Raw genomic sequence first — 226,422 nt, 5'->3', positions numbered from 1 at the left:
GATCGCCGAGGGCCAGGCGCTGGCCAGCGCCTTGCGGGCGCGCCTGTCGGGCATCTGCAATCCCGTCTACGTGCTGGACCTGCCGGACGGCGGAGGGAAAGTGCCGCTCGGCCCGTCCCATCTTGAGGCGCGGGAAGGGGAGACGTGGCGAATACGTGGGCTTGATGGGGCGGTGAGGGAGTATGGAGAGCTGGTTGGGGAGGAGGGGACGCGCAGCCGCCGTCCAAGCCAGCCCACCTTGATGACGTGACATGCGGCCCTTAATCACGGAAGCATGCGTTAACTGCTGCTCTATTTGGTGCTTGCGCAATTGCTAAAATGGTGAAAACGTTGGTTCGGGGTAATGGGTTAGGGGAGTTCGTCCCGGCTGTTGCGAGTTCCGGGGCGGCGCAGAAAAGTCATGAACTTTCCACAGTTCCTGGTGGGGCTGACCACCACATCGTCCATCGTTGCGATCTCGGCTTACTTTGCGACGGGTTCAATCTGGAAGACGCTGGCCTGGACGATCTTGACCTTGATCGTCATGCAAGTTGGATATTTCCTATTCGTCGTCCGGTTGATCTACGGATCCGGGGCGAAAAACGCGGCGGCAAAGCCGCGGCGTCTGAGGGCTGTGCCGCCGAACCGTCGAGGTCGCGTTCAGCTTAGGCAGTAATGTCCCATATAGATATCATGGTCTAGACAGGACATGTTCGGTTCTGGGAATGTGCATTGGACGTTCCGCTAGTTTAGTCAACTAATATATATCGCCCAACTCATATCGTCGGTTTTGGGCTAGCGGGAAAACCTGGCTGCCGCTTGTACGATTGTGCCTGAGGCGACAGTTTACAATCGGCGGGCAACGGTCCTTTGCTGGTCGGCCTGTGAATCCGGCTGGTGTTTTCGATGGGGCGTTGAGGGCTATAAAGCTGTTCAACCGTGCGGCATCGAGGTGCGCGTCGGCCGGTCGAAGAGGGGATGATGGCCACCGACGGAACGCCAAACATGATTTTGCTGATCGGCAGCGCGCCCGATGTGGTGCGCTGCGCGGCCTGGCCCAAGCAGGCCTTCGGCAAGATTGTCGCCATCAACAATGCCTGGCGCGTGCGCCCCGACTGGGATTTCCTCGTCCATGCCGGCGATTTCCCGGCGGAGCGGATGCCGCAAGGCGATCCCCTGCAGCAGGCGCAGATATTCAGCGCCTCGCATTACGTGCCGGCGCAAAACAGCTTTGGCGGCTTCGTCTATGCCGGCGGCACCATGTCGATGACGGCGGCCTACTGGACGATCCACAGCCAGAAGCCGGACGTGCTGGCATTCCTTGGCTGCGACATGATCTACGATCAGCCCGGCAACACGCATTTTTACGGCGTCGGCCGGGCCGACCCTTTGCGCAACGACGTGACGCTGCGCAACCTCGAGGCGAAGTCGGCCCGCCTGCTCATCCATGCGCTCCGGCGCGGCTGCCCGTGCGTCAATCTATCCGATCTGCCGAGCAGCCGGCTGATCTTCCCGCGGCTGACGCTCGACGAACTCGGCGCGCTTTCTTCCTCGCAACTTTCGGAAATGAAGGCGGAGATGCTTGCCCGGCTGCGGCTCGATCGGGCGGAGGAGGCCGACAGGATGGAGAAGGAACTCGGCTATTTCTTCGAGGACGGCATGTACTGGAAGCACCTCGACAAGCTCGACGAGAAATTCCTGGCCAATATCGACCGGCTGCGGATGGCGGCGGTGGAGGCGAGCCTGAGCAGTCGGCCGAAGCTGCCGATCTCCCCTACAAGGCGGGAGATCGGCGCGTCGTCGGCTTAGCTTTTGGCCGCCTCGAGCTTGTCCTGCGTCTTCGTCTCGAAATCGCTGGCGTCATGGCGCTCGTGCAGCTGCATCGAAGGCTCGCCGAAGGTGCGGTTGACCATGCGGCCGCGCTTGACCGCCGGGCGCGCGTCGATGGCGTCGGCCCAGCGCTGCACGTTCTTGTACTGCTCAACCTGCAGGAACTCGCCGGAATCTTCGTACATGCGGCCCTTGGCCAGCCCGCCATACCAGGGCCACACCGCAATGTCGGCAATCGTGTAGTCGCTGCCGCCGAGATACTCGCTTTCGGCCAAGCGCCGGTCGAGCACGTCCATCTGCCGCTTGGTCTCCATGGCGAAGCGGTCGATGGCATATTCGATCTTCGTTGGCGCATAGACGTAGAAATGGCCGAAGCCGCCGCCGAGATAGGGCGCCGAGCCCATCTGCCAGAACAGCCATGACAGGGTCTCGGCGCGAGCCGGCTGCTCTGTCGGCAGGAATTCGCTGAATTTTTCGGCGAGATAGAGCAGGATCGAACCGGATTCGAAGATGCGGACAGGCTTTTTCCCGCTGCGGTCCATCATGGCCGGGATCTTGGAGTTGGGGTTGACCTCGACGAAGCCGCTGCCGAACTGGTCGCCGTCGTTGATCCTGATAAGCCAGGCGTCGTATTCGGCGCCGCTGTGGCCGAGCGCCAGAAGCTCCTCCAGCATGATCGTCACCTTGACGCCGTTCGGTGTCGCCAGCGAATAAAGCTGCAGCGGATGCTTGCCGACCGGCAGCTCCTTGTCATGCGTCGGGCCGGCGATCGGCCGGTTGATGCTGGCGAAAGCGCCGCCGTTTGCCTTGTTCCAGGTCCAGACTTTTGGCGGCGTGTATTGGTCCGTTGTGTAGTCGTTCATTTGGGAGGCCTTTGGAAAGATTGGGTTGGGAGGATTGGGGAGGATATCAGGTATCAACTTGGGTAATGGCGGAGGAACTTTGCATAGGGCAGCTTCGGATAGCCGTAGGTACAGATAGGGCTGCCGGCGCAGTTGCAAAACCCCGGCGCGAACGGCGCGGCGCCGGTCCACGCTAAAGCCGGCGCCGCCTCTTGCGCCTGATCACCTGCGCCATACCTATAGCCCATATCAGCCTGCGAACATCGCCAGGAACCAAAGCATGAATATCGAACCCCTTTTGCGATCCATCGTGGCCGTCCGAGCCACCGTGCCGGAGGACGCCTTCACGGCAGACGCGCTGGGCACCCGCCGCGAAGGCAGCGGCGTGGTCATCCGCGGCGACGGGCTGGTGCTCACCATCGGCTATCTCATCACCGAGGCCGAGGAGGTCTGGCTGGCCGACCAGGACGGGCGCGTGGTTCCCGCCCATGCGCTCGCCTACGACCAGGAATCGGGCTTCGGCCTGGTGCAGGCGCTGGCGCCGCTCGGGCTTCCCGCCATTGCGCTCGGCGATGCGTCCAGGGCGAAGATCGGTGATCCCGTCGTGCTCGCCGACGGCGTCGGCCGCTCCGTGCGGGCGCGGATCGTCACCAAGCAGGAATTCGCCGGCTATTGGGAATATCTGCTCGACGAGGCGATCTTCACGGCGCCGGCTCACCCCTCATGGGGCGGCGCCGGCCTGATCGGCGCGGATGGCAGGCTGCTGGGCATCGGTTCGCTGCGCCTGCAGATGAGCCGCAACGGCGAGGTCGCCGACATCAACATGGTGGTGCCGATCGATCTTCTGCCGCCCATCCTCGACGATCTGCTGACCCGCGGGCAGGTCGCCGGGCCGCCGCGGCCCTGGCTCGGCGCCTTCTCGGCCGAGAGCGACGGCAAGGTCGTGGTGATGAGCGTTGCCGAGGGCGGTCCGGCCGCCCAGGCGGGCCTTCGCCAAGGCGACGTCATCTCGGATGTCCGCGACACGGCGGTCGACGGGCTTGCCGATTTTTATCGCAAGCTTTGGAAGAGCGGCCCGGCGGGTGCCGAGATCCCGCTCCGGGTGCTGCGCGATGGCCGCGAAACCTGGCTGCGCGTCAAGTCCGCCGATCGCAACAGCCTGCTGTGGAAGCCGCCGCTGCAGTGAGGCAACCGAAACCCCTCACTCTCCGCAAGCGCTGAAGCCAGTGCCTGGGGTCCATTCCGCGAATGGGATGACCTTACCTTCGACCGATACGGTCGCTTGCCTGGTGGTGCCGTCTGCCAGCTTCTTGCTGCTTTTGCCCTTGCCGGTCAGCACATTGTAGTCGCAGTCGCCGGCAACATTGTCGTCCATGTAATCCCAATACTCGTAGGCGAAACCGGCGACGACGAACGTGCCGTTGCGCCAGGCGAGCGTCAGCGTCTTGTTGGTCCGCTCGCTGCCGATCTCCATCGCCGGAATATAGAGCTTGATCGAGCCGTTGGGGAGCGCGGTGAGTTCGGGCTCGGTGTCGGATGTGGCGGGGCCCGGCCGGTCGTAATCCTTCCATTCGCCGTAGATCTGTTCATGCACGACCCCGGCAGGTCTGAGAAAATTGCCGTCGCGATCCCTGAGGAACAAATGCAGGTCCATGGGATGGCCGGGCTCGGTCTGGACGATCATCGCCAGATCGGCGGCGCCATCGCCGTTCCAGTCGCCGGTCGCCGCCGTGATGATCTTCTGGGTCTCGATCGGCTCCGCCAGGGCGGCGGCCGGCAGCAACAGGATCAGACCGAATATTGTCGATCGCATGTAAAAATCCCCTGAGCCTGGGCAGGCCTGAGACGCACGCGCTTCTCAGGAGGCCCGGCTCTGCCGCGTCTCGGAACGGCTCGTCTCGTTGAGCAGCCGGCAGAGCGAAACCGCTTCACGACGGCTCAGGCCGATCAGCGCGATTTCCGAAAATTGCGCCGGCAGATCGTGAACGATGTCCCACACCATCCATCGGCCGTTCGGCTCCATGACACATTCGTAGCGCAATAATTGTTCCTGCATCCGACCCCCGGCTTTGCTCACCGGACTGGTACAGCGTCGAGGTAAATGAGTTGTTGCGCCGCGAGAGTATTCCGCGGCTGTCAAAACCAGGCGTTGAATCCTGCAGGGCGAACCCGACAGGGCACGACCGACGGTGCAGATACTCTCGACAAGGCGGCAGGGCAGGGACGCTTCTGAACGGCGGCGGCCGCCAAACGTGGATCAGGCGTTGCGGCTCGCCATATGCGCGTCGAGCTTCCTCCTCGAGGGGCCGTACCGCTTGATGATGGTTGCGGCCTCGCTTTGCGGTATGCCGTATTTGCGGGCAAAGGCAGCGACCTCGTAAGGCTCTTCGCCGGAGACCAGTTTGCGATCCTGCTTGGTCTTGGATTTGTCGTCGGCCATGGCGTCCTCCATCACATCTGGTCGTTATAGGGCTCCTTGGTCCGGCCGACCATCCTGGCCAGTTCGCCAAAGGATGGCACGCCGGTTTCACCCCGGGCATTGTTGGCCGCCTGCAGCAGCCTGAGCGGAAAGCAGACGGCGTCGCGGTTGGACGGCGACATGTCTTCATAGAGACGCTCGTCGCTGGTCATCGCCGCCTCGGCCCGGCGCAACGCCATGTCGACCTCGTCGACCGATAACAGGCCCTTGTGGACCAGCGCGTTGTTGACTGCCGCGATCGCCATCATCAGTCCTTCGACTGGAGATTGGCGACGTTCATCGTCTTGCGTCCTTGCCGGGCTTCTTGACCGTAGCTTTGTCGTCTGGCCGGATCGCTGCGCGCGGCGGGTTCTGGCCCTCCGAATGCCGGGTCTTGTCGTCGAAATCGTCAGCCGGCCTAGTCAATCCCATGCCGCCGGGAGGTGGCTTGTTGCCGGCCGCATCCTGCGAGAATTCGTCGGCCGCGTCGGGGCTCGTCTTTGCCGGATATTTCCTCGCTCCGGTCTCGTAGCGGTTCGGGTCGTCGGCCATGTCCTGTGCTCCGGTTGCAATGAGCAGATAACTTTCATGCGGCGGCAGCGGTTCCGTGGCGAAAAACGACGTTGCCGGTGCGCAAGCCTTCGCAATCTGTCGGGTTTCGTGCATGCTTGTGCATGCCAACGATGCTTCGCTCCGACGCGCCGGCAAAATGCTGCTCCTACTGCGGCAGGCGCGACCACGACTACGAGGATTGCCCGAAGCGCAAAAGCGATGCCGAACGGCAGAAGCAGACGCCAGGCAACGCCTACCAACCCGGCGCTGCGGCTGCAGGGGAAATCCGCTAGCCAGCCTGAACCACCCCGCCGGTCCGACAGGCCGGCGCGAAGGTCCTTCCATGTCCAGAGGATTGCAATGCCGCCACTATTGTGGGCAAAAGCAGCACGGGCAATCAGGTTGGGGTGGGGCAATGACCGAAACGCAAGGCAGTTCAGGCCGTCCGCAGGGCAAGCCGGGGACGGCATCGGGGTCGATCGGTTCCGGCCTGATCGCACTCCTCATCGTGGCGCTCGGCGTCTTTGCGCTGTTTGGATCCTGGTACACGATCGACCAGGGCGACCGCGGCGTGCTCTTGACCAACGGAGCGCTGAGTTCGGTCGTCGATCCCGGACTGCATTTCAAGCTGCCGTGGTTGCAGCGCGTCGAGAAGATCAGCCTGCGCCAGCAGGTGCTCAAATGGGGCTGCGAGAACCAGAACGATTGCAGCGGCCTGCCGGCCATGCAGGCCTATTCGCGCGACCAGCAGCCGGCCGACATGCGCGTCACCGTCAACTTCCACGTGCCGGCAGCCGAGGTCAGCAACGTCTACACCAATTATGGATCGATCGAGGCACTGGCCGACCGTGTCATCGCCAGGAAAGCACCGCAGGAGATCAAGACGGTGTTCGGCCAGTACGACGCGGTGTCGGTGATCCAGAACCGGGCGAAGTTCAACAAGGACGTCGCCGACGCCATTGCGGCGGTAACCGACGGCCCGGTGATGATCGACAGCGTGCAGGTCGAGAACATCGACTTCTCCGACGCCTACGAGCAGGCGGTCGAAGCCAGGATGACGGCGCAGGTCGAGGTGCAGAAGCAGGAACAGAACCTGCAGCAGAAAAAGATCAAGGCCGACATCGCCGTCACCCAGGCCAAGGGCCGCGCCGACAGCGTCAAGGCCGAAGCCGAGGCCAGCGCCTACAAGACCAGGGTCGAAGGCGATGCGACCGCGGGCGCCATCAAGGCTCGCGCCGCCGCAATCGCCAACAATCCGCTGCTGGTCGAACTGACCAAGGCGGAGAGATGGAACGGCGAATTGCCGAAGTCGATGATCCCGGGTTCGACAGTGCCGTTCCTCGAACTCAGCACGCCTGCCACAGCATCGAACTGAGGCGCGGCGCCGCGGCGCAAACCAGATCAGGGCGGCGGCGCGGTAGCCGTTCCAGTGCTGTCACGGCTGAAGCACAGCGCCTCGGGCGATTGCCTGCGTTTGCCCGAGAAAAGCCGTCAGCAGCTCCATTCCCGCCGGCCAGTCGCCGAGCCCGCTGTCGCCATTGATGTGGCCAAGCGGCCCGGCGATATGGAGATCGCTGCCCCAGCGCTCGGATTTCGCCCTGACATAGTCCAGCGAGCCATAGGGATCGTTGGTGCTGGCGACAATCAGCGATGGAAAGCGAAGCCGTTGTTGCGGTGCGTCGGCGAAGGCCCGGGCGGAGGACGGGAAAGCCGGCGACGCAGGGTCCGGAACCGCGACCAGCAACGCGCCGCTGATCTCGCGGGGGGAGATCCGCTGCCAGTGTACGACCAGCAGACAGCCGAGGCTATGGGCGACGAGCACCGGTGGTATCTTTGCCAGGCATACAGCGGTGTCCAGCGCAGCCACCCAGTCGTCGAAGTCCGGCGCGTCCCAACTCGCCGGGTTGAACCGCCGCATCGCGGGCCTTGCCTGCTGCCAATGCGTCTGCCAGTGGGCTTTGCCGGATCCGCCGATGCCCGGCACAATGATGAGGTCAGTCATGCGAAGCCCTTCTCTCCTGATGCAACGCGCGCAATTCTAGGTCTTCTCCCGGGCGGCGGAATGAGAGATCATCGGAAAGCGGCGAAGAAATCCGATGGATTAAAGGCGATCATGCGGAACGGCGATTATCGGCCAAGGCTCGACCCCACCGATCTGGCGATCATCGAGATCATGCAGGAGGATGGCCGTATTGGCATCTCCGAGCTTGGCCGCCGCGTCGGCCTGTCCCAGCCCGCCACCTCGGAACGGGTGACGCGGCTGGAGGAGCGCGGCGTCATCACCGGCTACAAGGCGGTGATCGATTCGGCAGCGCTCGGGCTCGGCACCATGGCGGTCATCCGCCTGCGCACCACGCATGAGCATATCCAGGCCTGCCTGAAGAAGTTCGCCCAGTTGCCGGAGGTGGTCGAGGTGCTGCGGGTGACCGGCGAGGACTGTTTTCTGGTCAAGGTCGTGGTCCCGTCACCGCCCGATCTTGAAAGCATCGTCGACAGCATCGGCCATTACGGCACGGTGACGACAAATGTGGTTCTGCGCGCCGAGCAACCGAAGCGGCTGGGACGCGAATTGATGACCAGGGCCTGACCGGTCTATCGCTTGGTCTGCGTATGCCCGACGGCATTGGCGAACGAGATGCCGCCCTTGATCTCGCGCATCGCCATCGAGGTGATGGTGCGCCGCACGCCGGGCAGCCGGCTGAGCTCCTCGCGCAGCATCCTGTCGAGCGCCATCATGTCGACGGTGACGATCTGCAGCAGATAGTCGGCCTCGCCTGTCGTGGCGTGGCAGCGGCGGATCAGCGGATGCTTTTTGACCGCCGCCTCGAAGGCGTCCGACAGCTCGAAATCGATCGACACCTGGATGAAGGCCTCGATGCCGAAGCCGAGCTTTGCCGGGTCAATGCGGGTCGAGTAGCCGCGGATGACGCCGGCGTCCTCAAGCGCCTTGACCCGCTTCCAGCACGGCGTCTTGCTCAAGCCGACCTCATCGGCGAGCGCGGCAAAGGAGATGCGGGCCTCGCGTTCGAGCGCCGCGACGATCTTCCGATCGACCGCATCCAGCATCATTCGTTCTTCCAATCTGCTTAAGAGACAATTTTCGTCCTTCGTTTACCGCTAATCGAATAACAGAAAGGGACAATGTTCGGCAAGAAAGCGATTAGACTCAGGGGATCGGGACCCAACAGCGCCCGCGCCCGGACGGGCCGCGGCAAGGAGCATGGCCATGGACAAGCAGGACTACTATGCCCGCATCGAAACGCCTGAGATGCGCGACTATGGCGTCTACCTCAAATGCGACAGGCTGCTCGCCTGCCAGAAGCCGCTGGCCGAGATGGTCAATGCCGACGAGCTGCAGTTCCAGATCGTGCACCAGGTCGAGGAGCTGTGGATGAAGCTCATCGCCTACACGCTGGTCGATGTCGTCGATTTCCTGGAAAGGCAGGACACGTATCGCATCGTCACGCTGATGGGGCGCGTGCACCGGCTGATGCGGCTGATGACGGCGCAGCTCGACCTGCTCGAAACCATGTCGCCCAAGGAGTACCAGCAGATCCGGCTGCAGCTCGGCAATGGCAGCGGCCAGGAATCACCGGGCTTCAAGCAGCTGTTGCGGCTGCCGCCCGATCTGTGGCGGGCCTTCAAGGCGTCATACCTCGACGGCCGCGGTCTCTCGGTCGAGGACGTCTACGATACCGGCTACGATCACGGCGACAGCTATGTCGTTGCCGAAGCGCTGGTCGAGTTCGACGAGCTGTTCCAGAAATTCCGCGCCAACCACCTCTACCTCATTCACCGCACGATCGGCCTCGGCGCGAAATCGCTGAAGGGCCGGCCGGTCGAATTGCTGGAGGCCGGCGCCCGCCACCGCTTCTTCCCGGAACTCTGGGACATACGCTGGGCGATGACCGACCGCTGGGGCAGCCAGTATGGAACGGTACGGGAGCCGATCAGCCAGCCGGGGGCCAAGGTGGGGTAGTCCTGAACCTGGTTCCTCGCCCCGCGCGCAGCGGGGGGAGAGGTGGCCGCGAAGCGGCCGGAGAGGGGCTTTTCCTCCTTGCAGGCGAAGGCCCCCTCTCCGTCGCGGCTTCGCCGCGCCACCTCTCCCCCACTTCGTGAGGGCGAGGAACCCTGGTCCTGTAAGGCCTTCTCGCCCCGCGCTTGTATCTCGCAGGCTTTTTGGCGGATGATGTCGGGCTTGCGGCTGGTGGTGCGTCCTTGGGGCACAAACATCGCAACTCTTGGGAGGACATCATGACCTTGGAAACCGCTCAATCAACCGTTCAGTCGCCGTGGCAGACCGCGGCAATCCTTATCGCCCGCCTGATCTTTGCCGCCGTCTTCCTGATGGCCGTGATCTTCAAATTTATCGATATCGGCGCCACCGCCGGCTATATCGCGGCGGCCGGCTTTCCATTCCCGCTGTTCTTGGCCTGGTGTGCAGCCCTGCTCGAGGGCGTCCTCGTTCTATGCTTCCTGACTGGCGCCTTCTTCTCATGGGCAGCACTCGTCGCCGGCGCCTATGTGCTGTTCCTGGGCTTCGCCTTCCACGGGCCGTCGAACTGGGCCGGCAACCAGGCGGAGTTCGGCTTCTTCGTCGATCACTTCACCTTCCTGGCCGGGCTGCTGTTTGCCGCCGTGCACGGGCCGGGCAGCGTCCTGGCGCTGAAGCTTGGCAGGGGGTGATCCCCAATCTCGGATCCGGCGTTCTCGTAAAGGCGCTCAGAAGGGTGGCTGCGACAATGGCGGTCGGGTCTATGACCGCGACCAGGGCCAGATCGGCAGCACAATCCGTACCAGCATCGTCGTGACGATCGAGAACGGCCGGATACCGTCATTCAAGGCATCGCAGGTCGAGTGAAATAAAAGCGAGAGCTAAAGTACGAGCGTTCGAGGTTTATGCTTTTTGTAGATGCGCCTGCATTCCCTCTGTACTTCCAACTTTCGGCGGGCTAAGCAAGACACGGGTCTTGAGGGGGAATTCATGAACATCGCCACGCGTTTTGCTGCCGCCATGATCGGCGCGTCACTGCTTGCCGGCTGCACCACGTTGACCGAAGGCGAATTCAACACAATGCATGCCACGCTTGAAGGCAGCCCTGTCACCAAGCGCGTGGCGATCAACGAATGCATTGCACGCGAGAGGTCCACGCCGCTCAACGAAAGAAAGACTTACGCAGCAATCATGAATGTCAGTGTCGCAAAATACGACAGCGCTTTTTGTAACCGGCTCTTTAATGCCGTTGCAAATGGCAGGCTGACTTACGCGGACTACCGCAGGCTTTCCTCGCCGGGGGCCGACAGCAGCAAGTTGATCAAGATCCTGCAGGGCCGCTAGCAGTCGCCGCCAGCCCGGCACGGCAGCCGTTATCGCTGTGTCAACTCCGATCGCTGCGTCAGTTATGATCGCCGCGTCACATCTGGTCGTTGTAAGGTTCCTTGATCTGACCGACCATGCGCGCCAGTTTCGAGAAAGACGGCATGTCCGTCTCCGGCTGACATTGATTGGCCAACTCCAGCAGTCGGATCGGGAAGTTGACGGCGTCGCGGCTTGACGCCGACATGCCTTCGGACCTTTCCTCGTTGGTCTCGCTGGCTTCGGCCTTGCGCAATGCGATGTCTATCTCCTCGACGGAGAGCACGCCCTTGCGGACCAGGACCTGATTGATCGATGCGATGGCCATCAGCAGGCCTTCGAGTTGCAGATTGGCGACGTTCATGGCTTTTGCTCCCATTGGCTAGGGTTCAAACGCGTCAGCGCGCGTTGCGATCCAGTGTGGGGCGGCAGGCAGGTCTAGGACCGGTCGGGCGGCGGTGGCTTAGGCGAGGGTATTCTCACATTTTTTCGCGTCTCAGGTGAATTTTGTTCTTGCTTTGTGCCGGCAGCTATGCTACTAATTTGGGTATGGTGCTAATTGGCTCCAACGACCCGCCCGCCGAGGCGGGGTTTTTGTTTCAGGCCGGTTTGGAGACGATCACGGCGAGCGAGGCGAGCTTTCCGTCACTCAGGCTTCGGATGTAGTTACGGCGGCGCTGCAGGAATTCCGTGCCCATGACGACTTCATTTGCCTGCTGCTGGGCCGGCGAGGGCACGATGCCGGAATTGGCTCTCTTCAGCGCCAGCTCAACATGTTCGCCGGTTTCGTCGACGATCTCGTCGATGCGGAATCCGGCATCGACAAACAGGGCTTTCAATTTTTCCCGATCGGCGAGGTGACTGGTCGCCGGCGAAACCGCCCAGGGCATGGGATAGTATGGCTCGCCACCCGCGAGCACGGCTTCGGTCCAGATCAGCCTGCCTCGCGGTTTCAGCACACGCCGGGCCTCGTCGATGACCGCGGCCTTGTTCTCGATGTTCATGCCGACATAGAAGCAGATCGCCGCATCGAAGGTGCTGTCGCCAAAAGGCAGTTTCGTCGCGTCGGCTTGATGGAAGCTAACCTTGTCAGACAATCCGCTGAGTGCGGTCAGTCGGCTCGATGCGGCGACAAAGGCCGGTGTCAGGTCGATGCCGTCGACCTGGCAGCCATAGGTCGAGGCCAGAAACCTTGCCGGCCCGCCAATGCCACTGCCGATATCCAGGATCCGATCTGTCGGCGAAGGAGCAAGACGGGCCGCATGCTCCCGCGTGGCGATCAGTTCGCGGCCATGGAGCTGATCGAATGGATAGAGTTGCGCGGCCGCGAGTTTTTCGGCCGGGTCGGCGTCCGGGATCGCGGCCAATATGCGATCGACGATGCCGTCGCTGCCGTAGTGACTGGTGACATTGCCCATGACGCGTTCCCCTCAAGCGCAACCACCATCCCATCAACGCAAGTCTCACGCAATGCCCCGCCTTTTCGCGCCGTTCACCGACGAGGTGCGAGGTCGTCAGTGCATTCTTTTCCGCCGATGCCACATTTTGTTCTTGCTTTGTGCCGGCAGCTATGGTACTAATCTGGGTATGGTGCTAATTGGCTCCAACGACCCGCCCGCCAAGGCGGGTTTTTTGTTTCAGGCTCCCTTTCGACCCAAACGTTACGTGAGCTGCCTTCTGTGAAGTCGGCAGGACAGAGAGGGGCGCGAAGGAACGCGACCTGACGATCGTCGGAACCGCGAAATCACCAACCATGAATCCCGCAACGCGCTCGCCCATCCCAGAGAAGCCCCCATGCCCAACCGTTACGCCACCATCATCACCGACGATGACGGCCGAGAGGTCGTCAGCGCCATTGGCGAGTTCGCCGGCGCCGCACCCTATGCACGCCATGGCCGCTTCGAGCAGGTTGCCGCCGGCGTGCGGATCGGCATGGTGCGTGGCGGTACCGTCGATGCGGTCGGCGGCTTCGGCTTCCCGTTGGGAGCACTCGACGGCAAGGCGGCGGCAATTCTCAGGGCAAGGCTGAGTGCCTTGCCTGACGCCGGTGCGATGAGGCCTGGCACGGCGACTGATGCGAAACCGGCAAGCCAGCTGCGGAAGCCGAAGTCGGCACGCGCCGGCAAGAAGGCGAAGCCGCGCAGGCGCATCGTGCGGCCAGGCAACAAGAAGCCGGCGATCTCCGCCGGGACGGCGGAGTAGGGCATGGCCAAGGCTCCTTCCGCCGGCGATCCGCTGCCGCACGATCAGGCACCCGGCAAGTCCGGCCGAACCAAGCGGGCGAAGAAGACGCTGGCCGACGGCTTCCTCGAAGCGATCCGCGCCGATTTCCGCGCCCATGGCGCCGGCGTCATCGCCGAGGTGCGCGCCGAAAAGCCCGACCAGTACCTGAAGCTCGTGCTGTCGGTGCTGCCCAAGGATCTTAGTGTCAACATCAACAATCTGGATGCATTGAGCGATGACGAAATCAGGCAGCGCATCCGCGGCCTCGAAGCCGTCCTCCGGCCGTTTCTCGAAAGACCGGGCCCCGCAAAAGGCCTCGCACAGCCGGGCGGCAAGGAAGGAATATCTCAGCCTGCTGGCGGAGTTGGACCGGAGGCGCCGCACTAACCAGCTTGCCGCCTATCGGCCTTATCGGACATCGTCTTCGAAATGATCGTGCGCCGGTTCGGGCCGGTGAAGGAGGAGTAAGCCGCCCAAGCCCGACGAAATAGTGACGTTCAGCTGGAGCCCGCCGCGCCGAAAGGGGCGGCGGGCTTTTTTGCATTTTTCCTCGCATTCTGTACGATCTTTACTTCGCGACAGGGCGGCTCGATCCGGCGCTTGCCAGACCAAGATGCGCGTTAGGCTTCACGGGAGATGGTGGTCATGCTTGCCAGAGTCCTGACACAAGCGGCAGTCCTGACAGCCGGGGCGCTTCTGTTTGCCGCGACGGCCCATGCCCGGCCGGACAGCCGCGCGATGACGTGCGAACAGACACAGCTTCTGATCCAGAGGCATCGCTCGGTGGTGCTGACCACCGGACAGAACACCTACGACCGATACGTCCGCCAATTCGGCAATGAATGCAACTGGCCGCAGGTGCCGGGCGCCGCTTATATCAAGACGCGTGACGGTCAATGTCTGGTCTATCGCTGCCAGGAGCCGGTCTTCGATCTCCCGAATTGAAAGTAGGGGCTTTCATCCGGCCGCCGACGCAGAGTGCGAAAGGCGGTGGCTCACTCCTCGTCGAAAGGACCACCTTCGCGTGCGAGATCGCGCGAAATGACGCGTTCATCGGTATCGTCCGGCAAGGCCTCGTCGCTTTCCTGGTAAGCGTTATCGTCGTCCTCCTCGGGCAGTTCCCCGTCTTTCTCGACGTCGTAACGGATGTCGCCGTTTTGCGGCACGCCGTCTGGGAGAATTCTCCCGCTCCGGATGGCATCCCAGTCCTGTTGCTGGATGGTCGGGCTCTCCGTCTCGTCGTCGGTTCGTTCTTTCCTGCGCGGTTCCATCGCTGGTTCTCCATAATGTCAGCGGCCCTGAATTGGCTCAGTGGTTGAACTCATAAGTCTGGCGGCCGGTTCCCGTTCCCGGGGCCACTGCGGTCCGGGCGCATTGCCGCACGACGGAACCAATCGCGACTGCCTGGCTTCACAAGTCAGCGCGAAAGGAGCTCGACATGAGACCGCTCATTTTCTTGCCGTACATGCTAGGCGCGCTGGTACTGGCGGTGCCGGCGTCCGCGCAGCCGGGCGAACAGTCGCAATTCGACCGCTGCAAGGTCGAGCCGCCGGACAAGAACAGCCAGCAGCAGAAGCCGGCCGGCAACAATTTGTCCGATGTGCTCGAGCCATGCGGTGGGGTGCTGAAGCCGCCGCCAACGGGCGATCAGGGCATGGCGGCGCCACCGCCGAATGACGGCAAGACCCCGGTGATCAAGCCCGGCGAGGTGCCGCCACAGCCGCCCAAGCAGTAGCCGCTTCATTTGCTGCCACAGGGGCTGTCCATGGCGCTGCGACGGGGCGGTAACGCCGCGCCGTTCGAGCCGGCAGGTTTGTTGCAGTGGCCTAGGAACATTAGCTTGTCCTAAATGTTGTTTTAGACGCAGCCGATATCACCCCCTCCGGTATCGCTGCTGATCGGGAGACCGATCGGCCCGCGTCTTGCGACGCGGGCCACCGCAGCTCATCCGCAGTCCATTCGCCGCACCGCACGGCACTTCACCGCCATTCGATTAGCCGCCACTTACGGAACAACAAGGTGGCGTGGGCGTTTGCGTAGAGGGTTCGCCGCTTCGACCGGAATGCCGTGTCGCAACCATAAAGGCGAGGCCCGCAACAACAGGAGTAGACGATGAAAATCCACCTTGTTCCTGCCGCGGCGGGATTGGTGTTGCTCGCCGGCGTCGGCGTGGCCACCGCGGACCAGGTGATTGTCACGCCCGAACAGCAGACGGTCATCCGCGAATACGTCCACAAGCACCCGTTGGCGTCGATCAGTCTTCTGGGGGTGGAGCTCAATATCGGTTCCACGTTGCCCGATACGGTCGAGCTGCAACCGATCGATGTTCCCGACGTGCAGTACAGATACGTCGTCGTCGGCAATCGCACAGTGCTCGTCGACCCAGGCACTCGCAAGATCGTGCAGGTCATCGAGTGATCGGCGTTCCCAAACCGCGAACCGGATTGGGAAAGGTCACGGTCTAATAACCAAATCAGAGCTCCATCCTGAGCGATCGGGATGGAGCTCTGTCGTTTCGAAACAAGGAAAGGAGCCATTCCCATGCTGCCGCATGTCGAGCCGGTCAACGTGGCCGCCGCCGTCGACAAACTGCTTGCTGAACGAGGCGATGGCCTGCTGTCGATGAAGGCGGCGATTGCACTGTTGCGCGAACGCACCGGAACCGAGCGCTCGGACGCCGACCTTGAAGGGCTGATCATCAAGAAGGCGGCGCTTCTCGGCGTCGCCGTCCTGTGTGACAGAGAGGTTCAATGACGCTGTTGCCTAGCGCTCAAGACGCCGGTCGAAATTTCAGCTAGAACAAAGTTGCTTACGCATGAACCGAGCCGACGGAGGCAACAGTGACGGACAGGCAGGAACGGATTCGCCAGCGGGCACACGCGATCTGGGAACAGGCAGGCAGGCCCGACGGGGCGCATCAGCAGCATTGGGATCAGGCTACCGCTGAAATCGACGCAGAAATCGCCACGACAGAGACCGCCAGCCGGCCGAAGCCGAAAGCACGTCAGCCTAAGCCGGCGCCGGCCGCCAAGGACGGAACCAAACCCAAGGCGCGACCACGCAAAGCGTGAACTCGAGCGGATTTGATTCCAACGCTAGATCTCGCGGTTGGTCGGGCCCATCGTCTTGGCGCTCGTGCACGTCGTTCCGTGATCGGCAGCAGAACCAGTCCTGACCGGTCCCGCCGCCGCAAGCCCACGCGCGATGGTAGGCCCGATTGGTGCGGCTAACTACTTACCGCAATTGTTGTCGTTGACAGTCGGTGAAACCGTCCCGGCAGGCTTGTTGGACGCGTCGGGTTGGGCTCCTTGCGGGGTTGCAGGGCAGTTTTCATCCGCATTGGAGTTCATGGCACCCGTCGTACCCATCGTGCTGCTGGTCGTGCCAGGGTCAATACCGTTCGGTTTGGGCTGGACGACGATGCTCTTCTCGCTGCCAGGCGCATTGTTGTCCGACCCGGCGTTCTGGGCCATCGCCGCGGTCGCCAGACCGGCTGCAAGTATTGAGGCTGTCAGGATTTTCGTAAGCATGTTGATCTCCATCATTCGGTTGTCATCGTTTGGCACTACAGAGAAAACAACCCTGGTGATGGAAAGGTTCCGGCAAAAATGACGCAGCACGGTGAAGCAAACCCGCGCAGCGCAGATCTTCTCGGCCCGTTGTTCTATTGCCGTTGGTTGGTTTGATGTTGTTGTTTGCAGATTAAGAATTCGCCTTATTTTGGCTGCCGACCGTTGCGCGACGTTCGTCTGTCCCGGCGCCCATCAGCTCACACTCGCATCGCTTCAACCGGTAGAGGCCATCCCGAAGTAAATCTTTCGGAAAATTTAACTACAAATTTCACGCGGCTGTTCTTTGAACAGTTACCATGAGGCCAGTAAGTTGATCGGCAAAGAAACCGATCTTCTTCCTTGCACTTAGGGCGTAATGCAACCGGCGAGTTCGCGGGCTGCTCAGCGCAACTACAGCAAGGAGAATGTTATGACCATCAAGATCAAAACAATCACCGGTGCGGTGGCTGGCAGCGCAGTGCTTTTCATGCTCTCGATGCCAGTAAATGCCGCGAACGGAATTGCCGTTGGCGTTGGAACGTCCAACGGCGGCATCAACGCCGGTGCCGGCGCAACGATTGGCGGCAGCGGCGGCGTCAAGGCCGGCCTTGGTGGCTCGGTGGGCGGCAGCGGCGGCATCAAGGCAGGCCTCGGTGCAACGATTGGCGGTTCCAGTGGCATCGCCGCGGGCGCCGGCGCGTCGGTCGGAGGTAAAGCCGGTATTAACGCCGGTGCCGGCGCATCGGTTGGGGGCAGAAGCGGCATCAACGCCGGTGCCGGCGCGACGATCGGTGGTCCCAGTGGCATAGCGGCGGGCGCCGGGGTAGGTATCGGCAGCGGCGTTAACGCAGGCGCCGGGGTCAGGGTCGGCAGTGGCATCAATGCCGGCGCCGGTGTCGGGATCGGTGGTGGAAGCAATCCGAGCAATCCGTCCAACCCGGGCAGCCCGTCCAATCCCAGCAATCCCAACAATCCCAGCTTGCCCCAGGTCGTTGCCGACATGTCGGGCGACAAGTTGGCCAGGATGAAGAAGCGCTGCGTTGACGTGCTCAGCAGCGAAGGCACTTACGACAGCGATCTGCGCCAATTGTGCCTGCTGATCGCCCGCCGCTAAGGCGAATACATCGGATGAAATGTCGGACCGGGCCGAGAGGCCTTCGTCCACCAAACCTCCAGCAGTCCAAAGCCCGCCATTGCGGCGGGCTTTTTTGCCGAGCACGTGGCGGCAGCATGGCGGGGGCTCACACCAGCACGCGCCTCAGTGTGTTTGACGGCCAACATCCGGCGAAGCGGACGCTCCGTCTTCCAGGGCGTCCCAGACCACTGCGGGGCTGCTTTGCATCAGCTGAGGGCAGGCAAACTCCGCCAGATCGGTTTCCGCGAAGCCATCGAACTCGATAGCCGCCCCGTAGAGCTGGGCTGCTTGCATGACGAGCCATTCGATGTCTTCGCGCGCAACATTCTCGGCGAGGTTCTGCAGTCGCGCGGCTTCGGCGACAGCAGTCAGATTGATGGCAATCCCGGAGCGCAATGTAGCTCGAACTCGGGAACTGACGTCTTCGTGCAGGCGAACCGAAAATCCGTAGCGCATGGAAAACCTTCCCTTCGGGAGCGGTTTGTCCCTCGTGTTCTACCATGCGCCCAGGGTTCGCGATTGGCAAGCGAAAATTCTCAAAAAATCATTTTGTGTCAAATAGTTAGCGTATTTTGGCGATTGCCCATTTGATGCTTGATCCGCTTCATCGGACTTCTGCATGACTCGCACATCTGAAGGTCTTGACGCATTCTGCTCACGTACCTAATTCTACAGAAAATTAGGAACCTACTAACTCAGCTGCATTTAGGCTGGTATGACCGGAGGCCGAGATGTCCGAACTGGAACGCCCGGAACGATTGCAGATCATGCTGACCGTCGATGAACTGGCGGCGTTGGAGAACTGGCGCTTCGACAAGCACATGCCGAGCCGGTCTGCCGCGGTACGTGAGCTTTTGAGGCGAGGTCTCACAGCCGATGGTTTCCTGACGGCGGCGCATGGGACCAAGTCGCGCGACTTCGGCATTCTGCCGCATTCTGGCGACGGTGACGGGGCAGTCGAGGGGTCTTCCAGCAGCGAACAGTGACATCTCCAGCGACCCCGTTCGCCCGCCGCACCTCGTATGGCCTTCACGGCCACTGGGTATCATCAAGCAGCTTGGTCTATCTGTTTGGCCCCTCCGCCGTCGGTTGACAGAGCTGGCTTTGCAGATACATTGCACAGGACTATACAGGTGCAATGAACAGGTATGCCTATGGTCCGTCGCGTGGTCCCATCGTCTCCCGGTACGGGCAAGCCCGAACAGATCGCCACGGTTCTCGAACATGAAATCCGCTCCGGTGTTCTGGGCTTCGGCGACCGGTTGCAAAGCGAGAACGAGCTCGTCCAGCGTTTCTCCGTCAGCCGCAACACCGTTCGCAAGAGCCTCGAGGAACTGTCCAGCCGCGGGCTGATCACCACCAAGGTCGGCATCGGCTCTTTCGTCACCTTCGATGGCAAGCCCGTTGATGACTCAATCGGTTGGTCGCGGGCGCTCGCCAACGCCGGCGCAAATGCCGAGACGCGGACGCTGCGGCTCGAGGTGATCGAGGACCCTGATCTTGCCGCACTGCTTGGTATAGAAAACCCGTTTTTCATCGCTGTCGATCGGGTGCGCACCAATGCCAGCGACGGCCACGCTATCTCCATTGAGCGCAGCCGCCTGCCATTGTCACCCGAACTGGAGGACGTGCCGTTACGCGGTCTGCGCGAAGGCTCGCTCCACCAGACGCTCCGCGGCGCGGGTCTCATTCCAGACCATGGCGAGGAATGGGTCGGCATCGAAATGCTCAACCCAGAGGACGCCGCAATCCTCGGCTGCCCGCAAGGCACGCCGTTCCTGCGCGGTTGCCGCTTGACCCGCGCCGCCGATGACCGGCCGATCGAATATGTGACCAGCCTGCTCAACCCGGCGCATTTTGCGCTGCATATGAGGTTCTGAGTGATGCCGGACGACACCGGGAACATAACCGATCGGGCCATGGGAGCGCTTGTGGGCGGGGCACTGGGAGATGCGCTGGGCATGCCGACGCAGCTTTTGTCGCCGGCGCGGATTGCCGAACTCTATGGTCATGTCGAGGACTTCATTGCTCCTTTCGCCGACCATCCGGTGTCGAAGGGACTCCCGGCCGGGACGATCACCGACGACACAGAACAGGCGCTTCTGCTTGGCCGTATCCTGGTCGAATCCGGTAACCGGTTCGACCATGCGCGGTGGGTCAACGCCCTGCTCGACTGGGAACGCGATGTCAAGGCGCGCGGCAGCTACGATCTGCTGGGACCATCAACCAAACGCGCCATCGACGCCATCAATAACGGTATGCCAGCCGAGGAAGCGGGACGCAGCGGCGACACAAATGGTGCGGCCATGCGCATCGCGCCAGTCGGCATCATGATGCCGCCGGAGCCGCTGGAAGCGCTGGTCGCCAAAGTTGCCGAGACCTGCCGGGCGACGCACAACACCTCGATCGCGATCGCTTCGGCCGCAGCGGTCGCTGCCGCCATCAGTCGCGGCATCGCTGGCGGTGACTGGCGCGCCGCTTCCGACAGAGCCATCGCCGGGGCGAGGCACGGGGCAACGCTCGGCTATTGGGTGACCGGCGGTGACATCGCCGCGCGCATTGGGTGGGCGCAGAAGCTCGTACGCGGCAAGGAGACGAGCGACGCGATCCGGCTGATCACCGATCTGGTCGGCACCGGCGTCGCCAGTCAGGAGTCCGTTCCGGCTGCATTCGCGGTGCTGGAAGTCGCCGGCGGCGATCCCTGGCAAGCGGCAGTCATCAGCGCCAATCTCGGTGGCGACACCGACACGATCGGCGCCATCGCGGCCGGCATGGCCGGTGCCTGCACCGGCCTTTCCCGATTGCCTCAGAACCGCATTGCAGACCTCAAGGGTATCGACATGACGGAGGTTAGCGCGCTCGCCGCCGACCTTGTTGCGGCGCGGACGTCTAGGGGCCGTGCGGACAAGACCAGCACCGGCAAGGATGCGGCGGCATGAAGGGGCGTCTCGTCCATGTCGGCAGCGCGGTGGTCGACTATGTCTACCATATCGATGCCTTGCCGGCACCGGGCACGGAGAAGACCGCGTCGAGCTATGCACAAGTCGCCGGCGGCGGCTTCAACATGATGGTCGCGGCCAGCCGCACCGGCATGAAGGTGGTGTTCGGCGGCCAGCTCGGCAGCGGACCCAATGGCGACTTCCTGCGCACGGCCTTAGCAACTGAGGGAATCGAGACACTCACGCCGCCATCGTCGGTTATGGACAGTGGCAATTGCGTCGCCATGATCAGCAGCGATGCCGAGCGCACCTTCGTCTCATGGCCTGGTGCGGAGAGTGTGCTGAGCCTTGACATGATGGCGCCCGTCTCGGTCGCACCGGGGGATTGGGTGTTCACCTCCGGCTATACGCTTAGCTACCCGGGAAGCCGAGACGCGATTGTTGACTGGATCGAGGCACTTCCGGCCGACACACCGCTTGTCCTCGACCCAACACCTGTTATCACCGACATTCCTCGCCATATCCTGTCGCGGATACTCGCCCGCACCACCTGGTTGAGCTGCAACACGACGGAAGCGACCGCGATTGCCGGTCCGGGCGGTGTCGAGACACTCGCGTCACGGCTTCTAAGAGACCACTCCCCGAAGGCCGTCGGCGTCGTCATTCGCGCCGGGGCGAAAGGCTGCCACGTGCGGCTGGCCGATGGCTCGGCGAAAACGATTGCCGGCTTCCAGGTCGATGCCATCGACACCAACGGCGCCGGGGATACCCATATCGGCGCCTTCGTCAGCGCGCTGGCGCGCGGCATGCCGCCTTTTGAGGCAGCGCGCTACGCCAATGCGGCGGCGGCCATTTCCGTCACCCGCCACGGTGGTTCATCAGCGCCGACCGACTGCGACATCCGGACATTCCTAAGCCATGCCGGCGGTCCGCCGATCGGCCTCCATGGCCGGAAGCAAGAGGCCAAACGCCCGACAGCCTGACAAAGCCCGGGAAGCGGGCAAACACAGAGAGGAACGAACATGCGCATGCCCCACTTGACTGCCCTGCTGACGGCGGCCGCCGTCTTCACCTCCGCACTCGCATTTGCCGCCAAGGCCGACGAGGTGCACGTACTCAACTGGAAGGGCTACGGCGCCGACGAGCCGTGGGCCATCGAAGCCTTTGAGAAGGCGACCGGAAACAAGGTCGTCAACGACTTTTTCAATTCCGAACAGGAGATGCTGACGAAGCTCAGGACCAATCCCGGCCTTTATGACGTCGTTATGATCAACGCCGCCTTCAACGACCAGGCGATGGCGGAAAAGCTGATCCAGCCGATCGACACATCCAAGCTGCCGAACTACGTCGATATCAGCAAGGACAAGGCCGGGTCGCCAATGCTCGTCCATGACGGGAAGGTTTATGGCGTGCCATGGGTTTGGGGGCTGACGGCGCTCGCCATCAATGAAAAATCCTTCGACAAGCCGCCGACGAGCATCGCCGAAATGTGGGATCCCGCTCACAAGGGCCGCGTCACCATCCGTGATGATGCCGTCGAAGCGGTGCAGTTCGGCGCCATTGCCACCGGCCAGAACATCAACGACATCAAGGATATGGAGGCGGTCAAGGCGAAGCTCACCTCGCTGATGCCGCAGATCAAGACGTTCTGGAGCTCGGAGAACGACTGGAACCAGATGGCTGCCTCTAACCAGATCGACATCGGCACCTATTGGAGCGGCTCGGCCGACCGCGCCAAGACCCATTTCAAGCTGCCGGTCGCGCTCGTGATCCCGCAGGAGGGCGCCGTCGCCTGGCTCGACGCCTTCTCCATTCCGGTCGGATCCAAGAATGTCGCCGGCGCCGAGGCCTTCATCAACTACATGATCGACCCGAAGTTCTATGTCGAATGGGTCACCAAGGTCGGAGCCCCCGTATCCGCCAACACCAAGGCTGTGGAAGCACTTCCCTCGGATGCGTTCAACCGCAAGGTGATGGGTGACCCGGCAGTCGCCAAGCATATCCAGTTCCAGGCGCCGATCACAGACGCCCAGCGCGAAGCCTATCTGTCGCTCTGGCAGCAGCTCAAGGTCGACGTGAAGTAACAGCAAAAGCCGCGATCAGCCGACCATCGTGTCGGCTGATCCTTCCCGTCCTGGGAGGAGATTGTGATGGCAGTACAGGTTGCAGCCGCGTCGCGCAGCGAGCTGAGCTCGGCCCTGCCGCTGCTGGCGCCTGCCTATCTCTGGCTGACGGTTGCAATTTTCCTGCCGCTCTCAGCCATGGTGTTCTTCTCCTTCATGACCGACCTGCCGCTGTCGGGAAAGCCGTGGGCATTCACGCTCGAAAACTATGCCGCCTTCTTTTCACAAAGCCTTTACCTGACATTGCTTGTGGCCTCGCTGCGCCTCGGCCTCGAGGTGACGCTGTGGTGCATCTTCATCGGTTATCCCGCCGCTTATGTGCTGGCCAAGGTGCTGAAAGGGCGAAGCCGCGAGGCGATTTTCCTGCTTGTCATCCTGCCGTTCTGGTCGAACGGGCTGGTGCGCATCTTCTCCTGGGCGATGGTGCTGCGTGAAGGGGGCATTCTCGACACCGCGCTCAACGCCGTGCTGCCGTTCAAGATCAACATTGATCTCATGTATTCCTATCCGGCCGTCATCATCGGGCTGGTGCACTCCTACGTGCCTTACATGGTACTGACCTGCTATCTGACCCTGCAGGCCATCGATGACTCGCTGATCGAGGCCGGGCGCTCGCTCGGCGCCTCGAGGCTGCAGGTGCTGAAGTGGGTCATCATTCCCCTGTCGATGCCGGGCCTAGTGGCGGGCGCAGCACTCATCTTCGTGCCGGTCGTTGGCTCGTTCATGGAACCGCGAATCCTCGGCGGCCGTACCGGCACCTTTTACGGCACTGTCATCGAGGACCAGTTCGTCGCCGTGTTCAACTGGCCGCTGGGTGCTGCGCTCTCCTTCATCCTGTTGGCCGTCGTGCTCGTCATCCTGGCGGTTGCCTCGCCGGTGCTGCGTAGGGCTACGTGATGGCGACAACACGTGTCCTCGAATGGCTCGGCCGCCTGTACGTCTGGCTGTTGCTCGCCTTCCTCTATGTGCCCATCATCATCATGGCGCTGATGTCTTTCAACGTTTCGCCCTTCTACCAGCTGCCGTTCGAATGGACGACGGAATGGTACGCCTCGTTGTGGCAGAACGACCAGCTTATCTCAGCCACCTGGAACAGCGTCGAAATCGCAGTCATCACCACCATCATCTGCGTCTTGCTTGGTTCGGCGGCGTCACTGGCGCTCTACCGCTATGAGTTTCGCGGCAAGAAATTCCTGCAGGTGCTGCTGTTTCCGCCAATCGCCATTCCGTGGCTGATCACCGGCACGGCGATGTTGATCTTCTTCTTCGGCGTCGGCATTGGGCGCGGCCTGTTCGCCATCCTGCTCGGCCATGTCGCGCTTGCGCTGCCCTATGTCATCGTCGTGGTGTCGGCGCGACTGCAGACCTTCGCGCCCGAGTTGGAAGAAGCGGCGCGCTCGCTCGGCGCCAATCAATGGCAGGTGACGAACCGCGTCACGCTGCCCTGGATCATGCCGGGCGTCATTGCCGGCGGGCTGTTCGCCTTCGCCGTGTCCTTCGACCAGTTCGTCGTCTCCTACTTTCTGTCGACGCCTGGCCAAACGACGCTGCCGGTCGAAATCTACGCCGCGATCCGCAAGGGTTTCACGCCCGAGATCAATGCGGTCTCGACGATCATCATTGTCGTGTCGATGGCGCTGATGCTGCTGACGGCGCGCTTCTTCAAATTCGGCGGAGAGAAATAATGGCGGGCGTGCAGGTATCGAATGTGTCGCGCAGTTTTGGCGCGCACAAGGCGCTGGACGATGTCTCGATCGATTTCCCCGACGGCGGCTTCTACGCCCTGCTCGGTCCCTCCGGCAGCGGCAAGACCACGCTGCTGCGCCAGATCGCCGGCTTCGACTTTCCCGACTCTGGTCGCATCTCCATAGGCGGCGAAAGTGTTGAGCGGGTACCGGTGGAGAAGCGGCGCATCGGCATGGTGTTCCAGAACTACGCGCTGTTTCCCAATATGAGCGTCTCCGACAATGTCGCCTTCGGCTTGTCAGTGCGCGGCGAGCCCAAGGCGGTGATTGCCAGCGAGGTGCAGCGCGCACTCGACCTGGTGCAGCTCAGCAGGCTCGGCGGCCGCCGGCCGCACCAGCTGTCCGGCGGCCAGCGCCAACGGGTGGCGCTCGCTCGCGCGATCGTCATCCGGCCGCGCGTGCTGTTGCTCGACGAGCCACTCGGCGCGCTGGATAAGGCGCTGCGCGTCGACATGCAGATCGAGCTCAAGCGCATCCAGCGCGAGATCGGCATCACCACCATCTTCGTCACCCACGACCAGGAAGAAGCGCTGACGATGAGCGACCGTATCGGCATTCTGCGCGACGGCAAGCTGGTGCAGGAAGGCCCGCCCGAGGAGATCTACGATCGGCCGAAGAGTGAGTTTGCCGCCACCTTCCTGGGCGACGCCAACATCCTTCGCGGCAACGCCACTGGTACGGGCATCCGGCTGCCTGACGGAACGGGGATTGCCGCAGGCGCGGGGGCTACGCTTGTCGCCGGCATGAAGGCGAGCTGCGCCGTGCGGCCCGAACGGATCCGCATCGCCACCAATGCCGGCGTTCCGGACCGAGCCCATGCCAACATGCTCACGGGGCGGGTCTCCAAGCGTATCTTCGCCGGCAACAACAGCACGTATTTTGTCGATCGCGATGGCCAGACAATCAAGGTCATCGTGCAGAACACCGGCATCGAAAAGCTGGCGGAAGGACAACAGGTGGTGCTGCGCTGGTCGTCGGAGAGTACGGTGCTGATCGACGCGAGCTAGCAGATCCAATCCTTCAGTCTTGCCAGGCGGTCCGCAATCGGGGAAAGCATGGTCGGGCAAATTGTGAGCGGAATACTCGATGTCGCTTGAATTGAATGCGGGCGACCAGTCGATGCTGCAGGGCGAGCAGGGTCCGGCCGTGGCCGCTGCGATGAAGATCCTGGTTGCCTTTTCGAAAGCGGTCGGCGCGCACAAATTGTTGGATATTGCCGGTGCCCATATCGACGGCTGCCTCTATCACGGCCAGGCCAGCCTCGATTTCGTCGAAAGGCTGATCGAGGGCGGCGGTCGCGTTCGGGTGCCGACGACGCTCAATGTCGGCTCGTTCGATCTGATCCATCCCGGATTGGTGAAGATGCCGGCCGCCGAAGAAGTACCGGCGCGCCGTCTAATGAAGGCGCATCTGGAACTCGGCTGCCAGGCGACCTTCACCTGCGCACCCTATCAGACTCGGTTCCGGCCAGGGTTCGGCGAGCAGATCGCCTGGGGTGAGTCCAACGCCATCGTCTTTGCCAATTCGGTGATCGGAGCGCGGACCAACCGCTATGGCGATTTCATCGATTTGTGCTGCGCCATCACCGGGCGCGCGCCGGCTTGGGGGCTGCACTTGAGCGAAAACCGGCGCGGCCAGGTTCTGTTCGAGCTGGTCGGTTCTGACCCAGAACCGAGCGACAGCCTGTTCGTTGCCGTCGGGCTTATCATCGGGCAAGCAAGCAGCGATCGCATCCCCGTGATCTCGGGCCTGCCAAGACCGCGCGATGAGGATCAGCTGAAAGCGCTAGGCGCCGCCGCCGCGACGACCGGGGCCGTTGCGCTGTTCCATGCGGTTGGTATCACGCCGGAAGCGAACACGCTTGAAGAGGCGTTTCATGGCATGGGGCCAGAGGAAACAATCCGCATCACGCGTGCCGACCTCGACGATGCGCTGGCTAGGTTGTCGAGCGTAGCTGACGGTGCGCCTTTGGCGGCCGTGTCGTTAGGCACGCCGCATTTCTCCTATGACGAGTGGATGCGCCTGTTGCCGCTGCTGCGCGAAGTCGGTCCAGGCAAGGGCGTCCCAATCTATGTCAACACAGGGCGCGCGACGCTGACGCGGCTGCAGGACGAAGGCGCACTGGCCGGCATGGAAGCCTTCGGCCTCGTTCCGGTCACCGACACTTGCACCTATGTCACGTCGATCCTCGAGCGTCTCGACGGCGTGGTGATGACCAATTCGGGCAAATGGGCGCATTACGCACCTGGCATTATCGGTGTGTCGGTGGCCTTCGGTGACATGGAGGACTGCGTCCGCTCGGCTGCGGCCGGCCGCGTCGTGCGAGCCGCGCCATGAAGGCGCCGGCCAGAACCGGTACATTCCACCTTTCCGGCTCGGCACAAGGCCCGGCGCTGGTGCTTTCGCAGGCGCTCAGCTTCTGGGGCGGGATCGACGTCGAAACGGGCGACATCATCGACCATTCGCATCCGGACCTGGGCGGCAATATCGCTGGCAAGATCCTGATAATGCCGAGCGGGCGAGGGTCGTCGTCCTCGTCTTCGGTTCTGGCCGAAGCGATCCGCAGAGGCACGGCGCCGGCCGGCATTATCCTGGCGCGGCCGGACCCGATCCTTGCCGTCGGCGCCATCGTTGCCGAATTCCTCTACGAAATCAGCATGCCGCTGGTCGTCTGCGGCATGTCAGGCATTGTCTCCGGCGACCGGATTGCAATCGGTCTGGGCGAAGATGCGCAAGCGATGGTGAGCAAGCTCTAGCCGGCCATCAGTCCCGCCGCGCCCCGCCGCCAATCGGCTGCCGCCAGTGTCTCGTTGCGGCCGAGCGCCAGTGTACCGCGCCAGTGTTCGCGCACCGTCCTGGCGGCGGCTGCTTCGGCCGCGAACCAGCCGAATGCCGAACCGGTCGGCCATGCGACCGACTGGATGGCGCGCGCCAGCCTGTCGTCGATGCCGGCCTGCATGCCATTTCTCGGCAGCCAGTGCAGCTCAATACCGGTCGCGTTGTCGATGACCTGCCGTTCGCCATCGTCGGCGATCTCGACGAAGGCCACGCCGATTGCCCTTACCCGGCCGGCGCGCTCTTTTCTCAGAGGCGCTTTCCGGCCAAACAAAGTTGCCGGACCGGCACAAACATTGGCACGATATTCTATCCCGCCAGCTTGACCGCGAACGGCGTCTTCAGCCTATAATTCTACTAAATTCATAGACTAACTGCAAACGCGTTGATGTTTGCGGCTGGACTGCGAGAGAACCAAGGCACAAAGGGAGCGCGTCGATGCCGAAAACCGAATCCAACCCGATCGACCTCGGAACCAAGGCCGCCGATTTCCTGTTGCCCGACGCGCAAGGCGTGTTGCACAAGCTTGCCGATCTCGATGCCAAGCCGGCGTTGCTGGTCGCCTTCATCTCCAACCGTTGCCGGTTCGTGGTGCTGATCCGCGGGGCGTTCGCCGACTTCGCCAGGGACTATGCCGACAGGGCCCGCGGGTGGTGGCGATCAACGCCAACAACCATGAAGCACATCCCGAGGAGACGCTGGCCCGCATCGGCGAGCAGGCCGAAGAATTCGGCTATACCTTCCCCTATCTCAAGGACGCTTCGCAGCAGACGGCGAAAGCCTATGGCGCGGCTTGCACGCCCGATTTCTTCCTGTTCGGCGCCGATCGGCGGCTGGCCTATCACGGCCAGTTCGACGATGCCCGGCCGGGCAACGGCAGGCCGGTGACGGGGGTGGATCTGCGCGCCGCGGTCGACACGGTGCTGAAGGGCGAGGCGCCGGCCGCCGAGCAGGTGCCGTCGATCGGCTGCAATATCAAGTGGAGCGCCGGCAATGAGCCGGTGTGGTTCTCCAAGGCGGCCTGACTCGTCGCAGCTGCTAATTCCCCTTTCCGCGAGTGCTCATGCCGAAGATTGTCACAGCCGTCCGCGCCGCGCCCGAAACGCTGCACCTCAATGCCGATGTGCTGGTGCTGGGAGGTGGTCCGTCAGCCGCCTGGGCGGCCGTCGCGGCGGCTGAAAACGGCGCGAGCGTGGTGCTGGCCGACAAGGGTTATCTCGGCACCAGCGGCGCTACCGCACCGTCGAATACCGGCACCTGGTGCGTGCCGCCGGGCGACAACAGGCATGCGGTGGTCGAGCGCCGCTGGCAGCGTACCGGCGAACTCGCCGACCAGCGCTGGATGCTGCGCTGCGTCGACACCGCCTACCGCAACCTGCTGCAACTTTCCGAATGGGGCTATCCGTTTCCGACCGAGGATGACGGACGGCTCTACATCGCCAATCTGCGTGGACCGGACTATATGCGCTTCATGCGCCGCAGGGTGCTGCTGGCCGGCATCACCGTGCTCGACCATCATCCGGCGCTCGAACTTCTGTCGGACGGCGATGCGGTCGTCGGTGCTGCCGGCGTCGGCCGACAGGTCGAGCGCGACTGGCGCGTCGATGCCAAGGCGGTGGTGCTGGCGACCGGCGGCTGCGCTTTCCGCGAACGCATCCTCGGCTCGACCGGGCTGACCGGTGACGGCTATCTGATGGCGGCGGAAGCCGGCGCCAGCCTGTCGGGCATGGAGTTCACCGGCAAGTACACGCTGGCACCGCATGGCTCGTCGCTGAACAAGGGCCTGCCGTTCCGCTGGGCGTCGTTCCACCGCGAGGACGGTTCGCCGATCCTCGGCCCGACCGGCGAGCCGCTGCGCAACGGCATCGGCGACCGCGAGGAGGAAGTGGCGCGTGCTCTGATCGAGGGGCCTGTCTATGCGCGGCTCGACCAGGCCGAGCTCGCGCTGCAAGGCTGGCTGCGCCAAGGCCAGCCGAACTGCTTCATGCCCTATGACCGCGCCGGTATCGACCCCTTCAACGATTTGTTCCGCGTCACACTGCGCGCCGAAGGCACTGTGCGTGGTACTGGCGGCATAGACATCGTGTCCGACGACTGCGCCACCGGCGTGCCTGGTCTTTACGCCGCCGGCGACGCCGCCAGCCGCGAGATCATGACCGGCGCGGTTTCGGGCGGCGGCGCCGTCAATTCGTCCTGGGCTCTGGCCAGCGGCTGGTGGGCCGGCAAAGGCGCTTCGACCCATGCCAGGCGGCGCGCCGGCAAGGCGTTCCGCAGCGAGGTCCAGGCGCTCGGCCACGCCGGCCTGCGCCCGGCGGCTTCGCCGCGTGCCGATATCGACACCAACGAGATCATCGAGACGGTGCGCGCGGAAGTCGTGCCGTTGGACAAGAATTTCTTCCGCAGCAGTGCTGGTCTCGAAAAAAGCGGCGAGCGGCTGCAGAGCGTTTGGCGCGACGTGCGCGACCATCTGCAAGGCGAGGGGTTGGAGCGGATACGCACCCGCGAGGCGGCGTCTATCGCTGCTGCCGGGCGCTGGTCGGTCACTGCCGCGCTTCATCGCAGCGAGAGCCGCGGCATGCATCGCCGCACCGATCTTCCGAGCAAGAACCCGGCCTTTGCGCACCGGCTGGTGATCACCGGCGTCGATGATTTCCGCATCGCCGGAGCACCCGATCGGCTGGCGGAGCTGGCGTCATGATCGAGATCGTCTCGGCCACGCGCTGCGTCGAATGCGACATCTGCGTCAAGGTGTGCCCGGCCAATGTCTTCGACGCGACGGAAGGCGTGCCGGTGATCGCGCGGCAGGAAGACTGCCAGACCTGCTTTCTCTGCGAAATCTACTGCCCGACCGATGCGCTCTATGTGGCCGAGTTCGCCGAAGGGCCGATCGGCATCAGCGAGATGGAGGTCGAAGCGCGCCATCTGTTCGGCAGCTATGCCCGCGCGCTCGGCTGGCAGCGCGGCAAGGCCGGCGGCTCCGAGTTCGACCCGACGCACCGCATCCGCGTGGCGCAGTGACAGAGAGACGACCGGAGTAGAGACATGGACCGCATCGTCGTCAGCGAGATCAAGAAGACTTTTCAGCTCAAGCCGGGACAATTCGTCACCGTCGACGGCGAGGCGACCGACCGCGTTACCGTGCTAGACGGCGTCGATCTCGCCATCCGCACGGGCGAGTTCATCACTCTGGTCGGGCCGAGCGGCTCGGGCAAGTCGGTGCTGCTCGATATTATCGGCGGGCTGACGCAGGCGACCAGCGGCGGCGTCCAGCTCGACGGCAGGCGGATTACCCGACCCGACCCCAAGACCGGCTACGTGTTCCAGCAATATGCGCTGTTTCCCTGGCGCACGGCGCTGGCCAACATCGAATATGCGCTGGAAGTGCGTGGCGTCGCCAAAGCCGAGCGCACCGCCACGGCCCGCCATCTGTTGGCGCTGTTCGGCCTCGCGGGCTTCGAGGATCGGTTTCCCAACCAGCTTTCAGGCGGCATGCAGCAGCGCGTGGCGATCGCCCGGGCGCTGGCCAGCAATCCCGAAGTGCTGCTGATGGACGAGCCGTTCGCCGCCCTCGACCAGCAGACCCGCGAAATCCTGCAAGGCGAACTGCTCAGGATCTGGGGTAAGATCAAGACGACGGTGATCTTCGTCACTCATTCGATAGACGAGGCGATTTTCCTGGCCGACCGGGTAGTGGTGATGACCGCGCGTCCGGGCACGGTGAAGGAGATCATCGACATCGACCTGCCGCGGCCGCGCGACGGCGACATCCGCGCCAGTGCTGCCTTCAACAATCACCGCGCCCGTGTCTGGGACGTGCTGCGCGACGAAGTCAACAAGGCGCAGAAGGATTGGACGCTGTCGCCGGCGTTCAGCCACTGAGGGAGTTTTTGGCATGGCCTATCTGACCGAAAAGTTCGGCCCCGCCGGCGGCTTTCATCCGTTTGCTGGAGCCGGTGAGGCGGTGGCCGCCGCCAGGGTTCCGTCAATCAAGGCCCGCAGCGCTACGCCCGCCGTCAGGCGCAGGCGAGGAGCAAGCTTCGGCACCTCAATCTATGGCCTGCCGCTGCTCGGTCTATTCTTCCTCGCCTGGGAAATCGCGCCGCGGCTCGGCTGGCTGAACCGCATCTTCTTCCCGCCGCTGAGTGAGGTGCTGGTCGCGTGGTGGGATATGCTCGCCTCGGGCGTGCTGGTCGAGCATATCGGCATCAGCCTGCAGCGCGCGGCCATAGGCTTCGCGCTTGGCGTGGTCGTGGCCATCCCGCTCGGCCTGCTGATGGGGCGCTATTCGCTGTTCGAGAAGGTCTCCGACCTTTTGGTGCAGACACTGCGCAACACCTCGCAGTTCGCGCTGCTGCCGGTGTTCATCCTTCTGCTCGGCATCGGCGAGGAATCGAAGGTGGCGATCACCTTCTACTCCTCGGTGTTTTTCCTCCTCGTCAACACGATCAGCGGCGTCAAGTCGGTCGATCCACTGCTGATCAAGGCGGCGCGCTCGATGGGCACGTCCGACTTCGACCTGTTCCGGAAAATCATCCTGCCGGCCAGTATTCCCTCGATCGTCGCCGGCGCGCGGCTCGGCGTGAAATCCTCGTTGTTCGCGGTGATCGGCGCCGAGATGCTGGCCGCCAAATCCGGCCTCGGCTTCCTCATCCAAAACTCGCAACTGATGATGGAAACGGCCGATATGTATGCCGGCATCCTGACCCTCACCGTCATCGGCCTTGCCGTCAACTACCTGCTCGTCTGGTTCGAGCGCTGGGCAACTGCCTGGAAGGGCCAGTCGGAAGCTTCGCCGATCTAAACAGGCAACCAATCCACGCCAATTGGAAAGGAATTCCAGGTGTCCAAGATCTTTTTCAGTGCCTTTCGCCGCTTGCTGCTCAAGAGCGTTCTTGTCGCGGCCGCCGGTCTCGTCACCATTGTCTTCGTCGCCCGTGGCTTCGCGCAAGACAAGCCCGATGTCATCCGCATCGGCAGCACAGCGCCGGGGCACCTCAAATTCATCCTCGCCCAGCAGGACGGCTGGTGGGAGAAGGAATTCGCCAAGGACGGCATCAAGGTCGAATTGGTGACCTTCAATGGCGGTTCCGAGGCGACCACAGCGCTGGCGACCGGGGCGATCGAGGTCACCTATACCGGCAATAATCCAGCCCTGCGCGTCGCGGCCTCTGGGGCCGACGTCAAGCTGATTGGCCTGTCGAGCTATGTAAAGGCTGGCGGCTCCTCCATCATCGTCAAGGCCGACTCGCCACTAAAGACATTGCAGGATCTCAGGGGCAAGAAGGTCGCCTATCTCACCGGCACGGTGCGGCATTCGAATTTCAGCAAGGCGCTGAACAGCGTCGGCCTGACGACGGCCGATGTCGAAGGGCTGAACCTGCCCTTCGAAGCGTCGGGCCCGGCGCTGGCGCGCGGTGACATCGATGCCATCGTCGAGACCGACTCGACGGCGGCCAAGCTGGTCGACACCGGCGAGGCCCGCGTGCTCTATGACACCGGCGCCCATCCGGAATGGAACGTGCCGAATGTCATCTCGGTCAACGGCGCTTTCGCGGCGAAATATCCTGACCTGGTCAGGCGGCTGCTGAAGGTCGATATCGAGATTTCGCGCTGGGCCGACGCCCACCCCGATGAGACGATCAAGACCTTCGTCAAGGCAACCAAGTCGTCGGAGAAATCCGTCCGCAAGACTTACAGCCAGGGCCTGTTCTACCAGGATCCGAAACTCACCGACGACGCGATCGCGGCACTCAAGGGCGAGGAGAAGTTCATGGCCGGCGCCGGGCTTTTGAAGGGCTCAATCGACTATGGCAAATGGGTCGACAAGAGCTTTGTCGATGCCGCCTATACCGAAGTCGCTGCTGTCCAATAGGCACGGCAATATTGAGGGCAGCGCCAGTCCGGCGCGGTCCTCCCGTCCCCCAGGGTCCGTTCAGATCTCCGGGATGCTTTCCCTGAAGATCACCTGCAGCCGCGGCTGGTGCAGTTCGTAGGACAACCCCCTGACCGCATGGGTCAAGGTGTTGAGCGCCTCGCGGGCCTCGACGCGCGGGTTCTGGTCGATGACCGCGTCGAGCGTGCCGTCGAGCAGAAGCTCCTTGGTGCCTTCCGTCACCTCATGGCCGAGAAACACCGTCGACAGTGCGCGCCCGCGCTCCTTGAGTGCGCGGGCGATGCCGGTATTGCCGGCGCCCACATTGTAGATGGCGGCCAGGTCCGGGTGCCGGTCCAGCAGGGCGGAGGCCTCCGAATAGGCCTTCTCCCGGTCGTCGAGCATTTCGCGCATCTCGACGATCTGCAGATTGGTCGATTCTTCCGTCAGTATGTGGCGGAAGCCCATCTCGCGCTCTTCGTGGCCGCGATAGGAGAGCGAACCGGCGAACAGCGCGACCTTGCCTGGACGCCCTGCGCCCATGAAGCGGTTGAGAAGGTAGCCGGCGAGCCGGCCGGCGGCGCGGTTGTCGATGCCGATATAGGCGACCCTCGGCACATGCAGGATGTCGGAAGCGATGGTGACGACCTTGACGCCGCTGGCAGAAAGCGAGCGGATCGCCTCGCGGACCGTCGGATGGTCGAGCGCGATCACACCGACGCCTTGCGTCTGCCCGTGCAGTTCCTGCAGCAGACGGGCGAGCCGATCCGGATTGAAGCCTTCGATGGTGGCGACGCGGACGTCGAGGTCAGGCCGCGATTGCGCCTGCGCCTCGATCTGGCGGTGCAGCATCTTGATAAAGGAATTGGTGCCGGCGGGCAGGGCGAAATCGAGCCGTATGACCTCACCAGATACCGCGTTGCGCTGGTTCGGATTGTTCGAATTTTCAGCGATATAGCCAAGCCGTTGCGCCGTTTCGAGCACGACCTCGCGGGTGCGCGCCCTGACCCCGGCGCGGTTGTTGAGCACACGGTCGACTGTGGCGGCGGAAACGCCGGCTTCCCGGGCTATGTCTGTCAGGGTGGACCGCACTGTCGATCACCTCATTCCAAAATGTGCCAGGGGCGCATCGAGATCACGCATTTCATGGGTCCGTTGTCGAAGCGGCGGCTTCATCGCCAGCCGCGATTCTGATGGGAAATGATGTAACCAGCCTTGGCCGATGCGCAAGCTGCCGCGCTACACCAAAATGCCGAAGCGGACCACGCGGGGAGGTGGGTAGCCGGGCTCCCTCAAATTCAAGCACCGGCTTCAGTGTGAGAGCCTTGATAAACGCCATCCTTCCCCTCCCATGAGATGTTATGAGGTGTCTTGATTATTTATGATGTTGACAGCCTTCGTATAGTGCCGTCAATATCCATCATAAGGGCCATGGAGGAACAAGGCCCTGAGGGAGGAGTTCCAATGTCGAATTTGATCCGCGTGTCGCGGCGCCGTTTGCTGGCATCCGGTGGAAAGGCGGCGGTCCTTGTTGCCGCCGCAGGTATTGCACCGAAATTCATTCGCCCAAGCCGGGCCTATGCGGCCGATGCCCTGGCGCCCGGCATGATCGGTGGCCCGACGGGCTTCGACGGCTCGGAGCGCTATCAATATGGCGCCGACACGCCCGAGGGTCGCGCCATCGAGGCGGCCAAGGCGATGAAGGGCGCCGGCAAGGCGCCGGCCAAGATCGTACTTGGCCTGTCCGACGGCTCGATCGGCCAGCTGACCCAGCCGTTTCCGGCCGGCGCGCCGTCGATCAAAGATCTCTGGGAGAAGGAAACCGGCATTCCGCTTGAGATCGTCGGTGTGCCCAACGGCCAGGAATTCACCAAAACGATGCAGGACATCTCCACCAAGGGTGGGGCGTATGACATCTACGCGGTCGAATGGAACCGTCTTGGCGACCTCGCCGAAACCGGCGGCATCCTCAAGCTCGACGACTTCGTCGCGCAGTACAAGCCGGAATGGGACGATCCCGAGCGTGGTTACGTCAATGGTGCCAAGGGCGTGTCGCTGCTCAACCAGTATCGCGGCTCGACCTATGGCGTGTCGCTGGATGGCGACTTCCAGACATGGGTCTACCGTACCGATCTGTTCGGCGACGCAAACGAGAGGAAGGCCTTCTCCGACAAATACGGGTATGAACTGGCGGCGCCGAAGACCTGGAAGCAGCATGACGAGATCGCGGCCTTCTTCCAGCGCCCGGACAAGGGCCTGTTCGGCTCGACCGATCTGCGCAACCAGGGTTGGGGCTACACCAACTGGTATCAGCGTTATGTCTCAATGGCTTCGCCCAATCAGTTCCTGTTCGACGATACCGGCAAGCCGCTGATCAATTCGGAGCAAGGTATCGCGGCGACCAACGAGTACATTGCTTCGCTTTCGCATCATTCGCCGGATGCGATCTCCTGGGGCTGGCCGGAGCAGTACGGCAATTTCGCAAAGGGCGGTGCGGCCATGACCTGCGCCTTCTCCAATCTGCCGAAATTCCTCGACAATGCCGGCAACAAGGATTCAGCTGTCACCGGCAAGATCGGCTCGATGCTGCCACCGGGCCGCGAGATCGATGGCAAGCTGGTCAGCCGGTCGGTGCTGTGGCTCAATTTGTCGGCGTCGGTTTCCTCGCAAGCCAAGAACCCGGAGGCCTGCTACCTGTTCCTACAGTGGCTGGGTTCAAGCCGCATCTACGCCTGGATGACCGCCAATCCGGGCGGCTACTTCGATCCGTTCCGGCTATCGGATTTCTCGGATCCGCTGGTTCGCCAGACCTATCATGCCTACCACATGGACGTGGTGCGCGAGACGGTCGCCCGCACCGTGCCCACCATCAACTATCCCGGCGCCACCGCCTTCCACAACGCGCTAGACGAGAACCTCGTCGCCGCGCTGACCAAGGCCAAGACGGCCGAGCAGGCGATGGCCGACACCGAGGCCGAGTGGAAGAAGATTGCCCGCCGTACCGGCGAGGAGAAGCTTCTCGAAGCCATCAAGACCAACAAGGAGGCCTGGCCCACCGTCCTCGATCCAATCGCCTGATCCTTCCAGGATCCTACCAAGGAGGGGAGGAGCGGTCGCTCTTCCCCTCGGCAACGAAAGACTCCAGCGAAGCCGCAAGATGAAGCGTTCAGTTCCTTTCGAGATATTCCGCTATGCCGCAATCTTTGCGGCGATGGCGGTCACGCTGGTGCCGATCCTGTGGATGGTGTCTATGGCGTTCAAGCCGATCGCCGAATGGTCGGCGACCGGCGCCGACCTGACTTGGTGGCCGAAGAACCCGACACTCAGCAATTTCCGCTTCGTCTTCGGTGGATCGACCAACAATCTGATCGTCGCGCTCGACCGCACGGCTTTGAAGCCGATCCTGTCGTCGCTGCTGTCGGCCACATTTGGCACGGCAATCGCCATGTCGGCGGGCACCGCGGCGGCCTACGGGCTGTCGCGCTTCGGCTCGGGCCAGAACCTGCCGCTGGCGCTGATCCAGCTTCGCCTGTTTCCGCCGATGGCGGTCATGACCCCGGTGATGATCATGTGGGCCTTTCTCAACTTCACTGACAGCTGGTGGGGGCTGTCGTTGATCTACGGCATCGTCACGCTGCCTTTCGCCTTCTGGCTGATGAAGACCTTCTTCGACGACATGCCGCGCGAGATCGAGGAGGCGGCGCTGGTCGAGGGCTGTTCGCGATGGCGCGTCTTCACCCGCATCACGCTGCCGATGATGCGCGCGCCGCTGGCCAGTGCCGCGCTGTTCGTCTTCATCCTCAACTGGTCAGACTATCTGATTGCGCTGCTTCTGACGACGCGCGAATGGGTGACGGTCCCCGTCTACATGGCCTCGCTGTCCTCCTCGATGACCGGACAGCTCTATGGCGCCAAGGCAGCTCTCGGCCTGATCGCCGCGGTGCCGCCGGTGATCATGGGGATCGCCATCCAGCGCCATCTAGTGCGCGGGCTGACCTTCGGGGCGCTCAAGCAATGAGCGCGGTGACAGCCACGATTTCGGAGGGCGACATGCAAGCCTCCAAGGCGGCATCGGTGTTGCCGGACGAGGGCGCACGGCTCGGCTTCCGGTTGACCCTGCCGGCGCAGATCCTGGTGCTGTTCATCGCCGTCTTCCCGCTCCTGATGCAGCTCTATATCAGCCTCACCGACTGGTCGCCGCTGTCGGGCACCGGCTGGTGGAATGCCTGGTCGATGTGGAATAGCTTCGCCAATTACACCGACCTTGCCGCGGACGCGCGCTTCTGGAGTGCGCTGAAGCGCACGACCATCGTCATGATCGTCTGCGTGCCGGCGGAGTTCCTGCTCGGCTTGGCGCTCGCGACGCTGTTTGCCGACGAGTTTCCCGGCAAGCGGATCTTCTACTCAATCCTCTTGATGCCGATGATGGTGGTGCCGGCGGTGGCCGGCTACATGTTCTTCATGCTGTTTCAGTCGGGCGGCCCGGTCAACGACATCCTGTCGGCGATGTCAGGCGTTCCCGTCACCATTGCCTGGCTGTCGGACCCGACGCTGGCTCTCATCGCCGTCATGATCGCCGACATCTGGCAGTGGACGCCGCTGATGTTCCTGATCCTGCTTGCCGGTCTGGTCGGCGTGCCCGAGGACCAGATCAAGGCGGCGAGGCTGCTCGGCGCCAACCCGTGGCAGCGCTTCGTCACCATCGTGCTGCCGAAGATGAAAACGATCATCATCATCGCTCTGGCGATCAGGGTGATCGAGAACTTCAAGATCTTCGACACGCTTTACATCATGACCGGCGGCGGTCCCGGCGTCGCTACCGAAACCATCTCCGTCTACATCTACAAGCTCACTACCCAGGACCTGATCTGGGGCTATGTGGCGGCAATCGCGCTGGCCATATTGATCGTGCTGTCCATCGCCGCGGTGTTTGCCATGAAACGTATGGCCCGGGTACGCGAGGTGGCGGCATGAGCACCATCCACCTGCAGAACCTGGTCAAGAAATTCGGCGACTTCACCGCGCTGAAGACGATGGATCTGGCCATCGCCGACGGCGAGTTCATGGCGCTGCTCGGACCGTCGGGCTGCGGCAAGTCGACGACGATGAACATGATCGCCGGCATGGAAGAGCCGACCAGCGGCAAGATCCTGTTTGGCGAGCGCGACATGGCCGGCGTGCCGATGGGGCGGCGCGGCGTCGGCTTCGTCTTCCAGAACTATGCGATCTTCACTCATATGAGCGTGCGGCAGAACCTCGCCTACGGGCCGAAAATGCGCGGCGCACCAAAGGCCGAGATCGACCGCCGTGTCGGCGCCATTGCCGAGATGCTGCAACTGACGCCGCTGCTCGACCGCAGGGCGGACAGGCTGTCGGTCAACATATTGCAGCGGGTCGCGATCGGCCGTTCGGCGATCATGGAGCCGGCGATCTTCCTGCTCGACGAGCCGCTTTCCAATGTCGACGCCGCCTTCCGGGCAGTGATGCGGACCGAACTGAAGCAGTTGCAGCGGCAGTTCCGGCAGACCATGGTCTACGTCACCCACGACCAGCTCGAAGCCATGACGATGGCCGACCGCATCGCGGTGATGGATCACGGCGTGCTGCAGCAGGTCGGCACGCCACTCGAGGTCTACAACAATCCGGCCAATGTCTTCGTCGCCCGCTTCATCGGCGCGCCGGGCATGAACCTGCTCAGGGGCAGGCCGGCGGAAAGCGACCGTGGCCTGGTCGTCGATCTCGGCCCACTCGGGGCGACGCCGCCGCTACCGGTCGAGATCGCCGATGCCGCACGCCGGATGCGCGGCGAAGTGTTTTATGGCTTTCGACCGGAGCAGGTGACGCTGGCTGAAGGCGGCCGTGGCCTGTCCATGCCGGTGAGTTTCGTCGAGCGGATCGGCGCGCGCACCATCATCCACCTTGGCGACGGCGAGACTGCGGTGAAGGCGGTGTTCGACAATGATGTCGGGCTGGCGATCGGGCAGACAGCTGTCGTCGCGCCTGCGGCGGAGGCGGTGCGCGTCTTCGACGCCGCTTCCGGCCTTGCGTTGAGAGCAGGTTGAGATGGCTGATATCGTTTTCCGCAATGTGACGAAACACTATGGTGGCACGCTGGCCGTCGACGACGCCTCGTTCACGGTCGACGACAACGAATTCTTCTGTTTCTTTGGCCCGCCGCTGTCGGGCAAGTCGACGATACTCCGTCTGGTGCTCGGGCTGGAAACCCCGGACACAGGCGAGATCCTGATCGGCGGCAGGCCGGTCAACGCAGTGTCGCCGGCGGAGCGCAATGTCGCCATGGTGTTCCAGAACCTGGCGCTGTTTCCGCATATGAGCGCGCGCGACAATATCCGCTTTCCGCTGGTCGAGCGGAAGGTGACAGAAGCCGAGATCGAAAAACGCGTCGCCGAGGTCGCGGCTAAGCTGCATATCGGACATATCCTGCACAAACCGCCGGCGCAGCTTTCCGGCGGCGAGCGGCAGCGTGTGGCAATCGCCCGTGCGCTGGTGCGTGATCCTGTCGCGTATCTAATGGATGATCCGATCTCGGCGCTCGACGCCCGGCTGCGCGAGGAGACGCGCGTCGAGCTCAAGCGCATCCAGCGCGAGCTCGGCAAGACGCTGATCTATGTCACGCACGACCAGGAAGAGGCGATGTCGGTCGCCGACCGCATGGCCATACTGGAGAGCGGCAAGATCAGGCAGATCGGCGCGCCTGCCGAGATCTATGACCGGCCGGCCAGCACCTATGTGGCGCGGCTGCTCGGCTCGCCGATGATGAATATATTGAAGTCGGTGCACGGCGCTGAAGGCGTGGAGGCGGCGGAAGGCACGATCCGCATCGCGGATAAGGCGGCGCCGGCCGATGCCGTCGAAATTGGACTCAGGCCGGAAGACATCAAGGTCAAGGCTTGGTCGGAGGGGGGCGCGGGCCGCCCGGCGCGAGTGTTCGAGGTCGAGCCGCTCGGCGGCTACACCGTAGTGACGCTCGCCGCTGGGCAGGCGCGTCTGCGGGCGCTGTTACGCGGCCAGCCGGACATCAGGCCGGACGCGATGGTGGCGATATCCTGCGAGCCGGGCAGGGTGCATTATTTCGGGCAAAGCGGGGGAGCGCTGGCAAGATGACGGTGGCTGCAAGAAACGAGCTTCGGGAGGAACATATGGCAAGCAACGGCTTCGAGCCGGACGTTGAAGTCCGCACCAGGGAATACAGGATCGGCTGCGTCGGCGCCGGCATGATCATGGCCGAATGTCACCTTGCCGCCTACAAGGAAGCCGGTTTCCCCGTGGTGGCGATTGCCTCGCGGACCAAGGCCAGCGCCGAGAAGGTCGCCAAACGCTGGGACATCCCGACCGTCCACGATACGCCGGAACAGCTTATCGAGGACAAAAACGTCGAGATCATCGACCTTGCCTTTCCGCCGGACCAGCAGCCGGCGCTGATCCGTCATGCGCTCAAGCAGGAGCATATCAAGGCTATCCTGGCGCAGAAGCCATTGGCGCTGTCCCTCGACGAGGCAATCAAGCTGCGCGACGAGGCGGCCAAGGCAGGCAAGATCCTCTCGGTCAACCAGAACATGCGCTACGACCAGTCGATGCGCGTCTTGAAGCAGATCATCGACAGCGGCGCGCTCGGCGACATCGTCTTCGCCCAGATCGACATGCATGCGATCCCGCACTGGCAGAGCTTCCTCGAGGACTATGACCGCCTGACGCTCGCCAATATGAGCGTCCACCATCTCGACGTACTGCGCTTCCTGTTCGGCGATCCCCTGGAGATTACCACCCTGACCCGCAAGGACCCGCGCACCCGCTTCGACCATTCGGACGGCATCACCGTGTCGACGATCAAGTTCCCGTCCGGCGTGCTTGCCGTATCGCTGGAGGATGTCTGGTCCGGTCCGCGCCAGGAGGGCTACAAGGACGACCAGCACATCAACTGGCGCGTCGACGGCACCAAGGGCGTCGCCAAGGGCACCATCGGCTGGCCGACAGGCGCTGCGTCGACGCTGACCTATGCCTCGACCGAGACCACCGGTGGTGAATGGGTGACGCCCAGCTGGGACACGATGTGGTTCCCGCATGCCTTCATCGGCGTCATGGAGCAGCTCCAGCACGCGGTTAAGACGGGCGAGCCGCCGGCGCTCTCGATCGCCGACAACGTCAAGACCATGGCGCTGGTCGAAGCGGGCTACCGCTCGATCGACATGGGCCGGACGGTCAAGCTTTCCGAAATATCAACTGACTGAGTCACTTACAGGGAGGACTTCACACCATGATGCAGGCAGGTATCTTCACGGGTTATTTCCCGTATGGCCTCAAGGAAACCGCGCAGAAGATCCGTGCGCTCGATTTCAACACCGTGCAGCTCGACCTGCATTTCAAGGACATAGATCTGTCGGCCGGGCAGATCACCAGGGACAAGGCCAAGACCGTCCGCGATACGTTCCGCGACGAGAATCTGCCGATCTGCTGCGTGTCGGGCTACACCAACATCATCCATCCGGATATGGGCGAGCGCGAGAGGCGCGTCGGCTATTTGAAGGAGATCATCCGCAACGCACGCCATTTCGGCGCCCCTTACGTGATCTCGGAAACCGGTACCTACAACACCGAGTCCGACTGGGTGCATCATCCGAAGAACAAGACCGAGGAAGGTTTTGAGGAATGCCGCAAGGTCATCGCCGACCTTGCCCAGACCGCCTATGACCATGGCGCGGTCTTCCTCCTCGAAACCTATGTCAACAATGTCGTCGGCTCGGTCGAAGAGACGGTGAGGATGTTCGCGCAGGTCGACCACCCAGGCCTCGGCCTGTTGATGGACCCGACCAACTATTTCGAAACCCACAACATCGACAGGATGGACCAGATCCTGAACCAGGTGTTCGACACGCTGACCGACAAGATCAAGATAGCCCACGCCAAGGACGTCAAGCGCTCCGGCGGCGACAAGTCGGAAAAGCACGCAGACATCGGCGACGAGGACGCGCTGGAGAGCCACACTTTCCGCGGCGTCGGCGAGATCGAGCTGCCGGCGCCCGGCCTCGGTTCGCTGAATTATGACCTCTATCTCAAGCGGCTGGCCGAAAAGCACCCGAACATCCCGGTCATCATCGAGCATCTTTCGGAAGACGACGTGCCGCGCGCGAAGAAATTCCTCGACGGAAAATTCCGCGCCAACGGACTGTGATGGCGCGGCTCGGTTACGAAACAAGGGAGGAAGAGAAATGTTGAAACTCGCGTTGAAAATCGCGGCTGCGGCGACGGTTCTTGCCGGTGTGGCGCTGGGTACGCCGGCGCTGGCGCAGGACGCTCAGAAGACGTTTTACCTGTTGTCGCATGGCGGCCCGTCGGACGCCTTCTGGATCGACTGGAATGCCGGCGCGACCAAGGCCTGCGACCAGCTCAAGGTGACCTGCAAGATCTCGTTCAGCGGCGGCGACATGGCGGCGCAGAAGGAGGCCTTCAATTCGGCCCTTGCCGCTAAGCCGGACGGCATCGCCACCACCTCGGCGCAGCCCGGCCTGTGGACCGAGGAGGTCAAGGCAGCGAAGGCGGCCGGCATCCCGATCGTGTTCTTCAATACCGACGATCCGGCAACCGGCCGGCAAGCCTATGTCGGCGCCGATCTCAAGGAAGCCGGTGTCATCTGGGCGAAATATCTGGTCGACCACAAGATGGTGAAGCAGGGCGACAAGGTGTTCCTGCCGGTCGAAGTGCCGGGCGCCAGCTACCAGCAGCTCGAGACCGAAGGCATTGCCAGCGTCTTCGATCCGCTCGGCATCAAATATGACGTGGTCGATTGCGGCACCGATCCGGCCGGCATCATCGCCAAGATGACCGACTACATGGTCGCCAACAACCCGCCGGCAATCATCGCGCTCGGCGATTCCGTAGCGGCCAGCGTCAAGCGGGTGTTCGACGGCGCCGGCGTGCCGGCCGGCAAGATTCCGGTCGTCGGCTGGGGCAATTCGAAGGAAACGGCCGAGTCCGTCAAGGCCGGTTTCGTCAACGCGGCTGCCTGGCAGTTCCCGTCGGCGCAGGGCTTCATGCCGGTGGCGCTGCTCGGGTTGGCCGCCGCTGGCGAACCGATCGGCTACGACATCCACACGTTCAGCCTCTACGACGCCTCGAGCGTCGAACCGATCCTGAAACTCTACAACAAGTGATTGAAATTGACGCCCGCCGCGCAGGCGGCGTGCGTCACCCTGAGATATGGTCCAAGCTGTCATGACAATTGCCGCAGAAGAGGAAATGCCGCGTGCCAAACGCAGGTCGAGCCTGATGCGCTCGCCGCAGTTCTCGTCGCTCGTCATCCTGATCGTCCTGCTGGCGGTGTTTGCGATCGCCGACGCGAACTTCCTGTCGCCGCTCAACATCTCCAACATGATGGCGTTTCTGCCCGAGCTCGGCATCATCGCGCTCGGCATGACGCTGCTTCTGACGGCGGGCGAGTTCGACCTTTCAGTTGGCGCCGTGTTCGGGCTGGCGCCGGTCGTGGTCATGCTGCTGGTCCAGAACGGCGGGGTTGATATTGGCGTGGCGTTGCTGGCCGGCTTGCTGCTCTGCATAGCGATCGGTGCGATCAACGGGCTGATCGTCACCAAGATCGGCATCTCGTCTTTCCTGGTGACGCTGTCGATGCTGCTGGTGGTGCGTGGGGCAGCGCTTTACATCACCCAAGGGTTTCCGCTGAAATCCTGGGACCAGCCGGGCTTCTTCGTGATGCTGCTGGCCGGCAGCTTTAGTATCGGAACGTTCCGTTTCTATACCTCGCTGTGGTGGTTCATCGGCCTGTCGCTGCTGGCGATCTATGTGCTGCGCTACGCCAAGCTCGGCAACTGGATCAGCGCTATCGGCTCGAACCGTAACGCTGCTGTGGCGCGTGGCGTGCCGGCCGATGCGGTCAAGATCTGGCTGTTCATCCTGACCTCGGCGCTGGCCGGTCTCGCCGGCATGATCAGCGCCTTCCGCATCTCTGCCGCCTCGCCGGTGGCCGGCACCGGCTACGAGCTCGAAGTGATCGCCATGGTGGTGGTCGGCGGCACCGCGCTGACCGGTGGGCGAGGCACCATTTTAGGCACCATCGTCGGCGCGCTGATGCTGCGCAGCATCCGCAACGGCATCGTGCTGATCGGCGTGCCTGGGCTCGCTTACAACATCTTCGTCGGCGTCATCATACTTGCCATGCTCATCCTGCACGCTTTGCTGCAGAAGAACGCCGCCAGGAGCTGATCATGGAAGTGCTTCGGCTGCAGAACCTGCAAAAATCCTTCGGCAGCGTCCGCGCCCTGAAGAGCGCCTCCTTCACGCTCAACGAGGGCGAAGTGGTGGCCTTGCTCGGCGACAACGGCGCCGGCAAATCGACATTGATCAAGGCGATCTCCGGGGTCTTTCCCGTCGATCGCGGCGACATCTATGTGCGCGGCCAGAAGGTCTCCATCCGCTCGACGCGCGATGCGATGGATCTCGGCATCGAGACCATCCACCAGGATACCTCGCTGGCACCGGACCTCAGCATCGCGCGCAATCTTTTCCTCGGCCGCGAGCCGGTCAACCTCAAATGGCTGGGTGTGTTCGCGCCGCTCGATCTCGCCCAATTGCGCGATGCTGCCTCGGCTCTATTGAAGCGCGTCGGCATCTCGAAGAAACTCGACGCCGATGCGCTGGTCAGCACGCTGTCGGGCGGCGAGCGCCAGTCGATCGCGATTTCGCGCGCCATGCAGTTCGCCGCCAAGGTCATCATCCTCGACGAGCCGACCAACAATCTCGGCGTCGAGGAAACACACGGCGTGCTGCGCTTCGTCAAGGAGGTGCGCGACGCCGGTCACTCGGTACTTTTGATCACCCACAACATCCATCACGTCTTCCAGGTCGCCGATCGCATCATCGTCATGCGCCGCGGCGAGATCGTCGCCGAGCAGACGGTCGCCGATACCGATCTGCTGACCGTGGAAAGCATCATCACAGGCGCCGACATGTCGGCCCTGCTCAAGGAGACGAGAGCGAAGTGAAGGACGGGAGCAAAGTGAAGGAACTGGCCGTCACATGGTAGAGCTTTACGGCAAGACGCTGTCGCGCCGGCAGGTCTCGGAACGCTCGGGCATGCTGTCGCAATTCGCCGGCGTGCGGCTGATGACGCTTGGCGACGGCGTCGAGCGCGGCATCCGTATGCTCGAATTCCGCACCGGCTCCGGCCTGCGCTTCACCGCGCTCGTCGACCGGGCGCTCGATATCGCCGATTGTGACTTCAAGGGCCAGGCGATCGGCTGGCATTCGCCGAGCGGCTTTCGCCATCCCGGCCTGCACGAATATGAAGGCGAGGAAGGGCTGGCCTGGGCGCGGTCGTTTTCCGGCCTTCTGCTGACCTGCGGCCTCGACCATATATTGTTCATGAACGAGGTACCCGCCGACACCTACAACTACCCGCCGAAGAAGACGGTGCGCCATTCGCTGCATGGCCGCATCAGCACCATCCCGGCGCGGTTGACCGGCTACGGCGAGACCTGGGACGGCGACCGCTGCGTGTTGTGGGCCGAAGGCATCGTCCAGCAATCGACCGTCTTCGGCGAGGATCTGCACCTGCTGCGGCGGATCGAGGCCGATGTCGGCGGCAACGAGATCCGGCTTTCGGACCGTGTCGTCAATCACGGTTTCAACCGGACGCCGCATATGTATTTCTACCACATCAATATCAGTCATCCGGTGCTCGACGAAGGGTCGCGCTACCTGGCGCCGATCCGCGAAGTCGTCTGGGCAGGCCATGCCGGCGAGCGCTATGAAGCGCAGAAGGTCGGCTACCGCACGGTGCCGGCGCCGCAACCGGGATTCAAGGAACAGGTCTGGCAGCACGAACTCGGCGCCGACAACACCGGCGAAGTCCCTGTGGCGGTGGTCAACGACAAGCTCGGCCTCGGCTTCGAGGTGGTCACGCGCAAGGGCCAATTGCCTTGCGCCTATCAATGGCAGAATTTCCAGGCCGGGCAGTACGCGCTTGGGATCGAGCCGTCGACGCATCATGTGCTTGGCAATCTGGCGGCGCGCGAACGCGGCGAGATGATCTGGCTGGAGCATGGCGAAAGCCGCCCCTACGATGCAGTGTTCCGGGTCCTCGACGGCGCCGGCGAGATCGCCGCCGCCGAGAGCCGGATCGCGGCGATTGCCAGACAACCGCGAGAGGACTACCCGCGGCCGTCGGGCCATTTTCCTGTTCTTGGAGGCAGGTCGTGATAAGGGCGAGGACGATACGGGACACCAGTTGGGAGGCTGGCTCCGGCCGGAGCGGGGAGGGCTCGCGGCCGATCAGGAATTGGAGGTCACAATGGCTGGCACGGTAAAGCGCGATTACAGCCTGGTCGGCGAAAGCACGCGGATCGCGATCGAGACGGGACTGGCCTCGGCGGAGTGGTACCACACGGATGTCCCCCGCAAGGCGATCAAGGAGTTGATGCAGCGCTCAGACGCGCCGGCGATCCGTGACACGATCATCTGGATCGTCGCCATCCTCGGCTCCGCCGCCGGCGCCATCTATTTCTGGGGCACCTGGTGGTGCTTGCCGTTCTTCTTCGTCTACGGCGTGCTCTACGGCTCGTCCAGCGACTCGCGCTGGCACGAATGCGGCCATGGCACTGCCTTCCGCACGCGCTGGATGAGCGATGTCGTCTACCAGATCGCCAGCTTCATGCTGATGCGCAACCCGGTGACCTGGCGCTGGAGCCATGCCCGCCACCACACCGACACGATCATCGTCGGCCGCGACGCAGAGATCGCCGTGATGCGACCGCCGGACCTGTTGCGCGCCGCGCTGGCTTTCACCGGCATCCTCGATTTCCGCTATTCGCTTCCGGCACTGGTACGCCAGGCGTTCGGCAAGCTGACGCCCGACGAGAAAAGCTACGTTCCCGAGATGGAACAGCGCCAGGCCGTCATCGCGGCGCGCTGGCATATCGTCATCTACATCGCGACGATCGCGCTCGCCGTTTTCATGCGGTCGTGGATACCGGTGGTGCTCATCGGCGTGCCGCGCCTCTACGGCACCTGGCACATGGTGCTGACTGGCCTGCTGCAGCATATCGGCCTGGCCGACAATGTCGTCGACCACCGGCTCAACACCCGTACCGTGTACATGAACCCGATCAGCCGGTTCATCTACTGGAACATGAACTACCACGTCGAACACCACATGTTCCCGATGGTGCCGTATCACGCGCTGCCCAGGCTGCATGAACTGATCAAGCACGATCTGCCGGAGCCGAATCCGTCGATGTGGCATGCCTATCGCGAGGTCTGGCCGGTCCTGCTCAGGCAGCTCAAATACGAGGATTATTTCCTCAAGCGCGAACTGCCACCAACGGCGAGGCCCTATCGTGGCGAGTTCCACGAAGTGAACATGTCGGCGGCGGCTGAGTAGGCACCGCAGCAGCGCAACGCAGAAATTTCAGGAGAAGCAGAGATGGCCGATTGGGTCGAAGCGTGCGCCGTGGACGATGTCGAAGAGGAAGACGTCATCCGCTTCGACCATGGCGGCCGCACCTTCGCTATCTACCGTTCGCCGGACGACGAGTTTTTCGCCACCGACGGGTTTTGTACGCATGAGAAGGCGCATCTGGCCGATGGGCTTGTCATGGACGACATCATCGAATGCCCAAAGCACAATGGCCGCTTCAATTACAAGACCGGCCAGGCCAAAGGGGCTCCCGTATGTGTCAATCTGCAGACCTATCCGGTCAAGGTGGAAGCTGGCAAGGTGATGATCCAAATCGCCTGACCGGCGTTCTGTCACGTAGCAAAGGGGACCAAAATCCATGAGCCGCAAAAGACCCACGATCGCCGATCTACGCGCCATGAAGGGCAAGCGGCAACTGACCATGCTGCGCGTGCTGACGATGGACGAGGCCGAGGCCGCCGAACGCGCCAGCGTCGACATCGTCTCGGTGCCGCCGGAGCTGGTGCTCAATCCGCAGTACCGCGATGCGGCGCCCAGCCTGTTCACCATGCCGGGTGAGAATTTCTTCGAGATCGGCACCGCCGACGATTTCGTCCGCTGGGCGTTCCGGCTCTACAAGGCCAGCGCCGATGCGGTCTATTGCAGCGCCGGCTACGCCACCATCAAGCGGATGGCCGACGACGCAATTCCGGTGATCGGCCATGTCGGCCTTATCCCGTCACGCGCCACCTGGACCGGCGGCTTCAAGGCTGTCGGCAAGACCGCCGACACCGCCATGCAGGTGTTCGAGGCGGTGAAGCAACTGGAGGCCGCCGGCGCGATCGGCGCCGAGATCGAGGTGGTGCCGGTCGAGGTGGCCAAGGCGATTTCGGAACGGACGTCGCTGATCATGTTGTCGATGGGGGCAGGCACCGGCTGCGACGCGCAATATCTGTTCGCCGACGACATTCTTGGCCAGAACCGCGGGCACATGCCGCGCCATTCCAAGGTCTATCGCAATTTCGCCGCCGAATACGATCGCCTGCAGGCCGAACGCGTCGCTGCCTTTTCCGAATATGTCGCCGATGTGAACAGCCTGGCCTATCCCGAAGACAGGCACGTCGTGCACATGGACCCGGACCAGCTCAGCCTGTTCCTGGAGAAGATCGAAGCCGCATGAGATACGCCGGTTGCGGCGCGAAGCGCCATCGCGGATCGTAAAAGGCCGGTTCGGCGGCAGGACCAGGTCATCGCATATCCGGCTGCGACGCCACACGAAAGTTTGTTGGTCCATGTCTGGACGGCACCGGCCAAATGCTGTTGAAACCGGTGCGTCATCGGTTTGCCGGACAATTGTGCGGTCGCCGATGGAGCGGGTGAAAATTCCCTTCGGATAGTTCTGCGTATGACTGCCATTCCCGAAAACGAAGCCTTGCCCGAGACCGCGCCCGCGGCGCGGCAAGCCCGGCGGGCGGCGCTGATCGTCGCCGTCGCCTTCTTCATGCAGCTTCTGGATTCGACCATCATCTCGACCTCGCTGCCGCAGATGGGAGAATCCTTCGGCGTGCCGGCGGTGGCGATGAGCATCGGCATCACCGTTTATATGCTGACCATGGCGGTGTTCGTGCCGCTGTCCGGCTGGCTTGCCGACCGTTTTGGCGCGCGCAACATCTTCCTCGTGGCGATCGCCCTGTTCACGCTGGCCTCGCTCGCCTGCGGCATCTCGCAGAACCTGGCCGAGTTCGTTGCCGCACGTGCTGTGCAGGGCCTGGGCAGCGCGCTGATGACGCCGGTCGGCCGCATCCTGGTGCTGCGCAATGCGCCGAAATCCGAGCTTCTCAACGCCACGGCGCTGATCACCTGGCCGGCGCTGTTTGCGCCGGTGGTCGGGCCGGTGCTTGGCGGCTTCATCACCACCTATCTCTCCTGGCACTGGAATTTCTTCATCAACATTCCCCTTGGGGTTACCGGACTGGCGCTGGTCGCCCGCTTCATTCCCGGCGACCGCGAAGCCGGGGGCAAGCCGCTCGACTGGCCGGGCTTCTTTTTGACCTCGGTGGGGCTTGCCTGCCTGCTCTACGGCCTCGAGCGTATCGCGCATCCGGAAGACGGTGTGTTGCCGACCATGGCACTGCTCGGTACGGGCATTTTGGTCGGCTGGCTGGCGGTGCGGCATCTGGGACGCGCCAACCATCCGCTGCTCGATCTCACAGCTTTCAAGGTGCAGACCTTTGCCATCTCGACGCTGTCGGCCGGCACGATTTTCCGGATCGCCATCAACGCCACGCCGTTCCTGCTGCCGCTTTTGTTCCAGGTCGGCTTCGGCCTGAGTCCGGTCGATGCGGGCATGATGATCCTGGCCTATTTCCTCGGCAATCTCGGCATGAAGGCGGTGACGACGCCGACGCTGAGGCGCTTCGGCTTCCGTTCGGTGCTGATCGTCAACGGGGTGATCGCTTCCTTGTCGATCATGGCCTGCGCGGCGCTTTCGCCGCAGACGCCGCAAGCGTTGGTGGTGGCGCTGATGCTGATCGCCGGCCTTTCGCGCTCGATGCAGTTCACCGCGCTCAACACGCTGGCTTTCGCCGATGTGGCCTCACAGCAGCGCAGCTCGGCGGCGACGTTGTCCAGCATGCTGCAGCAGGTGGCGATGCTGTTCGGCGTAGCGGTCGCGGCGGCGTTGCTCAACCTGTCGCAGATAGCCAGGGGCGTGGCGGCGCTTGATCTCGTCGACTTCCGCCTTGCCTTCCTGGTGATCGGCGCAATCGGGCTCGTCGCCTCGTTTCGCTTTCTGGCGTTGCCGAAGGCCGCCGGCGCCGAGGTCTCGGGCCATGTTTTGCGGATTTGATGCAGGACCTGCGCGGCGAGCGCGGACATAAATTCTGCCTGCTCCGCTCGCCCTGAAGCGAACCTTCGCCAGCGGTTCGATCAGCGCGATCAATTGCAAAAGTGCTTGAGTTCCAGGCATTGCGCCAGCCTCGCCAATCGGTGCGTCCAACCGCAGAATTTCCTCGCAAGCCGGCCTGCAATGCACGGATTCATTTGACGAATTGGTCTTGAGCCGATTAGCTTTCGTTCCGATGGCCGCAGAGGGAGCAGGGCGTAGCCATCGCGGGTGAAAGCGGGCAATGAACGCGACCGGCTGGCTAAACTGGAGAAGCCTGAACCAGGAGGGCATTGTCTTTGCCATCGCGGTTGTGCTGTTCATTGCCGCCGCGATCGGACTGCCCGGGTTTATCAACTCGAACAATCTCGTTGCCATCGTACGCTCGGTCTCGGTGCTGGGCATATTGGCGCTCGGCATGGCGGTCGTCATAATAGGCAGAGGCATCGACCTGTCGGCGGTGGCGATCATGGCGATGTCGGTCGCCTGGTATCTGCAACTGCTGAATTCGGGAACATCCGACGGGCTGGCCTTCGCCTATGTGCTCGCCGGCGTTCTCGCAATCGGGCTGTTGAACGGAATCCTGGTCGCCTACGCCGAGGTTCCGGCGATCTTCGTGACGCTGGCGACTGCGTCCTTCGTCTTCGGCTATGTGCGTTCACAACTGATCACGCAGGACGCCGTGCCGGTGCCGCCCGGCCATTGGGTCGAGCTTCTGGGCGGGCTGCGCCTCCTCGACATTCCGGTCGAGGTGTTTGTCTTCGCCGGGCTAGCTTTCGCCTTCTTCCTGTTCCTGCGCTACACCAAATGGGGCCGCTACGTCTATTTCGCCGGCGACAACCCGGTCGCCGCGCGCAATATCGGCATTCCAGTGCGCCCGATGCTGGTGCTGCGCTACGTGCTGTCGGCCCTGGTCTCGCTGGTGGCCGGCTTGCTCACTGCGGCCAGCCTGCATTCGATCAACACCCGCATCGTCAATTCCACGCTGCTCTACGACATCGTGCTGGTGGCGGTGATCGGCGGCATCGGTCTGTCGGGCGGGCGGGGCGGGGTGCGCAACGTGCTGGTGGGTGCCGCGTTGATCGGCATCCTGCTCAACGCGATGACCATCATCGACATTCCGCTGCTCTATCAGAACCTGATCAAGGCCGCGATCCTGCTGGCGGCGATCATCGTCGATGGGTTCATCAATCCGCGCGACGAGCAGACCGCGCAGCAAGGCGACATCTAGACTGACGCGAACGGTTGGGGCCGGCCGCGAACGACAACGACCAAACCAGAGGATGTGACATGAAAATCATCAGGACGTTTATGGCCGCCGCGGCAGCGCTTGCCGTCTCCGCCTTCGTGGCGCCAAGCTTCGCCGCCGAAGATCCGGGTCCGGGCGCCTATTCGCAAGCGCTGAAGGGCAAGCGTGTGATGCTGGTGCCGATGGCGATGGGCTTCGACCTGGCACAGGGCTGGGCGCATTACCTGAAGACGGAGGTCGAGGCCTGGGGCGGCGTGTTCGAGACACGTGACCCGAACTGGGTGGTCGATGCCGGCGCGCAGGCGATCACCGACGCAATCTCGTCGGACACCAGGCCGGACGTGCTGATCATCCATTCGCCGGACCTCAACTCCTATGCCAAGCTGATGAAGAAGGCGCAGGCTGCCGGCACCTATGTCCTGCTGGTCGACAATCCGGCGAACTTCCCGGCCGATGCCTTTGTCGGCAGCGACTGGGATCGGCTCGGCCAGCTGGAAGCCGAAGCGGCGATCAAGGGTTGTGGGCCGAATTCTTCCAAGAAGATCGGGCTGGTGCAGGGCGACCAGGCCAACTCGTCGAGCCTCTACCAGTATGCCGGCATCATGAAGGTGCTGGACAAGAACCCCGACTTCAAGGTCGTGGCCAAGCCGGACTCCAACTGGGATGCGACGACCTCGCGCAACGTGACGACGACGATGCTGCAGCAGAACCCCGACATCTGCGCCATTATCGATTTCTGGGACGGCGACGCGACCGGCGCATCTGCTGCGATCCGCGATGCCAAGCTCGAGGGCAAGGTGTTCCTGGTCACCACCGGTGGCGGCGAGAAAACCGCCGACTGCGACAAGCTGCAGGACGGCACCTATGGCGCGGTGGTGATGACCGACCTTGCCCGCCAGTCGGGTGACATGAACGCCGTCATAAAGTTCCTGTTGCAGAGTGGCCAGCCAGCCAGCACCTCGCACACCTACATCTACACGCTGGAGAAGGCGACGACCAAGGCCGACCTCAAGCCGGACAGCTGCTGGGACTTGAAAGCACTGCAAGCCCAAGCTGCGGCCAAGTAAACCGCGGGTCCGTTGCAAGCATCGACGAGGTGGCCGGACCTGGTTCGGCCGCCTCTTTCTCTCTTGAGTGGCAGCAGCAACCGATGTCCTTTCGCGAACGCCTCCAGTCCTGGCGCTACAATCTCGTGCCCGACCATCTCGTCGGCGAGATACTGAGCAAACGCTGGACCGACAATGCCATTCCGTTCCTGGCGCTGGTGGCGACGCTCGGCGTGTTCGGTTCGATCATCCCCGGCTTCTTCAAGCCGATGTCGCTGCAGGAATCGACCCGCCAGCTCGGCGAGTTCTCGCTGGTCGTCACCGGCATGACGGTGGTCATGCTTGGCGGCGGCATCGACCTTTCGGTCGGCTCGATCTTCGCGCTGTCCTGCTTTTCCGCCGTGTTCGTCTTTTTCATCCTCGAACAATCGGTATGGCTGGCGCTGGCCGCCTCGATCGCCACCGGGCTGCTGTTCGGCGCGATCAATGGCTATCTGATCGGCTATTTCAGGCTGCGCGCTTTCCTGACGACACTGGTCACCTTCATCTTCGGGCGGGCGCTGTTCGACATATTGGTCACCACCTATGCCGCCGACGTCCAGCTTTCCGATGCCACATCGGATGTGCTGGACTTCATCGGCGACGATACCTTCTGGGGCCTCTCGGTTGCGGTGTGGGCGGCGATAATCCTGGCCGTCATTACCCATGTCGCGCTGACGCGCTCGCGGCCCGGCTGGCATGTGCAGGCGGTGGGCGGGTCGCGGCGATCGGCTCACAATGCCGGCATCCGCGTGCGCCGCACCGTCTTCATGACCTATGTGTTCTCCGGCTTCTGCGCCTCGCTCGGCGGCTTCCTCATCGCCTGCCGGCTGAGCGGGGCAGGGCCGGGCACAGGCCTCAACCTCGAGGTCATGGCACTGACAGCGGCGGTCGTCGGCGGCGTCAGCTTGGGCGGCGGCCGCGGCTCGGTGATCAAGGGGCTGATGGGCGCGATCATCGTGCTGACCATGACCAACGGGCTGATCCGGCTGGGCTATGGCACCGGCACCAACCAGATGGTGCTGGGTATCATGCTGGCCGTCGCCGTCACCATCGACATTCGCTGGCTGAAGAACCGCCACAAGGTTCTGGACGAGGTCTATGTCGCACCGGTTTATTTGAAGATGGGCGCAACGCAGTCGGCCGCACCGGGCTTGGGCACCCCTTACGAACTCGACAACCGGCTATCTGAGGCCAACCATATCGGGCTCGGCGAGCTGGAAGGGCCGGAAGACGTCATCCTCGACCGCGACGACCATCTCTATTGCGGCACGAGGCATGGCGAGATCGTCCGTTTCTTCGCGCCGGACTACAAACGCTCGGAGGTCTTTGCCCATATAGGCGGCTTTCCGCTCGGCCTGGCCTTTGACAAAACAGGCAATCTGATCAGCTGCGTCGGCGCCATGGGCCTCTATTCGGTCTCGCCGGACCGGGAGGTGAGGCGGCTCTCGGCGGAAACGTCGCGCTCCTGGACTTCGATCGTCGACGATGCGCGGCTACGCGATCCCAATGACTGTGACATCGCGCCGGACGGCCGCATCTACTTCACCGATTCCACCAAGCGCTATGACGCGCACGATTGGGCGCTGGACTCGATCGAGAACCGCGCCACCGGGCGGCTGCTCGTCTATGACCCAAAGGACGGTTCGACCAAGACATTGCTCGACGGCTACCGCTATACCAACGGCGTGTGCATGGCGCATGACGGCAAGTCGCTGTTCTTCGCCGAAAGCTGGGCCTGCCGCGTGCACCGCTACTGGCTGGAAGGGCCGAAATCAGGCACCGCCGAATGCGTCATCCGCGACATGCCGGGCTACCCCGACAACATCAACCGTGCCTCCGACGGCAACTACTGGATGGCCTGGCTCGGCATGCGCACGCCGAGCTTCGACCTGTCGCTGCGGCATCCCGACATGCGCAAGCGCATGACGCGGCGGCTGCCGCAGGACGAATGGCTGTTCCCCAACATCAACACCGGCGGTGTGGTGAAATTCAACGAGAAGGGCGGCATCGTCGAAGCGATGGGCGACCTGTCTGGCGCCGCGCATCCGATGGTGACTTCGATGCGCGAGCACAAGGGTTTTCTGTTCGTCGGCGGTATCCTCAACAACCGGATCGGCCGCTACCGGATTGCCGGCGCGGACCCGAACTGGACCAGCCCTGCTTCCTATTGGGGAGCGAAGCCATGATGCTGGATCCTATCCTCGACATCTTTCGCGGCAAGGCGGTGACCATCCCGCCGCTGGACGGTGCCTTCAGGCCGAATACGCTGCTGGACGATGCTCCGGCTTTTGCTGAACTGCCGGAGCCTGACAATCTGCTGATCGCTGGCGGCCGGCTGCTGGCCTCCAGCGGCAATGCCGTCTACGCGGTCACCGCCGGCGCCGTGCCAACGATGGTCGAGACATTTCCGGCCGCAGTCACCGCGCTCGCGCGCTCGCCCGCCGGCGAACTGACGGTCGGGCTCGAAAGCGGCAGGTTGTTGATTGCAGGCAAGGAGGCCGCCCTACCGGCCGGGATCCGCTGCATAACAGCACTCGCCTACGCAGAAGATGGCACGCTTTGGCTGGCCAATGGCTCGGCCGAACACGCGCCCTCGCAATGGGCCGCCGATCTGATGAAGAAGGGTGCGTCGGGTTCGCTGTGGAAGCGCGATCCGGCAGGCAGCGAATTCCGCAAGGTCGCCGGTGATATCGCCTTTCCCTATGGGCTGCATCCAACCGGCAAGGATGTGTTGGTCAGCGAGAGCTGGCGGCACCAACTTGTCCGCTTCGACGGCGCGACAGGCAGCCACTCGACGGTGCTGGCGCATCTGCCCGGCTATCCCTCGCGCCTGTCGACTGCCGCCGAAGGTGGCGCCTGGCTGACGTTGTTTGCGCCCCGCAACCGGCTGATCGAATTCGTGCTGCAGGAAACGCACTATCGGAACGACATGCTGGCGCAAGTGCCGCCGCAGCACTGGATCGCGCCGGCGCTCGCCTCCAACCGCAGCTTCCTCGAGCCGCTGCAATGTGGCGGCATCCGCACCATGGGCATCCACAAGCCATGGTCGCCGAGCCGCTCCTACGGGCTGGTGGTCAGGCTCGATCGGGAGATGCGGCCGCAGTATAGCCTGCACAGCCGCGCCAACGGCACGCGTCATGGCATTTGCAGCATGGCGGAGAAAGACAGTCGCCTGTTCATTGCCTCGAAAGGCGGCGATTGCCTGCTGGCCGTCGATCTGGCACCAAAAGGGCATCGCTGATGGAACCGATCGTCCGCCTGGAGAACGTGACCAAGACCTATCGCGGCGTGCCCGCGGTGAAGAATGTCAGCTTCGAGCTGCGCAAGGGCGAGATCCACGCGCTGCTCGGCGAGAATGGCGCGGGGAAATCGACGCTGACCAAGATCATCGCCGGCGTCGTCGATGCGACATCGGGAAAGATGTTCCACAAGGGGCAGGAGATCGCCTACGCCTCGCCGCACGCTGCCCTTGAAGCTGGCATCGCCATGGTGTTCCAGGAGACCAGCCTGGTGCCGTCGATGACGGTGGCGCAGAACCTCTATCTTGGCACCGAGAGCTTTCTCAACCGGCTGCGCGGCACCTACATTTCAGCGCAGCAGTTCCTGCAGTCGCTGAACTTTCCGGTCGACCCGAACGCCATGGTGGCGACGCTGGGGGCGGCCAAGCGGCAGATGGTCGAGATCGCCCGTGCCGTCCACCACAATGCCGAGATCATCATTTTCGACGAGCCGACGGCGACGCTGACGCCGGAGGAAAAGCGGCACTTCTTCGCACTGATCCGCCGGCTCAAGGCAAGGGGTGTGTCGATCGTCTTCATCAGTCATGCGCTCGAAGAGGCGCTCGATATCGCCGACCGCATCACCATCCTGCGCGACGGCGAACTGGTGATCACCGACGATACCGCCGCTTTCGATCGCGACAGGATCGTCGCCGCCATGGTCGGGCGCAGGCTGTCGGGGCAGCTCTACAGCCAGCGCGACGAGGCCAAGCTGCGCAAGCCCGGCAAGAAGGTACTGTCGGTGCAGGACATCTCGATGAGCAATGTCGTGCGCAACAATTCCTTCTCGATCTTCGAGGGCCAGATCACCGGCGTCTTCGGGCTGATCGGTTCGGGCCGCACCGAGACGTTCAAGATCGTCTCCGGCATCTACAAGCGCGACTTCCTGCGCGGCGGCACTATCGAGCTGGACGACCGGCCGGTGCGCTACCTCGTGCCCAGCGAGGCGGTGGCGGACGGCATCGTCTATGTCACCGAAGACCGCAAGAGCGAGGGGATTTTCGAGACGATGGACGTTGCCGAGAACCTGTTCGGCGGCTTCCTGGCGGCTGGACGGGAAAAGGGCTGGGTGATCAATGCGCAAGAGATGCGGGCGCTGTCGGCCGAATGGACGAAGACGCTGAACGTCAAGGCGATCAACGACAATGCCCGGGTGGTCGAACTTTCCGGCGGCAATCAGCAGAAGGTGGTGATTGGCAAGGGGCTGGTGCAGAAACCGCGCATCGTCATCTTCGACGAGCCGACGCGCGGCGTCGATGTCGGCGCGATCGCCGAAATCCACCAGATCATCAACCGGCTGGCCGACGATGGCCTGGCCGTCGTCGTCATCTCGTCCTATCTGCCGGAGATCATGAACCTGTCCGACCGCATCCTGGTCTGCCGGCAAGGCCGCATCGTCGAGGAGTTCTCGCCGGCCGAGGCGACGGAGGAGAAGATCATGTATGCGGCGGTTCACTAGGGCGATGCGTACTTCGACAATTGGCCGTGTCGCCAGTCCATTCGTCATCCTGGGGCGAAGCAAGGAGCGCAGCGACGCGGCGCAGACCCCAGGATCCATGCCGCGACCACAGAGCGCGGCCGCGGTGCGGAATTCTGCTCCGCTGCACCCTTCGGCTGAGGTCACGGCATGGATGCCAGGGTCTCCGCGACGTCGCTTCGCTCCTGCTCCGCCCAGGGATGACGATGTTGAGGGGCTGTGCATGTCCAAGGTTCTGGGCCGGCCCGCAAAAACTGAATCACCCGAGCAAGTTAGCCGCATTCGCTACCAAGCCGATTCAACGACCTCTCTCATCGATTCAAACAAAAGGAGCCTGCCCATGGCCACCACAAGACTGCTGACCGATGCCGAGGTCGAGGCGATTCCCGCCGTGAAGGCCGTGTTCGACGACATCCGCGCGACGCGCAAATCCGACTTCGTCAACAATTTCTGGCGCGGGCTGGCCAATGATCCGGTCTCGCTGAAGCGGGTGTGGGAGCAGCTCAAGGCGGTGATGGTCGCTGACAGCGCCATCGACCCGCTGACCAAGGAGATGATCTACATCGCCGTCTCCACAGCCAATGGCTGCTCCTATTGCGTCCACTCGCACACCGCGGCAGCGCGGGCCAAAGGCATGACCGACGCGCAGCATGGCGAGCTGGTGTCGATCATCGGACTGGCGGGGCAGACCAACCAGATGGTCACGGCGATGCAGATCCCGGTCGATCCGGAGTTCGAAGTAAGGTGAGGTGCGCCGCGCTACACCGGCCGATATACCTTCTCCGCCGTGTTCCAGAAGATATCGGCCTCCGCCGCCGCGCCGTGCTTGCCCACCGCTTCCCGGTGCGCCCTGATCAGCTCGACGTGGCTGGTCCACAGCTTCTCGATCGGGAAGTTCGAGCCGAACATCAAATGGTCGCTGCAGAGGATGTCGATGGCGGCGTCGACGATATAGCTGATCAGCGCCGGGTCGTTGCGGTGGACGAATGTGCCGAGGCCGGACAGCTTTGCATAGAGGTTTGGTGCCGCTGACAGCGTGCGCAGGCCGGTCTTCCACGCCTCGGTGGTCTCCGGTTCCATGTCGGTCAGCATGCCGGCATGGGTGAGAATGAAATTCGTCTCGGGGTTCTCGCCGACAAGCGTCAGCCCATCCTTCATCTGGGCGGGGAAAAGCTGCAGGTCGAAGGACAGGCCGTAATCCTTCAGCCGGGCGACATTGGCCCGCACCTTCGGATCGATGACCTGATCGGCCGAGGCGGCGAAGCGGAAGGCCGGCGTTTGGTGCCAGTGCAGCTGCATACGCACGCCGCGCAACAGCGGATATTTTTTCAGCCGGTCGATCTGGGGACGCACATCGTCCACCGTCATGTCGGCATAGCCGACGATGGCGTGCGGCCAACCGGTTTCTTCCGCGGTCTTCTGCAGGAAAGCGACCTCTTTTTCGAAATCTTCCTTGGCCCAGTTGGTCTGGACATAGACCGCCTTCTCGACGCCCGAGCCTTGCTGGTCGGCGAGGAATTCCTCGATCGGGTAATCGCGACGGATCGGCTCATACGGCCCGAAGATGCGCGGCACCATCGGTCCGACGAGCCAGGGCTGGTCCTTTTGGCGCCAGATGTGGAAATGCGCGTCGATCGCCTTCTGCATCACAAAACCCTTTTCCAGATTGCCGCGGCCGCCGGAGCTGGACGGGCGAGCGACAGGATGAACTCGCTGAGACCGGCGATTGAGGAGCCGTCGACCAGATCGTCGAGCACCGGCAGGATCGCGCGAAGTGCCGCCGTTGCCGGCCGAAAGCGTGGATCGCCGGCCAGCGGCGTCGCCAGCGAAAGCCGAAAGGCGCGGGCGCTCAGCCGGCGCATCGCCATTTCCAGCTCGGCATGGTCGCCGCGCTCCAGCGCGTCCGACAGGATGACGATCGCCGCCCCGCGTGCAAAGGCGGAGAAGCGCGGCACCGATAGAAACGCGAGCAGCGTCGGCCCCATGCGGGTTCCGCCGTCCCAGTCGTCGACCTGGGCAGCGGCGCGGGCCAGCGCCTGGTCGCGGTCGCGAATGCGCAGCGCCGAGGTGATACGGGTCAGCCGTGTGCCGAAGGTGAAGACCTCCGCCCGGTCGGCGCCTTGCACCGCCGCATGCGCCAGCTTGAGATAGTCCGATGTGTAGAGCTTCATCGAGCCGGACACGTCGATCAGGATGAGAAGCTTGCGCGGTACTGTCTGCCGCCGGCGCAGCAGCGGCGAGGGGATATCGCCGTCGGCACTGACGATTTCGCGCAGCGAGCGGCGCAGGTCGAGCTTGCCGCGCGCATGCGTGAGCACGGTGCGGAAGGAGCGGCGGGCGGGCAAAGCGGTGGCGAGCTTGCGGCGGAAGGCGGCAAGCCCGTCGCTATCGCGGCTGAATTCGCGGACGCTCAACTGTTCGCTGGCCGAAGACAGTTCGCCGCCTTGCTCCTGGCGGACCACTTCGCTCTCTTCATCATTAGTGCCGCCGTCATCCTTGATGCGGGTTTGCTCGTCGGCCTCGCCTTCGACCACGGCAGCAGTGCTGCCATAGAAATGGCTCTGAAAATGCGCCTCGAATTCGTCGCGGCGGTCGGGCGGCGGCGCCAGCGTAGCGAGGGCCGCTTCGCGGATGTCGCTCATCGAGCGCGGGCCGAGCAGCGTCACCGCCTGCATGAAACCGGACACCTGCTCGGGCGCCACCGCAAAGCCGTAGCGGCGCAGCAGCCGGCCGAAGCCGAGCAAGGGTGCTGCGGCGCGGGGCAAGCTCTCCTCTCCCCGTTCACGGGGAGAGGATGCCGGCAGGCAGGTGAGGGGCGGCGTCGACGTTCGCGGTTGACGCTGCCCCTCATCCGCCCCTTTGGGGCACCTTCTCCCCGTGAACGGGGAGAAGGGGTCATTGAAGTCGCGCGTCACGCCAGCGCCTCCTCGACAATCTTGCCGAGCTCGGGCGCGATGCAGGAAAGGTCCTCCTCGTCCTTGATCAGCACGCCGATGGCGCGGCGAAACGCTTCCGGCCACGGGCTGCCGCCCTTTTCGAGGATGGTCGCGGCATTGGCCCATTCGACTGCCTCGGCGATGCCTGGTGGCTTGGCCAGCGGACGCGCGCGGATGTCACGCACGGCGGCAGCCACGGCGCGCGCCGTGGCCTCGGCGACATCGCCGGCGCGCAGCATGATGATCTCGGCCTCGCGCCCGGCGTCGGGATAGCTGATCCAGTGGTAGACGCAGCGCCGCCGCAGCGCTTCGGCCAGTTCACGGGTGCGGTTCGAGGTCAGGATGACGATCGGCTGCGCCGTCGCGCGAATGGTGCCGCGCTCGGGAATGCTGATCTGGAAATCGGACAGGAATTCCAAGAGCAACGCTTCGAATTCATGGTCGGAACGGTCGATCTCGTCGACCAGCAGCACGCGTTTTTCCGGTGCCTTAAGCACCTGCAGCAGCGGCCGCGCGATCAGGAAACGGTCGTCATAGATGTCGACCTCGTGCTCGCCGGCATGGCGGATGGCGAGCAGCTGGCGCTGGTAGTTCCACTCATAGAGCGCATGTGCTGCGTCGATGCCCTCGTAGCATTGCAGCCGCACCAGATCGCGCCCGAGCAGTTCGGCTATCGCCTTCGCCGCTTCGGTCTTGCCGACGCCGGGCGCGCCTTCGAGCAGCAGCGGCTTGCCCAGCCGGATCGCCAGGAAGATGGCGGTGGCCAGGCTTTCATCGGCGAGATAGCGCGAGGCGGCGAGGCGCGACGCCACCGCCTCCGGCGAGGTCGCGACTGTCTCGGCACTTCTCTTGGGCATTTTCAGCACTCAGTTCGGGGCTTGTGCCTTCAGCGCCCGCAGGATGCGCTCCGGCGTGATCGGCAGCGTGTCGATGCGCACACCGACAGCGTCGAAGACGGCATTGGCGACCGCCGGAATCTGCGGGTTGGCGCACATTTCGCCCGGCCCCTTGGCGCCGTACGGCCCGTCCGCCGAGGGCCGTTCCAGCACAATGACCTCGGTTTGCGCGAGATCGCCAGGACCCGGCATCAGATATTGGTTGAAGTCGGTGCCGCCATGGTCGCGGTTCGGGTAATAGGGCTCGGTCGTTTCGTAGAGCGCATGGCTGATGCCCATCCACGAGCCGCCGACCAGTTGCTGTTCGACCATTTTCGGATTCAGCGCGCGGCCGATCTCAAAAACGTTCTTCACGGTCAGCACGGTGACTTCGCCGGTCTCATCATCGACCTCGACCTCCGCCACCGTGCAGGCATGGGCATAACAGGTCGACGGCTTCATCGCGCCGGTCTCTTTTTCGGGGTACGAGCGGGGGATGAGGAACATGCCGCGGCCGGAAATCGAGCGGCCGCGCTTGAAATGCGCTGACAGCGCGACATCGAAGATTGAGATCGATCTCTGCGGCGCGCCCTTGACCAGGATGTTACCCTGGCCGTCGGTCTCGAGGTCCGAGGCATTCACTTCCAGCTCCTCGGCCGCCACTTCCAGCATCACCTGGCGGGCTTCCCTGGCCGCCTGGATGACGGCGTTGCCGGCGCGGTGCGTGCCGCGCGAGGCGAAGGTGCCCATGCAGTGCGGGCCGGTGTCGGTGTCGGCGGTGTCGACGACGACGCGGTCGGTCGGCACGCCGATCGTCTCGGCGCAGATCTGCGCCATGATCTGCTTCATGCCCTGGCCGAGATCGACTGATGACAGCGTCACCATGAAATTGCCGGTCGGTGTCGAATGCACCAGCGCCTGCGTCGGGTCGCCGCCGAGGTTCATGCCGGTCGGATAATTGATTGCGGCGACGCCGCGTCCGCGCCTGATCGCCATCTCAAGCTCCCTTCGTGTAGGACGACATGGAGAGGTACTTTTCCGCCACCGGCCAGTTGGCGGCGCGCGAGGCTTCCTGCATGCACTCGATCAGCGCAGCGCCTTCGGTCGGCTGGCGATGCGCCTTCATATCGCCGTCGCGGTAGGCGTTGATGAAGCGGAACTCGAGCGGGTCCATGCCGATCAGCCGGGCGAGCTTGTCCATCTGCACCTCAAGCGCGAAATCGCCAATGGTCACGCCGAAGCCGCGCATGGCGGAGGAGGGCGTGCGGTTGGTGTAGACGCAGTAGGTGTCGATCCAGACATTCGGGATCGTGTAAGGGCCGGGATAGTGGCCGGCGCCCTTCTGTGCGCCATAGGGTGAGTGGCGCGAATAGGCGCCGGCATCGGTATAGCCGGTGACCTTGCGCGCGACGATGCGGCCGTCCTTCATGACGCCGTCCTTGATGACGACCTTTTCCGCTGCGCGCGGCGAGGAGATCTGCATCTCCTCCTCGCGGCTGTAGATGAAGGAGACCGGACGCCCGGTCAGCTTGGCGCCGAGGATGGCGATCGGCTCGACGATGACGTCGACCTTGCCGCCAAAACCGCCGCCGACAGTGCCGCCGACGAAATGCAGCTTGTTGCCTGGCACCTGCAGGATGATCGAGGCATTGTCGAGGGTGAAGAACATCGCCTGCGTGTTGGTGTAGCAGGTGAAGCGGTCGTTGCCCTCTGGCGCGACGATGCAGCCGGTCGTCTCGGTCGGCGCGTGTTCAATCGGCGAGGATTGGTAGGTCTGTTCGAGCACGTGGTCGGCCCCGGCGAAACCGGCCTCGATATCGCCGAAGCGCACCTTGCGGCATTCGCCGCTGTCATAGAGGTAATAATTCTGGCCGTGATATTCGTTCACTATCGGTGCACCGGGCTTCAGCGCTTCCTCCATGTCGAAGACGGCCGGCAGCACCTCGTAATCGACTTTGACCTTGGCCGCCGCTTCCTGCGCGGCACGTTCGGTCTCGGCTAGCACCGCAACCACGGCTTCGCCCTTCCAGCGCACCTTGCCGTCGGCAAGCACCGTCTCGTCTTCCGGCCCGATCTGGATCAGGATCAGGATGGTGTAGACATTGTGCGGCACATCCTTGGCGGTCAGGATTTTCACCACGCCCGGGTGCTTCTCGGCCGCTGATATGTCGATGCTGCGGATGCGGGCATGGTGGTGCGGGCTGCGCACCATCTTCAGGTGCAGCATGCCGGGAAAATTGCGGTCGGCGAAATAGGCGGTCTTGCCGGTGACATGACCGGGTGAATCGGAGCGCGGCCGGGGCTGGCCGATCTCGTGGAGATCGTCCTTGCGCTGGTCGGCGAAATAGCTCTTGCGGAGTTCCATCTCTTTTACTCCCCTCAAGCCGCGTGCTGCGAATTGGACCGTGCGGCAGTCAGCACCGCCTGGATGATCGGCTCGTAGCCGGTGCAGCGGCAGATGTTGCCCGACAGCGCCTCGACCACCTCGTCACGGCTGGGGTTCGGCGTGTGGTCGAGCAGCACCTTGGCGGCCATGATCATACCCGGCGTGCAGAAACCGCATTGCGTGGCGAAAGCGTCGAGGAAAGCGCGTTGCAGCGGATGCAGCACGCCGCCTACCGAAAGCCCTGACGTTGTGGTGATAGTCGCACCGTTGCAGGCCTCTGCCAGCGTCAGGCAGGAGAGCCGGAGTTCGCCATCGATGACGACCGAGCAGGCGCCGCAGGTGCCTTGATGGCAGCCGCCCTTCGGCGAGGTGTCGCCGATCTTGTCGCGCAGCGCATGAAGCAGCGTCGTGCCGCTGTCGATGAATTCGGCCTTTTCGGCACCATTGAGCGTGAACTGAACCGGGACCATTGCCATCTTTTTACTCCTTGCGCCGCGGCCAGGCGGACATCCGCGCCATGGGCTTTCAGGCGAGCAGCAGCCGGCCGAGATGGACCGGCAGGACTTCGTTGCGATACCAGGCGCTGGCGATCGGATCGGTTGGCGGCGAAGTGCCGTCGCGGGCAACAGCCAGTGCCGGTGCGATGCCTTCGGCGGTGAGTTTGCGGCCAATCAAGGCCTTCTCCGCCGCCCTGGCACGGATCGGCCGGTCGGCCATGCAGCCGAGCGCGATCCGCGCGGACGACACGGTGCCGTCCGGTGCGTGTTCCAGCACCGTGGCGATACTCAGCACCGAGGCGCCCTTTGGCTTGACCCGCGACACTTTCAGGAAGCGAAAGCCGCCTTCCTTCGGAAGCGTGAAGCCGACCGCGGTGACGATTGCGCGATTGTTATCGCGCCTTGCCAGAAAGGTTTCGATCGGCAGCTCGCCGTCGCCGGTGCTGACGGTTGCGTCCAGAGCCAGCAGCGCAACGGTGAAATCGCCGTAAGGCGTCGGCGCGAAAAGATTGCCGCCGACGCTCGCCATATTGCGGATCGCCGGTCCCCCGACGGCGCGCGCGGCGCTGGCCAGCGGAGCGAGATCCGGGTGACGGGCGATCGCCGCCATGGTCACCGAAGCGCCAATGCCGACCGTGCCCCCGGAAATGCGGATGACCGACAGCGCCGGTTCGGTCGACCTGACGAAACCGGAGATCGACACGTCGCCTTCATTGACGGCGCGCACGACCAGCGTGCCGCCACCGAGATAGCGGGTGCCAGCGGCTTTCAGCGCCGCGCCGGCGTCCTTCACCGTCGGGAAAGTCTGCAGTGCAAGCGCCATGGAACGCTCCTGTTTGTCAGCTCAATTCAGCTCAACCTTGCCCGCGAAATGCGCCTTCAGGGCGTTGAAGCCGCCCTGGAAGACGTTTGCGCCCATGCCTTCGGCCAGCTTGTCGGCTTCTTCGGGAGGGGCGTCGAAACTGGCGGTCCATTCGGCATAGGTGCGGTCGCCGTCGGTCACCCGCCGCAACTGCAGCGTCGCCTTGTGGTTGGTGAGCGGCTGCGGCGTCTCCAGGATGGAGTAGCTGACGAGGAAATTCTCGTCGGAGAAATCGAGCAGCTTTTCGCGGAGGCGGGCGCCGCTGGCGAGCTGGAAATTGCGCACGCAGCCGATCGTGCCGGCATCCTTGCCGTCCTCGATGTGGCTTTCGACCATGCGCGGGTGCCAGCTCGGCAGGCCGTTGAAGTCGCGTATGCGCGCCCAGACCTTTTCGACCGGTGCGTCGATGACGCTGGAGATGGTGACTTTCGCCATATGATCGTTCCCTTGCAAATCAGCTGCTTGGGAAGGTAGGGCGGCAGGTTCGGCAGCGCTTATCAATGCGTCTTGAACGCCTATCGAATAGTCTGAAAAACGGGCGCTCAGCTGATCGCCCGCGCCGCCTCACGGTAAAGCGTCGGCGGGACGCCGACATGGTCGCGGAAGAAGCGCGAGAAATTGCCTTGCGTGGTGAAGCCGAGATTGCAGGCGACCGAGATCAGCGGCTCCTGCGACCACTGCAACTGCCGCACCGCTTCCTCCATGCGCAGCGTGTTCCAATAGACGTTGGGCGTCAGATTGGTCTGTTCCTTGAACAGCGCGAAGAAATGCGGCCGCGACAGGCCGACGCTGCGCGCCACGTCGTCGAAGCAGATGCGCTCGCAGACATTGGCTTTCATCAGCTGGATCGCCTTGCGGACGCGGAAATCGTGCATGGTGTTGACGCGGGCGCGCACCGTCTGCGGTGTGGACGCGTCGGCGGCGTCGAGCACGCTGTCGATGAAGCGCTCGATCTCGTAATTGGCGATGTCGTCGATGCTCACATTGTCGCTGAGATGGTCGAGGAGGTTGGCCGCTGCCTTGTGCAGCCAAGGCTCGAGCGTGATTGCCGGGCTCGAGAACAGCGGCGCGGAGGAAGGCAGCTCGCGGCGTTTTCGAGCCCAGTCCGGATCGATGTAAAAGGCGAGGAACAGGCCAGGCGTGCCATCGCGGGACAGAGCGTGGCTGTGCGGCTGGAAGGAATTGATGCCGGCGGCGGTGCCCGGTCCAAGCCGCACCGTCTCGCGGCCGATGGTCATCTCGCCGGCTGTGCCTTCCAGCCAGATGATGATATGCGCCTCGACATGGGCATGGGTGACGAAGTCGCTGGCGACGTTCAGGACAGAAACATGTCCGAACCGGCCCCAGTAGAGCCTGATCGCTTCCGTCATGGGTATATCCTCCCGCAGGCGACTGGCCTCCCTTCGCCTGCTGCGAGCGATTGTGCGGCTCAGTTCGGGCTTGCGTCAAGACGGGATGTGCACGCCCGGGCGCCGGCCATGCGCCGCACCGGCGGATTTTCAGACTCGGCGATAGGAGCGCGTCCCCTTCTCCCCCTGGGGGAGAAGGTGGATCGGCGCGTTAGCGCCGAGCCGCTTGAGGGGTGTTGGAAGAAATGAGGCGATGCCAAGCTGGAGCACCCCTCATCCGTCGCCTTCGGCGACACCTTATCCCACAAGGGGAGAAGGGGACGTTGGGGCTTGAACGTCAGTCGTTGCGCCTGAAATTGCGGATGCGGTCGAAGAGCACGGCCAGCAGGATGGCGCCGCCGATGAACACGCCTTGCCAGAAGGCATTGATGCCGAGCAGGCCGAGGCTGTTACGGATGACCTCGATCAGCGCCGCGCCGACGACCGCGCCGAAAGCGGTGCCCATGCCGCCGGCAAGGTTGGCGCCACCGATGACGGTGGCGGCGATCACCTGAAGTTCCATGCCGTTGCCGAGATTTGTTGTGACCGCGCCCAGCCAGCCGGTCTGGATGATGCCGGCAAGGCCAGCCGCCAGTGCCGAGATCATGTAGACGACGACCTTGATCTGGCGCACCGGAACGCCGGTCAGCGTTGCCGCATGCTCGTTGCCGCCGATGGCGAAGATGTGCCGGCCGAATTTCGTCCAGCGCAGCACAAAGCCCGTGATCAACGCCAGCACGATCATGTAGAGCACCGGATTGGCGATGCCGAACACCCAGGCGCCGCCGCCCAGCGCCAGCAGCTTGTCGTGGTCGGGCCCGAACTGGAAGACGACGGTGTTGTTGGAGGCGACCATGGCTAGGCTGCGCGCAATCGACAGCATGCCGAGCGTCACCACGAAGGGCGGAAAGCCGAGATAGGCGATCAGAACCCCGTTGAAGGCGCCGATGATCAGCGCCGTGGCGATTGCAGCGCCAATGCCGATCTCGATGCCGTAGCCGGCATGCATGGTCACGGCCAGCACCATCGAGCACAGGCAAAGCACCGAGCCGACCGACAGGTCGATACCGCCGGTGATGATGACGAAGGTCATGCCGAGCGCCACGATGGCGACGAAGGTGACGTTGCGGGTGATGTTGTAGAGGTTCTTGGTCGTGGCGAAGGAATCCGTGGCCACCGACAGGAACAGGCAGGCGAGGATGACCGCGATCACCACCCAGAAGGTCTGGCTGGCAAACACCTTGCTCAGCAAGGTGTGCTGCTTGTGCGCGATCGTCTGATCAAGGGTGACTGCCATTATCGACCTTTTTTACTCTGGTTGAGGCGTCAATCATACCTGTTCGATGGCGCCGGTGATGAGTCCGGTGACTTCTTCCGGCGAACTCGATGCGATCGTCTTGTCGGCGACCTTGCGGCCGCGCCGCATGACGATGACGCGGTCGGCAACGTCAAAGACGTCGGGCATGCGGTGGCTGATCAGCACGACGGCGATGCCCTGGTCGCGCAAATGGCGGATCAGGTTCAGCACCTCGGCGACCTGGCGCACCGAGATCGCTGCCGTCGGCTCGTCCATCAGCACGATCTTGGCCTGTGAAAGCATGGTACGGGCGATCGCCACCGCTTGCCGCTGGCCGCCCGACATTTGTTTGACCAGGTCGCGCGGGCGCGTTTCGGATTTCAGCTCGGCGAAGATCTGGCCGGCACGCTTGTACATGGCGGCATAGTCGAGGATGCGAAGCGGCCCGAGGCCGCGGCGCAATTCACGACCGAGATAGACGTTGGCGGCGGCCGTCAGATTGTTGCACAGCGCCAGGTCCTGATGGACGATTTCGATGCCGTGCTGGCGCGCCTCGACCGGCTTGTGCAGGATCAGCTCCTTGCCGTCCATCTGCATCGTGCCATGGCTCGGTGGGAAATTGCCGGCGATCATCTTGACCAGCGTCGACTTGCCGGCGCCGTTGTCGCCCATCAGGCCGACAACCTGTCCGGCCTCGATCGACAACGAAACGTCGTTGACCGCCTGGATGGCGCCAAAATGCTTCGAGATGTTGGTGAGTTCGAGAACCGCCACCAGCCTTCTTGCCTCCCCGTGCTTTGCGGCCTGCGGTTCTGCCGCGGCCTTTCGCTCTCCCCAGTTCCTCCCGGGAGCAGCGATTTCGCCCATTTACGCATAAGCCTTCTTGGCGTCAACCACGGCATCTTTCGAAAAATCAGTTTTGTAGGACAAATAGCATTGACGTCGGTGACAAGGCGATATTAGCTAAGTGTCGGAGGAGCTTGCGCCGATGTCCCGGGTTGCCGGAAGGAATCGGTGAGGGTTTGTCGGTCAGGGATTTGGTAGCCAGCGATATCTGTCGGCGCCGGTCTGAGACTGAAGATGAAAATGCTTATCGACCTGGCTTGGCGACACGAGCGCGACGTCCTCTGTCATCTTGCTCCGGGTCGATCTGTGTGTGGCGGGCACGCGGTGTCCGTTTGTTTCAAAAGGGAGGACTGACATGAGGAAATCACTATTGCTCGCTGCCGCCGCCGTCTTGGCGCTGGGTGCCGGGCCGGCTATGGCCAAGAAACAGCTCGTCATCGTCGTGAAGGGTCTCGACAATCCATTCTTCGAGGCGATCCACCAGGGTTGCGAGAAATGGAACAAGGAAAACGCCAGCTCGGAATATGAGTGCTTCTACACCGGACCGGCATCGACCTCGGACGAGGCCGGTGAAGCCCAGATCGTTCAGGACATGCTGAGCAAGCCCGACACGGTGGCGATGGCAATTTCGCCGTCCAACGCGCCGCTGATCGCGCAGACGATCAAAAGCGCCAATCCGTCGATCCCGATCATGACCCTCGACGCTGACCTCAGCAAGGAAGATGCGGCGCTGCGCAAGACCTATCTCGGCACCGACAATTACCTGATGGGTCACAAGATCGGCGAATACATCAAGAAGGCCAAGCCGAATGGCGGCAAGATCTGCACCATCGAAGGCAATCCGGCCGCCGACAACATCCTGCGCCGCGCGCAGGGTATGCGTGACGCGCTTTCGGGCAAGGACGGCCTCGCGGCGCTGGCGGGCGAAGGCGGCTGGACGGAAGTTGCCGGCTGCCCGGTGTTCACCAATGACGACGGCGCCAAGGGCGTGCAGGCGATGACCGACATCCTCGCCGCCAATCCCGATCTCGACGCCTTCGGCATCATGGGCGGCTGGCCGCTGTTCGGCGCTCCGCAGCCCTACCGCGACCTGTTCAAGCCGATGGCCGACAAGATCGCCAGCAACGCCTTTGTCATCGGCGCCGCCGACACCATCGGCGACGAGGTGGCGATTGCTCGTGACGGACTGGTGACCGCACTGGTTGGCCAGCGGCCGTTCGAGATGGGCTACAAGGCGCCCTCGGTGATGATCGACCTGGTCGACGGCAAGCCGGTCGCCGATCCGGTGTTCACCGGCCTCGACGAATGCACCAAGGACACGGTCGACACCTGCATCCAGAAGTAGGTTCGCAGTTTCGGGGCGCCCTTCGACGGGCGCCCCGTCACAGACCGTCCATACAAACGCACGAGGCGACGCTGCTTTGGAGCGTAGGCCGCTGCTTTGTCGTGCCCTGAATTCAGGCTTTCGACAAGAAGCTGCCGGGGAATACCAATGCCGGACGCGACATCAAAAAAGCGACCCGCCAAGTTGAAGGCCGAGGCTGCGCGGCCGGCCGGCGTTCGGCGTGCCGACGCCGCACACTTTCCCGGCTCGAGCGTGCATGCGTCGCTCGCCAACGAAATCGGGCTGAGGATCGTGCGCGGCGACTATCCGCCGGGAACCATCCTGCCCAACGAAGCCAAATGGTCCGAGACTTTCGACGTCAGCCGCTCGGCGGTACGCGAAGCCATCAAAATGCTGATGGCCAAGAGCCTGCTTGCGTCACGCCCGAAGATCGGCAGTTGGGTCGAGCCGAAGGAGCGCTGGAACCTGCTCGATCGCGATGTGCTGGCCTGGTATGCGACTTCGCCGGACCGCGAGGTGTTCCTGAGAACCGTGCAGGAGTTCCGCCACATCATCGAGCCGGAGGCCAGCGCCTTTGCCGCCATGCGGCGCACCGACGAGCAGATGGCCGAGATCAGCCAGGCCTGCCGCGAGATGGGCGAGGCAACCAACCTGCAGGAGCGGACGCGCGCCGACACGCGGTTTCATCTCGCCATCCTGCGCGCTTCCGGCAACGATCTGCTGGTGCCGCTCGGCGTGCTGATCGAATCGGCGCTCGATCACCTGTTTGTCTTCGTCACGCGCGAAACCAGCGACCAGCAGCATGCGCAGAGGCTGCATGAGGCAATCGAGAAAAACATCCGCCTGCAGCGGCCGGCCGCAGCCCGTGCCGCGGTGCACAGACTTCTTGCCAACACCGACGATGTCATCGGCCGGTCGCGGCGGTGATGATTGCACCAGGCTGTGGATTTTTACCGCCGCGCCGTATTTTGTTCTTGCTTTGTGCCGGCAGCTATGCTAGTAATTTGGGTATGGTGCTAATTGGCTCCAACGACCCGCCTCCCGAGGCGGGTTTTTCGTTTTTGGCTTCTTCCCGATCGGAAGTTGTGCGTGCTGCGGTGCACGGACTTCTCGCGAATACAGATGACGTTATCGGCCGGTCTCGGCGCTAATTTGATCGTTTCTCGGCCAATTGCGCGTAAGTCGGGTCAACCGGCAACGAAGGTCGATCATTCCTGTCAGTGGCAAATCGCAAATTTAGGAGATTAGCCGAAATCCTCCCTTCGTCATCCCTGGGCGGAGCAAGGAGCGAAGCGACGCGGCGCAGACCCTGGGATCCATGCCGTTACCTTGCGGCAGTGCTCCAGCGGACCAGAACCAAACGCTGCCACCCCTGTCCTACGAAAAAGCTCGAAGCACTCTGGGACTGGTCGCCTCGATCAATTCGGTCTCTCATTGGTGGAGCCAGCGCTTCAGCAGCTTCTGGCTCGCGGTCATGGTGGAACGGCAACGAGCGCAATGGCGGATGCAAGCGCCGCTCTGAGCCGCTGCATTCTTCGGCGGATGTCACGGCATGGATCCCAGGGTCTGCGCGACGTCGCTTCGCTTCTGCTCCGCCCTGGGATGACGAAGGTGTGGTAGCATGTGGCTAATCGCCAGCGTTGGAGATTGGCGGCTGTAGCTGGTCGGCAGCGAACGTCTACAGTTCCTTTCGGGCTCAATCGAAGAACCAAATCCTCTGTGCAAACGAACTAGCCTGCGGCAGTCGAATGTTGGTGTTTTGCGACAGACGTTAATCCCAACGTTCTCAGATCGTCTGCTTCTTGCTATCCCTGGTGGGCATGAGGTCAACGCCGTTGACCTTGCCGATATGCGTGGCCAGCATCGGCACATACTGGTCGGCTGGGCCGGTCGCGAAGGCGCCGGCGAAGGCGTTCTTGGTGGCGTTGCCGAGCGGGTTGGCGATGCCGGCAGCACCCGCCATCGATTCGAGATAGGTGAGGTCCTTGAAGGCGTTGGCGATGGTGAATTTGTGCGCGTCGCGGTCGCCTTCCAGCGTCCAGCGCATGAAGGTCTGGTAGAAGCCGCAATCCATGCGGCCGTTGCGGATGACGCTGTCGAAGCGCGGCGGCGAGATGCCGACCTTCTGCGCCAGCGCCAGCGCCTCGGAATAGATCGCGGCGTAGCCGAGCGAAATGAAGTTGTTGAGCAGCTTCATGCGATGGCCGTCACCGGTGTCGCCGATATGGACGATGCGCCCGGCCCAGGTGTCGAGCACCGGCTTCACCCGGGCAAAGACCGCATCGGGCGCGCCGACCATGGCGTCGAGCGTGCCTTCCCAGGCCTCCTTCGGCGTGCGGCTGAGCGGGGCATCGACATAGTCGACGCCGAGCCCCTTGAGCTCGGCGGCCAGCGCCACCGTCGAGACAGGATCCGAGGTCGAGCAGTCGACGACAACCGATCCCTGCTTCAGGCCTTCCCTGAGGCCGCCTGGGCCGCGGATGATGGCTTCAACCTCGCGCGAGCCGGTGACGCAGATGAAGACGACATCGGATGCCACTGCCACGTCGCGCGAGGTCGCCGCTTCCCTGGCGCCGCGGCCGAGCAGGTCTTCGGCCGGCGTGCGGTTCTTGCGGCCGAGAAACGTCAGCGGATAGCCCTTGTCGACGATGTTCTTCGCGATCCCATGGCCCATCAGGCCAAGCCCGATGAAGCCGATCTTTTCGCTCGCGGCGGTAGTGTTCATGTCGTTTCGTCCTATTTTGCAATGATGGATGACGGCGCTGCACCTTGCCGGCGAATTGTTGAAGCGGGTTTTTGCCGCATGCCGTGGCAGGCGATTGCAGAGTTCGATATTGTCTGACAATACACATGAATTCCAGGGAGAGCAAAATGACGAAGCGGATCATGTTCACCGGCGGCAGCGGCAAGGCCGGGCGCCACGTCGTACAGTATCTGGTCGAGCAGGGCTGCCAGGTACTCAACATCGACACCAAGCCGCTCGACAATCCCAAGGTGCGCACGCTGATCACCGACATCACCGACAGCGGGCAGGTGTTCAATGCGCTGTCGAGCTATATGGGCCTGCATGAATTCGACCCGTCGCTGCGCACGCAGCCGGTCGATGCCGTGGTGCATTTCGCAGCGATCCCGCGCATCATGATCACGCCCGACAATGAGGTGTTCCGCATCAACGCGCTCGGCACCTACAACGTCATCGAGGCGGCGGTAAAGCTCGGCATCCGCAAGGTGGTGATCGCCTCCAGCGAGACGACCTACGGCCTGGTCTTCGCCAACGAACCGCGCGATCCGACGCATTTCCCGCTCGACGAGGCGTACGACGTCGATCCGATGGACAGCTACGCGCTGTCCAAGGTCGTCAACGAGAAGACGTCCCGGGCCTTTGCGCTGCGCAGCGGCTTCGACATCTATGCCTTGCGCATCGGCAACGTCATCGAGCCGCATGAATATTCGCTGTTTCCGAAATGGTTCGCCGATCCGGGTTTCCGCAAGCGCATTGCCTGGAGCTATATCGACGCGCGCGACCTCGGCCAGATCACGCTGCGCGCCATCGAGAAGGACGGGCTCGGTTATCAGGTGTTCAACGCCGCCAATGACGACACCTCATCCGACCTGCCGACGGCCGAACTTTTGAAGCGGTTTTATCCCGACGTGCCGGTCAAGGGCGAACTTGGCGAATACGAGACGCTGCTCTCCAACCGCAAGGCGCGCGACATGCTCGGCTTCCGGCCGGAATACAGCTGGCGGAAATATGTCAAGACGAGCTGACGGGCGCACCTGACGCGGAGCCGGCACTGTGCCAGCCCGCAATGGCCCGTCATGAGGCTAGGCTCATGACCCGCTACGGCCGATGCGCCCACGCCCTACGTTCAGGCGTTCGCCGTCGGGTTCATCCATACGATTTCCCAAACGTAGCCATCTGGGTCTTCGATGTGGCGATTATACATGAAGCCAAGATCCTGTGCCGGGTTGGGATCGGCGCGACCGCCCGCCGCGACCGCGCTGGTCAGTGTTGCATCGACGGCGTCGCGGTTATCGACAGTGAGGGCGATCATTGCCTGGCTGTCGCGCCGTGCGTCGCCGATTGGGCGTGTAGTGAATTCACGGTAGTGGTCATGGATCAGCAGCATCACCCCGATCGTGTCCGAGAACATGAGCGAGGTGGATTTGTCGCCCGAAAACTGCGGGTTCACAGTGCCGCCTAGCGCCGCGTAGAACGCCGTCGACGCCGACAGGTCACGGACAGGCAGGTTCACGAAAATCATTTTGGGCATCGATTTCGCCTTCTCCAGGAATGCGCGCTGCGCTATTATCTTGCTGTAATGTTAGTAGATGCAATGTATCTTGATTGCAAGATACATTTTGCCAAGGGAATATTTGCCATGGATCGGGCCGAGGCCGCAGCTAAGGAATGGGCCCGCGAGCGCCCCGATCTTCCGTTGCTACCTGTTGAAACGGTAGGTCGTCTGCTTGATGCCGCCGCGCGGGTTATCCGCGATCACATGAACCCGTTGCTCAAAGAAGCAGGCCTGAACGTAGGTGAGTTCGATGTGCTCACGCCGCTCAGGCGCGCCGGTGAACCCTATATGCTCTCACCTACTCAGCTCTACGAATCGGCAATGATCTCCTCGGGCGGCATGACGAGCCGCCTGGACCGGCTGGAGCGCGCCGGGCTGGTTGAACGACGCCCCGATCCTAACGACCGGCGCGGCAAGCAAATTGCGCTGACGACTGGCGGCAAGCGCGCGATAGACGATTTGATCGGTCCGATGGTGGCGCTGGAAGAGCAATTAATCTCCGTGCTGACGCCGGCGGAGCAGGAAACTTTTAATGCTCTACTTAAGAAATTGCTCACCGGCCTCTAGGCCGTTGTTCCACGTCAGCAGTCATCTCCGCCTCTGAGTGTTCAAAAAGCTGGCCTCTTGCGACGGCGTTACGACTTTGCTGAAGGCAGCCTCCGTGGCGACGAGGTGGCGACGGTCCGGGCTTGCCAATGCTCCACGAACGCGGCAATTTCAGCCCAATTAGGCCGGTCATCGGGCGGATGTCGGTTCATTGTCGACGGGGTAACTGGTTGATGACGACACGCTTTGACGAGTGCAGAGGCGCGGGAAAAGCGGGGCGTGTTCCGCACCTCGCAACCCCTCCGTCGCGCCATCGTGATAGGATCCTGCAATGACCCGCGATCAGATGCTCGCCCACCTCCGCGTCGCCGACGCGGTCGCTCGGGAGGCGGCGGCGCATGGGCACCATCCGTTCGGGTGTGTGCTGGTCGGGCCGGACGATCACGTGCTGATGCGCCAGGGAAATCTCGATACGGTACGCCACGCCGAGACGGAACTCGCCCGGCGCGCCGCGGCTGCCTATGAGCCGGATTTCCTCTGGTCCTGCACGCTGGTCTCAACGGGCGAGCCCTGCGCGATGTGCACAGGAACGCTCTACTGGGCGAATATCGGCCGGCTGGTCTACGGCTTCGAGGAGACTAAGCTTCTGGCGCTGACCGGGGATCACGCGGAGAACCCGACGATGAGCCTCCCTTCGCGCATCGTACTCGGCTCGGGCCAGAAGAAGATCGAGGTCTTTGGCCCATTCCCCGAGATCGAGGACGAGCTGCTCGCGCCGCATCGCGATTTCTGGACGCACTGACGCTGCGGCTGAGGCAAGGGATGGCATCCGAAACGACCCCGAGCGCGAGCGATTCGCCTTAATAACCTGCGCTCTTGGGATTTTGCTGTTCGGAAGCTACGGAGCCTGCGCGCAAGATTCGCGACCCGATCCGTATTGGGGACAAGCCGATTTTCCGGGCGAGAAGGAGAGAGTCACCGAAGGCAGGCGAATGGGAGGGGCCATTGGCGACGTTGAACGCTACGTCATGGATCAAATGCTATTTCGCAAGGGCATTATCCCCTTGGGACAAGTTAGCCTTGAAGGGGTCTCAGTCCTTCGATAGCTTGTTGACGCTGCAACGGCAGCCTCGACACACACACACACACAAGGACAGACATAAGATGGAAGACGATACGAACGTTACGTACCGCGTTGGCTCAGTGAACGATCCGACCAACGTAGGGAAGTCAGCCATAAATCGTGAACTTGCCATGTTCGCAGCGGGCCATTTGAGGCGCGACGAGTGCTTGGTGCTGGAGAAAACCCAGTGGGAAGAAAAATACGATAAGATGCGTCCGGCCTGGACAGTCATCCTTGATGCTGAACATGAACCCGGTGAATGGGACTTAGGGTTTCGCGCGAGAGTAGCTTAGAACAAGCCAGAAACACGGGTTCGATCCCCGTACGCCCTACCGTGGGGCGGTCGTCTAGCGGTTAGGACACTGGCCTTCATCGAACGCCGCTCCCTTCGGGTCGAGCGGCGTTTCCGTCTTAGGCGAACATATCTGGGAGGGGGTGTACCGGTTTTGAGCGCGGAAGATCGCAAATGCGCTTGGTCTGAGAGTTCTTTGGTATCCCGACCACCCACTTTTCAAACTCAAGTAAGCTGACAGTCTTTTTGCCTTCCGATTCCGCCGTTGTGCCTTTGCCGTTGTCGAACGTGTGGAAGGCGATATCGGGGACGCCACCGGCCTCTCGCAGGTAAACTGCCGACATAAGTTGGATGGCGTCTGGCGTGGTTAGTACGCCATCTTTTCCGCCGGTGGGGCATGGGTAGCTGATATCGTGAACGATAGCGCTCCAGCGCATTATGTCGGGCGTTGGATCTATGCCGAAAAATGCACCTTCAAAGTCGGCTAGAAAGGCATCGAAATCGCCATATCCCGCACCGCCAAGAAAGCTTGGCCGCACCTCGACGATCGACAAGGTTGAATAATAGATGGCGGTTTTCCCGGCCTTCGCATCCTTAAGGTGCTGGCTGATATCAGGGAATAATTCAGCACTCCGGTCCCCCTTGAGGTACCGGATGAAAACACACGCGTCCCAAAAGTAGTGAGACGAAACCCCCTTCAACTATGCCAACCCCGCTCTTCTTTTGCATCCCCAAACGACCCTTCCCACCGCTGTATATCAGGGTTCGTTTTGATCGCACGCGGTAGTTCGTATAGTTCGATCTTATGGGGGAGCCCTGAATTACCGGTGTATGTAATAGCCCCCGTAACCCGCACTCTGTTATCGAAAAATGGCTTGAGTTCTTCAGACGAAAAACGCGAGCACTCGCATGCTATGTCTTTGCCGCCAATCGTTAGGCGTAGCGTTAGAGTAGGCGTGCCGGACCTTGCATCCTCAACGACAATGGTTCCGTCCAGCGACCCCACGGTGACGCCCTTAAACCAGGTTGGCTCTTCCGCCGCGATTCGAACGGCTTCGGCGGCTCTTTCGTAAAAGAGCTTATCCACCCGAACGATATCGAACCCATTAACAGTGATTTCTGCTACGTCGAAATTCTCTTCTGCGCCCTTTGCAAGAACGGCAATGTGCCTAGCGCATTCGAGATGCTGGCGAGCGTACTCATACCGCCCGGTCGCAACTGACTGAATGCAGCGACCAAAGGTATCGACGCTTGAGAAGTGGGGAATGTTCTTGTTGGCGCGCTGTTCCTCGATAGTTGCCGACGCGCTGGATGGCTTAAGGTCGGCTATGACAAAATCGTAGGTGGTTTCACCATTGGCTGACTTGTCGGCGGCTTCCATTGCCTTCACTAGGGACGCAAGCTTGCTCGCAAAGACGCTGGCGCGAACTTTGCGGTTAAGGTCGGCCGTGCCGACCACTCTTAGTTTGACCTGTCGGCTATCGACTTCGGCCACGATCCACCATCCATTGCGGCCCAATATATTCCATGGTAACCTTTCAACAAGGTTTATGCAAGTAAGTTCTTGATTCAGAAGGAAAAAATATAGGCCAACTTGTCACTCAAAGATGCCTTAAGAGACGGAAAGCTTGAGGATTTCATCCGCCAGCAAGAGGCGGCTGGCGTCGGGTCCAATCGAAGAGGCCGCCTTCCTAAAAGCGGCGCTCTTCGTGCGGCTCAATGCGCCAAGGGAGGCCGGATCCTGATCTCTGGGATCGTACGGGATATGATTCCGGCCAGTTCGAGGCGCGCCACTGCCGCCCCACGTTCGGCCTCAGTAAGGGTCTCCGCGGCCTCAGGAATGCGGTATTCGATGGCGTTGGCGGTCCAACTCTTATTTTCCTACCCAGCCTGAGCCGTGACGATGCCGTCGGCAAGTCGAAAGTATTTGATAAGCGCTGGAGAGATTGCCGCGAATGCGTTTCGTTGACCCGCCAAGCCGCCTACCAGTGCGGACATCTGTCGGGTCCTTGCCGAAAACCCTTGGTACAAATCGCGCAGCGACTTCGAATTTTCAACGAGAACATATTCTTGGCTGCCCGGGGCGAGTTTGGATTTCAAGGATGCGACTTGCGCGTCAGAGAGCGGCTTATCGGGAAAGTCGCCCAGCAGTTTGTCCATTTGGTCCGCAGCTTCAGCGAAATATTGAGCAGCGACGCCAAACTCTTCTGCCCCTCTGTTTTCACCTCCAGAAAGCTCGCGGGCGCGAAGACCCGCGACCAAATGTTCAATAGCTTCGAGCGCTTTGGCACTCGCCGCTCGGGAAGCAGCGCTCGTTTCGGCGTTTCCAAAAATGTTGCCGAATTCAGATGCGCTCGCTACGGAGCATAGGACTAGACCAGATAGGACGGCCGCTAGAAGGTTACTTCCCCTCACACCAATCCTCCCGCATGTTGATCTGCTGTTCGTTCAAACTCTTCTCGGCAATCATTTCTTTCCACGCGGCGTTGATGCCGGGCAGTGCGACGAAGCCACAGAAGTCGCGAACATAGGCCCGCCTGAACTCGTCGGTGATGCCGTCAGCCTGCGATTGCCGGTAAACGGACAGATAGAAGTTCAACATTTTCCAGATATCGAATTTGGCATTCGTTTGATCCTCCGGCTTCAAAGTCCCAGCTAAAAGATCCCGCACGTAGCCGCGGCCTTGCACAACATCTAGCAACTCCCGCCCGTCGTTTTGAATGGTGTAAGTATTGGATGCTTTGAGGGCTGCAGTAGTTTCTGAGAGTTGATACCACGTGACCCAAAATCCGACGCCTGCCACAAGCACCCCGGCGATCGCAGCAGCTGACGTTATCTGGTCAGTGTTTTTCTTGAGCCAAGTACAAGCCCCGCTCATGTGGCGCCCCCGCCTGATGCATTCCTCAGATAGCATCCATCATTAACATCTACCAGCCGAATAGATAGCAACATCCTAATTACATGCGCTACGGGAGGCCGATCGATGGCGATTAGGGCGTTGAGCCAGCCAGATGCTGCCGATGACGAAAACGACGCCGGCGATTTGAGGCAAGGTCAGGGTCTGGTCCAGGAGTACCCATCCAAGCAGCACGGCGGTCACCGGGCTGAGGAAAAGCAGCGACGACACCACCGCAGATTCCAGTCGCGCAATGCCCCGGAACCAGAGGACATAGGTCAGCGCCGCGCCGATCAGCCCGAGCCACGCCAGTCCAAGCAGGTTGGCGCCGGTCGGGATTGGGATGGAAGGCTCGAAAAGCAGGGCTACCGGAACGAGAAGCAGACCGCCGGCGGTCAGTTGCCATGCCGTGAAGGTAAGCAGCGACACTGGCGGTTGCCACTTGCGGGCCAATACGCTGCCGAAGGCCATGGAGGCCGCCCCGGCGAGGCCGGCGGCAACGCCGACTAAATCGAGCGTCGCGTTCGGGGTCAGCACCAGCAATGCAACACCGGCGATCCCGACAAGGGCAGCGACGATCGCTAACGGTCGGACGGCGCTGGCAAGCAGGGCAGCGGCAAGGAAAATCACCATCAACGGCTGGACCGACAGCACCGTCGCGGCGACCCCGCCCGGAAGCCGGTAGGCGGCGACAAACAACATGCTCAGGAAGATCGAGATGTTGAGGGCTCCGAGGACGAAACTGCGCAGCCACCAGATGCCCGTTGGCAGTTGCCGAACGATCGCCAGCAGCAGTAAGCCGGCGGGCAGGGCTCGCAGCATTGCAACCGTCATCGGGGAAAAGTTCGGCAGGAACTGCGTGGTGACAACATAGGTGCTGCCCCATATTGCCGGTGCAATGGCTGTAAGCAACAGATCGGAAGGGTGCGTTTTCATAAGATTTCCAGTACTTCGGCAAGAGGGCGGCGCGGCTTTTGCGGCCAGTTTCCGGGCGCGGCGCGGCCGACCGCGATGAGCATCACCGGCACTTCATTCAATCCAAGGCCAAACTCGCGGGCCACGCCTTCGGCATCGAAGCCTCCCATCGGACCAGCGACGAGCCCCCGCGCTTCGGCTGCAAAAATCAGCGTTGCAGCGCCAAGCGTTGCCGAGCGCACCGCTTCGTCGCGGGCTGCCCGAGGATCGGCATATTGGGTGCGGGCGCCTTCCTGCCAGCCCGAAGCCATATCCGCCGGCATGAAGCCGGCTTCGACGAAAGGAAGCAGCCTTGCATTGAGGGCAGCGTGGTCGGGCAGTACGCCGCAGACGATGAAGGTGACCGCTGCTTCCTGCACCTTGGCCTGGCCATGGGCCACGCTGCGCAACCGCGCCTTTGCTTCCGGCGTCCGCACGGCGATGAACCGCCAATTCTGAAGGTTGTAGGCGGTTGGCGCGCGTGTTGCGAGGCGTGCCAGTTCCTCGACCTCGGCATCCGTCAATGCGTGCGAGACATCGAACCGATTGGCCGACATGCGTCGCTCGATAAGGGAGATTGTGGGGTTGGTCATCATGTCATTCCGAAATTGAGTAAGCCGTTCGGGAAGCAGATAGAGAATTTACCAACGAGCGATAATATGCGACAATTGAAAGACATTGTTTACTGGAAGAGAATGGTGCGATGGATCGCCTGACGGCGTTGCAGGTTTTCCGCCATGTGGCGGAACTGAACAGCTTTGCCGAAGCCGGGCGGCGGCTCGGTCTCTCTCCTCCCGCGGTCAGCAAGAACATCGCAGAGCTGGAGGCGCATCTGGGCGTGCGGCTCATCAACCGGACGACGCGGCGCATGGCCCTGACCGAAGAAGGCAGGATCTATCTGGAGCGTGTCACGCAGGGGCTCGATGCGCTGGCCAGGGCCGACCAGGTTCTCGGCCCGATCAAGACGGCGCCGAGCGGCACGCTGCGGATCAGCGCGCCGATGACCGTCACGTTGACACGGCTTTCGGCTGCCATCCCCGCGTTTCTATCGCGCTATCCCGATTTGAAACTCGATCTGCATCTTGACGACAGGCGCGTCGATATCGTGCGGGAGGGATTTGACCTTGCCATTCGCGGCAGCGACAATCTCGAGGATTCCAGCCTGGTCGCAAGAAAGCTTGCGGTCATGCCGCACGTGCTTTGCGCAGCTCCGGCCTATTTCGAGAAGCATGGCCGGCCCAAAACGCCTGCCGACTTGAAGGCGGCCAATTGCATCCGGTTCAGCCTCTCGGGACATGCGGACATATGGGAGTTCCGCAAGGACGGCCGCGCCGAGCGCATCGCCATCGATATTCGGTGTCGTCGAGCCTTGCCGTGCGCGATGCGCTGCGCGCCGGCTTCGGCGTCAGCCTGATCCCCTATCCCTATGTCGAGAGCGACCTGAAAGCAGGCCAGCTGCAATCGGCTCTGGATGACTGGGACAAGGTCGAAACCACGCTCTACGCGGTCTATCCGGCACGGCAGCATCTCGCTCCGAAAATCCGCGTCTTCCTTGATTTCCTGATCGAGGAATTCAGTCGGAACAAAGAGAAGCCGTTCGTGCCGCTCCGGCGTGAGCGCTCGGCAAAGCGCGGTGCCGGCGAGGCGACGGATGCGGAAAGTCAGACGGAGATATTGCCGTCGATTTCATCTCCTTGACACGCCTCCAAATCCGGACTTTGTGGAGCCATGCGGGACGCGAAGCCGAATAAGGGAAAGACAGCGGCCGAGGCGTTCGCCGAACGCACGAGCGGTGTTCGCCGGGCCGATGCGGCACGCATGCCGGGGTCGAGCGTGCATGCGTCGCTGGCCAACGAAATCGGGCTGAGGATCGTGCGCGGCGACTATCCGCCGGGAACCATCCTGCCCAACGAGGCCAAATGGTCCGAGACTTTCGACGTCAGCCGCTCGGCGGTGCGCGAAGCCATCAAAATGCTGATGGCGAAGAGCCTTTTGTCGTCACGTCCCAAAATCGGCAGCTGGGTCGAGCCTAAGGAACGCTGGAACCTGCTCGATCGCGATGTGCTGGCCTGGTACGCGACCTCGCCGGACCGCGAGGTGTTCCTGAGAACCGTGCAGGAATTCCGCCACATCATCGAGCCGGAGGCCAGCGCCTTCGCCGCCATGCGGCGCACCGACGAGCAGATGGCCGAGATCAGCCAGGCCTGCCGCGAGATGGGCGAGGCGACCAACCTGCAGGAGCGCACGCGCGCCGACACGCGTTTTCATCTCGCCATCCTGCGGGCCTCGGGCAACGACCTGCTGGTGCCGCTCGGCGTGCTGATCGAATCGGCGTTCGATCATCTATTTGCTTATACCACGCGGGAACTCGACGATTTGCAGCATGCGCAGAGGCTGCATGAGGCGATCGAGAAGAGCATCCGCCTGCAGCGGCCGGACGCGGCACGCAATGCGGTGCGCAAGCTGCTGGCCAATACCGACAGCGTGATCAAGTCCAGGTAGCTGCCGTTCGGCCACAGGCACTCAGTCGAAAGGTGCGGTAGCGAGATGCCGCAGGGTCAGCCGGATCAGCAAGGCCTGGTCGCGGGCGGCGTGTTCGGGCGGGTTGACGACGGGGTCGCCATTGACGATCGCCGCCCAGAAGCCACGCATCTCCTCGACGAAGGCTTCTGCATAGCCGGCGCGCAAATCTTTCTTCGACAGCGTGTGACCGTCCGAGGTCGTCACCGTCAGCCGGGTCGGATGATGATTGAGCCAGGGCGAGGGGAATTCGAGCTCCAGGCTGGCATCGTCGAAAAACAGCGTGATCCGCTCCTTGTAGTCGGCGAGCTTGGGCACGGTGAGATGGGTCATGGTCCACAGCGCCTGTCCGTCCAAAAGCTTGACGGCGCCCTGGCCGCCGTCGCCATTGGCGAAGATCTGCGCGCCGACGACTTCGCCGTCCGGCACGCCGAGCGCATCGAGCAGGCCATGGACGGCATTGACGTCGTGAATCAAGGCCGAGCTGTAAGCGCCGGTAAATCCACGGAAAGCGAGGTCGGTCAAATGCACGCCGACGGCGTCTTCGACCTGGCGCTTCTGCTTGGCCGCGACGGCAGCGACCATGTCCTTCGGGATATCGGTGCCGCGCCTGTAGGGCTGATGGGCGATGAACGGCCAGGCGTCGGGATCGTTCACTTCCACCGAGACCGCGCGCAGCGTGCTTGATGTGCCTGGCAGCGAAGCGAGCGCCAGCCGGTAATTCGGGTCGAAGCGCTTCATGTAGCCGACTTGCATGACTTTCCTGGCGGCATCGCGCGCGGCGAGGATCTCCAGGATTTCCGCCGGCGAGTAGCAGAGCGGCTTTTCGCAAAAGACATGCAGGCCGCGCGCGAGCGCCGCCAGCACCTGTTCGTGGTGCAGCGGGTCCGGCGAGCCGATCACCACTGCGTCGAGGCGCTGGTCGAAGAGCTGGTCGATCGTTTCGAAATTGGCAACGCCGTGAGTGTCGGTGACGAACTGCCGCGAAATCCTCGAGGGATCTGCAACGCCAACCAGCCCGAACAATTCGCCGAGGCGCAGCAGGTTGGGGATATGCTCGACCTGCGAGATCATGCCGGCGCCGACGACCCCGACGCGTAACCTGCTCATGCCATCATTCCCCGCAATGTCCGATAGTCAGCTCAAGGCGCCGCAGGCGGCCGGTTGCCGATCTGGGCGAGCAGGCCGGCAATCTCCGCCTCGACCGCCTTCAGATCCTCGCCACCCGACATGATCGAGATGACCTCGTCGCGCGAAATCTCGGACTTGGCGTAGGTGCCGCGATTGCGGCCGCGGTTGAGCAGCGTGAAGGTGTCGCCGACCGGATAGGCATGGTGAATGTTGTGGCTGATGAAGATCACGGCCAGACCCCGCATGCGCGCTTCGATGATGAACTTCAGCACCATCGCCGCCTGGTGGACGCCGAGCGCGGAAGTCGGCTCGTCGAGGATCAGCACGCGCGCGCCAAAATGCACGGCGCGGGCGATCGCCACCGACTGGCGCTCGCCGCCCGACAGCGTGCCGACGGCCTGCGTCGGGTCGCGCACGTCGATGCCGATATCGGCCATCGCCTGCCTGGCGATGGTGTTGGCGCGCTCCTTGTCGATGCGCGAGAAGGGCAGGCTGCTTTTGGTAGGCTCGCGGCCGAGGAAGAAGTTACGGGTGATCGACATCAGCGAGATCATGCCGAGGTCCTGGAACACCGTTGCCACGCCGAGCTCCTGCGCGTCGCGCGGGCTGCGGAAAGTGACCGGCTTGCCGTCAACCAGGATTTCGCCCTTGCTCGGCCGGTAGACGCCGGACAGAACCTTGATCAGCGTCGACTTGCCGGCGCCGTTGTCGCCGAGCAGGCAATGGACCTCGCCCGGATAGACCTTGATGTCGATGTCCTGGAGCGCGCGCACCGAGCCGAAATTGACGCTGACGCCGCGCAATTCCATTGCTGGCGCAGTCATTTGCCACCTACGCGGCCGAGCGCCTTCAGCCTGATGTAGTTGTTGACCAGCACGGCCATCAGGATGACGATGCCGAGGAAGACTTTGAACCAGTCGGTGTCGATGCCGGTGTAGAAGATGCCCATCTGCACCAGCCCGAAGATCAGCGCCCCGAACAACACGCCATAGACGGTGCCGTAGCCGCCGGTGAGCAGCACACCGCCGATGACGGCGGCGATGATCGCCTCGAATTCCTTGAGCAGGCCGCGCGTGGTGTCGGCGGAGCCCGCCTCCATCACCTGGATCGTGGCAAGCAGGGTCGCCGCGCAGGCGGTGTAGATGAACAGGCTGATCTTGACGCGATCGACCGGCACGCCGACGTTGCGGGCTGCGATCAGGTCGCCGCCGGTGGCGAAGATCCAGTTGCCGTATTTCGTCTGGGTGAGCACGTAGCCGGCCAGCGCCGTCAGGCCGAGCCACCAGACGATCGACATCGGAATGCCGGCGACGAAGGGAATGCCGTCGCTGCGGGTGGCGATCCAGCCTTGCGCGCCCATCCAGCGGAACAGGCCGGTGAGCAGATGGCCGTTGAAAATGCCGGCCGTCGCCGGGTCCGGTGCGCCTTCGAGTATGTAGGGGATCTGCGTGCGGCCGGTGACGGCGCGGGTGATGCCGATCGACAGTCCGCGCAGGATATAGAGCGTGGCGAGGGTGACGATGAAGGAGGGCAGGCGCGTCTTCACCACGATCAGGCCGTTGAGATACCCGGTGAGGATGGCAACGGCGAAGGCACAGGCGATGCCGCCCCATAGCGGCAGGCCCCAGTATTTCACCGTCAGCCCGATGACGACGCCGGCGAAGCCGACCATGGAGCCGACCGAAAGATCGAACTCGCCGGCGATGATGAGAAGTGCCGCCGCGGTGGCGACGATGCCGAGCTCCGCCGACAGCGTCAGGAAGGTCATCGATCCCTGCAGCGAATAGAGGTTCGCCGCGCCCGGCAGCAGCGCAAAGATGATGATCGTCGCAAGCAGTCCGCCGGCAGCACCGGCTTCCGGCCGGCGCAGCCACTGGGTCAGCTTGCCGGTGCTGGCCAACCGTTCGTCGGCGCCGGCGGCCCGCTTCGACGTCATGCCGAAGCGGTCGGTCGCCTTCAGCTCGGCTGGAGGTGCTGCGTTGTCTTCCACGACCGCCATTAGGCTCCCCAATCGCTCAATTCGCAATCTTGGTCACGGACGGATCGGGAGAGCGCTTGGCGCATTCTCCCGTTCCGTCGGAACTTGCTAGCGAATGCCCTCTTTGGCGAGGGCCAGGATCGCCTTGGCTTTTTCTGGCGAGTCGATGAACAGCGGTCCGGTATAGGCGTTGTTCTGCGGCCAGAAGCCGTGCGTCGCCTGCTCGACCAGATAGATCACCGGCAGATAGCCCATGAGATATTGCTGGGCGTCCATGCCGAAGCCCATTTCGCCGGCGACGACAGAGTCGAGAACCTCCGGGCTGATGTCGAAGGTATAGAGCTTGAGCTTGCCGAACAGTTCCTTGTCGCGGAACATCGGGATCAACGGATTGGCGGCAGTGGCACCAAGCGCGAAGACCGCCTGTGTGTCGGGATGCGCCGATAGATAAGCTTCGGTGCGGCGCTGCACGTCAGCCGGATCCGGCGCCACGGCCAGAACCTCGGTGCCGCCGCCGGAGGGCTTCAGCCCGTCATTGAGGCCCTGGCAGCGCTGGTCGAGGCTGACATTGCCGACCTCGTGATTGATGCAAACGACCTTCAGCGTGCCTTCCTTGGCCAGCCGCTCGCCGGCCTTCTTGCCGGAATCATATTCGGAAACGGTGCCGACATAGAGCGTCGTGCCGAGCTCGGCGCCTTCCTTTTCGCCGGAATCCAGAACCACCATCGGAATATTGGCGGCAAGCCCGGATTTGACCGATTTGCCGAGTGCATTGGCGTCGGCGATGGAGACGGCGATGCCGTCCGGCTTGGTGGCGATGGCGGCGTCCAGAAGCCGGGCCTGCTCGACCACGTCGAAGACCTGCGGCGCGTAATATTCGACCTTGGCGCCGGTGAGGGCGGCCGCGTCATCGACGCCGCGCTTGACCACCGACCAATAGGGATCGGACGCCGACCCGTGCACCACGAAGGTGATGCGGACGTCCTTCGGATCCTTGAGGCCCGCGGCATACGCGATGCCTGTCATCAGGCCCGCCGAGACGAAGGCGCCCAATGCCACTTTCAGAAGAGTTTTCATCTTATTCTCCCATTTGTCGTTGCAGTTCCAATCCCTTGTCCAATCCCTTTGGCGCCGTTTTCCGGTCGCGACGATCGGCTCATGTCGCGGATCGGGTGGCCGCTTTGCGGGCCTTTGCCGACACCAATCGCTGTTCGCCCGCGTTGCTGCCGCGGGCCGTTGTTGATGCTCGCCCGGCCGAGAGTGTTGCGCGAAGCTCCTCGCGCAACGGCTTCATGCCGATGACTTCGATCGGCTGCGCGGCGAGCCAGTCGCGAAAGCCCTGGTCGCGGAACAGCTCGTACTCTTCGGTGCGGATATAGGCGGAGCGCGGCTCGATCAGCTCGAGTTCACCGGGCGCGTTGCAATGCAGGCAAAAGAAGGTCAGGCCCTCGCGCACACCCTCGATGAGCGCTTTGTAAGCGGGCTCGATCGGCCTGGAACGCGGCCGGCCCCAGGTCGTCTGGATCGCGGCGTCGAAAATGGCAAAGCCGCCGGCGCGGGCCAGCGCCACGCCGCGCTGGAACGCCTCCTCGGTGACGCCGACCAGATTGTCGTTGGGGGAATAGGCGGACAGGGTCTTGGTCAAGAGCACGGGCAGCTGATATTCGAGCCCGAGCTTGATGTAGATGTCGCAAAATTCCGGCGACAATGCCGCGCCCATATGCGCGTCGAGATGGGTGACGTCGATGCCGGCGCGAGAGGCGGTGTCGATCTGGGCGCGAAGCTCGGCCTCGACCGCCTGCGGCACCGCCTTGCGGCGCGTGGTCGCCACGTCGGGCCATAAGAAGCCGAACTCGTCGGTCAGGCCGGCCGCCCGCGACGGCGCGGTCAACGGCCGCCATTTGTAATGCTGCTTCTCGCTGTTCAGCGTCAGGTGGACGCCGAGGTCGAGGCCAGGGTTGGCGACGGCGCTTTCGGCCATTTCGAGGAACCAGGGGCACGGCACCATTACCGCGCCGGAACTGCAGACACCCAGTCCGCTCAATTCGAGGAAGGCGCTGTTGGCCCCGTGGCACATGCCGACATCGTCCTCGTGGACCACGATCCGCTTGCTGGAGCCGGCGGCGTTCACGTACGGCCGCCTTCCCGCCGGCATACCGGTTTCGGGGGTCTTCCAAAGTGTGTCCCGTATTTCATGGAACCAACCGTTTGCCCAACTGGCCGGAATGGAACGCCGAAACCTGCCTTTCCGACAGGGCCACTTTGGCGAATTCGGATGGGTACAATTTGCCTGCCGGCTGAGACACTTAGCTGCCGATTTCCCCAATCAGGGTTCAAAACCACTCATAGGAACCGTCTTCCGGGCGCAGATGGCTTGGTCGAATAGCGGCGGAGTGGTTCTTTCAAACTGTGCCGACAAGCCTACAGCTGTCCACACCATCAAGCGACCACATTATCAAGTGACCCAAACTACCAAGTAACTTGGAGGCCTGTCATGTACACCGCCGGCGAAGAGGAAATCGAAGCCATTGCCAGGGTGATCCGCTCGGGCGCGCTGTTTCGTTACGGCAAGGACAGCGAATGCGACCGCTTCGAGGCCCGCTATGCGCAGCATCTCGGCGTCGAGCATTTCGCGCTGGCCGCCAGCGGCACCTATGGGCTCGCCGCCGGCCTGATCGGCCTCGGCATCGGCCCGGGGGACGAAGTGCTGGTGCCCGCGCACACCTATATGGCGACCGCGACCGCGGTGCTTTCGGTCGGGGCCATTCCCGTCATCGTCGACATCGACGAGAGCCTGACAATCGATCCCATCGCTTTGCGCGAAGCCATCGGGCCGCGCACCAGGGCGGTCATCCCGGTGCATATGTGGGGCGCGGCCTGCAACATGAACGCGATCATGGACATTGCTGCCAAGCGCGGCTTGCTGGTGCTGGAGGATGTCTGCCAAGGCATCGGCGGCGGCTATGAAGGCCGCAAGCTCGGCTCGATCGGCCACGCCGGCGCCTATTCCTTCAACTATTTCAAGAACATGACCTCGGGCGAGGGCGGCGGCGTCGCCACGAGCGACCCGAAGGTGGCGGAGCGGGCGCGCTGCGCCATCGACCCTTGCCATTTCTACTGGCAGGGCAGAAGCGACAGCATCAAACCCTTCGCTGGCATCGGCGCGCGTGCTTCCGAACTGATGGGGGCGATGCTCAACGTCCAGCTCGACCGGCTGGACGGCATCATCGAGGCGATGCGCGCCGAGAAGAAGACGGTGCTGGCCGGTACCCGCCACCTCGGCAATCTCGGTCTGACGCCGTCGCCGATGAACAGCCCGGACGACGATTGTGCCGCACAGGTGATGTACCTGCTGCCGAGCGAGCAGGCGGCGCAGACTTTTTCGAAGACCATTCCGAGCGTCGTTGCCGGCAAGACCGGCCGTCACAATTTCACCCAGTGGGACCAGGTGCTGATGCACGAAGGGGCGCATCACCCGGCGCTCAATCCTTATGCGCTGCCCGAGAACCAGGGCCTGCGGCTGGATTATTCCGACGACCTCGGCAAGCGCTCGCTCGACATCCTCAACCGCACCGTGATGATCGCCATGAACCCGGCGCACAGCGATACCGACATTCAGGACATGATCCACAACATCGACGCGGCGGCGCGGGTGGCGCTGGAGAATGCCTCGCTCGATGATGTCGAATTGCGCCAGGCGGCACCGGTTGATCTGCAGAAATTCGACAGTGTGAACTAGACCAGTTCCGACGCGGTTTGCTACCCTGCGGCCGAGTTCCATGTTCGGTGGCCGGGCGAGGATTCCGACCGGCATAACCGGTCGTCAAAAAATCCGCAGGCCCGTGTCGGATAGGCCGGGCTCCGCTCGTCCTAGGGGGCATCGATCACCAACCACGGAGGATTAACGATATGCCCGGCACCGTACGGCTACACCGCGTTCTGACAACAAGCCCGGAGAAAGTCTACCGCGCGTTCCTCGAAGCGGATGCACTTGCGAAATGGCTTCCGCCGAATGGCTTCACCTGCACGGTTCATCACTTCGAGGCGAAAGTCGGCGGTACGTTCAAAATGTCCTTCCGCAACTTCACCACCGGCGACAGCCACTCGTTCGGCGGCGAATATGTCGAGCTCGTGCCCAATGAGCAACTGCGCTACACCGACCGGTTCGACGACCCCAACCTGCCCGGCGAGATCGAGGTGACCGTGACATTGAAGAAAGTATCGGTCGGCACCGAAGTGAATATCACGCAGGCCGGTATTCCAGACGTCATCCCAGTTGAGGCCTGCTATCTCGGCTGGCAGGAGTCGCTGCGAAATCTGGCGAAGCTCGTTGAACCCGAGATCAAGCAGTAGGGTAAAGCGCGCGCGTGGCTGATCCATGGGGGCGATCTCGTCGCACCGAGAGAGCGAAGCGGGCGCTGCCTTGGCTGCATCGGCGTCCCTAGCCGGGTTCCAAGGAATTCCCGGTCTTCCCAGGCAACATGCGCCGGCGCCGGAAAGCCCGGATGGCGAAGCTTGCCCTAGCTTCTATCCAACCTTAGGAACGCGGCGCGCAGCGCCAGCACTGCGCGCAGGATCTGGCGTTCGTCCATCGCCGCATAGCCGAGCAGCAGGCCGTGCTCGGGTTCTGTGGAATGGTAGTTGATCGAGATGCCCTGGACGTCGAGCCCCTCCTTGAGGGCGGCGGCGACCACGTCACTGTCCTTATAGGGCCTGAGGAAGCTCGCCAGCAGCTGCATGCCGGAATCGTTTTCCGTGACGGTCAGCCATTCGGCCAGATGCTCCTGGCACAGCTTGACGAAGTTCGCCTGCCGGCGCGCATAGAGCCGGCGCATGCGCTTGAGGTGCGTGGCGAAATAGCCCTGCGTGATGAAGTCGTTGACCGTTGCCTGCAGGATCAGCGGCGCGAACTGGCCGGTGATGCTCACCGCCCGGTCGAACGGCACCGACAGTTCGCGCGGCACGATCAGATAGCCGATGCGCAGCGCCGGGATCAGCGTCTTGCCGAAGCTGCCGATATAGACGACGCGGTCGGCGTGATCGAGCCCGCGCAGCGCCGGCACCGGCCGGCCGCGGAACCGGTATTCGCCGTCATAGTCATCCTCGACGATCCAGGCGCCGTTGCGGTCGGCAATGTCGAGCAGCTGCAGGCGCTCCTCGATGCGCATGATGGTGCCGAACGGCCATTGGCAGGATGGCGTCACATAGATCAGCCGCGCCGGCGGCAGCTCCGGATCGGCAAGATGCCAGCCGCGCCTGTCGACCTTCAACGGTGCTAATCTGGCGCCGCTGGCGAGAAAGGCGCTCTTGGCGCCGAGATAGCCGGGCTCTTCCATCCAGACATGGTCGCCTTCGTCCATCAGCACGCGCGAGACGAGATCGAGCGCTGCTTGTGCGCCGGTGACGATGATCACCTGGTCGGCGGTGCAGCTGATGCCGCGCGACAGGCCGATGGTCGAGGCAATGGCCTGACGCAGGCCGGGGTGGCCGGCAAAGGAGAGATAACCAAGCAGGCTCTCGTCGCGGCTGCGTGCATTGCGCACCAGAAGACTTGACCAGATGGTGAACGGAAAAGACGCCGTTTCGGGGACGCCGGGATGGAAATTGATGACGCCGGCATTGCGCGGCGGTTGCGGGCCGTTGACGATGGTCTGGCCACGCCGCGACAGCTTTTGCGGCGCTGCCAGTCCGGCGCGCAGGGATGCCAAAGGACGGTTCTGCTGGATCGGCGCCACCCAGGTGCCCGATCCGGCACGCGCCTCGATAAAACCTTCGGCGAGGAGTTGGTCATAGGCGGCGATGACCGTGTTGCGCCCGACCTTCAGATCTTCGGCCAGCGAGCGCGTCGACGGTAGCAGCGTGTTCTGCGGGATCTGGCCGTCAAGGATGAAGCGTCGCAAGGCGCCGTAGATCTGACGATGCATCGGTTCTTCCGAAGCGCGGTCGACCGACATGATGTCGAGGGAAAGGCGCATGTGGTCGGCCACAGCACTATCCCCCGACGAACCTGGCGGCGCGGGCGATCTTTTCCTCGTTGAGCCGGCAGACGGTATCTAGCACCAGTCGCCTGGTTTCGGGGCGGACCTCGCGGCTGTTCTTCAGTGCGCGATGCACGGTGGCGGCGCCAAGTTCCGCCTTCTCGGCGATCTCCCGGATGGTGCAAAGCCGTTCTATGCCAAGCGCAGCTTCGAAAGCCATGTCGCTCCTCCTCGGTTACATCAAGGCACGGCTTCCGGTCGGCCTCAAGCTTGAAAGTCGGGGTTTGAAATCCAGAGCCGGAATTCTGCGATCCGCGCCGCGCAGGGAGCGAGGCGGCGCGGATCGCCGGGCGCTTTCGCGTCGCTAACCCCATCGAGGCGCGCGCCCATTACGTCCCTCCGGCTCGCAATGCGGGCCGGTCAGTCTGCCTGCCGCGTCGCCACTTCGAAGCCGGCTTCGCGGGCGGTGGCGAGCAGCGAGAAATAGCCTTTGCTGGCATAGGTCAGCGGATGCGCCTTGGCCGGATCCTGCTCGGCTTCGACAACGATCCAACCTTCATAGCCGCGCGCGGCGAGAGGTTTCAGCAATGACAGGAAATCGACCGAGCCGTCGCCGGGCACGGTAAAAATGCCGTCCATTACCGCCGCCATGAAGCTCATGTCCTCGCGGCGTGCCCGTTCCAGCACCGCCGTGCGAACGTCCTTGCAATGGAAATGCACGATACGGTCGAGATGCCGTTGCAACAGCGATTGCGGGTCGCCGCCCGAAAACAGGCAGTGGCCGGTATCGAACAAAAGGCCGACGCTTCGGCCCGTCGCCGCCATCAGCCTGTCGACTTCATCGTCCGTCTCGACGATAGTGCCCATGTGGTGGTGGAAGGCCATGCCGACCCCGAATGCGGCCATGCGGTCGGCGAGGGCGGTCAGTTTCTCGCCATAGGCCCGCCAGTCGCTGTCGGCGAGGCGCGGACGCTCGGAGATCGGCGCAAAAATGCCGTCATGGCGACCGCGCGAGGTGTCGGCATAAACGACGATCCTAGCGCCAAGGTCGCGCAGCAGCTGCAGATGCGGGGTGATCGCCGCGAATTCCTCGTCGACCGTACGGTCGAGAATGCGGCCATCATACCAGCCGGAGACGAGTTCCAGGCCATAGGATGACAGGAGCGGCCCAAGCACTTCGGCCTGGCGCGGAAATTTGCCGCCGAGTTCGGTGCCGCGGTAGCCGGCCTGCGCGGTTTCCGCCAGACAGGTCTCCAAGGGCGTATCCCCGCCAAGCGCCGGAACGTCGTCATTGCTCCAGGTGATGGGATTGATGCCGATCTTGACCGTCATGGCGCCATACTTTTGCAGGCTTGGGAATACAAGCCGTGCCTGCAAACTGGCTGCAAAGAGGACCCGTCACTAGGTCCAGTTCAGCCGAATTTGGCAGAACCAATCAATGGTGACCGGTTCTAATCTTCCTTTGGGCGGCCAAAAAGGACGCGCAGTTCATCTTTGGCGTCCTCCAGCACTTTCTTTTGCGCCGCCGGTAGGTTCTTGCCGGCGCGGTTGATGTAGAAATTCAGCATCGACATGGCGGATTGAAACGGCCCTGCCTTGCGTCGATCGCTGTGCTCGGCCGATCGCTTCAACGAGGCGGCGATTTTCCTTGGATCGTGGGATTCGAAGATGTGTTCCTCGAGGTCCAGCGCGTCGCTATGCTCGGTGACGTCGGCGGACCATTTCCGTTGCGCGGTCATGGCAAACTCCTTCCACTAGGTCGTTGCCGGGAAAACGCCTTATGGCGCACCGCTGTTCCACTTCGGCCCGAATCCCTGGAGCCACGGATTTGCCTGTCGTGGCGCTGCTCGGCTATGCGAATGCGCCGATAGTGGTCAGAACCGCCGATTCAAGAACTGCGGACAGGAAACGCTTTTGACCCCGATCGTCTCAAGCCAGGCAGGAAGTTCCGGCATCGACAGTGCCTATGCCTGGATACGGCTGGGCATCTCGATGCTGCTGGCAACGATCGGCGGGGTCGGCATGTGGGCGGTGGTCGTGGTGCTGCCCGCCGTGCAGGCAGAATTCGGCGTTGATCGCGCCGCTGCCTCGATGCCCTACACCGCGACCATGGTCGGCTTTGCCGCCGGCAATGTGCTGTTCGGCCGCGCCATTGACCGCATGGGGTATTGGATCCCGGCGCTGATTGCCGCGATTACACTTGGCGCCGGCTTCCTGCTGGCGTCGCTGACCAGTTCGATCCTGCAGTTCACCCTCGTCCAAGGCCTGTTGATCGGCGTTGGCTCGTCGGCGATCTTCGGGCCGCTGATCGCCGACATCTCGCACTGGTTCAACCGGCGCCGCGGCGTCGCGGTGACGGCTGCCGCGTCCGGCAACTATCTCGCCGGAGCGATTTGGCCGACGGCGATGCCCTATGTCATGCAGACCGAAGGCTGGCGCTTCACCTATGCCGCGATCGGCGTCGTCTGCCTGGTCACCATGGTGCCCTTGATCCTGCTGCTCCGGCGCGGCGCACCGCTCCAGGCGGCTCCGGGATCGCCGGGCAGCCGCGTGGTCCAGCCGATCTCACTGTCGCCGGCGGCCTTGCAGGCGCTGCTCATCGTCGCCGGGCTCGGCTGCTGCGTGGCGATGTCGATGCCGCAAGTCCATATCGTCGCCTACTGCATGGATCTCGGCTACGGTGTGGCACATGGCGCCGATATGCTGTCGATCATGCTGGCGGCGGGCGTCGTCAGCCGGCTAGGCTCGGGCTTCCTTGCCGATCGCATCGGTGGCGTGAAAACCCTGCTGATCGGCTCGGTGCTGCAATGCCTGTCGCTGTTGTTCTATATCCCGTTCGACGGGCTTGCCTCGCTCTATGTCGTCTCGCTGGTCTTCGGCCTGTCGCAAGGCGGCATCGTCCCCTGTTATGCGATCATCGTGCGCGAATATATGCCAGCCAAGGAGGCTGGCCAGCGCGTCGGCATCGTCATGATGGCGACCATCTTCGGCATGGCGATCGGTGGCTGGATGTCGGGCTGGATCTACGATTTGACCGGTTCCTATGCCGCCGCGTTCCTCAACGGCATCGCCTGGAACCTGCTGAACATTTCGGCCATGGTGCTGCTGCTGTGGAAGGCCCGGAGCAGCGCTGCCGTGACGGCCTGAGGCACGGCGGTACGGGTACAGTCTCTCCCGGCCGTCGCTTGACAATAGCCGAAGGCTGCGCGACGCCAGACAAGGTGTGGCAACGGGCCAGGTTGGCATGGCAGCAGTGGCAAAAACGCTGAACATCGTTTCACGGTCGCGTCTGGGCGGTTGCCCGGTGTCGGGACCAGTACGGTGATCAAGCCGCGCTCGCGCCGCGGCGGCGGCCGCCCGACCATCGCCGATGTCGCGCGCAAGGCCGGCGTCGGCGCCATTACCGTCTCGCGCGCCTTGCGCGAGCCGGGGCGTGTCTCGGAAGATCTGCGCCGCCAGATCGAGTCCGCCGTGAATGAGCTCGGCTATGTGCCCGACCCGAATGCGCGGGCGCTGGCTTCGGCGCGCGCCGAGGTCTTTGGCGTCCTGGTGCCGTCGCTTACCAACAACGTCTTTGCCGAAGTGGTGCGCGGCATCTACGACAGCCTGTCGAACGGCCCCTTCCGCATCCAGCTCGGAAACACCCACTATTCCGGCCTCGAGGAAGAGCGGCTGCTGCAGGTGTTTGGGCCGCAACGCCCGGCGGCGCTGATCGTGGCCGGCATCGACCAGACGCCGGCGTCGCGAAAACTGCTGGAAGCGGCAGGCTGTCCGGTGGTGCAGGTGATGGAGACCGGGCCCGATCCGGTCGACATGATGGTCGGGTTCTCACATTTCCAGGGCGGCAAGGCGGCTGCGGAACATCTGATCGAGGCAGGCTATCGCCGGATCGGCTTCATCGGCGCGCGCATGGATCCGCGTTCGCAGCGGCGGCTTGCCGGCTATCGCGCGGCGATGGAGGCGGCCGGCCTGTTCGACGCGCGGCTCACCACCACGACGCCGGTGCCCTCCAGCGTCACCCTCGGCCGCGAATTGTTCCGCGACGCGCTGGCCAAGTTGCCGAGCCTCGACGCGGTGTTCTGCAACAATGACGATATCGCCCTCGGCGTGCTGTTCGAATGCCATCGCGCTTCGATCGCCGTGCCGAAGACGATCGGCATCGTCGGCTTCAATGATCTGGACATGATGGAGGTGGCCTTTCCGTCGGTCACCAGCGTTCGGACCTACCGTTACGAGATCGGCCGGCGGGCGGTCGCCATGGCGCTTGCGGCTATCGAGGGCAACAGGCCGGAGCAGCGGGTCGTCGACCTTGGCTTCGAACTCAAGCGACGTGAAAGCACGGCGCGCTGAAGCGTGCTTCAACGCAATGGTGCTTTACACAACGTCATGGTAGCGCTACCACTTACCGCCGGGCGGTACTTCGCCCCGAAGATGGGAAGCTGTTTATTATACATAAGCGACAGCTCACGCTTGTTTATTATGTATAATATGATAGTTTTTGCGGGACTAGCCGGGCAACAAAGGAGGGGATCGGGTCGGCGTTCGGCCACCTGAACGCGCAACGGGTACGGCGGGAGGTGCCGGGCCGGTAATGCGCAAATTCATCGGCGTAAGAACAAACAAAACTGCAACTGGGAGGAATATCGATGATCAAGTCACTCGTTGGCGGTATCGTTGCCGCCACTGCTTTTGTCATGCTGAGCTCGTCGGCGATCGCCGATCCTGAAATCGTCAAGGGGCCATCGGCCGAGCCTGAGTGCTTCGCGCCCTGGTCGGCCGATACGCAGTTCTTCAAGTTCCCCAAGAAAGACGGCCCGTACCGCATCGCTCTGGCCAACGGCTACATCGCCAATACGTGGCGCATCCAGATGGTGCAGACGGCGAAGGCCTATGCAGCGCAGCCGGATGTCGCGGCCAAGCTCAAGGAATTCAAGGTGGTCTCGACCGGGGAGGACGTGCCGGCGCAGATTTCGGCAATCAACAATTTCATCGATTCCGGCTATGACGCGATTGTCGTCAACGCCCAGAACCCGACCGCATTCGGCCCTGTCATCAAGCGGGCCAAGGAAGCCGGCGTGGTGCTGGTCGCCTTCGACAACATCCTCGACACCAAGGATGCCATCAACGTCAATGTCGACCAGAAAGGCCTTGGCGAATTGTGGGGCAACTGGCTGGTCAAGCACGTGCCGAACGGCGGCAAGGTGCTGGAAGTGCGCGGCGTAGCCGGCACGTCCGTCGACACCGACCGCCACAACGGGATCCACGAGGTTCTCGACGCTTCCGGCAAGAAATGGGATGTCACCGAGGTCGTCGGCAAATGGGATGACGGCGTTGCGCAAAAGGCTACGGCCGATGCCATTGCCACCAACGGTCCCTTCGACGGCATTACCGGACAGGGCGGCGATACCGGCATCGTGCAGGCGATGATCGATGCCAAGCATCCGTTCGTGCCGTTCGGCGGCGAGACGGAGAATGGCTTCCGCAAATTCTGCGCCAAATTCGCCGCTGACGGCCTGAAATGCTCGTCGGCCGGCACCGGCCCGGCTCAGGTGGCGGTTGCCATCAAGACGGCGATTGCAGCGCTTGAAGGCCAGGTCGTGCCGCAAGCGGTCAAGCTGCCGCTGGCGATCGTCGAGGATCCGAACTTCAAGGCAGGCCAGGATTTCTTCCCCGACCAATCCGACAATTTCTTCGTCGGCAATTCCTTCCCGACCTGCGGGATCAATTTCACGGCGCAGGAAATCATGGGCCAGAGCAAGGAAAACCAGTAAACTCCGATAGCCCGACGCCGCGGGAAATTCCGCGGCGTCGGCGCTCGACATCCTGATTGCCAAGCGCCTGGGGAGGGCCGATGGACGGTGCGGTTCCGCTCTTCCGCATGGAAGGCATATCCAAGCGCTATGGCGGCGTGCGGGCGCTGGAGAAGGCCGAGCTGTCGGTCACTCCAGGCAGCATCCACGCCATTCTCGGCGAGAACGGCGCCGGCAAATCGACGCTGATCAAGGTCATGGCGGGGGTCGTCGCGTCCGACGAGGGCCGCATGATGCTGGACGGAAACGAAGTGAGCTTCGCTTCGCCGGCCGCTGCCAACCAGGCCGGCATCGTCTGCATCTTCCAGGAGCTGTCGCTGGTCCCGGAACTCAGCGTTGCCGACAACATCGTCATTTCCGATCCGCCGAAACGCTTCGGCATGATCGACCGCAAGGCGCAGCGCCGCATCGCCGAAGAAGCCCTTGCTCGCGCCGGCGCCTCCGATATCCATCCGCTGGCGCTGGTCAAGGATCTTCCTCTTTCGAGAAGGCAGATGGTCGAGATCGCCAAGGCACTGGCGCGCAAGCCACGCATCCTGATCCTCGACGAGGCGACCTCGGCGCTGACCGCGGCTGACGTCGCCAGGGTTTTCGCCGTGTTGAAGCGGCTGCGTTCGGAAGGGCTGGCGCTCCTCTACATTTCGCACCGCATGAACGAGATCGCCGAACTGGCCGACCAGTGCACGGTGTTCCGCAATGGCCGCAATGTCGCCAGCTATGCGGCCGGCACCAAGAGCGACAACGAGGTCGTCGAACTGATGATCGGGCGCGAATACAGCCACATCTTTCCGCCCAAGCCCGCGCGGGCGGCTGCTGCAGCCACGCCGGTTCTGGAGGCGCGCAGCCTGTCATGGACGGATCGGCTGCACGATGTCTCGCTGTCGGTCGGGGCGGGCGAGGTGGTCGGCCTCGGCGGTCTCGACGGCCAGGGCCAGCGCGAATTGCTGCTCGCCTTCTTCGGTGTGCTGCGCGGCCTGTCAGGGCAGATCCTGATCGACGGCAGGCCGGTGGCGATCGCCAGCCCTGCCGCGGCGCGTGACGACCGGATCGGCATGGCGTTGATCCCGGAGGATCGTAAGACGGAAGGGTTGATGCTGCCGATGACGGTGCGCGAAAACCTCTCCTTCGCCGCCCTCGACCGGCTGTCCAGGGCCGGCATCATCGATCGCGCCGCCGAGCAGCGGCTGATCGACGACATGGTTGGTCTCCTGGCCATCAAGACCGCCGGGCTCGACATTCCGGTCGGCGCGCTGTCCGGCGGCAACCAGCAGAAAGTCGTCATCGCCAAATGGCTGATGCGGCAGCCGCGCATCATCCTGCTCAACGATCCGACGCGCGGCATCGATGTCGGCACCAAGCAGGAGCTTTACCAGTTGATGCGCAAGCTTGCCGACCAGGGTGCGGCGATCCTGTTCTATTCGACCGACTATGACGAGCTGATCGGCTGCTGCGACCGCGTGCTGGTGCTCTATGACGGCGCGATCAAGCGTGAACTGGTCGGCGCCGAAATCACCGAGCGGGCGCTGATCGCCAGCGCGCTCAACATTCACGAAGAGATGCCAAGGCAAGGAGCGGACGCGTGAAGGATTGGCGCTACTGGCTTGCCGAACAGCGCGGAACGCTGCTGGCGTTCGGCATCTTCATCGTCATGTTCGTCATTTATACCTCAAATCATCCGGCGGGTTTCACCGCCAATGTCGTGCAGACCGCCTCGAACAAGGGCGTGTTGCTCGCCTTCGTCGCCATGGCGCAGACGCTGGTGGTCATCACCGCCGGCATCGATCTCTCGGTCGGGATGATCTTCACGCTGACCAACTGCCTGGCGTCGTGGCTGGTCGTCGGCACCGGCATCGAGACCGCCTTCGGCGTCATCGCCGTGCTCGGCACCGGGCTGCTGTGCGGGGCAATCAACGGCGCCATCGTTATCTATGGACGCCTGCAGCCGATCGTCGCCACCATCGCCACCGGCGCGGTCTATTTCGGCATCGCGCTGCTGCTGCGGCCGTTTCCGGGCGGCTCGGTCAATGAAGGGCTCGCCGACGCGCTGACCGGGCGCCTGTTTGGTATTGTGCCGGCGAGCCTGGTGACGCTGCTGGCGGTCGTGCTCGTGGTCTGGGTGCCGTTCAGCCGATCGGTGCTCGGCCGCGCCGCCTATGCAGCCGGGTCCTCGGAGATGGCGGCCTACATGTCCGGCGTGCCGATCCGGCGTGGAAAGTTCGCCGCCTATGCGCTTGCCGGGCTGCTTGCCGCGATCGGCGGGCTGTTCCTGACGTTCTTCACCTATACCGGCGATGCGGCCTATGCCAGCGGCAACGCCTATACGCTGTTTTCGATCGCCGCGGTCGTGCTCGGCGGCGTGTCGCTGTTCGGCGGCAAGGGCAGCGCCATCGGCGCGATCTTCGGCGCGCTTGCCTTCCGCACCATCGGCGACCTGCTGTTCGTCTTCGATTTCGATCCGCTCTGGCAGCCCCTGTTCCAGGGCGTCATCCTGCTGATCGCGGTCAGCCTCGGCGCCTTCGCCCTGTTTCGGGTCCGCAACCGGCTGGAGTGGTTCCTGTGAGCGAAACGACTGTGAGCGGCCTCGCCGGCCGCATGCCGAAATTCCTCCGCCGCGCCGATCCGGCGGTGCTGACGGCGTTCGCCTGTATCGTGCTGCTGCTGTTCCTCGGCAGCCTCTATTCGCGCAGCTTCCTGTCGCCTGAATACCTGCTGCAGCAGCTCAAGGTGGCATCGTTTCTCGGCGTCATCGCCACCGGCATGATGCTGGTCATCCTGCTCGGCCAGATCGACCTGTCGGTGCCGTGGTCGGTGGCGGCCGGCGCCATGATGGCCTGCGCCGCGGCCGCATACGGTCCCGTCGGCGTGGCGCTTGCCATTCCGTTCGGCATCTTCTGCGGTGTTTTGATCGGCATCGTCAACGGCATCGGCGTAGCCTATCTGCGCATTCCCTCGATGATCATCACGCTTGCCACCAACGCCGTCGCGCAGGGGCTGATGGTGGTCTACACGGGCGGTTTCTCGCCGCAGGATTCGGCGACCGGTGCGATGCGCTATCTGGCGACCGGCTTTGCCGTTCCTGGCGTGCCGAACGCAGTCCTCATCTGGGCGCTGATCGGCGCCGCAATGGTGTTCGTGCTGACCCGCACCGGCTTCGGCCGCACCGTTTACGGCATCGGCAATCGCGAGCGTGCCGCCTATCTTTCCGGCATCGATACAAGGCGCGTGGTGATGATCGCCTTTGCGGTTTCGGGCGGGCTCTCGGCATTCGGCGGCGTGCTGTTGGCCGGCTATGCCTCCAAGGCGGCACAATCGATGGGCGATGCCTATCTGCTACCGTCGATCGCCGCCGTGGTGCTCGGCGGCACCTCGATCCTCGGCGGGCGCGGCTCCTATCTCGGCACCGTCGCCGGGGTAATCCTGATCACGCTTTTGCAATCCATTCTTTCCGTCATGCAGATGCCGGAGGCGGGGCGGCAGATCATCTACGGCGTCGTTATCGTCGCCATGCTGCTGCTCTATGGCCGCGCGCCGGCAAGCCGCTGACCTGCATGACCGGGAAAGACGTGGCATATAAGCCGGCGAGCACTGTTCGAACGATGCCTGCCATCGTGGTGATGGGCGTTGCCGGCTGCGGCAAGTCGGTCATCGGCGAAGCGCTTGCAGCAGCATTAGGCGCCCTCTTTATCGAAGGCGACAGGCTGCATCCGCCCGAAAACGTCGCGCGCATGGCGAGCGGGCAGCCACTTACCGACGCGCTGCGCGAGGGCTGGCTCGACGCGATCGGCCAGCGCATGGCAGCATCGGTCGCAAGCGGGCAAGGTGTGGTCGCCGCCTGCTCGGCGCTGAAGCGCAGCTATCGCGATCGCCTGCGCGGCTTTTGCCCGGATATCGTTTTCGTCTATTTGGAGATCGACCCGGCAACGGCTAAACAGCGCGTCGGCAATCGCAAGGGTCATTTCATGCCGGCAAGCCTGGTCGACAGCCAGTTCGCCACGCTCGAGGCGCCAGCGGCGGACGAGGCGGCGATAACCTTGGATGGCACGCGTCCGATCGCCGACACTGTCGCGACGGCCTTGAGCCTGCTCGCGCGCTAAAGCGGTTCATCGTTTCATCGAAACGCCGAACCGCTCTATCTGTTGTTTTTGCGCAATTCCCTAGGGAAAGCGCTACGCGCTTTTTCCCGGGAAAACCGTTTCTCACTTTTCCTGGAATTGCTCTAGATCTGCGACGTCAGCTCGACCGGGAAATCGTCATTGTCGGCGTCGCGCATGGCCGCGAGGCTGCGGTTGTCGAGCACCTCGGCGATTGCCTGACGGACCTCCAGCATCATGTGCCGGACCTGGCAGGTCGCCTCGTCGCAATCCTCACAGCGCTGGTATTGCGTGCGGCTGGCGCAAGGGATCGGCGCCAGCGGCCCATCGAGGACGCGCACGACATGGCCGATCTTGATCTCGGAGGCCGGCCGGGCGAGGCGATAGCCGCCTTCCTTGCCCTTGCGGCTCTGGACGAAGCCGGCGTTGCGCAACTCGCCCAGGATGGCATCCAGAAATTTCTTGGGGATGTTGTTGGCGACCGCAATGTCGTTGACGAATGCGAGCTGGCCGACCGGCAGGCCTGACAGATGCACGAGGGCCTTGAGGCCGTATTTGCCTTTTTTGGTAAGCATGCCCGAGTCAACCCATAAAGCCCCAACCACCCGCATCTGGCGGCTGTTTGTGTGCAAATAATGACGGTTTGGCCGTACGATGCCGTTCGTGCAGACAGGCCGCCCGACGACATATTGCGCGCAAACGCGTTGATTCTTCGTAACGTTTTGGCGGGCGGGCCGGTCGGAACGGGCGGAAGCTGCAATTTCGGCGGGCAAATGAAGAAAGCCGGCAAACGCCGGCTTTCAATCAGTTCGCGAGGTTGGCGACGTCAGCGACTGCCGTAAGTCTGGTCGAGCAGGCCGCCCGCTGCAAAATGCTCGGCCTGGACCTTGGCCCAGCCGCCGAAGACGTCCTCCACCGTCAGCAGGCGGACATCGGGAAACTCAGCCTTGTATTTGGCGGCGACCGCCGGGTCGCGGGCCCGCAGGCCGTTGCGGGCGGCGATGTCCTGGCCCTCCGGCGTATAGAGGAAGTCGAGATAGGTCTTGGCGAGATCGCGTGTGCCATGCTCGTCGGCGACCGTGTCGACGATCGCCACCGGAAATTCCGCCAACAGACTGACCGAAGGCGTCACCTGCTCGAATTTGTCGTCGCCATATTCCTTGCGGACGCCGCGCGTTTCCGACTCGAAGGTGATCAGCACGTCGCCGATCTCGCGCTGCACGAAAGTGGTGGTCGCAGCGCGTCCGCCGCTGTCGAAGACCGGCACGTTGTTAAACAGCTTTGTCACAAACTCCTTCACCTTGGCATCGTCGCCCTTGAAGGCTTCCTTGGCGTAGGCGGTGGCCGCGAGGTAGGTGTAGCGCGCATTGCCCGATGTTTTCGGATTGGGGAAGATCACCTGGACGTCGTCGCGCACGAGATCGTTCCAATCCTTGATGTGCTTCGGATTGCCGGCGCGCACCAGGAAGGACGGCAGCGAATAGAAGGGCGAGGCGTTGTCCGGAAAGTCCTTCTGCCAGTCGGCGGAGATGAGGCCCTTCTTGACCAGGAAGTCGATGTCGATGACCTGGTTGAACGTGACCACGTCGGCGCCGAGGCCTTCGGCAATGGCGCGTGCCTGCGCAGACGTCCCGGCATGCGACTGATCGATGGTGACGCCAGGGTGGCCGGCGACGAACGCCTTGTTGACCTGTGCAAACAGTTCGCGGCCGACATCGTAAGAAGCGTTCAGCAATTTGTCGGCCGACCAGGCTTGGGAGGATGCGAGGAACAGGCCGGCCAACGTGGCGACGCCAAGCAAAAATCGCTTCATAAAAACAGGGCTCCTTGAAACACCGTACATCGAATGGAATGCCGAAGAATAGTCGGGCAGTGCTCGACGCGACGAGGCATGCCGGTCGGATCTATGGCCTGGCTGCGAGAAAAGTATTGCTGAAATGGCCCATTACTGGAATTTTCTTCCAAGCGGCCGCATTTCGACGCGTTCTGCCGCCCCCGGTCGTTTCCACACTTCTCTGGTCAGGCTGCGAAATAGATACACATTGTGTATGCGAATGTGCTACAGGTAGGAGAGAGGAGCCCTCATGACAAAGACTACACCAGAGACCCATGCCAAGCCTGTCAATCTCCGCATCCGAGAGGATGTGCGTGTTCTGATTGATCGCGCCGCGAAAATGCGCGGGAAAACCCGTTCCGAGTTTATGATCGATGCCGCCTACCGCGCGGCCGAAGACACGCTGCTCGACCAAGCGCTGATCAAGGTCGATCCCGAGAGTTACCAGCATTACCTCGGCATTCTTGATGCGCCACCGAGTGGTGAAGGTTTTGCACGCCTGATGAATGCGCCCAAGCCCTGGCAGGACTGATGCTTTCGGCGCCCACGCCCCTTGCCGACAGCCACGATCTCGAACTTTTCCAATGCGGGACCGAGAACCTGGATCAATGGCTTCGTCGCAGGGCGCGGATCAACCAGATCAGCGGCGCCTCGCGTGCGTATGTCGTGACGGAAGGCGTGCGCGTTGTCGGCTACTACTGTCTCTCCTCGGGTGGGCTTGATCTTGCGGAAGCTCCAGGCGCCATTCGCCGCAATATGCCAGACCCTGTTCCGATGGTCGTACTCGGGCGTCTCGCCGTGGACGCAAGCTGGCAAGGGAAGGGACTAGGCGCAGCGCTGTTGCAAGACGCCGTTCTGCGCACCGGTCACGCCGCGACGATCCTCGGGATTCGCGGCATTTTTGTTCATGCCATATCGGCTGAAGCGAAAGCTTTCTATGAGCACTACGGCTTTTCGGCTTCCCCGAAGAATCCGATGACCCTGGTGCTTTCGCTAAAGGCGCGTTGAAGGCAATGTCGCTCTGCATGAAAGCGCGACCGCAGTACGGATCCACAATTGCCTTGTAGCTAAGCAGCCGGAAAAAGCTTCCAGCGCCGCGGCCGAAAAGCCACTCGACTTTTCTGCGCCGCCGGATGGTCGACGGGCAATTCGATCTCGACCCGCTGTCGTTCGCCGCCGATTTCGAGCTCGACCCGCCTGGTGCCGGCGACGCGGCGGCTGGCGGCGACCGTGCCGGCGATGCAGCCGTTGCATTCTTCCACAAGATCGACGTCGTGTGGGCGGAAGAACAGCGTCGCTTCGCCTTGCGGTGCGTGTGGCGCGGAAAGCCCGATCGGCCGGTCGGCGATCCAGACCTGGCCGTCCTCGACCTTGACCGGAAGCGAGCTCGATTCGCCGATGAAGCCGTAGACGAAGGGCGAGTTCGGCGTGTCGTAGATTTCGTCGGCGGTGCCGACCTGCTCGATGCGGCCCTGGCTCATCACCACGACGCGGTCGGCAAGCTCCAGCGCCTCTTCCTGGTCATGGGTGACGAAGACCGTGGTATGGCCGGTGGCGTCGTGGATGTCACGCAGCCAGCGGCGCAGCTCGCGGCGCACCTGCGCGTCGAGCGCGCCGAACGGCTCGTCGAGCAAAAGCACGGCTGGCTCGATCGCCATGGCGCGGGCTAGCGCCACGCGCTGGCGCTGGCCGCCCGAAAGTTGCGCCGGATAGCGTTTTTCCAGACCGGAAAGCTGAACGAGGTTGAGGAGTTCCGAGGCGCGGCGGCGGATTTCCTTCGCCGACGGGCGTGACGGCCCGTGCCGGACCTTGAGTCCGAAGCCGATATTGTCGGCGACCGTCATATGGCGAAACAGCGCGTAGTGCTGGAAGACGAAGCCGACATTGCGCTCCTGGATCGACTTTTGCGAAGCATCCTCTTCGCCGAAGAAGATCTTTCCGCGGGTCGGCCGCTCCAACCCGGCAATCAGCCTGAGCAGCGTCGTCTTGCCGGAACCGGATGGCCCCAGCAACGCGATCAACTCACCGGACCTGATGTCAAGCGAAACGTCGTGGAGGGCTGGAAACCGCTCAAACTCCTTGCGCACGTTGGCAACGCGAACTTCCATGCAAATCCCTCTGTCAGTGTCCGCGCGTCGCGGCGATCTCGGCGCCGTAGCGCATCTCGAGAAGTGTTTTCAAGACCAGCGTGACGAGCGCCAGGCCGGCAAGCAGCGAAGCGACGGCAAAGGCGGCGGCGGCATTGTACTCGTTATAAAGGATTTCGACATGCAGTGGCATGGTGTTCGTCAGCCCGCGTATGTGGCCCGACACCACCGAGACCGCGCCGAACTCGCCCATCGCGCGGGCATTGCACAACAGCACGCCGTAGAGCAATCCCCATTTGACGTTGGGCAACGTCACGTACCAGAACGCCTGCCAGCCATTGGCCCCGAGCGACAGGGCTGCCTCCTCGTCGCCATTGCCCTGTTCCTGCATCAGCGGGATCAATTCGCGGGCGACGAAGGGGAAGGTGACGAAGATCGTGGCCAGCACGATGCCCGGCACGGCAAACAGGATGACAATGCCATGCGCCTTGAGCCAGGCGCCGAGCAGGCCTTGCGCCCCGAACAGAAGCACATAGACCAGGCCGGAAATGACCGGCGAGACCGAAAACGGCAGGTCGATCAGTGTGGTCAGAAACGCCTTGCCCTTGAACTCGAACTTGGCGATCGCCCAGGCGGCGGAAATACCGAAGACGATGTTGAGCGGCACCGAGATCGCCGCGACCAGAAGCGTCAGGCGGATCGCCGAGCGCGTGTCCGGTTCGCCCAGCGCCTGTGTGTAAGCCTCGATACCTTTGGCGAAAGCTTCCTTGAAGACGATGATCAGCGGCAGGAGCAGGAAAATGCCGAGGAAGGCAAAGGTCACGATCATCAGCACGGTTCTCGCCGTGGGGCTTTCAGTCACCGCCGGCGACTGGCTCTCGTGGTGCGGCGCGTAGGATTTGATCTCCGGGTCAGCCATAGCGCTTGCGGCTCCAGGTCTGCACCAGGTTGATGACCAGCAGCATGACGAAGGACAGCGCCAGCATGATCGCCGCGATCGCGGTCGCCGCCGCGTAATTATATTCCTCCAGCCGGATGACGATCAGAAGTGGTGCGATCTCGGATTTGAAGGGCAGGTTGCCGGCGATAAAGATGACGGAACCGTACTCGCCGACACCGCGCGCGAAGGCCAGCGCGAAACCGGTGACGATGGCAGGCGCCAGTCCGGGTAGCAGAACGCGGCTGATGATCTGGAAGCGATTGGCGCCGAGCGTGGCGGCCACTTCCTCTACCTCCTTGTCGATCTCCTCCATGATCGGCTGCACGGTGCGTACGACGAAGGGCAGGCCGATGAAGACCAGCGCGATGACGATGCCGAGCGGCGTGTAGGCGACCTTGATGCCGAGTGGCGTCAGCAGGCTTCCGATCCAGCCGTTCGGTGCGTAAAGCGTTGTCAGCGCGATGCCGGCGACCGCCGTCGGCAGCGCGAAGGGCAGGTCGACCATGGCATCGACGATGCGGCGGCCGGGAAAGCTGTAGCGCACCAGCACCCAGGCCACGATCGTGCCGAAGACGACGTTGACGGCGGCGGCAATGAAGGCGGTGCCGAAGCTTATTTCAAGCGCGTTGATGGTGCGGCGATCGGTGACGATCGCCCAGAAGTCGGTCCAGCCGAGCGCCGCCGAGCGCCAGATCAGCCCGGACAGGGGAATGAGGATGATGAGGGTGAGGTAGGCAAGCGAGAAGCCGAGCGTCAATCCGAAACCCGGAATGACGCTCGGCTGCCTGAATCGCCACCCCGCCTTGGCGGGTGCTGTGGTCATGTCGTCCTGATCTAAATGCTACTGGGCCGGCTTGTAGATCTGGTCGAATATACCACCATCGCCGAAATGATAAGGCTGTGCCTTCTTCCAGCCGCCAAAAAGCGGGTCGTCGATGGTGATCAGCTTGATCTCAGGCAGCTTGGCCAGGTCCTCCGCCGGTACCAGGTCGGGCTTCGAAGGGCGATAATGGTTCTTGGCGATGATCGTCTGGCCTTCCTTGGAATAGAGATAGCTCAGATAGGCTTCGGCAACTTTCCGCGTGCCTTTGGCGTCGACATTGGCGTCGACCACGGCGACCGGCGGCTCGGCCAGGATCGAGGTCGGCGGGTAGACGATATCGAAATTGTCGGCGCCGAACTCGTCGAGCGCCAGATAGGCCTCGTTTTCCCAGGCGAGCAGCACGTCGCCCAGCCCTTTTTGCGCGAATGTCACGGTGGCGCCGCGCGCACCCGTGTCGAGAACCGGGACATGCGCGTAGAGATTGCCGACGAATTCCTTGGTCTTGGCCTCGTCGCCGCCATCCTTGGCGCTGGCGTAGGCCCAGGCGGCGAGATAGTTCCAGCGCGCGCCACCGGAGGTCTTGGGATTCGGCGTGATCACCTGGACGTCGTCCTTGACCAGATCGCCCCAGTCATGGATGCCCTTGGGGTTTCCCTTGCGGACGAGGAAGATGATGGTCGAGGTGTAGGGCGCCGAATTGTTTTCGAATTTCGTCCGCCAGTCGGGATTGATCCTCTTCGCTTTCGAGACAATGGCGTTGATATCGCCTTCGAGCGCCAGCGTCACCACGTCGGCATCGAGCCCGTCGATCACGGCGCGCGCCTGCGCGCCGGATCCGCCATGCGACTGCTGGACGGTGACCGTCTCGCCTGTCTCGGCCTTCCAGTGGGCAATGAAGGCCTCGTCGAATTGCTTGTAGAGCTCTCGCGTCGGATCATAGGACACGTTGAGAATGGTGGTGTCGGCAAACGCGAAACCGAGCGTGCCGAACTGGACAGACGTGGCGACCAGTGCGCCGAGCAGTTTCCTGAAATGAGGTTTGGTCATTTCCGCCTCCGTTGAACTCGCGCCAAATCTACCGAATTGATAGAATTTAGATGCATTCAATGTTGCCTTTTTTGGCCTATTGAAGCAATTTTTCGCCTACTTTCGGCGATGCGAGAAACTATTTTCCCCGCATGGACCATGATCGCGCTCCCGACGCGATTATCTAGAGACGGCTAGCTCTTCGGCAATGGCTGCGTCGCGTCCGAAGGTTTCGGCCGGCTATTCGGCGGTAACGGGAAAGTTGAAGCGCTCTCTTGGAAACGGCTCGTTTTCCAGCGTGAAGTGCCACCATTCGCGGGCGTAATTCTTGAAGCCGCCGGCGCGCATCGCCTCGACAAGTTTTTTGCGGTTTGCCGCCGCTTCACTGGCGAGCGGCCTATGAGCCGTTTCGCTCGCCGGATCGAAACAGTCGAAACCGGTGCCGAAGTCGAGCGTGTCGGCATTCGTCGCGCCGCAGGCCGGTTTCGGAGCGCTCTTGCGGTCGGCTCGCGCGATCGCGACATCAACCGTCGATCCGCGCGAATGGGTGGACAGTTCGCCGATATAACCCTTGGTGATGAGATCCTTGCGCTTGACCTTTGGGTACCATTGCGGGTCCGGTGGTCCGCCCGTTTTTGTCCATTCACCCATGTCGGAGACAGCCCGCGCAGGGCGATAGCAGTCGAACACGACCAACGTCAGCCCTTCGGCAGCAATCGCTTTCTGCACTCCCGAAAGCGCTTGCGCCGCTTGCCTGGTGAGGACACATGCCGGCGCATCGTAGCCGCTTACCTTGCGATGCAGGAAATTTTCGAGGCCGGCATAGCGGATATCCTGCCGGATACTGGGATCGATGTCGGCCAGCCGAACAAAGCCGGCGGGGAGGGTGTCAGCAGAGGCCGAGGAAATACCGGCGGCCGAAAGCAAGACGTAAAACCCAATCCCCTGAATCACCTGCCAGAATCTATTCAAGGGAAACTTTCACTCGACGAAAACCTTCACACTGGCCGCGCGTCCCGCCGCGTCGATCACGGTCAGGGTCGAATAGCCGGCGCCGTCCGGCTGCCAGGTCGCGGTGCGCCGCCTGTCAATGCCGACCAGCGGCTTGCCGTTGGCCAGCCAGCGGAATGGTGCGCGGCCGCCCTGCAGCTTGAGCACCAGCGGCGAGGCATCGGCCGAGGAAGTGCCGAGATCGACGCGGGCGCCGTCGGGCGGAAAGATGATGGTTGGCGCAGGTTCGGTCGGCATCGCCTGCACCAGCCCATCGGTGCCGGCGCCGAAGCGCGTCAGCGTCACCGGTAGCTCCTCGCGCTTTGGCCGCCGGACACCGGCCGGCTGGCTTGGCAGCGGCACTGCGGCCAAACCGGAACGGACAAAGCCTTCGAACAGGATGGGCGCGGCCGAGACGTAGCCGGACAGGCCAGGCACCGCGCCGGCATCCGGGCGGCCGACCCAGACGCCGAGCACGTAGCGGCCGTCGAAGCCGACCGACCAGGCGTCGCGATAGCCGTAGGAGGTGCCGGTCTTGTAGGCGATGCCGCGTTGGGCGGCACCCTGGGGCGGCTTGACGCCTGACAGGATGTCGGTGATCTGCCAATTCGCCTGCCCGTCGAGGATGGTGGTGGTCGAGCGTTCGGCGTTCGCCGGCTCGGTGCCGTCATGCAGCGTGTGTGCCTTGCCGCCATTGGCAAGGCCGGCATACAGTTGAACCAGGTCGCGCAGGGTCACCCCGACGCCGCCGAGGCCGATCGCCAGGCCGGGCGCTTCGTTGATGGGCAAGATAGGGGTCACATCGGCCTGGCGAAAGCGCGCCATCAGCCGGGCCGGGCCAACCGCGTCGAGCACGCGGATCGCCGGGACGTTGAGCGACAATTGCAGCGCCTGCCTGATGCTGACATCGCCCTGATAGCCCATGTCGAAGTTTTTCGGCCGATACCCGGAGAAATCGGCGGGGCTGTCCTCGATCAGCGTCTCCTGCGCCACCAGGCCTTGTTCGAAGGCGAGGCCGTAGATGAACGGCTTCAGCGTCGAGCCAGGCGAGCGAACGACCTTGGTCATGTCGATCCAGCCCGAACGGCTGGCATCGAAGAAATCGGCAGAGCCGACCTCACCAAGGATATCGCCGGTACGGGCATCGGCCAGTACCATGGCCACCGAGAGGCGAGGGCCGAGCCTGGCGGCGGCGTCCTTGGCCACCTGCTCCAGCCCTTCCTGGACACTCTTGCGGATCGTCAGTTGCAGCTTCTGGCCGGGGATGGCCTTGGACAGCATTGCATAGGCCGCATGGGCGGCGAGTGCCGGCAAGGTGCGCCGCAGCCCCGACACATCGTCGAGCGCCGCTCGCGCGGCCTCGCGTTCGCCGAGCAGGCCTGCCGAGACCATGCGGGTCAGCACGCGGTCGCGGGCCGCATGGGCGACGTCGAGGTTGCGGTCAGGGCGCCGCTTTTCCGGCAATTGCGGCAAAGCGACGAGCAGGGCCGCCTCCGAGACCGTCAGCCGTTTCGGCTCCTTGCCGAAATAGGCAAGCGAAGCGGCGCGCACACCTTCGAGATTGCCGCCATAGGGCGCCAGCGTCAGATAGCGTTCGAGGATCTCGCGCTTGGAAAGCCGCCGTTCGATCTGGACGGCGCGCAGCATCTGCTTGATCTTCGAGCCGAGGCTGCGGCTGTCGCGCGGTTCGATCAGCCGGGCGAGCTGCATCGATAGCGTCGAACCGCCGGAGACGATATGGCCGCTGGTCGCGAACTGGCCGGCGGCACGCGCCAGTGCCAGCACGTCGACGCCTTGATGATCCCAGAAGCGCTTGTCCTCATAAGTGACCAGCATGTCGACGAACTGCTTGTCGACCTGGTCCAGGCTGGTAGCGAGCCGCCAATAGCCATCCGGCGTAGCGAAGGCGCGCAGCAGCTGGCCGTCTCGGTCATGCACCTCGGTCGAGACCGTCAGCGCAGCTGGCAGCGGCGGCGGAAAAGCGCGGTCGAGCTGCCAGAGGGCGGCGGCGGTGATTGCAGCGAGACCGGCGAAGGAAATGCCCGTGATGGCCGCTCGGCGCAGGAATTTTCTGGAGAGCATGGCGCCGCCCCTCATCCGCCTGCCGGCACCTTCTCCCCGTGAAGGACGGGGAGAAGGGGCTTGTCCGCAACGCTGGCGACCCCCTCTCCCCGTCCTTCACGGGGAGAGGGTAAGGGTGAGGGGCGGCGCTGCATCACGTCGTTAGCTACAACCAACCAGTTTGCGTCCCTCTCCATCGTTACGGCGCCTTGACCTCCATCATGCCGGTGGCGGTGCGGGCCGAATATTGCGGCCGGTACATGTCCTCGATCGTTGCTGCCGGGTGGGCGTAGGTGCCCGGCGTCACTGCGCGCACGACGTAGGCGAGCGTGATATTGCGGTCGCCGTCGCCGTCGTTCGGATTGAACGCCGCGACGAAACGGTCGTCGCGGAATTCGAGATGGGCGGCATCGGTCTGCGCCAGCCAGGAGAAGTTCGTCAATTGGGCGCTGGAGACCAGGCCCGGATTGTCGATCTCGAAGCCGGCCGGCAACAGGTCGGTGATCAGCAGCCGCGAAGGCCAAGTGTTCTGCTCGTAAACCTTGAGCACGACGACATAGCGTTCGTTCTGCTTGACCTCCGTCACGTTGGCCCCTGTGCCGTCGAGCTTGTAGTAGGTACGGCTGATGGTAAAGCCGTTGCCGCCGGCCGGCAGAGGCTGGATCGGCGAGGCCACAGTGGTGACGACCGCCTGCAGCGGATTTCTGCCGGTATTAACGATGGTCAGCGGACTGTCGGCCAGGTCGCTGCCGGCGATCTGGTCCGAATAACCGCCGGCGTGCGGTGCGCCGTTGACGGTCAGCGCGATCGAATCATTGCCGGCCTTCAGCGCGCGGGCCGCCAGCAGCATCCAGGACTCGTCCTGCGTGCTGGTCCACCTGGCGTCGGCGCGTTCCCTGGTCACCAGTTGGATCAGCGCCGGCACAATGGTCGGCACCGGCTTGCTTTCCGCGGCAAGCGCCAGGATCGCCGCGCCGTCACGCAGTGGCGAGCCATAGTCGGACCGGTAATAGTCATATTCGGGCGTCGACTTGGCCAGTTGCAGCGCGGCCTGGAAGGTTGCCTCCGAGCGCTGCGTGTCACCGTAGAGCGCGAGAGACGCCGCCAATTGGGCGACGGCCATCGGGCTGGTAAAGGCTTCGAGCTGGGTGTCGGCATAATAACGCAGATCGCCGACCGAAGCCTTCTTGTTGCGGGCAAGCACATAGAGCGCATAGGCGATCTCGCTGCCGCGATCCTGGACGTCCTGATCGTAGCCGATCGCGTTCTGCAGATTACTCAGCGCCTGGTTCATTGCCAGGGCCGGTACGTCGTACTTCTGCTCGCGCGCCCGGGTCAGGAAATCGGTGACATAGGCGTCGAGCCACAGATCGCCGGAACCCGGACCCCATAGGCCGAAGCTGCCGGCCGAGGCCTGGTAGCTCAGCACCTTGTAGATGGCGTCCTGGACGCGGCCATGCAGATCGGGGTCGCTGGCCATGCCGATACCGGAAGCCATCTCGTTGACGTAGAGAAGCGGCATGGCGCGGCTGGTGGTCTGTTCGGCGCAACCATAAGGATAGCGGTCGAGCGTCATCAGCAGTGACGGCACATCGAAGGCAGCCGCCTGCGAAACGCCGACGCTGACCGAAGCGCCATCGAGCAGGCTTGCCGCCAGCAGTTCCTTGTCGACGCGCAGCGCGCCGCCATTGCCCTTGAGGTCGACGACCATGCGGGTGGTCACCGGCAGTTGCGCCGGGCGCACCGGCACATAGAGCGTCTGCTCGACGGCGGTGCCGTCGGCATGCGCAAGCTTGACGGTGATTGAGGCGTTGCCCGCGGTCTGCGCAATCAACGGCACGGTCAGTGTCTGCCGCTTGCCTTTGGCCAGCGTCAGCTTTTCAGGCAAGGCGGCACTGCCGGTAGACAGGTCGCCCGTCGTGTCGATGGTCAGCTTGTAGTCGCCAACGGGGCCGTCGGTGTCGGCGACGTCGAGCCGCATGACGGCGGAATCGCCGGGCGCCAGGAAGCGCGGCAGGCCGGCGGTGATCACCACCGGATCGCGCACGATGACATCGGACTGGGCATGGCCGACCGCCTCCTTGGTCCAGGCGACGGCCATGACGCGCACGGTGCCGTTGAACTGCGGAATGTCGAAGTCGATCCGCGCCTTGCCGTCGGCATCGAGCTGAACCGGGCCGGAGAAGAAGGCGACCAGCTTTTCGGTCGGCGGACTGCCTTGGGACTGCATGTTGGCGCCGTCGCCGCCGGTGCGCAGCTTGCCGGTCGTGCCCAGCGAGCCGTCGATCAGCCGGCCATAGATGTCGCGAACCTCAAGACCGAGCATGCGCTGCCCGAAGAACCAGTTCTCCGGATCCGGTACCTTGTAGTTGGTCAGGTTGAGGATGCCGACGTCGACGGCCGCGACCATGACATAGGCGTTGGTGCCGGGCTGCACGCCGGCGACGGCGACCGGGATCGACAGCTGCTGGCGCGGCATGGTCTTGTCCGGCGGCGCCAAGGTGACGGCAAGCTTACGCGAGCCGGGATCGAGCTTCAGCCATTTGACGCCGATGGCGCGGGCCGGCATGCGTGTCTCTTGCGCATCGCCCGGCCTGAACAGCGTTGCCGTGACGTAGGCGCCGGCGCCCCAGTCGTCGCCGACCGGGATGTCGACGGTGCTGCCGCCTGCCGGCACGCTGGCGGTTACGGTCTTCAGGAGCTTGTCGGCGCCGATGGTGACGAGCAGCTCGCCGGCAAAGTGCGGCGACACTTTGAGCTTGGCCACTTCACCCGCCGCATAGGTATCCTTGTCGAGGGCGATCTCGAGCCCGTCGGGCGTTTCGGTGGTGGTGGAACTGACATACCAGCCGGCGTCGAACTCGTAGCTGGTGGCCGGGCCTTCCGGATCGGCTGTCTCGATCTCGAGCCGGTAGCGGCCCCAGTCGACCGGCAGCGACATGGTAGCCTCGCCATCGGCGCTCAGGTCGACCTGGCCGTTGGCCACCGCCTTGGTGAAGGTGACCGGCTCATAGTTCCAGGAGTTGCTCGAGCGGTACCACTGGTAGCTGCGCTCGACCTTGACCAGCGACCACTGCGCGCCCTTCAGCGCCTCACGCTTGCCGTCTGGGTCGACGGCGATCAGGCTGAACTTGGCCGTGCCGCCCTGCGGCACCTCGTCGTCGTCGAAATCCGGGCGGATGCCGATCATGTGGCCCTGCGGGCGGATGCCGATGTTCAGCGAGCGCTCGATCGCACGGCCGCCGGTTTCGCGCATCCTGACCGTGACCTTTGCATCGACCAGCTTGGTGGTCGACGGCAATTGATCGACGGAAACCGGGAAGGTCGCCTTGCCGTCCTCGCCGACCACCGGCAGGCCGGTGAAGGGCGTCACCGTCGGTTCTGCCGACTGTTCGTCAGCCAGACCGAAGGAATAGCCCTTGAAGCGGTCCCAGTCGCGGCCGGTCGACAGCGTCAATTCGCCTTCGAGCGCCAGGCCCGCGGCCGGCGCGCCATAGAGAAAGCGGCCGTCGACGGTAATGTTGGCGGTCTCGCCCTGGGCGATCTCCTGCTTGTCGGAGGACAGGTCGAACTCGATGCGATCCGGGACGAAGTCCTCGACCAGAAACATCTGGCTGGCGACCGCCGCCTGCTTGGGATCGGTATGGATCGCCACCGTCCAGGTGCCGCGCATGGCGTTGGGTTCCAGCGGCAGGTCGACCGCGTGACCGCCGGCCGATGCGCCGTCGCTGACGATGCGGCGGTCCTCGACGCCGTCGGGCCGCGAGAAGATGAAGGTCAGCGGCAGGTTCTCGACCGCCTTGGCGGCACTGTCGCGGGCAAGAGCCGCGACATGGACATCTTCGCCGGCGCGGTAGATGCCGCGCTCGGTCCAGGCATAGACGTCGAGCGCGCCAGGCGCCGGCCGTCCGGCGACGCCACGGTCGGACAGGTCGAAGCCGGCGCGGCCCATATCGAGGAAGACGAAATCGTCGCCGCCCTGTTTGGCCATCAGCACGGCCGGCGCCATGCCGCTGTCGCCGCGCGTCAGGCCGGGATTGAACACCGCCCGCCCTTCCGCGTCGGTGGTCGCGGTGCCGAGGATTTCATTGTTCCTGGCCAGCAGCGTCAGCTCAGCGCCGGCGATCGGCTTGGCAGTTGCGAGCGAACGGGCAAAGACGTTCAGCCCATCCTGTCCGGTATAGGTCGACAGGCCGATATCGGAGACGACAAACCATTGCGTGGCGTGCGAATCATAGTCGTCGCTGTGGTCGTCGACGGCTTGCGCGGTCAGCACATAGACGCCGGGCTTGCGCTTCGGCAACGCCTCGTCGATGGGGAAGGAGGTGGTGACTTCCTTGTTGAGATCGTTGGCGATGTCGATCTGGCCTTGCCAGACCGGCTCGCCCATCTGTTCGGAGATGTTCGAAATGTCGTAGCCGTCAAGCTGGCGCAGGAACTGATATCCCGACAGAAGCTGGGCCAGCGAGCGGTCGCCGATGCGGAAGAGCTTCATTTCGGCGGCATTCATGTTGACGGTGACGACCGGTATGCCGCGGCGTGCGCCGGCGGGCAGCACGAAGCTGTCGCCCGTGAAGCGGGCCGAAGGCGCGCGGTCCTGCACGTAGATCGACAGAACCACCGGTGCCGCGGTGACCTCGCCAATGGCGGCCGGCAGGCCGGCGCGGAAGGTCACGTCATAATGTTGGCCGTGCTCGAGCCCTTCGACGCAGATCTGCTTGTCCTTGGCTTCGACGCCCTTGGGAGCGGCGTTGTCGACGGTGACGAACTGGGAATAATCGACGCCGGTCTTGACCAGCTCCTCGGAGAACTGCGCGCAGATGCGTGGCGCGCTGGTGTCGGCATCGACGGTATGATCGATGACGCGGAAGCCCTTGCGGGCCTTGAGATCCTGATAGGCGGCCCTGACTGCCGGCGAATTGACCAAAGCGAGGCTCGCCTCGTAGGCCTGCAGGGCCGGCCTGTAGAGATCGCGGCGATCAAGGCCGTCCCCGAGCAGCGCCAGCACGTCGGCGCGCGTCTTGGTGGTACGCAGCAATTTGTAGGCGTTGAAGGCGGCGGAAGTGGCGTTCGCCGGCAGCGTCGACGGCTCCGAACTGTTGGCGGTCGGATGGACGGCAAGCGTTTCGCGCGCCAGCTCGAGCCAGAGCTGGCCATCATCAGGTAACACCGAAACCGCCGCCTCGTATTTGTGCATGGCCGAGCGATGATCGCCCGTCAGCGCCGACTGTTCGGCGGCCGCCCTCAGCGCCGTCAGCCCCTCGGTCGGCTTGGTGTAGGTCGGGCCAGTGAGCTTGTTGCGGTATTGCTGGGCCTGGTCGGCCATCCAGTTGGGGAAGAAGGCGAGCTCGGGTGGCGCGCCGATGTCGGGATCGCCATCGATGTTGACGACCTTGCCGGCGACGGCGCCGCCGAAGGGTTTCAATGAATTGTAATCGGATTTAAGGAAGCACCATTTGGCCTTGAGGTTGTAGGTGAAGGCGCGGCAGGCCGGGTCGCCGAGGCAGGTGGTCTTGCACTGGTCGAGGCTGACATTCTGGTCGGATCTGAGATCGAAACCAAAATAGTCGGAATTGTCCGATGTCACCACCCGCCGGGCTTCGGCCGCTTGCGCGACCCCGCTCCAGGCGAAAAACAGAAGGAAAAGAATCGATAGACCACGAGCCGCGCGCATTGCCATAAACCCCTCCAGACAAGTGCTTACGTCCAGAAATGTTCAAGCTTCAATCGCGCTTGTCAACATCAGGACGCGGCAGGATCCGCCTGCCAACGGTTTGCTTTCCGGCCGGTGACCGGTAGTAGCTCCATAGGACAGGGGATCACGCTTTCTTGCGGCGACGCAGAAGGTGTGAGTTCCAAGCCCTGTCTATTTCAGCAATTGGATTGTGGCCCCTTTACGAGTGCTTCAGAACTTCATTCCAATTTTAGGTTTGCGAACTAGGCTAGGAGCGTAATGCCGGCGTATGAAAGGCAGATGTCGGGAGGAACCGCGCCACGGCGCGCGCTTTCGCGCGCCCTGCTTTTCGCATTGTTGTGCTCGACGGCACTTGTTGCCGAAACCGGAAGCGCTGCCGCCTTCGAGATTTTCGGCATCAAACTGTGGGGATCCAAAGACGAAGATGCCGACATCGTCGACCCGCTGCGCTATGCGGTGACGATCGAGGCGCCGGACGCCGACAAGGATCTCGCCGAGAAGCTCGAAAACGCCTCGGCGCTGAAAGCCGACGAGGAACACCCGGTATCAGGTTCGCTGGGTCTTTTGGCCAAGGCGCGCAGCGACCGTGAGCAACTTGTCGCCGCGCTCTACGCGGACGCGCGCTACGAGGGTGTCGTCACCATCACTATTCAGGGCAAGCCGCTCGACGATCTGCCACCCGATGCCGAGTTTTCCGGCCCGCAGCCGATTCCGGTGGTGATAAGCATAGCAGCCGGGCCGAAATTCACGCTTGGCAACATCAGACTGAAAGGCGATGCAGCGGGGCTGGCAAGTGCCGATTTCGGTCTGATCGCCGGCGGTGACGCCAGTTCGGGCGCCGTGCTCAAAGCCGAGGCGGCGATCGTGCGGGCACTCAAGCAAGAAGGCAGGCCGCTGGCCAAGGTGACGGGCCGCGAGATCGTCGCCGAGCACGCCGGTTCGACGCTCGACGTGACGCTCACCGTCGCGGCCGGGCCGGTCGCCGGCTATGGCGACACCACTGTCGAGGGTACCGAAAAGGTCGACCGCGACTTCACCGAATATATGACCGGCCTGAAGCGCGGCCGCCAATATTCGCCCGATGAGATCGACGATGCACGCGACCGGCTGCTCGGGCTCGAGGTCTTCAACAGCGTGACGGTGAAGGAAGCCGACGCCCTCGACGCCGAGGGCAACGTCCCGATCGGTGTCCAGGTCAGCGAACGCAAGCCGCGCTATTTCGGCATTGGCGGCAGCTTCTCAAATACCGAAGGGCTGGGCCTCGAAGGCTATTGGGGGCACCGCAATCTGTTTGGCCGCGCCGAAAAGCTGCGCATCGACGGCAAGATCAGCGGCATCGGCAGCAACGACTTGACCCAGCTCAATTACAATGCCGGCGTCATGTTCGAAAAGCCGGGCGTGGTCGGGCCGGCGTCGAAATTCATTGCCAGCGTCAATACCGTGCTGGAGCACCCCGACGCCTACGACCATTTCTCGGTCAAGGGCAGCACCGGCCTATCCTACGAACTCGACAAGAAGCAGACGGTTTCCGCGCAAGTCGCGCTTGATTATTCGAGGATCCACGACGCTTTCGGCAAGCACACCTATCTGATCGCCAGCATTCCACTGCAATATGTCTACGACAATCGCGACAACAAGCTCAATCCGACCCGGGGCTTCAGGGTGCTGGCCTATGCCGAGCCGAGCTACGACATTTTGAGCGGGGCTGCCTTTGTCAAGCTGAAGGGCGAGGGGTCGGCCTACCAGTCGCTCGATTCGGCCTCGAAACTCGTTTTCGCCGAACGTGTCGCCATCGGCTCGATCATCGGCGCCGGTCTTCAAGATGTTCCGGCCGACCGCCGCTTCTACTCCGGCGGCGGTGGCTCGGTGCGCGGCTATGCCTATCAAGGCATCGGCCCGAAGGACAGCAACGGCGAGCCGATCGGCGGGCTTTCCTTCTTCGAGACCTCGGTCGAGATGCGCATCGCGGTCACCGACAAGATCGGCGTCGTGCCGTTCGTCGATGCCGGCACGGTGTCGACCAGGCAGGTCCCCGATTTTTCGGACATGAAGGTCGGCGCGGGTGTAGGCTTGCGCTATCTGACGGCGTTCGGGCCGCTGCGCATCGACGCGGCAGTGCCGCTCAACCGCGGCCCCGACGATCCTCATTTCGGCATTTATGCCGGCATCGGCCAGGCATTCTGATGGCAATATTCAGGCGCATCCTCCGTATCCTTTTCTACACGCTGCTCATCATCGTGGCAGCGGCGGTGGGGGCGCTCGTCGTGCTGACCAAAACCGAGGGCGGCCGCGAAAACCTTGCCGGCATCATCTCGACTATGGCCTCGACCGGTGATCGCAAGGTCACTGTCGTCGGCATCGACGGCATCTGGTCGGGCGCGCTCAGGGTCGATCATGTCGTTCTGGAGGATCGCGAAGGCGCCTGGATGGTGGCGCGCAAGGTGGCTGTCGACTGGTCGCCGCTGGCACTTCTGTCGAAGAGCTTCAGCGCCGATCGCATTGGCGCCGAGCGTATCGAGTTGGCAAGGCTGCCGGTGGCCAGCACACAGCCGAGCCAAAGCGGAGCGACGACGCTGCCGGTTTCCATCGACGTCAAGCAACTCGACCTTCCCGAAATCGCGCTCGGGCAGGCTCTTGCCGGCAGCGGGGTCGCCGAACTTACAGCCAAGGGAGCGCTCAAGGCGGATGCCTCGCCATTGGCGATCGAGACCAACCTCAACATCGTTCGCCACGACGGCAAGCAAGGCACGGTCGACGCCAAAGCCCATTTCGCGCCGGCCGACAACAAGCTCGACCTCGACCTTAAAGCATCCGAGCCGGCCGGCGGCATCATCGCCAACCTGCTCAACCTGCCGGGCGCGCCGCCGGTCAACATTGTCGTTTCCGGCACCGGACCGCTCGCCAACTGGAATGGCATCGGGACCTTCGTTGTCGACGGCCGGATCGTCACCCAGCTTACCGGTCGCCATCAGCTCACCGACAAGGGTCATTATGTCGAGGCCAATGGCGATGGCGAATTCGAGCGCTTCCTGCCCGAAACTCTGAAACCGCTGTTTGCCGGCAAGACCAGCTTCGACCTCGCCGGCACAGCGACCGCGGCCGGCGGCGTCGATGTCGAGCGCGCCAATATCGACAGCGGCGCCATGCACGCTACCGCCGCCGGCATTGTCGATCCGAACGGCGCCAGCGATCTTTCTGTGAAACTCGCGGCGAAAGGGCCGCCGATCGTGCTCAGCCTCGGCAGCGAGGCACAGCCGATAACCGTGGCGATCAAGGATGCCACGGCCCGCGCTTTCGGCGATGGCAAGGCGCCGATGGTGGACATCGGCGCGTCGCTGGTCTCGGTGGTGGCGGGCGGCACGCGGGTGGACGACCTGATCGGGCAAGTGCATTCCGATGGTTTCGACATCCAGAACCGTAGCGGGCCCGTCACCATCAAGCTGACGGCGGCCGGCCTGAACACCGACGTCGCGACTTTGGCGCCGCTGGTAACGGGCAGGGTCAGCGCCGGTCTCGCCGGCTCGGTCAGCAAGGAACAGATTGTCGTCGACGAAGGCACGCTACGCAGCGACGCGCTCAATGCGTCCGTAACGGCCACAGTGGCGCTTGCCGATCTGTCGATGACGCTCAAGATGAATGCCGACGCGGCTTCGACGGCGCTACCGCCGCAGATCAGCTCGGTTCTCGGCCAGCGGGTGCAGTTTTCCGCAACCGCGACACGCGACCCGGACGGTGCGTTCGCCGCGAACGCATTGCAACTCACCTCAGGCACGCTTAGCGCCAGCGGCACCGCCAGTGCGCAAGGCACCGATATCCGGGCCGATATCAAGGGCACGCTGGGCGACGTGTCGGTGCTGTCGCCGCTGGTCGGCGCCAAGGTCGGCGGCGCCGTCGGTTTCGCGCTGACCGCAAGCGGCGCGCGCAGCGCACCGGATTTCTCGGTTTCGGCCAACAGCGACAGCCTGACGGCGTCCGGCCATGCGGTGAAGCAGATCAAGCTGAGCGCGAGCGGCAAAGCCGATATCGCCAGTCCCGCCGCCGATGTCTCGCTGACCGGCTCGGTCGACGACCAGCCGCTGGACCTCAAGGCATCGCTGGTCACCACCGACGGCAAGCGCTCCATCAATGGACTTGCCGTCTCACTGGCCGACAACAAGGTCTCCGGCGACCTCGGGCTCGACGACAACCTGTTGCCGCTCGGAACGTTGACCCTCGATGCCGCCGATATTGCTCCGCTGGCCACACTCGCAGACCAGTCGGTAGCCGGCGACGTGCGCGGCACCATCCGCTTTGCGAACGACAACGGAGCGCCGACGGTCGCGATCGATGCGACGAGCACCGCGATCTCGCGCGGCGAACTGGCGGCGAAGACAATCGCCGTCAACGCGCTGGTCGCCAATTATCTCAAAGCCCCGGCAATCTCCGGCAAGATCAAGGCCGACACGATCACCTCCGGAACTACGGTGATGAGCGGCATCGATGTCGACCTGAAGCGCGATGGCGACTGGACCGGCTTTAGCGGCGGCGCCACGGTCGCCGGAATTCCGGCCAGCGCATCCGGGCGGGTCAGGGTTGCGAACGGCACCACCAGCATCGAGGTTGCCTCGGGCGAGGCGACCATCCGCGGCATCAAGGCAGCTATCGCGCAGCCATCGGCGCTGACAATCGCCAATGGCAGGGTGAGCATAGAGAAACTGGCGCTCGGTGTCGGCGGTGGTTCGATTGCCGTGTCGGGTACGGCTGGCCAGACACTCGATCTCGCTGCCACCTTGTCGGCGGTGCCGGCAGCGCTTGCCAATGATTTTTCACCGGGTCTCGATGCCGTGGGCGCGCTCAGCGGCACCGCACAGGTCACGGGATCGTCGGCTGCCCCCGACATCCGCTTCAACGCCCGGCTCAGCGGCGCCGAAACCAGCCAGACCCGGCAGGCTGGGCTCGGGCCGCTCGATCTCGATGCGGCAGGCCGTTTCTCGTCGGTCAGCGGCCTGGCCATCGAGCAGGCGACGCTTGCCGGCGAGAAAATCTCCGGCAAGGCAGCCGGCACCATCAATCCGAACGGCGCCAGCGATTTCTCGCTCGATCTCACCTCGACCGGCCCGAACCTGCCGCTGTCGCTCGGCAGCAAGGCGAGCCCGATCAAGCTTGAGCTGCAGGCGATATCGCTAACGGCGGCCGGGCAGGGCACCCAGCCGAAGCTCGACATCTCCGCGACGCTGCCATCGGCCGCCACCAATCTAGCTAAGATCGAGGGCATCACGCTTGCGCTGCACTCCGATCGCTTCGACGTGAAAGCCCGGAGCGGGCCGATCTCCGGCTCGGTGATCGCCGAAACAATCGGCCTCGATAATCCGACCGTCGCGCCGCTGATCGCCGGCAAGGTCACTGCCAAACTGGCCGGCAGCCTTGCCGCCGACGCTGTCATCATCGATAGCGGCACCGTGATCAGCGACGCGTTGAACAGCGGCTTCAACGGGCGGGTCTCGCTGGCCGACGGTGACATCGACCTCAATATCAGGGCGGATGCCGCGTCGGGGGCGCTGCCGGTGGCGGTGCGTGGCGTGCTCGCCGAGCGAACGCAATTCAGTGCCGCGCTGAAGCGGGACGCCAACGGCAATGTCACCGCCAACGCCGTCAGGCTGTCGTCCGGTTCGCTGACGGCAGACGGGCAGGCGAGCCTTGCCGACAACAAGCTCAACGCCGACGTCAAAGGCGCGCTAGGCGACGTCTCGCTGCTATCCAAGGACGCCAAAGGCGCCATTTCTTTCGCGCTGAATGCGCAAGGCGCCAGCACCGCGCCGGATCTGTCGCTGACTGTCAACAGCGACAGGCTTTCGGTCGCGGCGCGCGAGATCACTGGCTTGAAGCTCACTGCCACCGGCAAGGCTGATGCCGCCAACCCGGCTGCGAATGTGCAACTCATCGGAAATGTCGGGGGCCAACCGCTGCAGGGCAGTGCCGTGCTGGCGACATCGGACGGCAAACGCGCCATCAACGGGCTTTTGCTGTCGCTCGGCAAGAACCGTATCTCCGGCGACCTGGCGCTCGACGATGCCTTCGTACCGGCCGGCACCGTGGCGCTCGACCTGCCCGATATCGGTCCGCTTGCGGCCCTGGCACTGGAAAAGGCCAATGGCGATGTGCGCGGCACGATCGCCTTCTCCAAGGCGGGCACCGTGCCGCAAGTCGCCGTCAAGGCGACGACCGGCTCGATCTCGCGCGGCGATGTCTCGGCCAAGGCCGTGACGATCGATGCGCTGATCGCCAACTATCTGGCGGCACCGGTGATCTCGGGCAAAATCCGTGCCGACAACGTGACCTCCGGCGGCACGGTTATTCGGGGCGTCGACGTCGATCTCAAGCGCGACGGCGAATGGACCGGCTTCTCCGGTGGCGCCTCCGTCAAGGATATTCCCCTGAAGGCCGCCGGCCGGGTCAAGGCGGTCAAGGGCACGACGACGGTCGAACTTGCCTCCGGGGAGGCGACCATCCGCGGCATCAAGGCGGCCATCGCCCAGGCCTCGACCATCAACATCGCCAATGGAGTGACCAGCCTCGACAGGCTGGTGCTCAATCTCGGCGGCGGCACGGCGACGGTCATGGGCAAGGCTGGGCAAGCGCTCGACCTCAACGCGACGCTGGCGCGCGTACCGATCTCGATAGCCAACAGTTTTTCGCCGGGCCTCGATGCCGCCGGTTCCATCTCGGGCACTGTGAAGGTGACGGGCGCGCCGGCCAATCCGGCCGTTGCCTTCAAGATCGAGGCCGCAGGCGTTCAGACCTCGCAGACCCGTGGTGCAGGTTTCGGCGGCATGGGTGTTTCATCCTCAGGTACATATTCGGGTAACAGACTGACGTTCGACGCCAACATGAGCGATGCCGCTGGCCTCGGCCTCAAGGGCGGCGGCACGATGACGACATCAGGCGCGCCCACCCTTGATCTCAACTTTTCCGGCAAGGTGCCGTTCGCCTTCCTCACCAGGACCCTCGCCGCACAAGGCCTGTCTCTGAGCGGCACAGCCGACGTCGATGTGCAGGTGCGCGGCCCGGCGACGTCGCCGGTGATCTCAGGCACGGTTCGCACGTCAGGCGCCCGACTGCTCGACGCGCGCTCGGGGCTTGCGATCAACGACATCACTGCCGATGTCGCCATCGGTGGCGGCGTGGCAAGGATCAATCGCCTGACCGGCACGCTGTCGACGCGCGGCAGCCTTTCGGCAAGCGGCACCGTCGGCATCGATCCGGCTAAGGGTTTTCCGGCCGATCTGTCGGTCAAGCTCGTTGACGGCCGCTATACCGACGGCAAGGTGGTCACCGCCAATCTTGGCGGCGACCTGACCGTCAAGGGACCGCTCACCTCCGCGCCGGTGATTTCCGGTACCGTCAACCTGGCCAAGACCGTCATCACTGTACCCGAAAAGCTGCCCGGTTCGCTGGCCGAGCTCAACGTCAAGCACAAGAATGCGCCTGCCGCCGTGCGTGCGCAGGACAAGGCGTTGCGCCCTGCCGCTGCAAGCAGCGGTGGCGGCGGCAGCGGCCTCAACCTCGACGTCACGGTCAATGCGCCGAGCCAGATCTTCATCCAGGGCAGGGGCCTCGACGCCGAGCTCGGCGGTTCGCTGCGGCTGACCGGCCCGGCATCGTCACCCCAGGCGGTCGGCACCTTCACGTTGCGGCGCGGACGGCTGACGATCCTTGCCAAGCGGCTGACCTTCACGGAAGGCACGGTCGGCTTTTCCGGCTCTCTGGTGCCCTACCTCAACCTCACGGCGCAATCGAAGACGACCAGCGCCACCGTGACCATCGTGGTGTCGGGCGAGGCGACCAACCCGAAATTCACCTTCTCCTCGGTACCGGCGCTGCCGGAGGACGAGGTGCTGGCGCAGCTGATCTTCGGCCGTTCGATGTCGAACCTGTCGCCGCTGCAGATCGCGCAGCTTGCCGAGGCTGCCGGACAATTGGCCGGCGTTGGCGGCTCGACCTCCCTGCTGCAGAACCTGCGCAGCGCGATCGGCGTCGACGATCTCGACGTAATCACCGACGAACAGGGCGGCACCGCCGTCTCGGCGGGCAAGTATCTCAACGACCGCACCTATGTGACGATCCAGAAGGGCGACAGGCCAGGCTCGGGCAAGGCAACCGTCGATCTCGACGTGGGGCGCGGCGTCAAGCTGCGTGGCGAGGCAACCGACGCCGGCGAAGCCAAAGGCGGTGTTTTCTACGAACGGGAATATTGAAACCAGCCGTTCGCGCAGAACGGTTGCTTGTCCGAAGAACGCGCGACGCAGCCGCGAATGTCCCAGTTTAATCGCCCGTTGAGATTTCGGACGAAATCCCTGGCGCAGTAGCAAATTTGCGCCAAGACTGTCGTTATCGCGCGAACCGCCCTGCTTTCAAAGTTGCACATTCCTTGGCATCTTCCCAATCCGTGCCGTCTTTGACATCATGGCGCGAATGCGGAATGTTAAAAGGCAGAAAGCCAACAATGGGAGTTATTCATGACGATCTATAAGAGTAACGGCGACCGCGTTCCCGATCACATCCTGGCCATGGCCGAAGACGCCAAGGCAGGCAAGATGGATCGTCGCGAATTTCTGGCTCTCGCCAGCGTCTTCGGCGCGTCGACGGCGATGGCCTATGGCATGCTTGGCCTTGCAGACCCGACGCCGGCCAAGGCGGAAGAGGTCCAGGGCAAGAAAGGCGGCGTATTGAAGGTCGCGCAATGGATCAAGGATCCGAAGGATCCGCGCAAGTCCGACTGGTCGGAAATCGCCAATGCCGAGCGTCAGGCGCTCGAGCCGCTGGTCAAATATACCACCGAATACACATTCCGCCCCTATCTGCTGGAGAGCTGGGACGTGAATGACGACGCTACCGAATACACGCTGCATGTGCGCAAAGGCGTCACCTGGAACAACGGCGATCCGTTCACCGCAGACGACGTCATCTTCAACCTCAAGCGTTGGGCCGACAAGAAGGCCGAAGGCAATTCCATGCCCGGTCGCCTCGGTTCGCTGGTCAAGGACGACAAGCTGGATGAGAGCGCGGTGACCAAGGTCGATGACCACACGATCAAGCTGACGCTCAGCAAGCCGGATATCGCCCTCATTCCGAACGTGTGCGACTATCCCGGCCTTATCGTCCACAAGACCTTCGACGAGAAGGGCGGCGATTTCAAAGCCTGCCCGATCGGAACCGGCCCGTTCGAGTTGGTCTCCTACGATGTCGGCCAGAAAGTGGTCTACAAGCGTCGTGAGGACAACAAGTGGTGGGATGGCGAGGTGTTCCTGGACGGCATCGAGTTCATCGACTACGGCACCGATCCGGCGGCGATGGTCAGCGCTTTCGAAGCTGGCGAAGTGCACACCAATTTCGAAACCTCGGCCGACTATGTGTCGATCCTCGACGGCATGGACTTGGCGAAGTCCGAGGTCGTCACCGCCTCGACGATCGTCTGCCGCACCAATGTGACCAACAAGCCTTACGGCGACCAGAAGGTTCGCAACGCCCTGCAGCTCGCAGTCGACAACGCTGTCGTCCTCCAGCTCGGCTACGGTAATGCCGGCACGGTTGCCGAAAACCACCATGTCGCCCCGATCCATCCGGAATACTACGAGTTGCCGAAGGTTGCTCGTGACCCGGCCAAGGCAAAGGCGCTGATGGCGGAAGCCGGCCAAGCCGATTTCGAGCACGAGCTGATCACGGTCGACGAGGACTGGCACAAGAACACAGGCGATGCGATCGCCGCGCAGATGCGCGACGCCGGCATCAAGGTGAAGCGTACGGTGCTGCCGGGTTCGACCTTCTGGAACGACTGGACGAAGTATCCGCTGTCGATGACCAACTGGAACATGCGGCCGCTCGGCGTCCAGGTTCTGGCGATCGGCTATCGTACAGGTGAAGCCTGGAACGAGACGGCCTGGTCGAACCCGGAGTGGGATGCCAAGCTCAACGCTGCGCTCGCGGTTGCCGACGCAGCCAAGCGCAAGGAAATGATGAAGGATATCGAGCAGATCCTGCAGGATTCCGGCATTATCATCCAGCCTTATTGGCGCAAGCTCTACAGCCATTCGGTCAAGGCGGTGCAGAACTACAAGATGCACCCGACCTTCGAGCGCGACTACGGCAAGGTCTGGCTCGACCAGGCCTGACCGGACGATCCGGAAAGGGGCGTCTCGCCCCTTTCCGTCGCTCTTTGCATGGTCCTTGGACCGGAAGTCGGCGCAGCAAAAAGTTGCGGACTCTTCGGTCGGGGTCTGCAATAAAAAGGGTGTTGCATCTGGGACTGGTCTGAAGGCTTGTTCTGCCGCTGGCGGCAGGGCACGGCTTGCAAACCGGTTCCAACCCCCAACCCGACCGGCAGGGGACCGCCATGCTTTCTTTCGTTATCAGGCGTCTCGGCACCATGGCATTGACGATGCTGTGTCTGACGATGATCGTCTTCTTCCTGGTCAATCTCGGGCCCAATCTGAAAAAGCTGGCGATCAGCCAGACCGAAATGCACACCTCGGCCGAGCAGCTTGAAGCTTGGCTGGTCAACCATGGCTATCGGCAGAATTTCTTTATCCGCTACGGCCAATGGCTGGGCGTCATGCCCAAGCAGCCGGTGACCGACCCGGCGACCGGCAAGCCCGCACAGCGTTTCTCCTTCTGCAACGATCCGGTCGTGCCGACATTCTCCGGCATCCTGCAGGGCGATTTCGGCTGCTCGACCAAGTTCAAGACGACGGTCGCCTCAAAGCTCTTTCCGGCGCTCAGCGCGACCGGCATACTGATGCTCTGCGTGCTTGCGGTTATGGTGCCCGTCTCGCTCCTGATCGGCATTCTTGCCGGCATGCGCGAGGGCTCCCGCACCGACCGCACGTTGTCGGTGGCTTCGATCGCCTCGACGGCGACGCCCGAATATGTTTCGGGCGTCATCTTCACCGTCATCTTCGCCTCCTGGCTCGGCGTGCTGAACGGTTCGGCGGCCTCGGCCAGCCAGGGCATCACCTTCTACAATTTCACCTTGCCGGTGATGACGCTGGCGATCTACGGCATCGGCTACATCGCCCGCATGACCCGCGCCTCGATGGTGGAGGTGATGACACAGCAATATATCCGAACCGCCCGGCTGAAGGGCCTCTCCTTCGGCAGCGTGGTGATAAAGCACGCTCTGCGCAACGCGCTGATCGCACCGTTCACCGTCATCATGCTGCAGTTTCCCTGGCTGCTCACCGGCGTCGTCATCGTCGAGGTGATGTTCCGCTACCAGGGGTTCGGCTACACGCTGGTCGAGGCCGCCGGCAACAACGACATCGATCTTCTGCTCGGCTGCTCGCTGGTCTCGGTGTTTATCGTCCTGATCACACAGCTCATCTCCGATGTCGGCTACGCGTTCCTCAATCCGCGCATCAGAGTTCAATAGGAGACCAGCGGATGCAGGTCGAATATCTCAGCGCCTTCAACGTCGTACTCGGCGTGCTTACCCGCTTCTGGCCGGTCTGGATCGCTCTCGCCCTGGTGATGGGGGCGAGCTTCGGCTACAAGAAGAAGCTTGGCCTTTACGGCCAGCTTTTCGACAGCGGCGTCGGCATCGTCGGCGTCGGCATCTGCCTGTTCTGGCTGTTCACGGCGATCTTCGCATCGACGGTCGCGCCCTTCGATCCGCTCGCCCAGGTGCCGATCATGAAGGACGCGCTGCCTGGCGCAATCGATCCGCAATCGGGGCTCGCCTATCTCTTCGGCGGCGACAAGCTCGCCCGTGACGTGTTCTCCCGAATGGTCTATGGCAGCCAGATCGTGCTGATCATCGCGCCGGCGGCCACCGGTTTTGCACTGATGGTCGGCATTACGCTCGGCCTTCCGGCCGGCTATTATGGCGGCAAGATCGATACGGTGCTGTCCTTCCTCGCAAACCTTGTGCTGGCCTTCCCGGTGATCCTGCTGTTCTACCTGCTGGTGACGCCGGGCATCATGGACACGCCGATCCCCTACGCGATGGCAGGGCTGTTCTTCCTGTTTCCGATCATCTTCTTCAGTGTGCTGTTCTGGACGCGCTACAAGAACCGCCCCGACCGCCTCTATATCCTGCTTGGCCTGACGTTGGTCGTTGGCGGCTGGATCTATGCCGGCCTTGTCTTCGATGCCGATCCGTTCAAGATCATCCACATCGATCCCAACCAGCTCAACATCTTCGTGGCGGTGGTGTTCGCCTCCAGCCCGGGCGTGTTCCGCATCGTGCGCGGTCTGGTCATGGATATCAAAACGCGCGACTATGTTGCGGCGGCGCAGACGCGCGGTGAATCGCCCTGGTACATCATGCTGTGGGAGATATTGCCCAACGCGCGCGGGCCGCTGATCGTCGACGCCTGCCTGCGCATCGGCTACACTACGATCCTGCTCGGCACGCTCGGCTATTTCGGGCTGGGGCTGGCGCCGGAAAGCCCGGACTGGGGCACGGCGATCAAGGATGCCAGCCGGCTGCTGCGCTCGTTCATCCACCCGGCGCTGCCGCCGACGATCGCATTGATGTCGTTCGTGCTCGGCCTCAACCTCCTGGCGGATTCGTTGCGCGAACAGTCGATGAAAGATTGATACCGGGAAAGATCGATGCCGGGTTCGGCCCGACATGCCTGAAGAACAAGGATTGGAGCGACCCATGAATGAGGCAGTTCGAAATCCCGCCAAGCCGACCAATGGGCCGACCAATGGGCCGATCATCGAGATCGAGAACCTGTCGATCTCCTTCTTCACCCGCAAGGGCGAGATCCCGGCCGTCATGGATTTTTCCTGCACGGTCATGCCCGGCGAGGCGATGGGCATCGTTGGCGAATCCGGCTGCGGCAAGTCGACCGTGTCGCTCGGCATCATGCGTGACCTCTCCAACATCGGAAAGATCGTCGGCGGAAAGATCAAGTTCCAGGGCAAGGACATGGGAGAACTGTCCGACGAGGAACTGCGCGCCATCCGCGGCAACAAGATCGCCATGATCTACCAGGAGCCAATGGCCAGTCTGAACCCGGCGATGAAGGTCGGCCAGCAGCTGATGGAAGTGCCGCTGATCCACGACAAGGTGTCGAAGGACGAAGCTTATAAACGCGCTTTGGAAATGGTGCGCGCGGTGAAGTTGCCGGATCCCGAGCGCATGATGCGTTCCTACCCGCACCAGCTTTCCGGCGGCCAGCAGCAGCGCATCGTCATTGCCATGGCGCTGCTGTCGAAACCGGCGCTGCTTCTGCTCGACGAGCCGACGACGGCTCTGGACGTGACAGTTGAGGCCGGTATCGTCGACCTGGTCAAGGGGCTGGGCGAGAAGTTCGGCACCTCGATGATCTTCGTGTCGCACAATCTGGGCCTGATCCTGGAGACCTGCGACCGCATCACGGTGATGTATTCGGGCGAAGCGGTGGAGACGGGCAAGATCAAGGACGTCTTCGACCGGATGCGCCATCCCTACACGCAAGGCCTGTTCCGCTCGATCCCGTTGCCGGGCGCCGACAAGAATTCGCGGCCGCTGATATCCATCCCGGGTCAGTTGCCGCTACCGCACGAGCGGCCGAAGGGCTGCAATTTCGGCCCGCGCTGCCACCATTTCGTCGAGGGCGTCTGCAACGCCGCCGAAATTCCGATGATCGCGGTCGACGGCCATGACGGGCATTTCTCGCGCTGCGTGCGCTTCAACGAAATCGACTGGGAGGCGCTGCCGCCCGGCGCCAAGAAGGTCAACGAGCGGGTGGTGCCCGGTGCGCCGGTGCTCCAGATCGAAGACCTCCGGAAGTACTACAAGGTCGGCGGCAGCGAAGTGTTCGGCTCGAGCGAGGGCCGCGTCGTCAAGGCCAACGAGACGATCTCGTTCATGGCGCGCGAATCCGAGACCGTCGCTATCGTCGGCGAATCCGGGTGCGGAAAATCGACCCTGGCCAAGGTGCTGCTCGGCCTCGAAACGGCAAGCTCTGGCCGCGTGAAGCTCGGCAATAAGGAGATCCAGTCGACCGGGATCGAGAAGCGTTCCGTCGACACGGTATCGTCGATCCAGATGGTGTTTCAAAATCCGTTCGACACACTCAATCCCAGCCATTCGGTCGGTTCGCAGATCATCCGTACGCTGGAAAAGTTCAATGTCGGCAACACGGTGGCCGACCGCCGCAAGCGGATGCTGGAGTTGCTCGACCTGGTGAAGCTGCCAAGGGCGTTCGAGACGCGCAAGCCGCGCCAGCTTTCAGGTGGCCAGAAACAGCGCATCGGCGTGGCGCGTGCCTTTGCCGGCGACGCCAAGGTGGTGGTGGCCGACGAGCCGGTCTCGGCGCTGGATGTGTCGGTCCAGGCGGCGGTGACCGAGCTCTTGATGGACATCCAGCGCAAGAACAAGACGACGATGCTGTTCATCAGCCACGATCTGTCGGTGGTGCGCTACATCGCCGACCGCGTCGTCGTCATGTATCTCGGCTATATCGTCGAGCAAGGCACGACCGACCAGATATTTTCGCCGCCCTATCACCCCTACACCGAGGCGCTGCTGTCGGCGATTCCGATTGCCGATACCAGCGTGGTGAAAAGGCACATCGTGCTCGAAGGCGACATTCCGTCGGCGATGAACCCGCCCTCTGGCTGCCCGTTCCAGACGCGCTGCGGCTACAAGAAACTGGTGCCGGACAATCTTTGCGAAACCAAGGTGCCGCCAGTCAAAAATCTCGGCGACGGCCATATGAGCCTGTGCTGGCTGTCCGACGACGTGCTGGCGAAAATGGAGCCGGTGATCAAATTCGACAAGGAGCACGCCGCGAATGAGGGCGTGCCCGAGGATGCAAACCACGGTGTTGGCCCAGGCTTTGCCGGAGATCCGCCCAAGCGCCCGCATGGAAAGACTGGCAGCGTTGAAGCCGATGCCGAGGGTCAGGCAGCGGAGAATGCCGAAGCGGTCGCCAAAGCCCGAAGTCACGAGGTTCGCGACGAGGTTTCAGAGACCGGCGGCACCTCAAGCTCTGCAGGCAGCCCGGTGGCACCAATCATGCCGCCGATTGTCGGCGACGGCCGCCAGGCCGAGGACGCCTCGCGCAAGCCGCGCAAACCCAAGGGCGGCTGAGAGCCGTTAATACGCTAGGGCGCGCATTGCCGTAGCTGCGCGGCGTAGTCCTGCGCCATCTGCTCGGTGGCGTGCGCATAGCGTTGCACGTCGGCGTCGCCGCGATTGCCGCGCTTATAAGCGTTCCAGCCGAGATAGTAGGCGAGATACAGATTGTAGGTGTCGTTGCGGGCGACGCCGAGCGTGTCGGCGGTCTTGGAATGATACCAGCCGACGAAATCGACGGCATCGGCAAACCTGGTGCGGCGCGCCGCCCAGCTGCCGGTCTCGTTCTGGTATTGCGCCCAGGTCCCGTCGAGCGCCTGCGAGAAGCCGGTGGCGCTGGAGATATGTTTCCAGGGAATGAAACCCAGCAGCTTGGTGCGCGGCGGCCTGGCATTGCTCTTGAAGCCGGATTCCTTGCGCACCGTCGCCATCAGCACGGGAACCGGCACACCGTATTTCTGCTCGGCGCGTTGTGCCGCCGCCTGCCAACTGTCGAACCAGCCATCGTTCTGGTCGAAAACGGCGCAGACATCGTTGATGTGGTTCGGCGGCGTCGCGCAGGCCGAAAGCGTCAGCGGCACGGCAATCGCTACAATTTTACTAAAACTCGATCTACGCATTGGAAGAGCATTAGGCCGAAAACATAAAAGGAATCTTGCGGCGTTTCTTAACGGCTCGTCAGTCGCTTTGGCAGGCGCTGAGGAAGTATGAACATTCCGACGTTTGTTGTCGCTTTTACCGACGTGAAATTCCCGCAATGGCGCCTTGGCTAAAATCACGCCCGCAGGTGGCGGATTCTTGACAGCTCGATCTTCGTGCCGGCGCTTTGATGCGCCGCATGAGCGAACCAAGACGCAAGCGCGGCGCCGAGCGAACCAGCAACAGGGGACCGACCGCCATCCCGCAACTGCCGCTCAGGCGGGTGACAAACCCGTATCCGCCGATGGCGATGCTCTCGGCCGACCAGATCGAGGCGATCCACCAGGCGTCGATGCATATTTTGGAGAATTTCGGCATCGAGGTGATGAGCCCGCGGGCGCTGTCGCTGTTCGAGAAGGCCGGGGCCAAGGTCGATCATGCCACGATGAACGTCCGCATCGATCGTGGCATGATCGAGGAAGCGCTGAAGACGACACAGTCCAGCTACACGCTGACGCCGCGCAATCCCGCCCATGCCGTCCACCTCGGCGGCAATACCATCAACTTCACGCTCGTCGCCGGGCCGCCGAATGTGCACGACATGGAGCGCGGCCGCCGTGCCGGCAATTTGCGCGATTATTGCGATCTCGTCCGGCTGGCGCAGCACTTCAACTGCATCCACATGCTCGGCAACCAGGTCTGCGCGCCGATGGAACTGCCGGCGAATTCCCGTCACCTCGACACCTATTTCGCCAATCTGACACTGACCGACAAAAGCTTTCACGTCTCGGCCATCGGCCGCGGCAGGGCGCTCGACGGCATCGAAATGATGGCAATCGCGCGCGGACTGACGCTTGACGAGATGCGCGACGATCCCGGCGTCACCACGATCATTTCGGTCAACTCGCCGCGCCGCTTCGACGAGATGATGGCCGAGGGGCTGATGACGATGGCCGAATTCGGCCAGTCCGTCGCGGTGACGCCGTTCACGCTGATGGGGGCGATGAGCCCGGTGACGCTTGCCGGCGCGCTCGCCCAGCAGAATGCCGAGGCGCTGTTCGGCGTGGTGCTGACGCAGCTCGTCCGCCCCGGCGCGCCGGTGATGTATGGCGCCTTCACCTCCAATGTCGATATGAAATCGGGAGCGCCGGCTTTTGGCACGCCTGAAAACACCAAGGCGAATATAGCGTCCGGACAGTTGGCGCGGCGCTACAAGCTGCCTTACCGCACGACACCGGGCTCGGCTTCCAATGCCGCCGACGCGCAAGGCGCCTATGAGACGCTGATGGCGCTGTGGGGCGCGGTGCTCGGCCACGGCAATCTCGTCTACCATGCCGCCGGCTGGCAGGAGGGCGGACTGACAGCGTCGTTCGAAAAGTTCATCATCGACGTCGAGATGATCCAGCACATGATGGAGTTTTTGCGCCCGATCGAAGTCAACGAGGCCGAGCTTGCCGTCGAGGCTCTGGGTGCGGTTCCGACCGGCGGCCACTTCTTCGGCGAGCCGCACACATTGGAGCGCTACGCCACGGCCTTCTACCAGCCGATGCTGTCCAACTGGCAGAATTTCGAGGCCTGGCAGGAGGCCGGCGGGCTCGATGCCACGGCGCGGGCGACGAGGCTGTGGAAGAAGGCGCTGGAGGACTATGTCGAGCCGGTGATGGAAATCTCCAGGCGCGAGGCGCTTGAGGCGTACGTGGCCAAGCGCAAGGAAGCGATCGGGCAAAGCGAGCCTTAAGCGCTGCTCTTCTTGTTCAGATTCATTCTCTTCTCCTACAGAATCATGAAACCAAACCAACTCTTTGAAATGACGAGAATCCCATGAAATCGCATGCAAAGGTCGTGGTCATCGGCGGTGGCGTCGTCGGGTGCTCCGTGCTGTTCCATCTGGCCCGTCACGGCTGGACCGACATCGTGCTTCTGGAGCGCGACGAGCTGACCTCCGGTTCGACCTGGCACGCGGCCGGCGGCATGCACACGATCAATGGCGACCCCAATGTCGCCAAGCTGCAGAAATACACAATCTCGCTCTACAAGGAGATCGAGGAACTGTCCGGCCAGGCGACCGGCGTGCATCTGACTGGCGGCGTCTTGCTGGCGGCGACCGAGGCGCGGCTCGACTGGCTGCGCGGCGTCGTCGCCAAGGGCCGCTATCTCGGCATCGAGCTCGAGGAGATATCGCCTGATGAGGCGGCCGAGCTGATGCCGCTGCTCGACCCCAAGCAGTTCGTCGGCGCCGTTCGCAACAAGGAGGACGGTCATCTCGACCCGTCCGGCGTTACCCACGCCTACGCCAAGGCGGCGAGGAAGCTTGGTGCCGAGGTCGAGCGTTTCACCAAGGTCGAGGATATTGTGCGGCGCGCCGACGGCCTGTGGCGTGTCATTACCAACAAGGGTGAGGTGGTGGCCGAGCATGTCGTCAACGCCGGCGGCCTGTGGGCGCGCGAGGTCGGCCGCATGGTCGGGCTGGAGCTGCCGGTGCTGGCGATGGAGCACATGTACCTGATCACCGAGGACATGCCGGAAGTCGCTGCCTGGAACCAAAAGACCGGCACAGAGATCATCCATGCCGTCGATTTCGACGGCGAGCTCTATCTGCGCCAAGAGCGCGGCGGCATGCTGATGGGCACCTACGAAAAGGCCAACAAGCCGTGGTCCGAGTTCCAGACGCCATGGAATTTCGGCCACGAGCTGCTCGAACCCGACATCGACCGCATCGCACCGTCGCTGGAGGTCGGCTTCCGGCATTTCCCGGCCTTCCAGAACACCGGCATCAAGCAGATCATCAACGGGCCCTTCACCTTCGCGCCGGACGGCAATCCGCTGATCGGGCCGGTGCGCGGCCTGCCGGGGTTCTGGGTGGCCTGTGGTGTCATGGCGGGGTTCTCGCAGGGCGGCGGCGTCGGGCTGGCGCTGTCGAACTGGATGATCGAAGGCGATCCCGGCGCCGATATCTGGGCGATGGATGTGTCGCGCTACGGCGACTGGGCGACGATGGCCTATACCAACGCCAAGGTGCGCGAAAACTATTCGCGGCGGTTTTCGATCCGCTTCCCGAACGAGGAGCTGTCGGCTGGACGGCCGCTCAAGACGACGCCGGTCTACGATTTGTTGTCGGCCAAGGGCGCGCAATGGGGGGTCGCCTATGGGCTGGAGGTGCCGCTGTGGTACGCGCCCGAAGGCGTCAAGGACGAATTCTCCTGGCGCCGGTCGAACGATTTTGAGCATGTCGCGAAAGAAGTGGAGACGGTTCGGCAAGGCATTGGCCTGTCGGAAATCTCGTCATTCGCCAAATACAGGGTAACCGGCGAGGGCGCTGCAGCCTGGCTCGACCGCTTGCTTGCCTGCAACCTGCCAAGGCCCGGCCGCATGACGCTGGCGCCGATGCTGAAGGAAGACGGCAGGCTGATTGGCGATTTCACGCTGGCCAATCTCGGCGGTCCAAATTCTGAAAATAACGATTGGTTCCTGGCCGGCTCCGGCGTCGCCGAGCAGTACCACATGCGCTGGTTCGAAGCGCATCTGCCGAAGGACGGCTCTGTCAGCATCGAGGCGCTCGGGGCAAAGCTCACCGGCTTGTCGATCGCCGGGCCGAGCGCGCGCGACGTGCTGGCAAAGGTCACACGGTCGGACGTGTCGAATGCGGCCTTTCCGTTCATGGCCATCAGCAGGATGGACATCGGCATGGCGCCATGCCTGGTCGGGCGCGTCAGCTACACCGGCGATCTCGGCTACGAAATCTGGGTCGCTCCGGAATATCAGCGTGCGGCATTGCAAGCCTTGATGGCCGCGGGGGAGGAATTCGGCATCGGCCTGTTCGGCTCGCGCGCGCTCAATGCGCTGCGGCTTGAGAAGAATTACGGCTCATGGGCGCGCGAATACCGGCCGATCTACGGGCCGTTGGAAGCCGGGCTCGACCGCTTCGTCGCCTACGGCAAGCAGGCCGATTTCATCGGCAAGCAGGCGGCGCTGGCCGAGCGCAAGCAAGGCGGCAGACTGCGGCTGCGGGCCTTTGTCGTCGATACTGTCGATGCCGACGTCATCGGCGACGAGCCAATCTGGCATGGCGGTGCCGTGCGCGGTTGGGTCACGTCGGGCGGCTACGCACATCATTCCAAGAAATCTGTCGCCATGGGCTATGTACCGAAGGAGATCGCCGATGAGGCCGACGGTTTCGAGATCGAGGTCCTGGGCAAACGTCATGCAGCGCGCATGCAATCGGCGCCGCTATTCGACGCCAATTTCGAGCGGATGCGCGGGTGAAGACGCGCCGACGCCTCAGCTGTTGCGCCGGTTGTCGAGGGCCAGGGCACCCGGACCGGCAAACACCAGATAGAGGAAAATGAAGCAGAACGAGATCGCCGAAGCGCCGCCATTGTTGATGGGGAAGAAGTCGCGCGGCATGTGCGCCATGAAATAGGCGATCGCCATCTCGCCAGCCAGGAGGAAGGCGACCGGCCGGGCGAAGAGCCCAAGCGCCAAGAGAATGCCGCCCACGAATTCGAGGAGGCCAGCGGTCAGCGTCAGCCCGGTCAATGTACCGGCATGGTCGCCGGCGGGAAAATTGAACAGCTTTTGCGTACCATGTTCGATGAATTGCAGTGCCGTCATGATGCGCAATGCGGCCAGAGCCTGCGGCTGATATCTGGCAAGGCCGTCGAAAAGCTTCATCTAAGACTCCATTTTACCCCCGAACCGGCCATAGATTATCGCCCGGCAGGGGACCATTCACTTCGCATGGCCCCGCCATCAACAATCAGTGATGGAAATGTTCCTCGTCCTTTCAATATTTTTCTCTCCAGGGTTGTATTTAAACCGCTATAGTTGTACTGAGATCCAGACACTCCAAACCATGTGGGTTCCGTTTGCCATGAGAAAAGTCGTCGTCAGCCTATTCGCCATCCTTGCAGGCACCAGCGTCGCCATGGCCGACGACGCCGGCTGTGCTGCTTTCAAATGGCCGGTGACGCGCGAGGAGGCCCTGTTTGCGGCGGCGCCCGCCGCGCAGTCCGGCGCTGACCTTTCGGTCGGCGAGGCTGCAGATGTGGCGTTGGCGCCGGTCGGCACGATCAGCTTCACCGTTCCGCCGGAACGCGCGCCGGCAGCCGGTACATTCGGCGCGACGGCGAGCGTGGCCGTGCCCCCGGAGGGAGAGCTCCAGATCAGCCTGTCTGATGAGGCCTGGATCGATGTCGTTCAGGACGGTAAAGCGGTGAAGTCGGCGGCTTTCAGTGGCATAAAAACCTGTCCGGGGATCCGCAAGAGCGTGCGCTTCAAGCTAGCCGCCGGCCCGGCGACCATCCAGCTCAGCGGCGCCAAGAAGCCCGATCTCAAAGTTTCCGTGCTGACGCCGGAATAGTTCTCAAAGAGCGTAAGGTTGGAGGGACAGCGCCCCTCTCTGTCCTGCCGGACATCTCCCCCCTCGAGGGGGGAGATCGGTTTTTGCTGCCGGTTTCGCCAATCGCGACGCGACGTTGCTACCGCACCGGTGCCATTAGCGCGAAATGGGCGCCTTGCGGGTCCGTGCACTGCACGATCCAGCTGCCGCCGGGGACCTCCATCGGACCCATCAGGATCTTGCCGCCATTGTCGGTGACACGCTTGGCTGCCGCGTCGATGCCGGGCACGTTGAAATAGAACTGCCAGACCGGGACCGGGATCTGCTCGGGCTTGTTCATCATACCGCCAACGGGCTCGCCGCCGAAGGCAAAGAGCTGGTAGACGCCCATCGGACCCATATCCATGGCGTCGCCCTTCTCCCAGCCGAACTGGCTGGAATAGAAATCGGACGCCGCCTTCCAGTCTGACGTATAGAGCTCATGCCAGCCGATGTTGCCGGGTGTCGCCAACGGTAGCGGCGGCTGGTCGGGGCCGCTGGGCTGCAGGAAGTTGAACATCGCGCCTTGCGGATCGGCAACGACGGCAAAGCGGCCGACGCCAGGAATGTCGTCGGGCTCGCGGTGAACCGCGCCACCAGCCTTCTTGAGGGAGGCCGTTGCGGCATCGACATCCCTGGTGAGGATATAACCGATCCAGGCCGGCGGCATGCCCATCTTGCGCGCGTCCTCGGGCAGCGTCATCAGCCCGCCGACGCCGCGCTCGCCGACATTCATCACGATATAGGGCGGCATGCCCGGGGCCCCTTCGAATGGCTGCCCCCGCCAGCCCACCACGGAGGTGTAAAACGCCTCGGCGGCGTCGAGATCGGTGGTCATCAGCTCGTACCAGAAGAAGGGCATCGGGGACTGTGGCATTGTCGTGCTCCTTGCGGTTTGTACATCGATCATGCGCGATCTATTCTAAGACGATCTTCACGACGAAAATCCGACAGCCAACCAAAAAAGATGACGGCAAATTGGAAATGTTACCGGGTTGCGCGCCCTGCGGTTTTCGATTTTGCTTGCAGTCAACGAGGGGTTGTTGATCCATGCGCCGGATGTCGCTCACTTCCGAACTTGTCGCACTGTGCCATCGGGAAGAGACCGATCTCGGCCCCGACCGCAGCTGGACGCAGCTGACCGACGAAGATTTCCGGGCTCTTGCCTTGCGTCTCTCAGGCGAAGCAGACAAGGCCCCCTTATGGGTGTTCGCTTATGGTTCGCTGATCTGGAAGCCGGCCTTCGAGTCCGTCGAACGCAACGCGCTACCACGTTTGGCTGGCACCGGTCCTTCTGTCTCGACATGGTCCGCTGGCGCGGCAGCGTCGAGCAGCCCGGGCTGATGATGGCGCTCGAGCGGGGCGGGCGATGCAACGGCGTCATCTACCGCTTGCCGGAAGGCGAAAAAACCGCTGCAGGTCGAAAGGCTGTTGCGGCGCGAGATCGACGACCGCGAGAGCATCGGTTCGGTCAGGTGGCTTCCCGTGCACACGGCCCAAGGCACAGCCAGGGCGTTGGGCTTCTGGGTCGGCGTAACCGGCAGGGGCACCTCGCTCAACCAGCCGCTGAAAAAGGTGGCGCGGGTGCTGGCGAGAGCCTGCGGGCATGTCGGATCCGGTGCCGAATACCTCTACAACACCGTCAGTCACCTGGAAGAATTCGGCATTCGGGACCGCAATCTGTGGCGGCTGCAGGAACTCGTCGCGAAGGAGATCCTCTCCATTCACGGCAACACCCTTGAACGCGGTTCCGTAACTGCTTCGTGACGCGCATGGCCGTTTGGAAAACATGACTATTATCGTCATGTTTGTTGAAGCTTTTCAGTTGCTTGCGCCGAAAATTGACCAATTGATAAAAAAATAAAACGTGCTAGCCTTCCCCAAAACAAGAACATGGGGAACTGATGATGCCAGAAGGCCAGTTCAAGCAAGGCATTGCCGGCGGGCGGCTCTCGCCGGAGCAATATGCCGATAATTTTGCCGACCTGCATCCACCGCTCGATCATCACGAGGCACTGGTCGAGTCCGATCGCTGCTATTTCTGCTATGACGCGCCGTGCATGAATGCATGCCCGACCTCGATCGACATCCCGCTGTTCATCCGCCAGATTTCGACCGGCAATCCGATCGGCTCAGCCAAGACGATTTTCGACCAGAATATTTTGGGTGGCATGTGTGCCCGCGTCTGCCCGACCGAGACGCTGTGCGAAGAGGTCTGCGTGCGCGAGGTGGCAGAAGGCAAGCCGGTGCAGATTGGCCGCCTTCAGCGCTATGCCACCGATGTCGCCATGGCCGAAAGCAAGCAGTTCTACAAGCGCTCCGAACCGACCGGCAAAACGGTCGCCGTGGTCGGCGCCGGACCGGCCGGGCTTGCAGCCGCGCATCGGCTCGCCCGCTACGGCCATGACGTGACCATCCTGGAAGCCCGGCCGAAGCCCGGCGGCCTCAATGAGTACGGTATCGCGGCCTATAAGAGCGTCGACAATTTCGCCCAGGCCGAAGTCGACTATGTCACGTCGATCGGCGGCATCGACATCCAGAACGGCAAGGCGCTCGGCCGTGATTACCAGCTGTCGGACCTGACCAGGAATTACGATGCGGTGTTCCTCGGCATGGGGCTTGCCGGCGTCAATGCCTTGCGAGCGGATGGCGAGGAGGCGCAAGGCGTCACCAATGCTGTCGAGTTCATTGCGGAGCTTCGTCAGGCCAGTGATCTGGCCAGCCTGCCAGTCGGCCGGCGTGTTGTCGTCATCGGCGGCGGCATGACGGCGATCGACGCGGCGGTGCAATCGAAGCTGCTCGGCGCCGAAGAGGTGACGATCTGCTATCGGCGCGGCCCCGAGCACATGAACGCCTCCGAATTCGAGCAGGATCTGGCTGCCGCCAACGGCGTCATCATCCGGCACTGGTTGCAGCCGAAGCGGGTCATTGCCGACGGCGGCAAGGTGTCGGCGATCGAGCTCGAATACACCGCGATGGACGGCGACCGGCTCGTCGGCACCGGCGAGCGGCTGACGCTGACCGCCGACCAGGTGTTCAAGGCAATCGGCCAGAGCTTTGTCCCGGCTGCGCTCAACGGCAGCGGTGCGGAGATCGCGCTGGAAGCCGGCCGCATCAAGGTCGACGCCGAAGGCCGCACGTCGCTGCCAAACGTCTGGGCCGGCGGCGACTGCATCTTTGGCGGCGACGACCTGACAGTCTCGGCCGTCGCGCAAGGCCGCGACGCGGCGGAAAGCATTCATCGGGCACTGACCTCGAACGGGAGGGCATGAGCATGGCAGACATCCGCAACAATTTCGTGGGTATCAAGTCGCCGAACCCGTTCTGGCTGGCCTCGGCGCCGCCGACCGACAAGGCCTACAATGTCATACGCGCCTTCAAGGCCGGCTGGGGCGGCGTTGTCTGGAAGACGCTCGGCGAAGAGGGGCCGCCGGTGGTCAACGTCAACGGTCCGCGCTACGGCGCGATCTGGGGCGCCGACCGTCGTCTGCTCGGCCTCAACAACATCGAGCTGATCACAGACCGCGACCTGCAGGTCAACCTGCGCGAGATCAAGCAGGTCAAGAAGGATTGGCCGGACCGGGCGATTGTCGTCTCGCTGATGGTGCCTTGCGAGGAGCACGCGTGGAAGGCGATCCTGCCGGTGGTCGAGGAGACCGGCGCCGACGGCATCGAGCTCAATTTCGGCTGCCCGCATGGCATGTCGGAACGAGGCATGGGTGCGGCGGTCGGCCAGGTGCCGGAATACATCGAAATGGTGGTGCGCTGGTGCAAGGCCAACACCCGCATGCCGGTGATCACCAAGCTGACGCCCAACATCACCGACATACGCAAGCCGGCACGCGCCGCTCTTGCCGGCGGCACCGATGCGGTGTCGCTGATCAACACCATCAATTCGATCACCGGCGTCAATCTCGACAATTTCGCACCGGAGCCGACGATCGACGGCAAGGGTTCGCATGGCGGCTATTGCGGTCCGGCGGTGAAGCCGATCGCCATGAACATGGTGGCCGAGATCGCGCGCGACCCTGAAACGAAGGGCCTGCCGATCTCCGGTATCGGCGGCATCACCACATGGCGTGACGCCGCCGAATTCATGGCGCTCGGCGCCGGCAATGTGCAGGTGTGCACGGCGGCGATGACCTATGGCTTCAAGATCGTGCAGGAGATGATGGCCGGCCTGGAAAACTGGATGGACGAGAAGGGCCATGCCACGCTCGACGACATCATCGGCCGCGCCACGCCCAACGTCACCGACTGGCAGTATCTCAACCTCAACTACATCGCCAAGGCGCATATCGACCAGGACGCCTGCATCAAATGCGGCCGCTGCCACATCGCCTGCGAGGACACCGCGCACCAGGCGATCACCAGCATGGTGGACGGCGTCAGGCATTTCGAGGTGATCGAGGCCGAATGCGTCGGCTGCAATCTCTGCGTCAATGTCTGTCCGGTCGAGAACTGCATCACCATGGAGCCTTTGGCGGTCGGTGTGATGGATCAGCGCACCGGCAAGCCGGTATCGCCGATCTATGCCAACTGGACGACGCACCCGAACAATCCGATGGCCAAGGTGGCGGCGGAATAGCATTGCGAAAAAAAACGGCGTTCACGGGCGCCGCTTTTTAATTTTCCTATTGCGGATAAAAATTATCCACGATAATCTATATCCATGAACAGGAGAGCGAAATGAAGCTGGGCGAAGGCGTCGAAGCGGCCATTCATTGCGCCGCGATGCTTGCCGGCGTTGATGGCGCCGCGACCTTGCCGGGTGCTGCGATGGCTGAAGCGTTCGGGCTGTCGCCGAGCTATCTGCTTAAGCATCTCAACGCACTGACTGCGTCGGGCATTCTGGAATCGGTGCCGGGGCCGTCCGGCGGCTACCGGCTGGCGCGGCCGGCGGAGCGCATAACGCTGCTCGATATCGTACTGGCCGTCGAGGGGCGCGAACCGGCATTCCGCTGCGCCGAAATCCGCCAGCGCGGTCCAGCGAAGCTCGATGCCTCGGTCTATGTCAAACCTTGCGGCATCAACGTGGCCATGCTGAAGGCCGAGCGTGCCTATCGCGCCGCGCTCGCCGACGCCCGGCTTTCCGACATCGTGGCAGAATACACGGCCGATGCCGATCCCCGTTCGGTCGCCGCCAACTGTGCCTTCGTCGAGCGCCACCAGCGGCCGCAGAAATCAAGTTCAACCAAGCAAGCATGAAAGGCTACAGACGATGAAACAGAGGCTGCAATTTTTCGGCGCGGCGCCGGAGATCATGAAGGCGGTGTCGGCGCTCAACAAGGCAGTCGACGAATGCGGGCTCGAAAAAAGCCTGTTGCATCTGATCAAGCTCAGGGCGTCGCAGATCAACGGCTGCTCGTATTGCGTCGAGATGCACAGCCGCGAAGCGCGCCGCGACGGCGAAAGCGAGCAGCGGATCTATCTCGTCTCCGCCTGGAAGGAATCGCCGCTGTTTTCAGAGCGCGAACGCGCAGCCTTCGCCTGGACCGATGCGCTGACCAGGATCGCCGACAACGGTGTGTCGGACGAACTCTATGCACGGACGCTCAAGCATTTCTCGGAGGAAGAGTTGGTCAAGCTGTCGGTTGCGCTCGGCATGATCAACACCTGGAATCGGCTTTGCGTTCCGTTCCATGCAATCCATCCGATGCCGGCGATCATGGCCGCTTGACCATGGACCAGGCGCGTGGCCTAGCGCCGCGCGCCTCTTTTCTGCCCAAGGACCGACAGCATGTTTTCAAACTTTGATAGTGAGATTTTAGTCGCCGCCCGCTTGCTGCTCGGCGGCGCCTTTGTCTTTGCCGGCCTGCGCAACATTCAGAACGCGGCCTTTGTGACCCAATTGATGACGACGCGCGGCGTGCCCCAGGCACGGCTGGTGCTGTGGCTGGGGATTGTCCTGCAGATCGTCGCCGGAGTGCTGGTGATCGCGGGCATCTGGACCGCTCCGGCGGCGGCATGCCTGATCCTGTTCCTGATTGTCGCCACGCCGATGTTCCATAACTTCTGGGATCACCAGGGGCCCGAGCGCGCGTCCCGTATCAATGGCTTTGTCGGCAACGTCGCGCTGACCGGAGGATTTCTGGCGCTGATCGCGCACTTGCTTTGACAGCGATCATCGCGTCGACGTAGCCCGTTACGCCGCGTACCGCAAGCCGCCATCACAGGTCAGGACCTGGCCGGTGACGAAGCTGTTCGAAACCAGGAACGCAATCGCCTCGGCGACGTCCTCGGCCCGGCCGATACGGCCGACCGGCGTCTTGCCGGCATACTCGGCAAACACCGCCTGCCGCTGATCGTTGGGCAGGAAATCCCACCATGGCGTGTCGATGACACCCGGTGCCACGACATTGACGCGTAACGGCTTCAGCTCCATCGCCAGGATCGGCACCACGGTCAGCAGCATGCCGTTGACGGCGGCGATGCCGGCGACACCCGGCGCCGACAATTGCGCCGACACCGCCGAGATGAAAGTCACCGAACCGCTCTTGTTCAGCGTCGGCAAGGCGGCCTGCAGGCAGGAGAGCTGTGGCCGGACCTTCTCGTCGACGCCGCCGCCGATGTCGGTCAGGTCAAGCGTTTCGAACGGGCCGAGCCCCTTGCCGCCGCTGGCAGCCAGCACCAGGTGATCGAAAGGGCCGAGATCGCTGAAGAACCGGCGAACCTCGTCCGGCTTCGCGGCATCGAAGGCAGCTCTTTCGACCGCGCCGCCAAGGCTGTGCCATGCATTGTCGAGCCTTTCCCGGTTGCGCCCGGTGATCGTCACCTTCATGCCCGGGCCGAGCAGCTTTTTCGCGGTGGCGAGGCCGATGCCGGAGGAGCCGCCGACGACCACGGTGTGACTGGTTTTCTCGATCATGAATTTTCTTTCTTCGATGTTGCGGAAGCGGGTGCGAGCCCGACAAGGCCGAGGCTCAATTCGCGCAACTGCTGCCTCGCCTTAGCGTCATAGGCTTGCGCATCGGCGCGGGATTCTCTCTGGCCGTCGAAATAGAGCCCGCTCCGCCCTTCGAGCGCCGGCCATGTGGCGAGGTTGATGATCGCTTCGGCGCCGGTTTCGACCGAGCTCCACGGCGTGATGCCCGCCTGCCGCACCATCGTAGTGTTCATGTAGCTTGCCGGATGCAGGCTGTTGACTGTGACGCCGGTGCCGTTCAGCTGCTCCGCCAGATCGAGGGTAAACATGATCTGCGCCAGCTTGCTCTGGCAGTAGGCACGGACGCCGTCATAGGAGCGGGTCAGCATGACGTCGTCGAATCGATCGCCTGCTGGCCTGCCGAGGCGACGTTGACGATGCGCGTCGGCGCGCTGGCCTTGAGCAGCGGCAGCAGCTCCGTGGTGAGCAGGAAGCCGGCGAGATAATTGACGGCAAAGCGCAGCTCATAACCGTCGGCGCTGACCTGCCGTTTCGCCTTTGGGCCGGCGGTGCCGACGCCGGCATTGTTGATGAGGATTTCGAGCCGCTTGGTCCTTGCGCGCACGGCCTCGGCGAGGCGGCGGACTTCCGCCAGGGAGGAGAGGTCGGCGACAAGCAGCTCGGCCTTGCCGCCGGCGGCTTCGATTTCGGCCACCGTCGCCTTGCCCCTTGTCGCGTCGCGGCCATGCACCAGGATACGGGCGCCGCCGGCGCCGAGCCTTTGCGCGACGACGCGGCCGACGCCGTCGGTCGAGCCGGTGATAAGAATTGTCTTGTCTTTCAGTTCCATGTTCAGAGCCTCCATCTCATTCGCTCTGAGCGGAAAGATGGGGCACCAGCCACTTGCCAAACAGTTCAAACTTTATCCTGGTATCGGTACTGCTATAATAGCGGCCATGGATTCCACGACGCATTCCGCCGAAGACAGCCGCCGCCGCGAGCTTGGCGCCTTTCTGCGTTCGCGGCGCGAAAGGCTGACGCCTTCGGCCACGGGCATCTCGACCGGCTTGCGCCGGCGCACACCCGGGCTGCGGCGCGAAGAGGTGGCGATGATCGCCGGCGTCGGCACGACCTGGTACACCTGGCTGGAGCAGGGCCGCGACGTCAGGCCGTCGGTGGAAGTGCTGACGGCGCTCAGCCAAGCGCTGCGCCTGGACGCGGCCGAGAAACGGCATCTGTTTATTCTCGCCGGCCGACCGCAGCCGGAGCGTCGCGTCGACGCGCCGGAAAAGGTCGATGGCCCGTTGCTGCACATGCTGCAGAGCCTGGTCCTGCAGCCGGCGTATGTCGTCGGGCGGCGCTGGGACGTGCTGGCCTGGAACCCGGCGGCGGCAGCCGTGTTCGGCGATTATGGCCTGCTGGAGGGCGATGCCCGTAACATCGTCCACATGGTTTTCACCAGCCCGCAGCATCGGCGCCTGCTCGTCGACTGGGAGGAATTGGCGCGTGCCGTGCTGGCGTCATTCCGGGCAGAAAGCGCCAGATATGTCGGCGATCCGGATTTCGAGCGGCTGATCGCGCTGATGACGCGCTCGAGCCCGGAGTTTCGCGCCTGGTGGCCGCTGCGCGACGTGGCCCGCAACCTATCGGGTGTGAAGCATGTCCGACACCCGATAGCGGGCGCCATGGCTTTCGAGCATATGAGCCTGTCGATCGACGACGGGTCGGACATAAAGCTGATCGTCTACACGCCGCTCGCCGAGCAGAACTCGATCGCGAAGCTCGAACAGCTGCTGGAGACGCTTCCGGCCGAGCGGCGCAGCGCGTGATGCCCATCGCTTCGTCATCCTGGGGCGCAGCAGGAGCGAAGCGACGCAGCGCATAACGCTGTGGCCGCAGCCCTCAACTTCGTGATCCTGGGGCGAAGCAAGGAGCGAAGCGACGCGGCGCAGACCCCAGGATCCATGCCGTGACCTCAGAGCGCTGCTGCGGTGCAGAGTTCTGCTCCGCTGCATTTCTCGGTTGATTTCACGGCATGGATCCCAGGGTCTCCGCGACGCCGCTTCGCGGCTGCTACGCCCTAGGATGGCGAAGCTGAGGAGCTTCGGCTAATCTCCACGGTTTGCGACAGCCCACTGGAACGAACGCGAATATCGACTGCAACCGGCCCTCCACCAGTCAAACCATTTGCCTCAGCCCTTCGGCCTCAGCCCGTCGATGAACAGCTGCTCGAGAAACCTTGCGGCATCCTCGAAGCGGCCGTCGCCGCCGCGGTCGGGGCCGAGCACGGCGCGGACCTGGACGTCGAAATCGGCATAATGCTGCGTCGTCGCCCAGATCGAGAAGATCAGGTGCCAGGGGTCGGTGCGGGCAATCTTGCCGGCGCGCATCCAGCCCTTGATGACGTTGGCTTTCTCGTCGACCAGCGTCTTCAACTCGCCCTCCAGCATCGGCATGATGCGCGGCGCGCCCTGCAGGATCTCGTTGGCGAACAGCCGGCTCTCTCGCGGGAAATCGCGCGCCATTTCGAGCTTCCGCCTGATGTAGCTGCGCAGTTCCGTCAAGGGATCGCCGATATCGTCGAGTTCGCGCAGCGGCGCCAGCCAGGTGTCGAGAAGCCGCTGCATCAGCGTCTCGTGGATGTCCTCCTTGCGGCGGAAATAATAGAGCAGGTTCGGCTTCGACATGCCGGCGGCTTCGGCGATCTGGTCGATGGTCGAGCCGCGAAAACCGTTGGTCGAGAAGACTTCGAGCGCCGCCTCGAGGATGAGCTCGCGCTTTTCCAGCTGGATGCGGGTGCGGCGAGGAGCGGAGCTTTCGACCGCACCCGTCACCTCGAAAAACCTTCGCCGCGAGGAGTGTCTGGACCAATTCTCTGGACCAGTTTTTCTCCGCCCTGTGGAGCGCACTTCGAAAGCCGCATTTCCGCTAGTAATCCCTTGACCGCTGATAGAGCGGTGCTAACGTTTGTCCAACCGGTCAAAAATTTGCGTAGCACGAAAACACAGCAAAGACCAAGTGTTGGAAAGACCAGGCGTTAGCCGCACCGAATCAGGTTACAAGGGGAAGTCTTGGTCATGTCCAACCGGCTGAAAGTCACGCCGAACGATCTCAGCGCATTCTGGATGCCGTTCACGGCAAACCGGCAGTTCAAGCAGGCGCCCCGCATGATGGTGTCGGCCAGGGACATGCATTACACGACCAGCGACGGGCGCAAGGTTCTCGACGGCACCGCCGGCCTGTGGTGCGTCAATGCCGGCCACTGCCGTCCGAAGATCACCGAGGCGATCCAGAGCCAGGCGGCAGAGCTCGACTATGCGCCGGCCTTCCAGATGGGCCACCCGATCGTGTTCGAGCTGGCGAACCGGCTGGTAGATATCGCGCCGAAGGGCATGGACCATGTGTTCTTCACCAATTCCGGATCGGAATCGGTCGAGACCGCGCTGAAGATGGCGATCGCCTATCACCGCGTAAAAGGCGAGGGCTCGCGTACCCGCCTGATCGGCCGCGAACGCGGCTATCACGGCGTCAATTTCGGCGGCATCTCGGTCGGCGGCATCGTCACCAACCGCAAGATGTTCGGCACGCTGCTCGGCGGCGTCGATCACATGCCACACACGCATCTGCCGGAAAAGAACTCCTTCACCAAGGGCGTGCCCGAGCATGGCGCGGAATTGGCGAACGAGCTGGAGCGCATCGTCGCCCTGCACGACGCTTCGACCATCGCCGCCGTCATCGTCGAACCGGTTGCCGGTTCCACTGGCGTCATCCTGCCGCCGAAGGGCTATCTGCAGAAGCTGCGCGAGATCTGCACCAAGCACGGCATTCTTCTGATTTTCGACGAGGTCATCACCGGTTTTGGCCGCCTCGGCACGCCGTTCGCCGCCGACTATTTCGGCGTCACGCCGGATATCATGACCACCGCCAAGGGCGTCTCCAATGGCGTCATCCCGATGGGCGCGGTGTTCGTCAAGAAGGAAATCCACGACGCCTTCATGACCGGCCCCGAGCACATGATCGAGTTCTTCCACGGCTACACCTATTCGGGTAATCCGATCGCCTGCGCGGCGGCGCTGGGCACGCTCGACACCTACAAGGAAGAGGGGCTGCTGACGCGCGGTGAGGAACTGGCGCCGTACTGGGAGGACGCGCTGCACTCGCTGAAGGGCGAGCCGAACGTCATCGATATCAGAAACATCGGCCTGATCGGCGCAATCGAGCTGGCGCCGATCGCCGGGCAGCCGACGAAACGCGCCTTCTCGGCTTTTGTGAAGGCGTTCGAGCGCGGTGCATTGATCCGCACCACCGGCGACATCATCGCGCTGTCGCCGCCGCTGATCATCACCAAGGGCCAGATCAACGAATTGATCGACCACGTGCGTGAAGTGCTGAGGGCGGTGGATTGAACCAGGCGCAGCTTTCCCTCCCCCTCGAGGAGAGGGTGGCCGCGAAGCGGCCGGGTGGGGTCGGTGCGGCAGTGCGCCAGCCTGACCTTCGGCCGCATAGGTGCCTGTGATGCCCCAGACCCGCGTGAGCTTCGAAATGCGCCAAAAGGCGCGCGCGCTTCGAGTGCATGCGACCAAAGGCGAATCGCTGCTTTGGTATGAACTGCGCGAATTGAAATCGGCTGCGATGAAATTCCGGCGCCAGTGTCCGATCGGACCTTATATCGTCGACTTTGCCTGCCTTGCGGTAAAGCTGGTCGTTGAAGTCGATGGTGATCTGCACGAACAGGAGAAAGGCAAACGGCACGACGCCGTCCGTGATGCCTATCTGCGGTCGCTCGGGTTCGATATCTTTCGCGTCGATGAGCCGGATGTCATAAACAGCGCTTGGCATGTCGCACAGGTGGTCAAGGAGAAGGTCGCGCGCATGTCAGCCGACCCCACCCGACCGCTTCGCGGCCACCCTCCCCTCGAGGGGGAGGGGGACGCCTGCAACCAATGAGGTTTTAGAATATGGCCGCCCCCGGCGAGAATCTGCGAATCAATTCAGACCGTTTGTGGGATTCGATAATGGAGATGGCGAAGATCGGCCCCGGCATTGCTGGCGGCAACAATCGCCAGACCGTGACCGACGAGGACGGCGAAGGGCGGCACCTGTTCAAGCGCTGGTGCGATGAGGCGGGGCTCGAAATGGGCGTCGACGAGATGGGCACGATGTTTGCCCGCCGCGAGGGCACCGATCCCAATCTGCCACCGGTCTATGTCGGCAGCCATCTCGACACCCAGCCGACCGGCGGCAAGTATGATGGCGTGCTCGGCGTGCTCGGCGGGCTGGAGGTCGTGCGCTCGCTCAACGATCTCGGCATCAAGACAAAGCATCCGATCGTCGTCACCAACTGGACCAACGAGGAAGGCGCGCGCTTTGCGCCGGCCATGATGGCGTCCGGCGTTTTCGCCGGCGTGCTCGATCAGGCCGACGTCTATTCGCATGTCGACAAGGATGGCAAGAAATTCGGCGAGGAGCTCGAACGGATCGGCTGGAAGGGCACCGAGAAAGTCGGTGAGCGCAAGATCCACGCCTTCTTCGAATTGCATATCGAGCAGGGCCCGATCCTCGAGGACGAGGGCATCGACATCGGTGTCGTCACCCATGGCCAGGGACTGAAATGGCTGCAGGTGACGCTGACCGGCAAGGAGGCGCATACCGGCTCGACGCCGATGCCGAAGCGGCGCAATGCCGGGCTCGGCATGGCGCGGGTGATCGAGTTGGTGCACGAGATCGCCATGGACTATCAGCCCGACGCCGTCGGCGCGGTCGGCCACATGGAGGTCTATCCGAACTCGCGCAACATCATCGCCGGACGCACCGTCTTCACCATCGACATCCGCTCGCCGGAAAAGGAGGTGCTGGACGCCATGGATGGCCGCATCCGCGAAGGCATCGACACGATCTGCGACGCGCTCGACATCAAATATCAAATCGATCAGGTCGGCCATTTCGACCCGGTCACCTTCGACGCGGGCTGCGTCAAGGCTGTGCGGGATGCGGCGGAGCGCCTGGGTTATACGCATCGCAACATCGTCTCCGGCGCCGGCCATGACGCCTGCTGGATCAACCGCGTTGCGCCCACTGCAATGGTGATGTGTCCCTGCGTCGACGGTCTCAGCCACAACGAGGCCGAGGAAATCACCAAGGAATGGGCAGCGGCGGGAGCCGACGTGCTGTTCCATGCGGTGGTCGACACGGCGGTGATTGTAGAGTGAGATGTTGGCGCCGTACCCCCACCCCTAACCCCTCCCCACAAGGGGGAGGGGGACTGGCAATGCCGGTGCATTTTCCTGTAGCGAAGGCTTTGAAGGGTTCAGCTGTGATAGCGCGGCGCCAAGCCTCCCTCCCCCTTGTGGGGAGGGATTGAGGGTGGGGGTACTCGTCTTGGCACCGACCGCGATCGATCCAGCCGCCATCAAGCGTGCAAGAATGTTGCGCCGGAACATGACGGAGGGCGAGCGTAAGCTCTGGTCCGAGTTGAAAGAGTTCCGTCGCCTCTACGGGCTACATGCAAGGAAGCAGGCGCCGATTGGGCCCTATATTGCGGACTTCGTTCTGCACGAGAAGAACCTCGTCATCGAGGTGGATGGAGAGCATCACTTTACGCCGGAGCAAATGGAAAAGGACCGAATACGCGATGCATGGTTTGGCCGACAGGGCTATCGTGTGCTCAGGTTTTCGACTGGAGACCTGGCAAATTCCTTCGATGGTTGCGTCGAGGAGATATTGCGGGAAGTTGGAGTCATGTAGAGGCCGTTCAGGATTCCTCGATGCTGAACCGACCTGATCAAGCAAGGCGCTCACAAGAAGCGCGAAGAGAATAAGGGAACAAGAAAATGTCCAAAGTCATCAAGAATGGCACCATCGTCACCGCCGACCGGACGTGGAAGGCCGATGTGCTGTTCAAGCACGGCAAGATCATCGGCATCGGGCCGGATCTGCATGGCGACCATGAGTTCGACGCCAGCGGCTGCTATGTGATGCCGGGCGGCATCGACCCGCATACCCATCTCGAAATGCCGTTCATGGGCACCTATTCGGCCGACGATTTCGAATCCGGCACGCGCGCGGCCCTTGCCGGCGGCACGACGATGGTCGTCGATTTCTGCCTGCCGGCACCGCAGCAATCGCTGCTCGAGGCCCTGCAGATGTGGGACAACAAGACCTCGAAGGCATCCTGCGATTATTCCTTCCACATGGCGATCACCTGGTGGGGCAAGCAGGTGTTCGACGAGATGGCCACCGTCGTCGACAGGGGCATTACCTCGTTCAAGCATTTCATGGCCTACAAAGGTGCGCTGATGGTCGATGACGACGAGCTCTATTCGTCGTTCCAGCGCTGCGCCGATCTTGGGGCGCTGCCGCTGGTCCATGCCGAGAATGGCGACGTGGTGGCGGCGCTGTCGCAGAAGCTGCTGGCGGCGGGCAATAGTGGTCCGGAGGGACACGCCTATTCGCGCCCGCCGGAAGTGGAAGGCGAGGCGACCAACCGCGCCATCATGATCGCCGACATGGCCGGCGTGCCGCTCTATGTCGTGCATGTCTCCTGCGAGCAGGCCCACGAAGCCATTCGCCGGGCGCGTCAGAAAGGCATGCGGGTGTTCGGCGAGCCGCTGATCCAGCATCTGACGCTCGACGAGAGCGAATATTTCAACAAGGACTGGGACCATGCGGCGCGGCGCGTCATGAGCCCGCCCTTCCGCAACAAATTGCACCAGGATTCACTGTGGGCCGGCCTGCAGGCCGGGTCGCTGCAAGTGGTGGCGACCGACCATTGTGCCTTCACCACCAAACAGAAGCGCAACGGCGTCGGCGACTTCACCAAGATCCCGAACGGCACGGGCGGGCTCGAGGATCGTTTGCCGGTGCTGTGGACGACCGGCGTCAACACCGGCCGGCTGACGATGAACGAGTTCGTCGCGGTGACCTCGACCAACATCGCCAAGATCCTCAACATGTACCCGAAGAAGGGCGCCATCGTCGAAGGCGCGGATGCCGATATCCTCGTCTGGGACCCGAAGCGCAAGAAGAAGATCACGGCCAAGAAGCAGCAGTCGGTGATCGACTATAACGTCTTCGAAGGTTTTGAGGTAACCGGCCTGCCGCGCTTCGTCTTCTCGCGCGGCGAACTGTCGATGGAGGAAAACGAGGTCAAGGCAAAGCCCGGCCATGGCGAGTTCGTCGCTCGCGAACCGAATGCGGCGGTCAACCGGGCGCTGTCGACCTGGAAGGAAATTTCCGCGCCGCGCAAGGTGGAACGGACAGGCATCCCGGCGACAGGCGTTTGAGCTTGGCGAGCCAGGGAGCGATTATCTCAATGGCCGCGGTGATCCTTGCCGCCGGGCCGGCGGCGGCTGACGTCCTTGCCGGCTCCTTTGGCAATGAGGTCGGTTGCGTTGGTGTACGGCTCGGTTATCAGGACAGCGACGATTATGTCGTGCTGACCGCCGAGGGTGTCGAAACCTATGGCAGCGGCTGCGAGTTCGCACAGCGACTGACGACGGCGCCTGGCATCCAGTTGTTGGGTTCCACCTGTTTCGCCGAGGGCGAGGAAGGGACGACCACGGATGTCGTCAAGGTCATCAACAAAGGAGGGGACGGTTTCTTCGTGACCATTCCCGGCCTTGAGGAGATAGGGCCGCTGAAATCATGTTCGTGACGGTGCCGATGACGGCCGCTGCCTCGATGCCGGCGTCAGGCGACCAACCCGTCCAGTTCCGGCAGCAGGACGACGCTTTCCTGTTCGTTGGGATCGGTGCGGGCAATGACCGCCGAGGCGGGGCTGTCGCTCAGATTGGCCGGCAGATGCGGCACACCGGGGGGAATATAGAAAAGATCCCCGGCCTTGACCACGATATGCTGTTCGAGCCGGTCGCCATACCAGGTATGGACTTCGCCGGAGAGCACATAGATCGCGGTTTCATGGTTTTCGTGCATATGCGCCTTGGCGCGGGCGCCCGGCGGCATGGTCAGCAGATGCATGCAGATGCCGGAAGAGCCGACTGTTTCGGCGGCGATACCGGCGAAATAGCTCTGGCCCTGCTTGCCTTCATAAGAGCTTTCAGGGCGGATAAGATGGCAAGTCGGTTTGGGCGACATCGGGGCAACTCCGAGCGTCTATCTGATGGGACAAGGGCGAGTAGAACTGGGGCGAGTAAAACTGGGGCGAGTAGGACTGGTCGAGTGGAAAGCAACATCGGGGTAAAATCAATGGGATTCCGGCCGCGGCAGTGGCCGGAAGCGACAGGCTTCGGCCGATGACGGGAGCATCGCCAACCGTTGTTTCGGCAAGCAAGCTTGGCCTGACCTTCCAGACCAATGACGGTCCGGTGCAGGCGCTGTCGAATGTCGACCTGACCATCGGCAAGGGCGAATTCGTGTCTTTCATCGGGCCGTCCGGCTGCGGCAAGACGACCTTGCTGCGCGTGATCGCCGATCTGGAGAAGCCGACATCGGGAGCCATCTCCGTCAACGGCATGACGCCCGAGCAGGCGCGCCAGAGCCGCGCCTATGGCTATGTCTTCCAGGCGGCCGCACTTTATCCGTGGCGCACGATCGAGCGCAATGTGGCGCTGCCGCTGGAGATCATGGGCCTGTCGAGGGCGGAGCAGGCGGCGCGCATCAAGCGAACCCTCGACCTCGTCAACCTCAGCGGCTTCGAGAAGAAATACCCGTGGCAGCTTTCGGGCGGCATGCAGCAGCGCGCCTCGATCGCACGGGCGCTCGCCTTCGACGCCGACCTTTTGTTGATGGACGAGCCGTTCGGCGCGCTCGACGAGATCGTGCGCGATCACCTCAACGAACAGCTGCTGGAGCTTTGGGAGCGGACCAACAAGACTATCTGCTTCGTCACCCATTCGATCCCCGAGGCAGTCTATCTGTCGACGCGCATCGTCGTCATGTCGCCGCGCCCGGGGCGTGTCAGCGACGTCATAGAATCGACGCTGCCGAAAAAGCGGCCGCTCGATATCCGCGAGACGCCGGAGTTTCTGGCCATCGCGGCACGGGTGCGCGACGGGCTGAGGGCAGGGCACAGCTATGATGATTGAGGCGCAGGACAGGATTCCGGCCTCGCCTAACGACGAAGCGGCCACCCACGCCTTCGTCATCCTAGGGCGGAGCCGCCGCGAAGCGGCGCGCGCAGACCCTAGGATCCATGCCGCGACTTCGGCCGAAGCGCGCAAACAGTCGAGAATAAGCGCCACTCGGAGCGGTGCGCAGGGAGCCATTTTCAGCACCGCTTCGGAGCGGGAAGGTAACGGCATGGATCCTAGGGTCTGCGCCGCGTCGCTTCGCTCCTTGCTGCGCCCTAGGATGACGAAGGCGTGGTTGGGCGCTCCCTTTACGCACGCCGCTTCGCGGCTGCTCCGCCCTAGGATGACGAAAGAAACGATTGCCGGGGCGAAAGTACCCGGCCTCCGCTTCGCTCTGGCCACCCTCTCCCCGTTGGGGAGAGGAGGGCGCGTACCCGGCGAGGCCTTCTAGATGGACTCGTTTCGCGACAAAATCGTTCCGGTGACCTCGATCCTCCTGGGCGTCGTCGTCGTCTGGTACGTCATGGCTGTCATCCTCAACGCGCCGTTCCAGCGCGATCTCGACCGCCGCGCCAATCAGACACCGGGGGTTGTGGAATTCATCGGCAAGACGCTGGCACAGCCGAAGCCGACGCTGCCGGCGCCGCATCAGGTGGCGGTTAATTTTTTCGAAAACACCTTTCTGCGCAGCATTACCTCGAACCGCAGCCTTGTCTACAATGCCTGGGTGACGCTGTCGTCGACGCTGCTCGGCTTCGCCTTCGGCACGGCGCTCGGCATCGTCATCGCCGTCGGCATCGTGCATGTGGCGACGCTCGACCGCAGCCTGATGCCGTGGATCATCGCCTCGCAGACCATTCCGATCCTGGCGGTGGCGCCGATGATCATCGTCGTGCTGGCCGCGGTCGGCATCACCGGCCTGATCCCGAAGGCGCTGATCTCGACCTATCTGTCGTTCTTCCCGGTGGCGGTCGGCATGGTGAAGGGTCTTCGCTCGCCCGAGCTCACCCATCTCGACCTGATGCACACCTATAATGCCAGTCCCTCGCAGACCTTCTGGAAATTGCGGGTGCCGGCCTCGGTGCCGTTCCTGTTCACCTCGATGAAGGTGGCTGTCGCCGCCAGCCTGGTCGGCGCCATCGTCGGCGAGCTGCCTACCGGCGCCGTCGCCGGCATCGGCGCCAAACTGCTCGCCGGCGCCTATTACAGCCAGACGATCGACATCTGGTCGGCGCTGGTTGCCGGCTCGGTGGTGGCGGCCTTGCTGGTTATGCTGGTCGGCATTGCCGGGCGCCTGGTCGACCGCGCCATGGGCGGGAGGCCGGCATGAGCTCGCTCCTGAGCCTTTCCTCAATCACCCCTCGATCCTGGCAAGGGTATGCCGCGCTTGTCCTGCTTGTCGGCGCGCTGCTTCTTTGGCCGCTCGTCAGTGCTACGCCCGGTTACGGCATGGCGACTACGGTTTTGGTTTTCATTTTGCTGCTCGTGGCAATCGAGGCCGACAACTTTCCACCGATGATCGGGGTGGTGTTGCTGTTCCTTGGCGCGCACGGCGCGGCGTGGATGCTGCTCGCCGGCATAACCGGCAATGAGGGCAGCGCTCGCGGCTCCTTCTATCTGCTGCTCGCCGCGGCGTGGTTTTTGGCCTGGCGCTGCGTAACGGTCTTGTCGTCGTATCGCCCGACATCGCGCTGGGCGTCAACCGCCCTGCGCCTGATCATTCCGGCCATCTTCGGCGCCTGGATCCTGATCATCTGGGAAGCGGTGACGCGTGGTGCCGGCATTCCCTTCATCCTGTTGCCGCCGCCAAGCGCCATCGGTGCGCGCATCGTCGGCTCGCTGCCGGTGCTGGGGGCCGATGTCAGGCAGACCATCTTCAAGGCGGTCATCTTCGGCTATGTGGTGGGGAGCAGCGCCGGCTTCCTCGTTGCCATCGCCGCCGACCGCGTGCCGTTCCTGCGGCGCGGGCTTTTGCCGATCGGCAATATGGTGTCGGCGCTGCCGATCATCGGCGTCGCGCCGATCATGGTCATGTGGTTCGGCTTCGACTGGCAGTCGAAGGCAGCAGTGGTCATCATCATGACCTTCTTCCCGATGCTGGTGAACACCGTCGCCGGGCTTGCCGCCTCCGGCCATATGGAGCGCGACCTGATGCGCACCTATGCCTCGAGCTACTGGCAGACGCTGTTCAAGCTGCGGCTGCCGGCGGCGGCACCCTTCATCTTCAATGCGTTGAAGATCAATTCGACGCTGGCGCTGATCGGCGCCATCGTCGCCGAGTTCTTCGGCACGCCGGTGGTCGGCATGGGGTTCCGCATTTCGACGGAAGTCGGGCGGATGAACATCGACATGGTGTGGGCCGAAATCGCAGTTGCAGCACTTGCGGGTTCGGTCTTTTATGGCGTGGTCGCTCTTTTCGAGAGAGCAATCACGTTTTGGCATCCCTCTGTCCGTGGTGGATAGGGGCGGTGGGTTTAGGGCGCTAACTTCAGAGGGTAAAAACATGAAAAGACTTGTTGTTTCGATGCTGGCCGGCGCGATGTCGCTTGCCGCGTTCCAGGCGATGGCCGCGGACAAGGTGACGCTGCAGCTGAAATGGGTCACCCAGGCACAGTTCGCCGGCTATTATGTCGCCAAGGCCAAGGGCTTCTATGACGCCGAGGGGCTCGACGTCGACATCAAGCCCGGCGGCCCGGACATCGCACCGGAGCAGGTCATTGCCGGCGGCGGCGCTGACGTCATCGTCGACTGGATGGGCGGCGCGCTGGCTGCGCGCGAAAAGGGCGTGCCGCTGGTCAACATCGCCCAGCCGTTCAAGAAGGCCGGCATGGAGCTGGTCTGCCCGAAGGACGGCCCGATCAAGACGGAAGCCGACTTCAAGGGCCATACGCTGGGTGTCTGGTTCTTCGGCAACGAATATCCGTTCTACGCCTGGATGAACAAGCTTGGCTTGAAGACCGACGGCGGGCCTGACGGCGTCACCGTGCTCAAGCAGAGCTTCGACGTGCAGCCGCTGATCCAGAAGCAGGCGGATTGCATTTCCGTCATGACCTACAACGAATACTGGCAGCTCATCGACGCCGGCTACAAGCCGGAAGAGCTGACCGTCTTCAACTATTCCGCCATGGGCAACGATCTGCTCGAAGACGGCCTCTATGCCCTGGAGGACAAGCTCAAGGATCCGGCCTTCGAGGACAAGATGGTGCGTTTCGTCCGCGCTTCGATGAAGGGTTGGAAATACGCCGTCGATAATTCCGAGGAGGCGGCCGGCATCGTCATGGACAATGGCGGCCAGGACGAGAACCACCAGAAGCGCATGATGGGCGAAGTCGCCAAGCTGATCGACAATGCCGATGGCAAGCTCGATCCGGCGACCTACGAGCGCACCGCCAAGGCGCTGCTCGACCAGAAGATCATCAGCAAGGAGCCTACCGGCGCCTACACGACGGCGATCACCGACAAGGCCATCAAATAGAGCTATCAAGCAGGCTCTGTTGGAAGACGAAAGGGGCGGGCGACCGCCCCTTTTTAGTGGGATGTAAAATGAACGTTACCGGCGGAAACTTCCGCTCGCAGAATCGTTGTGCCAGTGCATCCGCCTCAAGGGTGTCACAACGGAGGTTTCCATGCGCATCCAGTCCTTCACGCCGATACTTTCGGCGCTGGCCATTTCTGCAGCCATCTTCTCTGCTTCACCGGCCCTGGCCGAAACTATAAAGATGACGGCGACGCTCGATGGTGCTCAGCAGAACCCGCCCGTCACCACGAAGGGCAAGGGCACCGCCACGCTCAGGTTCAACACCGCTACCAAGAAACTCAGCTGGACGGTTAGATATTCCGGCCTCAGCGGGCCGGCGAAGGCCGCACACATTCACGGCCCGGCGGCAAAGGGTGAAAACGCCGACCCGGTGGTGCCGTTCGAAGGCAAGCTGAAGAGCCCGATCAAGGGTTCGGCGACATTGACCGATGCCCAGGCCACCGACCTGGAGGCGGGCAAATACTATGTCAACATCCACACCGCGGCCCACGCGGACGGTGAGATCCGCGGCCAAATCGAGAAGGCGATGTAGCGCCGGTCATTCTGCAGATAGAGGGGCGGGCGACCGCCCTTCTACCGGATCATGACTTTTCCCGTATCTGGGTCATTGTTCGCGTCGGCGTAATCGCCTCGGGGTCGAGCCTGATCTCGACCATTGACGGCTTGCCGCTGGCCCGCGCGCGCTCGAAGGCCGCCCCGAAGTCGGCGGTCTTTTCCACTGTCTCGCCATGGCCGCCGTAAGCGCGGGCAAGAGCGGCGAAATCCGGATTCTTCAAATCCGTGGCGACGACACGGCCGGGATATTCGCGCTCCTGATGCATGCGGATGGTGCCGTAGATGCCGTTGTTGACGACGATGACGATGATCGGCAGCCCGTATTGCACGGCGGTGGCGAATTCCTGGCCGTTCATCAGGAAACAGCCGTCGCCGGCGAAGGCGATCACGTCGCGGTCGGGGAAAAGCTGCTTGGCGGCGACCGCCGCCGGCGTGCCGTAGCCCATTGAGCCTGACGTGGGCGCGGCTTGCGTGCCGAAACGCCGGAAGCGATGGTAACGATGCACCCAGGTGGCGTAGTTGCCGGCGCCATTGGTGAGGATGGCGTCGTCCGGCAGCATCGTTTCGAGATAATTCATGATCGGCCCCATCTGGACGGCGCCGGGGCCGCTTTCCGGTGGCGTCGACCAGTCGAGATAGGCGGCGTGCAGCTTCGCTGCGTCCGCCGCCCACACCGGCGTTGCCGCCGGCTTGCGTTTGGCAAAGGCTTCGACGAAAGCGGCAGGCGAGGCATTGATCGCCAGCGCCGGCCGGTAGACGCGGCCGAGCTCGCCGGCGTCGGCATGGATATGGACCAGCGTCTGGTCGGGGTAGGGGCTCTTCAGCAGCGTGTAGTCGGATGACGGCATCTCGCCCATGCGGCCGCCGATCAGCAGCACAAGGTCGGCCTGCTTGATGGCGGTTGCTACCTTGGGATTGATGCCGATGCCGACATCGCCGGCATAGTTCGGGTGGAGATGGTCGAACAGCATCTGACGGCGGAAGGAGCAGCCGACCGGTAGCGACCAGGCTTCGGCTATCGTCCGCATCCGTGCAACGGCCTGCGCATCCCAGCGCGTACCGCCAAGGATGACGAATGGCCGCTTTGCCTTGTTGAGCAGCTCGTCCAGCGCGTCGAGCTCGGCTTCGCCAGGCCGCGTCTCGACAGGGGTGTAATGCCGGGCTTCCGGTGCCTCGGCGAGGCTGGTCAGCATGTCCTCGGGCAGCGAGATGACGACCGGGCCCGGACGGCCGGACGTCGCCACCGCAAATGCCCGTGTGACGAATTCGGGGATGCGCGCGGCGTCGTCGATCTCGACCACCCATTTGGCGATATCGCCGAAGAACCTGACGTAGTCGACCTCCTGGAAGGCCTCGCGCCCCTTGGCGTGGCTGGCGACCTGGCCGATGAACAGGATGAGGGGGACTGAATCCTGCATCGCGATGTGGATGCCGGCCGAAGCATTGGTGGCGCCCGGGCCGCGGGTGACGAAGCAGATGCCGGGCCTGCCAGTCAGGCGGCCATGGCAGTCGGCCATCATTGCGGCACCGCCCTCCTGGCGGCAGACGATGGTGCTGATCGGTGAATCATGCAGCGCGTCGAGCACCGCCAGATAGGATTCGCCAGGTACGCAATAGATACGGTCCGTTCCGTTGGCTTCGAGCGCATCGACGATGAGTTGTCCGCCGGTCTTCATTTTCCTGACCTCTCCAGTTCGGCAAGGATTTCTTCGGTGTGTTCGCCGAGACGCGGCGACGGGCACTCATAGACCAGCGGCGTGCCGGACATGACCATCGGCGCGCGCACCGAGGGCAAGAGATTGCCATGGCCGTCATCGAGGTCGAGCCGCATGCCGCGCGCGATGGTCTGCGGGTCGGCAAACATCTGGCCGATGTTGTTGATCGGGCTGGCCGGCACTCCGGCTGTCTCGAGCCTGGCCAGCAGCGGGTCGCGATCGAAGGCTTTCAGCGCCTCGATCATGTGCTCGCGCAGCTTTGCCCGGTTGGCGACGCGGGCGGGATTGGTGGCGAAGTCAGGGTTCGACGCCAGCTCGTCGAGGCCGACGGCAGCGCAGAACTTTGCGAACTGGCCGTCATTGCCCACCGCCAGGATGATGTGGCCATTCTTCACCGGCACCACTTCGTAGGGCGCGATGTTCATATGCGCATTGCCCATCTGCACCGGCGATTGTCCGGAGACGAGATAGTTGAGGTTCTGGTTGCCGAGCGTCGAGATCTGGGTGTCGTAGAGCGCCATGTCGATATGCTGGCCTTCGCCGGTCTTCTCGGCATGGCGAAGGGCCGCCTGGATGGCAATGACCGAATAAAGCCCGGTGAAAACATCTGAAATAGCCACGCCCGCCTTCTGCGGTTCGCGGCCGGCTTCGCCGGTGATCGACATCATGCCGGCCATGGCCTGGATGATGAAATCATAACCGGCGCGCGGCGCATACGGTCCCGACTGGCCAAAACCGGTGATCGAGCAATAGATCAGCCGTGGGTTGATTTCCCTCAGGCTGTCATAGTCGAGGCCGTATTTCTTAAGCCCGCCGACTTTGAAGTTTTCGATCAGCACATCCGATGTCGCGACCAGCCGGCGCACCGTCTCGGCGCCCTCGGGCGTCGAGAAGTCGATGGCGATGGAGCGCTTGCCGCGGTTGCAGGAATGGTAATAAGCGGCCGAAAGGTTCTCGCCATCATGGCCGATGACGAAGGGCGGTCCCCATTTGCGGGTGTCGTCGCCGCCGTCCGGGCTCTCGACCTTGATCACGTCGGCGCCGAGGTCGGCAAGCAACTGCCCGGCCCATGGCCCGGCAAGGATGCGTGCGAGTTCGATGACGCGGATGCCTTTGAGCGGAGGCTCAGTCATGGATCACCATGGTTGGTCGAAAGCGCAGGCTTAGATCTTTTTTGTGCATGTCGTTATCCCAAAACCGCTGCGCACCCTCGGGTCGAGCCCAAGGGCATGCTTTGGGCGACATCCCACTATCAATCCCGGGTGCCGCTGTCACTGGCCTTGCGATGGGCCAACTATCACGGCGCCATCAGCACACGGTCGGCCCAGGCGGCAAAATCCTCCATGATCATGTCTCGATTGATCTCGTTCAGGCTTTCGTGGCGGGTTTCGGCGTAAACCTTTGAAACGAGATTCGAAAAACCCATCATGTGCATCCGGCCGGCAAGATGGCTGACCGCCTTACCGCCATCCGAGGCCGGATCCTGCTCGCCTCCGACCAGATTGACGAACAGGTCGCGCCGCACGCCGGAAAAATTGCGGTCGCTGCCGCAATGCAGCGTCATCTTGACGATGTCCTGCCACATCGACACCGATGCGTCCCAGCCGCAGAGCGGGTCGGCGATGTATTTCTCGACTTCAACGGCATCGCGCGACAACCAGTCGAACGGCGTCCGGCGATTGGGCACCGCCTTGCCCCAGGCCCGGAATGTCAGCCGGGGCAGCATGCGCGACGGCACGTCTGAGCCAAGCCGGAACTTTTCCCAACCAAGCATGGCCAGCGCGATTTGGCCGAGCAGTCCGGCCGAGAAATTGCCGTTCCAGATCGCGGCGGCATGGATGCGCGCCGAGTGGCGGAGGACAAAGTTCAGCGCGACCGACGCGCCCAAGGAATGGCCGAAGACGATGACCGGCAGGCCAGGCCTTTCCCTGGCGATCAGATCGTGGACGGCGGCGACATCGGCGATGACCTTGGCACCGCCATTCGCATCGGCGAACCTGCCAGGTGGCGCGTCGGGCGCCTTGGTGCCGCCGTGGCCACGGTGGTCGTGCGCGAAGACCTGGTAGCCGCGCGCGCCGAGGAAATCGGCGAAGCGGGCATAGCGCGCGGCGTGTTCGGCCAACCCGTGGTTGATCTGAACGATGGCGCGCGGTTGGCCGATGGCGTGTTTCACATAAAGGTTGAGCTCGGCGCCGGTCGGCGATCGAAGCACAAGCTGTTGGTCGAATGACATCGCCGCGTCGTCTCCAACGCCCCGACACGATACCGGACGCGAGTTTTGTTTGCGCCGGCGCCGGTTTTGCGTCAATCCGGCGTGACCGATTTGCGCGCTGACGTTTACCGCACGTTCGCAATTCTGACATGGTGGCATCGGCAGTCTGTTGCCGCAGTTTTTCAGCCGAGGGACCCTTATGCGGACAGGTTTTGTTTTCGGATTGGCGCTTGCGGCCGTGCTGCTTGCCGGCGCGGCGCGGGCCGATGTGAAGATGACCGGCGCTTTCGTCGCCGATACCGCCTGTCCGGCAACGCAGGCGATCAAGAGCGGCAAGAATCCCGGCAACATCTCGACCGCGGCTGGCCAGAGCTATGATCTCCTGGCCGGCAACAAGGACGCGCCCACGCACTATCTCATTCGCGTGCCGGGCGCCGATCCGGAGCGCCGCTGGGTCAAGACCGGCTGCGGCCACGTTTCGGGCGGCAGCGCATCGACGATGCCGGCTGCACCGGCGCCTGCCGATCCGAACAAGCCATCGGCGTCCGGAAAACCGGAATATGTCTTCGCGCTGAGCTGGCAGCCGGCTTTCTGTGAGACCAAATCCAGCAAGGCCGAATGCCGGGCGCAGACCGCCGCCGGTTTCGATGCGACCCACTTCACCTTGCATGGGTTGTGGCCGCAGCCGAATGGAAATTTCTATTGCCAGGTCGCGGCAGGCGACAAGGCGAACGACGATCCGGCGCACTGGCGGGATTTGCCGCCGGTCACGCTGGACCCGAATACGCGGTCGGAACTCGACCAGGTGATGCCGGGCACCGCATCCGCCCTCGAAAGGCATGAATGGATCAAGCACGGCACCTGCTACGGCAAGAGCCAGCAGGAGTATTTCTCCGACGCCTTGAACCTGATGCGCGCGGTGAACGCTTCGCCGGTGCGCGATCTCTTCACCAAGAACATCGGCAAGCAGCTCACGTCCGATCAGATTGCCAGCACCTTCGACAGTGCCTTCGGCAAAGGCGCGGGCGACCGGGTCCGCGTATCCTGCGTGGTCGATCCCTCGAGCGGCAGGCGGCTGATCGGCGAGCTGACGCTCGGCCTGGCCGGCCCGATCGCCTCGAACGCCTCGCTCGGTGCCCTGCTGCTTGCCTCGGCACCGACAACCAAGGCCGGCTGCCCGAAGGGCACGGTCGATGCCGTCGGGTTCCAGTAGACAGGCCGAACGCAACTGTCGCTTTGCACCGGGGATGGTATGATCCCTGGGCATCATTCGTAGGGGGTGGCGATGAGTGGCATGACGAGCGGCGCGCCGGCGCGGCTGGCGTTCTGGGCCAAGGGCATGACGGCGATCCGCGACGGCCATATGGAGTGGCCGGGCTTTTCCTACACCGAAGTGGAGTGGGTGCGCATGACCACGCTTGCCAAACCCGTCGGCGGCGGCACCTACCAATTGTTCACGCTGGTCAACGCGGCGATCTTCATCGCCATTGCTGCGCTCGGGATCTTCGGTGTCTTCCTGCCGCTGGCGGCGCTGCTGTTCCCGGTGCCGGCCGAAACCAGTGCGCTCAAGTTTTCGCTGCTCCTGGCGGCATGCGCCTTCCTGATCATCGGCATCGGCCTGCCGATTTCGCTGAGTCTTTCGACCGCACTGGTGGCGCCGAAGTCGCTACGTGCCGCGCTCGTCGCCGTGCCCGGCGACCAGGCGCTTGCCGCAAAAGTGTCATGGCAGATCAACCGGATCACGCTCGTGCTCTGCGGCCTGCTGATGCCGGGCATCCTTCTGTTCATTGCCTACGACATCGATGCCGGTCCGATTATTACCGCGTTGAAATGGCTGGCGATCGCGCTGATGGCGATTTCGGTTGCGATCGGCGGATGGCAGCGGCGCAAACGATCCTGATTGAGCCAATCGGAGGCCAGGGTAGCGTTACGCGCCGGCGCTGCGCTCCGGCCTGGTCCATGTGTTGCGGCCGTCTGCTTCGTTGCCGCCCGGTTCGCCGACAACGCGATCGCGTCCGGTCGATTTGGCCTTGTAGAGACGCTGGTCGGCGAGCGCAAAGAGATCGGCAAGGCAACGGGTCGTCTCGCTGACTGTCGAGATGCCGGCGCTGACGGTGATGTCGAACCGGCTGGTGCTTGCGGACGTCTTGACCGCTTGCCTGACGGTTTCGCCCAGCAGTCTGGCGAGCGGCTGCGGACGCCAGCCGAGGATGGCGAATTCCTCGCCGCCGATCCTGAACAATTGATCTTCGGTCCCGACAAGTTCGCCAAGCAAAATCGCCAGGGCTTTCAGCACCTTGTCGCCCTCGGCATGGCCGAAGCGGTCGTTGATCGATTTGAAGTGGTCGACATCGATGATCAGCAGGCTGAGCGGCCTGGCGGTTCGCAGGCTGGTTGCAACGGCGGCCTCGCCATCGCTGTCGAAGCGCCCCCTGTGCAGCAGGCCGGTGAGGCCGTCGCGACCGACATGCTCGACCAGCGCTTCATAGCGCTCGCGATAGGTCAGCGTGTCGAAAATGTCGGAAAGCCCGCGCGGCGCCGGCACCTGCCGCGCCTCGAACCACCTGATATAGGCGACCAGCATAGTGCTGTAGACCAGGGCCGCTGCCATCTTGGCGAACCAGCCGCCAAAGAACACCGCCACCGGCGCACCGGTGACGAAATGCAGCGCCGTGAAAAAGCCTGCCTGGTCGAAGGTGAGCACGCAGGCGACGGAGACCAGGATGCGGGTGAAAAGCGCCTTGCGCAGATATTTGCCGAGCTTTTCATAGAGCAGGATGATCAGGATGGCGTCGATGAACAGCAGCGTCGTGCCCCACACCATCAGCCAGCCCATCTCGTCGATGAAGCCGATGTCGGGAAGCTTGCCGCTGGGCAGGGCGGCAATATCGTGCAGGCGCAGGATCAGCACGAGGCCGATCATCAGGGCATTGCCGAGCAGCAGGCCGTAGATGGGCTGCCGGACGGTTGCCGCGTCCTCCTTGATGTAGAGCAGGAGCAGCATGACCAGCTTGCCGGAAAACAGCACGGCCGAACCCGGCGATACCATGCCGAACGGCAGCGCGACGTAGAAGACGCTGGCGAGGTAGGTTTCCAGGAAATGCATGACGCCAAGAGCGCAGACAAAGACGCCGAGGCCGATGCGGCCCCTGAACCGGAAAAGCGTGACCATGATGCCGAAATAGAGAACCGCTTCGGCAAAAAGCAGGAAACTGTTCAGCACGGCCCGATCTCTCTCCCCGAAATCGCGGCTGCCAGCGATTTCCCATCCAACACTGTTTTGACGCGGAATGGTTAATGGGAGCTTTCGCAAGGGCGCCGGCACGAAATGAAGCGGCTAAGCGTTTGCGGGTGCGACCAAATCCGCTTGGGGCCAAAACTGTTTGCCGTTCGGGGCCGCATCGCTTACATAGCCCCCAACTTCCATTCAATCCGACATCAGTCGACTTTTCAGGGAAAGCGCGCGTGGCACGCCAGTTCATCTATCACATGGCCGGCCTCAACAAGGCCTACGGCACCAAGAAGGTGCTCGAGAACATTCATCTGTCCTTCTACCCGGACGCCAAGATCGGCATCCTCGGTCCCAACGGCGCCGGCAAGTCGACGATCCTCAAGATCATGGCCGGCATCGACAAGGAGTGGAGCGGCGAGGCCTGGCTGGCCGAGGGTGCTACCGTCGGTTACCTGGCGCAGGAGCCGGCGCTCGATCCGAACAAGAACGTGTTCGAAAACGTCATGGAAGGCGTCGCCGCCAAGACCGCAATCATCGAGCGCTACAACGAATTGATGATGAACTATTCCGACGAGACGGCGGACGAGTCGGCCAAGCTGCAGGACGAGATGGACCGGCTCAACCTCTGGGATCTCGAACAGCAGGTCGAGATGGCGATGGAGGCACTCGGCTGTCCGCCCAAGGAGGCCGATGTCACCAAGCTGTCGGGCGGCGAACGCCGTCGTGTCGCGCTCTGCCAGCTCTTGCTGCGCCAGCCCGACCTTCTGCTGCTCGACGAGCCGACCAACCATCTCGACGCCGAGACGACGGCGTGGCTGGAAAAGCATCTGCGCGCCTATCCGGGCGCGGTAATGATCATCACCCACGATCGCTACTTCCTCGACAATGTCACCGGCTGGATCCTCGAGCTCGATCGCGGCCGCGGTATCCCGTACGAAGGCAACTACACCAAATATCTCGAAGCCAAGGCCAAGCGGCTCAAGCAGGAAGGCCGTGAGGACGACGCGCGCCAGCGGGCGATCGGCCGCGAGCGCGAGTGGATCCAGTCGAGCCCGAAAGCCCGGCAGACCAAGTCGAAAGCCCGTATCCAGGCGTTCCAGGACCTGCTGGATGCCGCCGACAAGCGGCGTCCGAGCGACACGCAGATCGTCATTCCGCATGGCGAGCGGCTCGGTAATGTGGTGATCGAGGTCGAGGGCCTGTCGAAGGGCTTTGGCGACACGCTTTTGATCGACGATCTTGAATTCAAGCTGCCGCCGGGCGGCATCGTCGGCGTAATCGGCCCGAACGGCGCCGGCAAGACGACGCTGTTCCGCATGATCACCGGCCAGGAAAAGCCGGACGCCGGCACCATCCGCGTCGGCGAGACGGTCAAGCTCGGTTATGTCGATCAGAGCCGCGACGCACTCGACCCGACCAAGACCGTCTGGGAAGAGATCTCGGGCGGCGCCGAAGTGGTCAAGCTCGGCAAGTTCGAAGCCAACACCCGCGCCTATTGCGCATCGTTCAATTTCCGCGGCGGCGACCAGCAGCAGAAGGTCGGCAACCTATCCGGCGGCCAGCGCAACCGCGTGCATCTGGCCAAGATGCTGAAGACCGGCGGCAACGTGCTGCTGCTCGACGAACCGACGAACGATCTCGATACCGAAACGCTGGCCGCACTTGAAGACGCGCTCGAGAGCTTCGCCGGCTGCGCCGTCATCATCTCGCACGATCGCATGTTCCTCGATCGTCTGGCGACGCACATCCTCGCCTTCGAGGGCGACAGCCACGTCGAATGGTTCGAAGGCAATTTCGAGGATTACGAGCAGGACAAGATCCGCCGGCTTGGTCCGGATGCGGTCAACCCGCACAGGATGACGTATAAGCGGCTGACGCGGTAAGACATTTACAGGGCGGCGAATTCTCAAATGATCTGAGGAACCAAGATGGCCGATTGGTCCGCCGCCTTCTACCTGAAATTCGAGGATGAGCGCACCCGGCCGGCGCGCGATCTGGTCGCGCAGGTGCCGGTGCACGCACCGCGCCGGGTTGTCGACATCGGCTGCGGGCCGGGTAATTCGACCGAATTGCTGGTCGAGCGCTGGCCGCAGGCGCAGATCAGCGGCTTCGATACCTCGCCCGACATGATCGAGAAGGCGAAGGCCGGCCTGCCCGGCGTCACCTTTGCCTTGGCGAATGCGGCGACGTGGCAGCCGAACGAACCCGTCGACGTGATCTTCGCCAATGCGGTGTTTCAATGGCTGCCGGAGCATCCGGCGGTCTTCCAGCGGCTGATGGGATTTTTGGCGCCCGGCGGCGCGCTTGCCGTGCAGATGCCGGACAATATGGGCGAGCCATCGCACCGGCTGATGCGGGAGACCGCGGCCGAGATGCCGTTTGCCGAAAAGCTCGGCGACGCTGCCCGCGCGCCGCTGCCGCCGGTCGCGTTCTATTACGACCTTTTGTCGCCATTCGCGGATCGGCTCGATATCTGGCACACGATCTACAACCATCCGCTGACCGATGCCGAGGCGATCGTCGAATGGGTGAAGTCGACCGGGCTGAAGCCGTTCCTCGATCCGCTCGATCAAGACGAGCGACAACTTTTCCTGAAGCGCTACACGGACAGGATCAGCGAAGCCTATCCGAAAATGGCAAGCGGCAAGGTGTTGCTGCGCTTTCCCCGTGTCTTCATCGTGGCGCGGCGTTCTGCCTAGAAACTCTTAGCTACACTCAAAAACAGCCAGCAGCGGATGCTTGACCGGCTTTCGCCGTCATGCGCATCTCGCTGGGGCAGGGATAACGGCCCCTCATGGGCCATGGGGGGTGGATGATGACACTGAAAAAGCTCATTTTCGGCGGCAGCATTTGTGCGGCCGCTGTGCTTGCCTTTTCGATATCGGCGCAGGCCAAGCGAGCGCGCTGCTTCACCAGCGACGACGGCTATTTCTCCTGCAGCTATCGGGCGCTGGACGATACCGGCAGCTTTCGCATCTCGGCGCCGGGCTATCCGACTTATGTCCTGGAGATCGACGGGCCGGGTTTTGCCTATGGCTATGTCAATCTCGGCCGCCGCAACGTGCCGCTGCCCGGGCAATTCGTGCGCAGCAACGATGACGGTGCCTGCTGGAACAACCCGCAGACCAATACCAAGCTCTGCGCCTGGTAAAGACCTTCCAGGGACTTGATTTAAGCCGGCATAAACTGGCTAGGTGCAAAAGAGGTTGCGCCGAGCTTATTGCGGCGTCGACATGAAGCCGCAACGCCTGCGCACGGGACGAACTGGAAATGCATCGCGTCATCATCAGCGGCATCGGCGTTGAAATCCCCGAAGCTTCGATCACCAATGAGGAGCTCGTCGCCAGCTTCAACAGCTGGGTGGACATGGAGAACGTCCGCCGCGAGGTGTCGGGCGAGCCGCTCCTGCAGAAATCGGACAGTGCCTTCATCGTCCATGCCTCGGGCGTCCAGACCCGCCATGTCATCGAACGGGAGGGCATCCTCGACCCGACCCGCATGGCGCCGCGCTTCCCGGCCCGGCCCGACGATGCGCTGTCGCTGGAGGCCGAGTTCGGCATCGCCTCGGCCGGCAAGGCGCTCGATCATGCCGGGCTGAAGCCCGGGGATATCGACCTGGTGATCTGCTCGGCCTCGCACCATCAGCGGCCCTATCCGGCTATCGCCATCGAAATGCAGCAGGCGCTGGGCACGAAAGGCGCCGGCTTCGACATGGGGCTTGGCTGCTCTTCGGCGGCGGCCGCATTGCACATTGCGGTCAATCTGGTGCGGGCAGGGGCGCACAAACGCGTGCTGGTGACGACGCCGGAGATCATCACCGGCCATCTCAATTTTCGCGACCGGCAGACGCATTTCATCTTCGGCGACGCTTCCGTGTCGATGATCGTCGAAGGGCTCGCCCAGGGCGAGAAGCGGCCGGGGCGCTTCGAGGTGCTCGACACGCGCGCCTGGACGCAGATGTCGAACAGCATCCGCACCAATCTCGGTTATTATACCCGCGCCACCCAGGACGATCCGTACATGATCGATCTGGAAGGCAATCTGATCAAGCAGATCGGCAACAAGGTGTTCAAGGAAGTCACCGTCGCCGGCCACAAGTTCATCGTCGAATTCCTGGCCGAGCACGGGCTGACGCCGCAAGCGATCCGGCGCTTCTGGCTGCATCAGGCCAATGCGCGGATGAACGCCATGATCCTGAAACTGTCGTTCGGCCATGACGTCGACCATGACCGCGCGCCGATGGTGCTGGAGCGCCTCGGCAACACCGCCGCCGCCGGTGCCATCATCGCCTTGTCGGAGAACCATGCCGATATGAAGGCCGGCGACTACGGCCTGCTCTGCGCCTTCGGCGCCGGCTACTCGATCGGTGGCGCGCTGTTGCGCATGCTTTAGATTTTTGTTTTATGCATGTCGGTGTCCCAAAACCGCTGCACACTTTCGGGCGACATGCATTAGCTCGGCGCGAACGGCACCAGCATCGGAACGCGCCTGGCATAGTCGTCGTAAGCGCTACCCAGTTCGCCGCGCAGAAAACGCTCCTCCAGCCTTGCCTTCATGACGATACCGGCGGTGAGAAGGGCGGCACCGGCAACGCCCCAGACGGTGCCTTTCGCCGCCATGGTGGCGAGGATCGCCAGAAGCAGGCCGGTATAGATCGGGTGCCGCACCAGCCGGTAGGGACCGGTGTCGATGACGCGGTGCTCGGCCTTGGCGGTGACCGTGCCCGACCACAGGCGGCCGAGATGCAGCCGCGCCCACCAGGCAAATGCCAGGCCGGCGGCAATCAGCGCGACGCAGATCCACGCTTCGGCAAGGTTCGGCGTCCAAAGCCTCAGCGGGCCGGCATAACCGTGCGCCGGGATGAAGAGCAGGATCGTGCCGACCACCAGCACCGCCCGGTAGGGCAGTTCGGCCTCGAAGCCGGCGCGTTTTTCGGCCCGGTCGGCCCAGAAGGCGGCCGCGGCCCATGAGACAACCCAGAGCAGCCAGAGCTGCGCGATTGCCGATGCGGGATGCATGATAACCTCCGCGGGCTTAACCTGACCGATATTATCAACCGATGCAGCGCGGCAGCAATGCGGCACGCTTTTGCATGGGGCTGATTCAACCAGGAAGCTGGTGGTGCCGACCCGTATCAGCCGTCTTGATTGGAGCATCAACGCTTTCGACTGGACCCTATGAATCGACTTCGGCTAACTGCATCCGGTCGCTAGGAATGAAACCAATGCCGGATCTGTTTCCCGCAACCGAAAATCCGGTCGAGATCGTGCCGGCGCGAAAACTCGCCGCCAGGGTGGCGGCGCTCTATCTCGCACCATTCGATCGTTTTGAGACACGAGCGGTGGATGCGCTGCAACTCGGTTTCGACGGCATCGAGGGCGATTTCCACGCCGGCACGACGCGGCGCTCCGGCGGGCGGGAACCCTGGTATCCGCGCGGCACCGAGATGCGCAACGAGCGGCAATTGTCGATCGTCGCGGCGGACGAACTGGCAATCGTTGCCGAACGGATGGGCATTACCGAGATCAAGCCGGAATGGATCGGCACCAATCTCCTGATCGAAGGCCTGCCGCGCCTCTCCATGCTGCCGTCTGGCACGCTGCTGTTCTTCAAAGGCGGCGCTGCCGTCAAGATCGACGCGCAGAATGGGCCTTGCCGCATCGCAGGGCGATCCGTCGCCGAAAATGCCGGGATGGCCGATCATGACGGCGGCGCGCTGCTGTTCCCGAAGGCGGCGAAGCGCTTGCGCGGGCTCGTAGCCTGGGTCGAGAAGCCCGGCACGATCACGGCCGGCGAGGAGATATCGGTGCGCGTGCCGGAGCAGTGGATTTACCGGGCCTAGTTGTTTTCCAGGCAAGGCGACTTTGCCGGTCACGGCGTATTTTGTTCTTGCTTTGTGCCGGCAGCTATGCTATTAATTTCAGTATGGTGCTGATTCGCACCGACGACCCGCCCACCGAGGCGGGTTTTTTGTTTTGAGGTTTCGAAGGTTCCGATGTTGCCGACGTGAGGTTGGCGGGACAGCGCCCCTCTCTGTCCTGCCGGACATCTCCCCCACTTGGGGGGAGATTGGCCGTCACGTCTCGATTTCGCTAATCACAACGGTGAAGAGCGCAGAACTCGACGCGTGTGCTTGCCATCCTCTACGCCTCATCCTCATCGTCGAGCAAACGGGTGGCGCGCCAGCGGGTCAGCACGATGTTGGTTTGCTCGATGACGAAGAACCGCGCGGAATCGCGGTCATAGCCTTCGGCGAGCAGTTTTTCGTAGTCGGTGTGGGCGTGGCGAATATGCGCAATCGTCGCCAGCCACACGGCAATGCTCGGCGGCAAGCTCTTCATGTGCACGGCGCCGGCATCTGCACGGATCTTTTCCATGTCGGCATAAGGCGCCAGCGGCAGAAGCGCTGTCAGCGCCTTGGCGATGGCGCGGCGGCGGCCTGTCGGGGCGCTCACCGCTCATCCGACCTGGACGACTCGTCCCGCCCAGCCATGGTCGCCGCGGCGAAGGCATCGGTCGAGGCGAAATAGGGCTTGATGTCGATGACCGGCGTGCCGTCGAGCACGTCGATGGCGTCAAGCTCGACGCGGCCGGTGTTGATGTCGACGGCAACCAGCCTGGCGACATGCAGCCCAATTGGGTTCGGCCGGGCAGGGGAGCGCAGCGAAAAGACGCCTTTCGGCTCCGTGGCATGGCGGGGTTTCTGGACAATCAGTTGCCGCGGTGCATGGTGCAGCCAGGACAGGACGATGACGTGGCTGGCGCGTTCCAGCCCAAGCAGGCCATCCCGATAGAGCGGATCGATCACGAGAGCCGCCGGCTGTCCCGTCTCCCGCGCTGCCTTCATGTTCTTGGGGCAGGTCTCCCGCGTGACCCAAGGCGAAGCGATGCGGCCGATGAAGACGACATGGCCATCCGGCGGCATCGTTGCCGGGTCGGTTTCCAGAAGCTTTTCGCCGCTGCGCGTTTCGAACATGGGTCTCGCCTCGATCATCCTTGCGGCCTTGCGCGGTCCGCCACGCATGCGTCATTTTCTTGTCCGGAAGCGACATAGCGCTTGCAAGCCTATCAAAACCGACATAAACATATGTTTATATCTTTTCAAAGAGAATGCTCGCATGCATGTCGCTCTCGACACGATGGTAGATACATTGAAGGCGGCTGCCGAATCCAGCCGGCTGCGTATATTGGCGCTGCTGTCGCGCGGCGATCTGACCGTGTCCGATCTCACCGAAATCCTCGGCCAGTCGCAGCCGCGCGTCTCGCGCCATTTGAAATTGCTGCTGGAAGCCGGGCTGATCGGCCGCTACCAGGAGGGCTCGTGGGCCTTCTTCCGGCTGTCGGATTCCGACTCCTCGCGCGATTTCGTGCTCAGGCTGGTCTCCGGCATCCGCGGCGCCGATCCGCAGGTCGAGCGTGATCTCGAACGGCTGGCCGCGGTCAAGCGCAAGCGGCAGGACCGGGCTGCCGAATATTTCTCGGTAAACGCCGCAAGCTGGGACCATATCCGCTCGCTGCATGTGCCGGATCGCGCCGTCGAAGCAGCACTCGTCAAGCTCGTCGGCAAGCGGCCGTTCCAGTCGATGCTCGATCTCGGCACCGGCACCGGGCGGTTGCTCGAGATCTTTTCGCCGCTCTATCGGCGCGGTATCGGCATCGACATGTCGCGCGAGATGCTGACGGTGGCGCGCGCCAATCTCGACAAGGCCGGCGTTTCGAATGCGCAGGTGCGCCAGGGCGACATTTTTGCGCCGCCGGTCGAACGCGACGCCTTCGACCTCGTCACCATCCATCAGGTGCTGCATTATCTCGACGATCCTGCCCGCGCCATCCGCGAGGCGGCGCGTCTGTTGCGCCCGGCCGGCCGGCTGGTGATCGTCGATTTCGCGCCGCACACGCTGGAGTTCTTGCGCGAGGAGCACGCGCATATGCGCCTCGGCTTTTCCGACCGGCAAATTGGCGACTGGTTTTCCGAGGCCGGCCTAGACCTCGAGGACAGCCAGGAATTCGAGCCGCGCGGCGGCAACGAGGCCAAGCTCACCGTCAAACTCTGGCTCGGCCGCGATCGGCGCATGCTGATTGCCGAGCCTTCCAACGACAGACAACCGGCCAATGCGTATCCGATAGGGGAAACAGCCTGATGAACCAGTTCCGCTTCTCCCGCCGCCCCGACATCGGCGACAAGGTCAGGGTTTCATTCGAGTTCTTTCCGCCGAAAAACGATGAGATGGAAGCAAGGCTGTGGGACACGGTCACCCGGCTGGAGCCGCTCAAGCCGAAATTCGTCTCCGTCACCTACGGCGCCGGTGGTTCGACCCGCGAGCGCACGGCCCGCACCGTCAAGCGTATCCTTAATGAAACGACGCTGACGCCGGCGGCGCACATGACTTGCGTCGATGCGGCGCGTCACGAGGTCGATGCGGTGATCCGGGAATTCGCCGACATGGGCGTCAAGCGTTTCGTAGCACTCCGCGGTGATCCGGCCGAGGGCGTCGGCGCGGCCTACCGGCCGCATCCGGAAGGCTATGCCAATGGCGCCGAACTGGTCGACGCGCTGAAGGGCGCCGGCGATTTCGACATATCGGTCTCGGCCTATCCGGAAAAACATCCGGAAAGCCCGGATTTCGCCACCGACTTCGACATGCTGAAGCGCAAGGCGGACAACGGAGCGACGCGGGCGATCACCCAGTTCTTCTTCGACAACGACCTTTATGAACGCTATGTCGAGCGGGCACGGCGGGCCGGCATCTACATACCGATCGTGCCTGGCATATTGCCGGTGCACAATTTCACGCAGGTCGCCAACTTCTCGGCGCGTTGCGGCGCCTTGGTGCCGGCATGGCTGGCCGAGCGCTTCGATGGGCTGCAGAACGACCCGCAAACGCATGCGCTGGTGGCGTCTGCCGTGGCCGCCGAGCAGGTGCTGGACCTTGTCGAGCGCGGCGTCGGCGATTTCCACTTCTACACGATGAACCGGGCCGATCTGGTCTTTGCCATCTGCCACATGATCGGCATCAGGTCGCACGAAGTCGAGGCGGCTGGATCCGCCGCGGCGTAAAGCGGCAAAGCCCCTTTTTGAAATGTCAAAGATCGGGGGAATGCAAAAGGCCGGGCAAAATGCCCGGCCTTTTCAATGGTTTGGAGTATTCGGTGCTGGTCTTCCCCCGCTCAGCGGCCTTATGGAAGGACGCCCATAATGAGGGCGCCGATGAATGCAAACGCAGCACAAATCATCAATGCGTTGATCGGCCTCGTCAGTCCCATGTCATAGCCTCCTCTTAAAGAGCTATGGCGAGAGTCTAGGGTCATTTGTGCCACAGGCAAGGAGAAACTTTGCTGCAATGCGACGAGATTGTGGAATTTGCGACCTGCCGTTTGCCGTTAGGCATTGAAACTCTTTGTCAAAAGCCGGCTCGGGACCTGTGAATAAATTGTGGCAAAGCCGGGGCAGTAACAAGAATGGCAGCGCTACCGCGGCAGAAATCGGAAATTGATTTTCGGCCGACCGGAGATTCGAAGCCAACCAGCAGCGCGTTGTGAGGATAGCGCGGACTTGAATATGCTGCCAATTGGCAGTATATTGTCTGCCAAGTGATGGAGGTTGGAATGAGTGTCGCGGTTCGCGATCCTGCAAATCAGGCGTTGCCGGCAAATCTGGCGGATGGCTCGGCACGGGCGCGGCTCACGCCAGCGGCTGTTGTCGGCATCGTCAGGCTCGCAGACATCTGGCATCTGACCAGCACCGAGATCTGCACCTTGATCGGAGACATATCGGAGAGAACCTGGTTCCGCATGAAGAAAGGCGAGTGGGAGGGCGTTCTCTCCCAGGATTCCCTGACACGCATCAGCGCCCTGATCGGCATCTTCAAGGGACTGCGGCTTCTGTTTTCCGAAGGGCTTGCCGATGAATGGGTGCGGTTGCCGAACAAAGGGCCTCTTTATGGTGGCCGGCGCCCCCTGGACGTGATGATCGAGGGCGGCATTCCGAAGCTGCTGCAGGTTCGCCAACACATCGACGCTTTGCGCGGTGGACTTTGAATGCAGATCCCGCCACGCGCTGACATTTCCCAGCGCGACACGATCCGGCTCATTTCGACAGGCAGGCTCAAGGAACCGGTCCTGATGCCGTTGGCCAGCAATCATGGAGATTTGGAGGACCTTGCGGAGCTCGAAGGAGCCACCAGCGGCCGCCTTCAGGCGCAGCAAGGGGGATTGCCCGACCTCGATCCGCGCGAACTGGTGTTCGGGAGGCCGGGCTACACCTTCATCAATGCGGCGTTCGCTTACACCCGTCCGGGCGGCAATCGTTTCAACGATGATGCCAGGGGCGCCTGGTACTGTGCGTTCGATGCGGAAACCGCGATCGGCGAGGTCTCGTTTCATCTGACGCGCGAGCTTGCCGCGATCGAACGGTTCGAAAACGTCACCGACTATGCGGAGCTCGTTGCCGGCTTCATTGGCTCATTTCACGATCTGCGCGGCGCTGAGTTCAGCAGGGACCCGGTGCTCGATCCGGATACTGCCTTAGCCTATCCTGCCGGTCAGGCGTTGGCGAAGCAACTCCGCAAGCAAGACGCCGCGACCGGTTTTGTTTATCCTTCCGTGAGAGATGTTGGCGGGACCTGCCTTGTCGCCTTCCATCCCGATCTCGTTCAGAATCTCCGGCAAGGCGGTATCTGGCGTCTGGAATGGCAGGGTTCATCTGTTCCCGCGATCACGCCCATATAGCGCCATCTTTAACGCCGCCCGAACAAGCGACCGTCGATGGTGACGAGGCCAAGCGCAATCAGCGCCATGCCGCCCAATTCGAACAGTTCGAGCCGCTCGCCCAGGAACAGGAAGCCGAGCAGGATGGCACTGGCCGGCACGATGAGCGTGACTAGCGAGGCGTTGGTGGCGCCGGCCGATGCGACGAGGTTGAAATAGAGGATATAGGCGAAGGCGGTCGACAGCAGCGCCAGCCCCAGCACCGCCGCCCACACCGGCGGCGAGGCCGAAAACAGATTGGCAGGGCCATGGCTAAGCAGCACGACGGGAACCATGATGATGGTCGAGCAAGTCAATTGGCCGGTGGCAATGACCGGTGACGGCACACCCTTGAAGCGGCGGGCAATCATCAGCGCAACCGCATAGGATACCGACGCTCCGATGAGCGCGAATTTCGCCCAGACCGGGCCGCCGAGCCCGGCGACGAGGCCGGGACCGATCATCACCGCCGTTCCCGCGATACCGAGGGCGATGCCGGCAAGCTTGTTCCACGACAGCTTTTCATCGCTGGTCAGGGCGTTGGCGAGGATCAGCGTCCAGAACGGCGTCGTCGAATTGAGCACCGAGGCGACGCCGGCGCCAAGCTCGGTCTGGCCGGCAAAGATCAGCGAGAAAGGGATGACATTGTTGGCGAGCGCCAGCAGGAAGAACAGGCCGGCATGCGGCAAAGCGAGGCGAAAGGATGGGCCGCGAACCGCAAGATAGAGCTGAAGTGCCGCCGCCGCGATGGTGACGCGGAACAGCACCAGCACCAGCGGAGGAAGTTCCGCCACCGCAATGCGGGCAAAGAAGAACGAACCGCCCCAGATGGCGCCGAGCAGCAGAAGCTGCGCCCAGTCCTTGAGCACCATCGGCCCGCGCATCGTGGTGGTGGCAGCTATCGCCATTGGTCGTCCTCCCAGACGAGATGCCTTGCTCTTCAGGCGTCTGTTCACGCCATACCCGATCCGGCCGCAAGGGCCACCCGAAACCTGAGCGATGGCCTAGCTCGCCCATAACCGGCGTACAGAAAGGCGTAGCGCCGCGAAGCCGGGGCGGCGAGACATAGAATTGTTTTCATTAGCCGCTAGCTTGGATTAATTGTGCGCAGCCTCAGTCAAGGGATTCGTCCATGCAGCGATTCGAAAATGCCCGCGAGGCAGCGCTGGCGCTGCGCCCGGACGATCCGATCTATTGCTTCCGCCCGCAGGTGCTGAAGGCGGATGCCAAACAGTTCATGGGCATGTTTCCCGGCAAGACCGCCTATGCGGTCAAGACCAATGGCGAGCAGATCGTGCTCAACGCACTGGTCGAGGCCGGCGTCAGCGCCTTCGATGTGGCCTCGCCCGGCGAATTCGCTGCCGTGCGCGCCGTCTCGCCGGACGCCGAGATGCTCTACATGCACCCGGTCAAGGCGCAGTCGGACATCAGGCTGGCGCTGGAAAAGTACGCCATTCGCGTCATTTCGCTCGACCATGAGGACGAAATCACCAAGCTGACCAGGGTGGTGCGGGCGCTCGACATCGATCCGGGCGCGATCACCGTGTTCGTGCGCATCCAGACGAAAGGCTCGGCGGCCTACGAACTGTCGAAGAAGTTCGGCGCCGGACCGGCCAATGCGGTGGAACTCGCCGAACGGCTGAACCGGACCGGCTACAAGGTCGGGTTATGCTTTCACGTCGGCAGCCAGATCGAGGATCCCGACACCTATGAGCGGGCGCTGGCCTCCGCCGACTGGGTGCGCAACCGCGTCGGTTTCGACATTGCCGGGCTCGATGTCGGCGGCGGCTTCCCCGCCGAATATGGCCATGACCCGAACAGCCGCAAACCGGAAATGCCGTCGCTCGGCCAGATCATGTCGCGGCTGTCGGGCGACCTCCAGGAGTACCAATTCGACCAGATGCCGTTGGTGGCCGAGCCCGGCCGGGTGATCGTGGCGCGCTGCCTGTCGCTGATCGTGCGCGTGCTGCTGCGCAAGGGCAAAAGGCTCTACATCAATGACGGCATCTGGGCGTCGCTGTCGGATTCATGGACCGGCAAGATCACGCTGCCGGCACGCTTCATCCCCGATCCGGCGATCCGCTCGCGCAATGGCGAGGACAAGACCATCGTGCCGTTCAAGGTCTGCGGCGCGACTTGCGATTCCGTCGACATATTGTCGCGGCCGTTCTGGCTGCCCGAGACCGTCGATACCGGCGATTGGATCGAGATCGGCCATATCGGCGCCTATTCGCTGTCGCTCCGGACACGGTTCAACGGCTTCTATCCCGATACCTTCGTCGAGGTGGCAACGCCATTCGACGAAGGCGATGCGCCGCAGGGGTTTGCCAGCCTGGAGACGATGGCGGATTAGTTGATGGTGAATGGTGAATGGTGAATAGCGAATAGTGAATAGTGAATAGTGAATGGAAGTAGTTCTTGCGTTCCGTCCGCTCCGGTGAATCGTCACCATTCACCATTCACCCGCGTCAGGCTACTCCGCCGCCGGCCTGGATGTTCTCGCCGGTCAGCCAGCGAGCCTCGTCGGAAGCCAGGAAAACCGCGACATCGGCGACGTCGCGCGGTGCTCCGATCCGGCCGAAGGGCGACATGCCGGCGGCCACGGCCCGGTCCCGCTCCGGAAGCAGGTCGGTGTCGGTGAAGCCTGGTGAAAGCGCATTCACGGTAACGGCACGCGGGCCGAGTTCGCGCGAGAGGACGCGGACGAACTGCTCGACGGCTCCCTTACTGCCGAGATAAAGCGCCGTCTGCGTGAAGAACATCCTGGTTCCACCGGTGGAGACGGCAATGATGCGGCCACCGTCGCGAACGCGGCGCGCCGCTTCCTGAAGCGTGAAGAAGGTGCCCTTGGCATTGGCGCCGAAGACGTGATCGAAGTCCGCTTCGGTGGCCTCGACGAGCGGCTTTATGACGGCGACACCGACATTGGCGACGACGATGTCAATCGGCCCCATCTGCCGTTCGGTTTCGTCGAACAACTTGCGAATGTGGAGGATGCTGGAGACGTCCGCTTGGATGGCGACGGCTTTTCCGCCATTCCCTTCAATGGCGGCAACGACTTCCCTGGCTGCCTTCTCGTTGCCGACATAGTTGACGACCACGGCAGCACCCTTGGCCGCGAACCCCTCCGCGATGGCGCGTCCGATGCCGCGCGAGCTACCGGTCACAAGTGCGGTTTTGCCTTCAAGTGGACGATGCATGGCTGTTCCTTCGGCTGACTACGGCCGCCTCGATCGAGCGGCGTTCCGGGGAAAAGCTAGGAGCATGCTATTGCTCAGAGAATAGCCTATTGTCTAACTGACTTGTTAAGCCTGGGGTACATAATGCGAGGAAGCGAGTTTTCCGAACTCACGGCATTTGCAACAATCATCGAAGAGGGCAGCTTTGTCCGCGCCGCAGCCAAGCTCAGGATTTCGCCCCCGGCACTCAGCCAGACGATACGCGGGCTGGAAGAGCGCCTCGGTGTCCGCCTGCTCAACCGCACCACGCGCAGCATGTCGCCGACCGCTGAGGGCGAGAAGCTGTTTGCCCGCATTGCACCTGCATTCGGCGAACTGGAAGGCGCCGTCGCGGACGCGCATGCATCACGCGGCCGGCCAGCAGGCTCGCTGCGCATCAATGTTCCGCGCATCGCCGCCACGCGTTTCATCGCGCCGATCCTCGGCGATTTCCGCCGCGCCTATCCCGATATCGCCCTCACAATCATTGTCGACGACATGCTCACCGACATCGTCGAGGGCCGCTTCGATGCTGGAATCAGACTGGGTGAGCGGCTGCACAAGGATATGGTGGCTGTGAAGCTCAGCGAGGAGCTCGAGATGGCTGCAGTGGCGGCGCCGAGCTATCTGCAGCATCACCCGATACCCCGTCACCCCGCGGACCTGCATCAGCACCAGTGCATCAATTTCCAGTGGCCGAGCGGCGGCAATCTCTACCGGTGGGAGTTCGCCCGAGGCCAACGTGCCCTGGAAGTGGCCGTCAGCGGTGGCCTGACGGTCAACGATACGGACCTGATGATCGGGGCGGTTCTGGATGGGGTCGGCGTGGCGTACATGCTGGAATACCAGGTCCGGCCGTGGATCGAAGCGGGAAAGCTCATCCGCTTTCTCGAAGCCTGGTCGCCGAGATTTCCGGGTTTTTATCTATATCACGCAAGTTCCCGGCAGGTTCCCGCGCCGCTGCGAGCCTTCATCGATTTCTTGCTTGCCAGGCGGTGATGTGAATAGTGAATAGTGAATAGTGAATAGTGAATAGTAGTAGCTCTGGTGTTCAGTGCGGCTCCGGTGCTATTCTTTTCACCATTCACCATTCACCATTCACCATTCACCATTCACCGCCCTCACAGCCTCGCCAGCAGCTCGAGCGTCGGCCAGCCGTCGACCGGCAGGCCCAGCCGCATCTGCTCCTTGCGGATCGCTTCGCGGGTGTTGGTGCCTAGAATGCCGTCGACGGTGCCGACGTCATAGCCTTTCGCCTCGAGCTTGGTCTGTAGCGCCTTCATCTGGTCGCCGTTGAGGCCGGGTTCGGGGTTGCGCGGATCGAATCGCGGCGCGCCCCCCAGCCGGGCGGCAAGATTTGCCGCGGTCAGGGCATAGGTGAAGGATTGGTTCCACTCGAGATAGACGTCGAAATTGTCGTAGGTGAGGAAGGCTGGCCCCTTGCGACCCATCGGCAGGGCCAGGCCGGCCTTGAGGCCGTTGTCGAGAAGCGGCGTGCCGTCGGGCCTGGTAACGCCCCACTGGGTCCATTGCGTCAACGGCAGCTTGTTGGTGCGCCCCGTCTGCTCCCACGGCAAATCGTCGGGAACACGGACTTCCTCGATCCAGGGCTGGTCGCGCTTCCAGCCACGCGACTGGATCTTGCTGGCCGTGCTCATGATCACGTCCGGCGCGCTGCCGCGCAGGTCGACCAGGCCATTGCCGTCGCCGTCGACGCCGTGACCGAGATAGTCGGAAGGCAACATCTGCGTCTGGCCGATCTCGCCGGCCCAGGCACCGGTCACGTCGGCCGGCACCACGCCGCGATCGATCAGCATCAGCAGCGGCACGATCTGCGGCCGGAACAACTGCGGGCGGCGGCAGTCATGCGAGAGGCTGACCAGTGCGTTCAGTGTGTGGAAATCGCCTTGCACGGCGCCAAAATCGGTTTCCAGGGCCCAGAAAGCGGCGATGACCGGCGCCTGCACGCCGAATTCGCGATCGGCGCGGGCAAAGATCTCGGCATACTTTTGCAGGTTGGCCGCACCTTGCTTCAGCCGATGCGACGAGATCATGCGGTTCGAGAATTCGATGAAGGTCTGGGTGAAGACGCCCTGGGCGCGGTCGCGTGCCAATGCCTTCTCATCGAGGGTGGCGTTTTCCAGCGCATCAAGGCCGGCAGCGCCGACGCCCGCCGCCCTGGCCTCCGCCGCCACGCCCTGCTTCCATGCCTCGAAATCGCCGCCGCATTGCTGTGCCGTGGCCGGCACGGCGGTCAGGAGCAGCGCCGCGAGAAATCCAAAGCGCGATCGCATCGCCATCCTTCCGAGAAGATTACCAGCGGTTGCGGGCATTCGTCATTGGCTGTGTCGAAAAGCAGGCGGCAGGCCTGGTGTCAACGGGTGTTCTGCCGCAACCACTTCTTCCACGCGGCTTCGGAGCCGTTGAAGACGTTGATGTCGGCGTTTCCGGCCATGCCCGGTACGACGCCCGTTCCGGTATACTGCCAGAATGTGAAGGGATGGCTGCCGTATTTCTGGCGCGGATGCCCGGCGACGGAGCGCAGCCAGTAGGGGTAGCCGGGGAAGCCCGATAAACCATTATCTTCGAAGAAGTCGACCGACGTATAGATGATCGGCTTCTTGCCGTAGTGTTTTTCGACGATTTCGAGGAATGTGCTCATCTCGCTGCGTACCGTGGCGGGATCGGGCCGCAGCTTGCAGGTCGGCGATTTCGGGTTCCATTCCATGTCGAGAACCGGCGGCATCGCCGAACTGTCTTTGGGCACGTTCTGGATGAACCAGCGCGCCTGGGTAGCGGCGGGCGTGCAAAAGTAGAAGAAATGATAGGCGGCGCGGGGGACGCCTGAGGCCTTGGTGCGGCTCCAATGCTCGTTGAAAGCTTCATCGAACCGGTCTCCGCCTTCGGTTGCCTTGATGAAGGCGAAAGAGATGCCGCTGGCCCTGGCCGCCGGCCAGTCGATCGAGGTCTGGTATTTGGAGACGTCGGTGCCGTGGACGGCATAGCTCCACGGTGCGCCGCTGTCCCATTCATGAGGGTCGGAATCGGCAAAACGCGGCGCGCGTACCGCAACCGTCGGGGCGCTGGATGACGACAGCGATGGCGTCAGATCCTCGATCGTCGAGCAGGCACCAAGCAGCATCAGCGTGATGAGGACCGCGAAACGGCGCATCGCTACTTCCCGAGCCGGTTTCAGCCGGCCGCTGATGGGTCTTTCCGCGGGTGGCCCCTCGACCGGGCGCGGCGTGTCTGAAACCGACTTACGCGACGCGCCTTGATCTTCGTTTCATGCGTTCCCAAACCGTTGCGCGGTTTTGGGACGCATGCATTCAAGCCCCGCCGGACGGTCACCCCACAGGATCGCCCGGTCTGTCCTAAGCGCGTCGCTTCGACGCGCTTAGATCTCTGTCTATGCATGTCCTTGTCCCAAAACCGCTGCGCACTTTTGGGCGACATGCACCTGTGATCGCCGATCATGGTTGATATTCGGTTGACGGCGCTCGACAAGAGCCGCGATTTTGCCGAAACAATGGCGGCAAATCGATGACGTAGATCGAGCGCGCCGGGGGAACTCAAAATGCAGATCCTTTTGAAGTTCGTCAAATGGCTGCTCGGCCTGGCTGTGCTGGCCGCCGCGGTACTCGCCGGCTGGCTGTATTTCGCCCCGCCGGCACTGATCCGCGTTGGTTCCGGCTATGCGGCCAAGATCGTCTGCTCGAACGTCTTCATTGCAGGGCGAGATGCCGACGACGTGCTTGCCGTCGATGTGCAGGCGCCGGGTCATCCATTGCTGAAGCTGATGAGAGTGTCGGTCGACAAGGAGGAGGGAACGGTTTCGGCGGGCCTGTTCGGCGCGCTCGGCAAGAGTGTCGCGGTTGCGCGCGACGGGCTCGGCTGCGCCTCGGTTCCCGACGGCGATATTGCCGCCGCCGAGGCTGTCGCGGGAGCTGCACCGACGCCGGCGCCGCTGCCCGATGCGATGTGGCCGGAAGGCGACGATGTCGGTGCCTCGCAGGATCCAGAGGTCGCGAAAGTCCTCGACGATCCTTCAATGACCGGCGCCGGGATGCGGGCGGTGGTGGTGGTCAAGAACGGCCGCATCGTCGCAGAGCGCTATGGCGACGGCTTTTCCGAAAAGACGCCGCTATTGGGCTGGTCGATGACCAAGACGGTGAATGCGGCGATCGTCGGCACGCTGGTGAAGGACGGCAAGCTGGCGATGACCAACCAGGGTCTGTTCGGTCCCTGGAAGGGAGATGGCCGCGCCATGATCAGCCTCGCCGACATGATGGCGATGTCGAGCGGGCTGGAATTCAACGAGGATTATGGCGACGTCGCCGATGTAACGCGGATGCTCTATCTCGAACCGGACATGGCGGGCTTTGCCGGATCCAAGCCGCTGACCGGCGAGGTCGGCAAGGTGTTTTCCTATTCGAGCGGCACGGCGGTGATGCTGTCCAGGCTGTGGCAGGACGCAATCGGCGACAAGGACAAGGCACTGGCCTGGCCGAGGACCGCGCTGTTCGATCCGCTCGGCATGCAGAGCGCTGTGCTTGAAGCCGACGAGCACGGCACCTTCGTCGGCTCGTCCTATCTCTATGCCACGTCACGCGACTGGGCGCGCTTCGGCCAGTTCCTGCTGCAGGGCGGCGTCTGGAACGGCAAAGCGATCCTGCCCGCCGGCTTCGTCGACTGGATGCGGGAACCGGCAACTGCCTCGAACGTCTACGGCAAGGGACAATTATGGATCGAAGGGCCGGGCGACGAGGAAAACCCCGGCGCCGGCATTGCCGTCGGCCTGCCCAAGGACACCTATTGGATGGAGGGGCATGACGGACAAACGGTCGCCATCATCCCCTCGGAGCAGCTGGTTGTGTTGCGGCTCGGGCTGACGCCGGCCAGGCTCGGCTACCGGCCGCAGGCGATGGTAGCGGCGCTGGTCAAGGTGCTGCATTAGGCTGTATCGATATTCAGGTGATGCCGGCCTGCAAACGGCGGTTTCCTGCGCTTCCGGTGCTCACGTACCCAAAAGTACGCTCCGCTCCGGTTCTCGGAACCCACCGTTTTCGACTCGGCCTGACCTGAATCTCAACACATCCTGGCTATCGACCGGGGCCGACCACAGCGAGCCAGGCATAGCCGCGATAAAGCGTTTGGAAACGGAAGCTTGCGCCAACTCTTGCAGATTCCGAATCCAGAACCGCGCGCAGCGATTGACGTGGCTCGACATGGAATTTTTTCAGCCAGCCGCGCAGCAGCGTGCGGAACCAGCCGGGCAGGGCTTCCTGCTGGCCAAAATCGACGACATGCAGCGAGCCGCCCGGAGAAAGGGCTGCAAGTGCCGCGGATACCGTCTTCTCCCAGCCGGGGATCATCGACAGCGAATATGAGACAAAGACGCGGTCGAAACTTTCGACGCCGAACAGCGCCTTTGCGTCGAAATCCGTGGCATCGCCGCGCGCCAGCGTGACGCGGCCGGAGAGGCCTTCGCGGGCAAGGGCGGCGGTGGCCGTCTCCAGCATCTCAGCCGAAATATCGAGGCCGAAGAAGCGGGCGCCGGGATAGCGGCGGGCGGCGAGGATGATGTTGCGGCCGGTGCCGCAGCCGAGCTCGAGCACGGTGCCGCCGGCCGGCACATCCAGTCCGGCGATAAGCCGGTCTCGGCCGAGCAGATAATATTTACGGGTCAGGTCGTAGATGTGGCGCTGCCAGCGATAGACGCCGTCCATCAACTCGGCATGGCTGGCCGGCAATTCGGTCGCGCTCATGCGCCGTGCTTCACGTAGAGATGGAAGCCGCCATAGATGGCCGAGCGATCGCGGGCCGAGTACTCGCGCGAGGCGTCGTTCTCGTAGCGCCACTGGTCGAGCAGCGAATTCGAGACGCGGCCGGGCAGCAGGCTGGGTTCCGCCGCGGTGCGGAAGATGACGCGGGCGCCGGTGGAGGCGGTTCGGGTGATCTCGGCCCACAACCCGTTGAGCTGGTCGTCGGTCATCCAGTCCTGTGCATCGAGCAGCACGAAGCGATCGACCGAACCGGCATCCTTGCCGGCAAGGAACTCGATCAGATTGGCGTGGTGGATGGCAACGCGATCGACATTGTTGCGGATCGTCTTGTAGTTGCGCTTTTCGAGATAGGCGGGCAGGGCGGCCTCGCCCGGATTAGGGTAGCGGCGGGCGAAAGCCTGCCAGGCGAAATAATTGGTCTTCAGCGGAAAATCGCAGGCGAGCTTTTCCAGTCGTGCCTTCAGCACGCTGGCCATGGTGCCGTCACCCGAGGTGATCAGCGAATCGTACTGGGCCGGCGGAATGCCGAGGCCGAACAGCGAAGCCTTTCGCGATGTCGCCCATTTTAGCAGCGGTTTTTCGAAGACCGGCGCCAGCTCTTCGTCGAAGAAGCGGCGCTGATCGGCGATGCTCTTGGCGTCCATGATGCCGGCCGGGTCGACACCGAAGAATTTTGCGGTGCGGTGGCCCATGGCGATGAACAGGCCGAGCAGGCCGGTCTGGTAGAAATTACGGTCGAAGACGGCGATGCGGCGACGGCCGCGCCAGTTGCGGCGCTCCCAATAATGGCGGCTGACCGGGTCGAGATGCGGTGCGATGAAGCGATCGTAGGCCTGCGAATTGTGCCCGGTCCCAGCCGCGCCGAAGAAACGGAACAGGTCGCCCTGCGACGGCAGGTGACGCACCGCTGCGAGCTTCATGCGGTTCAGCGCAATATGCGCGGCGTTGAGGTCGACGGCGTCGATCCTTTCCGGCGACCGGGTGAGATAGGCGAGGATGTTACAGCCGCCAGACGCGATGGTGACGATACGGTGGCCCGTCCCGAGCTGCATCGCGTCCATGTCGATTTCGGGGTCTTCCCAGATCTGCGGGTAGACAAGGCCGGAGAACAGGAAGGCAAACAAGCGCTCGGAGATGCCGGCTTTCGACAGCGGACGGTTCTGGTAGACGGCCTTGCCGACTTCCTTGCCGCGGCGAAAAACCAGTTCCCCAGAAATGTCCGTCATGGCAAGGCGATTCCCCGTTTGCTTTGCCGCAAGCGGGTAGCGCAGGGTCATGACAGGCCAGTGACAGCCGGAGGCATCGAGAATTCTACTCCGGTGGTCATCTGGTGCGGTTTTCTGCGCTTCCGACGCTCACGGACCCAAATGTCCGCTCCGCTTCGGTTCTCGAAAACCACCCCACCTGACTCGCGGGAGCGAATTCTGGATGCCTCCTCTAAGAGCGGCCAAATCCGCCTGGAGTGGGTGTCGTCACGATGACCGCCTCGCCGGCGTCGAGGATGGTCTGATCGCAGGCCTTCAGGATTTCGACGCGGCCATCCTTGCGGCGGACCCTGGTCGAACCGGCTTCGCCATCGCCGCCGCCGTCTAGGCCCTGCGGCGGGCGGTTGCGATGCGAGGACAGGATCGCGCATTCCATCTTTTCGAGGAAGCGGATGGTGCGCCTGGTGCCGTCGCCGGCATTCCATTTGCCTTTGCCGCCGGAGCCTTCGCGGATATGGAAATCCTCGAGCAATACCGGGAAACGCAGTTCCAGCACTTCCGGATCGGTCAGGCGCGAATTGGTCATATGGGTGTGGACGCCGGAGGTGCCGGCAAAGCCGCGGCCGTCGTTCATCCGGCCGGCCGGCGAGCCCGAGCAGATCGTCTCGTAATACTGGTACTGCTTGTTGCCGAAGGTGAGATTGTTCATCGTGCCTTGCGCATTGGCCAACGCCCCCATCGCCCCGAACAGCGCGTTGGTGACGTGCTGCGAGGTCTCGACATTGCCGGCCACGACTGCCGCGGGATAGGCGGGCTTCAGCATCGAGCCGTCCGGGATAACGATGTTGATGGGTCGCAGACATCCGGCGTTCATCGGGATGTTGTCTTCGACCATGACGCGGAACGCATAAAGCACCGCGGCTCGGGCGACTGGCTCCGGCGCATTGAAATTGTTCTTCATCACCGGCGACGTCCCGGTGAAGTCGACAGTCGCTTCGCGCTTCCGCCGGTCGACCGATATCTTCACCTTGATCATTTGGCCGGTGTCGGTCGGATATTCGTATTCGGAACTGTCGGGCAGCCGCTCCAGAACGCGGCGCACGCTTTCGGCGGCATTGTCCTGGACGTGACCCATATAGGCTTCGACCACGCCAAGGCCGAAATGCGCGACCATCTTGCGCAGCTCGGCGACGCCCTTTTCGTTCGCGGCGATCTGCGCCTTGAGGTCGGCGATGTTCTGGTGCGGATTGCGCGCCGGGTAGGGGTGGTCGGTGAGCAGCGTCTCCAGGTCCTTCTCGCGGAACCGGCCGCGATCGACGATGCGGAAATTGTCGAACAGCACGCCTTCCTCGTCGACGGTTGTGGCAAGCGGCGTCATCGAGCCGGGCGCCGTGCCGCCGATGTCGGCATGGTGGCCACGCGAGGCGACGTAGAAGAGGATCTCCTCCCCCCTCGAGGGGGAGGTGGCGGCGAAGCCCCCGGTGGGGGTCGTTGCGGCAGTGCTCGACGCACTTGTGGTGACTTCTGAGAGGACCCCACCCGGCCGCTTCGCGGCCACCCTCCCCTCAAGGGGGAGGGAAAACACCGGCGTCACCACGGTAATGTCAGGCAGATGGGTGCCGCCATTGTAAGGTGCGTTGAGGGCAAAGACATCGCCGGGATGGATGTCGCCGGAGTTGAGCCGGATGATGGTCTCCACGGAGCGGTCCATCGAGCCGAGATGCACTGGCATATGCGGCGCGTTGGCGACCAGCGCGCCGTTCCGATCGAAAACGGCACAGGAGAAATCGAGCCGCTCCTTGATGTTGACGGAATAGGCAGTGTTTTGCAGCGTTACGCCCATCTGTTCGGCGATCGACATGAACAGGTTGTTGAAGACCTCCAGCATCACCGGATCGGCTTCGGTGCCGAGTGCGGCGTGCCGGCGCTTCTTCTCGACGCGCCGCATCAATACGTGGTCCTTGGCGGTGATCTCGGCCTGCCAGCCCGGCTCGACGACAATGGTCTGGTTCGGCTCGATGATCAAAGCGGGGCCGGCGATCTTGTTACCGGGCTTCAGCGTTTCGCGAGGGAAGATGCCGGCGTCGCGCCAGACGCCGTCGACAAAGATTTTCCGGGTCCCGGAAGAACTTGCGGCCACGTCTTCAACAACTGAATCGCTTTCGTCGCGGCCGGTGCCGCCGGTGTCGGTACCTTCGACGCCGACCGATTCCACGATCATCGGCTTGTCGTCGTAGACGAAACCGAACTGCGCCTTGTGCGCCAGTTCGAAGTCCGCCTTGGCCTGCGCAATCGAGCCGTGCCCAAAGTTCACTGGCAGCGCGGTATCGGTGCCGTCGTAGCGGATCTGCAGCACCGGCTTCGAGGCGACCGCGTCTTCGCTGATGCCTTGCGCGGCGAGTTCGTCGATGACGGCTTTGCGCAGCGTTGCGATGAGTTCATCGATTGCTGGCTCGGAATCTTCCGCCAGCGGCTTCAGCAGCGCCTGCTGGCGTGACGCAAATACAGAGGACAGGCCGATGCCGTATGCCGAGAGCAGGCCGGAGAACGGATGGATCAGCACCGCCTCCATGCCGAGCGCATCGGCGACCAGGCAAGCGTGCTGGCCGCCAGCGCCGCCGAAACAGTTCAGGAGGTATTCGGTGACATCGTAGCCGCGCTGCACCGAAATCTTCTTGATGGCGTTGGCCATGTTTTCGACGGCGATGGTGATGAACCCTTCGGCGACGGTTTCCGGCGAGCGGCCGTCGCCGATCTCGGCGGCAAGGGCCGCGAACTTTTCGCGAACCGTCTGTACGTCGAGCGGTTCGTCCTGGCCCGGTCCAAAAATAGCCGGGAAGAACTCGGGCTGCAGCTTGCCCAGCATGACGTTGGCGTCGGTGACGGCCAGCGGACCGCCGCGCCGGTAGGCGGCCGGGCCGGGATTGGCGCCGGCCGAATCCGGCCCGGCGCGGAAGCGGCCGGCCTCATAATGCAGGATCGAGCCGCCGCCGGCGGCGACCGTGTGGATGCGCATCATCGGCGCGCGGATGCGTACGCCGGCGACCTCCGTGTCAAAGGCGCGCTCGTAGTCGCCATCATAGTGCGCGACATCGGTGGAGGTGCCGCCCATGTCGAAGCCGATGACCTTGCCGAAACCGGCGAGTTTTGCCGTCTCGACCATGCCGACGACGCCGCCGGCTGGGCCGGACAACAGCGCATCCTTGCCCTGGAACATGTCGGCGGCGGTGAGGCCGCCCGACGACATCATGAACATGAGGCGAGGGCTTTCCCTCCCCCTTGAGGGGAGGGTGGCGGCGAAGCCGCCGGGTGGGGTCGGCTCGACTGGGTTCGACACTCTGGCGGTGCCTTCTGAGATGACCCCCTCTGGCTGCTGCGCAGCCATCTCCCCCTCGAGGGGGGAGAGGGCACCCAGTTCCTCCGCCACCTTCTGCACATACCTTGCCAGGATCGGCGACAGATAGGCATCGACCACCGTGGTGTCGCCGCGGCCGACCAGCTTGATCAGCGGCGAGACCTCGTGACTGACCGAGACCTGCGAGAATCCGAGCTTTCGACAGACTTTGGCGACCGCCTTTTCGTGCTCGGGGTGTTTCCAGGCATGCATGAAGACGATTGCGACCGCATCGATACCGTCAGCCTTGGCCTGTTCGATGGCAGGACGCACGGCGGCGATGTCGAGCAGGCGCTCGACACTGCCGTCGGCGCGAACCCTTTCGTCGATTTCGACGACACGCTCATAGAGCTGTTCGGGAAGGATGATCTGCTTGGCAAAGATATCGGGCCTCGCCTGATAGGCAATCCTCAGCGCATCGCGGAACCCTTTGGTGATGAGCAGCAGCACGCGGTCGCCCTTGCGCTCGAGAAGCGCATTGGTGGCGACCGTGGTGCCCATTTTGACATCGCCGATCAGAGCGGAGGGGATTGGGGCGCCGGGCTGGACGCCGAGCAGTTCGCGAATGCCCTGGATGGCAGCATCGGCATAGGCTTCGGGATTTTCCGAAAGGAGTTTCCTGGGATGCAGCCCGCCTTCGGGGTCACGGCCGATGACGTCGGTGAAGGTACCGCCGCGGTCGATCCAGAAATCCCATTTTGCGGTCATTGCAGCGCCTCCGGGCATTTTCATTTATGCATCCTGTTAATGCTCGACGCTTTGTACGGCCAAGCGCTTGATGTTACACGCGGAAACGCAACGTTACGAAACTCATCATGGCCTGATGCATTGTGTCCTCGATCGTCGCCGGTAACGGTGGCGTGATTAGAGGAGAGATATCATGAAGAAACTCATTCTTGCGTCGGTGTCGGCGCTTGCGTTGCTTGGCCTTACCGCCTGCAGCAACAGCGGCACCGACAACACCACGACGCAGAGCACCAACCCGCCGGCATCCGACCAGACGATGAAGCCGGCTGCTCCTGACGCAAACAAGCCTGCCGAGCCGGCTCCGGCTCCGGCGCCTGCGCCGGCTGCCCCGGCGCAGTAGTCGCAGTAGTCAATGTGACAACCAAGAAAGGCCGGCCTCACACGCCGGCCTTTCCGCTGCTTACGATACCCGCGCATTGTGGCCGAGTGCGACGACGCGGGTTTGCGCGCAGCGGCTTCCCGCTGCCGATTTCCAGGGTAAGCGCCAGCAAACCGGCCGTCTCAGGCATTCCCCCAAATCGATTGGGCCAGCCCCTGCGGCACTGTCTTGGCTTGATAGCGATGGGCGGTTGGCCCTATGAAGCCCTCATGTCGATTTGGGACCGCCTCGGCGACTTCGTCACACGCGTTTCATCTTCAGCGTCGTCAGGCGTCGCCGAAGTGGTCGAGGCCGTGCGCACGGTTTTCTCCGGCGATGCCGATCTGCGCCGGCGCGTCGCCTTCTCGGTGGCGATGATCGCCCTGTCGGCCAAGATGGCCAAGGCAGACGGCATCGTCACGCAAGACGAGGTGCGCGCCTTCCAGGACATATTCGAGGTGCCGAAGGAACAGAGGCGCAATGTGGCGCGGCTCTACGATTTGGCCAAACGCGACATTGCCGGTTTCGAGACCTATGCCGAGCGGATGGCGCAGCTTTGCGGTTCGGGCCATTCGAATTGCCTGATGTTGGAGGACATACTCGACGGGCTGTTCCACATCGCCAAGGCCGACGGGCTGGTGCATGAGCGCGAGGGCCAATTCCTGCATCGCATCGCCGAGATCTTCCGCATCGATGAGGCGCATTACCAGAGCATCCTGGCGCGGCATGTCGATCTGGGTGCCGCCGATCCTTATGTCGTGCTCGGCATCGAGCGTGGGAAGCCGTTCGAGGAGGTCCGCAGGCGCTACCGCAAGCTGGTCTCCGACAATCATCCGGACCGGCTGATCGCACGCGGCCTGCCGCAGGAATTCATCAAGATCGCGACGACCAGGCTGGCGGCGATCAACGCGGCCTATGAGATGATCGAGCGAGGCCTGCGGCACGCATGAGCGGCTTTCCGCCCAACGAGCCGAGCGCCGAGGTCAGGGTATCGCCGAATTTCGGACCACGGCGCGGGACGCTCGGACCCGATATGATCGTGCTGCACTACACCGGCATGGCGACCGGCGCCGGTGCCGAGGCATGGCTGTGCGATCCGGCAAGCGAGGTCTCGTCGCACTATCTGGTCCATGAGGACGGCCGCATTGTTCAGATGGTAAGGGAAAGCGACCGCGCCTGGCATGCCGGCAAGAGCTCGTGGTTCGGACAGAGCGACGTCAACTCCTGCTCGATCGGCATCGAGATCGTCAATCCGGGGCATACGCTCGGCTATCGAAACTTTCCAAAACCGCAGATCGACGCGGTGATCGGCCTGTGCGCCGGCATCGTCGAGCGCCATTCCATTCCGGCGCAGCGGGTGCTCGCCCATTCCGACGTGGCACCGGGGCGCAAGGTCGATCCGGGCGAGAAATTTCCATGGAAAGCCTTGTTTGCCGCCGGTGTCGGCCATGTTGTGTCGGCAGCACCGATCCGGCGTGGCGCCGTGCTGAAGCCAGGCGATACCGGCGCCGAGGTCGAGGCGCTGCAGTCGATGCTGGCGCTCTATGGTTATGGCGTCGAGATCACTGGCGCTTTCGACCGGCAGACCGAAATCGTGGTCGAGGCATTTCAGCGGCATTTCCGGCAGCGCCTGGTCGATGGCATGGCTGACGGATCGACGATCCGCACGCTGGAAAGGCTGCTCGCTTCCGCAAGGATAGCCTCTCTCAAATAGTCTTTCCCAAGCTTCAAAGTTACAATCTGTTACCCAAAGTGACTTGCCTCGCCTTCTTTGGCGCCAATTCGGTCGTCAAAGGCGATCCGTACAGATTGTCGGACCTCTATCCCCCCAAATGTTCCGATGTTGATTGAGGGTATCTGCGCGAAGTTCTTTGTGCAGATCAAACAGAACAGGATCACATGCAGAAATTGACCGTTTTAACGGCAGCCATTGCTGCCGGCGTAATGACTTTTGCCTTCAGTGCAGCGAACAGCGCACCGCTGAGCCAACGGGCCGATCAGGGCTTCAGTGCCGCAGCCGGCAAAACCGCCACGCCGAAAGCAACCCGTGGTACGAAAGTAGAGAAGACCGCCACCGCAAAAGTGGAAAAAGCGGCCGCGGTAAAGACGGAAAAGCCAGCCTCCGCAAAAAAGCCAACCGCTGCGAGAAAGACAATCTCCAAACAGCATGTGAAGCGTAACCGCAAACGCATCGACCACATGGCAACGGCGTCGGTCGCTCCGAAAAGCAGGCCAGCGCCCCAGGCGGCGGTTGTCGGCGCCAGCGGACAGTATTCGGCGATCATTGCGCGTTATGCCGCCAGCTATGGCGTCCCGGTGTCGCTCGCCAATGCCGTAATCAAGATCGAGAGCAACTACCAGCCGAACCAGGTCGGCAGCGCCGGCGAGATCGGCCTGATGCAGATCAAGCCGGCGACGGCAAGGATGATGGGCTATAGCGGTTCTGTTCAGGGTCTCTACGATCCCGATACCAACATCAAATACGGCATGAAGTACCTTGCCATGGCGCGGGATCTCGGCGGTGGCACGACCTGCGGCACGATCCTGAAATACAATGCCGGCCACGCCGCCACACGGATGAACCCGGTGTCCGCAGCCTATTGCGGCAAGGTCAAGGTGCAGCTGGCAGCACTTGGAGCGCCCGCCTGACAAGCGATAACTTGCTTTTTCGTTTGCGTTTTCGGGCCTGAACCCCTTTATACGCCTTGCCAGCTGGCCGGGCGGCCGCACCCGCGAAGCCGAAAGGCTGCGGGTGAGGAAAGTCCGGGCTCCATGGAGACACGGTGCCGGTTAATGGCCGGCGGGGGCGACCCCAGGGAAAGTGCCACAGAAAGCAAACCGCCACGATCCAATCGTGGCAAGGGTGAAAGGGTGGGGTAAGAGCCCACCGCGCGACTGGCAACAGGAGCGGCACGGTAAACCCCACCGGGAGCAAGACCGAATAGGGGCGGTGCGAGGGGAAACCCTCGAGGGCTGTTTCCGGCTCACCGTCCGGGTAGGTTGCGTGAGGCGTATGGCAACATGCGCCCAAGATGAATGGCCGCCACGTTCTCGCCCCGTAAGGGGCGAGGGCCATACAGAACCCGGCTTACAGGCCAGCTGGCAGTTTCCCGAACAAAAAGAAATCTCCTGATATCAGCAGGTTGCGTCTTCGGGCGCAGCCGCTGATTCACTTTTCGACCCGGCAATCCCGCGCGACATTCCTTGAAAATGGTGCGATTAAATCGTACCATTTGGATGGCAGTACTGAGGAGCGCGTCATGGGCCAGGTCGATAAACGCAGCATCACGCTGTCGCCGGAACTGGCCGCGGCGGTCGACGACGTGGTCGCCGCCGGCGAATATGCCTCGGCAAGCGAGGTGATCCGCGACGCGCTGAGGCAATGGAAGGATCGGCGCGACCTGCTCGGCTACACCGTCGAGGAATTGCGCAGACTGGTGCAGGAGGGGATCGACAGCGGGCCTGGGCGGTTTGCGTCGATCGACGAAATAAAGAGCGAAGCGCGGAGACGATTGAAACCCGACAGCGCGGCATGAATTTGCTGGCCGGCGCAAGATCGACGCCGGCGATCTGAATTCGTGATTGCCGATTCAGCCACCGATTGCGTCTAGCGATGCCTCGATCGCATGCCAAAGCTCTTCCACCGGCTCGCAGCCGACCGACAGGCGAACGAAGCCGGGCGGAACGGCGTCTCCCCTTTTTGATCGCCGTTCGGCCGAGGTATGTACGCCGCCGAACGATGTCGCGGCCTGCATCAACGCGCAGCTGTTGATGAAATCCTCGGCCTTGTCCTCCGAGGCGAGCACGAACGAAATGAGAAATCCGAAGCGCTCCATCTGGGCGCGGGCAAGATTGTGCGATGGGTCGCTCTCCAGTCCCGGAAAGCGCAAGCCGCTGATCGCGCGATGGTTTTTCAGCCGTCGCGCTATCATTTCGGCGGAAGCGCACATGCGCTCGAAGCGCACGTCCAGCGTTTCGAGACCGCGATGCACCAGCCATGCCTCGAACGGGCCGGGGATGGCGCCCGACGTCTCGCGCCAGTCGGTCACCCTCGAGATGATGTCCGCGTCGCGGCTGGCGACATGGCCGAATAGCACATCGGAATGGCCGTTTGGCGCCTTGGTGTCGGCGGCAATGACGATATCGGCGCCGAGATCGAGCGGGCGCTGGCCGAAAGGCGTCATCGTCGTGTTGTCGACCACAAGCACCGCACCCGCTTTGTGCACGGCCTCGGCGACGGCTGCGATGTCGCATATATCAAGCCCTGGGTTGGCGGGCGTTTCGACGAACGCAAGCCGATACCCGTCAAAGCCGCCGTCGAGGAAGCTCGATGTTAGCCGGACATCATAAGCGACGCCGAAGGACTTCAAGAAACGGTCTGCCAGCGCTCGCGTCGTATGATAACCATCCGACGGCAGCAGGATGCGGTCGCCGGCTTTGAGCAGGCCGAAAAACACCGCCGAGATGGCAGCCATCCCCGAGGGAAAGGCGACGCATGGGGCGTCTTCCAGATGCGCCAGCATGTGCTCGACCGCATCCCAGGTCGGATTGCTGAAGCGGCCATATTGATCGAAGCCGGTGGCGTCACCCGGCGCGTGGAAAATGGCGGCCATGGTCAGGGGCAAGGCGATCGGGTCGCCCTTGGCAAGCCTGCCGCGACGCAGATGGGGAAGTGCCGCGGCGCGCGACTTGGCTGTTTCGGACATGGTTTCAAACCTCGTTACTGACCGGAAAAGAAGATGCCGAGGCTATGCGCGGCAGCGATCCGCAGCAAGCCGCCTCCGGTTGGACCACACGGCCCTAAACGCTTCGTTAGGCTTAATGGAGGATAAAGACCGGAGTGCCGTCAAAGCTGCTCTCCCAGCCGTGGCAGGCGCGTTTTGAAGACTGTTCCCGTTGACGCCCATAACACCCCATGATATCCCATTCCGATACTCAAGCCTTCGTTCCGTGTCAGGGTGAAGCGTACGCCAATCGGGCAGCCGCGGCGGCTGCGCGTTTGCCTGCGTTCGCCCGTCATAACGAAGTGGGTTTTGGACGGCGACCGAGCCGGGGCGGCGCGGACGGGAAGATGCAGAGGGGTGCGGCGGCGCAAGCGGCCGTAACGCGTAATGGACCGGTTTCTGTCGAACGCGGTGAACAGGATCGATGCGAAGGGACGGGTGTCCGTGCCGGCGCATTTCCGTGCCGTTGTGCAGAAACGCGGCTATTCGGAACTTTATGCGCTACGCTGCCTGGATCGCCCGGCGATGGATGTCGGTGGGCTCGACCTGCTCGATCGCTACGAGCAGCGCATCGCCCAGGAAGACCCATTCCTGCAGACGGCGGACGACATGTCGTTCTTCTGCCATGGCGATGGAACGTTTCTGAAGCTCGACCAGGACGGCCGTATCACGATGAGCGATTTCATTCGCGATCATACCGGCATTTCAGCGGAAGTGGCCTTCGTTGGCCGCGGCAATTTCTTTCAGATCTGGGAGCCGGGACGGCTCAGCGCCTACGGGACGGAAGCACGCGCCCGGCTTTTGCAGCTTCGGCAGGGGACGAAGCCCGGGGAGCGGCCGGAATGATGGCGGGCGACGGCGATGAAGTTCATGCCGTTGGCGGACCAGCCCGTCACATTCCGGTCCTCCTTGCCGAAGTTCTGGAGGCGCTGGCGCCGACAAAAGGCGAGGTGATCGTCGACGGCACGTTCGGTGCCGGCGGCTACACAAAGGCCATTTTGGCAAGCGGAGCCTCGGTCGTCGCTATCGACCGCGACCCGGATGCGATCGCGGCGGGGCGGGCCCTTGAACAGCAGTCCGGCGGCAAGCTCAGGCTTGTCCAGGCACCGTTCTCGACGCTCGACGAGCAGGTTGAAAGTGCCGATGGCGTGGTGCTCGACATCGGCATCTCCTCCATGCAGATCGACCAGCCGGAGCGCGGCTTTTCGTTCCGGGCCGATGGACCGCTCGACATGCGCATGGCGCAGGCGGGCCTGAGCGCCGCCGACGTCGTCAATACCTTCAAGGTGGGCGATCTTGCCCGCATCTTCGGTTTTCTCGGCGAGGAACGCCATGCCGGGCGCATCGCCCGCATGATCGAGAGCCGTCGCGAAAAACGCCCCTTCGAGCGCACGCTCGACCTTGCCGATGCCATCGAGACGCATATCGGTCGCGCGCCAAAAGACAAGATCCATCCGGCCACCCGCGTTTTCCAGGCGCTGCGCATCTTCGTCAATGACGAACTCGGCGAACTGGCCAAGGCACTGTTTGCCGCCGAGCGCGTGCTGAAACCGGGCGGCCGGCTTGCCGTGGTGACCTTCCATTCCCTCGAGGACCGCATCGTCAAGCGCTTCATCGCCGACAGAGCCGATTCAGCGACCGGATCGCGGCATCTGCCCGAGGCGCAGGCGCGCACCGCCACCTTCACCAAGAAGGGCGGCGGCGTGACGCCTGGCGATGCCGAGATATCGGCAAATCCGCGGGCGCGCTCGGCAAGGCTGCGCGCTGCGATCCGTACAGAGGCGCCGGCCCGTGCCGGCGATTTTTCGATTTTCGGCCTGCCAAAACTGCCTGGCCCAAAGCTTCCCGGCGCTGATCGACCGGGAGAGAGGTGAGCACGTGTTTCGTACCAGCGACATAGTCCTGATCGCCGTCATGGTTTCGGCAGCTGCCCTGACCTACAAGACCAAGCGCGAGGCCGAGGAGCAACTGGCGGCAGTGCACAAGATCCAGGCGCAGATCCGTTATGAAGAGGACACGATCGACCTGCTCAAGGCGGACTGGAGCCTGCTTACCCAGCCGTCGCGCCTGCAGAAGCTCACCGAAATCTACAAATCGCAACTCGGACTCGAGGCGGTCAATGCGCGGCAGATCGTCGGGCTGGACGATCTGCCGGCGAAACCCGTCAACATCGAGGACCTTTCATCCCAGCGGCTGGGCGGCATGGCCGATGTCGGCGGCAAGGATCCCGTGGTGACCGGAGGCATCGTCCAATGATCACCGGATTTCCAATGGCTGCCAGATTTCCAAAGATTGGGAGGCTGCTGCAGCGCGGTTCGAAGCCCGGTGCGGGCGGATCGATCGTGGTCGAAGGCGCCCGCAAGGCGACCGGTGGCAAGGGCAGGACCCGCATCGTCATGACGATGGCGGTGTTCTTCGGCATCTATTCGACCATTGCCGGGCGGCTGGTCTATCTGGGTTTCCAGAATCCCGACCTGTCGGGCGGCCCGCAGAGCCGGGTGACGGCATCGCGACCCGACATCGTCGACCGTAACGGCGAAGTGCTGGCGACCGACATCAAGACCGCGTCGCTGTTTGCCGAACCGCGCCGCATCGTCGATGCCGACGAGGCGATCGAAAAGCTGTCGACGGTGCTTCCCGAGATCGACTACGAGCAGACATACAACAAACTGAAGAGCGGCGCCGGCTTCGTCTGGCTGCAGCGTCAACTGACACCGAAGCAGCAGGCCGACATCATGCAGCTCGGCATCCCCGGCTTCGGCTTCCGCACCGAAAAGCGCCGGTTCTATCCGGCCGGCGAAACCTCGTCCTACATTGTCGGCCTCACCAACATCGACAATCAGGGCATCTCCGGCATGGAGAAATACATCGACGAACAGGGCTTGAGCGATCTTCAGGCGTCGGGTCTGGCGGTGGCCAAGGATTTGAAGCCGGTGCAGCTCTCGATCGACCTGCGCGTCCAGCATATCGTGCGCGACGAGGTCGCCACCGGCATGGAAAAGTACCATGCGATCGCGGCGGGCGCCGTTGTGCTCAACGTCAAGACCGGCGAGGTGCTGGCGATGGCCTCGGTTCCGGATTTCGATCCGAACAATCCCTATAACGCTCAGGACAAGGACCGGCTCAACCGTATGTCGGCCGGCCTCTACGAAATGGGCTCGACCTTCAAGAGCTTCACCACCGCCATGGCGCTCGATTCCGGCAAGATAACGCTGCAAAGCCGTTTCGACGCGTCGCGCCCGATCAGGATCGGCCATCAAACGATCCATGATTTCCATGGCAAGGGCCGGGTGCTGTCGGTGCCGGAAGTGTTCATCTACTCATCCAACATCGGCTCTGCCAAGGAAGCCGAAGCGGTTGGCATCGACGGACACCGCGAATTCCTGCATCGCCTGGGAATCCTCGAGAAGATGCAGACCGAACTGCCGGAAGTCGCTCGGCCGACCGAGCCCAAGGTCTGGAAGCAGGTCAATTCGATCACTATCGCCTTCGGACACGGTGTGTCGACGACGCCGCTGCAGACAGCGGTCGGCTGCGCCGCGCTGATGAATGGCGGCTATCTGATGGACCCGACTTTCCTGCCGCGCACGCAGGAGCAGGCGATGGCCGTGGCCAAGAAAGTGGTCAGCGACAAGACCGTCGAGGGCATGCGTTATCTCTATGCACTCAATGCCGAAAAGGGATCCGGCCGCAATGCACGGGTGCCAGGATACCGCGTGGGCGGCAAGACGGGAACGGCGGAGAAGGTCGTCAACGGCCGCTACTCGAAGGAAAAGAATTTCAACGCCTTCGTTGCGGCTTTCCCAATGGACGATCCGCAATACATAGTGCTTACGATCGCCGACGAACCGAAGCCGGAAAAGCCCGGCATGGGTGCTACGGCCGCCTCGAACGCGGGCATCATGGCTGCAAACATCATCCGACGTGCGGCTTCCATGCTTGGCGTGAAGCCAGATTTCAGCCATGAAAATGGTGCAACGCTGGTTTCCTATCAGTGATTCTTGGGGCGCGCCGGCAACTGCGCGCTATTTTGTTGCGATGAACGGGGTTCGATGAAGCTGAAAAATCTAGCCGGTATCCTGCCTGTCGGGGGGACAGCTTCCTTCGACATGGAGGTTACAGGGATTTCGTCGGATTCCCGCCAGGTAACACGGGGTGTCGTCTTTTTCGCGCTCACCGGCTCCAAGGCGGATGGCGCAGCCTATGCAGCCGATGCCGCGAGCCGCGGCGCTGCAGCGATCGTGGTCGGCAAGGGCAGTGCGGTCGCCGGGCTGCCAGTTCCAGTTCTTGTCGTAGACGATCCGCGCCTTGCGCTGGCGCTGAGTGCTGCCCGTTATTTCGGCAAGCAACCGCAAACCATGGTCGCGGTGACCGGCACCAGCGGCAAGACCTCCGTCGCCGCATTCACCCGACAGATATGGGAGCAGGCGGGTTTGGTCGCCGCTTCGATCGGCACGACCGGTGTGGTGGCGCCGGGCCGCAACGAATATGGCTCGCTGACCACGCCGGATCCGGTCGCGCTGCACAGGCTGCTCAAGGAGTTGGCGGAGGCCGGCGTCACCCACGCCTCGATGGAAGCGTCCAGCCATGGCCTCGACCAGCGCCGGCTCGACGGCGTCAAGCTTGCGGCCGGCGGCTTCACCAATCTCGGCCGCGACCATATGGACTATCATCCGACGGTCGAGGACTATCATCGCGCCAAATTGCGTCTGTTCGACGCGCTGCTGCCGAAGGGCGCGCCGGCCATCATCTTTGCCGATGACCCGTGGTCGGAGCCGACGATCAAGGCGGCGCGGGCAGCGGGACTGAACGTGCTGACGGTCGGCCGCCACGGCGATTTCCTGCGGCTGAAGCGGGTCGAGCACGAGCGCCACCGCCAACGCGCCGAGGTCGAAGTTGACGGCGTTCTCCATGAAGTCGACTTGCCGCTGGCCGGCGACTTCCAGATCGCCAATGCGCTGGTGTCGGCGGGCCTCGCCATTTCGACTGGAACATCTGTTGACAAGGCGTTGATGGCGCTGGAGAAATTGAAGGGTGCACCGGGGCGGCTCGACCTCGTTGGGACGGCCGCCAATGGCGCGCCGGTCTATGTCGACTACGCGCACAAGCCGGATGCGCTGGAAAACGTGCTGGCTTCGGTGCGCCCCTTTACCACCGGCCGCGTCATCGTCGTATTCGGTTGCGGCGGCGACCGGGACCGAGGCAAGCGGCCGATCATGGGCGAGATCGCCACAAGACTGGCCGACGTCGTCATCGTCACCGACGACAATCCCCGCTCGGAAGTACCCGAGACGATCCGCGCCGCGATCCTGGAGGCCGCACCTGGCGCCATCGAGATCGGCGACCGGCGCAAGGCCATCCACGAGGCGGTCGGGATGCTTCACGCTGGCGACACGCTGATCGTGGCCGGCAAGGGCCATGAGGAAGGCCAGACCATCCGCACCGAGACCCTGCATTTTTCCGACCATGAGGAAGTTCGCTCGGCGCTGCGGGAGCAAGCGGCGTGAGCTATCTGTGGACCTCCGAGGCGCTGGTTGCCGCCATGGATGGCCGGCCGCTCGGTCCGATGCCTGAGGGCATCGCCGGCATTTCCATCGACAGCCGCAGCCTGCAGCCGGGAGACGCTTTCTTCGCCATCAAGGGCGAGGCCATGGACGGCCATGATTTCGTCACCGCCGCCATCAAGGCGGGCGCCGGCGTGCTGGTCGTCGCCGAGGGCAAGCTGCCGTCGCTGGGACGGCTGACGGCACCGATGATCGTTGTTGAAGACGTGCTCGTCGCGCTGGAAAAGCTCGGCGTTGCCGCGCGCGCACGCTCAAACGCGAGGGTGATTGCCGTGACCGGATCGGCGGGCAAAACCACCACCAAGGAAGCACTGCGACACGCCCTCTCCGCGGTCGGTACCGTGCATGCATCGGCCCAGTCGTTCAACAATCACTGGGGTGTGCCGCTGACGCTGGCGCGCATGCCGCAGGATTGCGACTATGCCGTCTTCGAGATCGGCATGAACCATCCGGACGAGATCCGGCCTCTGGTCAAGATGGTCCGGCCGCATGTCGCCATCATCACGCTGATCGCCGCCGCTCATCTCGGCTTCTTCCGCAACATGGACGAGATCGCCAAGGCCAAGGCGGAGGTTTTCGAAGGGCTGGAGCCCGGTGGCGCTGCCCTTCTCAACCGCGACGACTCGCGCTGGAAGCTGCTGGAGAAGTTGGCGAAAGAGGCCGGCGTCGAGCATGTTTACGGGTTCGGCGAGAATGCCCGGGCGACCTTCAAACTGATCAAATGCGAGCTCAATGCCGATCACTCCGTCATCACCGCCAAGATTGGCGGGCATGAGATCGTCGCCAGGATCGGCGCGCCGGGCCGCCATATGGTGCAGAATGTGCTGGCGGTGCTGGGTGCAGCGCATCTGGTCGGCGCCGACGTCACCAGGGTTGCGCAGGCGCTGGCCGATCTTTCGCCCGAACGCGGACGCGGCAAGCGCTATGTGTTGCGTCATCCCAAGGGGCCGATCACGCTGATCGACGAGAGCTACAACGCCAATCCGGCGTCGATGAGCGCTGCGATGGCACTGCTCAACACGACACCGGTGTCGGGCGAAGGCAGGCGCATTGCCGTGCTCGGCGATATGCTCGAGCTCGGCAGCCATTCGGCGAAATTGCATGCCGCCCTTGCCGACCTGATCGTCGGCACCGACACGCGCACGGTCTTTCTCGGCGGCCCGGAAATGCGGGCGCTGGCCGACGTTTTGCCCGGCGAGATCAAGACGGAGTACCGCGCCGGCGCGGAAGATCTGAAGCCGGTGCTTCTATCGGAGTTGAAGCCTGGCGACGTGGTCATGATCAAATCGTCGAAAGGCATAGGCTTTTCAAAGCTGGTCGAGGCATTGCTCGGCAAGTTTCCGGCGGAAGCCACAACCAGCAGACAGACCTAGGATCGGTCCGGGGGACGCAAGCGCATGCTAACACTGCTCGTCGAATTTGCGGACAAGATCTCGGTCTTCAACGTCTTCCGCTACATAACATTCCGCACCGGCGGAGCGCTGATCACAGCGGCGCTGATCGTGTTCATCTTCGGACCGACCATCATCAATTCGCTGAGGCTGCGGCAAGGCAAGGGCCAGCCGATCCGCGCCGACGGGCCGCAGACGCATTTCAAGAAGGCGGGAACGCCGACCATGGGCGGACTGATGATCCTGTCCGGCATCGTCGGTTCCTCGCTGCTGTGGGCGAACCTGTCGAGCATCTACGTCTGGGTGGTGCTGCTGGTGACGCTGGGATTTGGCTCAATCGGCTTTTACGACGACTACCTCAAGGTGACGAAGCAATCGCATCTCGGCTTTTCCGGCAAAGCGCGGCTGGGGCTCGAATTCGTCGTCGCAGGCATCGCCGCCTGGGTGATCATGCATAACGGCCAGGCGCCGTTCTCGTCATCGTTGACATTCCCTTTCGCCAAGGAGTTTCTCGTCAACCTCGGCTGGTTCTTCATCCCGTTCTCGTGCTTCGTCATCGTCGGCGCCGGCAATGCGGTGAACCTGACCGACGGTCTCGACGGGCTGGCGATCGTGCCGATCATGATCGCCGCCGCATCCTTCGGCGTCATCGCCTATCTCTCCGGCAATGCAGTGTTCGCCGAATATCTGCAGATTCACTTCGTACCCGGCACCGGCGAACTTGCGGTGGTCCTTGGAGCGGTGATCGGCGCCGGGCTTGGCTTCCTCTGGTTCAATGCGCCGCCGGCGGCGATCTTCATGGGCGACACCGGCTCGCTGGCGCTGGGTGGGCTGATCGGCACGGTCGCGGTGGCGACCAAGCACGAGATCGTGCTGGTCATCGTCGGCGGCCTGTTCGTTGTCGAGATATTCTCGGTCATCATCCAGGTCGGCTACTTCAAGATGACCGGCAAGCGCGTCTTCCTGATGGCGCCGATCCACCATCATTTCGAAAAGCTCGGCTGGACCGAAAGCCAGGTGGTGATCCGCTTCTGGATCATCGCCGTCATCCTGGCGCTGGTCGGCCTGTCGACCCTGAAGCTGAGATAGGAGGCCGCTTGATCCCCGCCGCATCCTTTTCAGGCAAGCGCGTTTCGCTCTTCGGGCTCGGCGGCTCGGGGATCGCTACGGCGCGCGCGCTGATCGAGGGCGGCGCGGATGTGCTGGCCTGGGACGACAATCCCGACAGCGTCGCCAAGGCCGGCGCGCTCGGCATCACGACAGCGGACCTGCGCGGCGCGGACTGGGCGAGGTTTTCCGCCTTCGTGCTGTCGCCCGGCGTGCCGCTGACGCATCCCAAGCCGCACTGGACCGTCGAGCTCGCGCGGGGCTCAGGCGTCGAGATCATCGGCGACATCGAGCTTTTCTGCCGCGAGCGGACAGCGCGGGCGCCGGCAACGCCCTTCATTGCCATCACCGGCACCAACGGCAAGTCGACGACCACGGCACTGACGGCGCACATCCTCAAATCGACTGGGCGCGACACGCAGATGGGCGGCAATATCGGCCGCGCGGTGATGACGCTCGATCCGCCGCAGCCTGAGCGGCACTATGTGGTTGAGTGCTCTTCCTACCAGATCGATCTTGCCCCGTCGATCAATCCGACGGCCGGCGTCCTGCTCAATCTGACGCCGGATCATCTCGACCGCCATGGCACGATGCAGCACTACGCCTCGATCAAGGAGCGGCTGGTGGCCGGCAGCGAGACGGCAATCATCGGTGTCGACGATTCCTGGTGCGCCCAGATCGCCGATCGGCTGGAGCGAGCGGGCCGGCAGGTCATTCGGATTTCCAAGCGCCTGCCGCTGACCGACGGTTATTTCGCCGACGGCACGAATTTAATGGAAGCCGTGCACGGCCGCTACAGCCGGGTCGCCTTCCTCGAAGGCATCGGCTCGTTGCGCGGCCAGCACAATGCGCAGAATGCACTGGCTGCCGCCGCCGCCTGCCTCAAGGTCGGGCTCGAACTCGGCGAGATCCAATCCGGACTGGAGAGTTTCCCGGGGCTGGCGCACCGCATGGAGCAGGTCGGCCGCAAAGGGCATGTGCTGTTCGTCAACGATTCCAAGGCGACCAATGCCGATGCCGCTGCACCAGCGCTGTCGAGCTTTGCGCGTATCTACTGGATTGCCGGCGGCCTGCCGAAAGAGGGCGGCATCGAGCCGTTACGCGGCTTCTTCCCGCGCATCGCCAAGGCCTATCTGATCGGCGAAGCTGCGCCGGCCTTTTCCGCGACGCTGGGCGAAGCGGTGCCCTACGAGATATCAGGCACGTTGGCGGCGGCAGTCGAACACGCCGCTCGCGAAGCGGCCAGGGATAGTAGCGGCGAGGCAGTGGTGCTGCTGTCGCCGGCCTGCGCCAGTTTCGACCAGTTCAAGAATTTCGAAGTCCGCGGCGAGGCGTTCAGGCAAGCCGCAACCGCCATTGATGGCGTGAAGCCCATCGGAGGGACACGATAATGCAAAGCCGTCTCGACAAAAGCCCTGTGGCGACCTGGTGGTGGACGATCGATCGCTGGTTCCTGGCGGCGTTCCTGTCGCTGATGGGGCTCGGCATCGTTTTGTCCTTCGCCGCAAGCCCGGCGGTGGCCGAGCGCATCGGGCTAGACAGTTTCCACTTCGCGACACGCCAGATTATCTTCACCATTCCGGCGCTTGGGGTAATGCTGGCCGTCTCGTTCCTTGAATCCAGGCAGATCCGGCGCATGGCGCTGGTCATGTTGTGCATCATGCTGTTTCTGATGGTGGCGGTGCTCTATATCGGCGTCGAGGTGAAGGGCGCGCGGCGCTGGGTGTCGCTAGCCGGCCTGTCGATCCAGCCGTCCGAGTTCCTGAAACCGGCCTTCGTCATCATCTGCGCCTGGCTGTTCGCCGAGCACAAGCGGCAGCCCGACATTCCGGGCAATCTGTTCGCAATGTTGCTGCTTGCGCTGGTCATCTCGCTGCTGGTGGCGCAGCCTGACCTGGGGCAAACCATGCTGGTGCTCGGCACCTGGGGGGTGATGTTCTTCATGGCCGGGTTGCCGTGGCTGTGGATCGTCGCGCTGGGTGCTGCCGGCGTCGGCGGCGTGTTCGCCGCCTATGCGGTGTTCCCGCACGTTGCCGGCCGCATCGACCGCTTCATGACCGGCGAGGGCGACACGTTTCAGGTCGACATGGGCCGCGAGGCGCTGATCAATGGCGGCTGGTTCGGGGTCGGGCCAGGCGAGGGTACCGTCAAGCGGGTCATCCCCGACAGCCATGCCGACTTTGTCTTCTCCGTCGCCGGCGAGGAATTCGGGCTGATCATGTGTTTCTTCATCATGTCCATCTTCGGCTTCATCGTGCTGCGCGGTCTCAACACGGCACTCAGGGAGCAGGACGATTTCACCCGCTACGCGGTGGGCGGCCTGGTCACGGTCTTCGGGCTGCAGTCGGTCATCAACATGGCCGTCAATCTGCAGCTGATGCCGGCCAAGGGCATGACGCTGCCGTTCATCTCCTACGGCGGTTCTTCGCAGATCGCGATCGCCATCTCGATGGGCATGGTGCTGGCGCTGACGCGCAAGCGCCCGGAAAAGCGCAAGCAGCTGGGCTTCATGCCGCCGCCGCGTGCGATGCCGGCGGAGTGAGATGGCGAAGGGGGTCATCCTTCTCGCGGCGGGCGGAACGGGCGGACATCTGTTCCCGGCCGAGGCGCTGGCACATGAGCTGACCAGGCGCGGCTGGACGGTGCATCTTGCGACGGACGACCGTGCCGAGCGCTTTGCCGGGCAGTTCCCGGCGGCCGCCATCCATCCGATCCAGTCGGCGACGATGGGCTCGAAGAATCCTTTTGCCATGCTCGCCGCGTTTTGGAAAATCTGGCGCGGGGTTAGGCAGGCATCGGCCGTCATCGCCAGCATCAAGCCCGCCATCGTGGTCGGCTTCGGCGGCTATCCGACACTGCCGCCGCTTTACGCGGCGACCCGGCGCAAGGTGCCGACGCTGATCCACGAGCAGAATGCGGTGATGGGCCGCGCCAACCGGGCGCTCGCCGGCCGCGTCGACGCCGTTGCCGGCGGGTTCCTGCCGGAAGACATCAGTGCCACTGGCGCCAAGACGGTGACCACCGGCAATCCGGTCAGGCCGCAAGTATTGGAAGCGGCAAATACACCCTATGCTGCATCGGCCGGCGAAGAGCCGTTCCGGTTTCTGGTGTTTGGCGGCAGCCAGGGCGCGCAGTTCTTTTCCGATGCGGTGCCGGCGGCGATCGCCCGGTTTTCCGATGCACAGCGTAGGCGACTGGCGATCACGCAGCAGGCTCGCGCCGACGATGTGACGCGGGTGAAAGCCGCCTATGCTGCGCTTGGCATCGAGGCCGAGGTGTCGCCCTTCTTCACCGACATGGCGGCGCGGCTCGCGGCGGCGCATCTGGTGATGTCGCGCTCCGGCGCGTCGACCGTATCGGAAATCGCGGTGATCGGCAGGCCGGCGCTGCTGGTGCCTTATCCGCACGCGCTCGACCACGACCAGGCGGCGAATGCGGCCGCCCTTGCCGCAGCGGGTGGCGCCGAGGTGTATCCGCAATCCACGCTTTCGGCGGAGCGGATCGCTGCGCTTGTCGGCGGGCTGATGGATGATCCAGGCAGGGCGGCGACAATGGCTGCGGCGGCGAAATCGTCCGGTAAACCGGACGCAGCGCGGTTGCTCGCCGATCTGACAGAGGCTATTGCGTCCAGGAAATCCGTTTCGGAATTCAGGAAGGAGACGCGCGCATGAAGATGCCACAGACGATCGGCCTCGTGCATTTCATCGGCATTGGCGGCATCGGCATGAGCGGCATCGCCGAGGTGCTGCACAATCTCGGCTACAAGGTGCAGGGATCCGATCAGGCCGACAGCGCCAATGTGCAGCGGCTGCGCGACAAGGGCATCGAATGCTTCGTCGGCCATCACGCCGAGAATATCGGCGATGCCGAAGTGGTTGTCGTCTCGACGGCGATCAAGAAATCCAATCCGGAGCTGAAGGCCGCGCGCGAGAAACTGCTCCCCATCGTCCGGCGCGCCGAAATGCTGGCCGAGCTGATGCGCTTCCGGCAGGCGGTCGCGATCGGCGGCACGCATGGCAAGACGACGACGACTTCGATGGTGGCGACGCTACTCGATGCCGGCGGGCTCGACCCGACGGTGATCAATGGCGGCATCATCAATGCCTATGGCACCAATGCCCGCATGGGCGACGGCGAATGGATGGTGGTCGAGGCCGACGAGAGCGACGGCACCTTCCTCAAGCTGCCGGCCGAGATTGCCGTCGTCACCAATATCGACCCCGAGCATCTCGACCATTACGGCTCCTTCGACAAAGTGCGCGAGGCGTTTCGCCAGTTCGTCGAGAATGTGCCGTTCTACGGCTTTGGCGTGATGTGCACCGATCATCCCGAGGTGCAGGCGCTGGTCGGCCGCATCGAGGACCGGCGCGTCATCACCTATGGCGAAAATGCGCAGGCCGACGTGCGCTTCACCAATCACCGCATGGACGGCCCGACCTCGGAATTCGACGTGGTGATCCGCGACCGCAAGACGCACGGCCAGATAACGATATCAGGTCTGCGGCTGCCCATGCCCGGGCGCCACAATGTCTCCAATGCGACGGCGGCGATTGCCGTCGCGCATGAGCTCGGCCTTTCGGCTGAGGCAATCAAGAAGGGTCTGTCGTCCTTCGCGGGCGTCAAGCGGCGCTTCACCCATACCGGTTCGTGGAACGGTGTCGATGTGTTCGACGATTACGGTCATCATCCGGTCGAGATCACGGCGGTACTGAAGGCTGCGCGCAGCGCTACCAAGGGCCGCATCATCGCCGTTACCCAACCGCATCGCTTCACCCGGCTGCGCGATCTGTTCGACGAGTTTTCCGTCTGCTTCAACGACGCCGATACGGTAATGGTGGCGCCCGTCTATGCGGCCGGCGAGGAACCGATCGACGGCGTTACGTCCGACGCACTGGTGTCGCGCATCCGCTCCGGCGGCCATCGCGACGCACGCTACATCGAGGGTCCGGCGGCGATTGCGCCGATCGTGCGCGAGGTGGCGAAGCCGGGCGATTTCGTCGTTTTCCTCGGCGCCGGCAACATCACCCAATGGGCCTATGCGCTGCCCAAGGAACTCGGCGGGACCATCTCATGATGCGCGGCCAGGCGTTGATCGAGAAGCTTGGCGACCGGCTTGCCGGACTGCGCGGCCGCATCACGCCCAATGCCGAGATGGACAAGATCACCTGGTTTCGAGCCGGCGGGCTCGCGGACGCATTGTTCCAGCCGGCCGACGAGGACGATCTTGCCGCGTTCCTGAAGGCGGTGCCGGAGGAAATTCCGCTGACCATCGTCGGCGTCGGCTCGAACCTGCTTGTCCGTGACGGCGGCATTGCGGGCTTTGTCATCCGGCTTTCGGCCAAGGGCTTTGGCGAGACCGAAGTGATTGCGCCGACCACGATCAAGGCGGGCGCCGCGACACCCGACAAGCGCCTTGCGACCGTCGCCTATGATGCGGGCATCGGTGGCTTTCATTTCTACCACGGCATTCCCGGCGCCATCGGCGGAGCGCTGAGGATGAACGCCGGCGCCAATGGCGTCGAGACGCGCGAGCGTGTGGTCGAGGTGCGGGCGCTCGATCGCAAGGGCAATGTTCATACGCTGAGCAATGCCGACATGGGCTATGCCTATCGCCATTCCGCAGCGCCGTCCGGGCTGATTTTCACATCGGCGCTGCTCGAAGGCGTTCTCGAGGACAAGGCGGCGATCAAGGCTGCGATGGATGCTGTCCAGAACCATCGCGAGACCGTGCAGCCGATCCGCGAAAAGACGGGTGGCTCGACCTTCAAGAATCCCGAGGGCACCTCGGCCTGGAAGGAAATCGACAAGGCCGGCTGCCGCGGCCTGATGGTCGGTGGGGCGCAGATGTCGCCGATGCATTGCAACTTCATGATCAACACCGGAACGGCCACAGGCTACGAGCTTGAATATCTCGGTGAGACGGTGCGTGCGCGTGTGCTCGAAAGATCGGGCATCCGGCTGCAGTGGGAGATCAAGCGCATCGGCAATTTTCGGCCGGGCCATGCCGTCCAGGAATTTCTCGGGCAGTTGCTTTAGGCAAGCCGACCGCCGTTGCCTTTCGGACTCATGAATTCACATTTTGCTGCCGTTTTTGCGGAAAGTGAATCCATCGGAATCGTAAGCACTTGCCAGCGAATCAACTCTCTGATTCTCTGCCCTGAAGCGTTTCCTGATTTGAGTCGTTTCGACGCGTTACTCGCGTTTCCGTCTGGGGGGCAACCTGCCGGGAGGCTCGGACTCAATGTTGCGGAAACACGGGAGCGAAGTTGCTCGGGCGCATTTGAGTGCGTGCGATGCTTTTCGGGGCATGCACGATGGTGCAGGCCTGCTGTGAGAGGAAATGACGGGGAATGACAAGCAAGCACGTGGCCGTCCTTCTGGGTGGATTCTCGTCCGAGCGGCCCGTGTCCCTGTCGTCGGGCAAAGCTTGCGCCGATGCGCTCGAGGGAGAGGGCTACCAAGTGACCCGCGTCGACGTCTCGCGCGACATCGGCTCGGTGCTCAGCGCGCTCAAGCCTGACGTGGTCTTCAACGCGCTGCACGGCCCCTTCGGCGAGGATGGCACCATCCAGGGGATCCTTGAATACCTAGCAATTCCCTATACCCATTCCGGTGTGCTTGCCTCGGCGCTCGCGATGAACAAGGAACAGGCCAAGAAGGTCGCTAAGGCGGCCGGCATTCCGGTGGCGGAATCGAAGGTGGCCAATCGCTTCGCCATCCAGAACAAGCACCCGATGAAGCCGCCCTATGTCGTCAAGCCGGTCAACGAAGGGTCGAGCTTCGGTGTCGTCATCGTGCATGAAGGCCAGTCGCATCCGCCGCAGATCATCGGCTCGTCCGAGTGGAGATACGGCGATACGGTCATGGTCGAGCGTTATGTGCACGGGCGGGAATTGACCTGCGCGGTGATGGGCGATGTGGCGCTCGGTGTCTGCGAGATCATCCCGACCGGCCATTCCTTCTACGACTATGATTCAAAATACGTCGCGGGAGGATCAAAACACGAATGCCCGGCAAAACTTTCACCGAATATTTACCAAAAAATACAGACACTGACGCTCAAGGCTCACCAAGCTATCGGCTGTCGGGGCGTTTCCCGGTCGGACTTCCGTTATGACGATCGTCACTCCGAAAACGGCGAAATTGTCTGGCTCGAGGTCAACACCCAGCCGGGCATGACGCCGACGTCTTTGGTGCCGGAAATCGCCGCGCAAGCGGGACACTCGTTCGGCGATTTGTTGAGTTGGATGGTGGAGGACGCTTCGTGTCTGCGTTGAAGTGGGGACAGGGCAAGGGGAAGGGCGCGGCCGGGCCGGCGCTGTTCGGCATGCCGTTGTCGTTCGACCATTTCGTGCTGCCGCGCCTGCTCCGCCGGCCGGTGCGCGTGCTGGCGCGCCTCGGCGAAGGCGACTTCGAAGCGCCGCCCTATTGCGCTGCCATGCTGTCGGCAGCATTGCTTATTTCGAGCAGTGCCTATGCCGCCTATCTCGGCGGACATGCCGACGCCATCGTCCAGAGTGTCACCGCCCGCACCGGCTTTGCCGTCGACCAGGTCAAGGTCGTCGGCAACCGCGAAACGTCCGAGATCGATATTCTCGACAGGCTGGAACTCGACGGCTGGACCTCGCTGATCGGCTTCGATGCCGAAGCCGCACGCGAACGCATCACCACGCTGCCCTGGGTCGAAGCCGCGGCAGTGCGCAAGGTCTACCCGCATACGCTGGAAGTGCGCGTCGAGGAACGCGAGCCGTTCGCGCTGTGGCAGCAAGGCAGCGCGCTTTCGGTCATCGAGAAATCCGGCACCGTCATTGCGCCGTTCTCCGGCGGCAAGCAGATATTGCTGCCGCTGATCATTGGCACCGGCGCACCGGCCAAAGCGCCGGATTTCCTAGCCAAGATCAAGAATTATCCGGAGCTCGCCGCGCGGATCAAGGGCTATATCCGCATCGGCGAACGGCGCTGGGATCTCAAGCTTGAAAACGGCATCACGATCAAGCTTCCCGAAGACGGTGAGGATCAGGCGATTGCCGACCTGGTCAGGATGGACCACGAGAACGGGCTTTTGACGCGCGACATCGCCGCCGTCGACATGCGCCTGTCCGATCGTCTGGTCGTCCAGTTGACGCCGGAAGCGGCGACACAGCGCCAAGCCGCGCTCGACGAAAAGCCCAAGATGCTGAAGCGCAAGCCGGAGACGAAGATATGAGCTGGCTTGGCGGCAATAGCGATGCCTCGTCGCGCCGGTCCGGCATCCTGACGGTGCTGGATGTCGGCTCCAGTAAGGTCTGCTGCGTGGTGGCCAAGCTCAAGCCGCGCGACGATGGCAAGCTGCTGCGCGGACGCTCGCATCGCATTCAGGTGATCGGCATCGGCCACCAGAAATCGCAAGGCGTGAAATCGGGCGTCGTCATCGATCTCGACCGTGCCGAGCACGCCATCCGTCTTGCCGTCGACGCCGCCGAACGCATGGCGGGACTGACGGTCGATTCGCTGATCGTCAACATGACTGCCGGCCGGCTGAAGAGCGAGGCTTTTTCGGCCACCATCAATCTCGGCGGCCATGAGGCCGACGAGGCCGACATCAAGCGCGTGCTTGCCGCCGGCGCCAAGCAGGCGCTGCGGGCCGAGCGCGAGGTGATCCATTCGCTTCCCGTTGCCTTTTCGCTGGATGCCGAGCGCGGTGTGCGCGATCCGCGCGGCATGGTTGGCGACCAGCTTGGCGTCGACATGCACGTGCTGACAGGCGACGCGGCGCCCTTGCGCAATCTGGAGCTCTGCATCAACCGCTCGCATCTGTCGGTCGAGCGCATGGTGGCGACGCCCTATGCCAGCGGGCTAGCCGCCCTGGTCGACGACGAGCTCGAAATGGGCGCGGCCTGCATCGACATGGGCGGCGGCACGACGACGATCTCGGTGTTTTCGGAAGGCAAGTTCGTCCATGGCGACGCCATCGCGATCGGCGGTAACCACGTCACGCTGGATATGGCCAAAGGCCTGTCGACCTCGCTCGATGCCGCCGAAAGGCTGAAAGTGATGCACGGCTCGGCGCTGCCTGGCAGTGCCGACGACCGCGACCTGGTCTCCATCCATCCGATCGGCGAGGACGGCGAGGTGCCGTTGCAGATCCCGCGCTCGGTGATGACGCGCATCATCCGCGCCCGCATCGACGAGACGCTGGAATTGCTGCGCGACCGGCTGAACAAATCCGGCTACGGCAACGCCGTCGGCAAGCATGTGGTGCTGACCGGCGGCGCCAGCCAGCTTGCTGGCCTGCCCGAAGCAGCACGCCGCATTCTCGGCCGCAATGTGCGCATCGGACGCCCACTTGGCGTGGCAGGCCTGCCCGAGGCGGCCAAGGGGCCGGCTTTCTCGACGCCCGTCGGGCTTCTGATCTACCCGCAGATGGCGAGCTTCGAGAGCCGCCCGGCGAAGGGAATTTCCGGTCTTCGGATGACCGGAACAGGCGGAAAACTGCATCGAATGAGTCAGTGGTTGAGAGACAGTTTTTAATTTGACGGGGACAGCCCCATAGGCGGCCGCGGCGGCGAAGCGGCGGGAAAGGCAAAGGACGAAGACAATGACCATCAATCTGCAGAAGCCGGACATCACCGAGCTCAAGCCGCGCATCACCGTGTTCGGTGTCGGCGGCGGCGGCGGCAATGCCGTCAACAACATGATCACCGCCGGCTTGCGCGGCGTCGAGTTCGTGGTGGCCAACACCGACGCGCAGGCACTGACGATGTCGAAGGCCGAGCGGCTGATCCAGCTCGGTGCGCATGTCACCGAGGGTCTCGGCGCCGGATCGCAGCCTGAAGTCGGGCGCGCGGCGGCGGAGGAATGCATCGACGAGATCATCGATCATCTCTCCAACACGCATATGTGCTTCGTCACTGCCGGTATGGGCGGCGGCACCGGCACCGGGGCGGCCCCCGTCGTCGCGCGCGCTGCCCGCGAAAAGGGCATCCTCACCGTCGGCGTCGTCACCAAGCCGTTCCACTTCGAAGGCCAGCGCCGCATGAAGACGGCCGACATGGGTATCGAGGAACTGCAGAAATGCGTCGATACCTTGATCGTCATTCCCAACCAGAACCTATTCCGGCTGGCCAATGACAAGACCACCTTCGCCGATGCCTTCGCCATGGCCGACCAGGTGCTCTATTCGGGCGTTGCCTGCATCACCGACCTGATGGTCAAGGAAGGGCTGATCAATCTCGACTTCGCCGACGTCCGCTCGGTCATGCGCGAAATGGGCAAGGCGATGATGGGAACCGGCGAGGCTTCGGGCGAGGGCCGCGCAATGGCCGCGGCGGAAGCCGCCATCGCCAACCCGCTGCTCGACGAGACCTCGATGAAGGGCGCCAAGGGCCTGCTGATCTCGATCACCGGCGGCCGCGACCTGACCCTGTTCGAAGTCGATGAGGCGGCAACGCGCATTCGCGAAGAGGTCGACCAGGACGCCAACATCATTCTGGGCGCCACCTTCGACGAGGAACTCGAGGGCGTTATCCGCGTGTCGGTGGTCGCCACCGGCATCGATAAATCGGCGGCCGAAATCGCTGCCGCGCCGATCGCCATCCGCACGGCTCCGCCGAAGCCGGTCAGCCGCCCGGCGGCTCAGGTCACGGAAATGCGGCCGGCGGCTGCCCAGCAACCGATCTATGAACCACGTGCTGCCGATCCGGTCGCCGAGGCCATTCAGCTCGCCGAGGCAAATGCGGTAGCGATGGCGCAGGCCCGCCCGGCACCGGTAGCCCATGCGGAAGACTTCCGCCCGCAGAGCAAGATCTTCCAGGCGCCTCAGGCTCAGCCGCAGCCGACGATGCAGCCAGCGGTTCAGCAAGTGATGCAGCCCGCTCCGCATCGTGAAATGCCGCAGCCGGTTGCCGCAGCACCCCAGCGCATGCCGCGGGTCGAGGATTTCCCACCGCAGGTGAAGGCCGAAGTGGAAGCCAAGGCCCGCCCGGCCGACCACGAGAACAGCGGCCCGATGGGCTTGCTCAAGCGCCTGACCAACGGCTTGACCCGCCGCGAAGAGGAGCCTGCACGGCTGCAGCCGGCGCAGCCGCGCGAACCGAAACTGCGCCAGGCGCCGGCGGAAGTGCGCCGCCTAGCCAGCCAGGATCCGCAACTTTACGCGCCGCGCCGCGGCCAGCTGGACGAGCAGGGCCGACTGACGCCGCAGGGCCGGGCTGTCCAGGAAGACGATCAGTTGGAGATTCCCGCCTTCCTGCGCCGACAGGCCAATTGATCTGTTGACGGTTCGTAACATTTGTTAACAGGCGAGCAGGAAACTGTTCGCCTGTTAACATTAAAAGTGATTTTAAAACAAAGACTTATGAGGCATTCCCGCTCCGGACCGCGGTTACAAAGAGTAAGAAACCGTGATTTGGAGTCTCCCTACGGGACCATTATCTTCGCCACCGACCAAAGTCGGTTTGCTGGGAGTCTTGGGGAAGTGGCCCTGCCTGCCGATCAATCAAGAGCCGCGCCCTCAGGGCGGATGAAGCGGACCTAGGCAGTGTGGGCTATGGGGATTGTTTTGCACGACTATCAGACGACACTTAAATCGCGTGCGACGCTGACCGGCATCGGCGTTCACAGCGGCACCCCGGTCACCGTCCATTTCCTGCCGGCAGATGCCGATACGGGTGTCGTCTTCCAGCTTTCGAATGCAAGCGGAAGCCACGAATTTCGCGCGCTCGTCTCCGAGGTCGGTGCCACCGACCTCTGCACCATGCTTGGCGATCCGCAAGGCGAGCACATTGCTACGGTCGAGCATCTGATGGCGACGCTTTTCGGCCTTGGGATCGACAATCTCGTCATCGAAATCGACGGCCATGAGGTGCCTATCCTCGACGGCAGCGCAGTGATGTTCGTCGAGGCCATTGACCAAGCAGGCATCGAAACGCTGCCGGTCAAGCGTCGCTACATCAGGGTGGTCAAGCCGGTTCGCATCGAGAACGGCGCCTGCTGGGCGGAGTTCAGGCCCTATGACGGCACGCGCTTCGAGATCGAGATCGATTTCGAAAGCCCGGCGATCGGGCGCCAGCTTTTTGCATCCGACATGAATGCCGACATTTTCCGCCGCGACGTCGCGCGGGCTCGCACTTTCGGTTTCATGAAGGACGTCGAGCGGCTATGGGCGGCCGGCTATGCGCTCGGCTCCTCTTTGGAAAACTCCCTGGTGATCGGCGACGACAACCGTGTGATCAACATGGGAGGCGTGCGCTATCCCAACGAGTTCGCGCGCCACAAGACGATGGATGCGATGGGCGACCTGGCGCTCGCCGGTGCCCGGTTCATCGGCCGCTTCCGCTCCTACCGCGGTGGCCACAGGCTGAACGCCGCGGCGTTGCGCCGCCTCTTGTCCGACCGTTCGGCTTTCGAGATCGTTGAGACGACGCGCCGCGAGCGCGGGCGTACTGCCGAGATGAGCGCCGTCAATGCGCCCGTCTTTGCGCCCTGGATGATCTGATTCTTAAGGTCTTACGGCTCCTGTTGCGGTCAAGCTGTGTTGCATGGATGCATCACCGGCCGGCCAAATTACGCAGCTTTCCAGGTGGCGCCAAACCGCCATAAAAATGTGCGATTGGCCGGGGATAGCGTTGCCGGGCAAGGCAATTATGGTTTATGGCTGCTGCCGTCGACTGAAATGACGCCGAAAGGGCGGAATCCAAACATGTTTTTCAAGCGAGTTGGTCAATCGAAGGCGCTGCGGCGGGCTGTTTTCCTGGCGCTTTCGGTGGTCGTTCCATCGCTGTTTCTGTCGGCCTGCATGTCGTCCGAGAAGGACGTCGATCTGTCGACCTATGTCGATCAGACCGAGCCGGCCGACGTGCTCTACAATCAGGGTCTCGCCAATCTGAATGCCGGGCGACTGCAGGAGGCAAGCCGCAAATTCGATGCCGTCGACCGCCAGCATCCATATTCCGAATTCGCCCGCAAATCGATGGTGATGGGTGCCTTTGCCGACTATCGTCAGGGCAACTACGACGAGGCGATCGGTTCGGCCAAGCGCTACCTGACGCTCTACCCGTCGACCGACGATGCAGCCTATGCCCAGTATATTATCGGGCTGAGCTACTACCGACAGATCAAGGACGTCACCCAGGACCAGAAGGAAGCGCGTCTTACCGCGCAGACGATGCAGGACCTGGTAACGCGCTGGCCGACTTCCGAATATGCCGACGATGCCAAGGAGAAGATCCGCTTCGCCAACGATCAGCTCGCCGGCAAGGAGATGCAGATCGGCCGCTATTATCTTGAGCGCCGCGAATATATCGCAGCCGTCAAACGGTTCCGCAACGTCGTGGAGAACTACTCCAACACACGCCATGTCGAGGAGGCGCTGGCGCGTCTTACCGAGAGCTACTATGCGATGGGGCTGACGTCGGAAGCGCAGACCGCTGCGGCCGTGCTCGGCACCAACTATCCCGACAGCCAGTGGTACAAGGACTCCTACAAGCTCCTGCAGAGTGGTGGGCTCGAGCCGCGCGAGAATGCCGGATCGTGGATCTCCAAGGCCGGGAAGCTGATCACCGGCGCCTGAGCGGCGCGTCACCATGCTCTCCAGGCTGTCGATCCGCGATATCGTTCTGATCGAGAAGCTGGACATCGACTTCTCGTCCGGCCTTTCGGTGCTGACCGGCGAAACCGGCGCCGGAAAGTCCATCCTGCTCGACGCCTTGTCGCTGGCGCTTGGCGCCCGCGGCGACGCCTCGCTGGTGCGGCATGGCGCGGCGCAAGGCCAGATCATCGCTGTCTTCGACGTGCCGCGCAACCACCCGGCCCGTATGCTGCTCGCCGAGAACGCCATCGAGGACGACGGCGACATCATCCTGCGCCGCGTCCAGACGGCGGACGGCCGCACGCGCGTGTTCGTCAACGACCAGCCGTCCAGCGTGACGCTGATGCGCGACGTCGGCCATGCGCTGGTCGAGATCCACGGCCAGCACGACGAGCGCGCTTTGGTCGATCCCGGCGCGCATCGCGAGTTGCTCGACAGTTTCGGCGGTCATCTGGGTGCCGCGCGGGCAACAGGCGAGGCGTGGCGGCACTGGCGTACCTGCGAGCAAGAATTTTCACGGCACCGGGCCAAAGTCGAGGCAGCTGCCCGCGAGGCCGATTATCTGCGTGCAGCGGTTGCCGAATTGACCAGGCTCGATCCGCAACCGGGCGAAGAGACCGAGCTGGCCGAACTGCGCGCCGCGATGATGCGGGCGGAAAAGATCGCCTCGGAAATCCACGACGCCCAGGATGTACTCTCGGGTCCGTCCTCGCCCTTGCCGCAACTGGCCAGCCTGCTCAGGCGGCTGCAGCGCAAGGTGACCGACGCGCCCGGCCTGCTCGAGGATGTCGTCAAATCGCTCGACGAGGCAATGCTGTCGCTCGACGCGGCGCAGTCGGGCGTGGAAGCAGCGCTGCGCGCCACCGAATATGATCCGCAGCGGCTGGAGAAGGCTGAGGAGCGGCTGTTTTCGCTGCGTGCCGCCTCGCGCAAGCACAGCGTCGCCGTCGATGACCTGGCGCAATTGCGTGACACCATGGCTGCCGACCTTGCCGATCTCGACGCCGGCGAGGAGCGCCTGCATGCGCTGGAGAAACAGGCTGCAGCGGCAAGCCAGGCCTATGACATTACGGCGGCCCAGCTGTCGTCGCTTCGCCATGCGGCGTCCGTCGGGCTGACCAAGGCGGTAATGGCCGAACTGCCGGCGCTGAAGCTCGAACGGGCCGAGTTCATCGTCGAGATCGCAAGCGATGCCGAGAGCCGCATGGAAGAAGGCATCGACCAGGTCGAGTTCTGGGTGCGCACCAATCCCGGCACCAGGCCCGGCCCGATGATGAAGGTCGCTTCCGGCGGCGAGCTTTCGCGATTCCTGCTGGCGTTGAAGGTAGCACTCGCTGACCGGGGCTCGGCGCCGACCTTGGTCTTTGACGAAATCGACACCGGCGTCGGCGGCGCGGTTGCCGACGCTATCGGCCAGCGGCTGGCGCGGCTGGCAAAACGCGTGCAGGTGCTTTCGGTCACGCATGCACCGCAAGTGGCGGCGCGCGCTGCGACGCATTTCCTGATCTCCAAATCGGGCGGGGCCGACCGGGTCTCGACCGGCATCGCCGAGATGGACCGGGCGGCGCGGCAGGAAGAGATCGCACGCATGCTCGCCGGCGCCACCATCACCGACGAGGCGCGCGCAGCGGCCGAGCGGCTGCTGCGGGAGAACACCGCGGCAGCCTAGAGCGGTTCATCGTTTCACGGAAACGCCGAACCGCTCTACCACTTTGTTTGCGCAATTCCAGACGGAAAGCCGTTTCACACTTTTCCTGGAATTGCTCTAGAAGAGTTCGTTTCCGGCGCTCGCGACCGGAGCCAGGGTATGGCTCCATCCTGCTGTTCAGGAATGATTTTCCGTGTCTGGTCTCTCCCTCATGAGAGAATCCTGTTCTATTGTGTCGCGCCACCGTGGAGGGAGCAGTGCATGGACGAAAAACCAGTCGATTCGCTCAGCGAAAGCGAGGCGGCAAGCGAGTTGAAGCGGTTGGCGCAGGAGATCGCCGAGCACGACCGGCGCTACCATGGCGAGGACGCGCCGATAATCACGGATGCGGAATATGATGCGCTGACGCGGCGCAACCTCGCCATCGAACAGCGCTTTCCTGCTTTGGTGCGCGAGGATTCGCCCTCACGCAGGGTCGGCGCGCCGCCGGCGGAAGGCTTTGCCAAGGTGCGTCATGCGGTGCCGATGCTCAGCCTCGCCAAGGCCTATACCGACCAGGATGTCGCCGATTTCATCGTACGTGGCCGGCGGTTCTTTGATCGCGACAAGGATCTGGACATCGCCTTCACAGCTGAGCCGAAGATCGACGGGCTGTCGGCTTCGCTGCGTTATGAAGGTGGTGTGTTCGTGCAGGGAGCAACGCGCGGCGACGGCGCCGTTGGCGAGGACATCACCGCCAATCTGAGGACCATCGCCGACATTCCCAAGACCTTGAAGGGATCGGGCTGGCCCGAGGTCATCGAAATACGCGGTGAGGTCTACATGACCTACGCGGAATTCGAGGCGTTGAAGCAACGCTCGGCGGCGATCGGCGGCCAGGATTACGTCAATCCGCGCAATACGGCCGCCGGGTCGCTCCGTCAGAAAGACCCGTCCGTTACCGCCAGCCGCAACCTCAAGTTCTTTGCCTACGCCTGGGGCTTTACCACAAAGGATCCGGCTCCTACCCAGTACGATTCCGTGCAGAAATTCGCGGAGTGGGGATTCAAGGTCAGCCCGCTGATGGTCCGGGCAAGATCGGTCGAGGAACTGGTCGCGCATTATCACCTAATCGAGACCCAGCGCTCATCGCTTGGCTACGACATCGACGGCGTCGTCTACAAGGTCGACCAGTTGGAATTGCAGCGCAGATGGGGTTTCGTCACTGGCGAACCGCGCTGGGCCGTGGCCCACAAATTTCCAGCCGAACAGGCGATGACGACCGTGCTCAGGATCGACATTCAGGTGGGCCGTACCGGCACGCTGGCGCCCGTTGCCCGGCTTGCGCCCGTTACGGTCGGCGGCGTGGTGGTCGAGAACGTCACGCTCCACAATGAGGACTACATCAAGGGCTTGGACAGCAACGGCCAGCCGATCCGCGACGGCATCGATGTGCGCATCGGCGACACGGTGGTCATCCAGCGGGCAGGGGACGTCATTCCGCAGATCGTCAGCGTCGTAGCCGATAAGCGTCCGCCAGATGCCGTGCCCTACGAATTCCCGCACAAATGTCCGATCTGCGGCTCACCCGCAACGCGCGAAATCAACGAGAAGACCGGCAAGGAAGATTCCCGCCGACGTTGCACCGGCGAACTGATCTGCCCTGCACAGGCCGTCGAAGGATTGCGCCACTTTGTGTCGCGCGGCGCACTGGATATCGAAGGCCTGGGCGCGGAAAACATAGACCTGTTCTTCAATGCCGGGTTGATCAGGACAGCCGCCGATATCTTCACTCTCAGGGACCGCCGTCCCGCCGTCACCAAGGCGCTGGCGGAGCGGCGGGAAGAGCAGGCCAGGCAGCGTGAGGCCGCATCGGGCAAGACGCGCAAGAATGTACGCAGTGTCGAGGAACGCAACTACGACGGCCTCGACAAGCTCTTCGCTGCCATCGACGCTCGCCGCGAACCGGAACTCGATCGCTTCATCTTTGCGCTGGGCATCCGCCATATCGGCGAAACGACGGCCGCTGTGCTGGCCCGAACCTTCTCGACGATCGAGGAGTTGATCCGCATTGGCAAGGAGACAGCAGCGGCAGCCGATCCACACACCGTTTTTCCTTCCATCAACGGCATCGGCGACACGGTGATAGGCGCGCTTCGCGATTTCTTCGGCAATGAACGCAACGACGCCGTGCTTGAAGCGCTGCTTACACAGGTCCACCCGAAGCCGTACATCGTGAACGTCTCAGCCGATAGTGCGGTTGCCGGCAAGACGATCGTGTTTACAGGCACGCTGGAAAAGATGACGCGGCCCGAGGCCAAGGCGATGGCCGAACGTCTCGGCGCGAAGGTCGCCGGCTCGGTCTCTGCGAAGACCGATCTCCTGGTGGCAGGGCCAGGCGCCGGTTCCAAGCTGAAGGACGCGACCAAATTCGGCATCGAGGTGATCGACGAGGACACCTGGCTGCAGCGGATCGGCAAGGGCGGGTGATGGCGGCTGCGTTCAACGGTTTTGGGCAAAAGGCCATTCCCTTCCTCAAGGCGCTCGATTTTCATCAGAGCCGGGAGTGGTTTTTGGAAAACCGCGATCTTTTCGAGCGGGACCTACGTGATCCCTTCGGCGATCTGGTCGAGACGCTCTCCGAGCGCTTCACGGCCGCGGGGCTCGGTTTGCGCGGCGACCGCAAGAAGTCGCTGTTCCGGATTAACCGCGACGTGCGTTTTGCCAAGGACAAACGGCCCTACAACCGGCATTTGTCGGCGATCCTTTCGCCCGACGGCACCAAGATGGAACAGGGCGTGTTCTACGTCCATATCGGGCTCGAGCGCTGCTTTGCCGCCATTGCCTGGTGGCAGCCCGGACCGGAGCTATTGCTGGCGCTGCGCAACGCAATCGCGAAGCGGCCCGCTGAATTCCGCAGCCTCGTCGCGGCGCTGAAGAAGAATGGTCTCGAGTTCGACCCGGACGGCTGCATGAAGCGCACACCGCGCGGCTTCGAGCATATCGCCGAGCCCGATCTCGCTGCCGCGATCCGCAACCGGCATTTTGCCGTCCGGCACGCAATCGAGCCGGCGGATATCTACGGAGCTGGATTGGTCGACGAACTCATCGACTTCGTCATGCGGGCAAAACCGCTGCTCGACTGGGGCAGGGCGATCGAAGGCAAAGCTTCGCCGCGCTAGGCACGGAAGCGAGCTTGCTGCGACGCTTCAGCTATCATTTCCGCTGATCGTTTGCCTCAAGCGAATTGGTGTGACAAGCCGGACCGCCCTCCCTACATACGGCCCTTCCCAAGGAGCGATCGATGTCGGCGGAAGCAATCTCCGAAAACAGTGCGAAAAGCGATTTCTGGGACGGCGTGCGGCTCAGCATGCCCGTCGTGGTGGCGTCAGCGCCGTTTGCATTGCTGTTTGGGGCGCTCGCAGTCGACAACGGGTTTTCCGTGCTCGAAGCGTTTCTGATGAGCGCAACGGTCTTCGGCGGTGCCAGCCAGATGGTCGGCATCGAGCTGTTCGGCCAGCATGTCGCACCGTGGCTGATCGTGCTGTCGATCTTCGCAGTGAATTTTCGTCATGTACTCTATTCGGCCGGTATCGGCCGGCGTATCGCGCATTGGCCGCTGATGCAGCAGGCGATAGGCTATTTTGTGCTGACCGATCCGCAGTTTGCGGTGGCCGAGCGCAAGGCGGAGGCCGGCGAGACCGTCGGGTTTACCTGGTATATGGGGCTTGGGCTGCCGGTCTATGTGTTCTGGGTCATCGAAAGCGCGCTCGGCGCGATGTTCGGCAAGCTTATTCCCGACACCCACGCGCTGGGCATCGACTTCCTGCTGCCGATCTATTTTCTTGGCCTGGTCATGAGCTTCCGCAAGCGGCCGTTGTGGCTGCCGGTGGTCGTCGCCAGTGCTACCGCCTCCATCATTGCCTATAAAACGGTCGGCTCGCCCTGGCATGTCTCCATCGGCGCGCTGGCCGGCGTGCTGCTCGCCGTCATCCTGCCGCCCCGCCACAGTGGCGTGGACGCACGGCCATGAGCACGACCTTGTGGATCATTATCGCCGCTTCGATCGCGACCTATCTGACCCGCATCGGCGGTCATCTGGTGATCTCACGCTTCGACCATATCCATCCGCGCGTCGAAGCCGGGCTGAACGCCGTGCCGGCGGCGGTGCTGACCACGCTGGTGGCGCCGGCGGCGCTCAGCGCCGGACCGGCGGAATGGGCAGCCTTGATCGTTGCCGGCCTGGTCTCGCTGCGCGGCGGCCTGATGGCGATGTTCCTGGCGGGTGCGGCCGTGCTGATCGTCGCGCGGCAGCTCGTCGGGTAGTGGGCCATGCGACTAGAGACGCCGCGCTTCGGCCTTTGAAATCAGGCAATTCATGACATGCGGTGCGTAGTCTATTGGATGAAAGGTGGATCTCGATCGATCGATGTCCAAGGAAACTCCGCACTGCCAAGAAGACTGCTGGTGATATGAGCGCTGGAATGCGACGTAGTTGACTGCGGTGCACCGAACCACATTACAGGAGTAGGCTGAGCAACTAAGCATTGTCTCCGCCACGGACGGGAGGAAACGATGATAACAACGAACCTAATCTTCGCGTGTGATGAGTCAGGCGCTAAGGGCTATGCAGACCAGACAGAATCTTATCCCGGCGAAGTGGGTGTGTTCGCTGGTATCTTGGTGCCGCCGGAAGTTGAGTCAAGGACGTCTCTTGAATTCCAAGCAGTCGTCGATAAGCACAGACCGTCAACTGGAAAGCTGCACATAGCTGATCTACCTCCAGCCCAGCAGGAGGCACTCAGACAGGATGTGTACACGGCTATTCGGTCGGCCAACTTGCCCTGTTTCTGGTACGCGATTCATGTGAATGGACTGAACGACTGGTATCTCACCCAAAAGAAGTTGGCGGAGAACAACAGGCAGCCAGTATTGGCGGCCCAGCAGCAGCCTCCGCGAATAAAACGAAATAGCCCTCGTGATAACCCAGCCTCGATGCATGAAGTATTGTTTGAAGGCCTTTATGCGCACCTTGTAGCCTTTCTGGAGGAACGAAATCAGAAGGAGGTCTCCATCGAGGTGCGGACAGATCAGATCGACAGTCCAATTGTGAAAAACTTCGAGGTCGCCGCCAAGCGGCTACTAAGCGATGACCCGCTGCTGAAAGTAGTTAAAGGATTTGACACAGTCACCAAGCAGGTCGTTGAGGGCGCTATTGAGATTGGCATCACCCTTCCGCCCAGCATGCAGATCGAAGCCGTGGTGAGGAAGCTTACGATCAATGCGGTGACCGACGGTGACGGCTACGTCCTCGCTGCTGATGTCCTTGCGAACAGCCTCAACCATCTGTTTAAGCAACGGGACAAGGGCGAGCTCTACGAACCTTTGAACCAACCGTCAGCCATCATGAAGCATCCGCTCGCGTATCACCTCGCAGCATTCTACGATTGGGGCATTGGTGACCTCGTCGGAGACCGGCTGTTCAGTCACCCCAAAGGTCGAGGTCCGCGATAGCCCGAGGCCCGTAATGGGTAGCGTCGTGCGGCAGCAGGCGGTGGCCTTTTCCAGCCAGGCCAGCGTCTCGCCATCGAGCATCGGTCCGATCTCGGCAAGCGCCCGCGCGTGGTATTCGTCGAGCCAATGCAACTCATCACGGGTCAATAGGACGTAAGCGCTATTTTCGCTGCACGTTGACGCGAGCGCTTTCGACGGATGGCCTTCGAATCGGGAACGGTATCTGGTCTGATCAGGCTGCTGTTGCTTTGGCGAAGTTGAAGGGCAGCAGATCCTCGATGGCTGCGTTCTCGGGGCGCTGAGGTAGTTCAGTGAGGACGTGGCGCAGCCACGCTAACGGCTCGACGCCACAGGCGCGGCAGGTCAACATCAGGCTGTAGATGACGGCGCTGGCCCTGGCTCCGTCGACGGTATCGCTGAACAGCCAACTTTTCCGGCCAGTGGCAAAGATTCTGATGTCACGCTCGAGAAGATTGTTGTCGATCGGCATGCTGCCGTCCTCGGTGTAACGAGTCAGATATCCCCATTGGTTCAGGGTGTAGGAGACGGCGTCGCCGAGCTTGCTGTCCGGCAAGACTTTTGGGGCGATGTCGTCGAGCCATGCCTTGAGAGCATGGAGGATCGGGACACTATGTTGCTGGCGGAAGTGGCGAATGCAGTGATCTCGCGTTTCGCCGTCATCGGGGATTTCGTTCCGCGCCTGCCTTTCAACCCGATAGAGCTGTTCAAAGAACCGGAGCGCCTGTTCCGGCGGGCCGCCGCCTTTCTTCCTCGCCTTTAGGGCATCGACGAAGCGCCGCCTGGAATGGGCCATGCAGCCAAGATGCGTTGCCCCTTCCAGCGTGCGCCAGGCGGAATAACCGTCACTCATCACGATGCCGCGGTAATCGCCCAAGAAGGTCTGCGGGTGTATCTGGCCGC

At 63.0% G+C, this 226,422-nt stretch carries 214 protein-coding genes, 1 other RNA gene and 6 pseudogenes (1 of these 221 only partly in view); 145 read left to right on the top strand and 76 right to left on the bottom strand.

The window, feature by feature from the left end; all coding sequences use genetic code 11:
* The 3 genes from NKI95_RS12565 to NKI95_RS12555 form a co-directional block, all read left to right on the top strand.
* A protein-coding gene (locus tag NKI95_RS12565; protein ID WP_352717107.1) for a KamA family radical SAM protein crosses the window boundary here: on the top strand, window positions 1–250 show its 3' portion. The gene continues 896 nt to the left of window position 1, outside the view; only the last 250 of its 1,146 coding nucleotides appear in the window; its start codon lies beyond the left edge, outside the window; it ends in the stop codon at window positions 248–250.
* Between the two features lie 150 nt (window positions 251–400).
* Complete coding sequence (locus tag NKI95_RS12560; RefSeq protein WP_352717071.1) at window positions 401–655, top strand: exopolysaccharide production repressor protein; 255 nt, start codon at window positions 401–403, stop codon at window positions 653–655.
* Between the two features lie 305 nt (window positions 656–960).
* Complete coding sequence (locus NKI95_RS12555; protein WP_352717069.1) at window positions 961–1,788, top strand: hypothetical protein; 828 nt, start codon at window positions 961–963, stop codon at window positions 1,786–1,788.
* On the opposite strand, the gene yghU is transcribed toward NKI95_RS12555, so the two are convergent.
* Entirely contained in the window at window positions 1,785–2,672 is an 888-nt protein-coding gene (gene yghU, locus NKI95_RS12550; protein ID WP_352717067.1) for a glutathione-dependent disulfide-bond oxidoreductase, read from the bottom strand. The two genes, NKI95_RS12555 and yghU, sit on opposite strands and share 4 nt — an antisense overlap.
* Window positions 2,673–2,931: 259 nt before the next feature.
* Between yghU and NKI95_RS12545 the strand changes: the two genes are divergently transcribed.
* Window positions 2,932–3,837 carry a S1C family serine protease gene (locus NKI95_RS12545; RefSeq protein ID WP_352717065.1) on the top strand — a complete coding sequence of 302 codons (906 nt, stop codon included), beginning with the start codon at window positions 2,932–2,934 and terminating at the stop codon, window positions 3,835–3,837.
* Window positions 3,838–3,852: 15 nt separating this feature from the next.
* On the opposite strand, the gene NKI95_RS12540 is transcribed toward NKI95_RS12545, so the two are convergent.
* The 5 genes and pseudogenes from NKI95_RS12540 to NKI95_RS12520 all read right to left on the bottom strand — a co-directional run bounded on the left by NKI95_RS12540 (window position 3,853) and on the right by NKI95_RS12520 (window position 5,661).
* Complete coding sequence (locus NKI95_RS12540) at window positions 3,853–4,464, bottom strand: hypothetical protein (protein WP_352717064.1); 612 nt, start codon at window positions 4,462–4,464, stop codon at window positions 3,853–3,855.
* Window positions 4,465–4,509: 45 nt separating this feature from the next.
* Window positions 4,510–4,692, bottom strand: a complete 183-nt coding sequence (locus tag NKI95_RS12535; protein WP_245274654.1) for a hypothetical protein — start codon at window positions 4,690–4,692, stop codon at window positions 4,510–4,512.
* A 216-nt stretch (window positions 4,693–4,908) separates the two neighbouring features.
* Window positions 4,909–5,091: a DUF3606 domain-containing protein gene (locus NKI95_RS12530; protein WP_023675702.1), complete on the bottom strand. Its 183-nt coding sequence runs from the start codon at window positions 5,089–5,091 to the stop codon at window positions 4,909–4,911.
* An 11-nt stretch (window positions 5,092–5,102) separates the two neighbouring features.
* Window positions 5,103–5,410, bottom strand: a pseudogene (locus NKI95_RS12525) (hypothetical protein).
* Window positions 5,407–5,661 (bottom strand): hypothetical protein, encoded by a 255-nt coding sequence (locus NKI95_RS12520; protein ID WP_352717063.1) that lies wholly within the window; start codon window positions 5,659–5,661, stop codon window positions 5,407–5,409. Before NKI95_RS12520 ends, NKI95_RS12525 begins: the two are co-directional and overlap by 4 nt.
* 122 nt (window positions 5,662–5,783) lie before the next feature.
* Here NKI95_RS12520 and NKI95_RS12515 point away from each other — a divergent pair, with 122 nt between their 5' ends.
* Window positions 5,784–5,954 carry a hypothetical protein gene (locus NKI95_RS12515; RefSeq protein WP_352717061.1) on the top strand — a complete coding sequence of 57 codons (171 nt, stop codon included), beginning with the start codon at window positions 5,784–5,786 and terminating at the stop codon, window positions 5,952–5,954.
* A gap of 122 nt (window positions 5,955–6,076) precedes the next feature.
* On the top strand, window positions 6,077–7,036 hold the full coding sequence (locus NKI95_RS12510) for a prohibitin family protein (RefSeq protein WP_352717059.1): 960 nt from the start codon (window positions 6,077–6,079) through the stop codon (window positions 7,034–7,036).
* 60 nt (window positions 7,037–7,096) lie between these two features.
* On the opposite strand, the gene NKI95_RS12505 is transcribed toward NKI95_RS12510, so the two are convergent.
* Entirely contained in the window at window positions 7,097–7,663 is a 567-nt protein-coding gene (locus tag NKI95_RS12505) for an RBBP9/YdeN family alpha/beta hydrolase (protein WP_352717057.1), read from the bottom strand.
* A gap of 111 nt (window positions 7,664–7,774) precedes the next feature.
* On the opposite strand from NKI95_RS12505, the gene NKI95_RS12500 reads away from it, so the two are divergent.
* Window positions 7,775–8,248: an Lrp/AsnC family transcriptional regulator gene (locus NKI95_RS12500; protein WP_352717056.1), complete on the top strand. Its 474-nt coding sequence runs from the start codon at window positions 7,775–7,777 to the stop codon at window positions 8,246–8,248.
* A 5-nt stretch (window positions 8,249–8,253) separates the two neighbouring features.
* On the opposite strand, the gene NKI95_RS12495 is transcribed toward NKI95_RS12500, so the two are convergent.
* The gene (locus NKI95_RS12495) at window positions 8,254–8,730 is read right to left on the bottom strand and encodes an Lrp/AsnC family transcriptional regulator (RefSeq protein ID WP_245274655.1); all 477 of its coding nucleotides are present in this window, start codon (window positions 8,728–8,730) and stop codon (window positions 8,254–8,256) included.
* A 157-nt stretch (window positions 8,731–8,887) separates the two neighbouring features.
* Here NKI95_RS12495 and NKI95_RS12490 point away from each other — a divergent pair, with 157 nt between their 5' ends.
* The 3 genes from NKI95_RS12490 (at window position 8,888) to NKI95_RS12480 (ending at window position 10,999) form a co-directional block, all read left to right on the top strand.
* Complete coding sequence (locus NKI95_RS12490) at window positions 8,888–9,640, top strand: tryptophan 2,3-dioxygenase family protein (protein WP_352717055.1); 753 nt, start codon at window positions 8,888–8,890, stop codon at window positions 9,638–9,640.
* Between the two features lie 275 nt (window positions 9,641–9,915).
* A complete protein-coding gene (locus NKI95_RS12485; RefSeq protein ID WP_352717054.1) occupies window positions 9,916–10,347 on the top strand; it encodes a DoxX family protein in 432 nt (143 codons plus the stop codon).
* Window positions 10,348–10,645: 298 nt separating this feature from the next.
* Window positions 10,646–10,999: a hypothetical protein gene (locus tag NKI95_RS12480; RefSeq protein WP_352516633.1), complete on the top strand. Its 354-nt coding sequence runs from the start codon at window positions 10,646–10,648 to the stop codon at window positions 10,997–10,999.
* Window positions 11,000–11,075: 76 nt separating this feature from the next.
* On the opposite strand, the gene NKI95_RS12475 is transcribed toward NKI95_RS12480, so the two are convergent.
* Both NKI95_RS12475 and NKI95_RS12470 read right to left on the bottom strand, forming a co-directional pair.
* A complete protein-coding gene (locus tag NKI95_RS12475; RefSeq protein ID WP_023675713.1) occupies window positions 11,076–11,381 on the bottom strand; it encodes a hypothetical protein in 306 nt (101 codons plus the stop codon).
* Between the two features lie 235 nt (window positions 11,382–11,616).
* Window positions 11,617–12,435 (bottom strand): class I SAM-dependent methyltransferase, encoded by an 819-nt coding sequence (locus NKI95_RS12470; RefSeq protein WP_352717053.1) that lies wholly within the window; start codon window positions 12,433–12,435, stop codon window positions 11,617–11,619.
* 376 nt (window positions 12,436–12,811) lie between these two features.
* On the opposite strand from NKI95_RS12470, the gene NKI95_RS12465 reads away from it, so the two are divergent.
* The 3 genes from NKI95_RS12465 to NKI95_RS12455 all read left to right on the top strand — a co-directional run bounded on the left by NKI95_RS12465 (window position 12,812) and on the right by NKI95_RS12455 (window position 14,185).
* Window positions 12,812–13,219 (top strand): hypothetical protein, encoded by a 408-nt coding sequence (locus tag NKI95_RS12465; RefSeq protein ID WP_352717051.1) that lies wholly within the window; start codon window positions 12,812–12,814, stop codon window positions 13,217–13,219.
* Window positions 13,220–13,222: 3 nt separating this feature from the next.
* A complete protein-coding gene (locus NKI95_RS12460; protein WP_352717050.1) occupies window positions 13,223–13,627 on the top strand; it encodes a hypothetical protein in 405 nt (134 codons plus the stop codon).
* A 258-nt stretch (window positions 13,628–13,885) separates the two neighbouring features.
* Complete coding sequence (locus tag NKI95_RS12455) at window positions 13,886–14,185, top strand: hypothetical protein (protein ID WP_352717048.1); 300 nt, start codon at window positions 13,886–13,888, stop codon at window positions 14,183–14,185.
* A gap of 50 nt (window positions 14,186–14,235) precedes the next feature.
* Here NKI95_RS12455 and NKI95_RS12450 read toward each other — a convergent pair whose 3' ends face one another.
* Window positions 14,236–14,511: a hypothetical protein gene (locus NKI95_RS12450; RefSeq protein ID WP_023723033.1), complete on the bottom strand. Its 276-nt coding sequence runs from the start codon at window positions 14,509–14,511 to the stop codon at window positions 14,236–14,238.
* A 167-nt stretch (window positions 14,512–14,678) separates the two neighbouring features.
* Between NKI95_RS12450 and NKI95_RS12445 the strand changes: the two genes are divergently transcribed.
* From NKI95_RS12445 to NKI95_RS12430, 4 genes are all read left to right on the top strand, one after another.
* On the top strand, window positions 14,679–14,975 hold the full coding sequence (locus tag NKI95_RS12445) for a hypothetical protein (protein ID WP_352717047.1): 297 nt from the start codon (window positions 14,679–14,681) through the stop codon (window positions 14,973–14,975).
* Window positions 14,976–15,352: 377 nt separating this feature from the next.
* Window positions 15,353–15,658, top strand: a complete 306-nt coding sequence (locus tag NKI95_RS12440; RefSeq protein WP_352717046.1) for a DUF1236 domain-containing protein — start codon at window positions 15,353–15,355, stop codon at window positions 15,656–15,658.
* Window positions 15,659–15,781: 123 nt separating this feature from the next.
* Entirely contained in the window at window positions 15,782–15,994 is a 213-nt protein-coding gene (locus tag NKI95_RS12435) for a hypothetical protein (protein ID WP_352452715.1), read from the top strand.
* Window positions 15,995–16,080: 86 nt separating this feature from the next.
* Window positions 16,081–16,311, top strand: a complete 231-nt coding sequence (locus NKI95_RS12430; RefSeq protein WP_352717044.1) for a DUF2934 domain-containing protein — start codon at window positions 16,081–16,083, stop codon at window positions 16,309–16,311.
* Between the two features lie 159 nt (window positions 16,312–16,470).
* On the opposite strand, the gene NKI95_RS12425 is transcribed toward NKI95_RS12430, so the two are convergent.
* Window positions 16,471–16,785 (bottom strand): hypothetical protein, encoded by a 315-nt coding sequence (locus NKI95_RS12425; protein WP_352717042.1) that lies wholly within the window; start codon window positions 16,783–16,785, stop codon window positions 16,471–16,473.
* A 436-nt stretch (window positions 16,786–17,221) separates the two neighbouring features.
* Between NKI95_RS12425 and NKI95_RS12420 the strand changes: the two genes are divergently transcribed.
* Complete coding sequence (locus NKI95_RS12420; RefSeq protein ID WP_352717041.1) at window positions 17,222–17,905, top strand: hypothetical protein; 684 nt, start codon at window positions 17,222–17,224, stop codon at window positions 17,903–17,905.
* 144 nt (window positions 17,906–18,049) lie between these two features.
* On the opposite strand, the gene NKI95_RS12415 is transcribed toward NKI95_RS12420, so the two are convergent.
* Window positions 18,050–18,382 (bottom strand): hypothetical protein, encoded by a 333-nt coding sequence (locus tag NKI95_RS12415; RefSeq protein ID WP_352717039.1) that lies wholly within the window; start codon window positions 18,380–18,382, stop codon window positions 18,050–18,052.
* 275 nt (window positions 18,383–18,657) lie between these two features.
* On the opposite strand from NKI95_RS12415, the gene NKI95_RS12410 reads away from it, so the two are divergent.
* From NKI95_RS12410 to NKI95_RS12365, 10 genes are all read left to right on the top strand, one after another.
* Window positions 18,658–18,912, top strand: coding sequence for a hypothetical protein (locus tag NKI95_RS12410; RefSeq protein WP_352717038.1), 255 nt, complete (start codon window positions 18,658–18,660; stop codon window positions 18,910–18,912).
* Window positions 18,913–19,080: 168 nt separating this feature from the next.
* Entirely contained in the window at window positions 19,081–19,806 is a 726-nt protein-coding gene (locus NKI95_RS12405; RefSeq protein ID WP_352717106.1) for a GntR family transcriptional regulator, read from the top strand.
* Window positions 19,807–19,809: 3 nt separating this feature from the next.
* Entirely contained in the window at window positions 19,810–20,865 is a 1,056-nt protein-coding gene (locus NKI95_RS12400; protein WP_352717036.1) for an ADP-ribosylglycohydrolase family protein, read from the top strand.
* On the top strand, window positions 20,862–21,848 hold the full coding sequence (locus tag NKI95_RS12395; RefSeq protein WP_352717035.1) for a PfkB family carbohydrate kinase: 987 nt from the start codon (window positions 20,862–20,864) through the stop codon (window positions 21,846–21,848). Before NKI95_RS12400 ends, NKI95_RS12395 begins: the two co-directional genes overlap by 4 nt.
* Before the next feature lie 39 nt (window positions 21,849–21,887).
* Window positions 21,888–22,949, top strand: a complete 1,062-nt coding sequence (locus NKI95_RS12390; protein ID WP_352717034.1) for an ABC transporter substrate-binding protein — start codon at window positions 21,888–21,890, stop codon at window positions 22,947–22,949.
* A gap of 66 nt (window positions 22,950–23,015) precedes the next feature.
* On the top strand, window positions 23,016–23,885 hold the full coding sequence (locus NKI95_RS12385; RefSeq protein ID WP_352717032.1) for an ABC transporter permease: 870 nt from the start codon (window positions 23,016–23,018) through the stop codon (window positions 23,883–23,885).
* Complete coding sequence (locus NKI95_RS12380; protein WP_292664211.1) at window positions 23,885–24,673, top strand: ABC transporter permease; 789 nt, start codon at window positions 23,885–23,887, stop codon at window positions 24,671–24,673. The genes NKI95_RS12385 and NKI95_RS12380 overlap by 1 nt, the downstream gene beginning before the upstream one ends.
* Window positions 24,673–25,740 carry an ABC transporter ATP-binding protein gene (locus NKI95_RS12375; RefSeq protein WP_352717030.1) on the top strand — a complete coding sequence of 356 codons (1,068 nt, stop codon included), beginning with the start codon at window positions 24,673–24,675 and terminating at the stop codon, window positions 25,738–25,740. The genes NKI95_RS12380 and NKI95_RS12375 overlap by 1 nt, the downstream gene beginning before the upstream one ends.
* A 79-nt stretch (window positions 25,741–25,819) precedes the next feature.
* Window positions 25,820–27,070, top strand: a complete 1,251-nt coding sequence (locus NKI95_RS12370; protein ID WP_352717029.1) for an aconitase X — start codon at window positions 25,820–25,822, stop codon at window positions 27,068–27,070.
* Entirely contained in the window at window positions 27,067–27,489 is a 423-nt protein-coding gene (locus tag NKI95_RS12365) for an aconitase X swivel domain-containing protein (protein WP_352717027.1), read from the top strand. The genes NKI95_RS12370 and NKI95_RS12365 overlap by 4 nt, the downstream gene beginning before the upstream one ends.
* On the opposite strand, the gene NKI95_RS12360 is transcribed toward NKI95_RS12365, so the two are convergent.
* Complete coding sequence (locus NKI95_RS12360) at window positions 27,486–27,782, bottom strand: SIP domain-containing protein (RefSeq protein WP_352717026.1); 297 nt, start codon at window positions 27,780–27,782, stop codon at window positions 27,486–27,488. The two genes, NKI95_RS12365 and NKI95_RS12360, sit on opposite strands and share 4 nt — an antisense overlap.
* A gap of 224 nt (window positions 27,783–28,006) precedes the next feature.
* Between NKI95_RS12360 and NKI95_RS12355 the strand changes: the two are divergent.
* From NKI95_RS12355 to NKI95_RS12330, 6 genes and pseudogenes are all read left to right on the top strand, one after another.
* Window positions 28,007–28,593, top strand: a pseudogene (locus NKI95_RS12355) (thioredoxin family protein).
* 38 nt (window positions 28,594–28,631) lie between these two features.
* Window positions 28,632–30,266, top strand: coding sequence for an FAD-binding protein (locus tag NKI95_RS12350; protein WP_352717024.1), 1,635 nt, complete (start codon window positions 28,632–28,634; stop codon window positions 30,264–30,266).
* Window positions 30,263–30,586 carry a 4Fe-4S binding protein gene (locus tag NKI95_RS12345; protein WP_352717023.1) on the top strand — a complete coding sequence of 108 codons (324 nt, stop codon included), beginning with the start codon at window positions 30,263–30,265 and terminating at the stop codon, window positions 30,584–30,586. Before NKI95_RS12350 ends, NKI95_RS12345 begins: the two co-directional genes overlap by 4 nt.
* Window positions 30,587–30,610: 24 nt before the next feature.
* The gene (locus NKI95_RS12340) at window positions 30,611–31,447 is read left to right on the top strand and encodes an ABC transporter ATP-binding protein (RefSeq protein WP_352717021.1); all 837 of its coding nucleotides are present in this window, start codon (window positions 30,611–30,613) and stop codon (window positions 31,445–31,447) included.
* 13 nt (window positions 31,448–31,460) lie between these two features.
* On the top strand, window positions 31,461–32,369 hold the full coding sequence (locus tag NKI95_RS12335; protein ID WP_352717020.1) for an ABC transporter permease: 909 nt from the start codon (window positions 31,461–31,463) through the stop codon (window positions 32,367–32,369).
* A gap of 39 nt (window positions 32,370–32,408) precedes the next feature.
* Window positions 32,409–33,440: an aliphatic sulfonate ABC transporter substrate-binding protein gene (locus NKI95_RS12330; protein ID WP_352717018.1), complete on the top strand. Its 1,032-nt coding sequence runs from the start codon at window positions 32,409–32,411 to the stop codon at window positions 33,438–33,440.
* A 60-nt stretch (window positions 33,441–33,500) separates the two neighbouring features.
* Here the strand turns inward: NKI95_RS12330 and NKI95_RS12325 are convergent, their stop codons facing one another.
* On the bottom strand, window positions 33,501–34,532 hold the full coding sequence (locus NKI95_RS12325) for a LacI family DNA-binding transcriptional regulator (protein ID WP_352717017.1): 1,032 nt from the start codon (window positions 34,530–34,532) through the stop codon (window positions 33,501–33,503).
* A gap of 372 nt (window positions 34,533–34,904) precedes the next feature.
* Here NKI95_RS12325 and NKI95_RS12320 point away from each other — a divergent pair, with 372 nt between their 5' ends.
* From NKI95_RS12320 to NKI95_RS12220, 21 genes are all read left to right on the top strand, one after another.
* Window positions 34,905–36,518, top strand: coding sequence for an extracellular solute-binding protein (locus NKI95_RS12320; protein WP_352717015.1), 1,614 nt, complete (start codon window positions 34,905–34,907; stop codon window positions 36,516–36,518).
* Between the two features lie 79 nt (window positions 36,519–36,597).
* Window positions 36,598–37,458 (top strand): carbohydrate ABC transporter permease, encoded by an 861-nt coding sequence (locus NKI95_RS12315; RefSeq protein WP_352717014.1) that lies wholly within the window; start codon window positions 36,598–36,600, stop codon window positions 37,456–37,458.
* Entirely contained in the window at window positions 37,455–38,414 is a 960-nt protein-coding gene (locus tag NKI95_RS12310) for a carbohydrate ABC transporter permease (RefSeq protein ID WP_352717013.1), read from the top strand. The genes NKI95_RS12315 and NKI95_RS12310 overlap by 4 nt, the downstream gene beginning before the upstream one ends.
* Window positions 38,411–39,502 (top strand): ABC transporter ATP-binding protein, encoded by a 1,092-nt coding sequence (locus NKI95_RS12305; RefSeq protein WP_352717012.1) that lies wholly within the window; start codon window positions 38,411–38,413, stop codon window positions 39,500–39,502. Before NKI95_RS12310 ends, NKI95_RS12305 begins: the two co-directional genes overlap by 4 nt.
* A gap of 1 nt (window position 39,503) precedes the next feature.
* Entirely contained in the window at window positions 39,504–40,565 is a 1,062-nt protein-coding gene (locus tag NKI95_RS12300; RefSeq protein ID WP_352717011.1) for an ABC transporter ATP-binding protein, read from the top strand.
* A 35-nt stretch (window positions 40,566–40,600) separates the two neighbouring features.
* Window positions 40,601–41,689: a Gfo/Idh/MocA family protein gene (locus NKI95_RS12295; RefSeq protein ID WP_352717009.1), complete on the top strand. Its 1,089-nt coding sequence runs from the start codon at window positions 40,601–40,603 to the stop codon at window positions 41,687–41,689.
* Between the two features lie 26 nt (window positions 41,690–41,715).
* A complete protein-coding gene (locus tag NKI95_RS12290; protein ID WP_352717008.1) occupies window positions 41,716–42,630 on the top strand; it encodes a sugar phosphate isomerase/epimerase family protein in 915 nt (304 codons plus the stop codon).
* Window positions 42,631–42,667: 37 nt separating this feature from the next.
* Entirely contained in the window at window positions 42,668–43,609 is a 942-nt protein-coding gene (locus NKI95_RS12285) for a sugar ABC transporter substrate-binding protein (RefSeq protein ID WP_352717007.1), read from the top strand.
* Window positions 43,610–43,670: 61 nt separating this feature from the next.
* Window positions 43,671–44,675 (top strand): ABC transporter permease, encoded by a 1,005-nt coding sequence (locus NKI95_RS12280; protein ID WP_352717005.1) that lies wholly within the window; start codon window positions 43,671–43,673, stop codon window positions 44,673–44,675.
* Window positions 44,672–45,454, top strand: coding sequence for an ATP-binding cassette domain-containing protein (locus NKI95_RS12275; RefSeq protein ID WP_254820537.1), 783 nt, complete (start codon window positions 44,672–44,674; stop codon window positions 45,452–45,454). The genes NKI95_RS12280 and NKI95_RS12275 overlap by 4 nt, the downstream gene beginning before the upstream one ends.
* A gap of 34 nt (window positions 45,455–45,488) precedes the next feature.
* Window positions 45,489–46,670 carry an aldose 1-epimerase family protein gene (locus NKI95_RS12270; RefSeq protein WP_352717004.1) on the top strand — a complete coding sequence of 394 codons (1,182 nt, stop codon included), beginning with the start codon at window positions 45,489–45,491 and terminating at the stop codon, window positions 46,668–46,670.
* A 91-nt stretch (window positions 46,671–46,761) separates the two neighbouring features.
* Window positions 46,762–47,850 carry a fatty acid desaturase family protein gene (locus NKI95_RS12265; protein ID WP_352717003.1) on the top strand — a complete coding sequence of 363 codons (1,089 nt, stop codon included), beginning with the start codon at window positions 46,762–46,764 and terminating at the stop codon, window positions 47,848–47,850.
* A gap of 42 nt (window positions 47,851–47,892) precedes the next feature.
* Window positions 47,893–48,207 (top strand): MocE family 2Fe-2S type ferredoxin, encoded by a 315-nt coding sequence (locus tag NKI95_RS12260; RefSeq protein WP_292167569.1) that lies wholly within the window; start codon window positions 47,893–47,895, stop codon window positions 48,205–48,207.
* Window positions 48,208–48,244: 37 nt separating this feature from the next.
* Window positions 48,245–49,045 (top strand): 3-methyl-2-oxobutanoate hydroxymethyltransferase, encoded by an 801-nt coding sequence (locus NKI95_RS12255; protein ID WP_352717001.1) that lies wholly within the window; start codon window positions 48,245–48,247, stop codon window positions 49,043–49,045.
* Window positions 49,046–49,270: 225 nt separating this feature from the next.
* On the top strand, window positions 49,271–50,713 hold the full coding sequence (locus tag NKI95_RS12250) for a DHA2 family efflux MFS transporter permease subunit (protein WP_352717000.1): 1,443 nt from the start codon (window positions 49,271–49,273) through the stop codon (window positions 50,711–50,713).
* Window positions 50,714–50,993: 280 nt separating this feature from the next.
* The gene (locus NKI95_RS12245; protein ID WP_352716998.1) at window positions 50,994–51,980 is read left to right on the top strand and encodes an ABC transporter permease; all 987 of its coding nucleotides are present in this window, start codon (window positions 50,994–50,996) and stop codon (window positions 51,978–51,980) included.
* A gap of 59 nt (window positions 51,981–52,039) precedes the next feature.
* Window positions 52,040–53,065: a sugar ABC transporter substrate-binding protein gene (locus tag NKI95_RS12240; RefSeq protein WP_352716997.1), complete on the top strand. Its 1,026-nt coding sequence runs from the start codon at window positions 52,040–52,042 to the stop codon at window positions 53,063–53,065.
* A gap of 83 nt (window positions 53,066–53,148) precedes the next feature.
* Window positions 53,149–55,272, top strand: a complete 2,124-nt coding sequence (locus NKI95_RS12235) for an ABC transporter permease (RefSeq protein ID WP_352716995.1) — start codon at window positions 53,149–53,151, stop codon at window positions 55,270–55,272.
* Window positions 55,269–56,327, top strand: a complete 1,059-nt coding sequence (locus NKI95_RS12230; protein WP_352716994.1) for an SMP-30/gluconolactonase/LRE family protein — start codon at window positions 55,269–55,271, stop codon at window positions 56,325–56,327. The genes NKI95_RS12235 and NKI95_RS12230 overlap by 4 nt, the downstream gene beginning before the upstream one ends.
* A complete protein-coding gene (locus NKI95_RS12225; RefSeq protein ID WP_352716992.1) occupies window positions 56,327–57,823 on the top strand; it encodes a sugar ABC transporter ATP-binding protein in 1,497 nt (498 codons plus the stop codon). The genes NKI95_RS12230 and NKI95_RS12225 overlap by 1 nt, the downstream gene beginning before the upstream one ends.
* A gap of 358 nt (window positions 57,824–58,181) precedes the next feature.
* A complete protein-coding gene (locus NKI95_RS12220; RefSeq protein WP_352465276.1) occupies window positions 58,182–58,589 on the top strand; it encodes a carboxymuconolactone decarboxylase family protein in 408 nt (135 codons plus the stop codon).
* 11 nt (window positions 58,590–58,600) lie between these two features.
* On the opposite strand, the gene NKI95_RS12215 is transcribed toward NKI95_RS12220, so the two are convergent.
* The 11 genes from NKI95_RS12215 to NKI95_RS12165 all read right to left on the bottom strand — a co-directional run bounded on the left by NKI95_RS12215 (window position 58,601) and on the right by NKI95_RS12165 (window position 68,856).
* Complete coding sequence (locus NKI95_RS12215; protein ID WP_352716991.1) at window positions 58,601–59,488, bottom strand: amidohydrolase family protein; 888 nt, start codon at window positions 59,486–59,488, stop codon at window positions 58,601–58,603.
* Complete coding sequence (locus NKI95_RS12210) at window positions 59,488–60,606, bottom strand: vWA domain-containing protein (RefSeq protein ID WP_352716990.1); 1,119 nt, start codon at window positions 60,604–60,606, stop codon at window positions 59,488–59,490. The genes NKI95_RS12215 and NKI95_RS12210 overlap by 1 nt, the downstream gene beginning before the upstream one ends.
* 146 nt (window positions 60,607–60,752) lie before the next feature.
* Window positions 60,753–61,634, bottom strand: coding sequence for an AAA family ATPase (locus NKI95_RS12205; RefSeq protein ID WP_352716989.1), 882 nt, complete (start codon window positions 61,632–61,634; stop codon window positions 60,753–60,755).
* A 9-nt stretch (window positions 61,635–61,643) separates the two neighbouring features.
* Window positions 61,644–62,648 (bottom strand): xanthine dehydrogenase family protein molybdopterin-binding subunit, encoded by a 1,005-nt coding sequence (locus tag NKI95_RS12200; protein ID WP_352716987.1) that lies wholly within the window; start codon window positions 62,646–62,648, stop codon window positions 61,644–61,646.
* A gap of 1 nt (window position 62,649) precedes the next feature.
* Window positions 62,650–64,017, bottom strand: a complete 1,368-nt coding sequence (locus NKI95_RS12195) for a xanthine dehydrogenase family protein molybdopterin-binding subunit (RefSeq protein WP_352716985.1) — start codon at window positions 64,015–64,017, stop codon at window positions 62,650–62,652.
* A 14-nt stretch (window positions 64,018–64,031) separates the two neighbouring features.
* The gene (locus NKI95_RS12190) at window positions 64,032–64,514 is read right to left on the bottom strand and encodes a (2Fe-2S)-binding protein (protein WP_352716983.1); all 483 of its coding nucleotides are present in this window, start codon (window positions 64,512–64,514) and stop codon (window positions 64,032–64,034) included.
* A 49-nt stretch (window positions 64,515–64,563) separates the two neighbouring features.
* Window positions 64,564–65,358, bottom strand: coding sequence for an FAD binding domain-containing protein (locus NKI95_RS12185; RefSeq protein WP_352716982.1), 795 nt, complete (start codon window positions 65,356–65,358; stop codon window positions 64,564–64,566).
* 21 nt (window positions 65,359–65,379) lie between these two features.
* Window positions 65,380–65,832: an SRPBCC family protein gene (locus tag NKI95_RS12180; protein ID WP_352716980.1), complete on the bottom strand. Its 453-nt coding sequence runs from the start codon at window positions 65,830–65,832 to the stop codon at window positions 65,380–65,382.
* Window positions 65,833–65,939: 107 nt separating this feature from the next.
* Complete coding sequence (locus tag NKI95_RS12175) at window positions 65,940–66,767, bottom strand: helix-turn-helix domain-containing protein (protein ID WP_352716978.1); 828 nt, start codon at window positions 66,765–66,767, stop codon at window positions 65,940–65,942.
* A 316-nt stretch (window positions 66,768–67,083) separates the two neighbouring features.
* Window positions 67,084–68,082 (bottom strand): ABC transporter permease, encoded by a 999-nt coding sequence (locus NKI95_RS12170; protein WP_254820532.1) that lies wholly within the window; start codon window positions 68,080–68,082, stop codon window positions 67,084–67,086.
* Between the two features lie 33 nt (window positions 68,083–68,115).
* Window positions 68,116–68,856: an ATP-binding cassette domain-containing protein gene (locus NKI95_RS12165; RefSeq protein ID WP_023675804.1), complete on the bottom strand. Its 741-nt coding sequence runs from the start codon at window positions 68,854–68,856 to the stop codon at window positions 68,116–68,118.
* A 427-nt stretch (window positions 68,857–69,283) separates the two neighbouring features.
* On the opposite strand from NKI95_RS12165, the gene NKI95_RS12160 reads away from it, so the two are divergent.
* Entirely contained in the window at window positions 69,284–70,273 is a 990-nt protein-coding gene (locus tag NKI95_RS12160) for a sugar-binding protein (RefSeq protein ID WP_352716976.1), read from the top strand.
* Between the two features lie 147 nt (window positions 70,274–70,420).
* On the top strand, window positions 70,421–71,200 hold the full coding sequence (locus NKI95_RS12155; RefSeq protein ID WP_352564321.1) for a FadR/GntR family transcriptional regulator: 780 nt from the start codon (window positions 70,421–70,423) through the stop codon (window positions 71,198–71,200).
* An 859-nt stretch (window positions 71,201–72,059) separates the two neighbouring features.
* Here NKI95_RS12155 and NKI95_RS12150 read toward each other — a convergent pair.
* Entirely contained in the window at window positions 72,060–72,998 is a 939-nt protein-coding gene (locus NKI95_RS12150) for an NAD(P)-dependent oxidoreductase (RefSeq protein ID WP_352716974.1), read from the bottom strand.
* Window positions 72,999–73,144: 146 nt separating this feature from the next.
* On the opposite strand from NKI95_RS12150, the gene NKI95_RS12145 reads away from it, so the two are divergent.
* Entirely contained in the window at window positions 73,145–74,041 is an 897-nt protein-coding gene (locus tag NKI95_RS12145; RefSeq protein WP_352716973.1) for an NAD-dependent epimerase/dehydratase family protein, read from the top strand.
* 101 nt (window positions 74,042–74,142) lie between these two features.
* Here the strand turns inward: NKI95_RS12145 and NKI95_RS12140 are convergent, their stop codons facing one another.
* Complete coding sequence (locus NKI95_RS12140; protein ID WP_352716971.1) at window positions 74,143–74,547, bottom strand: VOC family protein; 405 nt, start codon at window positions 74,545–74,547, stop codon at window positions 74,143–74,145.
* A 108-nt stretch (window positions 74,548–74,655) separates the two neighbouring features.
* Between NKI95_RS12140 and NKI95_RS12135 the strand changes: the two genes are divergently transcribed.
* The 3 genes from NKI95_RS12135 to NKI95_RS12125 all read left to right on the top strand — a co-directional run bounded on the left by NKI95_RS12135 (window position 74,656) and on the right by NKI95_RS12125 (window position 76,533).
* The gene (locus tag NKI95_RS12135; protein ID WP_352716969.1) at window positions 74,656–75,138 is read left to right on the top strand and encodes a MarR family winged helix-turn-helix transcriptional regulator; all 483 of its coding nucleotides are present in this window, start codon (window positions 74,656–74,658) and stop codon (window positions 75,136–75,138) included.
* Between the two features lie 310 nt (window positions 75,139–75,448).
* A complete protein-coding gene (locus NKI95_RS12130; RefSeq protein WP_352716967.1) occupies window positions 75,449–75,919 on the top strand; it encodes a nucleoside deaminase in 471 nt (156 codons plus the stop codon).
* Between the two features lie 362 nt (window positions 75,920–76,281).
* Window positions 76,282–76,533 carry a hypothetical protein gene (locus NKI95_RS12125; RefSeq protein WP_156932376.1) on the top strand — a complete coding sequence of 84 codons (252 nt, stop codon included), beginning with the start codon at window positions 76,282–76,284 and terminating at the stop codon, window positions 76,531–76,533.
* A 118-nt stretch (window positions 76,534–76,651) separates the two neighbouring features.
* Here the strand turns inward: NKI95_RS12125 and NKI95_RS12120 are convergent, their stop codons facing one another.
* The 6 genes from NKI95_RS12120 to NKI95_RS12095 all read right to left on the bottom strand — a co-directional run bounded on the left by NKI95_RS12120 (window position 76,652) and on the right by NKI95_RS12095 (window position 80,975).
* Complete coding sequence (locus NKI95_RS12120) at window positions 76,652–77,233, bottom strand: type II toxin-antitoxin system VapC family toxin (RefSeq protein ID WP_352716965.1); 582 nt, start codon at window positions 77,231–77,233, stop codon at window positions 76,652–76,654.
* The gene (locus NKI95_RS12115; protein ID WP_352716964.1) at window positions 77,230–78,027 is read right to left on the bottom strand and encodes a hypothetical protein; all 798 of its coding nucleotides are present in this window, start codon (window positions 78,025–78,027) and stop codon (window positions 77,230–77,232) included. Before NKI95_RS12115 ends, NKI95_RS12120 begins: the two co-directional genes overlap by 4 nt.
* A gap of 386 nt (window positions 78,028–78,413) precedes the next feature.
* Entirely contained in the window at window positions 78,414–78,947 is a 534-nt protein-coding gene (locus NKI95_RS12110) for a hypothetical protein (protein ID WP_352716962.1), read from the bottom strand.
* Window positions 78,934–79,410 carry a hypothetical protein gene (locus NKI95_RS12105; RefSeq protein WP_352716960.1) on the bottom strand — a complete coding sequence of 159 codons (477 nt, stop codon included), beginning with the start codon at window positions 79,408–79,410 and terminating at the stop codon, window positions 78,934–78,936. Before NKI95_RS12105 ends, NKI95_RS12110 begins: the two co-directional genes overlap by 14 nt.
* 75 nt (window positions 79,411–79,485) lie before the next feature.
* Window positions 79,486–80,364, bottom strand: coding sequence for an EamA family transporter (locus NKI95_RS12100; protein WP_352716958.1), 879 nt, complete (start codon window positions 80,362–80,364; stop codon window positions 79,486–79,488).
* Window positions 80,361–80,975 (bottom strand): nitroreductase family protein, encoded by a 615-nt coding sequence (locus NKI95_RS12095; RefSeq protein WP_352716956.1) that lies wholly within the window; start codon window positions 80,973–80,975, stop codon window positions 80,361–80,363. Before NKI95_RS12095 ends, NKI95_RS12100 begins: the two co-directional genes overlap by 4 nt.
* A 110-nt stretch (window positions 80,976–81,085) precedes the next feature.
* Here NKI95_RS12095 and NKI95_RS12090 point away from each other — a divergent pair.
* Window positions 81,086–82,080: pseudogene (locus tag NKI95_RS12090) on the top strand (LysR family transcriptional regulator).
* 30 nt (window positions 82,081–82,110) lie between these two features.
* On the top strand, window positions 82,111–82,884 hold the full coding sequence (locus NKI95_RS12085) for a FadR/GntR family transcriptional regulator (protein ID WP_352716955.1): 774 nt from the start codon (window positions 82,111–82,113) through the stop codon (window positions 82,882–82,884).
* A 21-nt stretch (window positions 82,885–82,905) separates the two neighbouring features.
* Here the strand turns inward: NKI95_RS12085 and NKI95_RS12080 are convergent, their stop codons facing one another.
* From NKI95_RS12080 to NKI95_RS12060, 5 genes are all read right to left on the bottom strand, one after another.
* Window positions 82,906–84,012: a Gfo/Idh/MocA family protein gene (locus tag NKI95_RS12080; RefSeq protein ID WP_352716954.1), complete on the bottom strand. Its 1,107-nt coding sequence runs from the start codon at window positions 84,010–84,012 to the stop codon at window positions 82,906–82,908.
* A gap of 32 nt (window positions 84,013–84,044) precedes the next feature.
* Entirely contained in the window at window positions 84,045–84,857 is an 813-nt protein-coding gene (locus NKI95_RS12075; RefSeq protein WP_352716952.1) for an ATP-binding cassette domain-containing protein, read from the bottom strand.
* A complete protein-coding gene (locus NKI95_RS12070; RefSeq protein ID WP_352717104.1) occupies window positions 84,854–85,969 on the bottom strand; it encodes an ABC transporter permease in 1,116 nt (371 codons plus the stop codon). Before NKI95_RS12070 ends, NKI95_RS12075 begins: the two co-directional genes overlap by 4 nt.
* A gap of 150 nt (window positions 85,970–86,119) precedes the next feature.
* Window positions 86,120–87,088, bottom strand: coding sequence for a rhizopine catabolism ABC transporter substrate-binding protein (locus tag NKI95_RS12065; protein ID WP_352456252.1), 969 nt, complete (start codon window positions 87,086–87,088; stop codon window positions 86,120–86,122).
* A 79-nt stretch (window positions 87,089–87,167) separates the two neighbouring features.
* On the bottom strand, window positions 87,168–88,142 hold the full coding sequence (locus NKI95_RS12060; RefSeq protein ID WP_352716950.1) for a polysaccharide deacetylase family protein: 975 nt from the start codon (window positions 88,140–88,142) through the stop codon (window positions 87,168–87,170).
* A gap of 363 nt (window positions 88,143–88,505) precedes the next feature.
* Between NKI95_RS12060 and NKI95_RS12055 the strand changes: the two genes are divergently transcribed.
* Both NKI95_RS12055 and NKI95_RS12050 read left to right on the top strand, forming a co-directional pair.
* Window positions 88,506–89,750, top strand: a complete 1,245-nt coding sequence (locus NKI95_RS12055; protein ID WP_352716948.1) for a DegT/DnrJ/EryC1/StrS family aminotransferase — start codon at window positions 88,506–88,508, stop codon at window positions 89,748–89,750.
* 170 nt (window positions 89,751–89,920) lie between these two features.
* Window positions 89,921–90,364, top strand: coding sequence for an SRPBCC family protein (locus tag NKI95_RS12050; protein WP_352716947.1), 444 nt, complete (start codon window positions 89,921–89,923; stop codon window positions 90,362–90,364).
* Window positions 90,365–90,531: 167 nt separating this feature from the next.
* On the opposite strand, the gene mocR is transcribed toward NKI95_RS12050, so the two are convergent.
* The 4 genes from mocR to NKI95_RS12030 form a co-directional block, all read right to left on the bottom strand.
* Window positions 90,532–91,998 (bottom strand): rhizopine catabolism transcriptional regulator MocR, encoded by a 1,467-nt coding sequence (gene mocR / locus NKI95_RS12045; RefSeq protein ID WP_352716945.1) that lies wholly within the window; start codon window positions 91,996–91,998, stop codon window positions 90,532–90,534.
* 4 nt (window positions 91,999–92,002) lie between these two features.
* On the bottom strand, window positions 92,003–92,209 hold the full coding sequence (locus tag NKI95_RS12040; protein ID WP_352716943.1) for a LacI family DNA-binding transcriptional regulator: 207 nt from the start codon (window positions 92,207–92,209) through the stop codon (window positions 92,003–92,005).
* Between the two features lie 200 nt (window positions 92,210–92,409).
* Window positions 92,410–93,321, bottom strand: a complete 912-nt coding sequence (gene iolE, locus NKI95_RS12035; protein ID WP_352716941.1) for a myo-inosose-2 dehydratase — start codon at window positions 93,319–93,321, stop codon at window positions 92,410–92,412.
* A 119-nt stretch (window positions 93,322–93,440) separates the two neighbouring features.
* Complete coding sequence (locus NKI95_RS12030) at window positions 93,441–93,728, bottom strand: DUF3175 domain-containing protein (RefSeq protein WP_023721237.1); 288 nt, start codon at window positions 93,726–93,728, stop codon at window positions 93,441–93,443.
* A gap of 175 nt (window positions 93,729–93,903) precedes the next feature.
* Here NKI95_RS12030 and NKI95_RS12025 point away from each other — a divergent pair, with 175 nt between their 5' ends.
* From NKI95_RS12025 to NKI95_RS11995, 7 genes are all read left to right on the top strand, one after another.
* Entirely contained in the window at window positions 93,904–95,136 is a 1,233-nt protein-coding gene (locus NKI95_RS12025; RefSeq protein WP_352716939.1) for an MFS transporter, read from the top strand.
* Between the two features lie 174 nt (window positions 95,137–95,310).
* Window positions 95,311–96,339, top strand: a complete 1,029-nt coding sequence (gene gntR / locus NKI95_RS12020; protein WP_352716938.1) for an HTH-type transcriptional regulator GntR — start codon at window positions 95,311–95,313, stop codon at window positions 96,337–96,339.
* A 296-nt stretch (window positions 96,340–96,635) separates the two neighbouring features.
* Entirely contained in the window at window positions 96,636–97,760 is a 1,125-nt protein-coding gene (locus NKI95_RS12015) for a sugar ABC transporter substrate-binding protein (protein ID WP_352716936.1), read from the top strand.
* 80 nt (window positions 97,761–97,840) lie between these two features.
* Window positions 97,841–99,382 carry a sugar ABC transporter ATP-binding protein gene (locus NKI95_RS12010; RefSeq protein ID WP_352716934.1) on the top strand — a complete coding sequence of 514 codons (1,542 nt, stop codon included), beginning with the start codon at window positions 97,841–97,843 and terminating at the stop codon, window positions 99,380–99,382.
* Window positions 99,379–100,359: an ABC transporter permease gene (locus tag NKI95_RS12005; RefSeq protein ID WP_292658929.1), complete on the top strand. Its 981-nt coding sequence runs from the start codon at window positions 99,379–99,381 to the stop codon at window positions 100,357–100,359. The genes NKI95_RS12010 and NKI95_RS12005 overlap by 4 nt, the downstream gene beginning before the upstream one ends.
* Window positions 100,356–101,342 carry an ABC transporter permease gene (locus NKI95_RS12000; protein WP_292658927.1) on the top strand — a complete coding sequence of 329 codons (987 nt, stop codon included), beginning with the start codon at window positions 100,356–100,358 and terminating at the stop codon, window positions 101,340–101,342. Before NKI95_RS12005 ends, NKI95_RS12000 begins: the two co-directional genes overlap by 4 nt.
* 53 nt (window positions 101,343–101,395) lie before the next feature.
* A complete protein-coding gene (locus tag NKI95_RS11995; protein ID WP_352716932.1) occupies window positions 101,396–101,893 on the top strand; it encodes a gluconokinase in 498 nt (165 codons plus the stop codon).
* Between the two features lie 122 nt (window positions 101,894–102,015).
* Here the strand turns inward: NKI95_RS11995 and NKI95_RS11990 are convergent, their stop codons facing one another.
* On the bottom strand, window positions 102,016–102,465 hold the full coding sequence (locus NKI95_RS11990) for an RrF2 family transcriptional regulator (protein WP_006202816.1): 450 nt from the start codon (window positions 102,463–102,465) through the stop codon (window positions 102,016–102,018).
* Window positions 102,466–102,716: 251 nt separating this feature from the next.
* Window positions 102,717–103,703 (bottom strand): sulfate ABC transporter substrate-binding protein, encoded by a 987-nt coding sequence (locus NKI95_RS11985; RefSeq protein ID WP_352716930.1) that lies wholly within the window; start codon window positions 103,701–103,703, stop codon window positions 102,717–102,719.
* Window positions 103,704–103,974: 271 nt separating this feature from the next.
* Between NKI95_RS11985 and NKI95_RS11980 the strand changes: the two genes are divergently transcribed.
* Both NKI95_RS11980 and NKI95_RS11975 read left to right on the top strand, forming a co-directional pair.
* A complete protein-coding gene (locus tag NKI95_RS11980) occupies window positions 103,975–104,256 on the top strand; it encodes a type II toxin-antitoxin system TacA family antitoxin (protein WP_352465242.1) in 282 nt (93 codons plus the stop codon).
* Window positions 104,256–104,732 carry a GNAT family N-acetyltransferase gene (locus NKI95_RS11975; protein WP_352716928.1) on the top strand — a complete coding sequence of 159 codons (477 nt, stop codon included), beginning with the start codon at window positions 104,256–104,258 and terminating at the stop codon, window positions 104,730–104,732. The genes NKI95_RS11980 and NKI95_RS11975 overlap by 1 nt, the downstream gene beginning before the upstream one ends.
* A 59-nt stretch (window positions 104,733–104,791) precedes the next feature.
* On the opposite strand, the gene NKI95_RS11970 is transcribed toward NKI95_RS11975, so the two are convergent.
* The 7 genes from NKI95_RS11970 to NKI95_RS11940 all read right to left on the bottom strand — a co-directional run bounded on the left by NKI95_RS11970 (window position 104,792) and on the right by NKI95_RS11940 (window position 117,331).
* Window positions 104,792–105,832, bottom strand: a complete 1,041-nt coding sequence (locus NKI95_RS11970; protein ID WP_352716926.1) for a sulfate/molybdate ABC transporter ATP-binding protein — start codon at window positions 105,830–105,832, stop codon at window positions 104,792–104,794.
* A 13-nt stretch (window positions 105,833–105,845) separates the two neighbouring features.
* Complete coding sequence (gene cysW / locus NKI95_RS11965) at window positions 105,846–106,730, bottom strand: sulfate ABC transporter permease subunit CysW (RefSeq protein ID WP_352716924.1); 885 nt, start codon at window positions 106,728–106,730, stop codon at window positions 105,846–105,848.
* Window positions 106,723–107,574, bottom strand: coding sequence for a sulfate ABC transporter permease subunit CysT (gene cysT / locus NKI95_RS11960; protein WP_352665961.1), 852 nt, complete (start codon window positions 107,572–107,574; stop codon window positions 106,723–106,725). The genes cysW and cysT overlap by 8 nt, the downstream gene beginning before the upstream one ends.
* Window positions 107,575–107,592: 18 nt before the next feature.
* On the bottom strand, window positions 107,593–108,621 hold the full coding sequence (locus NKI95_RS11955; RefSeq protein WP_352716922.1) for a sulfate ABC transporter substrate-binding protein: 1,029 nt from the start codon (window positions 108,619–108,621) through the stop codon (window positions 107,593–107,595).
* Between the two features lie 219 nt (window positions 108,622–108,840).
* Window positions 108,841–109,572, bottom strand: coding sequence for a M15 family metallopeptidase (locus tag NKI95_RS11950; protein ID WP_352716921.1), 732 nt, complete (start codon window positions 109,570–109,572; stop codon window positions 108,841–108,843).
* A gap of 9 nt (window positions 109,573–109,581) precedes the next feature.
* Window positions 109,582–111,672, bottom strand: a complete 2,091-nt coding sequence (gene pbpC, locus NKI95_RS11945; RefSeq protein WP_352716919.1) for a penicillin-binding protein 1C — start codon at window positions 111,670–111,672, stop codon at window positions 109,582–109,584.
* A 178-nt stretch (window positions 111,673–111,850) separates the two neighbouring features.
* Complete coding sequence (locus NKI95_RS11940) at window positions 111,851–117,331, bottom strand: alpha-2-macroglobulin family protein (RefSeq protein WP_352716917.1); 5,481 nt, start codon at window positions 117,329–117,331, stop codon at window positions 111,851–111,853.
* Window positions 117,332–117,604: 273 nt separating this feature from the next.
* Here NKI95_RS11940 and NKI95_RS11935 point away from each other — a divergent pair, with 273 nt between their 5' ends.
* From NKI95_RS11935 to NKI95_RS11910, 6 genes are all read left to right on the top strand, one after another.
* Window positions 117,605–119,530: an autotransporter assembly complex protein TamA gene (locus NKI95_RS11935; RefSeq protein ID WP_352716915.1), complete on the top strand. Its 1,926-nt coding sequence runs from the start codon at window positions 117,605–117,607 to the stop codon at window positions 119,528–119,530.
* Entirely contained in the window at window positions 119,530–125,580 is a 6,051-nt protein-coding gene (locus tag NKI95_RS11930) for a translocation/assembly module TamB domain-containing protein (RefSeq protein ID WP_352716914.1), read from the top strand. Before NKI95_RS11935 ends, NKI95_RS11930 begins: the two co-directional genes overlap by 1 nt.
* Window positions 125,581–125,841: 261 nt before the next feature.
* The gene (locus tag NKI95_RS11925) at window positions 125,842–127,494 is read left to right on the top strand and encodes an ABC transporter substrate-binding protein (RefSeq protein WP_352716912.1); all 1,653 of its coding nucleotides are present in this window, start codon (window positions 125,842–125,844) and stop codon (window positions 127,492–127,494) included.
* Between the two features lie 221 nt (window positions 127,495–127,715).
* Window positions 127,716–128,750, top strand: a complete 1,035-nt coding sequence (locus tag NKI95_RS11920; RefSeq protein ID WP_292663614.1) for an ABC transporter permease — start codon at window positions 127,716–127,718, stop codon at window positions 128,748–128,750.
* Window positions 128,751–128,761: 11 nt separating this feature from the next.
* Window positions 128,762–129,919: an ABC transporter permease gene (locus NKI95_RS11915; protein ID WP_292663612.1), complete on the top strand. Its 1,158-nt coding sequence runs from the start codon at window positions 128,762–128,764 to the stop codon at window positions 129,917–129,919.
* Window positions 129,920–129,983: 64 nt separating this feature from the next.
* Complete coding sequence (locus tag NKI95_RS11910) at window positions 129,984–132,407, top strand: dipeptide ABC transporter ATP-binding protein (protein WP_352716910.1); 2,424 nt, start codon at window positions 129,984–129,986, stop codon at window positions 132,405–132,407.
* 14 nt (window positions 132,408–132,421) lie between these two features.
* Here the strand turns inward: NKI95_RS11910 and NKI95_RS11905 are convergent, their stop codons facing one another.
* Window positions 132,422–133,012, bottom strand: coding sequence for a transglycosylase SLT domain-containing protein (locus tag NKI95_RS11905; protein ID WP_352716909.1), 591 nt, complete (start codon window positions 133,010–133,012; stop codon window positions 132,422–132,424).
* Between the two features lie 218 nt (window positions 133,013–133,230).
* On the opposite strand from NKI95_RS11905, the gene NKI95_RS11900 reads away from it, so the two are divergent.
* On the top strand, window positions 133,231–134,769 hold the full coding sequence (locus NKI95_RS11900) for a trimethylamine methyltransferase family protein (RefSeq protein WP_352716907.1): 1,539 nt from the start codon (window positions 133,231–133,233) through the stop codon (window positions 134,767–134,769).
* A gap of 83 nt (window positions 134,770–134,852) precedes the next feature.
* Window positions 134,853–137,294 (top strand): GcvT family protein, encoded by a 2,442-nt coding sequence (locus NKI95_RS11895; protein ID WP_352716906.1) that lies wholly within the window; start codon window positions 134,853–134,855, stop codon window positions 137,292–137,294.
* Window positions 137,295–137,309: 15 nt separating this feature from the next.
* Here NKI95_RS11895 and NKI95_RS11890 read toward each other — a convergent pair whose 3' ends face one another.
* Entirely contained in the window at window positions 137,310–137,702 is a 393-nt protein-coding gene (locus NKI95_RS11890) for a DoxX family protein (protein ID WP_352716904.1), read from the bottom strand.
* A 181-nt stretch (window positions 137,703–137,883) separates the two neighbouring features.
* Here NKI95_RS11890 and NKI95_RS11885 point away from each other — a divergent pair, with 181 nt between their 5' ends.
* Window positions 137,884–138,390: a hypothetical protein gene (locus NKI95_RS11885; RefSeq protein ID WP_352491127.1), complete on the top strand. Its 507-nt coding sequence runs from the start codon at window positions 137,884–137,886 to the stop codon at window positions 138,388–138,390.
* Between the two features lie 118 nt (window positions 138,391–138,508).
* Here the strand turns inward: NKI95_RS11885 and NKI95_RS11880 are convergent, their stop codons facing one another.
* Window positions 138,509–139,285, bottom strand: a complete 777-nt coding sequence (locus NKI95_RS11880) for a VOC family protein (protein ID WP_352716902.1) — start codon at window positions 139,283–139,285, stop codon at window positions 138,509–138,511.
* Between the two features lie 173 nt (window positions 139,286–139,458).
* Between NKI95_RS11880 and NKI95_RS11875 the strand changes: the two are divergent.
* The 6 genes and pseudogenes from NKI95_RS11875 (at window position 139,459) to NKI95_RS11850 (ending at window position 144,526) form a co-directional block, all read left to right on the top strand.
* A pseudogene (locus NKI95_RS11875) lies at window positions 139,459–140,175 on the top strand (gamma-glutamylcyclotransferase).
* Window positions 140,176–140,315: 140 nt separating this feature from the next.
* Window positions 140,316–141,680: an NAD(P)-dependent oxidoreductase gene (locus NKI95_RS11870; protein ID WP_352716900.1), complete on the top strand. Its 1,365-nt coding sequence runs from the start codon at window positions 140,316–140,318 to the stop codon at window positions 141,678–141,680.
* A 2-nt stretch (window positions 141,681–141,682) separates the two neighbouring features.
* Window positions 141,683–142,996: an NAD-dependent dihydropyrimidine dehydrogenase subunit PreA gene (preA, locus tag NKI95_RS11865; protein ID WP_352717103.1), complete on the top strand. Its 1,314-nt coding sequence runs from the start codon at window positions 141,683–141,685 to the stop codon at window positions 142,994–142,996.
* 101 nt (window positions 142,997–143,097) lie between these two features.
* Window positions 143,098–143,616, top strand: coding sequence for an RrF2 family transcriptional regulator (locus NKI95_RS11860; protein ID WP_352716898.1), 519 nt, complete (start codon window positions 143,098–143,100; stop codon window positions 143,614–143,616).
* A gap of 13 nt (window positions 143,617–143,629) precedes the next feature.
* A complete protein-coding gene (locus tag NKI95_RS11855) occupies window positions 143,630–144,088 on the top strand; it encodes a carboxymuconolactone decarboxylase family protein (protein ID WP_352716897.1) in 459 nt (152 codons plus the stop codon).
* Window positions 144,089–144,148: 60 nt separating this feature from the next.
* Window positions 144,149–144,526, top strand: coding sequence for a DoxX family protein (locus tag NKI95_RS11850; RefSeq protein ID WP_352716895.1), 378 nt, complete (start codon window positions 144,149–144,151; stop codon window positions 144,524–144,526).
* A gap of 27 nt (window positions 144,527–144,553) precedes the next feature.
* Here the strand turns inward: NKI95_RS11850 and NKI95_RS11845 are convergent, their stop codons facing one another.
* Both NKI95_RS11845 and NKI95_RS11840 read right to left on the bottom strand, forming a co-directional pair.
* Window positions 144,554–145,276 carry an SDR family oxidoreductase gene (locus NKI95_RS11845; protein ID WP_352716893.1) on the bottom strand — a complete coding sequence of 241 codons (723 nt, stop codon included), beginning with the start codon at window positions 145,274–145,276 and terminating at the stop codon, window positions 144,554–144,556.
* A pseudogene (locus NKI95_RS11840) lies at window positions 145,273–146,123 on the bottom strand (SDR family NAD(P)-dependent oxidoreductase). The gene NKI95_RS11845 and the pseudogene NKI95_RS11840 overlap by 4 nt, the downstream one beginning before the upstream one ends.
* Before the next feature lie 106 nt (window positions 146,124–146,229).
* Between NKI95_RS11840 and NKI95_RS11835 the strand changes: the two are divergent.
* A complete protein-coding gene (locus NKI95_RS11835; protein ID WP_352716892.1) occupies window positions 146,230–147,102 on the top strand; it encodes a helix-turn-helix transcriptional regulator in 873 nt (290 codons plus the stop codon).
* Between the two features lie 363 nt (window positions 147,103–147,465).
* Here NKI95_RS11835 and NKI95_RS11830 read toward each other — a convergent pair whose 3' ends face one another.
* Window positions 147,466–148,107 carry a TetR family transcriptional regulator C-terminal domain-containing protein gene (locus tag NKI95_RS11830; protein WP_352716890.1) on the bottom strand — a complete coding sequence of 214 codons (642 nt, stop codon included), beginning with the start codon at window positions 148,105–148,107 and terminating at the stop codon, window positions 147,466–147,468.
* 243 nt (window positions 148,108–148,350) lie between these two features.
* Here NKI95_RS11830 and aptA point away from each other — a divergent pair, with 243 nt between their 5' ends.
* From aptA to NKI95_RS11800, 6 genes are all read left to right on the top strand, one after another.
* Window positions 148,351–149,679 (top strand): omega-aminotransferase AptA, encoded by a 1,329-nt coding sequence (gene aptA / locus NKI95_RS11825; RefSeq protein ID WP_352716888.1) that lies wholly within the window; start codon window positions 148,351–148,353, stop codon window positions 149,677–149,679.
* A 109-nt stretch (window positions 149,680–149,788) separates the two neighbouring features.
* Window positions 149,789–150,220, top strand: coding sequence for an endonuclease domain-containing protein (locus NKI95_RS11820; RefSeq protein ID WP_352716887.1), 432 nt, complete (start codon window positions 149,789–149,791; stop codon window positions 150,218–150,220).
* A gap of 11 nt (window positions 150,221–150,231) precedes the next feature.
* The gene (locus tag NKI95_RS11815; RefSeq protein WP_352716885.1) at window positions 150,232–151,482 is read left to right on the top strand and encodes a Zn-dependent hydrolase; all 1,251 of its coding nucleotides are present in this window, start codon (window positions 150,232–150,234) and stop codon (window positions 151,480–151,482) included.
* A 154-nt stretch (window positions 151,483–151,636) separates the two neighbouring features.
* Window positions 151,637–152,017: an endonuclease domain-containing protein gene (locus NKI95_RS11810; RefSeq protein WP_352716883.1), complete on the top strand. Its 381-nt coding sequence runs from the start codon at window positions 151,637–151,639 to the stop codon at window positions 152,015–152,017.
* Window positions 152,018–152,103: 86 nt separating this feature from the next.
* Complete coding sequence (gene hydA / locus NKI95_RS11805; protein WP_352716881.1) at window positions 152,104–153,555, top strand: dihydropyrimidinase; 1,452 nt, start codon at window positions 152,104–152,106, stop codon at window positions 153,553–153,555.
* A gap of 29 nt (window positions 153,556–153,584) precedes the next feature.
* On the top strand, window positions 153,585–153,926 hold the full coding sequence (locus tag NKI95_RS11800) for a hypothetical protein (protein WP_352716880.1): 342 nt from the start codon (window positions 153,585–153,587) through the stop codon (window positions 153,924–153,926).
* A 35-nt stretch (window positions 153,927–153,961) separates the two neighbouring features.
* On the opposite strand, the gene NKI95_RS11795 is transcribed toward NKI95_RS11800, so the two are convergent.
* Window positions 153,962–154,366: a cupin domain-containing protein gene (locus NKI95_RS11795; RefSeq protein WP_352716879.1), complete on the bottom strand. Its 405-nt coding sequence runs from the start codon at window positions 154,364–154,366 to the stop codon at window positions 153,962–153,964.
* Between the two features lie 158 nt (window positions 154,367–154,524).
* Between NKI95_RS11795 and NKI95_RS11790 the strand changes: the two genes are divergently transcribed.
* The 5 genes from NKI95_RS11790 to NKI95_RS11770 all read left to right on the top strand — a co-directional run bounded on the left by NKI95_RS11790 (window position 154,525) and on the right by NKI95_RS11770 (window position 159,371).
* Window positions 154,525–155,316, top strand: coding sequence for an ABC transporter ATP-binding protein (locus NKI95_RS11790; protein WP_352716877.1), 792 nt, complete (start codon window positions 154,525–154,527; stop codon window positions 155,314–155,316).
* A gap of 436 nt (window positions 155,317–155,752) precedes the next feature.
* Window positions 155,753–156,631 carry an ABC transporter permease gene (locus NKI95_RS11785; protein WP_352716876.1) on the top strand — a complete coding sequence of 293 codons (879 nt, stop codon included), beginning with the start codon at window positions 155,753–155,755 and terminating at the stop codon, window positions 156,629–156,631.
* Window positions 156,628–157,764 carry an ABC transporter permease gene (locus NKI95_RS11780; RefSeq protein ID WP_352716874.1) on the top strand — a complete coding sequence of 379 codons (1,137 nt, stop codon included), beginning with the start codon at window positions 156,628–156,630 and terminating at the stop codon, window positions 157,762–157,764. Before NKI95_RS11785 ends, NKI95_RS11780 begins: the two co-directional genes overlap by 4 nt.
* A gap of 40 nt (window positions 157,765–157,804) precedes the next feature.
* The gene (locus NKI95_RS11775; RefSeq protein ID WP_292663691.1) at window positions 157,805–158,776 is read left to right on the top strand and encodes an ABC transporter substrate-binding protein; all 972 of its coding nucleotides are present in this window, start codon (window positions 157,805–157,807) and stop codon (window positions 158,774–158,776) included.
* A gap of 151 nt (window positions 158,777–158,927) precedes the next feature.
* A complete protein-coding gene (locus tag NKI95_RS11770; RefSeq protein ID WP_352716873.1) occupies window positions 158,928–159,371 on the top strand; it encodes a CHRD domain-containing protein in 444 nt (147 codons plus the stop codon).
* Window positions 159,372–159,420: 49 nt separating this feature from the next.
* On the opposite strand, the gene NKI95_RS11765 is transcribed toward NKI95_RS11770, so the two are convergent.
* The 3 genes from NKI95_RS11765 to NKI95_RS11755 form a co-directional block, all read right to left on the bottom strand.
* On the bottom strand, window positions 159,421–161,070 hold the full coding sequence (locus NKI95_RS11765) for a thiamine pyrophosphate-binding protein (RefSeq protein WP_352716871.1): 1,650 nt from the start codon (window positions 161,068–161,070) through the stop codon (window positions 159,421–159,423).
* Complete coding sequence (locus NKI95_RS11760) at window positions 161,067–162,242, bottom strand: CaiB/BaiF CoA transferase family protein (protein WP_352716869.1); 1,176 nt, start codon at window positions 162,240–162,242, stop codon at window positions 161,067–161,069. The genes NKI95_RS11765 and NKI95_RS11760 overlap by 4 nt, the downstream gene beginning before the upstream one ends.
* Before the next feature lie 164 nt (window positions 162,243–162,406).
* Window positions 162,407–163,342 (bottom strand): alpha/beta fold hydrolase, encoded by a 936-nt coding sequence (locus tag NKI95_RS11755; RefSeq protein ID WP_352716867.1) that lies wholly within the window; start codon window positions 163,340–163,342, stop codon window positions 162,407–162,409.
* 178 nt (window positions 163,343–163,520) lie between these two features.
* On the opposite strand from NKI95_RS11755, the gene NKI95_RS11750 reads away from it, so the two are divergent.
* A complete protein-coding gene (locus tag NKI95_RS11750) occupies window positions 163,521–164,534 on the top strand; it encodes a ribonuclease T2 family protein (RefSeq protein ID WP_352716865.1) in 1,014 nt (337 codons plus the stop codon).
* A 72-nt stretch (window positions 164,535–164,606) separates the two neighbouring features.
* A complete protein-coding gene (locus tag NKI95_RS11745; protein ID WP_352716864.1) occupies window positions 164,607–165,221 on the top strand; it encodes a hypothetical protein in 615 nt (204 codons plus the stop codon).
* 27 nt (window positions 165,222–165,248) lie between these two features.
* On the opposite strand, the gene NKI95_RS11740 is transcribed toward NKI95_RS11745, so the two are convergent.
* Window positions 165,249–166,544, bottom strand: coding sequence for a GGDEF domain-containing protein (locus NKI95_RS11740; RefSeq protein WP_352716862.1), 1,296 nt, complete (start codon window positions 166,542–166,544; stop codon window positions 165,249–165,251).
* Between the two features lie 242 nt (window positions 166,545–166,786).
* Between NKI95_RS11740 and ettA the strand changes: the two genes are divergently transcribed.
* The 4 genes from ettA to NKI95_RS11720 all read left to right on the top strand — a co-directional run bounded on the left by ettA (window position 166,787) and on the right by NKI95_RS11720 (window position 170,945).
* Window positions 166,787–168,436, top strand: coding sequence for an energy-dependent translational throttle protein EttA (ettA, locus tag NKI95_RS11735; RefSeq protein WP_292659428.1), 1,650 nt, complete (start codon window positions 166,787–166,789; stop codon window positions 168,434–168,436).
* Window positions 168,437–168,481: 45 nt separating this feature from the next.
* A complete protein-coding gene (tam, locus tag NKI95_RS11730; protein ID WP_352716860.1) occupies window positions 168,482–169,252 on the top strand; it encodes a trans-aconitate 2-methyltransferase in 771 nt (256 codons plus the stop codon).
* A 113-nt stretch (window positions 169,253–169,365) separates the two neighbouring features.
* Window positions 169,366–169,704 (top strand): hypothetical protein, encoded by a 339-nt coding sequence (locus NKI95_RS11725; RefSeq protein ID WP_352716859.1) that lies wholly within the window; start codon window positions 169,366–169,368, stop codon window positions 169,702–169,704.
* A 119-nt stretch (window positions 169,705–169,823) separates the two neighbouring features.
* On the top strand, window positions 169,824–170,945 hold the full coding sequence (locus NKI95_RS11720; protein WP_352578734.1) for a beta-ketoacyl-ACP synthase III: 1,122 nt from the start codon (window positions 169,824–169,826) through the stop codon (window positions 170,943–170,945).
* A gap of 59 nt (window positions 170,946–171,004) precedes the next feature.
* Here NKI95_RS11720 and NKI95_RS11715 read toward each other — a convergent pair whose 3' ends face one another.
* Window positions 171,005–171,571, bottom strand: coding sequence for a methyltransferase family protein (locus NKI95_RS11715; protein WP_352716857.1), 567 nt, complete (start codon window positions 171,569–171,571; stop codon window positions 171,005–171,007).
* A gap of 206 nt (window positions 171,572–171,777) precedes the next feature.
* On the opposite strand from NKI95_RS11715, the gene NKI95_RS11710 reads away from it, so the two are divergent.
* The gene (locus NKI95_RS11710) at window positions 171,778–172,395 is read left to right on the top strand and encodes an MOSC domain-containing protein (protein WP_352716855.1); all 618 of its coding nucleotides are present in this window, start codon (window positions 171,778–171,780) and stop codon (window positions 172,393–172,395) included.
* Between the two features lie 301 nt (window positions 172,396–172,696).
* Here the strand turns inward: NKI95_RS11710 and NKI95_RS11705 are convergent, their stop codons facing one another.
* Both NKI95_RS11705 and tsaA read right to left on the bottom strand, forming a co-directional pair.
* Complete coding sequence (locus NKI95_RS11705; protein ID WP_292659440.1) at window positions 172,697–173,008, bottom strand: DUF2293 domain-containing protein; 312 nt, start codon at window positions 173,006–173,008, stop codon at window positions 172,697–172,699.
* On the bottom strand, window positions 173,005–173,529 hold the full coding sequence (gene tsaA, locus NKI95_RS11700) for a tRNA (N6-threonylcarbamoyladenosine(37)-N6)-methyltransferase TrmO (protein WP_352716853.1): 525 nt from the start codon (window positions 173,527–173,529) through the stop codon (window positions 173,005–173,007). The genes NKI95_RS11705 and tsaA overlap by 4 nt, the downstream gene beginning before the upstream one ends.
* A 142-nt stretch (window positions 173,530–173,671) precedes the next feature.
* On the opposite strand from tsaA, the gene NKI95_RS11695 reads away from it, so the two are divergent.
* The 4 genes from NKI95_RS11695 (at window position 173,672) to NKI95_RS11680 (ending at window position 177,281) form a co-directional block, all read left to right on the top strand.
* Window positions 173,672–174,694, top strand: a complete 1,023-nt coding sequence (locus NKI95_RS11695) for an ArsR/SmtB family transcription factor (protein ID WP_352716851.1) — start codon at window positions 173,672–173,674, stop codon at window positions 174,692–174,694.
* Window positions 174,694–175,611, top strand: coding sequence for a methylenetetrahydrofolate reductase [NAD(P)H] (metF, locus tag NKI95_RS11690; RefSeq protein ID WP_023676795.1), 918 nt, complete (start codon window positions 174,694–174,696; stop codon window positions 175,609–175,611). Before NKI95_RS11695 ends, metF begins: the two co-directional genes overlap by 1 nt.
* A gap of 548 nt (window positions 175,612–176,159) precedes the next feature.
* Window positions 176,160–176,591, top strand: coding sequence for an antitoxin Xre/MbcA/ParS toxin-binding domain-containing protein (locus NKI95_RS11685; protein WP_352716849.1), 432 nt, complete (start codon window positions 176,160–176,162; stop codon window positions 176,589–176,591).
* Window positions 176,592–177,281 (top strand): RES family NAD+ phosphorylase, encoded by a 690-nt coding sequence (locus NKI95_RS11680; RefSeq protein WP_352716847.1) that lies wholly within the window; start codon window positions 176,592–176,594, stop codon window positions 177,279–177,281. It begins immediately after the preceding gene.
* 8 nt (window positions 177,282–177,289) lie between these two features.
* Here NKI95_RS11680 and NKI95_RS11675 read toward each other — a convergent pair whose 3' ends face one another.
* Window positions 177,290–178,207, bottom strand: coding sequence for a DMT family transporter (locus NKI95_RS11675; protein ID WP_352716846.1), 918 nt, complete (start codon window positions 178,205–178,207; stop codon window positions 177,290–177,292).
* A gap of 224 nt (window positions 178,208–178,431) precedes the next feature.
* On the opposite strand from NKI95_RS11675, the gene NKI95_RS11670 reads away from it, so the two are divergent.
* The gene (locus tag NKI95_RS11670; RefSeq protein ID WP_023721223.1) at window positions 178,432–179,652 is read left to right on the top strand and encodes an alanine racemase; all 1,221 of its coding nucleotides are present in this window, start codon (window positions 178,432–178,434) and stop codon (window positions 179,650–179,652) included.
* A gap of 115 nt (window positions 179,653–179,767) precedes the next feature.
* Here the strand turns inward: NKI95_RS11670 and NKI95_RS11665 are convergent, their stop codons facing one another.
* Window positions 179,768–180,499, bottom strand: a complete 732-nt coding sequence (locus tag NKI95_RS11665; RefSeq protein WP_352716845.1) for an SDR family oxidoreductase — start codon at window positions 180,497–180,499, stop codon at window positions 179,768–179,770.
* 123 nt (window positions 180,500–180,622) lie between these two features.
* On the opposite strand from NKI95_RS11665, the gene NKI95_RS11660 reads away from it, so the two are divergent.
* Window positions 180,623–181,516, top strand: a complete 894-nt coding sequence (locus NKI95_RS11660) for a LysR family transcriptional regulator (RefSeq protein WP_352716843.1) — start codon at window positions 180,623–180,625, stop codon at window positions 181,514–181,516.
* Window positions 181,517–181,638: 122 nt separating this feature from the next.
* Here the strand turns inward: NKI95_RS11660 and NKI95_RS11655 are convergent, their stop codons facing one another.
* Both NKI95_RS11655 and NKI95_RS11650 read right to left on the bottom strand, forming a co-directional pair.
* Window positions 181,639–182,811, bottom strand: a complete 1,173-nt coding sequence (locus NKI95_RS11655; protein ID WP_352716842.1) for a lytic murein transglycosylase — start codon at window positions 182,809–182,811, stop codon at window positions 181,639–181,641.
* Between the two features lie 80 nt (window positions 182,812–182,891).
* The gene (locus NKI95_RS11650; protein ID WP_352716840.1) at window positions 182,892–183,689 is read right to left on the bottom strand and encodes a glycoside hydrolase family 25 protein; all 798 of its coding nucleotides are present in this window, start codon (window positions 183,687–183,689) and stop codon (window positions 182,892–182,894) included.
* Between the two features lie 405 nt (window positions 183,690–184,094).
* Between NKI95_RS11650 and NKI95_RS11645 the strand changes: the two genes are divergently transcribed.
* A complete protein-coding gene (locus NKI95_RS11645) occupies window positions 184,095–185,474 on the top strand; it encodes a serine hydrolase domain-containing protein (protein WP_352716839.1) in 1,380 nt (459 codons plus the stop codon).
* 145 nt (window positions 185,475–185,619) lie between these two features.
* Here NKI95_RS11645 and NKI95_RS11640 read toward each other — a convergent pair whose 3' ends face one another.
* From NKI95_RS11640 to NKI95_RS11630, 3 genes are all read right to left on the bottom strand, one after another.
* On the bottom strand, window positions 185,620–186,285 hold the full coding sequence (locus NKI95_RS11640; RefSeq protein ID WP_352716837.1) for a class I SAM-dependent methyltransferase: 666 nt from the start codon (window positions 186,283–186,285) through the stop codon (window positions 185,620–185,622).
* Complete coding sequence (locus tag NKI95_RS11635; RefSeq protein ID WP_352716835.1) at window positions 186,282–187,580, bottom strand: BtaA family protein; 1,299 nt, start codon at window positions 187,578–187,580, stop codon at window positions 186,282–186,284. Before NKI95_RS11635 ends, NKI95_RS11640 begins: the two co-directional genes overlap by 4 nt.
* Before the next feature lie 160 nt (window positions 187,581–187,740).
* The gene (locus NKI95_RS11630; protein ID WP_352717102.1) at window positions 187,741–191,610 is read right to left on the bottom strand and encodes a hydantoinase B/oxoprolinase family protein; all 3,870 of its coding nucleotides are present in this window, start codon (window positions 191,608–191,610) and stop codon (window positions 187,741–187,743) included.
* Between the two features lie 172 nt (window positions 191,611–191,782).
* Between NKI95_RS11630 and NKI95_RS11625 the strand changes: the two genes are divergently transcribed.
* The 6 genes from NKI95_RS11625 to NKI95_RS11600 all read left to right on the top strand — a co-directional run bounded on the left by NKI95_RS11625 (window position 191,783) and on the right by NKI95_RS11600 (window position 195,543).
* Window positions 191,783–191,989, top strand: a complete 207-nt coding sequence (locus NKI95_RS11625; protein ID WP_352716834.1) for a hypothetical protein — start codon at window positions 191,783–191,785, stop codon at window positions 191,987–191,989.
* A 248-nt stretch (window positions 191,990–192,237) separates the two neighbouring features.
* The gene (locus tag NKI95_RS11620) at window positions 192,238–192,957 is read left to right on the top strand and encodes a TerB family tellurite resistance protein (RefSeq protein WP_352716832.1); all 720 of its coding nucleotides are present in this window, start codon (window positions 192,238–192,240) and stop codon (window positions 192,955–192,957) included.
* A complete protein-coding gene (locus NKI95_RS11615; RefSeq protein WP_352716830.1) occupies window positions 192,954–193,721 on the top strand; it encodes an N-acetylmuramoyl-L-alanine amidase in 768 nt (255 codons plus the stop codon). Before NKI95_RS11620 ends, NKI95_RS11615 begins: the two co-directional genes overlap by 4 nt.
* Before the next feature lie 185 nt (window positions 193,722–193,906).
* The gene (locus tag NKI95_RS11610) at window positions 193,907–194,656 is read left to right on the top strand and encodes a lytic transglycosylase domain-containing protein (RefSeq protein WP_352716828.1); all 750 of its coding nucleotides are present in this window, start codon (window positions 193,907–193,909) and stop codon (window positions 194,654–194,656) included.
* 59 nt (window positions 194,657–194,715) lie between these two features.
* Window positions 194,716–195,114: RNase P RNA component class A (gene rnpB, locus NKI95_RS11605), an RNA gene on the top strand.
* A gap of 153 nt (window positions 195,115–195,267) precedes the next feature.
* Window positions 195,268–195,543 (top strand): type II toxin-antitoxin system ParD family antitoxin, encoded by a 276-nt coding sequence (locus NKI95_RS11600; RefSeq protein WP_352716826.1) that lies wholly within the window; start codon window positions 195,268–195,270, stop codon window positions 195,541–195,543.
* Between the two features lie 54 nt (window positions 195,544–195,597).
* Here NKI95_RS11600 and NKI95_RS11595 read toward each other — a convergent pair whose 3' ends face one another.
* A complete protein-coding gene (locus NKI95_RS11595; RefSeq protein ID WP_352716825.1) occupies window positions 195,598–196,713 on the bottom strand; it encodes a cystathionine gamma-lyase in 1,116 nt (371 codons plus the stop codon).
* A gap of 405 nt (window positions 196,714–197,118) precedes the next feature.
* Between NKI95_RS11595 and mraZ the strand changes: the two genes are divergently transcribed.
* The 24 genes from mraZ (at window position 197,119) to NKI95_RS11475 (ending at window position 225,501) form a co-directional block, all read left to right on the top strand.
* Entirely contained in the window at window positions 197,119–197,577 is a 459-nt protein-coding gene (gene mraZ / locus NKI95_RS11590; protein ID WP_352716823.1) for a division/cell wall cluster transcriptional repressor MraZ, read from the top strand.
* Window positions 197,574–198,605, top strand: a complete 1,032-nt coding sequence (gene rsmH, locus NKI95_RS11585) for a 16S rRNA (cytosine(1402)-N(4))-methyltransferase RsmH (RefSeq protein ID WP_352716822.1) — start codon at window positions 197,574–197,576, stop codon at window positions 198,603–198,605. The genes mraZ and rsmH overlap by 4 nt, the downstream gene beginning before the upstream one ends.
* Before the next feature lie 4 nt (window positions 198,606–198,609).
* Complete coding sequence (gene ftsL / locus NKI95_RS11580) at window positions 198,610–198,987, top strand: cell division protein FtsL (protein WP_352716821.1); 378 nt, start codon at window positions 198,610–198,612, stop codon at window positions 198,985–198,987.
* Between the two features lie 14 nt (window positions 198,988–199,001).
* Complete coding sequence (locus NKI95_RS11575) at window positions 199,002–200,729, top strand: peptidoglycan D,D-transpeptidase FtsI family protein (RefSeq protein ID WP_352716819.1); 1,728 nt, start codon at window positions 199,002–199,004, stop codon at window positions 200,727–200,729.
* A gap of 54 nt (window positions 200,730–200,783) precedes the next feature.
* A complete protein-coding gene (locus NKI95_RS11570; RefSeq protein WP_352716818.1) occupies window positions 200,784–202,238 on the top strand; it encodes a UDP-N-acetylmuramoyl-L-alanyl-D-glutamate--2,6-diaminopimelate ligase in 1,455 nt (484 codons plus the stop codon).
* A complete protein-coding gene (locus NKI95_RS11565) occupies window positions 202,235–203,668 on the top strand; it encodes a UDP-N-acetylmuramoylalanyl-D-glutamyl-2,6-diaminopimelate--D-alanyl-D-alanine ligase (RefSeq protein WP_352716816.1) in 1,434 nt (477 codons plus the stop codon). The genes NKI95_RS11570 and NKI95_RS11565 overlap by 4 nt, the downstream gene beginning before the upstream one ends.
* A gap of 24 nt (window positions 203,669–203,692) precedes the next feature.
* Window positions 203,693–204,775, top strand: a complete 1,083-nt coding sequence (mraY, locus tag NKI95_RS11560; protein WP_352716814.1) for a phospho-N-acetylmuramoyl-pentapeptide-transferase — start codon at window positions 203,693–203,695, stop codon at window positions 204,773–204,775.
* A gap of 8 nt (window positions 204,776–204,783) precedes the next feature.
* Window positions 204,784–206,184 (top strand): UDP-N-acetylmuramoyl-L-alanine--D-glutamate ligase, encoded by a 1,401-nt coding sequence (gene murD / locus NKI95_RS11555; RefSeq protein WP_352716813.1) that lies wholly within the window; start codon window positions 204,784–204,786, stop codon window positions 206,182–206,184.
* Window positions 206,184–207,335, top strand: a complete 1,152-nt coding sequence (ftsW, locus tag NKI95_RS11550) for a putative lipid II flippase FtsW (RefSeq protein ID WP_352716811.1) — start codon at window positions 206,184–206,186, stop codon at window positions 207,333–207,335. The genes murD and ftsW overlap by 1 nt, the downstream gene beginning before the upstream one ends.
* Window position 207,336: 1 nt before the next feature.
* Window positions 207,337–208,464: an undecaprenyldiphospho-muramoylpentapeptide beta-N-acetylglucosaminyltransferase gene (murG, locus tag NKI95_RS11545; protein ID WP_352716810.1), complete on the top strand. Its 1,128-nt coding sequence runs from the start codon at window positions 207,337–207,339 to the stop codon at window positions 208,462–208,464.
* A complete protein-coding gene (murC, locus tag NKI95_RS11540; RefSeq protein ID WP_352716808.1) occupies window positions 208,461–209,867 on the top strand; it encodes a UDP-N-acetylmuramate--L-alanine ligase in 1,407 nt (468 codons plus the stop codon). The genes murG and murC overlap by 4 nt, the downstream gene beginning before the upstream one ends.
* Window positions 209,864–210,829 (top strand): UDP-N-acetylmuramate dehydrogenase, encoded by a 966-nt coding sequence (gene murB / locus NKI95_RS11535; protein ID WP_352716806.1) that lies wholly within the window; start codon window positions 209,864–209,866, stop codon window positions 210,827–210,829. Before murC ends, murB begins: the two co-directional genes overlap by 4 nt.
* A 314-nt stretch (window positions 210,830–211,143) precedes the next feature.
* On the top strand, window positions 211,144–212,070 hold the full coding sequence (locus NKI95_RS11530) for a D-alanine--D-alanine ligase (RefSeq protein WP_292664390.1): 927 nt from the start codon (window positions 211,144–211,146) through the stop codon (window positions 212,068–212,070).
* Window positions 212,058–212,999 carry a cell division protein FtsQ/DivIB gene (locus tag NKI95_RS11525; protein ID WP_352716805.1) on the top strand — a complete coding sequence of 314 codons (942 nt, stop codon included), beginning with the start codon at window positions 212,058–212,060 and terminating at the stop codon, window positions 212,997–212,999. The genes NKI95_RS11530 and NKI95_RS11525 overlap by 13 nt, the downstream gene beginning before the upstream one ends.
* Window positions 212,996–214,303 (top strand): cell division protein FtsA, encoded by a 1,308-nt coding sequence (gene ftsA / locus NKI95_RS11520; RefSeq protein ID WP_352716804.1) that lies wholly within the window; start codon window positions 212,996–212,998, stop codon window positions 214,301–214,303. Before NKI95_RS11525 ends, ftsA begins: the two co-directional genes overlap by 4 nt.
* Window positions 214,304–214,370: 67 nt before the next feature.
* Complete coding sequence (gene ftsZ, locus NKI95_RS11515) at window positions 214,371–216,041, top strand: cell division protein FtsZ (RefSeq protein ID WP_352716802.1); 1,671 nt, start codon at window positions 214,371–214,373, stop codon at window positions 216,039–216,041.
* A 279-nt stretch (window positions 216,042–216,320) separates the two neighbouring features.
* Window positions 216,321–217,268, top strand: a complete 948-nt coding sequence (gene lpxC / locus NKI95_RS11510; protein WP_352716800.1) for a UDP-3-O-acyl-N-acetylglucosamine deacetylase — start codon at window positions 216,321–216,323, stop codon at window positions 217,266–217,268.
* Between the two features lie 204 nt (window positions 217,269–217,472).
* On the top strand, window positions 217,473–218,342 hold the full coding sequence (locus tag NKI95_RS11505) for an outer membrane protein assembly factor BamD (RefSeq protein WP_352465137.1): 870 nt from the start codon (window positions 217,473–217,475) through the stop codon (window positions 218,340–218,342).
* A 13-nt stretch (window positions 218,343–218,355) separates the two neighbouring features.
* On the top strand, window positions 218,356–220,029 hold the full coding sequence (recN, locus tag NKI95_RS11500; protein ID WP_352716798.1) for a DNA repair protein RecN: 1,674 nt from the start codon (window positions 218,356–218,358) through the stop codon (window positions 220,027–220,029).
* 240 nt (window positions 220,030–220,269) lie between these two features.
* Window positions 220,270–222,477: an NAD-dependent DNA ligase LigA gene (gene ligA, locus NKI95_RS11495; protein WP_352716796.1), complete on the top strand. Its 2,208-nt coding sequence runs from the start codon at window positions 220,270–220,272 to the stop codon at window positions 222,475–222,477.
* The gene (locus NKI95_RS11490; RefSeq protein WP_352716794.1) at window positions 222,477–223,169 is read left to right on the top strand and encodes a DUF2461 domain-containing protein; all 693 of its coding nucleotides are present in this window, start codon (window positions 222,477–222,479) and stop codon (window positions 223,167–223,169) included. Before ligA ends, NKI95_RS11490 begins: the two co-directional genes overlap by 1 nt.
* Window positions 223,170–223,291: 122 nt before the next feature.
* Window positions 223,292–224,020, top strand: a complete 729-nt coding sequence (locus NKI95_RS11485) for an AzlC family ABC transporter permease (RefSeq protein ID WP_352716793.1) — start codon at window positions 223,292–223,294, stop codon at window positions 224,018–224,020.
* Complete coding sequence (locus NKI95_RS11480; RefSeq protein WP_352716791.1) at window positions 224,017–224,313, top strand: AzlD family protein; 297 nt, start codon at window positions 224,017–224,019, stop codon at window positions 224,311–224,313. The genes NKI95_RS11485 and NKI95_RS11480 overlap by 4 nt, the downstream gene beginning before the upstream one ends.
* Window positions 224,314–224,562: 249 nt before the next feature.
* Entirely contained in the window at window positions 224,563–225,501 is a 939-nt protein-coding gene (locus NKI95_RS11475; protein WP_352716790.1) for a hypothetical protein, read from the top strand.
* On the opposite strand, the pseudogene NKI95_RS11470 reads toward NKI95_RS11475, so the two are convergent.
* Window positions 225,470–225,651, bottom strand: a pseudogene (locus tag NKI95_RS11470) (M24 family metallopeptidase C-terminal domain-containing protein); the annotation flags it as partial. The gene NKI95_RS11475 and the pseudogene NKI95_RS11470 sit on opposite strands and share 32 nt — an antisense overlap.
* An 82-nt stretch (window positions 225,652–225,733) precedes the next feature.
* Window positions 225,734–226,422: IS66 family transposase (gene tnpC, locus NKI95_RS11465; protein WP_352716788.1), on the bottom strand; the 689-nt coding region annotated here is incomplete at its 5' end.

The organism is Mesorhizobium sp. M0306 (genome assembly GCF_040321655.1).
GTDB lineage: Bacteria > Pseudomonadota > Alphaproteobacteria > Rhizobiales > Rhizobiaceae > Mesorhizobium.
The sequence above is the reverse complement of the archived record's forward strand: the minus strand, read 5'-3'. Positions and strand labels throughout refer to the sequence as shown.

Excerpts from the sequence above, each read along its gene's own strand:
- NKI95_RS12190 (WP_352716983.1), bottom strand. The coding sequence starts at position 64,514 with ATGGCAATGGTCCCGGTTCAGTTCACGCTCAATGGTGCCGAAAAGGCC.
- ftsZ (WP_352716802.1), top strand. The coding sequence starts at position 214,371 with ATGACCATCAATCTGCAGAAGCCGGACATCACCGAGCTCAAGCCGCGC.
- NKI95_RS12505 (WP_352717057.1), bottom strand. The coding sequence starts at position 7,663 with ATGACTGACCTCATCATTGTGCCGGGCATCGGCGGATCCGGCAAAGCC.
- NKI95_RS12335 (WP_352717020.1), top strand. The coding sequence starts at position 31,461 with ATGGCCTATCTGACCGAAAAGTTCGGCCCCGCCGGCGGCTTTCATCCG.
- NKI95_RS11695 (WP_352716851.1), top strand. The coding sequence starts at position 173,672 with ATGCATGTCGCTCTCGACACGATGGTAGATACATTGAAGGCGGCTGCC.
- NKI95_RS12200 (WP_352716987.1), bottom strand. The coding sequence starts at position 62,648 with ATGGCGATCAGGCGCGGACGCGGCGTCGCCGCAATCAATTATCCGACC.
- NKI95_RS12420 (WP_352717041.1), top strand. The coding sequence starts at position 17,222 with ATGACCATCAAGATCAAAACAATCACCGGTGCGGTGGCTGGCAGCGCA.
- cysT (WP_352665961.1), bottom strand. The coding sequence starts at position 107,574 with ATGACCACAGCACCCGCCAAGGCGGGGTGGCGATTCAGGCAGCCGAGC.
- NKI95_RS12400 (WP_352717036.1), top strand. The coding sequence starts at position 19,810 with ATGCCGGACGACACCGGGAACATAACCGATCGGGCCATGGGAGCGCTT.
- NKI95_RS12555 (WP_352717069.1), top strand. The coding sequence starts at position 961 with ATGGCCACCGACGGAACGCCAAACATGATTTTGCTGATCGGCAGCGCG.
- iolE (WP_352716941.1), bottom strand. The coding sequence starts at position 93,321 with ATGACGGTCAAGATCGGCATCAATCCCATCACCTGGAGCAATGACGAC.
- NKI95_RS12320 (WP_352717015.1), top strand. The coding sequence starts at position 34,905 with ATGTCGAATTTGATCCGCGTGTCGCGGCGCCGTTTGCTGGCATCCGGT.
- NKI95_RS12065 (WP_352456252.1), bottom strand. The coding sequence starts at position 87,088 with ATGAAAACTCTTCTGAAAGTGGCATTGGGCGCCTTCGTCTCGGCGGGC.
- NKI95_RS11490 (WP_352716794.1), top strand. The coding sequence starts at position 222,477 with ATGGCGGCTGCGTTCAACGGTTTTGGGCAAAAGGCCATTCCCTTCCTC.
- NKI95_RS12370 (WP_352717029.1), top strand. The coding sequence starts at position 25,820 with ATGTCGCTTGAATTGAATGCGGGCGACCAGTCGATGCTGCAGGGCGAG.
- NKI95_RS12485 (WP_352717054.1), top strand. The coding sequence starts at position 9,916 with ATGACCTTGGAAACCGCTCAATCAACCGTTCAGTCGCCGTGGCAGACC.
- recN (WP_352716798.1), top strand. The coding sequence starts at position 218,356 with ATGCTCTCCAGGCTGTCGATCCGCGATATCGTTCTGATCGAGAAGCTG.
- NKI95_RS12365 (WP_352717027.1), top strand. The coding sequence starts at position 27,067 with ATGAAGGCGCCGGCCAGAACCGGTACATTCCACCTTTCCGGCTCGGCA.
- NKI95_RS11570 (WP_352716818.1), top strand. The coding sequence starts at position 200,784 with ATGAAGCTGAAAAATCTAGCCGGTATCCTGCCTGTCGGGGGGACAGCT.
- NKI95_RS11995 (WP_352716932.1), top strand. The coding sequence starts at position 101,396 with ATGCCTGCCATCGTGGTGATGGGCGTTGCCGGCTGCGGCAAGTCGGTC.
- NKI95_RS11930 (WP_352716914.1), top strand. The coding sequence starts at position 119,530 with ATGGCAATATTCAGGCGCATCCTCCGTATCCTTTTCTACACGCTGCTC.
- NKI95_RS11595 (WP_352716825.1), bottom strand. The coding sequence starts at position 196,713 with ATGTCCGAAACAGCCAAGTCGCGCGCCGCGGCACTTCCCCATCTGCGT.
- NKI95_RS12515 (WP_352717061.1), top strand. The coding sequence starts at position 5,784 with ATGCCAACGATGCTTCGCTCCGACGCGCCGGCAAAATGCTGCTCCTAC.
- NKI95_RS12280 (WP_352717005.1), top strand. The coding sequence starts at position 43,671 with ATGACAATTGCCGCAGAAGAGGAAATGCCGCGTGCCAAACGCAGGTCG.
- NKI95_RS12155 (WP_352564321.1), top strand. The coding sequence starts at position 70,421 with ATGCCGGACGCGACATCAAAAAAGCGACCCGCCAAGTTGAAGGCCGAG.
- NKI95_RS12285 (WP_352717007.1), top strand. The coding sequence starts at position 42,668 with ATGTTGAAACTCGCGTTGAAAATCGCGGCTGCGGCGACGGTTCTTGCC.
- NKI95_RS11720 (WP_352578734.1), top strand. The coding sequence starts at position 169,824 with ATGCATCGCGTCATCATCAGCGGCATCGGCGTTGAAATCCCCGAAGCT.
- murC (WP_352716808.1), top strand. The coding sequence starts at position 208,461 with ATGAAGATGCCACAGACGATCGGCCTCGTGCATTTCATCGGCATTGGC.
- ligA (WP_352716796.1), top strand. The coding sequence starts at position 220,270 with ATGGACGAAAAACCAGTCGATTCGCTCAGCGAAAGCGAGGCGGCAAGC.
- NKI95_RS12225 (WP_352716992.1), top strand. The coding sequence starts at position 56,327 with ATGGAACCGATCGTCCGCCTGGAGAACGTGACCAAGACCTATCGCGGC.
- NKI95_RS12105 (WP_352716960.1), bottom strand. The coding sequence starts at position 79,410 with ATGAGCGGGGCTTGTACTTGGCTCAAGAAAAACACTGACCAGATAACG.
- NKI95_RS12470 (WP_352717053.1), bottom strand. The coding sequence starts at position 12,435 with ATGGGCAATGTCACCAGTCACTACGGCAGCGACGGCATCGTCGATCGC.
- NKI95_RS12240 (WP_352716997.1), top strand. The coding sequence starts at position 52,040 with ATGAAAATCATCAGGACGTTTATGGCCGCCGCGGCAGCGCTTGCCGTC.
- NKI95_RS12465 (WP_352717051.1), top strand. The coding sequence starts at position 12,812 with ATGCCCAACCGTTACGCCACCATCATCACCGACGATGACGGCCGAGAG.
- NKI95_RS12390 (WP_352717034.1), top strand. The coding sequence starts at position 21,888 with ATGCGCATGCCCCACTTGACTGCCCTGCTGACGGCGGCCGCCGTCTTC.
- NKI95_RS12480 (WP_352516633.1), top strand. The coding sequence starts at position 10,646 with ATGAACATCGCCACGCGTTTTGCTGCCGCCATGATCGGCGCGTCACTG.
- NKI95_RS11675 (WP_352716846.1), bottom strand. The coding sequence starts at position 178,207 with ATGGCGATAGCTGCCACCACCACGATGCGCGGGCCGATGGTGCTCAAG.
- ftsW (WP_352716811.1), top strand. The coding sequence starts at position 206,184 with ATGCAAAGCCGTCTCGACAAAAGCCCTGTGGCGACCTGGTGGTGGACG.
- NKI95_RS11650 (WP_352716840.1), bottom strand. The coding sequence starts at position 183,689 with ATGCGCCGTTTCGCGGTCCTCATCACGCTGATGCTGCTTGGTGCCTGC.
- NKI95_RS12545 (WP_352717065.1), top strand. The coding sequence starts at position 2,932 with ATGAATATCGAACCCCTTTTGCGATCCATCGTGGCCGTCCGAGCCACC.
- NKI95_RS11780 (WP_352716874.1), top strand. The coding sequence starts at position 156,628 with ATGAGCTCGCTCCTGAGCCTTTCCTCAATCACCCCTCGATCCTGGCAA.
- NKI95_RS12560 (WP_352717071.1), top strand. The coding sequence starts at position 401 with ATGAACTTTCCACAGTTCCTGGTGGGGCTGACCACCACATCGTCCATC.
- NKI95_RS12180 (WP_352716980.1), bottom strand. The coding sequence starts at position 65,832 with ATGGCGAAAGTCACCATCTCCAGCGTCATCGACGCACCGGTCGAAAAG.
- tam (WP_352716860.1), top strand. The coding sequence starts at position 168,482 with ATGGCCGATTGGTCCGCCGCCTTCTACCTGAAATTCGAGGATGAGCGC.
- NKI95_RS11765 (WP_352716871.1), bottom strand. The coding sequence starts at position 161,070 with ATGAAGACCGGCGGACAACTCATCGTCGATGCGCTCGAAGCCAACGGA.
- NKI95_RS11645 (WP_352716839.1), top strand. The coding sequence starts at position 184,095 with ATGCAGATCCTTTTGAAGTTCGTCAAATGGCTGCTCGGCCTGGCTGTG.
- NKI95_RS11900 (WP_352716907.1), top strand. The coding sequence starts at position 133,231 with ATGAGCGAACCAAGACGCAAGCGCGGCGCCGAGCGAACCAGCAACAGG.
- NKI95_RS12235 (WP_352716995.1), top strand. The coding sequence starts at position 53,149 with ATGTCCTTTCGCGAACGCCTCCAGTCCTGGCGCTACAATCTCGTGCCC.
- NKI95_RS11655 (WP_352716842.1), bottom strand. The coding sequence starts at position 182,811 with ATGCGATCGCGCTTTGGATTTCTCGCGGCGCTGCTCCTGACCGCCGTG.
- NKI95_RS11685 (WP_352716849.1), top strand. The coding sequence starts at position 176,160 with ATGAGTGTCGCGGTTCGCGATCCTGCAAATCAGGCGTTGCCGGCAAAT.
- mraY (WP_352716814.1), top strand. The coding sequence starts at position 203,693 with ATGCTAACACTGCTCGTCGAATTTGCGGACAAGATCTCGGTCTTCAAC.
- NKI95_RS12265 (WP_352717003.1), top strand. The coding sequence starts at position 46,762 with ATGGCTGGCACGGTAAAGCGCGATTACAGCCTGGTCGGCGAAAGCACG.
- rsmH (WP_352716822.1), top strand. The coding sequence starts at position 197,574 with ATGATGGCGGGCGACGGCGATGAAGTTCATGCCGTTGGCGGACCAGCC.
- NKI95_RS12215 (WP_352716991.1), bottom strand. The coding sequence starts at position 59,488 with ATGCAGAAGGCGATCGACGCGCATTTCCACATCTGGCGCCAAAAGGAC.
- NKI95_RS11485 (WP_352716793.1), top strand. The coding sequence starts at position 223,292 with ATGTCGGCGGAAGCAATCTCCGAAAACAGTGCGAAAAGCGATTTCTGG.
- NKI95_RS12415 (WP_352717039.1), bottom strand. The coding sequence starts at position 18,382 with ATGCGCTACGGATTTTCGGTTCGCCTGCACGAAGACGTCAGTTCCCGA.
- NKI95_RS12050 (WP_352716947.1), top strand. The coding sequence starts at position 89,921 with ATGCCCGGCACCGTACGGCTACACCGCGTTCTGACAACAAGCCCGGAG.
- NKI95_RS12040 (WP_352716943.1), bottom strand. The coding sequence starts at position 92,209 with ATGGCTTTCGAAGCTGCGCTTGGCATAGAACGGCTTTGCACCATCCGG.
- NKI95_RS12375 (WP_352717030.1), top strand. The coding sequence starts at position 24,673 with ATGGCGGGCGTGCAGGTATCGAATGTGTCGCGCAGTTTTGGCGCGCAC.
- NKI95_RS12350 (WP_352717024.1), top strand. The coding sequence starts at position 28,632 with ATGCCGAAGATTGTCACAGCCGTCCGCGCCGCGCCCGAAACGCTGCAC.
- NKI95_RS11870 (WP_352716900.1), top strand. The coding sequence starts at position 140,316 with ATGCCAGAAGGCCAGTTCAAGCAAGGCATTGCCGGCGGGCGGCTCTCG.
- NKI95_RS12255 (WP_352717001.1), top strand. The coding sequence starts at position 48,245 with ATGAGCCGCAAAAGACCCACGATCGCCGATCTACGCGCCATGAAGGGC.
- NKI95_RS12270 (WP_352717004.1), top strand. The coding sequence starts at position 45,489 with ATGGTAGAGCTTTACGGCAAGACGCTGTCGCGCCGGCAGGTCTCGGAA.
- NKI95_RS12055 (WP_352716948.1), top strand. The coding sequence starts at position 88,506 with ATGTACACCGCCGGCGAAGAGGAAATCGAAGCCATTGCCAGGGTGATC.
- NKI95_RS12300 (WP_352717011.1), top strand. The coding sequence starts at position 39,504 with ATGGCTGATATCGTTTTCCGCAATGTGACGAAACACTATGGTGGCACG.
- NKI95_RS11475 (WP_352716790.1), top strand. The coding sequence starts at position 224,563 with ATGATAACAACGAACCTAATCTTCGCGTGTGATGAGTCAGGCGCTAAG.
- NKI95_RS12150 (WP_352716974.1), bottom strand. The coding sequence starts at position 72,998 with ATGAACACTACCGCCGCGAGCGAAAAGATCGGCTTCATCGGGCTTGGC.
- NKI95_RS11800 (WP_352716880.1), top strand. The coding sequence starts at position 153,585 with ATGGCCGCGGTGATCCTTGCCGCCGGGCCGGCGGCGGCTGACGTCCTT.
- NKI95_RS12310 (WP_352717013.1), top strand. The coding sequence starts at position 37,455 with ATGAGCGCGGTGACAGCCACGATTTCGGAGGGCGACATGCAAGCCTCC.
- NKI95_RS11725 (WP_352716859.1), top strand. The coding sequence starts at position 169,366 with ATGATGACACTGAAAAAGCTCATTTTCGGCGGCAGCATTTGTGCGGCC.
- NKI95_RS12070 (WP_352717104.1), bottom strand. The coding sequence starts at position 85,969 with ATGACGTCGAAGCGGGCCGCCGGCGCCGACGAACGGTTGGCCAGCACC.
- NKI95_RS12030 (WP_023721237.1), bottom strand. The coding sequence starts at position 93,728 with ATGACCGCGCAACGGAAATGGTCCGCCGACGTCACCGAGCATAGCGAC.
- NKI95_RS11770 (WP_352716873.1), top strand. The coding sequence starts at position 158,928 with ATGCGCATCCAGTCCTTCACGCCGATACTTTCGGCGCTGGCCATTTCT.
- NKI95_RS11745 (WP_352716864.1), top strand. The coding sequence starts at position 164,607 with ATGAGTGGCATGACGAGCGGCGCGCCGGCGCGGCTGGCGTTCTGGGCC.
- NKI95_RS11975 (WP_352716928.1), top strand. The coding sequence starts at position 104,256 with ATGCTTTCGGCGCCCACGCCCCTTGCCGACAGCCACGATCTCGAACTT.
- NKI95_RS12380 (WP_292664211.1), top strand. The coding sequence starts at position 23,885 with ATGGCGACAACACGTGTCCTCGAATGGCTCGGCCGCCTGTACGTCTGG.
- NKI95_RS11890 (WP_352716904.1), bottom strand. The coding sequence starts at position 137,702 with ATGAAGCTTTTCGACGGCCTTGCCAGATATCAGCCGCAGGCTCTGGCC.
- NKI95_RS12410 (WP_352717038.1), top strand. The coding sequence starts at position 18,658 with ATGTCCGAACTGGAACGCCCGGAACGATTGCAGATCATGCTGACCGTC.
- NKI95_RS11885 (WP_352491127.1), top strand. The coding sequence starts at position 137,884 with ATGTGGGTTCCGTTTGCCATGAGAAAAGTCGTCGTCAGCCTATTCGCC.
- NKI95_RS12425 (WP_352717042.1), bottom strand. The coding sequence starts at position 16,785 with ATGATGGAGATCAACATGCTTACGAAAATCCTGACAGCCTCAATACTT.
- NKI95_RS11895 (WP_352716906.1), top strand. The coding sequence starts at position 134,853 with ATGAAATCGCATGCAAAGGTCGTGGTCATCGGCGGTGGCGTCGTCGGG.
- NKI95_RS12145 (WP_352716973.1), top strand. The coding sequence starts at position 73,145 with ATGACGAAGCGGATCATGTTCACCGGCGGCAGCGGCAAGGCCGGGCGC.
- NKI95_RS12220 (WP_352465276.1), top strand. The coding sequence starts at position 58,182 with ATGGCCACCACAAGACTGCTGACCGATGCCGAGGTCGAGGCGATTCCC.
- NKI95_RS12250 (WP_352717000.1), top strand. The coding sequence starts at position 49,271 with ATGACTGCCATTCCCGAAAACGAAGCCTTGCCCGAGACCGCGCCCGCG.
- NKI95_RS12245 (WP_352716998.1), top strand. The coding sequence starts at position 50,994 with ATGAACGCGACCGGCTGGCTAAACTGGAGAAGCCTGAACCAGGAGGGC.
- NKI95_RS11615 (WP_352716830.1), top strand. The coding sequence starts at position 192,954 with ATGAGCGGCTTTCCGCCCAACGAGCCGAGCGCCGAGGTCAGGGTATCG.
- NKI95_RS12530 (WP_023675702.1), bottom strand. The coding sequence starts at position 5,091 with ATGGCCGACGACAAATCCAAGACCAAGCAGGATCGCAAACTGGTCTCC.
- NKI95_RS11835 (WP_352716892.1), top strand. The coding sequence starts at position 146,230 with ATGGATTCCACGACGCATTCCGCCGAAGACAGCCGCCGCCGCGAGCTT.
- NKI95_RS12160 (WP_352716976.1), top strand. The coding sequence starts at position 69,284 with ATGAGGAAATCACTATTGCTCGCTGCCGCCGCCGTCTTGGCGCTGGGT.
- NKI95_RS12445 (WP_352717047.1), top strand. The coding sequence starts at position 14,679 with ATGAGACCGCTCATTTTCTTGCCGTACATGCTAGGCGCGCTGGTACTG.
- NKI95_RS11795 (WP_352716879.1), bottom strand. The coding sequence starts at position 154,366 with ATGTCGCCCAAACCGACTTGCCATCTTATCCGCCCTGAAAGCTCTTAT.
- NKI95_RS11985 (WP_352716930.1), bottom strand. The coding sequence starts at position 103,703 with ATGAAGCGATTTTTGCTTGGCGTCGCCACGTTGGCCGGCCTGTTCCTC.
- NKI95_RS11925 (WP_352716912.1), top strand. The coding sequence starts at position 125,842 with ATGACGATCTATAAGAGTAACGGCGACCGCGTTCCCGATCACATCCTG.
- NKI95_RS12100 (WP_352716958.1), bottom strand. The coding sequence starts at position 80,364 with ATGAAAACGCACCCTTCCGATCTGTTGCTTACAGCCATTGCACCGGCA.
- NKI95_RS11990 (WP_006202816.1), bottom strand. The coding sequence starts at position 102,465 with ATGCTTACCAAAAAAGGCAAATACGGCCTCAAGGCCCTCGTGCATCTG.
- NKI95_RS12125 (WP_156932376.1), top strand. The coding sequence starts at position 76,282 with ATGGAAGACGATACGAACGTTACGTACCGCGTTGGCTCAGTGAACGAT.
- NKI95_RS12495 (WP_245274655.1), bottom strand. The coding sequence starts at position 8,730 with ATGATGCTGGATGCGGTCGATCGGAAGATCGTCGCGGCGCTCGAACGC.
- NKI95_RS11850 (WP_352716895.1), top strand. The coding sequence starts at position 144,149 with ATGTTTTCAAACTTTGATAGTGAGATTTTAGTCGCCGCCCGCTTGCTG.
- NKI95_RS11625 (WP_352716834.1), top strand. The coding sequence starts at position 191,783 with ATGAAGAAACTCATTCTTGCGTCGGTGTCGGCGCTTGCGTTGCTTGGC.
- NKI95_RS11980 (WP_352465242.1), top strand. The coding sequence starts at position 103,975 with ATGACAAAGACTACACCAGAGACCCATGCCAAGCCTGTCAATCTCCGC.
- NKI95_RS11750 (WP_352716865.1), top strand. The coding sequence starts at position 163,521 with ATGCGGACAGGTTTTGTTTTCGGATTGGCGCTTGCGGCCGTGCTGCTT.
- NKI95_RS12135 (WP_352716969.1), top strand. The coding sequence starts at position 74,656 with ATGGATCGGGCCGAGGCCGCAGCTAAGGAATGGGCCCGCGAGCGCCCC.
- NKI95_RS11940 (WP_352716917.1), bottom strand. The coding sequence starts at position 117,331 with ATGGCAATGCGCGCGGCTCGTGGTCTATCGATTCTTTTCCTTCTGTTT.
- NKI95_RS12290 (WP_352717008.1), top strand. The coding sequence starts at position 41,716 with ATGATGCAGGCAGGTATCTTCACGGGTTATTTCCCGTATGGCCTCAAG.
- tsaA (WP_352716853.1), bottom strand. The coding sequence starts at position 173,529 with ATGTTCGAAACGCGCAGCGGCGAAAAGCTTCTGGAAACCGACCCGGCA.
- NKI95_RS12455 (WP_352717048.1), top strand. The coding sequence starts at position 13,886 with ATGCTTGCCAGAGTCCTGACACAAGCGGCAGTCCTGACAGCCGGGGCG.
- NKI95_RS11660 (WP_352716843.1), top strand. The coding sequence starts at position 180,623 with ATGCGAGGAAGCGAGTTTTCCGAACTCACGGCATTTGCAACAATCATC.
- NKI95_RS12435 (WP_352452715.1), top strand. The coding sequence starts at position 15,782 with ATGCTGCCGCATGTCGAGCCGGTCAACGTGGCCGCCGCCGTCGACAAA.
- NKI95_RS12130 (WP_352716967.1), top strand. The coding sequence starts at position 75,449 with ATGACCCGCGATCAGATGCTCGCCCACCTCCGCGTCGCCGACGCGGTC.
- aptA (WP_352716888.1), top strand. The coding sequence starts at position 148,351 with ATGTCCAACCGGCTGAAAGTCACGCCGAACGATCTCAGCGCATTCTGG.
- mraZ (WP_352716823.1), top strand. The coding sequence starts at position 197,119 with ATGGACCGGTTTCTGTCGAACGCGGTGAACAGGATCGATGCGAAGGGA.
- NKI95_RS11920 (WP_292663614.1), top strand. The coding sequence starts at position 127,716 with ATGCTTTCTTTCGTTATCAGGCGTCTCGGCACCATGGCATTGACGATG.
- NKI95_RS12340 (WP_352717021.1), top strand. The coding sequence starts at position 30,611 with ATGGACCGCATCGTCGTCAGCGAGATCAAGAAGACTTTTCAGCTCAAG.
- NKI95_RS11785 (WP_352716876.1), top strand. The coding sequence starts at position 155,753 with ATGGACTCGTTTCGCGACAAAATCGTTCCGGTGACCTCGATCCTCCTG.
- yghU (WP_352717067.1), bottom strand. The coding sequence starts at position 2,672 with ATGAACGACTACACAACGGACCAATACACGCCGCCAAAAGTCTGGACC.
- hydA (WP_352716881.1), top strand. The coding sequence starts at position 152,104 with ATGTCCAAAGTCATCAAGAATGGCACCATCGTCACCGCCGACCGGACG.
- NKI95_RS11760 (WP_352716869.1), bottom strand. The coding sequence starts at position 162,242 with ATGACTGAGCCTCCGCTCAAAGGCATCCGCGTCATCGAACTCGCACGC.
- NKI95_RS12315 (WP_352717014.1), top strand. The coding sequence starts at position 36,598 with ATGAAGCGTTCAGTTCCTTTCGAGATATTCCGCTATGCCGCAATCTTT.
- NKI95_RS12095 (WP_352716956.1), bottom strand. The coding sequence starts at position 80,975 with ATGACCAACCCCACAATCTCCCTTATCGAGCGACGCATGTCGGCCAAT.
- NKI95_RS11855 (WP_352716897.1), top strand. The coding sequence starts at position 143,630 with ATGAAACAGAGGCTGCAATTTTTCGGCGCGGCGCCGGAGATCATGAAG.
- NKI95_RS11970 (WP_352716926.1), bottom strand. The coding sequence starts at position 105,832 with ATGGAAGTTCGCGTTGCCAACGTGCGCAAGGAGTTTGAGCGGTTTCCA.
- NKI95_RS11680 (WP_352716847.1), top strand. The coding sequence starts at position 176,592 with ATGCAGATCCCGCCACGCGCTGACATTTCCCAGCGCGACACGATCCGG.
- pbpC (WP_352716919.1), bottom strand. The coding sequence starts at position 111,672 with ATGCTCTCCAGAAAATTCCTGCGCCGAGCGGCCATCACGGGCATTTCC.
- NKI95_RS12345 (WP_352717023.1), top strand. The coding sequence starts at position 30,263 with ATGATCGAGATCGTCTCGGCCACGCGCTGCGTCGAATGCGACATCTGC.
- NKI95_RS11910 (WP_352716910.1), top strand. The coding sequence starts at position 129,984 with ATGAATGAGGCAGTTCGAAATCCCGCCAAGCCGACCAATGGGCCGACC.
- NKI95_RS12510 (WP_352717059.1), top strand. The coding sequence starts at position 6,077 with ATGACCGAAACGCAAGGCAGTTCAGGCCGTCCGCAGGGCAAGCCGGGG.
- NKI95_RS12460 (WP_352717050.1), top strand. The coding sequence starts at position 13,223 with ATGGCCAAGGCTCCTTCCGCCGGCGATCCGCTGCCGCACGATCAGGCA.
- NKI95_RS11600 (WP_352716826.1), top strand. The coding sequence starts at position 195,268 with ATGGGCCAGGTCGATAAACGCAGCATCACGCTGTCGCCGGAACTGGCC.
- NKI95_RS11955 (WP_352716922.1), bottom strand. The coding sequence starts at position 108,621 with ATGACCAAACCTCATTTCAGGAAACTGCTCGGCGCACTGGTCGCCACG.
- NKI95_RS12085 (WP_352716955.1), top strand. The coding sequence starts at position 82,111 with ATGCGGGACGCGAAGCCGAATAAGGGAAAGACAGCGGCCGAGGCGTTC.
- NKI95_RS12405 (WP_352717106.1), top strand. The coding sequence starts at position 19,081 with ATGGTCCGTCGCGTGGTCCCATCGTCTCCCGGTACGGGCAAGCCCGAA.
- NKI95_RS12185 (WP_352716982.1), bottom strand. The coding sequence starts at position 65,358 with ATGGCGCTTGCACTGCAGACTTTCCCGACGGTGAAGGACGCCGGCGCG.
- metF (WP_023676795.1), top strand. The coding sequence starts at position 174,694 with ATGAACCAGTTCCGCTTCTCCCGCCGCCCCGACATCGGCGACAAGGTC.
- NKI95_RS11820 (WP_352716887.1), top strand. The coding sequence starts at position 149,789 with ATGCCCCAGACCCGCGTGAGCTTCGAAATGCGCCAAAAGGCGCGCGCG.
- NKI95_RS12075 (WP_352716952.1), bottom strand. The coding sequence starts at position 84,857 with ATGACTGCGCCAGCAATGGAATTGCGCGGCGTCAGCGTCAATTTCGGC.
- NKI95_RS12175 (WP_352716978.1), bottom strand. The coding sequence starts at position 66,767 with ATGACGGAAGCGATCAGGCTCTACTGGGGCCGGTTCGGACATGTTTCT.
- NKI95_RS12230 (WP_352716994.1), top strand. The coding sequence starts at position 55,269 with ATGATGCTGGATCCTATCCTCGACATCTTTCGCGGCAAGGCGGTGACC.
- NKI95_RS11915 (WP_292663612.1), top strand. The coding sequence starts at position 128,762 with ATGCAGGTCGAATATCTCAGCGCCTTCAACGTCGTACTCGGCGTGCTT.
- NKI95_RS11575 (WP_352716819.1), top strand. The coding sequence starts at position 199,002 with ATGGCTGCCAGATTTCCAAAGATTGGGAGGCTGCTGCAGCGCGGTTCG.
- NKI95_RS12080 (WP_352716954.1), bottom strand. The coding sequence starts at position 84,012 with ATGAGCAGGTTACGCGTCGGGGTCGTCGGCGCCGGCATGATCTCGCAG.
- NKI95_RS12475 (WP_023675713.1), bottom strand. The coding sequence starts at position 11,381 with ATGAACGTCGCCAATCTGCAACTCGAAGGCCTGCTGATGGCCATCGCA.
- NKI95_RS11880 (WP_352716902.1), bottom strand. The coding sequence starts at position 139,285 with ATGCCACAGTCCCCGATGCCCTTCTTCTGGTACGAGCTGATGACCACC.
- NKI95_RS11790 (WP_352716877.1), top strand. The coding sequence starts at position 154,525 with ATGACGGGAGCATCGCCAACCGTTGTTTCGGCAAGCAAGCTTGGCCTG.
- NKI95_RS12010 (WP_352716934.1), top strand. The coding sequence starts at position 97,841 with ATGGACGGTGCGGTTCCGCTCTTCCGCATGGAAGGCATATCCAAGCGC.
- NKI95_RS12440 (WP_352717046.1), top strand. The coding sequence starts at position 15,353 with ATGAAAATCCACCTTGTTCCTGCCGCGGCGGGATTGGTGTTGCTCGCC.
- NKI95_RS12140 (WP_352716971.1), bottom strand. The coding sequence starts at position 74,547 with ATGCCCAAAATGATTTTCGTGAACCTGCCTGTCCGTGACCTGTCGGCG.
- NKI95_RS12450 (WP_023723033.1), bottom strand. The coding sequence starts at position 14,511 with ATGGAACCGCGCAGGAAAGAACGAACCGACGACGAGACGGAGAGCCCG.
- murG (WP_352716810.1), top strand. The coding sequence starts at position 207,337 with ATGGCGAAGGGGGTCATCCTTCTCGCGGCGGGCGGAACGGGCGGACAT.
- NKI95_RS12385 (WP_352717032.1), top strand. The coding sequence starts at position 23,016 with ATGGCAGTACAGGTTGCAGCCGCGTCGCGCAGCGAGCTGAGCTCGGCC.
- NKI95_RS11610 (WP_352716828.1), top strand. The coding sequence starts at position 193,907 with ATGCAGAAATTGACCGTTTTAACGGCAGCCATTGCTGCCGGCGTAATG.
- murB (WP_352716806.1), top strand. The coding sequence starts at position 209,864 with ATGATGCGCGGCCAGGCGTTGATCGAGAAGCTTGGCGACCGGCTTGCC.
- NKI95_RS12015 (WP_352716936.1), top strand. The coding sequence starts at position 96,636 with ATGATCAAGTCACTCGTTGGCGGTATCGTTGCCGCCACTGCTTTTGTC.
- NKI95_RS11670 (WP_023721223.1), top strand. The coding sequence starts at position 178,432 with ATGCAGCGATTCGAAAATGCCCGCGAGGCAGCGCTGGCGCTGCGCCCG.
- NKI95_RS12500 (WP_352717056.1), top strand. The coding sequence starts at position 7,775 with ATGCGGAACGGCGATTATCGGCCAAGGCTCGACCCCACCGATCTGGCG.
- NKI95_RS11815 (WP_352716885.1), top strand. The coding sequence starts at position 150,232 with ATGGCCGCCCCCGGCGAGAATCTGCGAATCAATTCAGACCGTTTGTGG.
- NKI95_RS12195 (WP_352716985.1), bottom strand. The coding sequence starts at position 64,017 with ATGGAACTCCGCAAGAGCTATTTCGCCGACCAGCGCAAGGACGATCTC.
- NKI95_RS12170 (WP_254820532.1), bottom strand. The coding sequence starts at position 68,082 with ATGGCAGTCACCCTTGATCAGACGATCGCGCACAAGCAGCACACCTTG.
- ftsA (WP_352716804.1), top strand. The coding sequence starts at position 212,996 with ATGAGCTGGCTTGGCGGCAATAGCGATGCCTCGTCGCGCCGGTCCGGC.
- NKI95_RS11480 (WP_352716791.1), top strand. The coding sequence starts at position 224,017 with ATGAGCACGACCTTGTGGATCATTATCGCCGCTTCGATCGCGACCTAT.
- NKI95_RS12490 (WP_352717055.1), top strand. The coding sequence starts at position 8,888 with ATGGACAAGCAGGACTACTATGCCCGCATCGAAACGCCTGAGATGCGC.
- NKI95_RS12260 (WP_292167569.1), top strand. The coding sequence starts at position 47,893 with ATGGCCGATTGGGTCGAAGCGTGCGCCGTGGACGATGTCGAAGAGGAA.
- NKI95_RS12295 (WP_352717009.1), top strand. The coding sequence starts at position 40,601 with ATGGCAAGCAACGGCTTCGAGCCGGACGTTGAAGTCCGCACCAGGGAA.
- NKI95_RS11630 (WP_352717102.1), bottom strand. The coding sequence starts at position 191,610 with ATGACCGCAAAATGGGATTTCTGGATCGACCGCGGCGGTACCTTCACC.
- NKI95_RS11530 (WP_292664390.1), top strand. The coding sequence starts at position 211,144 with ATGACAAGCAAGCACGTGGCCGTCCTTCTGGGTGGATTCTCGTCCGAG.
- NKI95_RS11635 (WP_352716835.1), bottom strand. The coding sequence starts at position 187,580 with ATGACCCTGCGCTACCCGCTTGCGGCAAAGCAAACGGGGAATCGCCTT.
- NKI95_RS11845 (WP_352716893.1), bottom strand. The coding sequence starts at position 145,276 with ATGATCGAGAAAACCAGTCACACCGTGGTCGTCGGCGGCTCCTCCGGC.
- NKI95_RS11505 (WP_352465137.1), top strand. The coding sequence starts at position 217,473 with ATGTTTTTCAAGCGAGTTGGTCAATCGAAGGCGCTGCGGCGGGCTGTT.
- NKI95_RS11710 (WP_352716855.1), top strand. The coding sequence starts at position 171,778 with ATGCCGGATCTGTTTCCCGCAACCGAAAATCCGGTCGAGATCGTGCCG.
- preA (WP_352717103.1), top strand. The coding sequence starts at position 141,683 with ATGGCAGACATCCGCAACAATTTCGTGGGTATCAAGTCGCCGAACCCG.
- NKI95_RS11715 (WP_352716857.1), bottom strand. The coding sequence starts at position 171,571 with ATGCATCCCGCATCGGCAATCGCGCAGCTCTGGCTGCTCTGGGTTGTC.
- NKI95_RS11905 (WP_352716909.1), bottom strand. The coding sequence starts at position 133,012 with ATGCGTAGATCGAGTTTTAGTAAAATTGTAGCGATTGCCGTGCCGCTG.
- NKI95_RS11755 (WP_352716867.1), bottom strand. The coding sequence starts at position 163,342 with ATGTCATTCGACCAACAGCTTGTGCTTCGATCGCCGACCGGCGCCGAG.
- NKI95_RS11640 (WP_352716837.1), bottom strand. The coding sequence starts at position 186,285 with ATGAGCGCGACCGAATTGCCGGCCAGCCATGCCGAGTTGATGGACGGC.
- NKI95_RS11665 (WP_352716845.1), bottom strand. The coding sequence starts at position 180,499 with ATGCATCGTCCACTTGAAGGCAAAACCGCACTTGTGACCGGTAGCTCG.
- NKI95_RS12520 (WP_352717063.1), bottom strand. The coding sequence starts at position 5,661 with ATGGCCGACGACCCGAACCGCTACGAGACCGGAGCGAGGAAATATCCG.
- NKI95_RS11620 (WP_352716832.1), top strand. The coding sequence starts at position 192,238 with ATGTCGATTTGGGACCGCCTCGGCGACTTCGTCACACGCGTTTCATCT.
- NKI95_RS12305 (WP_352717012.1), top strand. The coding sequence starts at position 38,411 with ATGAGCACCATCCACCTGCAGAACCTGGTCAAGAAATTCGGCGACTTC.
- NKI95_RS12540 (WP_352717064.1), bottom strand. The coding sequence starts at position 4,464 with ATGCGATCGACAATATTCGGTCTGATCCTGTTGCTGCCGGCCGCCGCC.
- NKI95_RS11935 (WP_352716915.1), top strand. The coding sequence starts at position 117,605 with ATGCCGGCGTATGAAAGGCAGATGTCGGGAGGAACCGCGCCACGGCGC.
- cysW (WP_352716924.1), bottom strand. The coding sequence starts at position 106,730 with ATGGCTGACCCGGAGATCAAATCCTACGCGCCGCACCACGAGAGCCAG.
- NKI95_RS12205 (WP_352716989.1), bottom strand. The coding sequence starts at position 61,634 with ATGCCCAAGAGAAGTGCCGAGACAGTCGCGACCTCGCCGGAGGCGGTG.
- NKI95_RS12395 (WP_352717035.1), top strand. The coding sequence starts at position 20,862 with ATGAAGGGGCGTCTCGTCCATGTCGGCAGCGCGGTGGTCGACTATGTC.
- NKI95_RS11775 (WP_292663691.1), top strand. The coding sequence starts at position 157,805 with ATGAAAAGACTTGTTGTTTCGATGCTGGCCGGCGCGATGTCGCTTGCC.
- NKI95_RS11860 (WP_352716898.1), top strand. The coding sequence starts at position 143,098 with ATGAAGCTGGGCGAAGGCGTCGAAGCGGCCATTCATTGCGCCGCGATG.
- lpxC (WP_352716800.1), top strand. The coding sequence starts at position 216,321 with ATGGGGATTGTTTTGCACGACTATCAGACGACACTTAAATCGCGTGCG.